The organism is Enterobacter sp. Sphag1F, from assembly GCF_014193275.1.
In the GTDB taxonomy this organism is placed as follows: Bacteria; Pseudomonadota; Gammaproteobacteria; order Enterobacterales; family Enterobacteriaceae; genus Pantoea; species Pantoea symbiotica.
In genome coordinates this window covers 574,737-805,422 of sequence record NZ_JACHZD010000001.1, presented here as the reverse complement: position 1 = coordinate 805,422, position 230,686 = coordinate 574,737, and the positions used below count along the sequence as shown (strand labels likewise).

The window sequence follows — 230,686 nt, the reverse complement described above, 5'->3', positions numbered from 1 at the left end:
ATTCACTGAAGTACGCACGTAAAAAATAAGACATCACACAGCAAACAAAGGGCCGCGTAATGCGGCCCTTTTTACATTGGCGGTCGTCATAAATGGCGACCCTACAAAATGCACCGCTACCACTTACTTCTGCAGTTTCTCTTCCAGCTCTAAAAGCTGCTCTGGCGTCACCGCCGGATAACTCTGCGCATCTTCTGGCACTTCATGCACCGCAGGAATCGGCACTAGCGGACCGAGGAAACGCGGCTCGCGCTTCATCAAATACAAATCCGCCAGCGCACCTAAACGTGCACCCACTTCGCGGAAACGTACCGACAACATGTTTTTCGGCGATGGCACCGCATAACACTGCGCCTGAATCCCCAGATGCTGCGCGATATACAGCGCACGCTCGCAGTGGAAGCGCTGGGTAATGATGATGAAATCGTTGGTATCGAACACTTTGCGCGTGCGCACAATCGAATCCAGCGTGCGGAACCCGGCGTAATCCAGCACGATGTCCGACGGCGCGACGCCCGCTTTAATCAAATCGCGGCGCATGGTCATCGGTTCGTTATAGCTTTGCTGCGCATTGTCACCGCTCAGCAGCAGGTAATTGACCTTGCCGCTGTTATAGGCGTTCAACGCGCCCTGAATGCGATAGAGGTAATACTGATTGATGACGCCCGTGCGGTAATACTTGGCTGTGCCCAAGACCACGCCGACCTGACGATGCGGCAGCGAGGTGACATCTTCGTAAATAAAGGGCGCGGTTTTCCAGCTGATCCAGCGATCCAGGCCGAGCGCGGTCGCCACCATCAGTAAGATGATGAAAAACAGACCAAAGAAAACGCGTTTAATCATGCGCGCGGGCACTCGGTTGGCAGAATTCAGAATGGATAAAGGCTACTTGAGGCGGGCGGGGGAAGCAAGTAAACGCCAGTTGGCTGACGTTTTTTTAAACGTTGCCGGATCTAAATGATCCGGCAACGAATTTATCAGATCGAAGTACGGCGATAGTTACGATACTGCGGCAGCCAGAAGTTGTTGCTAACGGCTTTCGACAACACATCTTCCGAGGTCACCACCGCCACGCCAGCCAGCTGCGCGGCTTTGCCCACTTCAATGGCAATCAGCTTGGAAACGCCCTGAATGTCTTTGATCTCCGGCAGCACCGGCCCTTCGCCGTCGTTAACCAGCGGCGAACAGTCGGCCAGTGCGCGGCTGGCGGTCATCAGCATCGAATCCGTCACGCGACTTGCGCCTGCAGCGATCACACCCAAACCGATGCCAGGGAAGATATAGGAGTTGTTGCATTGGGCGATTGGATAGGTTTTCCCTTTCCAGGTGACCGGTGAGAACGGGCTGCCGGTGGCAACCAGCGCGGCACCGTCGGTCCAGGCGATGATGTCGGCTGGCGTGGCTTCCACGCGCGACGTCGGATTCGATAGCGGCATAACGATTGGACGCTTGGTGTGCTTGTGCATCTCGCGAATGATCTCTTCGGTGAACAGGCCAGGTTGGCCTGACACGCCGATCAGGATATCCGGCTTGGCATTGCGCACCACGTCGAGCAGAGAAATTGAGTCGCTGCTGGTGTCCCAGTCTTTCAGGCTGTCGCTCTTCTGCACCAGCTTGCTCTGGAAATTAAGCAGGTTCGGCAGTTTGTCGGTCAGCAGACCGAAGCGGTCGACCATCATCACACGGCCACGCGCTTCATCATCGCTCAAACCTTCCGACTTCATCTGCGCGATGATCTGCTCGGCGATACCGCAACCGGCAGAACCGGCACCAAGGAACACCACTTTCTGCTCGCACAGGCGGCTGCCGGCAGCGCGGCTGGCGGCGATCAAAGTGCCGACCGTCACCGCGGCGGTGCCCTGAATATCGTCGTTGAAGCAGCAGATCTCATCGCGATAGCGCTCCAGCAACGGCATGGCGTTTTTCTGCGCGAAGTCTTCGAACTGCAACAGCACATTCGGCCAGCGACGGTTCACTGCCTGGATGAACTCGTTAACGAACTCTTCGTACTCTTCGCCAGTAATGCGCGGATGACGCCAGCCCATATAGAGCGGATCGTTCAGCAGCTGTTGGTTGTTGGTGCCGACATCCAGTACAACCGGCAAGGTGTAAGCCGGGCTGATGCCGCCACACGCGGTATACAGCGACAGCTTACCGATTGGGATGCCCATGCCGCCGATACCCAAATCGCCGAGACCGAGAATACGTTCGCCATCGGTCACCACGATCACTTTTACATTCTGCTTAGTGGCGTTCTGCAGCATGTCTTCGATGCGGTCGCGGTTGTTGTAAGAGATGAACACGCCGCGCGCGCGACGGTAAATTTCAGAGAAGTGTTCACAGGCGGCGCCGACCGTTGGGGTGTAGATAATCGGCATCATCTCTTCCAGATGATTGTCGAGCAGGCGGTAGAACAGGGTTTCGTTGGTATCCTGGATGTTACGCAGATAGACATGCTTGTCGTTGTTATTTTTGAAATCCAGGAACTGGCGCCAGGCACGTTCTGCCTGCTCTTCGATGGTTTCTACCGCTTCCGGTAGCAGGCCGTTGAGGTTAAATTCGTTACGTTCTTCGAGGGTGAAGGCGCTGCCTTTATTCAACAGCGGAAATTCCAGCAGGATCGGACCCGCATAAGGAATATACAGCGGGCGTTTACTTTCGTAGTCGAGTTCCATGCAGTGCTTGCTCCGGTTGCAGTGTTTTCTGACGTATCGCCGGGAAAAGGTAACGCCAGTCCATCTTGAAGTGAAGAGGTTCTGGCGCCCGATCCTATGAAAATTCCTGCAGATGTACAGCTTTTGTTAACAGAAGGTCACAAAAGCGGTAAAAGGATCACTAAACTGATGTTTTCGAAACTAAAGTAAGTGAGAAATCCTCACATCCTAACGCCGTAAGCGTAGCGCGTGTCGCATCCAGCTGACTCAGCGTGCTGTCCTGACATTCTGCCAAAACCGCTTGCTGAATAGTCTCCAGCGCTTCGTTGCTCATGTTCATCAAAATCAGTGCGGCCTGCAGCGGTGGCAAGCTTGGATTGAAGGCGGCGTTTTCCGCATAGCGGCCGGTAAAGACCTTGCCGCTCTGGCTGCGCAATGCCACGCCGCTGTAGCTGTGACTGTAAGGTGCGTGACTGTGATTAGCGGCCTCAATAGCGGCCTGTTGCAGCGCATCACCTGCAATCGCAAAACCATGATCGATTGGGGTCAGCAAACGTTCAGTTATGTTCAAATCGGCTGGACCAAACGCATCCGGCAAATAGTCGCCCAGCGTGCTAACGGCGCGTCCCGGCAGGCTAATGCGAATCGCCGTGCCGCTGTTCAGCTCGTTCATAAACTGACGGCAATGTCCGCACGGCGTGTAGTTGACGGTGATTGCCGCCAGCTTCTCTTCACCGCGCAGCCAGGCATGCGTAATGGCACTTTGCTCGGCGTGCACCGTCTGCTGCAGCGGCGTGTGCAGGAACTCCATGTTGGCACCGAAGTACCAGTGGCCGCTGACGCCGCGCGAGATCGCGCCGACATTGAAATTAGAAACGGTTGCCACCGCGCAGCTCGCCGCCAGCGGCAGCAGTTCCAGCGCCAGCGCATCTTCATCCAGACCGGTAAGCTGTTTCAGTTGCGCGACATCCTGCGGACGCAATACGCCATGGAAATCCGGCGCATCGAGCAGCGGCTGAATCGCAGCTTGCAGCGCAGCGGGCAGGGCAGAAAAAGCAGTAAGGAATCGTGAATGCATGATGTGATGGCCTCAGTTACGCGTTAGCGGCGATGCGCCGCCAGAGGTTTTATATGTGATCCAAGTCGCTCTGACAATGCAAGCTGATCGGGTTGTTTCAACTTTGCGAGATCTCTCGCAAGTTTCAGCCCCACCAATGCATTAATAGCGGAAAAAGGAACGGTGCCAGTAACGAAGTGATGATGCCGCAAATCACCAAAGCCAGTGAGCTGAAGGCGCCTTCCTGATAATCGATCTCAGCGGCGCGTGCGGTGCCTAATGCGTGCGAAGCGTTACCAATTGCCAATCCGCGCGAAGATTTGTTTTTCACCTTAAACAGATTAAGCAGCATATGGCCAAACACCGCACCCAGTACACCAGCGATGAGCACGCAGATAGCGCTGATAGCGGGAATACCGTGCAGCGAAGCGGAGACCGCCATCGCAATCGGCGTGGTGACGGATTTCGGCATAATGGTGGCGGCGATTTCCGGCGTTGCGCCCATCCACAGCGCAATCGCGGTACCCGACACCATCGCCGTAATGCTGCCGATGAAACAGACGCTGATGATGGTTTTCCAGCGCGCACGAATCTGATGCATCTGCTCATACAGCGGCAACGCCAGCGCGACAACCGCCGGTTGCAGCAACTGATTGAGCAGGCTGCTGCCGGCAAAATAGCGCGTGTAAGGCAGATTGGTGAGCAGCAGAATCGGAATGACAATCGCCATCGCCACCAGCAATGGATTGACGATGGAGATATTGATTTTCGCCGCCAGTTTACGCGCCAGAAAATAGGCGATTACGGTCAGCGGCAGCGACCACCATGCGTCAATCATTCGGCTTCTCCTGCGGGCGCTGCAAACGCTCTGCGCTGAGACCCACAATCAGCAGCACCATAAAGGTACTGACAATGCACGACACCACAATCGGCCCGAACTGCGCGGTGAGGATATCGGTATAGCTCATCACGCCAACGCTAATTGGCACAAACAGCAGCGCCATATAGCGAATCAGTAAATGGCATCCAGGTTTTACCCACTCAACCGGCATGATTTGCAGCCCAAGTAACAGGAACAGCAGCAGCATGCCGATGATGCTGCCAGGAATGGTTATCGGGAGCAGGGCAGAAATCCCTATTCCGGCATAAAGCGCTGCATAGATGATGACGAAGGCGCGCACATAGCGCCAACAAGCAGAGAGAACGGCAGGCATGTCAGGCTCCTGTTTTCGTAGCGCTTTATCATACGCATTAAGCGATTAGCGTGCTAGCGATCACATTGGAATGCAGATTCCAGCTTTTTCATCGCAATCTTTTCCTCCTCTACACATGGCGTAGGGTAAGCCGATAGCGTGAAAGGGAGGGCGATGATGAAAGCGATTTCGCGACAGCGACAACTGCGTCAGGCGATGCCAGAAGCTGAACTGCGATTATGGTGTTTTTTACGTAACCGTAATTTGTGCGGAGTGAAGTTTCGGCGTCAGCATCCAATTGGGCGTTATATCGTGGATTTCGCCTGTATTGAAAGGCTGCTGATCGTTGAGCTGGATGGCGGACAACATAATGAAGATGAAGCGAAAATTTATGATCAACAAAGAACGGATTATTTAAAGCGCTATGGCTGGAGAGTGATTCGATTCTGGAATCACCAGGTTTTCGAAGAGTTTGATGCGGTGATGGAGGAGATATATCGGCAGTTGATGTTGTCTGGGCCCTCACCCTAGCCCTCTCCCGCAAGCGGGCGAGGGAATAGTTAGATGGAGCAGGTTTGCAAAAGTAGAGTGAAGATTAACTGACCGCAATGAGCGGTTCCCTCTCCCGCAAGTGGGCGAGGGAATAGTTAGATGGAGCAGGTTTGCAAAAGTAGAGTGAATATTAACTGACCGCAATTTGCGGTTCCCTCTCCCGCAAGTGGGCGAGGGAATAGTTAGGTGGAGCAGGTTTGCAAAAGTGGAGTGAAGATTAAATGACCGTACTGAGCGGTTCCCTCTCCCGCACGCGGGAGAGGGCTAGGGTGAGGGCAAAAATTTCTTACTTAACCGGCATGCCCGGCACTGCGCCGCTATCGACGGACAGTACAAACAGGTCTTTGCCGCCAGGGCCCGCTGACAGCACCATGCCTTCTGAAATACCGAAGCGCATTTTACGCGGCGCGAGGTTAGCCACGATGATGGTCATCTTGCCGACCAGCACGGAAGGATCCGGATACGCCGCGCGAATGCCAGAGAAAATCTGACGCTTCTCGCCACCCAAATCCAGCTCCAGGCGCAGCAGTTTGTCAGAACCGTCAACCAGCTCAGCTTTCTCGATCAGCGCCACGCGCATATCGACCTTGGCGAAATCATCGATGGTGATGGTGTCGCCAATCGGCGCATCCGCCAAAGGACCTGTTGCCGCAGGTTTGTTCGCCGCCGCAGCATCCTCTTTCGAGGCTTCAACCAGCGCGTCAACCTTGGTCATTTCGATACGGCCATACAGCGCTTTGAACGGTGCTACTTCATGATTCAGCAGCGGTTGGGCAATCGCATCCCAGCTCAGCTCGCTCTGCAGGAAGGCTTCGGTGCGTTCGGTCAGCGATGGCAGCACCGGCTTCAGCCAGGTCATCAACACGCGGAACAGGTTGATGCCCATTGAGCAGATCGCTTGCAGGTCGGCATCGCGGCCTTCTTGCTTCGCCACCACCCAAGGTGCCTGCTCATCGACATAGCGGTTCGCCAGATCGGCCAGCGCCATGATTTCACGGATCGCGCGGTTATATTCGCGGCTCGCCCAGGCTTCGCCAATCTTCTCAGAGGCATCAACAAAGGTCTGATACAGCGCCGGATCGGCCAGTTCGCTCGCCAGCTTGCCGCCAAAGCGTTTGGTCAGGAAGCCCGCATTACGTGACGCCAGGTTCACCACTTTGTTCACCACATCTGCATTCACGCGCTGCACGAAATCTTCCAGATTCAGGTCGATGTCGTCGATGCGCGAGGAGAGCTTGGCCGCGTAGTAGTAACGCAGGCTGTCGGCATCCAGATGCTGCAACCAGGTGCTGGCTTTAATAAAGGTGCCGCGCGATTTGGACATCTTCGCGCCGTTCACCGTCACATAACCGTGTACGAACAGGTTGGTTGGCTTGCGGAAGTTGCTGCCTTCCAGCATCGCCGGCCAGAACAGGCTGTGGAAATAGACGATGTCTTTACCGATGAAGTGATACAACTCGGTGGTGGAATCTTTCTTCCAGAACTCGTCGAAATCGAGATCGCCGCGCTTGTCGCACAGGTTTTTGAACGAACCCATGTAACCGATTGGCGCATCCAGCCAGACGTAGAAATATTTGCCCGGCGCGCCAGGAATTTCGAAGCCGAAGTAAGGTGCATCGCGCGAGATATCCCACTGCTGCAAGCCAGACTCGAACCACTCTTGCATCTTGTTAGCCACCTGCTCTTGCAGCGCGCCTGAACGCGTCCACGCCTGCAGCATCGCGCTGAAAGAGGGCAGATCAAAGAAGAAGTGCTCTGAATCGCGCAGCACCGGCGTCGCGCCTGAAACCACAGATTTCGGGTCGATCAGCTCGGTTGGGCTATATGTCGCGCTGCATACTTCGCAGTTATCGCCATACTGATCCGGTGACTTACATTTCGGGCAGGTGCCTTTCACGAAACGGTCTGGCAGGAACATGCCTTTCTCAGGATCGTACAGCTGCGAGATGGTGCGGTTCTTAATGAAACCGTTCTCTTTCAGACGACCATAAATCAGCTCGGACAGCTGACGGTTTTCATCGCCGTGTGTCGAGTGATAGTTGTCGTAGCTGATGTTGAAGCCAGCGAAGTCGGTTTCGTGCTCCTGCTTCATCTCCGCGATCATCTGCTCCGGCGCGATGCCCAGTTGCTGCGCTTTCAGCATAATTGGCGTGCCGTGGGCGTCGTCTGCACAGATGAAGTGAACCTGGTTGCCACGCATTCGCTGGTAACGGACCCAAATGTCAGCCTGAATGTGTTCAAGCATGTGACCGAGATGGATTGAACCGTTTGCGTACGGCAGTGCGCACGTTACCAGAATTTTTTTAGTGACTATAGTCATGATTGCGTAGCGTTCCATTGATGAAAAAGCGGGTTTCCCCGTCATACTTCGCGTTGCAGGCGCGTTGTCTTCTCTCGCTCACCCAAATCACTTACTTGAGTAAGCTCATTGGGATTCTCTCGTTTGCCGCCTTCCTGCAACACGAATTATTTAGGGGAATGATGGTAACCGAAGCACCCTCTGCCGTAAACACAGCTGCACATCCCCATCACTTTTAGCGCCTATCTGATACTATTGAACAGACACCGCCGCAATCTGGCGTGAAGAATAAACAAGGAGAGGGGATGACTTCACAATCCCAGCAACATCATTCACCTGAAGCGCTGCGAGCATTGGTTATCGGCGTGCTAAGTGACTTTGAACATCCGACGCTGCAACACAACCTGACCACGCTGAAAGCGCTGCGCCACGTCGCGCTACTGGATGACAAGCTGCATATCGAACTGGTGATGCCGTTCGCGTGGGCCAGCGCCTTTGAAGAGCTGAAAGCGCAAACCAGCGCTGAACTACTGCGCCTGACCGATGCCAGCGCCATTGACTGGCGGCTGCGTCACGATATAGCCACGCTGAAGCGGGTGAAAAATCATCCGGGCGCGACCGGTGTGAAGAACATCATCGCCGTCAGTTCAGGCAAAGGTGGCGTGGGTAAATCCAGCACCGCCGTGAACATGGCGCTGGCGCTGATTGCCGAAGGGGCGCGCGTGGGGATTCTCGATGCGGATATTTATGGCCCGTCGATTCCGAACATGCTTGGCACCGAAAACCAGCGTCCAACTTCGCCGGATGGCACGCATATGGCGCCGATCATGGCGCATGGCCTGGCAACCAATTCAATTGGTTATCTGGTCACTGACGACAATGCGATGGTGTGGCGCGGGCCGATGGCCAGCAAAGCCCTGATGCAACTGCTCAATGAAACCATGTGGCCGGATCTGGATTATCTGATCCTCGATATGCCGCCAGGCACCGGCGATATTCAGCTGACGCTGGCGCAGAACGTGCCGGTGACCGGCGCGTTAGTGGTCACCACGCCGCAGGACATTGCCTTGATTGATGCACGTAAAGGCATGGTGATGTTCGAGAAAGTCAGCGTGCCGGTGCTGGGCGTAGTCGAGAACATGAGCATGCACATCTGCAGCCAATGCGGACATCACGAGCCGATTTTCGGCACAGGCGGGGCGCAGAAGCTGGTGGAAGATTACAACACGCGTTTGCTGGCACAACTGCCGCTGCACATTACGTTGCGTGAAGATCTGGATGATGGCGAACCTACCGTGGTGCGCCGTCCGGAGAGTGATTTCACCGCGCTCTACCGCCAGCTGGCGGGGCGCGTCGCGGCGCAGCTCTATTGGCAGGGAGAAATTATCCCTGGCGATATTGCCTTCCGCGCCGTTTAACGTCGTCCATTTCCGCTGGCGCGTGTCGCCAGCGGAAAATGCATCAGCACATATTTTCCCTGCTCGCTCTCGCCAACCGCCTCACGCCGCCAGCCGTGTTTGAGATAGAAATCCATAGCCGCCTGATTCTGTTGCAAACATTTCAATGCGCCAGTCGAGCTAAATCGCGACTGCACTTTTTCTAACAGCGCGCTGCCCACGCCTTGTCCTTGCGCATTTGGATCGACATACAGGCTATGCAGGAAGTTGTCATTATCCAGCACCGCCGCAAAACCCACGCGATGTCCGTCCAGTTCGGCGACCAGCACGGTTTCGCCCAAAATCACCGCATCGAAATCTTCTAACTGCCAATCATCGCCATCCAGCCACGTCCAGTTATGGCGTCGCGCGGCAAGGTACAGTGTGCGCAGAAAAGGCCGATCGGCTTCGTCAAAAAAACGGATTTGCACGCAAAAGCTCCATTTGGGGGGTAATCTGTGACGTTGCCAGGTGCGCATAAATGCGCACCCTACGAAACCCATACCCGCTAAATCGTAGGGTCGCCATTCATGGCGACCGCCTCATGTCTATTACCCAACGTAAAAGTAGCAGTTTCATCGCAAAAAGATAAAGCCTGTCAGAACCGCGCCATTTTTGTGTAGAATGCCCGCGCGAGCCGCATGAAAGCTGGCGTCGGCGCTTTGATAGCTTTTGGTTATCTAATTGATAACGTCTGCATATTAGAAGTTGGCCCGAAAATTCTGTAGCCTGCATCACATCTTTTAACGGAGGTCACCATGTCCATCATTAATACCAAGATCAAACCATTTAAAAACGCAGCGTTCAAAAACGGCGAATTCATCGAAGTCACCGAGAAAGACGTTGAAGGTAAATGGAGTGTTTTCTTCTTCTACCCGGCTGACTTCACCTTCGTATGCCCAACCGAACTGGGTGACGTTGCAGACCATCACGAAGAGTTCCAGAAACTGGGTGTAGATATCTACTCTGTTTCTACTGACACGCACTTTACCCACAAAGCCTGGCACGGTTCTTCAGACACCATCGCGAAAATCAAATACGCGATGATCGGTGACCCAACTGGCGCGCTGACCCGTAACTTCGAAATCATGCGCGAAGACGAAGGTCTGGCAGATCGCGGTACCTTCATTGTTGACCCGGAAGGCATCATCCAGGCGATCGAAATCACTGCAGAAGGCATTGGCCGTGACGCATCTGACCTGATCCGTAAAGTGAAAGCAGCACAGTACGTTGCTTCTCACCCAGGTGAAGTTTGCCCGGCAAAATGGAAAGAAGGCGAAGCAACTCTGGCTCCATCACTGGACCTGGTTGGCAAAATCTAAGTCAACACTGCGCCATTCGATCTTTCTCTATCGGGTGCTACGGCACCCGATTTTCATGACAGGAACTCACTATGCTCGACACCAATTTAAAAACCCAACTCAAGGCTTACCTTGAGAAATTAACGAAACCGGTTGAGTTGATTGCCACATTGGATGATGGCGCCAAATCCGCAGAGATCCGTTCTCTGTTGGCCGATATCGCGGGCTTGTCAGACAAAGTCAGCTTCTGTGAAGAGAACGATCGTCCGGTTCGTAAACCCTCTTTCCTGATCACTAACCCAGGCAGCCAGAGCGGTCCGCGCTTTGCCGGTTCGCCAATGGGCCATGAATTTACTTCACTGGTTTTAGCTTTGCTGCAAACCGGTGGACACCCTTCGAAAGAAGCGCAGAGCCTGCTGGATCAGGTTGTGGCTTTGGAAGGCGACTTCCACTTCGAAACTTATTATTCACTGTCGTGCCACAACTGTCCTGACGTGGTACAGGCGCTGAACCTGATGGCGGTACTGAACCCGCGTATCAGCCATACCGCAATTGACGGCGGTATGTTCCAGAACGAAATCACCGAACGCAACGTGATGGGCGTGCCGGCGGTGTTCCTCAACGGTAAAGAGTTCGGTCAGGGCCGTCTGAGCCTGGCGGAAATCGTCGGTAAAGTGGACACCAACGCAGAGAAGCGTGCGGCAGAAGAGCTGAACAAACGTGATGCCTACGAAGTGCTGATCGTCGGCAGCGGCCCAGCGGGCGCGGCTGCGGCCATCTATTCTGCACGTAAAGGCATCCGTACTGGCCTGATGGGCGAGCGTTTCGGTGGTCAGGTGCTGGACACCGTAGACATCGAAAACTACATCTCCGTACCGAAAACCGAAGGCGCGAAGCTGGCCGGTTCTCTACGTGCTCACGTGGATGATTACGACGTCGATGTGATTGACACCCAGAGCGCCATCAAGCTGATACCAGCGGCGAAAGAGGGCGGTCTGCACGCGATTGAAACCGCATCTGGCGCGGTACTGAAATCACGCAGCATTATCATTGCTACCGGCGCACGCTGGCGCAACATGGGCGTACCGGGCGAAGAGCAGTATCGCACCAAGGGCGTAACCTATTGCCCGCACTGCGACGGTCCGCTGTTTAAAGGCAAACGCACCGCAGTGATCGGCGGCGGTAACTCAGGCGTGGAAGCGGCAATCGATTTGGCCGGTATTGTTGAACACGTGACGCTACTGGAATTTGCCAGTGAAATGCGCGCCGACAAAGTGCTGCAGGACAAACTGCGCAGCCTGAAAAACGTTGATGTGATTCTGAACGCCCAGACCACTGAAGTGAAAGGCGATGGCAGCAAAGTCACCAGCCTGACTTACATCGACCGTAACAACCAGACCAGCCACGAAATCGCGCTGAGCGGCATCTTCGTGCAGATTGGTTTGTTGCCAAACACCACCTTCCTCGAAGGTGCGGTAGAGCGCAACAAGATGGGCGAAATCATCATTGATGCCAAGTGCGAAACCAGCCTGAAAGGCGTATTCGCCGCAGGCGACTGCACCACGGTGCCATATAAGCAGATTATCATCGCCAGCGGTGAAGGCGCGAAAGCCTCACTCAGCGCCTTTGATTATCTGATTCGCACCAAACCGGCTGAATAAGTTTTGCGATAGCCACGCAATAGCCCCGCAACCTGTGTTGCGGGGCTTTTTTTATTTCAAAACAACCAATGATTACCCTATCCAGCGAATGGCTTGTGCATCGCTAATATCGCGGTAATAGATTTTATGCAGCCGTTCGCCGCAACCTTTACATTGAGCTTCAACATGGGTTGAGAAATAGGCTCGTCCGGTGGGGGAAGTAGCGCCTTTACGGGAAATACGGATGTTGTGCCATTTGTGTGCATGCGGAATAAAGCTGAAGAATTTTAATTTCATTATCGCTACCGGATTTGGGGGGCGGTGTCGGTCTTCAAGTCCGGGATGCAATTAGGCCGATTTTCTCCTGATGCGAGATTGATATTTATCAAGCTGAAACGAGGTCTGTCTCAAATTTACGATTTAAATGCTGGTGATAAAGAGAAATAAGAGGGGTGGAGAATATTGTTTTTATAAAAATTGATTTAGCCGATATAAAAGCGATTCTCCATCACTTTATGTTTTTAATAAAAGACGGTCTTGATCATTATTTTGGTTAGTTTGCCCCTTGCATGTTAGCAAGGGGCATTGATTTTACAACGTTTCAGCGCGGCTGAAACGTTTGCCATCAGGACTCACGCTACGCACCCAAACTTTATCGTCGGTGGTAATGGTCGGTTTGGCATGTGGCAGATAACGTTGCCAGTTTTTACCGTTATCCACGCTGTACTCCAGCGGCAGTCCTGGTAGCGCAATGTTCATGGTCAGCGTGCCATTCTCCACGCGCGCGCCCGGTACCGGCAGACGATAGTGAATACCGGCTTTATCCATCTTGCCTAACTCACGCTGGCCTAACAGGTTGGCGAAACGCTGCCAGTCCTGATTGCGCTGCTGCTGGTTAACGAAGTGGGTTTCGCCACCTTTAAAGGTGCGGCCTTGCTGATAATCCAGCTCCCACTCCGCGCGATGCCAACCGCGTTCGGCCACCGACAACAGGCGAGGGAATACCATGTAATCCATCTGCTGATCGGTACGCGTGGTTTCACTCCACAGCTGCACCGAAATGCCGTAAGCGCCTGACCACGGCTTATTCGAGGTGGCATCAAAGGTTTTGCCGTCGCGATCAACCGAGGTTTCCGCGTTCTGCGGCAGGTTGTCTGGCGCGAAGCCAAACATCTTGCGCTCATCGCTGAAGCGTGTGCCCCAGTAATAGCCGCGCTCGTTAGGATTCACTTCATACGGGAAGTCCATGTAGACGTAATCCGGATTCGAGATCACCACTTCGTAATCTTTCAGCGTCCAGTCGTTGGCGGTGTCAAAGCCGCCCCAATAGAGCGTGTCCCAGAAATTAACGCGTACGCGCGAAGTGGCGAAGGCGTGTGCGTCAGCTGCATCTTTCAGCCCATCTTGCCAGGCCTGCATCACCGGAATGCCGTGGGCTTTCACCATTTTGCTCACTTCCAGCGCGAAGTGGCTTGGTAAATGCTCCAGATCTTCCACCTTGCCGGACTTCACCACCGCCTGGCAGACCTGAGATTTTGCCCAGGGTTTGTCTTCTTTGCTTTGGTCTAAAATGCCCGTTCCCGCTTTCGGGTTCTTAACATCGCTGTAGCCGGTTCCGAGGCGGATATTTTTCGCTTCATCACCGCCAAAGTGCCAGGTGGTCAACGGTTGGCCCGCTTCACGGTGCATCGCCTGCACTTCACCAATCACTTTATCGACAAAGCGCTTAGAGGAATCGAGGCAGGGATTGAGATAGCTGGTGCGGTCGTACAACTGTACGGAACGTGTATTCGAGGTATCGGTTGGATCCACCAGACGATATTCACTAGCCTGCTGCGGTTTACCCGCTTTCATGTACTGCTGATAACGCGCTTCCATCGAGATCACCGCAGCGCGTGCGTGCGCGGGCATATCGATTTCCGGAATGACTTCAATGTTGCGCGCCTGAGCGTATTTGACGATCTCAATATAATCGGCGCGGCTGAAATGCCCGGTTCCGTTGTTATCCGTGAACGGACCAGAACCCAATTGCGGCAGCAGACATTGTTGCTCGGTGAGATCGTGACAACGCTTACTGCCCACGTCGGTCAACTCTGGCAGACCGGGAATTTCAATGCGCCAGGCTTCGTCATCGGTCAGGTGGAAGTGGAATTTATTCATCTTCCAGGCCGCCATTTGATCGAGCATGCGCAGCACCGCTTGCTTGCTGTGGAAGTTACGCGCCACATCAAGGAAGGCACCGCGATAGGCAAAGCGCGGGGCATCTTTCGCCTCGAGCGTGGCGATAATCGGTTTACCTTCAGCGGGTACCAGCGAGAGTAACGACATCAAGCCGTAATAGACGCCCGCCTGGTCGTAACCAATGATATCGGTGCCGCGTGGCGTGATGCGCAGTTCATAAGCACCAGAAACCGCATCTGCGCCACGGAAATGATTAACGGCGATACGAGTATGAACGGCATAACCCGCTGACTGCTGTTTGAGCCCCATCAAATCGAAACGCTGCTTAACCGCATCCGCTTGATTGCTTGCCAGCACTTCAAGATGCAAGGCGACGCCACGGCTCAGATCGACATCGGCAGCATGAACTTTCACCGTGCGCGGCGTTGGGGTGATTTGTCCGCGCAACGCGCTAGCAGGCAGTTGCGCCACATCGGCATTCTTGGTGAAGCGACTTTGCGGCAGCATCAGCACGTTTTTATCGTCGGCGATGCGCTTCCATTGGTCGCCAAATGGCTTAACGAAGTCCCTGAGGTTTTCGGTATCGGTGCTGGTGATGATTTTTGGCGAGGCATTGGCGGCGGTGACGTACCAGCGCGGCATCACGTCAGTGATAAACAGCTGCCAGTATTCATTGACGATCGGAATCTCAATCGACTCGCCAGCCGCGATGCCTTTGAATTTTTCCGTGGGTTCCAGTCGGGTAAGATCGCCGACGATGTGCGTCATTTTGAACTGATCGTTATCGACCCGCAGCGTTTCGTGCACATTGCTCATGTAGATCGCCCAGTTTTTGCTGGTGAGCGCCGGGCCGTTGTTGGTCAGTGTAATGGTGGCGGTATTGCAGGATGCCCAATCGGCGCCGAGTTTCGCGCAGTTCACGCCGTGATCGGCAGCCTGGTTGTCAGTGACCTGATACTGCACGCCGAACTGGCTGATTTGGTCGACGACCTGCTGATTACTGCGCGGGGATGAACTGCAGGCGGCAAGGCCCATCACGCTCAGCGCCAGTAAACTAATTTTTAGATTTTTCATACTGTTATCCTTTTCCACAGAGGTAAGTCTCTGGCTCCTGCCAGATCGGGGTCAAAACAGGGTGAATGGCGCGACGACCATAAATTTGATGTCTTTTTCGTCCTGGAAGATGTTGCCGTAACCGCCGCTGTAGCTGGGAAGATCGCTGTGATTGTCGTAGCGGGTGTAATGCAGTTTGAATTGCGTGTCTTTGGCGCGGCCTTGCTGGATGGTGTAAACCAGGTCCATGCTCCACGCCGACTCTTTCAGGCGCTGGTTTTGGTCGTAAATCGGATTGGTGGAAGGCTTCGCGTCCCAGCCATAGGCGTATGAAGTGCCGACTTGCCAGCCGGGCAATTGCCAGTGCCCAAGATCGACCATCACACCGGCGAACAACGCTTTCTCACCGTTGGCGTTCCAGTCAGAGCGGGAATCCCACCACACATCCATGCGGCCATTCGAGCTGGCATAGGACGGCGTCATACGCTGCAGGAAGAAGCCCTGATTACCTTCGGCTTTTACCCATGTGCCTTCAAGGCGGAAATCGAACGCGCCAAGCGTGTAGCCGAACGTCAGCGCCTGCAGCCAGGCGAGGCCATCGTAAACATCGTTGACCTGGCCCACGCCGCTGTTGTCACGATCCTTCGCGCCGTAAAACTGATAGCTGGTACGCAATGGCGCATCGGCCAGCGGCAACTGATAAGAGGCTTTGGCAAAATACTGATCCATGTAATTCGCCGCCTGGCCATATGCGCCTTCCAGCACCAGCGAGTTTTTGAAATCGTATTTGGCACCAAAGGATTGCAGCCACGGAATCTCGGTTAGGCCATCGGCTTTGCGGAAGTTGTACATGTCGCGATACCACGGCGCTTTGTATTCGTCCGTCCACATCCAGGAGACGGAAAGGGCGCCCGCATCGCTGAAATCGAAGAGGGTTCCCGCTTCAACGCCGCGATAGGTGCCGGGCAGGAAACTCCAGTGCGGTGCCAGCAGCGTCTGTCCGCTGGGTTGCAGATAGCCGGCGCGCAGCCAGTTATCCTGCCATTTTGCCTTGATCGCCGCTTTATAAAGACTTAAGCCGCTCTTATCACCGCTCCAGTCCTCATCCCAGCGCGTACGGGCGTTGCTGAAACCAATTTCATTCGGTGCTGCCGGGCCGCCATTGCTTAACTCCACTGCGCCAAATGCCGCCAGATCGAGGCCAATCACATCACCGGCATAACCGGATGAGAAGTCAAGATTGGCGTTTGCAGAGGCGTGATGCAGATTGGCATCGTACTGACCATACGCGCCTTTTTGCGGATCCATCTCTTTGCGATCTCGCTGGCGTTGCCAGTAAAACAGGTTGCCAGTGAGCGATGAGTCTTCGACAAAACCCGTGGCGTGGGCGGAGGGAACCGGCACAAAAGTACCGGCAAACAGGGCAGAGATAATGGCCGCAGAGAGCGGCGCGCGTGGAATCCGACGCATAGCAAATCCTCCGTGATGCTTCCATGAACAATTAATAAATCCGTACTGTTTCGTCATGAAACAAGTTGCGGGGATGCTATTTTTCGCGACGCGAATTATCAATGGGATTTATTACAAAGTATGACATGGCACGCAAAAAGAAGGGTTTTTAAGGACTTTAATCAATCAGTTAGATGAACCTGTAAAATGTAACTTTGCGAGCAAGATCCACAGGTAAAGCGGCGATAGCTTGCTTTAATCTGGCTTGTTCCCTATGCTCGCCAACGTAGTTTTGACTCGGGGTGCCCCTCTAATACAGGGCTGAGATACACCCGCCGACCTGATCTGGATAATGCCAGCGTAGGGAAGTCAGATGCCTGACCGCATTCGCCTTCTTGATCGCCGGTTGGGAGCTTTATGAAACAGCCTGACCTTCTTTCCCCCGCGCAACTCGCGCACTCTTTGCAACTGCTGCGTCAGCAAGCGCCGCTGGTGCACTGCATGACCAATGACGTGGTGCAAACCTTTACCGCCAACGTGCTGCTGGCACTGCAAGCTTCGCCTGCGATGGTGATCGATCCCGAGGAAGCGGCGCAGTTTGCCGGTTTTGCCGATGCGTTGTTGATCAACGTAGGCACCTTAACCTGCGATCGTCGTGATGCGATGCTGGCGGCGGTGCAAGCAGCGCAAGCGGCAGGCACGCCGTGGACGCTGGATCCGGTGGCGGTCGGCGCATTAAGCCTGCGCACCGCCTTCTGCCAGCAGTTGCTGAGCCTGCAACCGGCAGCGATTCGCGGTAACGCCTCAGAAATTCTCGCCCTGGCGCATCAGGCCACCGGCGGACGCGGTGTTGACAGCCTGCATCAGGCCGATGCTGCGCTGAGCGCCGCCCAGCAACTGGCGCGTGATTATCACACCGTTGTGGCAGTGACCGGTGAAGTCGATTACGTCACCGATGGCTTGCAAACCTTGGCAATTCCCGGCGGTAGCCCGCTGATGACGCGCGTGGTTGGTACAGGTTGCGCGTTGTCGGCGGTGGCTGCAGCCTTCACCAGCTTGCCAGGCGATCGCCTGCAACATGTGGCTGCGGCTTGCCGCGTGATGTCGTTGGCCGGTGAGCTGACAGCACGTCAGGTTGCCGGACCGGGCAGCTTTGTTGCTGCCTTCCTCGATACGCTGTGGACGCTGGAGGTGAGGGCATGAAACGCATCAACGCCTTGACCATTGCGGGTACCGATCCGAGCGGCGGCGCGGGTATTCAGGCCGATCTCAAAGCCTTCTCCGCATTGGGCGCTTATGGCACCAGCGTTATTACCGCGCTGGTGGCGCAAAACACCTGTGGTGTGCAGTCGGTCTATCGCATAGAACCTGATTTTGTCGGCGCACAGCTCGATTCGGTGCTGGATGATGTGCGCATTGATGCCGCGAAGATTGGCATGTTGTCCCAAACCGCGATTGTCGAGGTGGTCGCAGAGCGGCTGAAACGGGCCAGCCTGCCGTTTGTGGTGCTGGATACGGTGATGATTGCCAAAAGCGGCGATGCGCTGCTGTCGCCAGATGCCGTAGCCAGCGTGCGCGAATTGCTGCTGCCGCAGGTGTCGCTGATCACGCCGAACCTGCCGGAAGCTGCGGCGCTGCTGGGACGCGCGATGGCGCAGGATGAGAAGACCATGTTGCAGCAGGGCGATGCGCTGCTCGATCTCGGCTGTGAAGCGGTGCTGATGAAGGGTGGGCATCTCAGCGATGCCGAAAGTCCGGATTGGCTGATTACGCGCGACGGACGCCAGCGCTTTACCGCGCCGCGTGTTAACACACGCCACACACACGGCACCGGCTGCTCGCTCTCCGCCGCGCTGGCGGCGTTGCGTCCGCGTCATGATGATTGGGCTGCAACGGTGGCCGAAGCCAAGGCGTGGCTACAACAGGCGCTGTTGCACGCCGATTCGCTGGAGGTCGGTAAAGGCATTGGGCCGGTGCACCATTTCCATCAATGGTGGTAGGGCGTAACGCCAGATTGCCGCTTTTTCACTGCGCATCCGTCTGAAAAATGGAGTCAGCAATTTGCCAGCGTGGCGCTTTCCGGTCCAGGCTGTTGGGGGCGAATCGGCATCGGCCGGTTCCAATCCAGCCATTTATCAGGAGCGAACATGACGGACATCGTACAGTTATTGGGCAAAGAGGCGGACAGCCTTCTTCAACATCGCTGCATGACCATTCCAGCGGATAGCCTCTATTTACCAGGCGCGGATTATGTTGATCGCGTGATGATCGACAACAATCGTTCTCCCACCGTACTGCGCAACATGCAAACGCTGTACAACACCGGACGTTTAGCCGGCACCGGCTATTTGTCGATTTTGCCGGTCGATCAGGGCGTTGAGCACTCGGCGGGCGCCTCTTTTGCTGCGAACCCGGCTTATTTCGATCCGAAAAACATCGTTGAGCTGGCGATTGAAGCCGGCTGTAACTGCGTGGCATCGACCTACGGCGTGTTGGCCTCTGTTTCTCGTCGCTACGCGCACCGCATTCCGTTTATGGTGAAGCTTAACCACAACGAAACCCTGAGCTATCCGACGCAATACGATCAGACGCTGTACGCCAGCGTTGAGCAGGCCTTTAATCTCGGCGCGGTGGCGGTTGGCGCCACCATCTACTTTGGCTCCGAGCAATCGCGTCGTCAGATTGAAGAGATCTCGGCGGCCTTTGAACGCGCGCACGAGTTGGGAATGGTGACGGTGCTGTGGGCCTATCTGCGTAATGATGCGTTCAAGAAAGACGGCGTCGATTATCACGCCAGCGCCGATTTAACCGGCCAGGCCAACCATCTGGCGGCGACTATCGGCGCGGATATTGTGAAGCAGAAGATGGCGGAGAATAACGGCGGCTATAACGCGGTGAAGTTTGGTCACACCGATGAGCGCGTCTACAGCAAGCTGACCAGCGAGAACCCGATTGATTTGGTGCGTTACCAACTGGCGAACTGCTATATGGGCCGCGCGGGATTGATCAACTCTGGCGGCGCTTCTGCCGGGGAAACGGATATCGCGGAGTCAGTGCGTACGGCGGTGATCAACAAGCGTGCTGGCGGCATGGGATTGATTCTGGGGCGCAAGGCGTTTAAGAAGACGCTGAAAGAGGGCGTGCAGCTGATTAATGCGGTGCAGGATGTTTATCTGTCAAAAGATGTGACCATAGCCTAAATGTAAAAAGGTCAGCATAAATGCTGACCTTACGTAGGGTCGCCATTCATGGCGACCTCTTCAAATCACGGCGCTTCAAACCACTCACTATTACGCTCGGCAATCGGCGTAATGGTCAAAATCATCTCCTGCAGATGACGGCGCATCGCGCTCTCAGCGGCTTCAACATCATGCGCTTTCAACGCGTTATAAATATCTTCATGCTGCTGAATCAAACGCTCCGGCGGCGACACTTCGCTTAAGGTCAGAAAACGCACGCGGTCCATGGTGGCTTTAATGTTCTCTACCGTTTCCCACGCCAGCAGGCAGTTAATCCCTTCCGCAATCAGGCGGTGAAACTCATCATCCAGCCCTAAGAAGGCCTGGCTGTCATGACGTTCAGCGGCGAGACGCTGCAGCTGCAGGTTATGCTCCAGCGCCATCAATCCGTTGGCACCAATCTCCTGCGCGGCGCGGCGTACCACGGCAATCTCTACCGCTTCACGGATAAAGCGGCCGTCGGCCACGCGCTGGGCAGAGATTTTGCGTACGAAGGTGCCGCGCTGCGGTAACACCTGCACCAATCCGGCTTCCGCCAGCTTGATGAAAGCTTCACGTACCGGCTGACGCGATACGTTAAAACGCGCCGACACTTCCTTCTCCGACAGCAGCGAGCCCGGATGAATAACGCAGGTCACAATATCTTTGCGCAGATAACGATAGATCTGCTGATTTACCGGTTCGCTGGTGGTTATGGTATAGGCAGTCGACATGCAGCAATATCCGTATTACGGCTGGCATCTGCCAGCCCGTTAAGAAAGGTTCAGTCTAATCAGCACGCTGCGTCTGCGCTACACATTTGTGCAGGCGCTTAGCCTTGTGTGACGAGGCTTTGCACCGTGGCGCGCGCGCCCTGTTGCACTAGTTGCAGATAGAGTTCGGTCACGCGTGAGACGAAGACTGGCTGCTGCTGCAAATCGTCGCCAAACACGGCGTTTAGGCCGAGCAACGCTTTAACACGTGGTGCACCGTCCTCACTGTTGGCCACAATGTTCGCCAGCTGATCTTTCAGCGGATCGCGAATCTCAATCGCCTGGCCTTGCTCATCCACGCCGCTGACGTAGCGCATCCAGCCCGCCACACCCAGCAACACGAAGTCGCATGAAGTGCCGTTGCGCAGATGCCAGCGTGCGCTATCCAGCAGACGCTGCGGCAGCTTTTGCGTGCCATCGGTGGCGATTTGATAGGTGCGATGCTTGATGGCGCGATTCTCGTAACGCGCAATCAGGGAATCGGCATAGGCTTCGAGATCGACGCCCTGCGTGCGCAGCGTTGGCGCCTGATCCTGCAACATCAATGCACGCGCCGCCGCACGATAGCTGGCATCGGCCATGCAATCGCTGATGTGCTCATAACCGGCGAGAAAACCGAGATAGGCGAGGAACGAGTGGCTACCGTTGAGCATGCGCAGCTTCATCTCTTCGAACGGCAGCACGTCACTGACCAGCTCCGCACCGGCGTTTTCCCACGCCGGACGTCCGTTAACAAAGTTGTCTTCGATAACCCACTGGAAAAACGGCTCGGCTTCTACCGCAACCGGATCGCGGCTGCCTAAACGTTCGGCCAGCGCGTCGAATGCCGCATCGGTCATTGCCGGGACGATGCGATCAACCATGGTTGAAGGGAAGGTGATGTGCGTCTGGATATAATCCGCCAGTTCAGCGCTGTGGCGCTCGGCCAACTGAGTAATCACGTTACGCGTGACATGGCCGTTTTCCGGCATGTTGTCGCACGACATCACGCTAAACGGCGGCAGATGGCGTTCGCGGCGACGGATAATGGCCGCCAGAATCAAGCCGGGCAGTGAGCTTGGCTCAGTAGGATTCGCGAGGTCGTGCACAATATCGGGATGATCGGGATTGAGCTTGCCGCTCGAGGGCATATAGCAATAGCCTTTCTCGGTCACGGTCATCGAGACAATCGCCACATCCGGCTGGCTCATCGCCTCAATCACCGAATCAATGCCGTCGCCTTTGCCATGCAGCGCTTGCGTTACCACGCCAATCACGCGCGTGTGTAAACTCTCATCGGCCATTTCGGTCAGCGTATAGAGCAGATCCTGCTGACGCAGCGCCTGAATCAGCGTGCCGCTGTTGAGATTCACTTCGCAGTAACCCCAATCGCTGCCTTGTGCAGCCAGCTTATCGGTTGCCAGCGCCTGATGCGCACGATGGAAGGCACCAAAGCCGATGTGCACCATGCGGGTTTTGAGTTGGCTGCGATCGTAAGCGGGACGTTGGACATCAGCGGGGAGGCGTTCAAGCTCTAACATAATCATTCCTTTTGGCAAATGGGGCGCTCAGCGCCCCATGAGATTTACACTGAAACCGGTTTATTGTTGGCCTTGGGTTCGCGAATTACCAGCAGCACCAGCAGCGCACCGACGCCAGCAACCGCACCCGCGAGGATGAAGGCGCTGTCAAACTTACCCGAGTGCTGCACGATGAAGCCAGTTACCACCGGGCCGATTACGCCTGACAGGCTACCAATCAGATGGATAAAGCCACTGATGCTGCCGACACGGCTTTTATGCACCACATCCTGCACAATCGCCCAGTAAATCGCGCCGGTGATGTAGAGGAAGAAGATGGAGATCGACATCATGATCACCGCCGAGTTGACCTCTTTTATCGTACCTGCCAGCGCCACGCAAATCGCAGCGGCGGTAAGTGAAACCACCAGCACAATTTTTCGTGAAAGCAGCAGCTTGCCGGTGATATTGAAAATCTTATCGGAGATCCAGCCACCCAACGCCAGGCCAACGAAGCCAACAATCCACGGAATCATGGTGGTGATGCTCATCGCTTTGATGTCGAGGCCGTGCGCCTGCACCAGATACGCCGGGAACCAGCTCAGGAAGAAGAACAGAATGTAGTTGTAGCAGAAGAAGGCAAAGGCGGTGACCAGAATGATCGGCTGGCGCAGATAGAAGCCCAAACCGTGCGCGTTGCCGCTTGGATCGATGACGTCAGCCGGTTCTTCGGCTTTTAGTTTTTCCACCAAGGCACGCTCTTCCTCTGATACGCGCTTACTTTTCGCCGGGTTATCGGATGCGAAGAAGAACCACAGCGCCAGCCAGACAAAACCAATCGCGGCGATCACCACAAACGCCGGACGCCAGCCGAACGACAGCGCCAGATAACCCACAATCGGACCGGCAACCGCGCCACCCAGCGGTGAACCCGAGCTGAGTAAGCCCATCGCAGTGGCGGCCTGTTTTTTCGGGAACCAGCCGTTAATGGCTTTGTTCGCCGACGCCGAGATGGGGCCTTCCGCCATGCCAAACAACACGCGCAGAATCATCATAGACCAGAAGCCGGTCGCCATCGCGGTCAGGCCGCAGAACAGCGACCACATGCCAACGGCGGTGCCGAGCACGATGGTCGGGCCGAATTTATCGGTCGCTAAGCCACCGATGAAGTTGAATAGGGCATAACCGAAGAAGAAGCTACCGAAAATCATGCCGAACTGTTCGGCGTTGATCATCAGGTCTTTTTCCACCAGCGGTACGGTCAGAGAGAGGGCGATACGATCAAGGTAATTGATCATAAACACCAGGAACAACAGCAGTACGAGGGTCCAGCGCAGGTTCTTAAACATAGAAACTCCGTCATCGTCATTTTTTATAGTAATAATGCCGGCGGGTAAGGGACCGGCATGGGGACACCTGGTGTGCGGGTTAACTTAACCCATTTGTAGGATCACTTTGCAGCAGGTGCGGGGATCTTTTTCGAACAGCGTCATGGCTTGCTCAACCTCGGCCAGCGGGAAATAGTGCGTTACCAGTTTCTCCGGCTGGATCTGGCCTTGCTCAATCCACTCAATCACCTGTGGGAAGCGATTGCTGTTGAGACGCGAGGTGAACAGCGACAGCTCTTTACTGGTGAGACTTTGCTGCGTAATGCTGCACGGCTCGCCAGAAAAGCCCAGCAGGCCAATACGCGCCGCCGGTGAGGCGAGGGCGGCGGCTTCGGCCAGAATCGAAGGATGGCAGGCGGCATCAATAATCAGCGTCGGCTGCACGCCTTCCAGCTGCGCGGCGAGCGGAATCTCGCTGTTGTTGAACACCTGATCGGCACCGTTTTCCTGCGCCAGCGTCAGACGTTCTGGCAGACGATCAACCACCAATACCTGTTCAACGCCATACACGCCTTTCAGCACCTGAATGGCGGTGAGGCCCATGGGACCAGCACCGTAAATCAGTGCTACATCGTTTGGCTGTGGTTTGAGGAAGGCGGTGATATTGGCCGCGATGGTGAAAGGTTCGACCATGCTGGCGAGTTTGTCGGGAATGCTATCCGGCAGGCGGAAGGCGTTTTTAGCCGGTGCGACGGCATATTCGCTAAAGCCACCGTCGCGGTGCACGCCAATCACCTGCAACTCTTTGCAGACGTTTGGGCGACCAATGGAGCAGGGATAGCAGTTGCCGCAACTAACCACCGGATCGACCGCTACGCGTTCGCCAATGCGGCTGGCGGCAACGTCAGCGCCGACCGCATCGATCAGGCCAAAAAATTCGTGACCAATGACGCGCGGATATTTGGCGAAAGGATTGTGACCGTGCCAGATGTGCACATCGGAACCGCAGATGCTGGCAAATTGCACCTTCACGCGTACTTCACCTGCTGCGGGTTGCGGCAGCGGACGCTCAGCCAATACCAATTCACCCGGTTGCTCTATCACTACACTTTTCATCATCTACTCCAACGGGAATGCAATGATGAAAAAATACGCGCACTAATACTACCATACAAGTCGGCGTTACAGAGTTGTGAACAGAATCACAGAGGAACAGTCACGTAGGGTCGCCATTCATGGCGACCAGGGAATTGCGGTCACCCTAAATGGCGAACCTACAAAGACAAAAACCCGCTCAGGTTTCCCTGAGCGGGTTTTTTAAATTTGGCTCCTCTGACTGGACTCGAACCAGTGACATACGGATTAACAGTCCGCCGTTCTACCGACTGAACTACAGAGGAATCGTTTGAACGGGGCGCATATTATCGAGCGGACCTCGCCTTGTCAAAACTCTTTTTCACAATTCGTTCTGACTGCTGAATAAAGCGTCAATTGCACGCTATGAGCGAACTCAGCGCGGCAAAATCATGGCTGACAGAATCTGTTTTGTGACGATGATCACTAACTCTATGCAAAATTACATTCTGATTTGTCGATTTTGTCAGATACCTCGCATGCATGATCACAGATATTTCATTTCACCGTTGTCGGGGCAAAAAGCGAAACATATATTCCACATCAACTCTTACCCGAATGCAGGATTAGTCATGAACAAAGTCAGAATCGGTATGATTGGCAGTGGTTACATCGGTCGTTGTCATGCAATTGCCTACGCTCAGGCACCCACAGTTTTTGCCCTGAAAGGCGAGATCGTGCGTGAGATGCTGGCGGAAGTTAATCCAGAGCTGGCGGCGAAACAGGCGGCAACCTTTGGCTTTGCACGTTCTACTGGCGACTGGCGTGAGCTGGTACGCGATCCAAACATCGATGTGGTTGATATCTGTGCGCCAAACTTCCTGCACAAAGAGATGGCGCTGGAAGCGATTCGCAACGGCAAGCACGTTTACTCCGAGAAACCGTTGTCGCTGTCCGTGGCCGACGCGGAAGAGATGGTACAAGCGGCGGCGCTGGCGGGCGTGAAAACGCTGGTTGGTTTCAACTACATGAAAAACCCGACCAGCCAGCTGGCACGCGAAATTATCGCTCGCGGTGAAATCGGCGACGTGGTGCACTTCTACGGCACGCACAACGAAGATTATCTGGCACGCCCGGAAACGCCACTCGACTGGCATTGCCAAAAAGCGCTGGCGGGATTAGGCGCGTTAGGCGACCTGGCTGCGCATATTGTGAATATGGCGCACTATCTGGTCGGTGATATTGAAGAAGTCAGCGGCGATATGATGACGGTGATTAAAGAGCGTCCGGACCCGAAGGATAAGTCGCGCCTGCTGCCGGTGGAAAACGAAGATCAGGCCAGCGCCTTGCTGCGCTTTAAAAACGGTGCGCACGGCGTGTTTGAAACCTCGCGTATCGCCTGCGGCAGCAAAATGGGCCTGACCTATGTGGTCACCGGCACCAAAGGCACGCTGCGTTATACCCAGGAGCGTATGGCCGAGCTGGAGTTGTACATTCACGATGACCCGGCAGGACGTCAGGGTTTCAAAACCATTTTGACCGGTCCGGCGCATCCAGATTACGCCAACTTCTGCGTTTCTGCCGGACACGGCATCGGTTTCAACGATCAGAAAACCGTTGAGATCCGCGATTTGATCAATGGCATTGCCGCTGGCGATCGCATGTGGCCAGATTTCGCCGAAGGATTGCAGGTGCAGAAGGTGCTGGAAGCGGTAGCGGTTTCCGCGCTGGAACGCCGCTGGATGAAGGTGTAATCATAGTCAACTGAATACAATCGTAGCGGCGCAATTTATTGCGCGCCGTTGAAAAGCGCGATAAATCGCGCCGCTACGGTAATGTGCGTTAAGCAAGTAACGGGCACTGCGGCGGCAAGCGGCAGCTCAGTGCGCCCGCCATCACTTCAATCTCAAACTCACTTCCGGTCAGTGGTTCACCATCCAGATTAAACGTCATCTCATGCGGTGAACGGATGGTGAGCGACTGCAACTGCGCGCTGACGATATTCGGATTTTCATCATCACGCGTCAACGAATGTAGCAACGTGGGCAACAGCTCTTGCGCTGTAACGATGCTGAGATTGAGCTGTCCATCATTAATCAGCGCATCCGGGCAGAGCTTTTGCCCGCCGCCGGCCTGACGTCCATTGCCAATGCCAATCACCAGCGCATCGCCTTGCCAGTTAAAACCGGGTCCGCTGATTTCACAGCGATCCGGTTTCAGCGCATCGACGCGCATCAATCCATGAATGAAGTACGATACACCGCCGAGTGCCGATTTCAGCTTTTCGGGGGTTTCGGTGGTGATGCGCGTGCCAAATCCGCCGGTCGCCATATTGATAAAGTAGCGATCGCCGTTCACCCGCGCCAAATCGATGGTTGTCGCTTTTCCCACCAACGCTAAACGCAGCGCCGGTTCCATCCCTTCCGGAATACCGACGCTGGTGGCGAAATCATTGGCAGTGCCGAGCGGTAAAATGCCCAGCGCCGGACGTTGCTGTTCGGGCAAGCGCGCTAGCGCGGTCGCGATTTCATTGATGGTGCCATCGCCGCCGCCGGCCACCACGGTTTCTGCCTGCAAATCAACCGCTTCCTGCACATAACGATCGCCATCACCCTTTTCCCAGGTGACGCGCACCGCCAGATTAAAGCCTTCATCACGCAGCGTATTCACCGCAGCGCGCAAATCTTCATTACCTGCGCCTTTCCCATTGAGGATCAGCAGCGTCAGCGGTTTGTTTTGCATTATCAGTTCCTTGATGCGAGTTACAGAGCACAGGTTATAGCATAGCTGGGGAGAGAACTTTATCGGCGGGAGATTAAAAAAGAAAACCCGCACGGGGGAGCCGGGCGGGTGAATGAGGTGGTTCCTGGTACTACCTGCTTTTATTCTTACTCGTTAGCAGCAGGCGGGATTCTAAAGCGAGGCGAAGAGGTGGTCTGTGATCCTAATCTAACTTCGCCGAAATCTTTTCATTAAGTGCGATTTTTCCCGTGTGGATCGTAGGTGCTGTTGCCATCGGTGAAGTTACGCAGCAGCAGGGCAAAGGCGAGATTGACTGATTCCGGTACCGGAATCCACACGCGATGCCCATCGCCTGGCGCCACGTCCACCGCCGATCCTTTATCGTTCTGCATGGTTTCAAGCGTGCAGTTGAGGTTGCCTTCTGGCGTCATGATCTCGACAGAATCGCCGAGCATAAACTTGTTCTTCACCGCAATCTGCGCCCAGTCACCGCGACGCTCGCCAGTAAATTCACCAACAAACTGCTGGCGCTCGGAGATGGAGAAACCTTGCTCGTAGTTCTGATAGCTGTCATGGGTATGACGACGCAGGAAACCTTCGGTGTAACCGCGATGTGCCAGACCTTCCAGCGTCTCCAGCAGCGCCGGGTCGAACGGTTTGCCCGCAGCGGCATCGTCGATGGCGCGACGATAAACCTGCGCGGTGCGCGCGCAGTAGTAGAAGGATTTGGTGCGGCCTTCGATTTTCAGCGAATGCACGCCCATTTGACTGAGACGTTCAACGTGCGCCACCGCGCGCAGATCTTTTGAGTTCATGATGTAGGTGCCGTGTTCGTCCTCGAAGGCGCTCATCACTTCACCCGGTTTCATCTTCTCTTCCAGCAGGAACACGCGGTCGGTGGTCGCGCCGACGCCGAGCGTGGGCTCTTGCACCTTAACCGGTTCATGGAATCCGACAATATTGCCAACCTCGTCCTGCTTGCCTTCTTCCACTTTATATTCCCAGCGGCAGGCGTTGGTGCAGGTTCCTTGATTGGGATCGCGTTTGTTAAGGTAGCCGGAGAGCAGGCAGCGACCGGAGTAAGCCATGCACAGCGCGCCGTGTACGAAGATCTCAATCTCCATTTCCGGTACCTGCTGACGGATTTCGGCGATCTCATCCAGCGACAGCTCACGCGACAGAATTACGCGCGTCAGCCCCATTTGCTGCCAGAATTTTACCGTTGCCCAGTTAACCGCGTTGGCCTGTACTGAAAGGTGAATCGGCATCTGCGGGAAGGCTTCACGCACCAGCATAATCAGTCCGGGATCGGACATGATCAGCGCGTCCGGCTGCATCGCCACCACAGGAGTGAGATCGCGGATAAAGGTTTTCAGTTTGGCATTGTGCGGGGCAATGTTGACCACTACGTAGAATTTCTTACCCAGTTCATGGGCTTCATTGATGCCCTTCGCCAGAATCTCGTGGGTGAATTCGTTGTTGCGTACGCGCAGGCTGTAGCGTGGTTGGCCGGCATAGACGGCGTCAGCGCCGTAGGCAAAGGCATAGCGCATATTCTTCAGCGATCCCGCTGGAGAAAGCAGTTCAGGTTTTAACATGGATTTTCTCACTGATATCAGGTCAGCATGCCATCGTGGATGGCAGGTGCAGCGGCCGCATTATACGGCCCTGCAAAAGGTGGGGAATTGTAGGCAGGCCCGCACCCGATGTAAATTGACCTGGATCAATGTAAGCCGCTGCAGGCTACAGCAAGCGGCAGACGTCCGCTTCCCAGCGATAGCCCATGCCGTACACCGCGCGGATAAACGGCTGTTCCGCATCGAGGCTTTCCAGCTTGCGGCGCAGATTTTTGATGTGGCTGTCGATGGTGCGATCGGTGACTACGCGGTAATCGTCATAAAGATGATTGAGCAGCTGCTCGCGTGAGAACACTTTCCCCGGCTCCAGCGCCAGCGTTTTCAGCAGACGAAACTCCGCAGGCGTCAGCTCCAGCTGCTGTTCACGCCAGCTAGCCTGAAAGCGGCTTTCATCGATATGCAGATGCGATTCCTGCTGCGCCTCTTCCGGCGAACGTTTGACGCGGCGCAAAATGGTTTTGACGCGTGCCACCACTTCACGCGGGCTGAACGGCTTGCAGATGTAGTCATCCGCGCCGATTTCCAGCCCCAGCAGGCGATCAATCTCCTCGGTGCGCGCGGTCACCATGATGATCGGCAGCTCAGAGAAACGACGAATTTCGCGGCACAGCGTTAAGCCATCGCGGCCGGGCAGCATCAAATCCAGCAGCATCAGGTCCGGCGGCGTTTGCTGTACGTAGCTCAGCACCTCGTTACCGTCGGCAATGTGGTGCGTGCGATAGTTGGACGCCTGCAGATAATCAATCATCAGCTGCGCCAGTTTGGGTTCATCTTCTACAACAAGGATCAGAGGATCGCTATTTTCCGGGCTCATAAGGGACGTCTAGTGAGGAACATACGGCAAGTTTAGCGTGATTTGCAGTCCACCTAAATCAGAGTGATCCGCACTGATGCTGCCGTCATGCGCTTCAGCGATATTCTTACAGATCGCCAGGCCAAGCCCCGAGCCGCCGCTGGCGCGATTACGCGAACTTTCCGCGCGGAAAAATCGTTCAAATAATTGCGCCTGATGGGCCGGATCGACGCCCGGTGCGCTATCGGCAAACCTCAGCTGCCAGTTTTCACCCGCCAGCTGCATCGAGAGCTGAACCGCGCCGCCGCTGTCGGTATAACGCAGGCTGTTTTCCAGCAAATTGGTGAACAGCTGCATCAGACGATCGGGATCGCCAAAGCTCTCCGCCTGCGCGGGCAATGCCAGATTGAGCGTTAAGCCGCGGCTGCGATAACGTTCGCCGAAGCTGCCCGCTACTACCTCAAGCAGATTAACCAGATCAACCGGCTGTTTACGATAGGCGAGGGCGCCCGCATCGGACAGCGACAACTGATGCAGATCGTCGACCAGTTTGGTGAGAACCACCACTTCGCTCTGCAACGAGCTGATGGCTTCCGGCGTCAGCTTGCGCACGCCATCCTGCATCGCTTCCAGCTCACCGCGCAGAATCGCCAGCGGCGTGCGCAGTTCATGGGATATGTCGGCCATAAAGGCGCGGCGGTTGCTTTCATTCTTTTCCAGCGAGCTGGCAAGCAGGTTGAAGTCGCGGCCCAGTTGACCGAGTTCATCGCTGCTGCCGACTTCCACGCGGGTGGCGAAATTGCCCGCCGCCAGATGGTGTGTACCATCTACCAGTCGTTTCACCGGTGCCAGTAAACCGCGCGCCAACAGCCAGGTGACCAACGCAGCGAGTAAACCGGTTAGCGCCACGATCATCCAGCTGGTGCGTCGCTGCTGCTGATCAAAGTTGATGTCGGTGCTGCGCGTCAGACGTTCAGCCGGAGAGGCAATCACCCAGCCGACAATCTTGCCGTTGCTGGTGGTGATATTGCGCCTGGTGCCTTCCGGCGGCACCGGCTGGCGCGGCCCGGATAACACTTTGTATTGCTGATCGATAATCCAGAACTGCGTGCGCCAGCCGTGCGGCGGTAGCTGATTAACACTGCCAGGATTCTGCTCCAGCGAGCGCAAAATAGAAAAAATCAGCTTGTCATTAGTACGCAGAAAATCCCAGCTACCGTGCTGCTCATACTGATCGGCCAACGCATCGCTCAGCAGGGTTAAGCGCTGTTCGTTGCCTTTTTTGATGTAGTCCACAAAGCCGTGCTCAAAGCTGAGCCGCACGCCCCAATGCATGGTGATAATCACCAGCATGCAGGTGGAAAAAATCGCCGCAAACAGTTTGGCGCCAATGCCCCATTTTACCGGCCGCTTCATCCTTTGCTCCTGCCTCTAAGGTCAACGTTTTTACTGACATCCTTCGGTACGCGCCAAAATACAAACGCCGGCAGCGCAATCACCAGCGCCATGCACAGATAGGTGTAAATGAAGGTCTGATGCGCCGCCGCGCTGTCGGTCACCACGCCGTGGCCGAATGCGCCCAGCAATAAACCGGCCACGGTGACGCCAATACTCATCGACAGCTGCATGATCATCGACAACAACGAGTTACCGCTTGAAGCCAGCTCGTCCGGCAGTTCCTTTAGCGTCAAGGTGTTCATCGAGGAGAAGCGAATCGCATTCACCATGCCTTGCATTAAAAGCACCACCGGCAGCAGCCAGATCCAGCCAAGCAGCGCCACCAGCGGGAACAGCAGCACCACTAACGCCAGCGCAAGGGTCGCGCCGACTAACGCATTGCGATAGCCGAACAGGTTAACGATGCGCACCACCACGCGTTTGGTACCCATGTTGCCGAGCACCATCGGAATCATCATCAAACCGGCGTGGAACGGGCTGTAGCCAAGACCGACCTGCAGGAAGATCGGCGTCATAAACGGCAGCATGCCGCTACCGATGCGGCCGGTAAAACTGCCGAGCAAGCCAATCGAATAGATGCGGTTATCAAACAGTTTCAGGCTGAACAGCGCGTTATCGTTGTTGCGGCCGTGCATCAGGTAGAACAGCAGCGAAAACACCCCGACCAGAATCAGTAAGCCGAGCAACAGCGGCGATCCGCCGGAGCTGCGCTGACCATCCAGCGCCAGCGTTAAGGTCGCCATGCCGACCGCCAGCAACACAAAGCCGAGGAAATCGAAGCGCCGCGTCTGCATGGTGTAGTTGGGCATCAGCGTTAGCGTGGCAATCGCGCCAATGATGCCAACCGGAATGTTGATCAGGAAGATCCAGTGCCAGCTGGCGTACTGCACCAGAATCCCGCCCAGCGCCGGGCCAAGCAGCGGACCAATTTGTCCCGGCGTGGTGACGAAAGTCATCGCCGACATGTATTGCTCGCGCGGCACGATTTTCATCACCGTTAAACGGCCAACCGGCACCATCATCGCGCCGCCAATGCCTTGCACCACGCGCGCCATAATCAGCTCATCCAGCGTGGTGGAGAAGGCGCACAGCAGCGATCCGATGCTGAACAGCACAATGGCGCAGAAGAAGATATTGCGCACGCCAAAGCGGTCCGCCAGCCAACCGCTGATCGGCAGCGTAATCGCCACGGTAAGCACGTAGGAGACGATCACCGAGTGCATATTCAGTGGGCTGACGTTGAGATCGCGTGCCATCGACGGGATCGCGGTGTTAACGATGGTGGTATCCAGCGCCTGCATAAAGAAGCCGAACGCGACGATCCATAGCTGCCAGCGCACGGTGGCGTTTTGCGTGTTCACTGAATCTCCTCTGCTGTGCGGTCACCATAAATGGTGACCCTACGAATGTAGTGTGCGGTTTTGTAGGGTCGCCATTCATGGCGACCTCCCTTAACCCGCCACCAACACCTTTTTCTTACGCCGCCGCAGCTTATCCATCATCAAATAAACCACCGGCGTGGTGTAGAGCGTCAGCAGCTGGCTCATCACCAAACCCCCGGCGATGGTGATGCCGAGCGGCTGACGCAGTTCCGCGCCGTCACCGCTGGTCAATACCAACGGCAGCGCGCCAAACAACGCGGCGAGCGTGGTCATCAGAATCGGGCGGAAGCGCAGTTGGCACGCCTGAAAGATCGCGTCGCGCGGCGACAGATTGCCGTTGCGCTCGGCATCCAGCGCAAAGTCGACCATCATGATGGCGTTTTTCTTCACGATACCGATCAGCAGCAGAATGCCGATCAACGCAATCAGGCTGAACGGCGTGTTGAACAGCTCCAGCGCCAGCAGCGCGCCGACGCCCGCCGACGGCAGCGTGGAGAGAATGGTCAGCGGATGCACGTAGCTCTCATACAGAATGCCGAGCACGATATACACCGCCGCAATCGCCGCCAGCATCAGGTAAAGCTGGTTGGATTGCGACTGCTGGAACACCTGCGCGGTGCCGGCAAAACTGCCGCGCACGCTGGAGGGCACGCCAAGCGCGGTGATGGTGCGATCGATTGCTTCAGACGCCTGCGATAGCGACACGCCTTCCGGCAGGTTGAACGAAATGGTGGACGCCGCCGACAAGCCTTCATGGTTCACCGACAGCGGCGCGTTGGCCGGTTGCCACTTGGCAAACCAGCTCAGCGGAATCGCTTTGCCGTCGCTGTTAATCACAAACATCTGATAGAGTGAACTGATGTCCTGGGTGTAGCGCGGGTCGACTTCCATCACCACTTTGTACTGGTTAAGGGGCTGATAAATGGTGGAGATCTGGCGCTGACCAAAGGCGTTATTCAGCAGCGCGTTAGCGGCAGACACATCGATGCCGAGCCGTGCCATGCTTTCACGATCGTAGGTCAGATTCATTTCGCTGCCGTTGTCCTGCTGATCCGAGTTGACGTCCGCCAGCTCGGGCAGAGCGGCAAACGCCTGACGGATTTTCGGCTCCCATTCGCGCAAATCATTCAGGTTGTCTGACAACAAGCTGTATTGATAGCTGGCGTTGGATTCACGTCCGCCAATACGAATGTCCTGCACCGCGTTGAGATAGAGATTCGCGCCCGGCTCTTTCGCCAGCTTGATACGCAGCCGGGCAATCACTTGCTGCGCGCTTTCGCTGCGCTCGGAGAGCGGTTTGAGCGAGACGAACATCGAACCGCTGTTGGTGCGCGAACCGCCGGTAAAGCCGGTAACGTTATCTACCGCCGGATCGGCTTTGATGATGTTCATGAAATCCTGCAGCTTGCCGCGCATCGCCTGGAACGAAATGCTCTGGTCCGCCGAGATAAACCCTTGTAAGCGGCCGGTATCCTGCTCTGGCATAAAGGTTTTCGGGATCGAGATGAACAGCCAAACTGTAAGCGCCACGGTGCCGAGCAGCAGCATCAGCACCCAAATAGCGTGGTTCAGCACCCAACCCAATGAACGCGCGTAGCCGTTCTGCACCTTCATCAGCAGCTTGCCGAAACCGCGCGTGCGCGGCTGGCTACGCTTGACCTGCGGCTTGAGCAGGTAAGCGCACATCATCGGCGTCAGCGTGACCGAGATAAACAGCGAGATCAGAATCGCCACCGACAGCGTGATGGCAAACTCTGAGAAGAAGCGGCCAATGATGCCGCCAATCATCAGCAGCGGCAGGAACACGGCAATCAGCGACAGGCTCATCGACAGCACGGTAAAACCGACCTCGCGCACGCCGGTCAGCGCCGCCTGCAGCGGCTTCATGCCCGCTTCGACGTGGCGCGCAATGTTCTCCAGCACCACAATGGCGTCATCGACGACAAAACCGGTGGCGATGGTCAACGCCATCAGCGACAGGTTATTCAGGCTAAAGCCGCACAAATACATGGCGGCGAAGGTACCAATCAGCGAAACCGGCACCGCAGCGGCGGGGATCAGCGTCGCGCGCCAGTCGCGCAGGAAGGCAAACACCACCAGAATTACCAGCGCCACGGCGATGATCAGCGATTGTTCCACTTCATGCAGCGAGGCGCGAATGGTGGGCGAGCGGTCCTGCGCAATTTGCAGATCGATGGCGGCGGGGATCACGTCATGCAGTTCCGGCAATTCGCCACGAATGCGATCGACGGTATCGATGATGTTGGCTTCCGGCGATTTACGCACCACCAGCAGCACCGCCGCTTTGCCGTTGGTCATCCCGGCGTTACGCACGTCCTGCACCGAATCCTGCACGTTAGCGACATCACTGAGCCGCACCGCTGCACCGTTGTTGTAATGCACCACCAGCGGCTGATATTCGCTGGCGGTTTGCAATTCTCCGTTGGTGCGTAACTGCCAGCGCTGCTGCACATCATCAATCGCGCCCTGCGGACGGCGCTGGTTGGCGTTGCTGATGGCGGTGCGCACCGCATCCAGTGATACGCCCTGATTAAAGAGTGCCTGCGGGTTGAGTTCGACACGCACCGCAGGCAACGAGCTGCCACCAACCGTCACATCGCCCACGCCTTCAATTTGTGACAGCTTCTGCGCCAGCTGCGTTGAGGCGTAATCATACAGCTGACCGGGATTATAAATGTCCGAGGTCAGCGTCAGGATCATAATCGGCGCATCGGAAGGGTTGGCTTTGCGGTAGCTTGGGCGGCTCGGCATGCCGGTTGGCAGCAGGCTTTGCGCGGCGTTGATCGCCGCCTGCACATCGCGCGCCGCACCGTTGATGTCGCGATCAAAATCGAACACCAGAATGATGCGCGTGCTGCCCAGCGAGCTGGTGGAGGTCATTTCACTGACGCCGGCAATGCGGCCCAGCGAGCGCTCGAGCGGCGTGGCTACCGAGGCCGCCATGGTTTCTGGCGATGCGCCGGGCAGCGAAGCCGAGATCAAAATCACCGGGAAATCCAGCTGCGGCAAGGGTGCCACCGGCAGCAGGCGGAAGCCGAGAATACCGGCCAGCGCAATCGCCAGCGTCAGCAAAGTGGTGGCGACCGGGCGATGGATAAACAGCGCGAAGAACTTCACGACTGCGCCTCCGAGCGTTTAAAGCGACGGCGCGTAGCGTGCGACAGGCGATCAAACAGCAGATAGATCACCGGCGTGGTGAACAGTGTCAGCACCTGGCTCACCACCAAACCGCCGACCATGGCGATTCCCAGCGGATGGCGCAACTCAGCGCCGACGCCGGTGCTCAGCATCAGCGGCAACGCACCGAGCAGCGCCGCCAATGTCGTCATCAGAATCGGACGGAAACGCAGCAAGCACGCCTGATAAATCGCCTCGCGCGGCGGCATGCCTTGCTCACGCTCTGCGGCCAGCGCGAAGTCGATCATCATGATGGCGTTTTTCTTCACGATACCGATCAGCAAGATAATGCCGATGATGCCGATGATATCCAGCTCGTTGCCGCTCAGCATCAGCGCCAGCAGCGCACCCACACCGGCGGTGGGCAGCGTCGAGAGAATGGTAATCGGATGGATAAAGCTCTCATACAGTACGCCAAGCACGATATACATCGCCACCACCGCCGCCACGATCAGCCACACGGTGCTGGACAACGCGGCTTCGAAGGCCAGCGTGCTGCCCTGGAACTGCGTCATCATCTCGGCGGGCATGCCCACCTGATCTTCCGCCGCGCTCACCGCTTTCACCGCATCGCCCAGCGAATAACCGTCGGCGACATCAAACGAGAAGGTTGCCGACGGGAACTGATCGAGATGGTTGATGCTGAGCGCGGCGTGGCGCTCCTCGATTTGCGCGATGGCGCTGAGCGGCACGCTGCCGCCGTCGCTGCTGGTCAAACGAATGCCGTCGAGGCTCGCCAGTCCCGGCGTGGCATCGCTGTTCTGTTCCAGCACCACGCGATATTGGTTGGCCTGGGTGTAAATGGTGGAGATCAACCGCTGACCAAAAGCGTTATACAGCGCGTTATCGACATCGGCCATGCTGATGCCCAGGCGGCTGGCGCTGTCACGATCGACACGTACAAAAGCTTCCAGACCTTGATCCTGCCAGTCACTGCTGACGTCACGCAGCTGCGGCAGCGTATTCAGTTGCTCCAGCAGTTTCGGCACCCACAAACTCAGCGACTCGAGCGAGCCAGATTGCAGCGTGAACTGATACGGCGTGCGGCTGGCTTGGGTATCAATGGTCAAATCCTGCACTGGCTGCAGCCACAGCGAAATGCCCGGCACTTTAGCTAACGCCTGTTGCAGGCGCTGCTGCACCGCCGGAATACGATCGTCACGCTCATTCAGCGGCTTGAGGTTGATTTGCAGGCGCGCGCTGTTGAGCGCGGCGTTGGTGCCATCGACGCCGACAAACGAGGTCATGCTCTGCACCGCCGGATCTTTCATGATGATCGAAGCGACATCACGCGTGCGCTCCGCCATGTTGGCGTAAGAAACCGACTGCGGCGCCTGCAAGGTGCCCTGAATGATGCTGTTATCCTGCTGCGGGAAGAAGCCTTTGGGGATGACGATCCACAGCAACACGGTGATCAGCAAGGTGCTGAGCGCCACCGACAAGGTGATCCACGGATGCAACAGCACGCGCGTTAAGCCGCGTCCGTAGCTGGCAATAACGCGGTCAAACATCGCTTCGCTGGCGCGCGAGAAGCGGTTCTGCTTGCGCAGCGATTCGGCGCTTAACATGCGGGCGCACATCATCGGCGTCAGCGTCAGCGATACTACGGCGGAAATCAAAATCGCCACCGCCAGCGTCACCGCGAATTCGCGGAACAGGCGGCCAATCACATCGCCCATAAACAGCAGCGGGATCAGCACCGCAATCAGCGAGAAGGTGAGGGAGATAATGGTGAAGCCAATCTCGCCCGCGCCTTTCAGGGCCGCCGTCAGCGGCTTTTCACCTTTTTCGATATAGCGCGAGATGTTCTCGATCACCACGATGGCATCATCGACTACAAAGCCGGTGGCGATGGTCAGTGCCATCAGCGTCAGGTTGTTGATTGAGAAGCCGAGGAAATACATCGCGGCAAAGGTGCCGATCAGCGACAGCGGCACGGCGACAGCGGGAATGATGGTCGCCGGGACGTTACGCAGGAACAGGTAGATGATCATCACCACCAAAGCCATCGCCAGCATCAGTTCGTGCTGGGTATCGCTGACCGAAGCGCGGATGTTGGTGGTACGATCGGTAAGCAGTTTCACATCCACCGATTTCGGCAGCGTGGCGGTTAAACCGGGCAACATGGCGCGGATATTATCGGCGGTGGCGATGATGTTGGCGCCGGGCTGGCGCTGCACGTTGAGCACAATTGCCTGCTGACGGTTCGCCCAGGCGCCGAGCCAGCTGTTCTCGGCACCTTGTTCAATGGTGGCGACATCGCCCAGTCGCACCGGCGCGCCGTTGTTATAGCTGATGATCAGCTTGCGATAATCTTCCGCCGAGGTCATCTGGTCGTTGGCCGACAGCGTAATCGAGCGCGTTGGGCCGTCGAGGCTGCCTTTCGCCGAGTTGACGTTAGCGTTGGTAATAGCGGTGCGCACCGATTCGCTGGTCAGGCCGAGCGCGGCCAGCGCCTGGGTGTTCATCTTCACGCGCACCGCAGGGCGTTGTCCGCCCGACAGCGTCACTAAACCCACGCCCGAAACCTGGGAAATTTTCTGCGCCACGCGCGTTTCCACCATGTCCTGCACCTGCGTGAGCGGCATGCTGGTGGTGGTAACGGCGAGCGTCATGATCGGCGGATCGGCCGGATTCACTTTGCTGTAAACCGGCGGATTCGGCAGATCGTTAGGCAGCAGGTTGGTGGCGGAGTTGATCGCCGCCTGCACTTCCTGCTCGGCAACATCCAGTGACAGCGTCAGCTGAAACTGCAATGTCACCACGGAAGCGCCGCCCGAACTCTGCGACGACATCTGCTTCAGGCCGGACATCTGGCCGAACTGGCGTTCCAGCGGCGCGGTAATCGAGGAGGTCACGACATCGGGACTGGCGCCGGGATAAAGCGTAACCACCTGAATGGTCGGGTAATCGACTTCAGGCAGAGCGGAAACCGGCAGAAAACGGTAGCCGAGCACGCCGGCTAACAGAATGGCGATCATTAGCAGCGTGGTGGCGACGGGGCGCAGAATAAACAGGCGCGAAGGTCCACCGCTGCTGTCAGGAGGCATCACCTGCATTATTGACGCTCTCCGCGTGCAGGCTGCGCAGCGCGCGTGCTGTGTGTCGCGGCACTTTGCGGTGCCACCACTTCAACAGTGGCGCCTTCCGTCAGACGATCCAGCCCGTCGGTCACCACGCGATCGCCTGCTTCAAGGCCCGCGCTGATCACCACTTTCTGGCTGTCCTGCAACCCAGCGGTAACGCGTTTCTTGCTCACTTTGTTGTCGCTGTTGACCACCCAGACAAAGTGACCGTCGTTGCTCATCTGCAGCGCGGCGGTCGGGATCACCACCGCATCCTGCAAGGTATCGACTTTCAGACGCGCGTTGACAAACTGATTCGGGAACAGCGAATCATCTTCGTTGCTGAAACGCGCTTTGAGCTTGATGGTGCCAGTGGTGGCATCAATCTGGTTGTCGAGACTCAACAGCGTGCCGCTGGTCAGCAGCGTTTTGTTGCTGCGATCCCAGGCTTCGACGATCAGCGGCTGTCCGCTTTTCTGCGCCTTGAGGATTTGGCTGATGTTGTTCTCGGCGACGCTGAACACCACGTCAATCGGGTGCGTTTCGGTGATCACTACTAAACCGGTGGTATCGCCGGACGTGATGTAGTTGCCGACATCAACCTGCTTCAAGCCGACGCGTCCACCAATCGGCGCGGTAATGCGGCTGTAAGTCAGATTGAGCTGGGCGCTGGCGACGTTGCCTTCATCGGCTTTAATGGTGCCAAGCGTTTCGCTCACCAGCGAACGTTGCGTATCGAGTTCCTGCTGTGACACCAGCGAGGTTTTTGCCAGTTTTTCATAACGACTGAGATCGCGGCGCGCATTGGCGAGTGTGGCCTGATCTTTTGCCAGCTGGCCCTGCGCCTGGGTTAACGCCACCTGATAAGGACGCGGATCGATTTCCGCCAGCAAAGCGCCAGCGGCCACTTGCTGTCCTTCCTGGAAGTGCAGCGCCATCAGTTGCCCATCAACACGGCTGCGCACGGTGACGGTATTGGCGGCGGTGACGGTACCGAGGCCACTGAGGAAATACGGCACGCTTTCTGTTGTGGCAGCGGCGGCTTGCACCGGCGCTAAGGGGCGTTTGCCGCCTGCGCCGCGTCCACGCTGCTGCTGACCTTCAGCCTGCGTCTGTTTATTCGGTTCCGCTGGATGTTGCCACCAGTAATATCCGCCAGCCAATACGGCAATCACGGCTACGGCCAGCAAGCTTGTTTTTAGTCGACGGTTCATCAAGGTGTGTGCTCTCCAGCGGTTTCGTATTCCCAAGGTGCGTAATAAAAATGCCACTACGCAAACGAATGATTGTAGTCGCCCGGATCGGGCAAAAATTGAAGGAAATAAGAATATCGCCCTGTCGAAGGTAAGTATTCATATTCTGTAAATATTCTGCCAGCAATACGCATAAGCGCGACCATTTCCTTTGCTAAGCTCAATAGCAGACCTGTCTCGTTTGAATAAGGAGAACAAAATGAGTCAACAGAAACTCCGCCAGCTTGGCGACAGCGGTATCGAAGTTCCCCGTCTCACCTTTGGCGGCAACGTGTTTGGCTGGACGGTGGATGAGAAAACCTCGTTTTCACTGCTTGATGCGCTGGTGGAGAAGGGCTTGTTCTTCATCGATACCGCCGACGTTTATTCGCGCTGGGCGCCGGGTAATGAAGGTGGCGAATCGGAAACCATCATCGGTAAATGGCTGAAGAAAAGCGGCAAGCGCGACAGCATCGTGCTGGCCACCAAAGTCGGCATGGAGCTGTCACCAGAGAAAACCGGCCTTAAACCGGCTTACATTCGTCAGGCGGTGGAAGATTCACTGCGTCGCCTGCAAACCGACGTTATCGATCTCTACCAGGCGCACCGCGATGATGAAACCACGCCGCTGCTAGACACGCTGAAAGCCTTTGATTCGCTGATCAAAGAGGGCAAAGTGCGTGCGATTGGCGCGTCTAACTACAACGCTAAACGTCTGCAGGAAGCGCTGGATGTGAGCAAGCAGCACGGCCTGGCACGCTATGAAACGCTGCAGCCGGAATACAATCTCTACGATCGTCAGGAGTACGAAAGCGGTCTGGAGCAGGTCGCGGTGAAAAATGGCCTCGGCGTGATTAACTACTATTCGCTGGCCAGCGGCTTCCTCAGCGGTAAGTACAAAAAGCCGGAAGATGCCAGCAAAAGTAAGCGCGGGCAGGGTATCGTGGATAAATATCTGAATGAACGCGGCAAGCGCATCGTTGAAGCGCTGGAAGATGTCGCCGCCTCGCACGATGTTTCAGCAACGCAGGTTGCGCTGGCGTGGCAGATTGCGCGCCCAAGCATTACCGCGCCCATTGTCAGTGCCACTTCGCTGGAGCAACTGGATGAGCTGGTGAAAGCTACTCATCTGGAACTCAGCAAGCAAGAGATCGAAGAGCTGGCGAGCGCCAGCAAACTGTAATGTTTTCAGGGACGCTGCGGCGTCCCGCCTTTTTCCTGCTCTGCCTCACAAAAAATGCCATTTTAGCCAAAAGATTTTCAATCATCGACTGGCGTCACAATTGCGCTAACGCACTATCAACCTGCGGTAAACTGCGCACATATTTGCAAAAATTGCCAAATCCTCAGCACTATCCTCTGTTCGATCCATTCCAGTAACTTCATATAAGAATAACCATCATGAACAGAAAAGAAGCAGTGCAGCATTTACCCCGCCTGGCAGCGGGAACCCTGATGTTTGCGATGCTGAGTGCATCTGCGCTGGCCGCTGATGCTTTCAGTTACGACTCTCCATATATGTTTGGTGATTGGGGCGGTTACCGAACGCAGCTGGAAAATGACGGCATTAAATTCGACGTTAACTACACCATGGAAACCGGCTCCAACCTGGCAGGAGGTGCCGATACCAACACCACCATGCGCTACAGCGATCAGTGGGCGTTTGGCGCTAACTTCGACCTGGAAAAACTGCTCAACTGGCAGGATGCCCAATTCCAGGTGACGATTACCGATCGTAATGGTCAGAACATCGCCGATCAGGTCGGCGATTCTCGTACTGGCATGTTGTCATCACCTCAGGAAGTGTACGGACGCGGCCAAACCTGGCGCTTAACCCAATTCTGGTTGAGCCAGGGTCTGTTCGATAACACCGTGAACCTGAAAGCGGGTCGTGTGACCGTTGGCGAAGATTTCGATAACTTTGACAGTAAGTTCCAGAACCTGGCGTTTGGTAGCGGCCAGGCAGGGAACTGGCGTGGCGATCGCTGGTTCAACTGGCCGGTTTCCCAATGGGGCGGTCGCGTGAAGGTGAATATCACGCCTGAGGTATTCTTCCAGGTCGGTTTCTATAACCAGAACAGTGCCAACTACGATCGCGGCGATGGCTTCCGCCTGGATACCAGCAACTCCGAAGGCAATATGGTGCCGGTAGAGTTGGGCTGGAAACCGACGTTAGGCGCAGACAAGCTGCCGGGTAATTACCGCATCGGTTATTACTACTCTTCGGCGAATGGCGACAACTACGGCAGCTGGCGCGATGGCGCGTATCAAAGCCAGGATCATGCTTATGGCGGCTACGTGCTGTTGCAACAGCAGTTGACGGCACAAGGTGGCGATGCCAGCCGTGGCTTGGGCGTAACCGTACAAGCGGTGATGAACGACCACAAAACCTCGAAAACCGATAACTATCAGTCTGTGAGCTTCACCTGGAAAGGGCCGTTTGATGCGCGTCCACAGGATGAGATTGGTGTCGGTGCAGCGCGTATTCACGTTAACAGCGCTTACACGCGTTCTTTGCGTGAGCAAAACAACGCTAACGGCGAGACGGACTTCAACAGCCCAACCTATCTGCCAATTCAGGATGGCTCAGAGTACAACTATGAGATCTACTACAACGCCCAGCTGACCAAATGGCTGCAGCTGCGTCCGAACCTGCAATATGTGGTGGCGCCGGGTGCGGTGAGTGAAGTGAAAGATGCGTTTGTAGGCGGGATCAGTGCGAACGTGAATTTCTAATCTGCCAGAATCTTTGGCTTTTCCCTCTCCTTTTGGGAGAGGGCAGGGTGAGGGGAAAATCGTACCGTGCGTTCTGTCCCTCACCCTAACCCTCTCCCGCAAGCGGGAGAGGGAACTATCTGAACATCACTTCGGCCCAGCGGGCGAGGCCGGCGGTCACCGAGGCGAAGTCATCGCCGCTGGCAATTGGCGTATCGGGCAGCGCCTGCTGCAGTGCGGCGCGCAGCACCGGCGAACGTGCGCTACCGCCGGTGAGGTAAATCACTTCTGGCTTGGTTTCGCAGGTGGCAAGCGCCAGATGCACTTGCTCCAGAATCCGTTCCAGCGGCTGGTTAATTGCTTCTTCCAGCTGTGCTGCGCTGATCTGCGCCTGCAATTGGGTGGCGATAAACGCCAGCGAGGCGTCGGTCTCTTTCACCTCCGACAGCGCAATCTTGCTCTCTTCCGCCGCACGTACCAGACGATAGCTCAGCTTCTGCTGCCACACTTTCAGCAGGTGCGCCACTTTGTCACCGTGTTCGGCATCGCGGATCAAATCGCGCAGCAGTTTGCCGCTGGCCGCAGAATAGAAGTCGCTTTGCGCCGGAACATCGTTGATTGCGACCGCATTCCACCACGGCAGCGCAGGCAGCGCGGTGCCTTTCTGCGTATTGCCACCGAGGCCCAGCAGCGGCATCAAGGTTTTGAACGCCAGCATAATGTCGAGATCGTTTCCGCCCACGCGGCATCCGCTGTGGCCGAGCAAACTTTCACGGCGATCGGTTTTGTGACGCCATTCCGGGCCCATCAGCAGCATCGAGCAGTCGGTGGTACCGCCGCCGATATCCACTACCAATACGCGCGTCTCTTTCTGCAGCGTAGCTTCAAAATCCAGGCCTGCCGCTACCGGCTCAAACTGGAACTCGACATCACGGAAACCGGCGCGCTGTGCTGCACGCAGCAGAATGCCTTGCGCCTGCTGGTTAGCCTCTTCACCGCCTAAACCCTGGAAGTTAATCGGGCGACCAATTACCGCTTGCTCAATCGGGCGATCGAGCTGAGTTTCACCTTGCTGACGAATGTGCAGCATCATGGCGCACACCAGATCTTCAAAGAAAGCGATCTGCTGCGGCTTCAGGCCGTTAGCGCCGAGGAAGGATTTTGGTGACTTCACAAACCACACTTCTTCGGGATCGACCATGTATTGCTGCAGCGCAGTCAAACCGAACTGCACGCTGCCTGGCGTGACGTCGATATCTTCTTCGCGGTTATAACGCAGCGCACGCTGCAATAAGGCGGTGCCTTCGCTGTCTGGCGTTGGAACCTGATGATGGCGATGCAGCCATTCGCTGATCGCTTCGCGTGTTGGTGCACAAATCATGGAGGGAAGCAGGCGCTGACCATTCTCCAGTGTCAGCAGGCGCGGCGTGCCATTATCGCTGACCGCAATTGAGCAGTTTGCTGTGCCGTAATCGAATCCGATAAACATATTTATCCCCCATGCCGGAAAAAAGGGGGCGACTTTAGCGCAGCCAGCGCGGGCTGGCAATGGGCAGACGTGGCAGATTACATCTGTACTTCTTGATAAACGTGATACTGACCACGGCCCGCGTGTTTTGCGCTGTAACAGGCGACATCGGCTTGTGACATCACCACATTGCTGATGCAGTTGCGTTGATCAATTTGCGTGATGCCGGCACTCGCGCCAACGTGATAAGGCTGATCCTGCCACATAAAACGGTATTCGCTCACTGCGCTGACGATGCGCTGCACCACGTCGCGCACCTGATCCACTTCGCAATTTGGCAGCAACACGCCAAACTCGTCGCCGCCCAAACGCGCCAGCATATCGCTGCTGCGCAGATGATGCGGCATCAGCTCTGCCAGTTCGCGCAGCAATGCATCACCGGCGGCGTGGCCAGCGGTATCATTTACCGCTTTGAATTTATCCAGATCGATAAACACCAATACGTGATGGCTATTATTGGCCGCCGCATCGTTCACCAACTGCTTTAAACGCTGCTCGAAGCTGTGACGATTTGGCAGGCGCGTCAGCATGTCATGTGAGGCGCTGTAGCTCAGACGCTTCATTACCTTGCGCGATTCACTGACATCCTGAATAACCATTACCGCGCCGATGCTGGCACCGGTCAGGGTTTTCAGCGGCGTAATGCTGTAATGAATCTCGACGCGCGTGCCATCTGGCGTGTGCAGCACCAGCTCTTCATCGAGATCGGGGGAGATTTTTTCGCCAGGCAGCTGGCACAGCAACAGATTGTCCACACGCGGCCCACTTACGCCGCGAGTGATGTTGAGAAGCTCGGTAATCGGCACGCCTGCGGCTTTTTCCTGCGGCCAGCCGCTCAACGTTTCGGCCACCGGATTCATAAAGGTAACGCGCATTTCATCATCGGTACTGATCACCGCTTCGCCGATGGAATCGAGGGTGATCGCCATGCGCTCTTTTTCCTGGAACAGCGCTTCATTCAGCGCGCGCAGCGGCGTGATGTCCTGACAGATGCCGAGCATACGTTCAATCTGCCCATCCTGACTCAGGATGCGGTTGGCCTCAGAACGCACATAGCGCGGGCCTTCCGGCAAATTGATGCGGTACTCCAGCTGGAAAGCGCTGCGGCGTTCGATGGCTTGCTGCACCACCAGCGCGGCGGTTTCCCGTTCAGCGGGATCAAGCAGATGCACCCACAGATCGTAGGTGGGCGTTTGATGCGGACCTAAGCCAAACAGCTCGTACATGCGCTTGTCCCACAGCATTTCACCGGTCAGCAGATTCCACTCCCACACGCCGATGCCGCCGGCTTCGTTTGCCAGCGTGATGCGTTCCATCAGGCGGCGATTGACCTGCTCGCTCTGCTTCAGCTCGGAGATATCGATGATCTGGGCGATGAAGTAGTGCGGCTGTTGCGCGGCGTCGCGCACCATCGAAACCGTCAGGCGCGCCCAGACGATCTCGCCATCCTTGCGGAAATAGCGCTTCTCCATGGTGTAGGTCATGATTTCACCGGCCACCAATCGTTCCAGCTGCTGCAAATCGCTGTTGAGATCGTCGGGATGGGTAATTTGCTGGAAAGTGAGCTTTTTCAGTTCATCGGCCGGAAAGCCCAGCGTCTGACACAGCGACTGATTGACCTGCTGCCAGCCACCATTCGGCGCAACCAGCGCCATGCCGATCGCGGAGTATTCCATGGCGTTACGGAAGCGGGTTTCGCTCTCGCTGATGTGATGTTTTTCGCGCTGGAAGGCGTCCATCACCAGCGCCATCACGTGGCTTGGCAGCAGCACCAACAGGAACGGCAGCCAGGTACTGACCTGGCCGAGCAGCATGCCGTTTTGCGCCAGGTTGACCAAATTAAAGGCGAGCAGAATCGAGATAAAACTGGCATTGAGGAAGAACAGCAGAAAGGCTTCAAATTTTGGCAGCCGCACCGCACACCAGAACAGGATCACCACAATAAAGGTGAAGGGCCACGGCAGAAAACGCAGCGATAAATAGCTGGCGAGTAGCGTGCCAAACAGCGTCAGGCAGGTTTCCAGCTGTCGGCCTGGCGTTAAAATCTGGCGCAGCGGTTTATTCGGCCACAGTAATAATACCGGACCAAATGCCAGCACGCCGATCACTTCAGAAATCACCCAGGTCGAGAAGAAGGGCAGTGACGCGCTGCTACCGACATGCAGCATCCACAATGCCACCACGCCGCCGAGCAGCGGCGCAATCAGACCGGCGCACAGGGCAAAGCGCACCCAGTCGAGTAACGAATTGAGCGGGGCGCGGCGATCGAGCAGGGCGCGCAGCATCACGCCGCCCAGAATCGCCTGCACCATATTCAGGATGGCGAACTTAATATTGCTGAGCGCGGGACCAATAATGATCAGATTGGCCAGCGCGGTACCCATCACGCAAGCAAACAGCAGCAAGGGAACGTGTCTGGAGTGCGCACGAAACACGATCACCGTCATTAGCGCGGTGGAGTACCAAAGCGGTGAAATACGTCCGCTGACAACAATCAGTTCCAGACAAAATAGCGTCAGTAGAAAAGTGAGCCCGCCAATGAGCAAGGCATTGAGCCATATTCGGTGTGGTCTTTCTCGTGAAGTCAATATTTCGAGGGTCATGCAAGAATCCAGCTGCGCGCACCTGATTCACGATGGAAAATGCGCCAATCAATCACTATTTCGCATGCTAGCACATCTGTTTGAGATTTCTGCCGGGAATTGCATTTAAGTCGTTATTCACTGAATTGATTGGCCCTTTGCGCGCAAAGGGCCAAACGGTGTTAGCGAAAAAGATCGGCGCGGGTATAAGGCTTTTCTAAGCCGGCAAGATTGGCAGAGAAGCGCTCAAGGAATTGTTGTGTGGTGGCGACGCGACCATGGCCCAGCAGCAGCAGCGGCACCAGCAGCGCAACGCCAATTTGCGGCAGACTAAAGCCCTTCAGCGAAGTGCGGCGCTGTGTCAGCAGGAATGCGGTGCTGAGCGTGAAACCGAGCATCAGGCCCGCCAGCACTTCGCTTTTTGAGTGCGCGTGAATCACCAAACGTGAAAGGCCGACCATCAACGGGATCAGATAGCCGATACCAATGGTAAACAGACGCCAGCGCGGCGACCAGCGACCTGAGATCAGCCACATCATCACCGGCCAGAGCGTGGCTGACATCGCGCTGTGTCCGCTGAAGCCGGTGAAGTTGAATCTGGCGCTACCAATGCCAAAGCCGAGAAACAGTATTTTTGAGACGCTCACCACCAGGCCAGCCAGACCAAACGCCAGCACCCAATACCAGACGGTTTGGCGGTTGTCGCTTTTCCATGGCAATACCAGCGCGATGATTACCGCAGTCGGGATCAGCAACATGCTGTCGCCAAAATAGGTCAGGGTTTTCCAGCTCATACTTTTCCTTGCGGCTACATTCGGAGTGCCAACGCCAGCTACAGTGTTGGCAGATGAACAGTGTATCGATTAAGCGTCTGGCTGCAAAAGGGGATATTCTGAAAAGCCGTTGGCCCATTTCTCTGGCATCAAACCGGTGAAATACCTATAATTGCCGCCAACTAACCCTCTCATTCGGCCCGTTGCAGCTTCGGCTTAGGCAGGCTCCAGTTATCAGGTCTTAAAAAAGTATGACTGACAAGTCTCATCAGTGCGTGATCGTTGGCATCGCAGGTGCATCCGCATCCGGAAAAAGTCTTATCGCCAGCACGCTCTATCGTGAAATCCGTGACCAGGTCGGTGACGAGCATATCGGTGTGATCCCCGAAGATGCCTACTATAAAGATCAGAGCCACCTCACCATGGAAGAGAGGGTGAAAACCAACTATGACCATCCGAGTGCGATGGATCATGATCTGTTGTTGCAGCACCTGCGCGCGTTGAAAGCCGGCCAGGAAATTGAGCTGCCGGTTTACAGCTATGTTGAGCACACCCGCACCAGCGATTGTATTCATCTCAAATCGAAGAAAGTCATCATCCTTGAAGGCATCTTGCTGTTAACCGACGCGCGCCTGCGCCAGGAGATGAACTTCTCCATCTTCGTCGATACGCCGCTGGATATCTGCCTGATGCGTCGCATGAAACGCGATGTGAATGAGCGCGGCCGCTCAATGGATTCGGTGATGAGCCAGTATCAGAAGACCGTGCGTCCGATGTTCCTGCAATTTATTGAACCTTCCAAGCAGTACGCTGACATCATTGTGCCGCGCGGCGGAAAAAACCGTATCGCGATTGATATCCTCAAGGCCAAGATTAATCAGTATCTTTAACGACATGGCGTCCGCCCCGGCGTGACGCGCTGTCGTAGCCATTCGCTACACTTAATTCATGGAGTACCTGCGATGAGATTATGCGATCGCGATATTGAAGCCTGGCTGGACAACGGAAAGTTGGCGATTGAGCCGCGCCCGCCGGTGGAACGCATTAATGGCGCCACGGTGGATGTGCGCCTCGGCAACCAGTTCCGCACCTTTAGCGGCCACACGGCGGCGTTTATTGATTTGAGTGGTCCTAAGCACGAAGTCAGTGCTGCGCTGGACCGCGTCATGAGCGATGAGATTGTGCTGCCGGAAGGCGAAGCCTTTTTCCTGCATCCTGGCGAACTGGTGCTGGCGGTGACGCTGGAATCGGTCACCATTCCCGACGATCTGGTCGGCTGGCTGGATGGCCGCTCTTCGCTGGCGCGCCTGGGTTTGATGGTGCACGTCACGGCGCACCGTATCGATCCGGGCTGGCAAGGCCGCATCGTGCTGGAGTTCTATAACTCAGGCAAACTGCCGCTGGCGCTGCGTCCAGGCATGTTAATTGGTGCTTTGAGCTTTGAGCCGTTGTCGGGCCCGGCTGCGCGACCGTATAACCGTCGCGAAGATGCCAAATATCGTGGTCAGCAGGGCGCGGATGCCAGCCGTATCGACAAAGACTGACTAAAACTAATGCTTGCCAAAATAATTCGAGTTGCAGCAAGGCGGCAAGCGAGTAAATCCCCGGAAGCTTACATCAGTAAGTGACTGGGGTGAGCGAGCGCAGCCAACGCTGCGGCAACTTGAAGTATGACGGCAATGAGGAATTGATGAGAAGAGTGATAACTACGCTGGCCATCCTGTTAGTGGTGGTCGTAGCGGGCATGACGGCATTGGTGTTGCTGGTCAATCCCAACGACTTTCGTACCTATATGGTACAGCAGGTAGAGCAGCGCAGTGGTTATCAGCTTCAGGTTGGCGGCGATCTGCGCTGGCACGTCTGGCCGCAGCTCAGCATTCTCGCCGGGCGTATGAGTCTGACCGCGCCGGGCGCCACGCAGCCAATGGTCACCGCCGACAATATGCGGCTGGATGTCAATCTCTGGCCGCTGTTGTCGCATCAGCTGAGCGTCAGCCAGGTGATGCTGAAAAACGCCATCATTCGCGTAACGCCAGACAGTGCAGCGCAAAAACCGACCGGTGCGCCGGTGGGTCCGGGTGATGCCGAGCCGGTGAGCAGCAGCAATAACGGCTGGTCATTCAACATCGGCAAATTGCGTCTTGCCGATAGTTTGCTGATTTGGCAGCAGCCAGGCGGCGATGAATACAATTTCCGCGACCTCAATCTCAACCTCGATCAGGATGCCAGCAAACAGGCCAGCATCAATCTGGCTACCCGAATTTCGCGTAATCAGCGCAATGTCAGCGTCAATCTCAAAGGGCAAATGAATGTGGCGCAGTATCCGCATCGTTTAGTCGGACAGTTGGATGAGATGAATTACGCCATCGACGGTGCCAATCTGCCGACGCAGGGGATAAAAGGCACCTTGAGCGGTCAGGGGGAATGGAACGGTGACAATCAGCATTTCTCCTTACAGAAGATGCAGCTCACCGCCAATGACAGCGCACTGGAAGGCAGCGCCGATGGACGTTTGGCGCTTCCACAGCAGCTAAATCTGGCGCTGCATGCTACCAGTTTGAATATCGACGCGTTGATGGCGAATGCACCGTCGACGGATAACAGCGCGCCGCAGCAGGCTAACGTGACCAGCACGCCGGTGATTGCTGAGCCGCGTATGCGTGACAACAGCGACTCGCCGCTGAATCAGCTGGATTTGACGCTCAACCTCACCGCAGATAACAGCGTGTGGCGCGGCCTGACGCTGACCAATTTGCAGCTCGACGGCAGCAATCAGCAGGGTTTGATGACGTTGAGTAAGCTGCAAGGCAAATTCGGCGAAGGGCATTTCTCGGTGCCCGGCTCGGTAGATATTCGTAAACCGGTAACGCAAGTGGCGTTCCAGCCTGAGCTGGATAACATCGCCATTGCGCCATTGCTGAAAGCTTTAGAACTGCCAGAGACGCTGCAAGGTACCGTTTCGCTGAAAGGCGATATCAGCGGAGCGGGATTAAGCATTGAAGAGGCAAAACGCAATTGGCAGGGCAGTGCGGACCTCGAAGCCACCAACTTGCAGCTTTCACAGCTGAATCTGCAACAGATGGTGCGACGTGCGGTGGCGCGCGTCAGTAATCGTGTCACCAACGATCAGCCCGACGATCAGGGCATTCAGCAGTTGAGTGGACGCGTTACGCTTAAACAGGGCATTTTCAGCTTACCGGATCTGCAGGGCGGCAACAGTCGTCTGGCGGTGCAGACCAAAGGCAATGTCGATATGGTTAAACAGCAGCTCGACGTCACCATTAATATGATGCTGCGCGGCTGGCAGGGCGACGACAAATTAGCTGCTCTGCTGAACCAGCAAACTATTCCGCTACGCATGTACGGTGGCTGGAATAATCTGCAGTACTCATTACCAGTGGATGACGTGGTGCGTCAGCAACTGCAAAGTGAAGCGAAGTCGCGCCTGAATCAGTGGCTGGATCGCCAGCAACCGGCGAAACCTTAACGTAAGGTCGCCATTCAGGGCGAAATGCCGAACAGTTAAGCGCAGAGCGACTTTCGTTCGCCGCGAAGTGGGGCAGTTGCAGCATCTTCGTGCGGCGACCGAGCAGAGAGCGCCTGGCCGCGCCCTCTGCACTCCCGGGCCTTGCGCCAGCCCAGCTCGCCGCTGCGCGGTGCCTTCACTCGTTCACGATTCCTGACGGACCGGTGGCGATTCGCTCCTGCTCAGCGCCACCTCTCGCCGCATCCATGCGGCTCGCCCTGGAATCCCTCACTCGCTCAGCGAGATGGGATGTCGCCTTAACATCCGCGCTGCAGCCGCAATGCATTATCCTGCCTCCCCATCGCTGTAAATCCCGTAGGGTCGCCATTTATGGCGACCTGGTTGATTACAATGCGATCGGCACTATCTCAACCTTCTGCACGCGATGGTTTTCTACCTGCAACGTACGCAATAGATAATCGCCGATCTGTAACTCTTCGCCTTCCTGCGGCACATGTTGCAGGCTATCCATCAGCAATCCCGCCAGCGTGTGGTAATTGCGCTTCTCATCCAGCGGCAGCTGCACATAGACGGCTAAATCCTCTAATGGCATATGACCGTTTGCCACCCATCCTCCGTCTGGCAGCACTTGAATATCATAGCGCGCATCAACTTTTTCCCCTTCAATCGGCAGATTGCCGGCGATGGTTTCCATCAGATCGCTTAGCGTGACCACGCCTTCCACCGAACCAAACTCATCCACCACAAAGGCGAAGTGGGTGCGCGCATTGCGGAACTGCTCCAGCGCCTGCAATAAGGTGACGCGCTCAGGAAATATCAGCGGCTGGCGAATCAGCGAGCGTAAATCCAGTGATTTGCTGTGCAACGATTGATGCAGCAAATCAATCACGTGCACCACGCCAAGTGGGTCGCGGCCCTGTTCGGTAACCAGAATGCGCGTGTGCTGATTACGATCGAGCTTCGCCATAATCTCCGCTGGATCTTCAGTCAAATCGATATGCTCAACGTCATGGCGCGAGGTCATGATGCTATTAATCTGACGCTGGCCAAGCCCCAAAACGCGGGCAATCATGCGGCGTTCCTGGCGATTGAAGAGTGCACCTTCCTCGCCGTCGGCTACCAGTGACGCGGTATCGGCGTCAAGCTCCGCACGCTGCGCTTCGCCGCGCAGAATACGCAATACGGCTTCTGAAGTGCGCTGACGCAGCGGGCGTCCGGCAGTGAGGAAGCGACGGCGATTAAACATCGCCAGCTGATTGAGTATCTCGATGACGATGGAGAATCCAATCGCCGCGTAGAGATAACCTTTCGGGATAATAAAGCCTAACCCTTCGGCCACCAGACTGAAGCCGATCATCAGCAGGAAGCTCAGGCAGAGAATCACAATGGTCGGATGGCCGTTGACGAAACGCGTCAGCGGCTTACTCGCCAATAGCATCAGCAGTATTGCCACCGTTACTGCCGCCATCATCACCGGCAACTCATTGACCATGCCAACGGCGGTAATGACCGAGTCCAGCGAGAAGATGGCGTCCAGCACCACTATTTGCGCCACCACTGGCCAGAATTTAGCACCGTTCTTATTTTGACCAGTTTCTTCGTCAGCCCCTTCCAGACGGCTGTTTAACTCGGTGGTGGCTTTATAAAGCAGAAAGAAGCCGCCGCACAGCAGCAGCAGATCGCGGGCGCTGAACCCATGATTCAGCAGAGTGAACAGCGGTTTTGTCAGCGTAACCAGCCAGGAAAGTGAGGCGAGTAGCGCTAAACGCGACACCAGTGCAAGTAGCAGACCGATAATGCGCGCACGGTCGCGTTCCTTTGGCGGCAACTTTTCTACGAGGATGGCAATGAAAACCAGGTTATCAATGCCCAGCACCAGCTCCAGAACGATTAGCGTTACTAATCCGGCCCAGAGCGACGGATCAATGATCCACTCCAACATGTGTTAATCACCTTAATGTCTGTGTCATGCGCTTAATCTGATGATAGTGAAATGGCATAAAGCCTACAAATAGCGGCTAACGCGGTCAATGCACGGTGTTGCCAGGCAAGAAGAATAACCCTGATTGCCGATTTGCACAGATAAGATGAAAGTATGGATAAAAATTGCACCTGAATGATGGCGGCTATTATTTTTTTTCAGCAGACAAGTACGTGCATTTTTAATGCAGCCTATTGCGTCGTTGAGTATCGAATTAATCTGAATTTTGCAGAGGAATGGCCTGAAAGGGCTGGCATCAATACTTATGGCTGGTAGTCTTTTTCCTAAAATAGTGCAGGGAAGACGGGGCCTACTTGTAAACAAGCCAGTAATAACTAGTATAGCAACGTGTTAGTAAATGTCTGCGCCAAAGTCGTTAATAGCGTGCTCCTTAGCCTTCTAATGTTGCGAATTGTGATCGCACGCGGACCACGGCCAGTAATTAGCGCAAAAATGCCGCATAAAACAAGCTGTAATTAGGATGATGAAAGCGGTATTGGCAGCGACAGCCAAGGGCGGTAGCGTGCCTGAAGCGCCTTTCTCTTGGTTTAACGGTCTGCCACTGTGGTAAGGGAAGTCGGACTAATCTGTTGGTATTAATCACAATTCTCTTGCTTACTATTGTGAGAATTGATTTGGCCTCAGAGAATTTACCGCAGATTGCCTCAACAAATGCAGTGAATGTTTCGCTCGTTTATTAAACAGCGTTGAGGCATTAGGGATTAAAGAAATAATATAAAAGAGTTAAATATGCGCGATAACGAAATTACATATAAAAGTCTTCTGACCAAAATTTTACTGGCGTGCTCGGATTTAATTTGTTTCAACGCAGCATTGTTTATTGCCATGGCGTTGATTAATTCGTTTACCCATTCTCCACTGGCAGATATATCTGAAAAATACCTGCATTTAAAAATCGCTACTCACATTGCGTTATCGGTTATTTGCGTAGGCTGGTTCTGGGTTCGCCTGCGTCATTATACTTACCGCAAACCATTCTGGTTCGAGCTCAAAGAGATCTTTCGTACCATTCTTATTTTCTCTGTCATTGATTTGTCAATTTCAGCACTTTCACAATGGCAAATGTCGCGCTTTGTCTGGGTAGCGACCTGGGTTCTGGCGTTGATTCTGATTCCATTAGCGCGCGCCATCTCTAAACGTGTGCTGAATCATTACGGTATGTGGAAGAAGCAAACCATCATCATCGGCAGCAGCCGCAACGCGCAGGAAGCCTGGCAGGCGCTGCAGAGCGAAGAAGTGATGGGCTTTGATGTTATCGCCTTCTTCGATGTCGATAAGAGCAGCCCGCAGGCCAGCATCTCTGGCGTACCAGTGCTGCACAACGAACAAGAGCTGTGGCAGCTGACCAACAGCGAAACCCAGTTCATTGTGGCGGTGGAGTTTGAACAGAGCCAGCACCGCGATCACTGGCTGAAAACGCTGGCGATGCACAATTGCCGTTCCGTTTCCGTGATCCCAACGCTGCGTGGTGTACCGCTGTATGGCACCGACATGGCTTATATCTTCAGCCATGAAGTGATGATTCTGCGCGTGAATAACAACCTGGCGAAGCGCACTTCGCGTTTCCTTAAGCGTGCATTCGATATCGTCGGCGCACTGAGCATTATCCTGGCGCTGTCACCGGCGTTGCTGGTACTCGGCTTTATGGTTGGCCGCGATGGCGGACCACCGATTTACGGTCATGAACGTGTGGGTCTGGGCGGACGTAAGTTCAAATGCCTGAAATTCCGCTCCATGGTGATCAACTCGAAAGAGGTGCTGGAAGAGGTACTGCGTACCGATCCTGTTGCGCGCGCCGAGTGGGATAAAGATTTCAAACTGAAGAACGACCCACGCATTACCAAAGTCGGTCATTTCATCCGTAAAACCAGTCTGGATGAGCTGCCGCAGCTGTGGAACGTAGTACGTGGTGATATGAGCCTGGTGGGTCCGCGCCCGGTTATTGAAGATGAACTCTGCCGTTATGCCGGTGATGTCGATTATTACCTGATGGCGAAACCAGGCATGACGGGATTGTGGCAGGTTAGCGGTCGTAACGACGTTGACTATGAAACACGCGTCTATTTTGACTCGTGGTATGTCAAGAACTGGTCGCTGTGGAACGACATTGCGATTCTGTTTAAGACGGTTGGCGTAGTGCTGAAACGCGATGGCGCCTATTGATAGACAGCGAGGTCGGGGAGTGCATTACTTCCCCGATTGAAAACTGCGGGTGCTGAGTGTGTCGTTATTAGACAGCTGCACTGATTGAGTCTGTATAAACCATTTTAATTGATGTCGTCTTTAGACTCGGTGACAACATAAAACCAAGGGAGCGCATAATAATGACCCACAGTTTCAGTGTTTAACCTGTCATATTCCATTTTTGTAAGACGCTACACAGCGGGCGATTTCGCCTCTATCAATCAATAACTGATAGCGAAGAATCAGATGATAATGAAAATTAAATTGATACCTTTACTGGTATCCGCGACTTTTCTCTCCGGATGTACCATTGAGCCGGGTTCTCACCTTTCCACCAGTGGAAAAGATGTCATAGAGCAACAGGATAGCAACTATGACATCGACAAATATGTCAACGTCTTCCCGCTGACGCCGCGTCTGGTTGAACAGATGCGTCCGAAGCCGTTAGTCGCTCAGGCTAACCCAATGCTGCAAAATGAAATTCAGAGCTACGAATACCGCATCGGTGTTGGTGATGTGCTGAACGTCACCGTCTGGGATCACCCAGAGTTGACCACACCCGCCGGTCAGTACCGTAGCGCCAGCGACACCGGTAACTGGGTGCAGGCGGATGGCACTATTTTCTATCCGTACATCGGTAAAGTGCGCGTAGCAGGCCGAACTGTCACCGAGATCCGCACCGAAGTGGCGCGTCGTCTGGCACAGTTCATTGAAAGCCCGCAGGTTGACGTTAACGTCGCCTCGTTCCGTTCACAGAAAGCCTATGTGACCGGTTCAGTCACCACTTCCGGACAACAGGCGATCACTAACGTGCCGCTGACCGTGCTGGATGCCGTCAACGCCGCAGGCGGTTTAGCCGCCGACGCTGACTGGCGCAACGTGGTGCTGACGCACAACGGCAAAGAACAACGTCTTTCGTTGCAGGCGCTGATGCAAAACGGCGACCTGAGCCAAAACCATCTGCTCTATCCGGGCGACATCCTTTACGTGCCACGTAACGACGATCTCAAAGTCTTCGTAATGGGCGAAGTGAAGCAGCAGTCAACGCTGAAGATGGACCGCAGCGGCATGACGCTGGCCGAAGCGCTGGGCAACTCGCAGGGTATGGATCAGACCACCTCTGATGCCACCGGCGTGTTCGTGATTCGTCCGATTCGCGGCGCCAACCGCACCAAGATCGCCAACATCTATCAGTTGAATACCAAAGATGCGGCATCGATGGTGATGGGCACCGAATTCCAACTGGAGCCATACGACATCGTCTATGTCACCGCTACACCACTTACCCGTTGGAACCGTGTGATTTCAAGCCTGCTGCCGACCATCGTAGGTGTTGACGATGCCAGCTCCGCGGCGCTTCGTTTCCGCAACTGGTCGAACTAAGGGTTCGCCATGATTAAGTCCGTGTTAGTCGTCTGCGTCGGCAACATTTGCCGCTCCCCAACCGGGGAGCGTCTGTTCAAGCGCGCGCTACCAAACACCCGGATCGCCTCAGCAGGGCTCAGTGCCCTGAAAGGTTATCCGGCGGACCAGAAAGCCCTCGATGTGGCCGCCGATCACGGTGTGTCGCTCGATGGTCATCAGGCACAGCAGTTAACGGCCAGCATGTGCCGTGACTATGACCTGATTCTGGTAATGGAAAAGCGCCACGTTGAGCAGGTGAATCGCATCGATCCAGCCGCACGCGGAAAAACCATGCTGCTTGGCCACTGGCTCAATCAGCAGGAAATTGCGGATCCGTACAAAAAAAGTCGCGAGGCCTTTGAAGAGGTCTACGGGTTACTGGAAAACGCTACCCAGAAATGGGTCAACGTATTAAGCCGATAGTTGGGATTATCCATGAATATCAAAAACAAGGTTATGACCGCGCCAAAGGAAGATTCGAATGGATGGGATCTGGCGCATCTTGTGGGACAGCTGATTGATCATCGCTGGATCATTGTTGCCGTTACCGCCTTCTTCATGCTGGTGGCGACGCTCTACACACTGTTTGCTACACCAATCTACAGCGCAGATGCGTTAGTGCAGGTTGAGCAGAAGAATGCCAGCTCAGTACTGAATGAGTTAGACAGCATTCTGCCGCCAACGCCGGCATCCGATACCGAGATTCAGATTCTTGAATCACGTATGGTTATCGGTAAAACCGTTGACGATCTGGGTCTGGATACCGTTGTCACCCAGAACTATTTCCCGGTGATTGGTAAAGGTCTGTCGCGCCTAATGGGCAACAAGCCATCGACTGTCGCGATCTCCCGCCTGGAAATTCCACGCACCATCGATAAGCGCACCGTTGAACTGGAAGTGACCGGTCCTGACTCGTACACCGTGTCAGCGGATGGTGATGAGCTGTTCAAAGGTAAAGTCGGTCAGCTGGAAACGCACGGTGAAGTGACCATGCTGGTAAGCGGCATTAATGCTGATGAAGGCACCAGCTTCAGCGTCACCAAGCTGAACGAGCTGCAGGCGATTAACTCGGTGCTGGCCAACCTGACCGTTGCTGACAAAGGCAAAGACACTGGCGTGCTGGGACTGGAATATCTGGGTGAAGATCCAGAGCAGATCAGCAAAGTGCTGAACCAAATCGTCAATAACTACCTGCTGCAGAACGTTGAGCGTAAATCTGAGCAAGCGGAGAAGAGCCTTGAGTTCCTGCGCAATCAGCTGCCGCAAGTGCGCGGCAAACTAGATGATGCGGAAGACAAGCTGAATACCTTCCGTCGCCAGAACGAGTCGGTTGACCTGTCGCTGGAAGCAAAATCTGCGCTGGATTCTTCTGTCAGCGTACAGAGCCAGTTGAACGAACTGACCTTCCGTGAAGCCGAAGTGTCTCAGCTGTTTACCAAAGATCACCCAACCTATCGCGCCTTGCTGGAAAAACGCAAAACGCTGGAAAATGAACAGGCAACGCTGAACAAAAAGATTTCTCAGATGCCACAAACGCAGCAAGAGATCTTGCGTCTGACGCGTGATGTGCAGTCTGGTCAGGAAATCTACATGCAGTTGCTGAACCGTCAGCAAGAGCTGGGTATCAGTAAAGCCAGCACCGTGGGTGATGTGCGCATCATCGATGGCGCAGCAACCGGCAACAGCCCGGTAGCACCGAAGAAACTGTTGATCATCGCGGCGAGCCTGATTCTGGGTCTGATGGTTTCTGTTGGTCTGGTTCTGATGAAAGCGCTGCTGCATCACGGCATCGAGAATCCAGAACAGCTGGAAGAGCTGGGCATGAACGTGTATGCGAGCGTGCCGCTGTCAGAATGGCAACGTAAGAAAGATACCGAAGCACTGGCGCGTCGTGGCAACAAGGTGAAAACCGATCCACACGAAACGTTGCTGGCGCTGGGTAATCCTACTGACCTGTCAATCGAAGCGATTCGTAGCCTGCGTACCAGCCTGCACTTCGCGATGATGGAAGCAAAAAACAACATCCTGATGATCACCGGCGCGAGCCCAGGCATTGGTAAAACCTTTATCTGTGCCAACCTGGCAACGCTGGTAGCAAAAGCGGGCCAACGCGTACTGTTCATCGATGGTGATATGCGTCGCGGTTACACCCACGAACTGCTGTCAGCGGATAACAAATCCGGTCTGTCCAACGTGTTGTCGGGCAAAACCGAGTTCAGCCCAGCACTGATTCAGAAAGGTGCGTACGGTTTTGACTTCCTGCCACGCGGCCAGGTGCCACCAAACCCGTCTGAACTGCTGATGCATCGTCGCATGGGTGAGCTGCTGGATTGGGCGAGCAAGAACTACGATCTGGTGTTGATTGATACGCCACCGATTCTGGCGGTAACTGATGCATCTATCATCGGTAAACTGGCCGGTACGTCGCTGATGGTGGCGCGTTTTGAAACCAACACGCCGAAAGAACTGGATGTCAGCTTCAAACGCTTTGCCCAGAACGGTATTGAGATTAAAGGTGTGATCCTCAACGCCGTGGTGCGTAAAGCCGCCAACTCGTATGGTTACGGTTACGACTATTACGATTACGAGTATGGCAAACCGACCAAAAGTTAATTTGCCCGTCATTCACTGTTAATGATGAGGGTAATCCGGTGAAGAGAGGGGCGGGTTGACCGCCCCTTTTGATTGCACCGTTTGAATGACGACACGCAACGATTGACACAGGTGATTCTCTTTATAACGCCAAAAAAAGCCACTGTTGGCATGAGAACTTGTGGAATTAAGGAATCACACCATGGCTCCATATTGGTATTTATCAGGGTTTGTACTGTTGCTTGCGCTGGTCGAAATCCTGTTGAAGAAAGACGAACGAACCACCCATATTCTGACTTATCTGCTGTGCATCGCCACCGTCACGCTGATTATCTTCGCCGGTATTCGCGGTCTCGGCACCGGGATGGACGACTATCAATATCGCAGCTTCTTTGCTGACTTCATCCGCCGTATTGAGGTCAACGGTTTTGCTAACACCGTCGCCTTCTTCCGTTACGAACCGCTGATTTTTGCTATCGCGTGGATCACCAGCCTGTTTTCACACAATGCCAGCGTGTTCCTGTTTGTGTTCAGTATTCTGGCGGTATCGACTAACGCCATCTTCTTTAAAAAGATGTCGCCATATCCCGTATTGGCATTAGCGCTTTACTCGGCGCACATCTTTATTAACAAAGACGTTAACCAGATTCGTTTTGGCCTGAGTTCGGCGCTGTTTCTTGGCGTGATCTGGACGATTTACCTCAAGCAATACTGGTGGGCGTTTGCCTTCTTTATTCTGTCATTCCTCAGTCACAACACCGCAGTAATGGTGGTGACCATCATTCCGTTCCTGTTTATTCGGGAATCGCGCTGGTGGCCAGTGGCCATCATCATGTTCAGTGTGCCACTTTCGGTGGTGGGCGGAACCGGCTTTATCGCCTTGATCGCCGGACATCTGGGATCGATGGGTGAGAGGGCCGCAGGCTACAGTAACGAAGCCTCGAATGCCGGTGACGGCAGCGTGGTGTCGGTGTCAAACCTGAAAAACATCATGCTGGTGTTTATCTTTGTCTACTTCATGCTGAGCAACCAGCTCAAGCGCGAACAGTACGACGTGTGGAAGCTGAACTACCTGCTAATTCTGACCTTTGCGATCGGCGGCGGCATCAGGATCTTCTTCTATAACTACTCATCGGGTGCGCGCCTGTCGAACTACCTGCTGCAGGTCGAACCGATTATTTTGACGTCGCTGATTTATCAGTCGAAACGGGTACTGAAGCCGGCGATGTTTGCGATGTTTGCTTTCTTCCTTGTTTATTACCTCTATTACAACACGATCTCACTGAAGCAAGCCGTTGTCGGCTATGAAGTTGCTCGTGAATTCAAATTGTTTCATTAACCGATGAGAGGAAATATGCGGAAGACCTTACTGGCATTTCTGATCACCTCTGCGCCGTTGCTGGCGCAGGCAGACGATCATCCCGGCACCTTTATCATCGCGGCCTACGGTGACTCGACCACCGCAGGCGTTACCGCTTCGGGCGGTCGTAACATCATCAGTCAAAACAACGAAGTGAGTTTTTTGCAGCAGATGTTGCGCGAGAAGTACGGCAACAACATTGAGGTGAAGAACCACGGCATGCCGGGCGCACAGGTTTCGGTGCTGGTTTATAACAAAGACAATACGCCGATGGATTGGTCAGAACGCATGGCGAAATCCGATGCCAACATGATTCTGATTAACTATGCGATCAATGATGCGCGCATCAACTTCTTCAAAGACAAAGGCGAGCGCATTGAAACGCCGGAAGAGTACAAGCGCATCATTACCGAGCTGGTGAAAGGCGCCAAGGCAAACAACAAACTGGTGGTTCTTCAGGAACCGAATCCAATTTGTGGCAAAGCCGAGCGCTGGAACGTCTGGCCGTATGTTTACCAGTTAAATGAAGTGGCTAAAGAGCAGCAAGTTCCGATTGTGAAGCAGTTCAGCGTCATCAAAGAAAACCGTGACTGGCAATCTGAGATGTCGCCCGATTGCATTCACCCCAATGAGATGCTTTATAAACAGAAAGCAGAAAGAACCTTCAACGTCTTAAGCAGCACTTTCGATAGCGTTTTGTCACGGCACAGCAGCTAACCCAACTCAGATTCAGGAGCTGACATGTATGTATTAATCATGGTGCTGTCATTTTGTCTGGCGCTAATCATTCTGCGAGTATTCTCCTTCCACAAAGGCGTTTACAACGAGAGCGGTATTAAAAGTATCTCTGGTATGCGCGCGCTGCTGGCCAGCATCGTCGCGTTCTCACACTTCGCCCACTACATCTATTCGCTGGATGGTCAGTGGGTGTTCGATAAAGATTATTTTGCCTGGTTCTCTGAAGGTAATTTCTTCGTTAACTCCGGCAAATTTGGTGTGCTGCTGTTCTTCATGATCTCCGCCTTCCTGTTCTATCGCTGGCTGGATAATGAAACCCTGACGCCAGGGCAACTGACGCACAAGCTGCTCAAGTCGCGTATCCGCCGTATTGTCCCGATGTTCTGGTTCTCCGGTTTTGTCATCATCGCGGTGGGCGTGGTGCAGGGCGATCTCACTTATAGCCTTACGGCGGTGAAAGATGCCGTGTTGTGGTTGCTGTTTATTGGCAGCTATCGTATTGGTGATTTCCTTACGGCGGATGTGAACGCTGGTGTTGAGTGGACATTGCGCCTCGAATGGTTGCTATATCTGTCGATTCCGCTGATTTACGTTCTCAACCGCGCCACCAAAGGAAAATACAAAACGCTGCTGATTCTCGGCTCAATCGGCGTGATTTTCTGTGTGGCGGTTGGCCTGCGTCTGTGGGGTAAAACCTATACCGATCCGCGTCCGGTGCTGGGCTTCGCCATGGGTTATCTGGCGTATAAATATCGCGACATGTTTGCGCACTACAAAACCTCCAGTCTGGCCGGCTTTGCAGTGATTGTGCTGTCGCTGTTCTCGCTGTCGTTTACCAGCAACACCTTCTGGTATCTGATTTTCCTCTGCTGTCTGACGGTGATCTTCTTTATTGTCAGCAGCGGCAATGCGGTGTTTGGCATTCTGGAAAACAAAACGCTGATGTCGATTGGTGAGGTGAGTTACAGCCTGTATCTGATTCACGGTGTGGTGCTCTATTTCATCAAGCAGATCCCGGAAACGCTCTATCCGCATTCGTTCCTGTTCTACACCTTGCTTTCAACGCTGTTCTTTGTCGCCTCTTTCTATGTGGCGAAACTGACTTACCTGTTTGTCGAGAAACCGTTTATCGGCAGTAGCAACAAGAAGAAAGTGGCGATGAAGACCTCGCCGACAAATTAGGACATCACCCATTATTCTTTTGAGCCCACAAGTTATATCATTGATTTTGTAACTTTTTTAATGAGGTGCTGGCAATGCAGGAGATTCGCTTCTCAATTGTTATTCCCGCGTATAACGCGTCGAAATCGATTGTCACGACGCTAGATTGCGTCAAAGCGCAAACCTATCGCAATTTTGAAGTCATTATTGTTGATGACAAATCGGCCGATGCGGCCGAACTGGCGCAGGTGGTACGCAGCGAGCGTTATCAGGATTTGGCTATCAAACTGGAGCTGTCTGAGGTCAAACTCAACGGCGCCGGCGCCCGTAATAAAGGTATTGAGTTGGCAAGCGGCGACTTTATCAGCTTTCTCGATGCCGACGATGAGTGGCATCCTGACAAGTTGCTGGTCGCCAGCGAAACCATCGCCAAACTGGAAGCGCAGGGCAAATCGCGCTACGTCATCTTTAGTCAGGTGAACATCCATCAGGATGGCAGCTTCCTCAAGGTGATGCCGATGCAACCGCCCGGTAAGAACGAAACCGTGGCCGAGTATCTGTTTGGCTGTTACGGCTTCATTCAAACCAGCACCATTGTGCTGAAGCGCGAAGATGCGGTGAAGATCCAGTTTGATGCGCGCTATATTCGCCATCAGGATTATGATTTCTGCATCCGCGCCGACCGCATGGGTTACGCATTCGTGATGATCGACAAGCCGCTGGCAACGTACCATCTGGTGACCAAATTTGGTTCCAAGCACAAAGGCGAATCGGTCAAATACTCCTTCTTCTGGCTCGATACCATGAAGCCGCATCTGACCACACGCGACATCCACACTTACAAGGCGTTCAAGCTGCCGCTGCGCTACAAGATGGATGGGAAATCGCTGCAGGCCAGCCTCAGCTTTGCACGCTACTTCTTCCTCACCAACCGTGATAATCGCGCCTACTTCATGAATCGCCTGCTCGATAAGGTGAAGTCGCGCTTCTCGGGTAGAAGAGCCGTCTCCTGATTCACTTTTAAACACTTTCACTTGCTCCCTACATGGGGGCAATTTTTTGGTTCCTGAAACTCCGGGTAGACAAATGACAAATCATGTTGGCACCGTCGGTATTGTGATGCCGATGTATAACGCGCGAAATACCGTTCTGCGCGCGGTTGAGTCGATCATCAACCAGACCTACAGCGACTGGCATCTTTACCTGATCAACGACAAATCCACCGATGATTCACTGGCCTTTGTGCGTGAACATTGTCAGGACGCACGCATCACCATTCTCGACAATGAAGTGAATCAGGGCGCAGCCGAAACCCGTAACGTTGGGCTGCGCGCAGCGAAAGAAGAGATCATCGCGTTTCTCGACAGCGACGACGAGTGGCACCGCGAAAAACTGGCCGAACAGACGGCTGCGATTGCCGCCGGCGACGATTTCGTGATTACGCATTATCACTACAAAACCAAAACCGCTGACCACGATATCAACTACAGCAAACCCTACCTGCAACAGGAAAACTTCGTGAAGAAGCAGTATCGCGTTTGCTTCTCCTCGGTGTGTTTCCGCCGTCCTCCACAGGGCATCTTCTTCCAGCGTAAAGGCCACGAAGACTTCCTGTTCCTCTATGAATTGTTCCTCCGCTACAAACAAGCCCGCGTGATCCAGAAAACCCTGGTCAACTATTACGAGTTGGGTGATTCACTGTCGCGCAACAAAAATAAAGCGGCGAAGTGGCACCTCGAATTATTAAGAATTATCTATAAAAACAATCCGTTAAAAGTATATTACTATTACGTCTGGTATATGGTGAATGGGGTTCTTTTTTCCTTAAAACACCGCTAAGCGCAACGGTGCTTAGCTGCTTATATATTTTTGAGGTGGAAAGGTTCTATGAAAAAGATCGTTTTGGTGATTAAGGATGCCTACTCGTATGCGGGCACTGAAAACATCTGCAACTTTATGTCTGAATGCCTTGGCGAACAACATGAAGTCACCATTTACTCGCTGGAAGGCAACGGCAAAACCTTTTATCCGTTCGAACGGGTGAAGAAAATTGTCAGCTTTGAAGGCCACAGCAACCCGATTAAAAGCGCCGTTGCCAGCATTCATCAGGAAGGCTTCGACAGTGTATTCCTGATCAGCATGGGCCGCCTGAGCGTGATGTTCGCCTTCTGGAACCTGATGGCGCTGAAGAAGAAGCGCTTTAAGGCGTATGCCTGCGAACACATCGCGATCAATTCGTTCAGCAAGCCAATTAAGCTGCTGAAGTGGCTGATGCTGCGCTATTACGACCAGGTGATCGTCCTGACCGACAAAGATCATCAGGTGTTTAACCGCTGGAATATTGCCAGCCAGCAAATCCCCAATCCGGTGGTGTACAAAGCGTTTCAACGTCAAACGCGCAGCCGTCAGGCGCTGGCGGTGGGGCGCCTGGATAACCAGAAAGGCTTCGACCTGTTGCTGGATATCTGGGCCGACTTCAGTAAGAAGCATCCCGAGTGGAAACTGGTGATTGCCGGTGACGGCGAACTGCGTCAGCAGCTGCACGATCAGGCTGCCGCGTTAGGTATCACTAACAGCGTCAATTTCGTCGGCAAAGTCAGCAACATTAACGATTACTACCGCGAAAGCGACATGGCGCTGATGACCTCGCGCTATGAAGGTTTGCCGCTGGTGCTGCTGGAAGCCAAATCCTGGTCGCTGCCGGTGGTGGCGTACGATTGCCCAACCGGGCCGCAGGAGATCATCAATCACGGTGAAGATGGCTTCCTAGTGCCGATGAACGACAAAACCACCTTTATTAAGCATATGGAGCAGCTCGCCAGCGATGATGGCCTGTTCTATGCGATGAGTGAAAAAACCAAAGAAACCGCGCTCAAGTTTGACGGTAACCAGATCAAGCAGAGCTGGCTCGCGCTTGTTTAGCGACAATTATCGTGCCTCGGGAATCCTTTTTGGCCGCACAACCACGGGAATTGAAGCATGAAAAGAAGAGAAGTCTTGCAGGCCGCAGCCTCCTCGATTGTTACCGCGCTCTCAGTGAGTGCGTTTTCCAGCTACGCCGCAAAAAGTGGTCAGCCAACGTTAAAATCTATCGATCCGTCCAGCGTACCCGCAGGCGATGTACCGATTCTGACGCCAGAAAACGTCTATACCATGCCACCGCAGTTCTGGCAGAACTTTGAGGGCAAACTGTGGATCGGTAAGGCAGGCAGTGATGCCAGCCAGTCTGGTAATCAGATCCCGGTGTTTCTGCGCGATGCCAATGGCAAAGTGTCACAAATCAGCCAGCCGATTGCGTTGAACAAAGGCAACTTCGCCCAGTTCATTCACGATAATGCAGCGTTGATCGCCAATCCATCACACTCAATGGTGGTGGAAGATGATCAGGGCCACACGCTGTTTTCCATCAGCGATGTTTCACGTCCTAATCAGAGCAACTTTAGCCAGCGTCTGGCGCAGCCGAACGGCTATCAGCTGATTGGTGAGATCCCGTCAGTTGAAGAGCTGCGTAAAACCCGTCCGCTGTTCGCCGGTGCCAAAATCAAGCTGAAAAGCTGGCACGAAGGGCTGGAAGTGGGCGGCGGCGAGTTCGTCGGCACCTTCGGTGATGGCAAAGATGACGGCGGCGTGAACTTCAGCGGCAACGGTTTCACCTGGCGTCGCGTGGTGGAAGATTTTAACCGCCTGACGCTGTTTGATTTCGGCGCTATCGCCGACGGCAAAACCGATAGCGCACCGGCGATCAAAGCCATGTATCAATGGTCGATTGATGCCAGCCAGCAGATCTGCGTGCAGTTCCCGGCCGGCACCTTCTTTGTCTCCGAATGTGATTTCGGTGACGAAGGTCGTCGCTTCTTCCGCATCTCGGGCGCGATGGTCAACTTCGGTTATTTCCCGGCGACCACGCTGGTTTCTGACGGTCGCTCCGAATTCCTGTTCCAGGTAAATGCGCGCTGGACGGAAATCTCCAACCTGAATTTCAACGGCAACACCGATAAGCGTCCGAACAAACAGGGTTTGTTCCGCAACACCTGTCCGGGCGGCCAGTTCTTCCGTGGCGCTTGCCTGCGCTTCAATCAGGTCGGCGGCGTCTCGCTCAGCCTGCTGGATACGCTGGATTGCAAAATCGACCAGTGGTACGCCAACGCCTGTACCGGCGATGTGATTAAAGCCAGCTGGTCGGGGCAAAAGGCTGGTGCATGGGATCACAGCACCGCGATTGAGCTCTCCAACTTCAACGCTCAGCACTGTAAAGGCGGCATGGTGTTGAATCTGCCGCGCTGCAGCCAATCGATCATCCATAACGGTTGGATTGAGCACAGCGATTTCCCTGGCGACATCTCGAACGGCCAATGGATTGTCGATGCGCTGAGCATTGAGGATTGTAAGAACCCGCTTAACGCGCGTAACTCGCGCCTTAATATGCGCCAGACCAATCTGCAGTCGGGCAGCTGGATTGATAACTCGCTGGAAGGCGAACGCTGGCTGAACATCTGGGAAATGGGCTCGACGCGCGTTGAATCTTACGGCGTCGCTATTGATGGCAGTCTGAAATACAACTACATCACCTCGCGCTTCCGCCTGACCAATAACAGCGATCAGCAAACCTGGTTTGAACTCGGCAACTTCTACTCACCAACGGTGGGCGATAGCTGGGAGATCGAGGTGTTTGGTCAGTCGCAGTTCAATAACGGTACCGCTAACCAGCCGCTGATGGATGTTATCAACGGCAAAGGTACCGGTGGCCGCGCGGTGATTCATCTGCAGCGTAAGAAAAACAAAGCCGAAGCCAGTTGGTCAGCGGAAGGTAGCTCGCCAGTGGTTGATGTGCGTTTCGAAGCGCGTAGCGATACCGACACCAAAGTCTACGTCAAGCTGGCGGGCTGGACGCCGACCACCGCCGTGCTGATCAAAAGCACCGCCAAGGATCGCTTCCTGACCGGCCAATGTGCGCGTGTGGATGCGGTGATGGACAAAGGCGCACCGGGCAGTGGCGCACAGCAGGCACCGCAGCGTTTCAGCCTGCACAACGGTAAGGCTGGCATCGGTGGAAACGAGCAGGGCGATTTGCTTATGGCATCGCGCGCGCTCAAGCCGGAACAGGTGGATACCCGCGAACCCAAAGGTTTCATCTCGGTGGTGATTAATGGTGAGCAGGTGGCTATGCCGTATTTTGCCGTGAAGTCGTAATGAGTGGTTTGTAAATCGGTCGCCATAAATGGCGACCCTACGGCATTTGATGAGGGTTTTGTAGGGTGCGCATTTATGCGCACCGGAAAGCAGCAGCGACGTTCAGAATGGTTGAGGGTTTTGTAGGGTGCGCATTAATGCGCACCAGAGAGCAGCATCAACGTTAAGCACCACTTTTTGGGGTTTACTCCCATTGCAGTCCTTTTAAACAGAGTTCACTTTGCCAGTGCAGCTATTGGCGGCTTGTAAAAATTACAAAAATTTTTCCGGAGTTTTTTTATGAAGATTTTATTGGTAGGAAACCATACCTGTGGAAATCGTGGGGATGGCGCGATTTTACGTGGGCTGATTGATTCACTGAAATCCGCGCGCGCGGATTTGGATATCGATGTGATCAGCCGTTATCCAACAAGCTCTGGCTATTTACTGCAGCAGGACATCCAGCAGGATTCCCTATTCCTGCACAACAGCAAATCGGGCAAAGGGTTAGTCGGCAGCCTGAAACGCAAAGTGGCGAACCGCTTGATGCCGGACATCATGATGGCGCACCTCGGCAAAGGCGGCGTGTACAAATCCTTCTCGGTGCCACCACATCTGGCGGCGTTTACCAATAGCCTTGCGCAGTATGATGCGATTATTCAGGTTGGCGGCTCGTTCTTCGTCGATCTCTACGGCGTAACCCAATTCGACCACGCGCTCTGTGCGCTGATGGCGAAAAAGCCGCTGCATATGGTCGGTCACTCGGTCGGTCCGTTCGAAAACCCGCGCGTGAATGCGCTGGCGAACTTTGTCTTTGATCGCGTCGACAGCCTGGTGCTGCGTGAAGAGGTGAGCTACGACCGCCTGAAGCAAGATGGCGTGACCACCAGCAAAGTGAAGAAGGGCGTTGATACCGCATTCCTGGTTGAAGCGCGTGAAGTGGCCAATCCAAGCCATAACCTGCTGCACTGGCAGGCGATTATCAGCGCACGCAAAACCATTGCGATCACCGTGCGTGAACTGGCGCCGTTCGACAAACGTCTAGGCGTGACGCAGAAAGAATACGAAGCTGCCTTTGGCCGCGTGATTAACGCGATGATTGCCGAAGGTTATCAGGTGGTTGCCTTCTCTACCTGTACCGGTATTGATAGCTACGCCAAAGATGACCGCATGGTGGCGCTGACGTTGCGCGATCATGTCGAGCATCCCGAGCATTACCATGTCATCATGGACGAGTTTAACGACCTCGAACTCGGCATCCTCCTCAGCCATTGTCATCTGACAATTGGTACCCGCCTGCATTCCGCCATCATCTCCATGAACTTTGGTACGCCAGCCGTGGCCATTAACTACGAGCACAAGTCGCTCGGCGTGATGAAACAGCTTGGCCTGCCGCAGATGGCAACCGATGTGCAGAGCCTGATGGATGGTTCGCTCATCGATAAAGTGCAGACGGTGCTGGCCGACTACGACAACGTGAAACACAAAGTTGATACCGCGGTGGCGCAGGAGCGTGAGATTGGTAACCGCATTACAGCAGAAATTCTCAACGTCCTGGGGTGAAGTGATGAAGCTGACCTTTTTCACCATGCGTTTTCCTGTTGCCTCTGAGACCTTTGTGCTCAATCAGGTGACGCATTTCATTGACGCAGGCTACGACGTGGAGATTATCTCCGTGTTTCCAGGCGATATGATTAATCGCCACGCCGCGTTCGATGACTACAATTTGGCAGCGAAAACCCACTATTTACTGCCGGAAGAGAAAGTATCCAACCTTGATAAGCTGACGCAGCGTATCGGCTTGATACTGCCGAAAATCACCAAAGGCGCGCTGCTCAAGTCGCTGAATGTGCGTCGTTACGGCGCACAGGCCAGCAAACTGCTGCTGCCGGCGATTGTCGCCAACACTAAGCAGCCATACACCGCAGATGTGTTTCTGGTGCACTTCGGCTATGCCGGCGCGCTGGCGAACAAGCTGCGCGAGCTCGGTGTGCTGAAAGGCAAGCAGGCGACGGTGTTCCACGGCGCGGATATTTCGCGTCGTCACATCCTCGAAGAGCACAAGCTCGACTACATCAATCTGTTCAAACAGAGTGAACTGATGCTGCCTATCAGCCACTTGTGGGAGAACAAGCTCATCGAGATGGGCTGTCCGCGCGCCAAAGTGCACGTGACGCGTATGGGCATCGAGCCGGAGAAGTTTAACTTCCGTCCGCGCGAAGCCTTCCATCAACCGCTGCGCATCGTCTCTGTTGCGCGTCTGACCGAGAAGAAAGGGTTGGATGTGGCGGTGAAAGCCAGCGAAATCCTGCGTAATAACGGCGGCCAGTTCCAGTTCACCATCATCGGTAACGGCGAACAGGACGGCATGATGCGTGAGCACATTGCGCGCGCTGGATTGCAGGATTGCGTCGACATGCCGGGCTTTAAGCCGCAGGACGAGATTCGTCAGGCTTTGAACGAAGCGGACATCTTCCTGCTGCCGTCCAAAACCGCCGCAGATGGCGATATGGAAGGCATTCCGGTGGCGTTGATGGAAGCGATGGCGGTTGGCTTGCCGGTGGTTTCCACCTATCACAGCGGCATTCCTGAACTGATTGAGAATGACGTCAGCGGATGGCTGGTGGCTGAGAACGATCCTGACGAGCTGGCGGCGACGCTGCTGCGTCTGTCACGCGGCGATGTGGATGTGGCTCCAGTGGTCGCGGCAGCGCGGCAAAAAGTCGAAACTGAGTTCAATCAGCACATCGCTTACGGTGAGCTGGCGAAAATTCTGGAGCGCATGGTGTGAGCGGATTAAAAAAACAGGCCGTTTGGCTGTTTGGTAGTACCTGTTTTGCCGCATTGCTTCAGGTGTTACAGCTCGCCGTTCTGGCGCGCAAACTGGAAACGCACGAGCTGGGTTTACTGGCGATCATTAATGCGATTCTGGCGGTGGCGACCGTGCTGCAGGATATGGGCATGAGCAGCTACATCGTGCATCGCCAGGATATTAATCGCCGCGAGCAGAGCACCATTTATTGGGTGAACGTGTCGCTCAGTTTCTGCACCGGCTTGATTATGCTGGCGATTGCCTATCCGGTGGCGTGGTTCTATCACCTGCCGGAGCTGGTGGGATTAATCATGCTCACCAGCCTCAACTTCCTGGTGTTGGGACATCTGTCGCAGTATCAGGCGCACTATGTGAAAACCAAACGCATGGTGACGCTGGCGAAGATTGAGATGGCCACCAAGCTGTTTGCGTTCCTGTGTACCGTCGCGATGCTGTATTACACCTCGCTCACCGTGGCGGCGGCGATTCTTGGCCTGTTCATCAACGCCTTCACACGAATTCTCTGCATGATCTACTTCGGCGAGAAATCGTGGCGTCCGACCTGGGAATTCGACGGCAAAACCTTCGTCAGCGCGGTGCGTTACGGCGTGTATCAGCTCGGTTCGCAGACCATTAACCAGCTGCGTACTCAGGCGGATGCGCTGATCGTCGGTAAAGTGATGGGCGCGGAGATGCTGGGGATTTATTCGCTGGCAAAAGAGCTGATTCTGCAACCGCTGAAGCTGGTTTCGCCGGTGATTAACCGTCTGGCATTGCCGCGCTTTGCTGAGAAGCAGCACGATCCGGAGCAGCTGAAAAAGCTGTTCCTGAAAGGCACCTTCGTCATCATGCTGTTCAGCAGCGCGATGTATCTGGCGATTGGCATTTTGTCACCGGTGATTGTGCGCGTGCTGTATGGCGCTTCGCATGAACAGGTTTATCATCTGATTCCGCTGATGCTGTTGTTTGGCATGCTGCGTCCGATGGGCGGCCTAACCGGCGCGATTTCGCAGGCCAACGGCCGCACCAATGTTGAGTTCTACTGGAACATTGTGGCGAGCCTGGTGGTGGTAGCGGTGCTGGCGACAACCTACATCTGGCCGAACGTGCTGTATGTGGCGTTGACGCTGTCGATCTCGCAGGTACTGATTTCTGCCTTTGCGCATCCTTTCTTCATCAAGCCGGTGATTGGTATCCGCTTTATGCCGTATGCGCGCCAGTGGGTTTCGGTGTCGGTGGTGTTTGTGGCGCTGATGATGCTGGTAAACCACTTCAACCTGTTCGTGATGCCGGAATGGTTTGAGGGCTGGCTGTAACCTTCGTAGGGTCACCGTTAACGGTGTAATGTCGCTCAGTTAAGCATTAATTTCGATATGAATTCAGGTGCGCATGAATGCGCACCCTACGAAAAACGCGCCACTCCTTAGTAGGGTCGCCATTTATGGTGACCTTGCAATTCCTACACGTTAACTTTTCTGAAAATCACTGGTCTTTTCCTTCGTCACTCTCATTCCATCCTCTCGCGGTTTTTCAGCGGCTTAGTACATCGTTTCCGCTTTGGAATACTGGCATTTTTACCGGCCAAATTAGCGATTTTTGATGGCGTGACAGAGAGTTAGTGCCGGTTTTTCAGATAAAGATTATACTTGCTCGACCGGCCGATCCTGCATAATCGACCCCACGTATTCACTTCATGAAATGGAATAAATATGACCAAGCTTAAAGCAGTAATCCCCGTTGCGGGTCTCGGTATGCATATGCTTCCTGCGACCAAGGCCATTCCGAAAGAGATGCTGCCAATCGTCGACAAACCAATGATTCAATACATTGTTGACGAATGCGTCGCGGCTGGCATCAAGGAGATTGTGCTGGTCACCCATGCTTCCAAAAATGCAGTGGAAAACCACTTCGATACCACTTACGAGCTGGAAGCGCTGCTCGAAGCACGCGTTAAACGTCAGCTGCTGAGCGAAGTGCAGTCAATCTGTCCGCCGGGCGTGACCATTATGAACGTGCGTCAGGCTAACCCGTTGGGTCTGGGCCACTCCGTGCTGTGCGCGCGTCCAATGATTGGCGACAACCCATTTGTGGTGGTGCTGCCAGACGTGCTGCTGGATGACTCTACCGCTGACCACCTGCGTTATAACCTTGCATCGATGGTTGCTCGCTTCGAAGATACTGGCCACAGCCAGGTGCTGGCGAAACACATGCCGGGTGAAGACCTCACCGAATATGGCGTGCTGACCACCGAAGAGCCGATTGATAACCCAGGCGATATCAGCACCATCACCAGCTTTATCGAGAAGCCAGAAGCCGGCTCAACCGACTCTGATCTGACGGCAGTAGGCCGTTACGTGCTCTCTGCCGATATCTGGGAAGAGCTGGAGCGCACTGAGCCAGGCGCATGGGGCCGCATTCAGCTGACCGATGCTATCGCCTCCCTGAGCAAGAAGAAGCCGGTAGATGTGCAACTGCTGACTGGAACCAGCTATGATTGCGGTCGTAAACTCGGTTACATGCAGGCATTTGTCTCTTACGGCTTGCGTAACAACGCTCAGGGCCGCGATTTCCGCGAATCCATTCAGAAAATCCTGGCGAAATAAGCTCTCTCATTCTCTACCGCGCCATTAGCGCGGTTTAAAGGAGTACACATGGCTATTTTGGTAACGGGCGGAGCAGGTTACATCGGCTCCCATACGGTGCTGGCGCTGTTAGAGCGTGGCGACGACGTTGTGGTCCTGGATAACCTTTGCAATGCTTCCCGCGAAGCCATCAACCGCGTGGAAAAGCTCTCAGGTAAAAAAGCGGTGTTCGTTGAAGGCGACATCCGTGATCGCGCCTGCCTGCGTGACCTGTTTGCCACTAACGATATCAGCGCTGTGATTCACTTCGCTGCGTTGAAAGCCGTTGGCGAATCCACGCGTATGCCGCTGGAATACTACGAAAACAACGTAGCTGGCACCGTGGTGCTGTTGGAAGAGATGCGCGCTGCTGGCGTGTGGAACTTCATCTTCAGCTCATCTGCGACCGTTTATGGCGCGGATGCACCGGTTCCTTACGTGGAAACCACGCCTATCGGCGGCACGACTAGCCCGTACGGTACCTCTAAGCTGATGATCGAATTCGTGATGCGCGACTTCGCTAAAGCGGATCCGAACTTCAAAGCTATCGCGCTGCGCTACTTCAACCCGGTTGGCGCGCATGAATCTGGCGAAATCGGTGAAGATCCAACCGGCATTCCTAACAACCTGCTGCCGTATATCGCGCAGGTGGCGATTGGCCGTCTGGAGAAGCTGGGCGTGTTTGGCGACGACTACGACACGCCAGATGGCACCGCACAGCGTGACTACATTCACGTTGTCGACCTGGCAGAAGGGCACCTGAAAGCGCTGGACCACTTAGCCAAAGTTGAAGGCTACAAAGCTTACAACCTCGGTGGCGGAGTAGGCTTCTCCGTGCTGGAGATGATCAAGGCGTTTGAGAAAGCTTCCGGCAAGCCAATTCCGTTTGAGTTCAAGCCACGCCGTGACGGCGATCTGCCTGCGTTCTGGGCCGATGCCACGCTGGCGAACAACGAACTGGACTGGCGCGTGACGCGCGGGATCGATGCCATGATGCGTGATACGTGGAATTGGCAGAGTAAGAATCCTAACGGTTTCAAATAGTTATTTTATTTATTGGTAAAGCCTGTCAATGGACAGGCTTTTTGCTTTTTTGGATTAGCAAAAAATAGATGCTCTACAAAGCTCTTCTTCCACATACATATGTTCAGTGTTAGGATTTCGACAAAAAATATAATAATAAAACGCTAATAATTGTATGAAAAACAAGCAGTAGATTGCAGGCTGCTTTAAAACATGTAGGTGAGTATTTTGGTAGCTAGAGCCAAGGGCGGTAGCGTGCTTAAAAGAATTAATAAACTGAGGGTGGAATGAGGATAATCTATTTTGTTAACACGGCATGGTATTTTGAGTTGCACTGGATCGACCGTGTAAACAAATTGGTAAAAAATGGACATGAAATACACCTTATCTCAAATTTCTCGAATGAAATAATAAAATCAAATCTTGAACGGCAAGGTATTAAGTGTTGGAATTTAGATATTGATAGATTTTCCATTAATTTATTTACTAATGTTAAAATGCTCATCGGCTTTTATATCCTATTGAAAAAGATTAAGCCTGACTTGCTTCATACTATTACTATAAAACCTAATATAATTGGTGGTTTAATTTCAAGAATCAAAGGAATACCCCAAATTATCAGTGTAGTAGGATTGGGACGAGTGTTTTTAAAAGATAACTTATTGAGAAAAATTGTGAAGGTTTTGTATAAGGCCATCTTGTACAAAAATAATAATGTCCAGCTAATATTCGAGCATTCTTCAGATAAAGAAACACTCGCAGGTATTACGTCCATCGATAAATCAAGACTCCATGTTATTGATGGTGCAGGGATTGATATAGAAAAATATGCTTATGAGCCTGAAGAGGAGAGTGAGAACACTAAAGTATTATTTGCGAGTAGATTGCTCAAATCTAAAGGACTAGAGTTATTAGTTGAAAGTATTCGGAAGTTGAAGAAAGAAGGTATCAAAATCGAATTGTCAGTTGCGGGTATTGTTGATGATGAAGATCCTGATCGAATTCCCCTTAGCCAAGTTAAGAGCTGGGAAGATGAAGGATTAATAAGTTGGTTAGGAACACGTAATGATATTGAATTTTTGCTAAGAAAATGCAATATCATGGTGCTGCCTACTAAATATGCTGAAGGAATTCCCAGAATAATACTTGAAGCCTGCTCTATAGGAAGGACTTGTATTGTGGGTAATATGCCAGGTTGCCAAAGCATCATTACCGATAAAGTTAATGGCATTGTTCTAAAGAATCATACAATTGACACATTGAGCGATGGTTTAAGATTTTTAGTGAATAATCCCATTATTCGCAAGGATTATGGAATAAAGTCATCTAATTTGATAAAAGATAAGTTTTCAAAAGAAATTGTAATAAGTAAAACTCTTCAAGTATATCAGAATGCTTTAATTAAAAAGACTTAATGTTAAAACGGGAATGTAAATGTTAGTTGCAACCAAATCTATGCTGAATAGCTTTCGTCGTCATCGTGGGCTTATTTGGCAAATGACTAAGCGTGAAGTAACAGGTAGATATAAAGGCTCATTTTTCGGTCTAGCTTGGTCTCTTTTTAACCCTCTTATGATGTTAATAGTTTATACGTTTGTATTTTCTATTGTATTTAAAACCCGGTGGGGAACTGATCCTAATGCAGGGAAAGCAGACTTTGCCATTGTGTTATTTATTGGTCTAATAGTTTTTAATTTATTTTCAGAGTGCATTGGTCGGGCACCTACCCTGATTACATCCAATGTGAATTATGTGAAGAAAGTTGTTTTTCCACTTGAAATTTTATCGTTTGTTAATTTTTTCGCTGCTTTCTTTCATGCTATTATTAGTTTTACGGTTTTGTTGCTCGCAATAATAATATTTAAACAACATATACATATTACTATATTGTTATTGCCTATTATAATTTTACCCTTAATGCTAGCAATATTAGGATTGAGTTGGATACTTGCGGCTTTAGGTGTTTTTGTTAGAGATATTGCCCAAACAATCGGTATCGTTATTAGTGTATTAATGTTTATGTCACCAGTTTTTTATCCAATAGCGGCATTGCCTCCAGCGTTTCAAAAAATAATATTACTTAACCCACTGGCATATATGATTGAGGAAGCGCGTAAAGTCGTTTTCTGGGGTTATGAGCCAAACTGGATGATGTTAGTTATCAATTTGGTAATAGGTAGCATTGTTTGTGTCATTGGGTTTGCATTTTTTCAAAAGGTAAGAAAAGGATTTGCTGATGTCTTATAATGATAATGTAATTTGTGTAGAGAACATCAGTAAATGCTATCAAATTTACAACAATCCACGTGACCGATTAAAACAATTTTTTATTCCAAAGTTCGAAAGTTTAGTAGGTCGAGAATCCACGCAGTTTTACAGTGAGTTCTGGGCATTACAGGATATCAATTTTGAAATTAAAAAAGGGGAAGCTGCTGGTATTATAGGCCGTAATGGATCGGGTAAAAGCACGTTACTGCAGATAATAACAGGAACATTAACCCCTACCTCTGGAAAAGTATTAACTAAAGGTAGAATTGCAGCCTTATTGGAATTAGGCTCTGGATTTAATCCTGAATTTACTGGAAGAGAAAATATATATTTAAACGGTGCAGTTCTGGGATTAACTAAAACAGAAATTGATAATAAATTTGATTCTATTGCTGGCTTTGCTGATATTGGAGCGCATCTCGATCAGCCAGTAAAAACTTACTCAAGTGGTATGATGGTAAGGTTGGCGTTCGCCGTTCAAGTTCAATTAGAGCCTGACATTTTGATAGTAGATGAAGCTTTAGCTGTTGGTGATGCTCTCTTTCAGAAGCGCTGCTTCCGACAAATTGAGAAATTGACAAGCAATGGTGTCACTTTGCTTTTTGTATCGCATGACCAAGAATCCGTGCGCACATTGACAAACAAGTCGATTCTACTTGATCGAGGCAAACAGATTATGAGTGGACTATCATCTGAAGTCTTGCTCGAGTATCGTCGTTTATTGCATGATGAAGAGAATAAGTTTTATTCGAATTTAACAGAAGAAATTTCAGAGAGAACAAACACTGAAACAGTTCTTGAAATAACAAAATCGGAAAGTATTAGTGCCTCAAATGAAGATGAACAACAAGAAACTTTACGTTCAGACAAGCTCTCATTTGGAGAGGGAGAGGCTGTTATTGATAAAGTTGAACTCTTCAACATCCAAAATGAAAAAATAAATGTTTTCAATCCCGGCGAAAACATCAAAATAAGAGTTCATTTCACTGTCAATCAGCAAATTGATAAATTAAATGTTGGAGTAAGAATAAGGAATAAAGAAGGGGTAAAAATTTATTCCTGGGGTACACTGAATCAAGATATGTTTAAATTAAGCAATGGTGAAAAAGACGATCTCTTCTGGAATAAAAAGTTCGATAAAGGTCAAAAACATTTTGTAGACCTTGAGTTTGATTGCTCCCTGGGGAGTAATTTATATGAAATTCAAGCCTCTGTTTCATATGAAGAAACACCAGATTATTTCTCACAAAGAATATTGCACTGGAGGGATGAAGCTGCTTTCTTCCACGTCCATGTATTGCGTGATGTTTATTTTTTTGGTGGTTTAACTGATTTAAAAATGAAAGCTAAATGGTGAGAGTATGATAAGCCCTGCGTTAGTTGAGAAGTTTTATGGCCTTGGGAATTATATCCTTATCGATTGTAATCATGATTTCACAAAATATTTTTTACTAACAGGCTACAACATTGTATCGATTAAAAAAAATGATATTAATAGAGTAAATGTTGAAGGTGATAAAGAATATAATTTTGCAATTATCTCAATTAATAAACATTGGAATGAATCAGATTTCAACGGCTTAGAGCAGTTACTAAGTCGAATCCAGACTCTGGAAAATATATTTGTAACAACGTTGGATGCTGAAGCGGATAAAATTGAGTTTAACACAGCTACTAACGTCATTTTTAAAGCAGGTTTTGAAATAGACAGTTCTTTATATAAAGAGTCAAATCCTGGTTACTCATTATTTATGAGGCGCTGTATTAATAATGGCTTTGCTGCAAAAACTGAGTTAGATCAACTCGCTGAAGTTGAGCTTTGTGCTGAACTGAATGGCTACATACGCCCTAATGAGCATATCTGCATAGTGCATACTAGTTATGATGTTTTTCTAGGGTATTTTAATCAGTTTTCAAATGCTGAGCGAGTAGAGGGATATTCAACAAACGATGATTTTTATAATAATTGCAAACTGAATAAATTGAGGGAGGGGGGGGGGGGAGCGCAATTAGAAAATTATTATGATTGCATGTTTCTACTCAATAATGATAACAAAATAGATAGTTTTGAGTCTCTTAAAAATTTAACTAAATATTTGTCTCCAGGTGGTCGAGTTGTAATTTGTTCAGATACATTCAACCCCTCGAGTTTAAATTCTGATTTTGAGATCGAAGTCGCCTATCATTTGCCACATAATCAAGTGGTTAAAAAAATTTTCGGCTACAAAGAAGTGATTGGTAAGTTTAAAAATTATTATGTACTAATGAAGAGCCCATTTAATAATTTATCTCAATTTAAATTTTATGAAAAAACTTACCTTTACAGTAAACCACCCCAAAATTTGCTTAACTTTGCTAATGATTATGTGAATCCATGGCTTATTAAATCCATGGTTGAATTTCCTACTCGAAATAAAAATGAGCATGCGCTAGCTAGATATGCAAAACAAATATTGAATAACTATAACAATTTAAGTCCTGATTATGGTGCGGCGTTAGCAATTCTTGGTTATCAAGAACTGAAGAAAGAAAAGCATGGTCGTCAAGTACTAAATGATATAATTAAATATATCAATAATGTAAGCATGATATCCGAGAAAAGCTCACATCAGGTTAGGTGGCTTATATCATTATCGGTATTAGCTGCTGAACTTCTAAAAATAAGAGATCTCCGTAATGAGGCCTTGAATTTATACTCAAGTTGTCTAACTTTAGATTATCTGAAGTTCAGCCCAACTATTGGCACTAAAATACTCCAGGCCTATTATAATGTTATCGTGATTCATTACTGTAATGGTAATAAATACGAAGCCGAAAACTATTTGATTGAATCTCTTCAGCAAGGTATAAAAATCCTAAATGTATCATTTGAAGAGTTACTTGGTAACGCTGAGAAACCGCTTACTTTTACTCTCTATATTTATCATGATATCCTTGACTGGATAATAAAATTGACGAATTTAAAGAATAATTTAGGAATAAAAAATAATTTAATACCGAGACTCAATTCGCAGACCTGGTCAGGAATGCTTAGTGAGCGCTTGGATGCGATTTCAAATATGAATGATCTAATTCAATCAAGAGATAAGGCTATATCTTCCCAGGGAGAAATGCTGGAAGAGAGATGGCTGGCAATGCAAAATATGAACGAAATAATAAATTCGCAAAAGGTCTTGATTGAAGAGCGATGGAATGCAATGCAAGATATGGAAAGATTAATAGAAGAGCGCTGGGATTCGATGATGGAAATGGAAAAAATGATTATTGAAAGGGATCAAAAAATAGAGCAACTGTCAAAGCCGCAATGAATTTATGCTGCATTTTATTTCAATAAATTCTTGAATATCTTAATTTAGGCTGGTTATTAATTATGTCTACCATTTCATGGTTTATCCCAAGTTTGATCAAGGGTTCTGGCGGTCACCGAACTATTTTACAGCATGCCAGTTATTTAGAAAGAAAAGGTCATTGTTGTATTATCTACCTAGAAGATGAACATGGTATTGGTGATGCCTCAGAAAAAATAGCATCTATATTTAACATGAAATTTTCCAATGTTATTTATGGTTGGAAAAATTCTAAGCCTTCAGATATAGCGATAGCGACCGTTTGGTACTCTGCTGCCTTTGTTGCTTCCTTAAACTTTGAATGTAAAAAAGTCTATTTTGTGCAGGATTATGAAGCTTGGTTCAATCCAATGGGTGATGCATACCTAATGGCTGAAAATTCTTACCAATATGGCTTAACTCCCATTACGATTGGTAGATGGTTAAGGCACACCTTAAAAAACAGTTTCAATGTTGATGGATACCATTTTGAGTTCGGTGCTAATTTGGATATCTATAAGAAGATTCCTTCTATTAAGAAAGAGAAAGCAGTTTGCTTTATCTACCAGCCAGATAAACCTCGTAGGTGTTCACGGCTAGGGCTTGAGGCTTTAGGAATCGTTAAACATCGCTTACCAAATGTAAAAATCTATCTTTATGGTTCGGATACAAAAGAACATGTTTGGTTTGAACACGATAATCTAGGATTAATCGATCTTGAGCAATGTAATGAGCTTTATAATAAGTGCCAGGTAGGCTTATGCTTAAGTTCTTCAAACCCATCACGGATTCCTTTTGAAATGATGGCTGCGGGCTTACCTGTCGTTGAAATGTGGCGTGAAAATAACTTTTATGACTTACCTGAAAGTGCTGCTCTACTAGCCCAACAAACTCCAGAAAGCCTTGCAGAGGCCATTATTAGACTACTTTCAAACGATGAACTCAGAGATAAAATGTCTCAATCTGGTCATGAGTTCATGGTTGACCGAAATCTGAATGTAGAAACCGAACAATTTAGCATTGCAATTAATAATGTTTTAAATGGCAATTCTTTTAGCGATAAAACTATCCTAAAAATGTACAATGCTGAACCAATAAAAGCTGAGTTTACACGGGAAGCCACACTTTCTGCAATTCATATTATCGCTCCATCACGTTTAAAGAAAATCGCTATGCTACTCCCGATTAGATTAAGAGAACCATTAAAAAAAATATATCGGATTGTTAAAGGTAATTAATTATAATGAAATTAAAGCTAAAAACTGTTGACGTTTGGGACACTTTATTGAGAAGGAAATGTCATCCGGATACAATTAAGTATGCCACTGCACGCTATGTTTACTTTAAATATTTCAGTAAGCATAACATCTCAGATCTTGATGTCCTGTTTAATAAAAGAATTGAAATCGAAAGAGAAATTGGTAAACGAACTCAAGCAAGTGGTTTTGATGATGAATATCTTTTTGAGGAAGTTATTCATGAATGGTGTGTTTTTTTATTCAATAGTATTACTTCTAAAGAGCTTGCTGATATAGAACATGAAGTTTGCCAGTATGAATTTGATCTTGAACTCATATTAACAGAGCCTGACTCAACAATAGCTGACTTTTTAAATGAACATCCATCAGAAAAAACACTATTTTTATCTGATTTTTACATGTCTAAGCCTAGGCTACAGGCTTTGATTGATAAAAACGGACTCCAGGATTTAGTGCCTGATGGAATATCTTCAGCCGATATAAAACTCAATAAGCGTTCAGGACATCTTTTTGATTATGTGAAAGATGAATTCGCTATTTCAGGTAGTGAGTGGTTGCACATCGGTGATAATGAATGGTCGGATGTTAAGCAGCCAGAAAAACGTGGCATAAAGTGTATTCATTATTTACCGTCCAAATTACATGAAATAAGATTGCAACATGAATCTAATTTTCACGATAAGAGCAAGATTTTCCAACATGCTCTGGATGTGATTGAATCATCTTTTTCATATGAGAACAATAATAAGGATAACTTCAAGCTTGGAATAAAATGCTCGCCATTTATTGTAGGCTATGTTTTATTTATTCTGGAAAAGGCTTTCGAAAATAATTGTGATAAAATCTTCTTTTTCACGAGGGAAGGTGAGTTTTTCATTAAAGCATTTGGGATAATCATCGAGAAACTAAAACTCGATTTAGTTAATATCAAATTTCCAGATTATGAGATACTTGAAGTTAGCCGGTTAGCTACTTTTTCTGCCTCTATCGGAGACGTTAATGTTCAGGAAATGATGCGTGTCTGGAATCTTTATAGCACGCAGTCTCTTCATGCACTTTTCAAAACTATAAATATTGATGAGATTTTATTTTCTGAATTGCTAGAGAAATATAGTATCGATCCTGCTGAGCTTATTCGTTATCCATGGCAAGATTCAAGAGTGCAAAAACTTTTCGCAGACTCAAAATTTATTCATCTGATATCTTCCCACCGTGATACTAAAAAGGATGAATTACTCTCATACTTAAAAGGAAAAGGCCTTAGCGAAGAGACAAAGAATGTCTGTGTAGTAGATGTCGGATGGAGAGGGACAATTCAGGATAACATTGCCCTTGTATTACCAAATGTAATATTTCATGGTGTCTATCTAGGTTTGGCTAAGTATCTGAATCCTCAACCTAACAATAGTTTTAAGTATGCATATGGCCCGGATCTAAATCATTCTCAAGACTTGCCTCATTATCTCGATTCAGTCGCTCCAATAGAGATGATTACTAACTCACCCTCTGGAAGTGTGGTGGGGTATACCAAAACTGATGAGGGCGTTGTAGCATTAAGAAAAGTTGATGCAGAGGAGAATAAAGCCTGGGTAAACTTCACTCAAGACTTCCAAAACGGTATTCTGACTTCTTTAGAGACATGGAAGAGTGATGTTTCTATACATGTATTAACCAGTAAAGATTTGAAGCCACTCGCGATGAAAATATGGGGTGGGTTAATTAGTGGCTCAAGTGCAAATTTGAATGATGCTTTTGAAAACCTCAATCACAATGAAACGTTTGGGCTTGGTGGCTATGTTGAAAAAAGTAACGTACCTTCATTTATTGATATTTTCTCGTCGCCATTTAATTGGAAAAAAAGAAAGGTATTGATTGATTTTGTTGTTGCTAACCAATGGAGCGATGGCATTAGAAAGAAAAGGGATATTTCATTCTTAAAACGCCATTTACTTGCATTGATTATCGATTTCGCAATTTTTTACAAACATAATCTTATGCGTAGATAATATCACTTGATTGGTGGTTTTTCGTGCTTATGGCATAAGCTTATATTGAGATCTACATCACTTGATGTTAAAAAAACGTATCTCAAATTTCTTTAGACAGGAGTTGAAAATGTCCAAGCAACAAATAGGTGTTGTAGGTATGGCAGTAATGGGCCGCAACCTAGCCCTTAACATTGAGAGCCGCGGTTACACTGTTTCTATCTTCAACCGTTCGCGTGAAAAGACTGATGAAGTCATCGCTGAGAACCAGGGCAAGAAACTCGCGCCTTTTTACACTGTAGAAGAGTTCGTTCAATCACTTGAGAAACCGCGCCGCATCCTTCTCATGGTACAGGCAGGTGAAGCTACCGATAAAACCATTGCATCGCTGACTCCGCACTTGGACAAGGGCGACATCCTTATCGATGGTGGTAATACCTTCTATAAAGATACCATCCGTCGTAACAATGAATTGTCTGATCAGGGCTTCAACTTTATCGGTACCGGCGTTTCTGGTGGTGAAGAGGGCGCATTAAAAGGTCCTTCAATCATGCCAGGTGGCCAGAAAGAAGCTTACGAACTGGTTGCACCAATCCTCGATAAAATCGCTGCACGTGCGGAAGATGGGGAAGCCTGTGTTGCTTACATCGGCCCGAACGGAGCTGGTCACTATGTGAAGATGGTGCATAACGGCATCGAATACGGCGACATGCAGCTGATTGCTGAAGCGTATGCTTTGCTGAAAGGTGCGTTAGGTCTGAACAATGAAGATTTGGCTAAAACCTTCACTGAATGGAACAACGGTGAGCTGAGCAGCTATCTTATTGACATCACCAAGGACATCTTCACTAAGAAAGATGAAGACGGTAAATATTTAGTTGATGTAATCCTCGATGAAGCAGCTAACAAAGGTACGGGTAAATGGACAAGCCAGAGTTCACTAGATCTCGGTGAGCCACTATCTCTGATCACTGAATCAGTATTTGCACGTTACTTGTCTTCTCTGAAATCACAGCGCGTTGCTGCTTCAAAAGTTCTTAGTGGCCCGCAGGCGAAAGCCTTCACTGGTGATAAAGTTGAGTTCGTTGAAAAAGTTCGTCGCGCTCTGTATCTCGGCAAGATCGTTTCTTATGCTCAAGGCTTCTCTCAGTTGCGTGCCGCATCCGAAGAGAATAACTGGGAGCTGCATTATGGTGAGATTGCTAAGATCTTCCGTGCTGGTTGCATCATCCGTGCTCAGTTCTTGCAGAAAATCACCGATGCATATGCAACAGATTCAAACATCGCCAACCTTCTTTTAGATCCGTACTTCAAGAATATTGCAGATGAATATCAGCAGGCTTTGCGTGATGTTGTTTCTTACGCGATCCAGAATGGTATCCCTACACCTACATTCTCTGCGGCTATTGCATACTACGATAGCTATCGTTCAGAAGTTCTGCCGGCTAACCTGATTCAGGCTCAACGCGACTACTTCGGTGCACATACTTATAAGCGCATTGATAAAGACGGTGTATTCCACACCGAGTGGTTGGATTAATTTTCTCAAATTTGATAAAGCCTGTAGGTTTATGCCTATAGGCTTTTTTTTTAATATAAACTTTACATTATCTTCTCGAAAACTTAATATAAAAAAACACATTATAAAATTATGATTACAAAATGGAAATTAGAAAACACAGAATTGAAGCTTTAGATGGGCTAAGGTTTTTCGCTTTCATCATGGTAATGTTTTATCATTATTTATTTATTGCTCCCCTTCAAGGTTTTATTCCCAGAGAATACGCTATCGATGCATTCTCTTTTGGTGACTTTGGTGTCGATTTGTTTTTTTTAATAAGTGGTTTTGTAATTACGTTATCATCTGAAAATAGAACTCCCAAAAAGTTCATCATTGCAAGGTTTAATAGAATATTTCCCCTCTTTGTGATCTGTGCGTTAATTATTTTCTTTTTTAGTATCTCTTTACCGATGGTAGATCCAAAAGAAAGATTTATTTCTCTGGTTTTTAGTTTGAGTTTTTACCCTGGTGTCTTTGGAAAAGATTATTTTAGCTCAGTATACTGGACTATAGCTGTCGAGGTTACTTTCTATATTTGGGTCTTTATTTTAATGAAGTTAAGATTATGGAATAACTTTAGAAATGAAATATGCTTTGCGTGGTTAGCATTGTCGCTACTAAACAACTTCATAATACATAACAACTTGATATCTACTATCTTTATTACTCATTTTGCTGGGCATTTTGTTATTGGTGTTGTTATATTCGAGCTTAGAACATCTAAAATTCAGCCCAAACATTCTTTGCTTATTCTCATATCTTCAATATTTATCTATAACAACATGATTGGGCATCAAAAATGGATCGATTCTTTTGGAGTTAGTTACGATCATGCTTCACTATTATTTATGACTTTTTTCATAATAGCATTGGTATGGATAACATCTCATGTAGAATCTTTAGGGAAATATTATAATTCTATTAAAATGTTGGGTGCAATGACATATCCATTGTACTTGGTACATGCTGATTTAGGTTTTTGGTCTCACGCAATCTTCGAAAGAAAGATATGGAGTATCTTCCCTATGACTAAACAATATGTTGGTTATCATTTAATGGTTTTTATTGCTATTATTTTATCATTTTTGACTTCCTATTTATTAGTTAAATATATTGATCCACCAATGCAAAAATTACTTAAGAAATGGCAGTCTTGATTATAAGGAATTAGTCGTGAACCAGAATGATTATTTTTTCTCAAGATGTACTTTAATTTTAATATTATTTGTTATAGTTACAGTTTTATATTATCCGCAATTTTTTGGTTTTGTTGGAACTGATGGTGGTGTGTATTATGAGGTGACCAATCGTTTAAAGATTGATGGTGGGCTACATTTATGGAAAAACTATTGGGATCATAAACCTAATCTTACTTATTACCTAATCTACCCATTTACGTTCTTAAGTATTGTTGAAATGGAATCCTTAGGTATCAAGTTAGCTTTCCTGACTTATTATATACTAGGTGGAGCAATATCCCTTTTAGCTATTAATATGATTAATAGTAAAAACCAGATTATCTTATTGATATCTTTTGCTATTATGTTCCAGTTCTTATTAGGCGATCTTGACCTAGTTTCAAATGGTGTTTTTTTCTCACTGAGTTTATTCTTAGAGTTTTCTGGTTTAGTTTTAGCCTTGTACGGTTCAAAGAAATCGCATCTTTTTTTTTCCGGTCTATTCTTGGGCTGTGCTCCATTTTTAAGGCCAACATCTATTATTGCTTGTTTCATCCTAGTCGTATATTTTTTAATAAATTTTATATCTAGAAAGAACAATAACGAAGTGCGGAAATTAGCGAGAATATTTATAACGATATTTTTGATATCTTTGATTTTGCTTTTTTTATTGGTCCTTCAATCTGGTAATGTTTCAAATTTCTTTGATACATTTATTAAATTCAACTCAACGTATGGAGGCTTTTATAGAAATAAAACATTAATTACAGATTTTTTCACTCAAAACTACGTTGCATTTTTCTATTTTGCAATTTCTTTTATTTTAATGATTTATTCTTTTTTTGTTTCCAGGAAAAAAAACTCTTTCCTATTAGTTCTTTGGGCATGTTTAGAAATTATCTCTTTTGTTTATCAACGTAAAATTCAAAGTTTTTATGTTTTTGGTTTTTTGCTTCCTACATTATTAGTGTTTATAACACTAATAAATGATCAGCTTAATTCAAAAACTCAAAAGTTTATATATTCATTATTCCTTTGTTTTTGTCTACTAATTAATCTGAATTCAATATATACGAAATATAATCTTATTATTGAGGGGAATCATTTTGGAACTCAAGAAAATCAGTTTACATATCTGGTTCCTCAGAAAATGGCAAGTTTGTCATGTGGGGAGAAAAATAAAAATATCCTCGTTTATGGTAACCGAGCTCAGCTATACACATTTTCAGAAAAACTGGGCATTTTACCGTATAAATGGCCTGTTTATTTAAATCCACTAGTTGATCGATCTATATTTTCTGGTTTAGCTAACGAATTTATGGACGGGCTGCGCAATGACCCTCCTGTTTTTATCGTGTATTCGGGAGGCCCAGGTTGGGATCCGAATATAGATGGGCGGATTTTAAAATTAGAAGAGTTTATTAACGAGCAATATAGAGAAGTGGAGCTCAAACCTAAAGTTTCAAATGAGTATCCCTATAATTACATTTATAGGTTATATATTAATAAAAATTGCACTGACTGAATTCAAAGTTGCCCCGATGGGGCAACTTTAATGGTTAAATTAATTCAAGCAGTTCTCTTGCCATAGCCCTTCCTTCTCTAATTGCATAATTAGTACCTCGGTCTTCAGGGTAGATCATTGCCATTGAAGATAAATGCAGCCCACCAATCGGATGGTGCTTTTCAGGAATCAATTCACTGTATTTTTTTACAACAATAGGTTGTGACCATTCTTCTTTCCATAAATGATGTTTCACTATGCATGAAGAGTCAAAGTCGGGGAACATTCTTTTAATATATGGTAATGAGTATTCAAGGAATTCATCTTTATTTTTTTTATACAGTTCATCACTTACTGGTAGATACTTAGATAGATAAACTATATGCTTTCCTTGATAATTCTCTGGACCTTCAAAATTAGTATGCTCAATGACACCTACAAAAGGAAAAGTTGGGTCATTCACGTTAATCCAATAAAGTGATGATAAAGAACGGTCTAATTCCAATACTAAACAAGTGTTACCGATGTAACTTATTTTATTTAACTTTTCAATATATTCTGGTTCTGCCCAATGTTGGATTAAATTAGCTGTTAGCGGTAATGCCGTTGTGCAGACGACATGTTTTGCTATAAGTTTTTTATCAGGCGCGTCAGACTCAATAATCCATAGGTCATTTTTTTTTGTTAATTTTTTAATTTTAGAATTGAGTATTAACTCTGAGTTATTATTTGACTTTATGAACTCCAGCATTATTTTTGCAAGAGCAATAAATCCACCTTCAAAATATGCAAGTCTTTCCTCACCACCTTTACCCCGACTTCCACCGCGCAACTTTAATTTGTTCCAAAACCATACAGCTGAAATATCATCAGCATAAGGACCAAATTTGCCACGAAGTAGTGGTTCCCATACTGTTTTATAGACTTCTTTACCTCCTAATGAACATAACCACTCTGATGCACTAAGTGTTTCGAGTTCATGCCAGTTTTTAACCCTTCTTGCTCGTAATGCCAAAAGCCCAAGACGTATTCTATTGATCATATTAAGTGGTTTAAATTTTAATAGATCGAATGGTGTCGATAATTTGAAGAAGTTATTGGCAAAGAAAATACCAGTATTTGAAGGGTTAATTTTTACCTTGTCTAGACAACCTAGTTCTGATACCAACTCCATAACGTATTCATCGTTGGTAAACCAATGATGATAGAATCTGTCTAACTTATTTCCTCCAACATCAAAAGCTGATGCCAATCCCCCAATATCATTTTGGGCCTCAACAATTGCGATTTTCAAGTTTTTACGCTGTTTAGTAAGTTCATAAGCGACACTTAGACCGGTGAATCCAGCACCTATAATGACTACGTCATAAACAGAGGTTGTTTGATTATTGGATTCATTACACATTATTTTTACCTTTGAGAATAAGCATAATACCGCCAGCGACTGTAATAGGCAGCCAAATTACAACGTGTACAAGCAGCGCATAGGCAGATGCGATAGTTGCATTGTTGCCCGATATTTTCATTGTTTGCGAAACAAAGTAATCGAATGTTCCGAAATAGCCTGGGCTTCCAGGAATTAAAGTTGAAAAAGTTCCTATTGGCATTGCAAATAGTGCTGATTTGTTGTTTATAATTTCTATTATGGATAATGAAGTTATATAAAATACCAAGGCTTCAAATGACCACGCTATTAGTGATAAAACTAGCAGTTTCGAAGTTATCCCTAAAGAAGAAGTATTATTGACTAATGAAGTAAAGTTATTCAAACCTTGTTCAAATCGGGATAGGTTTACGTTTGCTGTTTTTTTCAACAAATCACTAAAGAAATGCAATGTTAATGTATAGACTTGTGGCTTTATTAATAATAATAAAATGCAAAAACATCCTAACAGAGGTAATTGTTGAGTGATGTTATTAGTGTAGGGTATTTTGACAAAGAACAGACTAACCCACAGGAAGAACAATATGCAAAATAAATCAAGGAATCGTTCGATAACCATACTCGCTAATATTGATGAAGTTGATTTGTTGATTTCCTTGTTATAAAACATAACTCGCGCAATATCACCAGCTCTCAATGGGAGTACGTTATTCATAGCAGTTGTTATGAATATTATTTTCACACATTTATGGTAGCATATTTGTTCGTTCTTGTATTCGAGCATTATCTCCCAACGTTTTGCACGAAGTAAATATCCAACAAAAAAGAAAATAACTGCTAAAGTTAACGGCAATATTGACGCGTTGGAAATTATCTCATTTAACTCCGCTAATGATAATTTTCCTATTGTTAGATATAGGAAAATCAACGAAATTAAAATGCCTGCAATAAAGCGAAATTTTCTATTATTACTTATTTTCATTTTCGAAACCGTTTTTATTTTTAATAATATATAAAGGTCTCGCCTTTATTTCATTGTAAATACGGCCAATATATTCCCCAAGAATACCAACTGATACCAACTGAACACCTCCAATAAAAAGAACTGCTATCATTAAAGCTGTCCATCCTTCAACCCAATTGTTTGTTAAAACACGCATTAAAATTGCATATAAAATACCAAGTAGTGAAATGCTCGCGCAAATAAGACCAATTCCAACGGAAATTTTAAGTGGTTTTGTAGAAAAAGATAAAATACCGTCTAGAGCAAACTTTATCATCTTTCTAAGGGGATATTTACTTTCACCGGCAAAGCGAGGTTGACGATTATATTCGATAGCTATCTGATTAAATCCAACCCAGCTGATCATACCGCGTAAAAATCTATCTTTTTCTGGCATTGACCTTAATACTTCTATAACTTTTTTATCCATAAGGCGGAAGTCACCTGTGTCATGAGGTATTGCCGTATTTGATAGATAATTCAAGGATTTATAAAAGTATTTTGCTGTCAATAATTTGAAATAACTTTCTCCCGCACGTTCTTTTCTTTGACCATATACAACGTCATAGCCGGAATTCCAAATTTTAATCATTTCAATTATGACTTCAGGCGGATCTTGTAAGTCTGCATCGATTAAAACTACTGCATCACCATCAGCTAAATCAATCCCCGCAGATACGGCAATCTGGTGTCCAAAGTTTCGAGAAAAGCAAACTAACTTAATTCCATTCTTATTGATATTGCTGTCGATAATATTAACTGTATTGTCAGTGCTACCATCATCTATGAATAATAACTCAAGGTCATAGTCATTAATCTCTTGTTTTAAGAGAGTTAGCCTGTCAATTGTTACCTGAATACTTTCATCTTCATTGAAGCAAGGAATAACAATTGAAATTTTTTTCTTTATTACATTCATTACATAGTCTGCTTAGATTTGTGTTCAACATCAATATGCTTATATTATACCAACAACTCCCCACGTCTCCCAGCATTCTCCCCAGCCAACCGCACCACCAACATCCCCGCCGTGACAAACTTGGTCAAATTCCTCGCATACAGCACGCCGCCATACTCTGCCACCAGCGGCATCACCTGGTCAGTAATAGGATCAATAACCTCCGCCACCACTTCCCCAGCCTTAATCCACTCACCCAGTTCACGCCGATAAAGCACTAATCCAGATTGCGCCGCATGGATATACTCACATCCCGCCAGCTCCGTCGCCGGATGAATCAGGGAAGGGGATTCACCCACTTCACCGGCAATATAACCACCTTCAATTAGCGCATTGATAATCGCGTCAGCATCTTTTTCCGCCATTTCAGGCGATACATCCGCCACACCGCGTAATTCTAGAGTCACCGGCAGCAAGCCACGCGGCATAGGATATTCATCCCCAAAGCGCTCAGCCAACGTTATCCACGGCTCACAACAGGCCTCATCAAACGGCTCGCCGCCAGAAATCTGCGCCAGCAATTGCACTTCACTGCCTAACCAGCGCGCCAGCGGTTCGATGTCTGGCCACGCTTGTGGCGTAGTATAGAGATGTGGCAGCGCATCCCAGTCGCAATGCAGATCAATCATTAAATCCGCCTGGCTCGCCATACGCATCAGCGTAAAGCGCTGGGCATCAAGTTCAGTGCGGGCAATACGCTCACGGTAATGACGATCAATCGCTTCGCGGATCAGGCGTTTATTTTCGTATTCACTTTGCGTCAGGGAATCCGCCAGTTCTTCAGCCAGCGCTTCACCCAATGCAGGGAAGCGGCGGTTGAAATCTTGTCCTGAAAGCGTATGGAAACGCCCGAGATGGCTACCGTGCCAGTGTTGTCCCATCGCTAAAGGATTCGCGACCGGCACCAGCGTGATTTTGGCTTTAAGCTGCCCCGCAGATTCCAGCGCTAATAGCTTCTGTTTCAAATACCACGCCACCGCCATTCCGGGCAGCTCATCGCCGTGCAGTGCAGCCTGAATGTAGACGCGTTGCTGCGAATCGGTGCCGAAGTGGAAGCTGACAATTTCGCGTTGCGTGCCCAGCGAGGCGCTTAATAGAGGATGATGTTGTTGTTGCATAACGCTATCGATGTCCTTTATTCATGGCACGCTTTCAGCGACGCCTGATTCATTTTCTGATGGAATTATAGTGCTGAGTGCGAAAAGGGCGGCAAAAAGCCGCCCAAAAGATTACTGCTGAATGGAAATGTCAGTCGCGAAGTACTGTTTCTGAATCTTATCGAAAGTGCCGTTCTTCTTTAGCTCGGCAAAAGCGTTATCCAGCGCGGTTTTCAGTTCGGTGTCGCCCTTACGCAGACCAATTGCGGTACCCGGACCGATAATCGGATCCTGCACAATCGGGCCCGCCAGTTCGAAGTCTTTGCCCTGCGGATGTTTCAGGAAACCATTTGCGGCCTGGGCAGCATCGGTAAACACCACATCAAGACGACCCGAAATCAAATCACTCTCAACCTGTGCCTGATCGCCATAAGGTACAACTTGCACGCCATGCGGCTGCCATTTTGCCAGCGCATAACGCTCCTGCACGGTGCCTTGCTCAACGCCCACGGTTTTGCCTTTCAGCGATTCAGCGGTTGGCAGCAGGCCAGAACCTTTACGCGCAATCAGCTGCGTATGGGTGTCGTACAGCGGCACGGTGAAATCAATCTGCTTTAGACGTTCTTCGGTGATGCCCATATCAGACAGGATGGCGTCGAACTTACGGGCTTTCAGCGCCGGGATCATGCCATCGAACTGGCTTTCCACCCACACGCATTTGGCCTGCATCTGCTCACACAGCGCATTGCCAAGATCGATATCAAAACCGACCAGTTTGCCCTGCGGGGTTTTGGATTCGAAAGGAGGATAGGTAGGATCAACCGCGAAACGCACCTGATCAATTTTTGCCTGCGCGCCAAATGCGCAACCTGCCAGCACAGCCAGCGCCAGCGTCTGACGCAGGCGGGCGGTTAAACGAGAACTTGCCATAATATCGGTCTTCTTTTGATGTGATGTTGAGTCAAGAAGAGTACCGCTCAGGGCCGGGCAAGGCAATTAGAGGATTATTTTCATCACGTTACCATTATGCAGCGCCTGGTAATCCGCAACATTCAGCACCACCGATTGCTCCAGCAATCCGGCATTAAAGGCGATTTCGTCATAGCGTTCGAACAGCAGCGGATCGACCACCAGCTGTAAATCAGGATGGAAACTAAACGGGGGAATAGCGCCAAAAACGCAGCCGGTCAGCGCATCCACTTCTGCAGGTGAGGCCAGTGAAGCACGTCGACCACCAACCGCTGCAGCAACCTTGCTGAGATCCGCTTGCTGATCGGCAGGCAGCACTGCCAGCACATGTTGCTTAATGCCGTTGCCTTTTACATGACACACCAGCGCTTTCGCGCCTTGCCCAACTTCAGTTCCGCGAATCGCCGCCACCGCTTCACATTTGCCGGTCGCTTCATGTTCCATCACGCGATAACGCGCCTGATGCTGGTCGAGCAGGGCGATCAGTTTTTCATGAGTGGTCATGGTGTCTTCCATGCTGATGAATAGCGTAGGGTGCGCATTTATGCGCACCTGGAACATTGGTCGCCATGAATGGCGACCCTACGGAAAGTTATTTATGACGCGCCCGCAGATTATTGATGATGGTGCTTAAATCCAGCTCCTGGTCCTGCAGCAGCACCATCAGGTGATACAGCAAATCAGACGCTTCATTGGTCAGCTCGTGACGATCATTAACCGTTGCAGCCAAAGCTGTTTCCACGCCTTCTTCACCCACTTTCTGCGCGATGCGCTTGGTGCCGCTGGCGTAAAGCTTCGCGGTATACGAACTCTCAGGATCGGCAGTTTTGCGTGAAGCCAACAACTGCTCGAGCTGATAGAGGAACGTCCAGTCTGGCGCCGCCGGAGAGAAGCAGCTGGATGTGCCGAGATGGCAGGTTGGGCCAATCGGATTCGCCAGCACCAGCAGCGTATCGTTGTCGCAATCCGGCGTAATGCTCGCCACTTGCAGGAAGTGTCCCGAGGTTTCGCCTTTGGTCCATAAACGATTTTTAGTGCGTGAGAAGAAGGTGACATTGCCCTCGCTGAGGGTTTTTTGCAGTGCTTCCTCGTTCATATAACCGTGCATCAGCACTTCGCCGGAAACGTTGTGCTGGACGATAACGGGCATCATGCCCGCGGTTTTGACCCAATCCAGCCTGGCCAGTTGTTCTGCAGTTAACACGCGCGAATCTCCACACCGTTGTCGATCAGGAAGTTTTTCAACTCGCCGATATTGATAATTTGTTTGTGAAACACTGAAGCCGCCAGCGCGCCATCGACATTCGCCTGCTCAAAGGCTTCGAGGAAGTGCGGCATGGTGCCTGCGCCGCCTGAGGCGATCAGCGGCACTTTGCAGACATCGCGCACTTTCTTCAGCTGCACCAGATCGTAGCCATTCCGCACGCCATCCTGGTTCATCATGTTGAGGACGATTTCACCCGCGCCCAGCTTCTGCACTTCCTGTACCCAATCGAGGGTTTCCCACGTGGTCACTTTGGTGCGCGCTTCGTCGCCGGTGTACTGATTGACGTGATATTTGCCGCTCGCTTCGTCAAACCAGGTATCGATACCCACCACGATGCACTGCACGCCAAAGCGATCGGCCAGGCGTGTAATCAGCGTCGGATCGGCTAACGCCGGCGAGTTGATGGAAATCTTGTCGGCACCAAACTGCAGAATGCGCGCCGCGTCTTCTTCGCTCTTAATGCCGCCCGCCACGCAGAAAGGAATATCGATCACTTCCGCCACACGTGAAACCCAGCTTTTGTCCACGACGCGGCCATCTGATGAGGCGGTGATATCGTAGAACACCAGCTCATCCGCGCCTTCCTGCGCATAGCGCTGCGCCAGCGGCACGATGTCGCCGATGATTTCGTGGTTGCGGAACTGAACGCCTTTCACCACTTGCCCGTCACGCACATCAAGACATGGAATTATCCGTTTTGCCAGCATGCAATCGCCTCCGCAACAGTGAATTTATCTTCCAGTAAAGCGCGACCGACGATCACGCCCTGCGCGCCGCTGCCGCGTAACGCCGCGATGTCATCCAGCGAACCGATGCCTCCAGAAGACTGGAAGGCGATGTCCGGGAAGGCCGCAGAGACTTCTTTATACAGTTCGACGTTGGAGCCGCTCAGCGTACCGTCGCGCGAAATATCGGTGCACAGTACATGTTTGAGGCCAACCGGCTGATACCAGCCAATTACCTCTTCCAGCGTTACGCCCGCCGCTTCCTGCCAGCCGCTGATCGCCACTTCTTTACGGTTGTTGGCATCAATGCGCACATCTAAAGCCAGCACGATGGCGTCCGCGCCAAACTCGCTGAACCAGCTTTTAACTTCTTCCGGCTGCTTCACCGCGGTAGAACCGACCACCACGCGCGTAGCGCCTGCTGCCAGCAGTGCCGCCACGTCATCGCGATTACGGATGCCGCCGCCAACCTGCACCGGCACGTTCACGCCGCGCAGTAAGGTGGTGAGCAGGGGAATCTGGCGTTTGGCCGGATCCTTCGCGCCGGTCAAATCCACCAGATGCAGCACTTCAGCGCCCTGACGTTGGTAATCCTGCAAGCGCGGCAGCGGATCGCTACCGTAATCGCGCTGCTGGCCGTAATCGCCCTGATGCAGGCGCACCACTTTGCCGTCGATTAAATCTAATGCGGGGATAATCATCACATCTCCAGGAAATTTTTCAGCAACTGCGCGCCTGCTTTGCCCGAACGCTCCGGGTGGAACTGCACGCCGAAGAAGTTATCTTTCTGCAGGGCGGCAGTAAACGGATGACCGTAATCGCACTGCGCGATGGTGGCCGCATTCACCGGCATGGCGTAGCTGTGCACGAAGTAGAAGTAGCTGCCATCGGGAATGTCGCGGAACAGATGATGGCCCGCTTTGGCGGTGATCTGGTTCCAGCCCATGTGCGGCAGCGGTAAATCCTGCGTGTCCATCAGCGTGACCGGCTCATCAACCAGCCCGAGCGTGGTGACGCCGCCGTTCTCATCGCTACCGCGACCGAGCAGCTGCATACCGAGGCAAATGCCGAGCACCGGCTGAGTACAGGCTTTGATCAGATCGATGAGATCGCGCTCCTGCAGCTGGTTCATCGCCGCCTGCGCGGTGCCAACGCCCGGTAGCAGCAGCTTGTCGGCATGCAGCACCACATCCGGGTCGCGGCTCACCTGCGGCGTGTAGCCGAGGCGCTCAATGGCCCACTTCACCGACGACAGGTTGGCGCAGCCGGTATCGAGGATCACCACGTTCATCACAGTACTCCTTTCGAGCTCGGCAAGGTGTTGCCTTCCACGCGAATCGCCTGACGCAGCGTGCGGCCAAAGGCTTTAAACAGGCTTTCCACACGATGGTGATCGTTGCGGCCTTTGGTTTTCAGGTGCAGCGTGCTCATCATGGCGTAGGAGAGCGAGCTGAAGAAGTGCTCGACCATCTCGGTGCTGAGATCGCCCACGCGCTGGTAGCTGAACTCGGCTTTGAATTCGATGTGCGGACGACCGGAGATATCGAGCGCGCAGCGCGCCAAACACTCATCCATTGGCAGCACGAAGCCGAAACGGCCGATGCCACGTTTGTCACCGAGTGCTTTCAGCAGCGCTTCGCCGAGCGCCAGACCGGTATCTTCCACGGTGTGGTGATCGTCGATGTAGAGATCGCCTTTCACATCGATGTTCATGCGGAAGCCGCCGTGTACTGCAATCTGATCCAGCATGTGATCAAAGAAGCCGACGCCGGTGTTAATTTTGCTGCCGCCTTCACGATCCAGCCACACTTCGACTTTAATCTGCGTCTCTTTGGTGTTGCGTTGCACCAGCGCATAGCGATCGCGCATGGTCAGACGCGCCTGAATCGCATCCCAGTCTTCGCCTTCCGCGCCGTAACGCAGGCCCTGAATGCCCATGTTCTGCGCCAGCTGGATATCGGTGAGGCGGTCGCCAATCACGTAGCTGTTAGCGGTATCGAGCGCGCCGGCGGCCAGCCAGGCTTCCACCATTTTGGTTTTCGGCTTGCGGCAATCGCAGTTATCTTCCGGCATATGCGGGCAGATCAGGATGTCGCTGAAATTCACGCCTTGTGAGCTGAGAATCTGCATCATCAGGTTGTGCGGGCCGTCGAAATCGGCCTGCGGGAAGCTAGCGGTGCCGAGGCCATCCTGATTGGTGATCATCACCAGTTGATAACCCGCTTCCTGCAACGCCAGCAGCGCAGGAATGGCGTTCTTCTCAAATGCCAGCTTCTCCATGCGATCCACCTGATAATCGGTGGGTGGCTCAGAGATGATGGTGCCGTCGCGGTCGATAAAAAGGATTTTCTGACTCATGCTTGCTCCACTGATAAGGCTTGCAGCGCGGCGATCAGGCGCTCGCACTCTTCACGGGTGCCGATGGAGATGCGCAGGCATCCCGCAAGGCCGGGGTTTTTATTTTGGTCGCGCAGAATAATGCCTTGATCCCACAGCGTTTTAAACACTTTTGGCGAATCAGTGAAGCTCGCCAGAATATAGTTGGTTTCGCTCGGGAACACCTGCTGCACCACGCTGATCTTCGGCAACTGCTCAAACAGCCAGGCACGATTGGCGTTCAGCTCGGCAACGTGCTGACGCATCAGCGCAATACCTTGCTCGCTCAGCGCTTGTCCGGCCACATCGGCCACCGGCGTGGCGAGTGGATAGGGCGCAATCACCTTCATCAGCAAATCGATCACCGGCTTGTTCGCCAGGGTAAAGCCGCAGCGCAAACCGGCCAGCGCAAAGGCTTTGGACAGCGTGCGCAGAATCACTAAGTGCGGATACTCCTGCAGCCAGCTCGCCAGCGTCGCTTCCGGGCAGAACTCGATATAGGCTTCATCGGCCACCAGCAGCGCTTTACCGGCGGTCATATCCAGCAATTTGCGAATGTCATCGGGATTGATCAAGTTGCCGGTCGGATTGTTTGGACTGCACATATAGACGACTTTTACGCCGTCGAGCTGGTCAGCAATTGCCGGCAGATTCAGCTGCCAGTCATCGAGTGCCGCCACGGTGCGGTATTCGATGCCGATGGTTTCCGCGCTGACGCTGTACATGCCATAAGTTGGCGGGCAGAACAGAATCGCATCTTTGCCCGGCTCACAGAAGGCACGCATCAGCAGTTCGATACCTTCATCCGCGCCGCGGCTCACCAGAACCTGCTCCGGCGTCAAACCGGCGTAAGCGGCGTAACGCTCAATAACAATCTTCGGCTGGCATTCCGGGTAGCGATTCAGCGTCTGCTGCGACAGCTCAAACGGTACCGGCAGCGGGAATTCGTTGGCGTTCAGCCACACATCACCGTTACCACCCAGACGACGCGCCGATTGATACGGCGTCAGCGCTCGCACATTGGCGCGCGCTAACTCTTCAATATTCAGGCTCATGCTTGCTCCTTCAGCGCGGCAACACGCAGGGTAACGGCATTTTTGTGGGCTTCCAGCTGCTCGGCGGCAGCCAGCGTTTCAATCGTTGCGGCAAGATTGAGGAAGCCTTGCGGCGTCAGCTCTTGCACCGTCATACGTTTCTGGAAATCGGCCAGGCCGAGGCTGGAACAGGTGGCGGTGTAACCGTAGGTCGGCAGCACGTGGTTGGTGCCTGAAGCGTAATCGCCCGCCGATTCCGGTGACCAGTCGCCAAGGAACACCGAACCGGCGCTGGTGATGCTTTCTACCAGATCGCGCGGTTGGCGCGTCTGAATGATCAAGTGCTCAGGACCGTACAGATTGGAGATCTCGATGCACTGATCCAAATCGCGCAGCACAATCAGTCTGCTGCTTTCCAGCGCCTGACGCGCGGTAGCGGCACGCGGCAGCTGCGCCAGTTGCTCTTCAACCGCTAGCGCCACGCCTTCGGCCAGTTTTAGCGACGGCGTGAGCAGAATCACTTGTGAATCCGGGCCGTGTTCCGCCTGCGACAGCAAATCAGAAGCGACGAACGCTGGCGTAGCGCCTTCATCGGCAATCACCAACACTTCTGATGGACCGGCCGGCATATCAATCGCCGCGCCATCTAAACGCTGGCTAACCTGACGTTTGGCTTCGGTCACATACGCGTTGCCTGGGCCAAAAATCTTGTCCACTTTCGGCACGGTTTCAGTGCCGAAGGCGAGGGCGGCGATGGCTTGCGAACCACCAACCTGAAACACTTCTTTAACGCCGCACAGTTGTGCCGCGTAAAGAATTTCATCGGCAATCGGCGGTGGCGAGCACAGCACCACGCGACCGCAACCGGCGATGCGCGCGGGTGTCGCCAGCATCAATACGGTTGAGAACAGCGGAGCGGAACCGCCTGGAATGTACAAACCCACCGATTTCACCGGACGGGTAATCTGCTGGCAGCGCACGCCAGGTTGCGTTTCCACATCCACTTCCGCCAGAATCTGCGCATTGTGGAAGGTTTCGATATTACTCACGGCCACGGCCATCGCCTGCTTCAGCGTGTCGCTCAGACGATCGCTGGCGGCTTGCATCTCTTCGGCGGTGACGCGCAGGTTATCCACCTGCGCTTTGTCGAAGCGTGCGCTAAATTCACGCAGCGCCGCATCGCCACTCTCTTTCACTTTTACCAACACGTCGCGCACGATCTGGCTGATACTTTCTGAAGCCGAAATCGCCGGACGCATCAGCAGCGCTTGCTGCTGCTCTGCGCTGCATTGCTGCCAATCAATGGGTGTCATCAGCGTACTCATGGTGTTACTCCAACATTTTTTCGATTGGCAGCACAAGGATCGAGCTGGCACCCAGCGATTTCAGCTTTTCCATGGTTTCCCAGAACAGCGTTTCGCTACTCACCATGTGCATCGCTACGCGGCTGACATCACCAGCCAGCGGCAGCACGGTTGGACGTTCAGCACCCGGCAGCAACGCAATCACTTCATCCAGACGTTCGCTTGGCGCGTGCAGCATGATGTACTTGGATTCACGCGCTTTAATCACGCCCTGAATACGCGTCATCATTTTGTCCACCAGCTCTTGCTTGGCGGCTGGCAGTTCGCCGTCGCGCTGAATCAGCACCGCTTTAGAACGGTAGATCACTTCGACTTCGCGCAGGCCGTTGGCTTCCAGCGTGGCGCCGGTTGAAACAAGGTCACAAATCGCATCGGCCAGGCCAGCGCGAGGTGCAACTTCAACAGAACCGTTCAGCAGGCAGGATTTAAAGGCTACACCTTGTTTATCGAGGTATTTCTTCAGCAGGTGTGGATAAGAGGTGGCGATGCGGGCGTTATTCAGGCATTGCGGGCCGGTATACTCTTCATCAACCGGCATCGCCAGCGACAGGCGACAACCGCCGAAATCCAGACGACGCAGCGTGAAGTAACGCGGATCTTCGCCCTGAGCACGACGGTTCAGCAGCTCCTCTTCCAGTACGTTTTCACCGACGATACCGAGATCGACGACGCCATCCATGACCAGGCCAGGAATATCGTCATCGCGCACACGAAGGATGTCGATCGGCATGTTCTCCGCAAACGCAATCAGACGCTGTTGCTGAAGGTTGATTTTGATACCGCAGCGTGCCAGCAGTTCGCGTGATTCATCACTTAAACGGCCAGATTTCTGCATAGCTATGCGAATACGGGTGTTATCTAACATGGTTCCTGTCCTCTTATTCAATCCTGTCTGAACGTGTTGGTTTGCGTTCGCCCATAAAAAAACCCCCGGAAGATGATCTTCCGGGGGCTCTCTTTGCGTTCGCACCACTGGAAGATCCTAATCGTCTCCCAGCACACATCGCCTGAAAGACTAGTCAGGATGATGGTGATGATGGTGGTTGAACTGAACGCGTGTCATAGTAAATTCCGTTGCTGAATGAGTATTCATTTGCGTGCTGAATAACCTAACGAAGATGGTGACAATTGGCAACCCTTTTTTAACCGTCAATTTCCGGAATCTCCCGAAACAGTTTGCGCTGGTTTGGCACATCTAGCCGCACTAAGATGAAGTGTGAGCCCATAGCAGGAGTCGATATGAAAAAGGTCGCGATTGTAGGTCTGGGATGGCTGGGGATGCCGCTGGCGATGGCGCTAACGGCACGCGGCTGGCAGGTCACCGGCAGTAAAACCTCGCCGGATGGCGTGGACGCCGCACGCCGCTGTGGCATCGAAGCCTTCCAACTGGTGCTGACGCCCGAGCTGGAGTGTGAAGCCGAAGAGTTAGAGTCGCTGATGGCGGTGGATGCGCTGGTGGTGACTTTACCCGCCAGCCGCACGGTGAAAGGCGGTGAAGATTACATGCAGGCGGTGCAGAACGTGGTGGACACCGCGCTGGCGAAAAAAGTCCCGCGTATTATTTTCACCAGCTCTACATCGGTATACGGCAGCGGCGAAGGTGTAATGAAAGAGACCAGCCCACTGCAGCCGGAAACTGTCGCCGGCAAAACGCTGGTGGAGCTGGAGAACTGGCTGCACGATCTGCCCGGCACCAGCGTGGATATTGTGCGCCTCGCAGGATTAGTGGGGCCGAATCGTCATCCAGGTCGTTTCCTCGCTGGCAAAACCGGGCTGGAAAACGGCGGTCATGCGGTCAATCTGGTGCATCTCGATGATGTGGTGGATGCGATTGTGCTGCTACTGCAAACCCCGAAAGGCGGGCACGTTTACAATCTGTGTGCATCGAAACACCCGTCGCGCGATAGCTTTTATCCCAGCGTGTCGAAGCAGCTGGGGCTGGAACCGCCGACGTTTGTGGCGGAGCCGGAGCGTTCTAACGGCAAGGTGATTGATGGCTCGAAAATCGCTAACGAGCTGGGGTTTGAGTATACGTATGATGACCCAATGAAGATGCCGTTGGAATGACAATGTAGGGTCGCCATTCATGGCGACCTGGTCAAAACCTCACACCCCAAACCGATCCCGCAACGCATACCATGCCGCGCCCATCGCCGTGAGCGGCACCTTAAACCTTCTTCCGCCCGGAAACGGCAGATGTGGCAATTTCGCAAACGCATCAAATCTCTCCGCATGCCCACGCAACACTTCAGCAATCAATTTCCCAGAAAGATGCGTACAGGTCACGCCATGCCCGCTGTCGCCCTGCATAAAGAAGGCATTCTTCTCGACCTGGCCAAACTGCGGCATGCGCGATAGCGTAAGCAGGAAATTGCCGCTCCAGCGGTGGCTGATTTTGATATCACGCAACTGCGGAAAGGTGCGAAGCAGCTTGGGACGAATCAGCGCTTCAATGTCATCCGGCTCGCGCGCGCCATACACCACACCACCGCCGTACAGCAGGCGGTTATCGGCGGTGAGGCGGAAGTAATCCAGCAGATAGTTACAATCTTCAACGCAGTAATTGTTCGGTAGCAAACCCAGCGCCTGATCGCGCGTTAAAGGTTCGGTGGTGACGATCTGCGAACCGCACGGCATGCTTTTGCGCGTCAGGCGCGGTTCAAGCTGCGACGGTAAATAGGCGTTGCCGGCAAAAATCACGAAAGTGGCGCTGACTTCACCTTTGGCGGTTTTTATTCGATGCGGTGCGCCATATTTCACTTCTATCGCCGCCGATTGCTCATAAATGCGCCCACCGTGACGACGAATCGCCTCGGCTTCACCCAGCGCAAGATTAAGCGGATGCAGATGGCCGCCGCGTTTATCAAGCAAGCCACCGACGTAGCGATCGGTCGCCACTTCACGGCGAATGCCACGTTCGTCGAGCAGTTCCAAATCGTGATTACCGTAGCGCGCCCAAAGCGCTTTCTGGTTGCGCAAATGGCCCATTTGCCGCTGATTGAGCGCGGCGAAAATACCGCCGGGACGATAGTCGCAGGCGATAGCGTAACGGTCGATGCGGTCGCGAATGATCTCCGCGCCTTCAAACATCATGCTGCCGAGCATCTGTGCAGTTTGTTTGCCGTAGCGCTGTTCAATCACATCCACGTCGCGGCTGTAGGAGTTGACGACCTGGCCGCCATTGCGGCCGCTGGCGCCAAAGCCAACTTTCGCCGCTTCAAGCAGCACCACGTCGTAACCGGCTTCGGTGAGAAACAGCGCGGACGAGAGCCCGGTAAAACCGCCGCCAATAATGCAGACATCGCACTGCACTGACTCTTGCAGCTCCGGCCACGGCTCATGCGCGTTGGCGGAAGCGGCGTAATAACTTCCCACATGTTGCATTACATCCTCCTTAAGCGCGAAAACTTAGAAATTGGCGGGCGTATGCGCGCTAACAATGCGACACGGCTGATCTGAGGTATTGGTAAAACTGTGCGGTAAGCCGGTATCAATCACATAGCTTTCACCGCGATAAAGATGGTAACTCTGGCCGTTGACCACCAGCGTGATTTCACCTTCCAGCACCGTGCCGGTTTCCTCGCCGGGATGGCGTAACTTCTCGCCGGTGCTGGCGCCGGGTTCATAACGCTCCAGCAGCATCGCCAGCGCGCGTCGCGCGGCACCGTTATCGATTAGCATCAGCGATACGCCAAGGCTGCCGATCTCCACGCACTCTTCCGGGCGTACAATCACGCGCGGCGTGGCATTGATTTTGGGTTCGGAGAAAAACTCCGATAGCGATAGCCCGTAAACTTTCAGCAGCTTCTGTAAGGTGCTGACGGCCGGGCTGACTTTGTCCTGTTCGATAGTGCTAATGGCGCTGTGCGTTAAACCTGATAACTCAGCGACGCGACGCTGAGACAATCCCAACTCCTGCCGGATCTGCGATAAGCGACGTCCGGGTGCCAGAGTGGCATCATTCATGGCTGTTTTTCCTTGTGATTACAGACAGCGGCGTGGATAAAGGCCGCAAACAAACGGCGCGAGACCGGATCGCGGTCGGAATGCCACTCCGGATGCCACTGCACCGCGAGGGCGAAAGGGTGCTTTGGCAGGCTCACGGCTTCAATCAGCCCGTCGGGCGCGCGCGCTTCCACACGCAGCAGCGGACCGGTTTCGCGGATGCCTTGTCCGTGCAGCGAGTTGACCGCAAAAGGTTCGGCGCTGCCGAGCAGTTGGCTCAGCATGCCATCCACTTCTGGCTGTACGTCATGAACCGGCGCGTATTGCTCCTCCAGCGATAGCGCATCGTTTTCGCGGTGCTCCTGAAAAAGATGCGTCATATGCAGTTGGCGATGCAGCGCACCGCCGTTGGCGACCACCAGCTCCTGCAAGCCACGACAGATGCCGAACATCGGCATCTTTTTACCCATCGCATGTGTGATAAGCCCGAAGGCGAGGCGATCGCGCGCCGGATCGGCATGCGCCTCTTTACCGTCTTCGCCGTAATGCCAGGGTTCGATGTTGCTGGGGCTGCCGGTCAGCAAAATGCCATCCAGCACGGTCATACTGTTTTCTAATAGATGAGGCGCCTGCATCAGTTGATGCGGCAATGGCAGCGGCACGCCACCGGCAAGCACGATAGCGTCGAGATATTTGTTGTGAACCGTTTGCCCTGGATGGTTGCCAATTAAGTTCTGGCACATCACTACGCCAATCAAGGGCTTGTCAAAAATAATGCCCATAACGTCTCCGCGTTGCTGTTCAATATTTTCGCCAGAAATGCGCTGCTGGCCTGTAAAGTGTGCAATATTTTGTCAATCTAGCAACCGATCGTTCATTCCTCAAACAGAATTGTTACATTTGCACACTTTTTGCGTTAGAGCTATGTTAGAGGAGTGGCTGTTATTTTGAGCATTACGCGCACCAATATTAAACGGTAAAGGGCGGGTGGGATCATGACGAACCTCGTAGAAGTAGAAGACTTCACGCGACATAGTGAAGAGAAACGAACAAGCGCGTTCCAGCTGGAGGTCAAAACCTGGCTGGAACGCCATCCTGAAACGCAGTATGTCGATATTCTTCTTAATGATTTAAATGGGGTATTTCGCGGTAAACGCATTCCCATCTCCGCATTGGCAAAACTGGAAAAAGGGTGTTACTTCCCAGCTTCGGTTTTCGCGATGGATATTCTCGGTAACACCGTCGAAGACGCCGGACTTGGACAATCACTCGGCGAACCCGACCACCTCTGCATGCCGGTTCCCGGAACCTTAATTCCCTCTGCCGCCGATCCCACGCACATCGCCCAGCTGTTGCTGACCATGTGTAACCAAGATGGCACTCCCTTTGACGTTGAACCCCGTAATGTCCTCAATCGGCTGTGGCAACAGCTGCGCAATCGAGGATTGTTCCCGGTGGTAGCGGTAGAGCTGGAGTTCTATCTGGTGGATAAAAAGCGCGATGCCGAGGGCTTTATTCAGCCGCCGTGCTCGCCGGGCAGTGATGAACGCAATATGCAGAGCCAGGTCTATTCGGTGGATAATCTCGATCACTTCGCCGACGTTCTGCGGGATATCGACCATTTAGCCAAGCTGCAAGGCATTCCCGCCGATGGTGCATTAGCGGAAGCTTCACCTGGCCAGTTCGAAATCAACCTGCATCACACGCGCGACGTGCTGAAAGCGTGTGACCATGCTATTCAGCTGAAACGGCTGGTGCGTCAGGTAGCGGAAAATCACGGCATGACCGCGACATTCATGGCCAAACCTTACGAAGAGTACGCAGGCAGCGGCATGCATGTGCACATCAGCATGCTGGATGCCGCCGATCACAACGCCTTCGCGCTGGATGACGGCAGCGATTCACCGCTGATGAAACGCGCGCTGGCGGGCATGATCGATCTGATGCCGGCTTCGATGGCGTTGCTGGCGCCGAACGTGAATGCCTATCGTCGCTTCCTGCCGGAAGCCTATGTGCCGCTGCAGGCATCGTGGGGACATAACAACCGTACGGTCGCGTTGCGCGTGCCTTGCGGCGATGCGGATAACCATCGCATTGAGTATCGCGTGGCCGGTGCGGATGCAAATCCCTATCTGGTAGTGTCAACTATTCTTGCCGGTATTTTGCACGGTTTGGATAATCAGCTACCCTTACCGCATCCGGTGCAGGGCAATGGACATGAAGCAGAAGGGCTGGCATTACCGATTCGGCAGAGCGATGCGCTGTATGAATTCGAGAATAGCTACCCGCTGCAGAAGCTGTTGGGCGAGCGTTTCAGCGGCGTGTGGCACAGCTGCAAACAGTATGAATTGATGCAGTTTGAGCGCTTAATCACCTCAACAGAAATCGACTGGATGCTGAAGAACGCCTGACGCAGGAAGATTTGATCTAACGTCTTGTGCCGATGGCATAAGTTGGGGCAAAATACGCGCCCTGCAAAATGAGAAACATAACCGACGCTTATCCCGTCGGTTATTTTTTTGCATGATGTACTCACTGAAATTCAAACGAGGCCGGACACGCATCCGGATAGATAGATACTGACAAACACGCTTGTGCGTGAGATTTGAGGAAAACAAAGATGGGACTGTTTAACATTGCACCAGCTCAGGCTGGTTCTCGCTTCCGTGATGACTACGGCGCCGCGACAATCGTAAACACTTATATCACTTCTCACTGCAGCAAATTGCGCAGTAGCCCTGTAGCCCAACCGATCGCGGTTGTCGTCTGCGGGGGCCTGAACAATGTCGCTTAACACCTCTGCCGCACCTCAGCGTGCACATCTGAAAAAATCCCTGACCTTGATCCCGGTTGTCATGATGGGCCTGGCGTATATGCAGCCAATGACCCTGTTTGATACCTTCGGTATCGTGTCTGGATTGACCGACGGCCACGTCGCCACCGCTTATGCTTTCGCCCTGATCGCGATTCTGTTTACTGCCGTGAGCTACGGCAAGCTGGTACGCCGCTTCCCATCTGCGGGCTCCGCTTACACCTATGCTCAGAAGGCAATCAGTCCGCACGTCGGCTTTATGGTTGGCTGGTCATCACTGCTGGACTACTTGTTCATGCCGATGATCAACATCCTGCTGGCGAAAAGCTACTTTGAGACGCTGGTGCCGGGCATTCCGTCGTGGATTTTCGTGGTGCTGCTGGTGGCCTTTATGACCATCTCCAACCTGCGTGGAATCAAAACCGTTGCCAACTTCAACAGCGTGATCGTGGTGCTGCAAGTGGTGGTAATGGTAGTGATCACCGGCATGGTGGTTTACGGTGTGGCACACGGTGTTGGCGCAGGAACCTTGACCAGCAGCAAACCGTTCTGGTCTGAGAATGCACACGTAGTGCCAATGATTACCGGTGCGACCATTCTCTGCTTCTCGTTCCTTGGCTTTGACGGTATCAGTTCGCTGTCAGAAGAGACCAAAGATGCTGAACGCACTATCCCGCGCGCGATTTTCCTCACCGCGCTGATTGGTGGTGTGATCTTTATCGGTGTTTCTTACTTCCTGCAGCTCTACTTCCCGGACATCTCACGCTTCACCAATCCGGACTCTTCACAGCCAGAGATCATGCTGTTCGTGGCGGGTAAAGCGCTGCAGATTGGCATCCTGATCTTCTCGGTGGTGACGGTGCTGGCATCCGGTATGGCGGCGCACGCAGGCGTTTCGCGTCTGATGTACGTGATGGGCCGTGATGGCGTGTTCCCACAGCGTTTCTTTGGCTTTATTCACCCTACTTACCGCACACCGTCGCTGAACGTGCTGCTGGTAGGCGGTGTGGCGCTGCTGGCAATCAACTTCGACCTGGTCACCGCAACCGCACTGATTAACTTCGGTGCGCTGGTGGCGTTCACCTTTGTGAACCTGTCGGTGATTGCGCAGTTCTGGATCCGTGAGAAGCGTAACAAGACGCTGAAAGATCACCTCAACTATCTGGTGCTGCCGGTGATGGGCGCCCTGACAGTGGGTGCGTTGTGGATTAACCTGGAAGAGACCTCAATGGTGCTCGGCCTGGTGTGGGCAGCGATTGGTATTATTTACCTCGCGTTTGTTACCCGCACCTTCCGCAACCCGGTTCCGCAGTTCAGCGAAGAAGTGTGATTTAAATGACCAGGTGCGCATGAATGCGCACCCTACATCGTAGGGTCGCCATTAATGGCGACCTGGTTTAAAACCGTAAAACCTAGCTCGCCAACACCAACTCCCAACTCCCCGCACTCAACGCCTCGCGTCCCGCTTTACTCAGCTCCGCATCGGTAATCAACGTATCAAAGCGCTCCAGCGGCAACGCCAGGTGCGTCGCAATCTTGTTGTACTTCGAACTGTCGCTTAACAACACGCGCTTACTACTGACATCGCTCGCCGCCTGTTTCACCGGTACTTTATCCTCATCCGGCGTATACAGCCCGCGCGGGCCCCAGCAGGATGCGGAGATAAATGCGATATCGATCGCCAGCTGGCGCAAACTGCGTGCAGCTGCTTCACCGACGCTGGAACGGTTCTCACGACACACCGTGCCGCCGGTGTGAATCAGCTTGCAGCCGCTGCTCTCCATCAGCAGGCGTGCAATCACGAAATCATTGGTCACCACCAGCAGGTCATCACGCTCTACCAGCTCGCGCGCCAGCGCCAGGGTGGTGGTACCGGCATCAAGATAGATGCAGCTATTTCGTGGAATATGACGCGCGGCATACTGACCAATCGCCATCTTCTCGCCGCTGTACATATTGGTTTTCGCCAGATGCGACGGCTCCGCCGCCAGGCGATCCGCCGAGCGCACGCCGCCAGAGACAGACAACACCGCGCCTTGCTCTTCCAGCTTCTGCACATCGCGACGAATCGTCATATGCGACACACCCAACCGCTCAGTAAGCTCGGCAATACTCACAACGCCGCGTTCGCCAACCAGCGCTAAAATTTGTTGATGACGTTCAACCGGAATCACATTGCTCTCCCTGAATTATCATTTTTTCACATTGTAGATCATCGATTCACAGCCCGCAGCACAATTTATCTTCCCGATATGTAAGCAGAAATACCGTATCAACAGGGTGCAGCGCGCTAACCTCCGCCTGTGAATCCATGTTAAGCATTGCGCAGTGAAGTTAATTTTTGTGATGTCACGCACGTTTATTCGCCACTGACTGCGGCAGACTTAACACCAATGAACAAATTATCACTTAAATTAACAATGGAGGTTTGCTATGTCAGCAACCGTGAATAACATCGGCGTGATTGGTTTAGGTTCCATGGGCATGGGGGCAGCGCAGTCTTGCATCCGTGCAGGATTAAATACCTGGGGTGTTGATCTCAATCCGCAGGCGCTGGAAACCCTGCGTCAGGCCGGTGCGCGTGATGCGCAGACCTCCGCTGCCAGCTTTGCCGCTGAATTGGATGCGGTGCTGCTGCTGGTGGTCAACGCCGCGCAGGTTAAAGCGATTCTGTTTGGTGAAAACGGCGTGGCGGCGCAGCTCAAGCCCGGCACCGTGGTGATGGTCTCTTCTACCATCTCTTCACAAGATGCGCAGGCGATTGAACAACAGCTGGCTCAGCATCAACTGCTGATGCTGGATGCACCGGTTTCCGGCGGCGCAGCCAAGGCGGCGGTCGGTGAGATGACCGTGATGGCCTCCGGCAGCGACGAAGCTTTTGCCCTGCTGAAGCCGGTACTGGATGCGGTGGCGGCGAAAGTCTATCGCGTGGGCAGTGAAATCGGTCTCGGCTCAACCGTTAAAATCATTCACCAGCTGCTGGCGGGCGTGCACATTGCCGTGGGCGCTGAAGCGATGGCGCTGGCCGCCCGCGCCGGCATTCCGCTCGATACCATGTATGACGTGGTAACCAACGCCGCCGGTAACTCGTGGATGTTTGAGAACCGCATGCGTCACGTGGTGGATGGCGATTATTCGCCAAAATCAGCGGTCGATATCTTCGTTAAAGATCTCAATCTGGTGGCGGATACCGCCAAGTCGCTGCACTTCCCGCTGCCGCTGGCCTCCACCGCGCTCAACATGTTTACCGAAGCCAGCAACGCCGGTCACGGTCGTGAAGATGATAGCGCGGTGATCAAGATCTTCAGCGGCATCACGCTGCCGCAGGCGAAGGAGAAGTAATCATGCGTTTAGGCGTCATTGCAGACGATTTTACCGGTGCAACCGACATCGCCAGTTTCCTGGTGCAGAACGGTCTGCCGACCATTCAGTTCAACGGCGTGCCGGAAAGTCACGACGAACTGAGCGCGCAGGCGATTGTGATCAGCCTGAAGTCGCGCTCTTGCCCAGCGCAGCAGGCGATCGATCAGTCGCTGGCGGCGCTGCAGTGGCTGCAACAGCAGGGCTGCGATCGTTTCTACTTCAAATATTGCTCGACCTTCGACAGCACCGAGCAGGGCAATATTGGCCCGGTAACCGATGCGTTGCTGGCGGCGTTGGGCGAAACGCAAACGGTGATCTCGCCATCACTGCCGGTTAACGGTCGCACGGTGTATCAGGGCTATCTGTTTGTCGCCGATCAGCTGCTGTCCGAATCGGGCATGCGGCACCATCCGGTAACGCCAATGACCGACAGCAATCTGGTGCGTTTAATGACGCGCCAGGCCAAAGGTCAGGCGGCGGTGATCAACGCCGCGCAGCTGGATCAAGGTGCCGATGCGGTACGTGCGCAGCTGGATACCTTGAAAGCACAGGGCATCAACTATGTGGTGCTGGACGCGCTGCACGAACAGCACTTGCTGACGCAGGGCGAAGCGCTGAAAGAGACGCGTCTGGTGACGGGCGGTTCAGGCCTGGCGATCGGTATTGCTCGCGCCTGGGCAACACAGCAGCAGAACAGCGACGCTGAACACGCCGGACGTCCGCAAGGCGAGCGCGCGGTAGTGATCTCTGGCTCCTGCTCGCAGATGACCAATCGTCAGGTGCAGGCGTATCGCCAGCAAGCGCCATCGCACGAAGTGCTGGTGGAGCGCTGCCTCGATAACGCTGAAAGCTATGCGCAGGAACTTTGTGATTGGGTGGAAGCCAATCATCAGCCCGATCTGGCGCCCTTGCTGTTTGCTACCGCCGATGCGCAGCAGCTGCAAGCCATTCAGCAGCAATACGGCGCGGCGCGCAGCAGTGAAGCGGTTGAGCAGCTGTTTGCTGCGGTAACGCGGGAGCTGAAAAGCCGTGGCTGGCAGCGCTTTATCGTCGCCGGCGGTGAAACCTCGGGCGTGGTGGCACAAAGCCTTGGCGTCACCGCATTCCACATTGGGCCAATGATTTCGCCGGGTGTGCCGTGGGTGCGCGATATCCAGCAGCCGCTGTCGCTGGCGCTGAAATCCGGCAACTTTGGCGACGAACAGTTCTTTGCCCGCGCACAACAGGAGTTTTCAGCATGACGGAACAACAAGCACGCGAAGAAATGGTACAGCTCGGCGCGTCCTTCTTTCAGCGCGGATACGCTACCGGTTCAGCAGGCAACCTGTCGCTGCTGCTGGAAGATGGTAACTTGCTGGCGACGCCAACCGGCTCCTGCCTCGGCGAATTGCAGGCCGATCGTCTGTCGAAAGTGACGATTCAGGGCGAATGGATCTCCGGCGACAAGCCGTCGAAAGAAGTCGCATTTCACCGCGCACTGTACCTGAATAATCCTGAGTGCAAAGCGGTGGTGCATCTGCACAGCCACTATTTGACGGCGCTCTCGTGCCTGAACGATCTCGACACTGAAAACTGCATCCGTCCGTTCACGCCGTACGTGGTGATGCGCGTGGGTGATGTGCCGGTGGTGCCGTACTACAAGCCGGGCGATCAGCGTCTGGCCGACGATCTGGCCAATCTGGCCTCGCGTTATAACGCCTTCCTGCTGGCCAATCACGGTCCGGTGGTGGTGGGCAAATCTCTGCGCGAAGCCGCCAATAACACCGAAGAACTGGAAGAGACCGCGCGTCTGATGTTCACGCTCGGCGACCGTTCGATTCGTTATCTGACCGATAGCGAAGTCGCGGAATTGAGGAATTTCTAATGCCTAAGTTTGCAGCCAATTTATCTACCCAGTTCGGTGAACTGCCGTTTATCGAGCGCTTTGCCGCTGCGGCTAACGCCGGTTTTCGCGCAGTGGAATTCCTGTTCCCGTATGACTTTCCTGCCGAGGTGATTAAAGCCGAGCTGGAAAAACATCAGCTGGAACTGGTGCTGTTCAACACCGCCGCAGGCAACGTGCAAGCGGGCGAGTGGGGCGTTTCTGCTATTCCGGGCCGTGAAGCCGAGGCGCATGCGGATATTGACCGCGCGCTGGAATACGCGATAGCGCTTAATGTGCCGCAAGTGCATGTAATGGCGGCAACGGTGCCAAACGGTGCCGATCGTGCGGCCTATGAAGAGACTTTCGTGCGCAACATGCACTATGCCGCCGAGCGTTTTGCACCGCACGGCATTCGCCTGCTGCTGGAAGCGCTCAATCCGGTTACCAAGCCGAATTATCTCTACTCCAGCCAGTATCAGACGCTGGCGATGATGGCACGGATCGATCGACCCAACGTCTTTACCCAGCTCGATCTGTTCCATGCGCAGCTGGTGGACGGCAATCTGACGCATCTGATTCGCGAATACGCCGGTCGTTATCGCCATATCCAGATCGCCTCTGCGCCGCATCGTCACGAGCCGGATGAAGGCGAGATCAACTATTCCTATCTGTTTAACCTGCTGGATGAAGTGGGCTACGACGGTTGGGTGGGATGTGAATATATCCCGCGCGGCCGTACTGAAGCGGGCCTTGGCTGGTTCGCGCCTTACGCTAAATAACCCCTGTTTTACCGCCCAACACAGCGGCTTTGTACGCTGTGTTGGGCAAGTCTTACCTCAATTCGTCAATGCCAGAAATAACCATACTAATAAATAGATATAAATCAGAGGGATACCATGTCTACCGCATTGTTGTTAGCTATAGCTACTGCCAGCATCGTGATCTTGCTGCTGCTGGTGATTAAAACCAAAGTTCACCCCTTTGTGGCGCTGCTGATTGTCAGCCTGCTGGTGGCGATTGCTACCGGCATTCCCGCCGACAAAATCATGGAAACCATCTTTAGCGGGATGGGGAATTTGCTGGGGCATATCACCATTATCATCGTGCTGGGGGCGATGCTCGGCGCAGTGATTGAAGCCTCAGGCGGTGCGGAGTCGCTGGCGCAACGCTTCAGTAAATCGCTGGGTATCAAGCGTACGGTGGCGGCGTTAACCATGGCGGCGTTTATTCTCGGCATTCCGGTGTTCTTCGAAGTTGGCTTTATCATCGTGATTCCGCTGATTTATGGCTTCACCAAAGTGGCGCGCGTGTCACCGCTGAAGTTTGGCTTGCCGATGGCGGGCGTGATGCTGACGGTGCACGTGGCGCTGCCAACGCATCCAGGTGCGGCTGCGGCTGCAGGGATTCTGCATACCGATATGGGCTGGCTGATGATGCTCGGAATCCTGATCTCGATTCCGGTCGGTATCGTCGGTTACTACGTGGCGAAAGCGATGAACCTGCGTCAATACCATCTTTCCGTTGATGTGCTGGAGCAGCTGCAACTGGCGAAGCCGGAAGGTAAGCCGAAAAATGACGCGCCACCGCCGGGTGCGCTGACGATTACCGGCCTGATTGTCGTGCCGATTCTGTTAATCGTTATGGGAACGGTAGCGCACACCACGCTGGCAGAAGGCAGCACGCTACGCTCGGTGATGACGGTGATTGGAACCCCAGCCATTGCGCTGCTGATTGCATTGGGACTGGCGGCGTGGCTGCTCGGCGTGCGTCGCGGCTGGAGCAAAGAGAAGTTAGAAGATCTCACCGGACGTGCGATTCCCAGCTCTGCCAGCGTGATTCTGGTGGCGGGTGCGGGCGGTGCCTTTGGTAAGGTGCTGGTGGAATCGGGTGTGGGAAAAGCGCTGGCGTTGACGCTGGAAACTTTGCATCTGCCGCTGGTACCGGCTGCGTTCATTCTGTCGCTGGCGCTGCGTGCGTCGCAGGGATCGGCAACGGTCGCGATTCTGACCACCAGTGGTTTACTAAGCCAGGCGGTGGGCGATGTGACGGATATGCAGCGCGTGCTGGTGACGCTGGCGGCATGTTTCGGTGGTTTAGGCTTGTCGCATGTTAATGATGCGGGATTCTGGGTAGTGACGCGCTATCTGGGCTTGTCAGTGGCGGACGGCCTGAAGACCTGGACCGTTTTGACCACGGTGATGGGATTAAGCGGCTTTGCGCTGACGTGGTTGGTTTGGGGTATGATTTAAATAACGTGGTTAATTCCGTGCATCAATTGTGATATTCGGGATAGAAATAAAAACGCTGTGTCATTAATTAAAAAATGACACAGCGTTAATTTACGTTACTTCAGAGCAAATCAGATTATTTCAACTTTAACATCTGACTGCACAAGCAGCTCTGCATTCTCACCATTGTGGCTATAAACTTCATATTTTACGCCCGCAACGGTAATGGTGCCTTTTTGATGCGTCCACTGCTCAATATCACCACCTTCCGGCATAATATCGTTCAGTTGAATAACATCATTTTTATCGCCCTGAATCATCAGTTGCTTGGCATCAGCTTCAGTGAAAAGACCTTCCTCGCCATAAGTCAGCAAATCTTCCACGGTGATAACTTTGGTGGTGCTTTCACCATCTTGCAGGTCAATAATCGCTTGGGATTCGACAAGGCCATTTAACTCAACCTTGCTGTCATCATGGGCAGCGATGTTGGCGCTATTACTGTCGTAGCCGTAATCGGGGTTTACTGGGTTATTTCCCCAGATAACGTTATCAATCAGAATATTAGTCTGACCATAGGTATCGATCGCAACACGATAGATTAGCTGACCAGCAGGTGCAGTATAGTTTACGAAGCTACTATAACTACCGGAATGTATTACATTGTTATAGACATCATAAAAAGTTACGCCGACATAACCTTCCAGGCTGAATTGGATGTCAGTAGTCTTGCCGACAGTAAAGCTAAAAATATCATCAGGTGAAAGCCTCATCTTTCCGTTTTCTTGATAAGCCACGCCGGTTAGAACTGCGAAACCCTCAAGTCCATTACCTGAGCTATATACCGGTCCATCTGGAATAGTTGTAAAATATGCGTCACCTTTACCTGTAGGATAACTGGATACACCATAAATAACACTTGCAATACCCATTCCCCCTTTATCTTTAACCGTAACTGTCACCTTGCCAATCAATTCACCTTGTGGCGCTACAAATCCTGATTGTTTTATAACTCCCTCGATTGATGCACCAACTTTGGAACCGAAGTCCGACGATCCCAAATATTTACCTGTGGTGCTGTAATAAGCTAACCGTGCCCAGCCACTGTCGGACAGCCCATTAACTGCCATATAAAAATCAGTAGAAGCTGCTATTTCAAAAGTGACACTTTTCGCAGTGTTATCACCGTCATCAAGAAACTTAAGGTAACCTGGTTCCTTTTTAACTATCGCTTGGTTTTTAGAGTACAGAGTTCCTTCCACTAATTTTAAGGTGCCCCCGTTTAATGAACGGAAAGTGTATCCTGAACTAAATGACCTGCTTCCTGTAATGATCACTGGATCATCATGAAAACTATCAGCGTAGTAACCTTCACCCGATTTTCCAGTACCCACCAAAGTAAACCTGGCTTCATTTGAAGGGTCGCTGACTCCGGCTGATTTTACTTCTCTTGCGGTGATACTGTGGAAACCTGAAGAATAATTACTGTCGTGCAGATATGACCATTTACCGTCGGTGCCTGCCGTGGTGCTGCCAATTAACGTTGTGCCATCGTAAATATTAATAACGCTCAGCGCGCGGCCTGTGCCTTCAACCTTTACGCTGCCATCATCAATAATGCCGCCATTAGCAAACTTGTCGTATGCGCCACTCGCCTGGTGCTCGAACAATCCTGTAATGCTTGGTTTATCCGGACCCAAACCGGAAGTATCGATTTCGATCTGCCATTTATTTGACACGCCGGAATAGTCACGCTGCACGGCCCAGAAGTTATGGCGTCCGTCGCCCAGCGCCGTCGGCGTGAAACTCCAGTCACCATTACTGCTTGTCTGCGTGGAGCCCAGCAGTGTGCTGCCGTCGTAAATAAGGACAAAGCGTCCCGCTTCAGAGCGACCGGATAAGGTTGGCGTGCTGTCATCGGTGATACCGTTGTTGCCGACAGGCCCGGTAACGCCAACATCGTCAAATACCTGTGTAATGGTGGTCGGCACCGAAGGTGACGGATAAATATGCAGATCGAAACTGTCATTCCAGTCCGCTGCATCTTCACTCTTAACCTGGAAATTCCAGTCGCCAGCTAACAGATCAACCGACGGCGTCCAGCTCCATTTTCCATCATGGCCTACATCAACGGTGACACTGTTCTGGCTGCCATTGAGCGTGTACTGAATCACAACCCGGCTGTTCGATTCTGCCCGACCAGTGAATCTCGGTGACATGTCATCGGTAAAGTCGCCGCTGTTGAGTTTGCCGATAGTGGTGCCAAAATCGTCCCAGACTTCGGTGATTTTTGTCTGTTGATCGCCTGAACCCGCAGCAAAGATGTCCAGGTTAAATAGTGCAGAAGAGACTTTAGGTGTCGCCGCCTGGAACTCGTATTGACCGGCCGCCAGCGCAGGGGAAGGGGTCCAGCTCCAGTTTGGTCCGTTCACCGTTGCGGTTGCGCTTCCTGCCCAGGTGCTTTCACCCGCTTTGCGGTAGTAAACGATGACTGTAGCGCCTTCATTTGCCTGGCCGCGCAGTGTTGGCGTAGTGTCGTCGGTGAGCGCGCCATTGTTCAGCACGCCACTCCATTTCCCCACATCATCAAGGGCGTCGACGATGGTAACGAAGTCAGCCATGCCAACATTAATGATGAAGGAATCAGAGACTTTGCCCTCACGGTAAATCGGCGCACCATTGGCATCTTTGCCAAACTCTTCAATAGCCACCAGGGTTAATACGTTCTCACCCTGTTGCAAATCATTATTCGGCTCGATAACCCATTTGCCGGTCACTGCATCAGTTTTTGCACTGCCAATATCATTGCCTGCTGCATTCCGCAAATATACAACGGTATTAGGCTGAGCAACGCCCGTCAGGGTTGGTTTAGCATCGTCTGTTAGTTGGCCCGGATCAAAGCTACCGGTTTTCGCGCCAACGTCATCTTTGAGATTTATAAGCTCAGGGGCTTCTGGAGGCGTAGTATCAATGACCAGCGTGCGTAAGGTTGCTGGACCAACGTTACCTGCAGCATCAATGACAATAATTGACAGATTATAAACACCATCAGGCAGATCTTCATCGAGCGTCCAGGTGAATTTACCGTCAACAGGATTGTAATCCGCATTGACCTGTTTTTGGCCAAGCGTAATTCTTACTACGGTGTTTGGATGGTATTCACCGGTGGAGCCGGCGAAAGTAGGGCGTCGAATATCTCTGTAAATATATTTTGTCTGGTCATATGCAAGTAAGTTCATAGTTTCAATTCCGATTCAATAACTAAGCGTTGTAGTGAGTTAAGAGAATCAAAATGGTATAGAAACCTATTTCAGCTGCTAAAGAGACGTGTCTCAAAAGCCGGTCAAAGGCTATGAGTTATGTGTATTTTAAGAGTGGAACTAAAAAATCAGACGGAGAGTGAAACCAAAGAATTCGATGCTTAAAAAAACGAAGTAAAAAGCCGGTTAAAAGGAAAACCCTCTCTTGCGAAGAGGGCATTGAACAAATCTTCTTAAGACACTAACTCCTGCGCATACAAATACAGCGCCTTCAGCTGTGCCATCTTCTCAGTATTGTCTTCATGCAAACTCGCCAGCGACTCTAGCTCCAGCAGAAACGCCTGCACACGCTCAGCATTCAGCGCTTCGCGGCGATGCTGCAACCAGCGCTGCTGCTCGGCGTCATCCAGCGTGCCGGGGAAGTTACGCGCCCGGTAGCGGAACAATAGTTTAGCAATGCGCTTATCCTCAAAGGTCAAATCCAGCGCCGGTAAGTTCTGCGGTGGCGTCTGTCGAATAATATTCATGCCAGCGCGATCGGCGTCGCTGAAGAAACCGTCATACAACTGCGCATCCACATCATCTGAAGGCGTAAACGGCTCGGCGTCGGCAAACAGCGCCACCACTTTCTCACGCACCTCCGCGTGTTCGCGCAGCAGCTTAAGGTTTGCGAGACACTGCTGACGATCGATATTCAGGCGCGCGGCATCTTCCGGACGCAGCGTGCTCGCGGGCGCCAGCACCGGACACTTATTGATGTGCACCAGCTTGATCGGCACCGCAGGCAGATCGCCCAAATCGCTGTGACGGGTATACAAACGCTCACGCAGTTCATCTGATCCTAGCTCTAGCAGCGGCGACATATCACCGGCCAAATCGGCGACAATCAGCGCGTTACGATTATCCGGATGCCACGCCAGCGGCACAATCCAGCTGGTGTTACCGCGCGCTGCGCCAAACATGCCTGAAACGTGCACCAGCGGTTTCATCTGCGGGATATCAATCAGCGTCATCAGTTTCTGTTTGTTGCGATGGGTAAACAGAAACTCAAATAGCTTCGGCTGCTTCTCTTTTACCAGTTTCGCCATCGCCAGCGTGGCATAAACGTCCGACATTGCATCGTGCGCCTGTTCGTGCGCCACGCCGTTGGCCTTGGTGAGATGCTCCAGCTTAAAGCTCGGGAAGCCATCGTCATTTTCCGGCCACTCAATGCCTTCCGGGCGCAACGCGTAGCAGGCACGCATCACATCGAGTAAATCCCAGCGTGAATTGCCGTTTTGCCAGCTCCAGCCGTACGGATCATAGAAGTTGCGATAGAAGATATTGCGCGTCACTTCATCATCAAAACGCACATTGTTGTAACCAATCACACAGGTTTGCGGCTCGCTAAACAGGCCGTGAATGCGTTCGGCAAACGCCGCTTCTGTCACGCCGCGCGCTTTGGCGGTTTGCGGCGTAATGCCGGTGATCATCACCGCTTCCGGCTGCGGCAGATAATCGTCGGCCGGCTGGCAATAAAACACCTGCGGTTCACCTACCGCATTGAATTCTTTATCGGTACGCAGGCCCGCGAACTGCGCCGGACGGTCCAGCGATGGGCTTTTACCGAAGGTTTCATAATCGTGAAATAAGAAGGTGAACTCAGAGGCGGGCACGGCGTTATCCTGGCAATGGAGAATCAACGCACAGGATAGTCGTCCGTGGATAGCAGTACAACCTCGATCATCCTCGCTGCGAGCGGGCGCGCAGCATTTATGCGCAGTTCATACTTTTTTTCAATTTATTCAGATCTGTAAGCGCTATTTGCCGTAAAACGTGCGGCGGTAAATTCATTTTTTGATCTTGAGGAAGAAGTGTTGAAAAGGCGTCTGCTGGTAACTGTATCTGGAATGATTATTTGGGCATCGTTGGCGCAGGCTGACGACAGCATGCCGTTTCCCCTGACGCCACCGCCGATTGATGCGGCTTCGTGGGTGCTGATGGACGCCACAACCGGACAAATTCTCACTGCCGGCAATCCGGATGAAGAGCGTAATCCGGCCAGCCTGACCAAACTGATGACCGGTTATGTCGTGGATCGCGCTATCGATCAGAACAAAATTAGCCGCGATGACAAAGTCACCATCGGCAAAGATGCGTGGGGCGCAGGCAATCCGGTGTTTAAAGGTTCTTCGCTGATGTTCCTCAAGCCGGGCGATCAGGTCACGGTGCGTGACCTGATGCGTGGCGTGATCATCGATTCGGGTAATGATGCCTGCGTGGCGTTAGCGGATCATGTGGCCGGTAGCGAAAGCAGCTTCGTTACCATGATGAACAGCTACGTGCAGAAGCTTGGTCTGTCGCACACCCATTTCGAAACCGTGCACGGCCTCGATGCGCCGGGCCAGCACACCACGGCACGCGATTTGGCGGTGCTGTCGCGCGCCATCATCAGCGGCGAGCCGGATTTCTACGCCATGTACGGTGAGAAAACCCTGAGCTGGAACGGTATCACCCAGAACAACCGCAACGGCTTGCTTTGGGATCAAAATCTGCACGTCGATGGCCTGAAAACCGGCCACACCGAAAGTGCTGGCTTCAACATCATCGCCTCTAACGTCGTCGGGCGTCATCGCTTGATCGCGGTGATCATGGGCGGCAAGAGTTCGAAAGGCCGTGAAGATCAGGCGCGCAAGCTGCTGGTTTGGGGCCAAAACACCTTTGACACCGTGCAGCTGTTCCACGCGGGCAAAAAGATCGGTACCGAAAACGTCTGGTACGGCAATCCGCATAAAGTGGATGTCGGCACCACGCAGGATATTTATCTGTCGCTGCCGCGCACCGAAGTGGCCAACGTGATGGCGAAGTACGTTATCGATCGCAAAGATTTGGAAGCGCCGCTGAAAGCGGGCGAGCAGATTGGTGAAATTCAGGTGATGGACAAAGATAAGCAGCTGGCAAGCTATCCGCTCTACGCGCTGCAAGCGGTTGATCAGGCTGGCATCATTACGCGCATCAGCGATTACGTGAAACAGAAACTGTAATCTGTCGCGTATTTCCGCGTCATCATCGTCGCCGTGCTGCGGCGGTGATGGCACAATCGCTGTTTCTGCTGCTGATGAGAGGCAAGGTATGAAAGCATCGATTGTTGAACGTAATCCGCAAAGCTGGCTCGGTTACCATCTGCAAGGTCCGTGGCAGGAAACCGTGCCGCGCGGCTTTAACCAGCTGAAAAGCTGGGTAAGCGAGCACAAGGTTGAAGGCGAATGGCTGGCGATCTATTACGGCAATCCGCAGGAGCTGCCGCCTGAAGAGCTGCGCGTGGAAACGGTGATTACCGCGCCAGAAGAGATGATTCCGGCGGCGGGCGACGATATCGAAAAAGGCTTATTGCCGGGTGGCCGCTATTTTCATGCGCGTGTTGAAGTGCTCAACAACGATTTCTTCAGCGCGTGGCGCAGTTTGTTCGATAGCTTGAACGCCCAGGGCGGTTGGCAAGTCGACAATCGTCCGTGCTTTGAGCATTACCTTTCAGATGGATCTGACAGCGGCGACTGGTTGGTGGATATGTATATTCCGGTACGTGCGGCTGAATAAATTACGCGGTCACCATAAATGGTGACCCTAAAAAACCGCACCGCACCCGTAAGGTCGCCATTCATGGCGACCTTCTTAATGGCCGCATAAAACTGAATGCGTTACATCAATGTTTCCATTGGGAAAACCTGATGTAACGCCCATGTTGAATTTCAGCAAAACACGAAAAATAGTTGCGTTCAACCCTGATGCCGCAGCCCTCGCCAGGGTAACATAGCGCGCAAATTTTTAGCGTTCCCGGACAACCATGTTACGCGCTGACAAGCCCATCTCGCAGATTGAGTTCTGGTTCTACCGCCACTATCGCGCCGTGCACGGCGTGCGCATCGCTATCGCTTTTGTGCTGTGCTTCCTGTTTGTTCGCCTCACCGACATTCCCGAAGGCACCTGGCCGCTGATCACGCTGGTGGTGGTGATGGGGCCGATTTCCACCTGGGGCAACGTGCTGCCGCGTGTGGTGCAGCGCATTAGCGGCACCTTCGCCGGTCTGATTTCTGGCCTGATTGCGCTCAAGCTTGAGCTGTTTTCGCTGCCGGTGATGCTGGTGTGGTGCGCCATTGTGATGGTGGTTTGCGGCTATCTGACGCTGGGCAAACATCCCTACATGGCGCTGTTGATCGGTATCACGCTCGGCGTGGTGGTAGGTGCACCGGCCGGGGATTTCACCATTGCCATGTGGCGCGGCGGCGACGTGATTCTCGGTTCGCTGATGGCACTGCTGTTTAGCGCCATCTGGGCGCAGCGTGCGTACACGCATTGGCGTATCCAGCTGTCGGATGCATTTATCGCCATGGCCAAGCTGCATCACACCGGTTTCTCCGCCAATCTGCTGGAGAAACCGCGGCTGAATAAACCTTTTCAGAAGCTGCTGAGCGGTGTAATTAAAATGCGCGCGCTGCTGGAGCCGGCGAGCAAAGAGACGCGCATTCCGAAATCGGTGTTTGAGGCGATCCAAACCATCAATCGCAATATGGTGAACACCATGCAGATGCAGATTGATGCATGGTGGTCGTCGCGTGAAAGCCACTTGATTATGCTCAATGCGCCCACGCTGCGCCGCACCCAGCAGATGACCGAAGACACCCTGAATGCGCTGGCAACGCTGATGGTGAAAGGCGAAACCGAGCAGATCACCGCCAACAGCCACGCGCTGGAGGAGATCACCCAGGAATTGGAGCAGCTGATTGCCAATCGCAGCGGGCGTTCCGAAACTACGGCGATTTACGGTTACGTCTGGCTGAGCCTCGAACAGGCGCGTCAGCTGGAGCGCATGACCGATTTAGTGCGGCTGGCGCTGCGTAAATAGTTTTCTCAGGCAATGACTTAATGTGAATCACCCTTTCTTTGCGCTAAGATAAGCGCCAGTCCGAATTTAGCGGTGAGAATTGCAACCCTGGCGGCCAAGCCGCTAAGCTAAACGTTATGACTATTCCGCCTGCCGACGCAGGCCTCAAGAAAGGTGCCAACATGGAAAATGCCAAGCAATCATTTCAGGACGTACTGGAGTTTGTGCGTATGTTCCGTCGTAAAAACAAACTGCAGCGCGAAATCGTGGATAACGAGAAGAAAGTCCGTGATAACCAGAAACGTGTGCTGCTGCTGGACAACCTGAGTGAATACATCAAACCAGGCATGAGCATCGAGGCGGTGCAGGAAATTATCGCCAGCATGCGTGTGGACTATGAAGACCGCGTTGATGAATACATCATCAAAAACGCTGACCTCTCCAAAGAGCGTCGCGAGCTGTCGAAGAAGTTGAAAGCGATGGGCGAGCCAAAAGCGCAATAAACCGTAGGGTCGCCATTCATGGCGACCTTTTTCTTTCTACTTCCCGCTTAACGCTTCAACTTCCGCGCCAAAACCTGCAACTGCTGTGCAATCTCCGCCACATCCACTTCATCCTGCTGCGGTGCCGCCGTGGTTTCACGCAGTACCAACTCGGTTTCCAGCGTCTTCTCTGTCACATCGCCGCCTTCCAGCTGCGCCAGCAAGCGATCAACACTCACCGCGCCCAACTGCTGCAAATTCTGCCGCACGGTAGTTAACGGCGGCTGATACCACGCGCTTTCCGCCGTATCGTCATAGCCAATCAGCGAAATCTCCGCCGGGATCCTCACGCCATGTTGATGCAGCGCCCGCATCGCGCCGAGCGCCATTTGATCGTTGGCCACCAGCAGCGCCTGCGGCAGATGGTCGGGCAACTGCGCCAGCAGTGCCTGATAGCCCGAAGCCGCGCTCCAGTCACCGCTCAACACGCAGAATGGCGTGAGTTGATGCGCCGCCAGCGCCTGCTGCCACGCGGCAAAACGTGCGCGCGCCGAAGCGGAACTTGCCGGGCCATTTAACACGCCAATCTGACGATGGCCGAGCGCCACCAGATGATCAACCGCCTGCTGCGCACCGGATTCGCTCTGATACTGGCACTGCGCCACTTCAGCGCTGCGCTCCACATCGAGAAACAGCACCGGTTTGTTGTCGCACTGTTGCTGAATCTGCGCGGCCTGCGCGGCATCCAGCGGCAGGTTGATCAGCAGCGCATCCACGCGCTGTGCCAGCAGTTCATTCACTGTATCCTGCGGCGCGCTGTCGGGATTCGCCATGGCGATCACCAGATGATAACCCTGCGCTGCCGCGCGTTGCTGAATCGCCGAAGCGATCTGTGCGGGCGCCATCAAGGCTAAATCGCTGGTAGCGAGCCCCAGCGTACGGGTGTTTTTGCCCGCCAGCTGCTGCGCCACGCGATTCGGCACATAGTTGAGCTGCTGCATCGCGGCTTCTACTTTGGCGCGGGTGCGCGGCGAAACCTGCTCGGAATGGTTGAGGACGCGGGAAACGGTTTGATAAGAAACCCCAGCCAGATGAGCAACATCGTCGAGGGTTACGGAGCGCGCAGTCATGAATCTCTCCTGAAGATTAAGCTGCGAGTGTAGCAAATTTTTCCCTGCCGACACGCACTTAAGCCGCTACACTGCCAAAGGTAAAAAGAGGAGAACCGGATGCAACTCAATAACCATCAGATTCAGGATATCAACACCTTGGCGGCCTGGCTGGCGCTGGATCAGATGCCACAAGATGGCTCGCTCGACATCGATTTAGCCATTCTCGCCGGTCACGCGGTACTACCGAACGTGGAAGCGGTGATTGCCGTGGCGAAAAAATATCAGCTGCCGTTATTGATCAGCGGCGGCATTGGCCACTCAACGCCGTTGCTGGTGGAGATGCTCGCGGCGCATCCGCTGTATCGCCAAATCGACAGCAAAGGCAAAAGCGAAGCCGAATTGTTAGGCGATGTCGCCCGCGTCTTTGCCGCGCTGCCGGACGATCTGCTGCTGCTGGAAACCACCTCACGCAACTGTGGGGAAAACGCCGCCTTCAGCCAGAAACTGCTGGATGAGCACAGCTGGCAGCCGCAGCGCGTGCTGCTGGTGCAGGATCCGCTGATGCAGCGTCGTACCTGGGAAACCTTCCGCTTTCAATGGCGCGATCGTGCGGATGCGCCGGAATTTATCAGCTGGCCGGTGTTTGGGCCGCAGGTGAAGATGGACGCGGGCATGTTGCGCATTATTGGTGCGCCGCCGCAGGGATTGTGGTCGATGGAGCGTTTTCTCTCGCTGCTGATGGGGGAAATCCAGCGCTTGCGTGACGATGAAAATGGTTACGGGCCGCGCGGCAAAGGTTTCCTCGGCCACGTTGAGGTGCCAGAAGAGGTGGAAGCGGGCTGGCAACGTCTGAAACAGTTGCCAGGCGTGCAGTCACGGTTATGAGATTTCGGTCGCCATCCCTGGCGATCCGTTTTATCGACCCTGCACATACACCTGCAAATTGACATACACCGCGTTCAGCAACGGCGTCACCACGCCGCTGCGTGCGCCGCGCACCAGCAGATCGCCAATCACCTGATCGGCCTCAATCTCAAAGCCCTGGGTTAAATCGCGATACATCGACGAGGTCATCGCTGCTTTAGGATTGTTCAGCGTCTCATAAATCTTCGCCGTCACCGCCGGGCGCTGCTGATAACCTTCCGCGCTTAGCACCGACAACACTTCACCAAATACACTTTGCAGCAGCGCTTCGCCGCCTTGTGACGTTAGCACCTGTTGCGTATTACCGCGCGCGAGACAACACACCGCACCAAGCGTGCTGAGCAGCAACCATTTTTCCCACAGCTCGCTGATGATGTTGTCGGCAAACACCGTATCAAACTGCGCCGCACGCAGCGCTTCATCCACCAGCTGCAAACGCGCATCATTGTGACCGTCCAGCGCGCCGTAATAGAGAATATGCAGCGGCGTCATCTGCAGCACTTCGCCGTTTTCACCCAGCGTGGCGTTGATTTTGCACAGGCCACCAATCACCTTGTCGCCAAAGCGTGCACGCAGCGTATCGATATGTCGCATGCCGTTGAGGATCGGCATGATCAGCGTGTCGGGGCCGACGGCGGGCGCGATGTCGGTCATCGCCTGATCCAGCGCGAAGCTTTTTACCGTCAAAATAATCAGGTCAAAATGCCCCGAAAGCGAGCCGGCCTGCGCCAGTTGCGGCTGAATCAATTCGCTACCGGCGGGCGTTTTTAGCACCAGACCGGTTTGCTGCAACTGCTGAAAGCGGCGCTCGCGCACCAGAAAAGTCACATCACGTCCTGCTTGCGCCAGACGCGCACCGAAATAGCCGCCGGTGGCGCCGGCGCCGACTACCAGAATACGCATGGTCAATTTTCCCGTTGAGAGTGAAAGCCTTACCTTAAAGTGAGCGGCGACGGCTTTCCAGCCCGTAAATGCTGAATCAGATACAAGATTTTAACGATGTTTAAAAAAGGCTCAAACTGTTCGTATTTACTCGTACAATAGGTTTAGGCTGTTGCGCAGCGGCGGGCAATGGTGCGCGCCGCATAACTAGTCGAATGACTAAGGACGCATCATGCCCCGAACCCTCCCCATCGAACGTTATCGCAACATCGGCATCTCCGCGCACATCGATGCCGGTAAAACTACCACCACTGAGCGCATCCTGTTTTACACCGGAATGAGCCACAAGTTAGGTGAAGTGCACGATGGCGCGGCAACCACCGACTGGATGGCGCAGGAGCAGGAGCGTGGTATCACCATTACCTCGGCAGCGGTGAGCTGCTTCTGGCCCGGTATGGACGGCAGCTTTACGCCGCACCGCATCAACATCATCGATACGCCCGGACACGTCGATTTCACCATTGAAGTTGAACGTTCAATGCGCGTGCTTGATGGCGCGGTGATGGTGTATGACGCCGTCGGCGGCGTGCAGCCGCAGTCTGAAACCGTGTGGCGCCAGGCCAACAAATATCATGTGCCGCGCATCGCCTTCGTCAACAAAATGGACCGTCAGGGCGCGGACTTCTTCCGCGTGGTGCAGATGATGAAAGACCGCCTGCACGCCAATCCGGTGCCGATTGTCATTCCTATCGGTGCGGAAGAGCACTTCAGCGGCGTGGTCGATCTCAACAAAATGCGCGCCATTTACTGGGACGACGCCAGCCAGGGCATGAGCTTCAGCTATGCGCCAATTCCTGCTGAGTTGCAGGCACTCGCCGCCGAGTGGCGCGAGAACATGGTGGCAGCGGCGGCTGAAGCCAGTGAAGCGCTGATGGATCGCTATCTGGAGCAGGGCGATCTCAGTGAAGACGAGGTGATTGCCGGATTGCGTCAGCGCACGTTGCTCGGCGAAATCCAGCCGATGCTGTGCGGCAGCGCGTTCAAAAACAAGGGCGTGCAGCGCATGCTCGACGCGGTGATTGAACTGATGCCTTCACCGCTCGACGTACCGGCAGTGAGCGGCGTCAACGAGCAGGGCGAACACGATGAACGTCATGCGGATGACAGCGAGCCGTTCTCGGCGCTGGCGTTCAAACTGATGAGCGATCCCTACGTCGGACAGCTGACCTTCGTGCGCGTCTACTCCGGCGTGCTGCGCAAAGGTGACAGCGTATGGAACGCGGTGAAAGGACGCAAAGAGCGCATCGGTCGCATCGTCCAGATGCAGGCCAATGACCGTATCGAGATCGAAGAGATTCGAGCCGGCGATATCGCCGCCTGCGTGGGGTTGAAAGAGGTCACCACCGGCGAAACGCTGTGTGATCCCAATGCGGTGATCACGCTGGAGCGCATGGAGTTTCCCGATCCGGTGATTTCGCTGTCGATTGAGCCGAAAACCAAGAGCGATCAGGAGAAAATGGGCCTGGCGCTACAGCGGCTGGCGGCCGAAGATCCGTCGTTCCGTCTGCACACCGATGAGGAATCGGGCCAGACGATTATTTCCGGCATGGGCGAGCTGCATCTGGAGATTATCGTGGATCGCATGAAGCGCGAGTTTGGCGTGGAAGCCAACATCGGTCGGCCGCAGGTTACTTATCGCGAAACCATTCGCAAAACGGTGCGCGAGGTGGAAGGTAAGTTTGTGCGCCAGTCGGGCGGTAAAGGTCAGTACGGCCATGTGGTGCTGACGCTGGAGCCGCAGCAGGCGGGTGCCGGATTTGCCTTTGAAGACGCCACCAAAGGCGGCGTGGTGCCGCGCGAGTTCATTCCTTCGGTGGAGAAGGGGATTCGTGAAGCGCTGAACAGCGGCGTGCTGGCCGGTTATCCGGTGGTGGACATCAAAGCCACGCTGACGTTTGGTTCGTACCACGACGTCGATTCATCGGAAATGGCATTCCGCATGGCGGCGATCTTTGGCTTCAAAGCCGCCGCGAAACTGGCCGATCCGGTGATCCTCGAACCGCTGATGCAGGTGGAAGTTGAAACGCCGGAAGAGTATGCCGGTGGCGTGATGGGCGATCTGTCGTCGCGGCGCGGTACGCTGCAGGGCATGGATGAACGCTTTGGTGCGCGCATTATTCGCGCCGAAGTGCCACTGTCAGAGATGTTTGGCTACGCCACTACGCTGCGATCGATGTCGCAAGGCCGCGCAACCTATAGCATGGAGTTTGCGCACTACGCGGAAGCGCCACGCAACGTGGCTGAAAGCATCATCGCCGCGCGCGCCTAGCTTTAGAGTGAAATCAGACCGGGCACAGAGGTAACACGTTGTGCCCGGTCTACTTTTAAATCGACCGCTCGATCACGTGAATTATTTAGCACCAAAAATGGACAGTTAATTTCCGCCGGTAAGCCGATAGTATTTGCAGAATGAGGGATATTTATCGGAAATTAATCATGGATGTCATTTATCTGGATCAGTCTTGCTATCACCAGCAGGGCTTAATTGCGCTGCTGGAACATTCAAATATCACTTGCTGTAATACGCTTCGTGAAATGAAGACGCTGATGAGTGACAGGGAAAAAACCGCCAGCCTTTCACCGATTATTATTTTTGATTTGCCAGTAAACTTCCGCACGGCGCTGGCTCAGATAGATTATCTGACCAGACTGAAGATCACCTTAAATGCGACGCTGATTTTCTTTTCAGATTCAGTGAAAAACAAGATTAATTACAGCACTCATGCCATCACAGCCGATTGTTTTATCGATAAAAGATCTCCAATCGGCACCATCAGTACCAGGCTGGCGATGATGTTGTGCCAGCATAAAAACGGCCAGCTGTTGGCTGCTCCCGCCATCAATAATCATTTAACCCGTAAAGAATTCAACTTCCTGCGTTGTTTATTCACTTACGAATCGATTGAAGGTGTGGCGAAAATAACCGGTATAAATAAAAAAACACTCTACAGCCATCAGAATAAGATTGTTAAAAAACTCAATCTGAAAAACAGCCTGCATCTCTATCAGCGTTTCACCAATAATTTTTAAACCACCCATCCCGCACGGTCGCCATTCATGGCGACCTGATGCGCATAAATGCGCACCCAACGAAAACATCGGATAATGTCATCACCGCCCGCGCCATTATTGCGTCGTCGGAGTATAAATAATCCTCAACGTACCCTGATAACGGCCCGCTGTTTTTGACGATAAGGTGAAGGCTGGCGTAATGAGTTGTATCGGCGCGGGAACGCACAGCACCGAATTGCTCTGGCCCGGTAACACCACACGCCTTAACACTCCTCTGTTGGTGCCGCTCCAGATAATTTCACTGCCGTTATCGACTGCCTGGCGCGCTTTAGTCAGCGGGTTAATCACTTCAACCGCATAATCGAGACGATTTTGCGCCAGATTTTTGTCCGCGCCTGTGCGATATAACGAAAATAATCCCGTGGCTCTGGCGGGCGCGGCTGCACCTTCGTCCTGAAATAAGATGCTCACCCGGTTGCTGTCAGAGTTATTGCCGTCGTACAGGCACATATCCAGGGAACGGCTGCCGCTGACGGTGGTGGTGGCGCGCGCACCGGGGAAGGTTTTTAAACCGAGATCAATATTGGCGGCCGCATTGCCAAACTCTGGCAGATAAATCTGCTGATTACCGTAATCCGTCACCTTAAAGGTCATGGTGGCGATCCAGTCACCCATCTTCGTCACGTTGGTACACCCCACATTCACGTTCTGCGAATTTCCGGTGCAAGAGGTCACGGGCCACTGCATCAGCGACATTTTCAGCGTTGCGCTCCAGGTGCCCGCCGACGGGAATTTACTCAGCTCAGAAGAAGGAAGATAGGCTGAATAATCGGTGCCATCGCCACGCGGCGTGACGGCACCGCCAAAAGCATTCATCGGCACCAGATTGGTCGCCACCACCACATTATTCAATGAGCGCCTTTTGGTGAGATAGACATTCAGTACCAACGTCTGTTTGGTGCTGCTTTCGGTAAACAATAGCGGCACGGGATAGGGTGACGGCGACGCTTCCAGCCAGACAGGTAATGTCAGGCAGGCACCATATTGATTGCTGGTGCGCGACTGGCAAACCAGCGTGTTGCGGCCCCATTTTGGCGCGTCGTTGGTATCGTAACCGCCGTTTTCATTGGTCCAGATCGGCAATTGCGCCGGCACTGACATACGGTCAAACGTCACCGCAACGCTGGTATTGCGTCCAGAAGGCGTGAGCGTGGCGGCCTGCGCCAATGTGTTGGCCATCAACCAAAACAGCGTCAGCGTGATAAGAAATCTACTTTTCATCCAAAATCCCTATTGTTGTTGCGTCGCAGAAGGCGCGGTGCGAGCCAGCGGAACCTCATCCGCCTGGCGGGTGACAATCAGCATTTTTGCTCGTTGCTGTACATCCTGCGGCACTGAAGCCAGTTCGATAGGTTTGCAGTCGCTATCACCGACGTAACGCACCACGTCATGGGTGCTTTTCACCTTCATTTCACAGCGGTACATCTGCATGCCGCGCACCATGTAGAGATTTTTTATGCGGTGATCGGTCTCGGCGCTGAATCCGCCCTGGCCCAAACCGGACCAGCTGGCGACATTCAGCGGTGTGGCACCTTCCAGTGGAAGCTGTTGATTGATCATCAGTCTGCCGAGCCAGGTGTAGCGCGACACAATATTCACCTTGCTGACCAGCATGCGGCCCGGTGCGATGAACAGCGTGCGTCGTCCGGCACCTTGAGTAATTTCGCTGCGCATCCCGTCGGTGGATTCGATGGAATCATTGATGCTGATCGCGCTCTGGGTGTAAGCCGGTACGCTGAAGAGTGTGCGGCCGGTGCCGTGCAGGCTGGCGCTGCCTGCGCCATCAACCGAGACATCCACCCGGGTGTCGCGACTCTCATCGCTGCTCGCCACATGCAAACCGACCGCCGCACCGGGCAGGCCGTTGCCCCATTTACCCCAGTACAGACCGGAACGCGCCACTGCCAAAGAGGAGTTATAGCTGCCGCTGCTGCTAAAGCGTTGAGCGGATGAACCGGACGATGCCGAGCTGACCGCCAGGCTGCCGCTGCCGTATTCACCGCCGGTTTTGCCATAAACGGAAGCATTCAGCTTGTTTTCCTGATTACCGTTGAGGTTCACACCGATTTCCTGCTGATTTTGCGCATCGAAATACCAGTTCTGCGCCACGTTATAGCCAATCTGATCTTTGTTATTGCGATCGGTTTGGTAGGTCATGCCGAGCGAACTGTAGCTCGAATGTGAATTGACGGTCGGGGTGCTGACGCGCGAGAGTGAAACCGAGAGGAAGCCGCCATTATCGCGCTGGGTTCCGCTGCTGCTGGTGCGGGTAAAGAGATTGGCGCTGGTATTAATATTGATGCCGTTGACGCTGAAGCCGCGCCCAAGGCCAGCCTGCCAGGTGGTGGTCTGCGTTTTGCTGTAGAGGTTGCGGCGCGCCCACTGCGGCACCACCGCGTTATCATCCAGTTGAACGGGCAGCACATTGCGGCCCTCATTCTTGCTGGCGCTGTAACCTGCATTCAGATACCAGCTTTTCACCGGCACGCTGAACATCAGGCTGCTGCTCTGGTAGCAACCGCTGAACCCGTACTGCCCACCGTTGTTGCTGTAGCAATCCTGCGCATACAAGGCGCTGCGGTAGAAACTAAGGGAGAATCCGTCGTTATAGGCGACCTGCTGGATATTGCCGCGCGAGCCTTCGCTGCCTTTCAGGTAGCTAAAGCGGGTGGTGAGAATGCCGTCGAGCAGCGGGTTATCAAAGCCGTGACTCCAGTCGAGCGCGCTTTCAATAAAGCGGTTGCGGTTGGTCACGGCGACACCGCCGGTCAGCGCGGCGTCTTGCGTCACAGGCACTTTGATGCCCGCCTGCATCACGCGGCGGTCGGCACCCTGTTGTGATGCAGCGCCGTTGCCCTGCATCTCGCGATCGGGAATGGTTCCGCCTTGTACAAACCATTCAATGTTCTGGCTGGTGGCATTGCCGGTACGGCTAAAAGGTACCTGTTCGGTACGTGACAACTGATTCTCTTCATAGATGCGCAACGTCACGCTGTAGCTGCCATTGGGAAAGGCGCTGGTATCGAGGTTTTGCGTACCCGCATTGAGGTAAAAGGTGCCCAGCAGTTGCTGCCCGCGATAAGCATCAATACGCGACGGGCGCGTAATAAACACCGTCACCGGCGTGCCTTGCGCCGCCTGTGCGCGGTTCATCCAGGCGAGCGTCGAACCGACGCGCGCACCTTCGATGGTGCTAAGCGGTAGCTGGCTTAAGGTAATGTTGCCGCCGGCGTTGCTAAAGATATCGCGCGAATCCATGCGTCCGGCCTGCACGTAATAGCGCTTGCCGAGATCGCGGCGCAGAAACACGTTGTTAAAGCGTACTTCCTGATGACTCTGCAGACGGTATTTTTGCGCCAGATAGTCCCAGTCGATACCGGCATAGCTGTTTTCAGTGAGTCCAAGCGCGCCCGCACCCTGCAGGGATAACGTCTGGTCATCGCGATTGGTGACGAAATTGATATTCTGCTGATGAATAAACGCCGCTTCCGTTTCGGCGGTCTGCTGGTAGTAGGGCGATGAGTTGTCTAACGCCAGCGGCACAAATTCCGGGCCGAGAAACAGCGCCACTTTGGCATTATTTTCGTCGTAGATCAGCGCGAGGGAATCGGTTTCCAGATAGTCGCAGCCTGCTGCGCCGCCGTTGCTGCTGCATGCCTTGTTGCCGTTGCGTGCCAGCGGTTCACTGATCAGATGGTCTAAGCGCTTTTCCTGCTTCGGATCCTTTTGATAATGCTGCATCACCGCCCGCGCAACCTGATGCGGTTTTAGGAACGTGACGGTTTCAAGCGAAACAGAGGCTTCAAACAGGCCCAGCGATTGCCCATAAACAGAAAGGTTGACCCACAGCGTCTGGCCGGTGACCAGCGATTCAAAACCAGGCGGAACCTGCGTGGCAGCGCGGGGTGCAAGAGAGGGGATCAGGGTAATGAAAGAGGCGATTAAAACGACGCGAATATTGACCTTCATTACAGCATCCTGCTGAAAAAGAATAATAAGGAGGGCGATCTGCCTAATGCCGCTCACTTAAGCAATAAATTGCCTATGTAAGCAGGTGCGCATGAATGCGCACCCTACGAAAACCTCGCCAACTGCTGTAGGGTCGCCATTCATGGCGACCGATTACGCTTAACTGACGTGCATTAGGGGCGAATGCCCCCCGAAATAATTGATCAGTCAATACCGACAAATTAGCTCTGCGTGGTGGCCTGAGTAATTAACAAGCTGATCACGCCGGAATAGGTACCGGTTGCCAGCACGCCTTGCGTGGTCTGCGAGATTTTCAGTGGCAAGACTGACGAACCGTTGGCGGTACCCGCCGGGAACAGCGAGGCGTAAGTCAGCGGTGTGTTGGTGGTAGTAATCGGTTTTAAATCCGCGCCCAGCGTGACGGTCAAGGGTACCGCTGTACCGGTGACGGTATTGTTAAGCTGAGCAGCGCTCACCAGCGCAACGTTAATATTGGCGGTTTGCGAGTTCGACCAGATTTTGGTGTCCAGTGAATAGGTAGACAAACCACGGCCCGGAATATATTGCATATTAATGGTGCCCGGTAATGCGGTTCCGTCCGCCTGGGTCATATCGACCGTCGAATCGACATTCGCATTCACCGTAATATCTTTCTGCACCGCCTGTGCATTAAATACAGCCGTTAACGCAGCAGCGATGACAAGTGGTTTAATTAATTTTTGCATTTGTAGCTCCGTGAAAATCCTTGTACTGGCCGTAAATGACCGTCTCATGGGTAGTAAACTGCTTTATAACAAACAGGTTGTTATTCCTTTAATAGGTGTTGATCATTGTCCGATAACGTACTCGGCTATATTCCGCGTGTTGAGATCAACATATTTAATTCTGACTTCCTGAGCAGCGCTTAATTCTGCCGAACTCCAGGCTTTGAAGCGCAGTGTTTCATCCGGATAAACCGTGGCGTGTTCTTTTTTCCACTGGCAACTGCTGCTGATATGTTGTTTTGAGCAAACCGCCACCTCACGAATCACAACGCGTACGGTACCTGAATTCTTGACTTCGCCCGATGTGGATGCAGTAAGCGATAACCGGGCATTGCGCGGCGGAATATGGACCAGCACGCCCCAGACTAAATTGATGCCGACCTGATTGCTGATGTTATTATTCGGCAGCGATTTATCTTTCAATTCATCCGGGGCAGCAACGGCCTCAAAGTAGACGCGCCAGGCGGTCTCTTTTTCCGGCGGTTGTAATGAAATCAGCCGAATGATGCGTTGAGAACCGGAAGCGAGCGCGAACTTATCCGGTGTAGCGATAAGCGAGCGAGAAACGGCATCCTCAACCAATATTTCTTTTTCAAACGGTGTCGCAGGACGCTCAATTCGCTTGATGCTGACGCGAATAAACTGCGCTTCACCGCTCTGTGATAATGTCTGCACCTGCGCCGCACCCTGATTATTCAGGGTGACTTCCATTGGATAGACACTCATATTTGCCCATGCTGATGGAATAGCAATAAAACCCATGAGGATCAGAGGGTAAGCGAGTTTTTTTAGCAGATAATTATTGGATAAAATACCCAATGAAAAGCCGTGATGCAGCATCTTTTGCGGTGAATCGTCCATGATAAATCCTTATGAAATCCATTAAAACCCTGTCGGATATTCCCTGTAAAAATCGGCATGGCTATAAGCCAGCGTGGCTTAATCAAGCGGAATAACCGTGCGTTAAGAAAGTTCTCATAAGGGCTTTGTTAAGTCACTGTCCATTTTTGTGGTTAATTTTTTTAAGCTGTGCTGCAAAGTGAATACTTGAAAAAATATCGCAGCCTAACTTAATGAAATAGCTATAAAAACAAAGATTAATTTACAGGCTTAGGAATGGCCTCATCAGGTTAAAATAAAATCAGGCTTTACAAAAAATAGCGCATTGATGGTAAGATCGTACTCGGAAGGGCAAAAAGACCCTTGTTAATCTTAAAATGTTAACCTCAGAAATAATGCCTCCCAAAAGCATCATCAACCGCTTCTCAACAGGCCTTAAAATAACGTATGAGAAGGTAGGTGGTTTTTGAAATATTTATAATTGATAACCAGGCACACAACACAGTAATATGAAAAGCAAACAGCAACTCACAGCATTAATTTATCATCGCGCATCAGAGATTAAGTCAAATAAAAACATCTCGTTAGTTATGCAGAAGCATTACAAACTGTTGTTTAGACTGTATCTGACTAAGCCGCTCTATTTTAAAGTCATTTTTAAAGCCAATCGCTTTATTATTGGTTCGGCCATCATGGCGTACTCCTTCACCTCAGCAAACCCAACGCTGCGTGATGTAAAAGACTTTTGTAAGAAAACCGGCCTGATTAGCGACAACACTATTGACTCCTTTCTGCTGTTTATTCGGGTAGGCGGGCGTATGGAAGTTAAAAAGGACGCGCTGGATAAACGCAAGTTAACCTACACGGTGACCAGCAAAGCGCTGGATGAAACCCGCGCCTTAATTAATACCATGATGATCCCGTATGGCATGTTGTATGGAGATTTCGACGTTTCGGCATGCCTGAAAATGGAAAACTTCCATGCCGAATACTTCCAAAAATACGCTGAAATTACCCTCAAGCATGTCTACTTATTCGATATGGTGCCAGAGAGTAAAGCCTTCATTTTCAGGGATGCCGGGCATATGCTGCTGATGGATCTTTACATCGAAAGTCTGCAACAAAAAACTACCGTTATTGAGTACAACTACCTGAAAGCGTCACTGAAATGTGGGGTTTCGCGTTCGCACATCAAACGCTGCCTGCAGGACGCCGAAGCGGCGGGTTTGCTGACGCTGGACAAAGCCAGCAATACACTCATTTTGCATCTCTCCTTTATGCAAATGGCGCTGGATTATTTTGCGGTCTATATGGCAATGGTCGAGTATGGGTTACGCGGGTTATCCGGCGTGCCTCCGCTACCGGCAAGCATGTCACAATAATCTGTTTTTTCAGTTATTGGTGAATTGCCATATTCAACAAATCGATTGCCACTATTGTCGTTTTACATTTATTTGTCCGGGTTTTAATAATTCAGCGGGAATTAATACAGGCCAGATTCAGGCCATACATAATATTTACCTGCAATCACCAAGGACAATATGAAATTAAATACAATCGCTTTGGCATTAGGTTTTAGCCTGTTGGGAAACGCGTTTAATGCTGTAGCCGCCGATCAACCGGTTAGCGGTGGCAGTTTAACGGTTGGTGTCGAAACCGAACCGACCACTTTTAACCCACAGCTTAATGGTCAGGACAAAGCGGAAATCACGCTGCGTAACTTCTGGGAATCGCTGCTGGCGCGCCGTCCGGACGGCAGTTTTGTGCCGTGGCTGGCGCAAAGTTATGAGGCCAGCCAGGATGGCAAAGTGATCCGCTTTAATCTGCGTCAGGACGTCACCTTCTCCAACGGCGAGAAGTTCGATGCCAACGCGGTGGCTGAGAACTTCCGCCAAACTCAGGTCGCGCAATATTGCGCTGGCAGCAGTTTGTGCCTGATGGGTTCGCACATCGAGAAGATTGAAACGCCGGACGATCATACTGTGGTGATCACCCTGAAAGAGGTTTACTCACCCTTCCTATCCTTCGCTGCGGGCTTGCAGATTCTGGCACCGGCCAGCTGGAAATCACCGCAGCTGAAATCGGGCGGTAAAGATCTGGCAGGCACCGGGCCCTTTATTCTCGAAAGCTATGAGAAAGGCCAGCAGGTGACCTACGTTAAAAACCCGAAATACAACTGGGCACCGGCCACCGCGAAGCATCAGGGACCGGCGTATCTCGATCGCGTTACCTATCGCTTCCTGCCGGAATCCTCGGTGCGCACTGGCGCGCTGCTGTCGGGCCAGGTTGATGCCATTGAAGGTATTTCGGGTAACGATGCCGGTGAATTCAAAGACAATCCCGACTTTACCTATCAGCATGCGCTGAATACCGGTACGCCGTATTCGCTATTCCTCAACGTGGAATATGGTCCGACGCAGGATGTGAAAGTGCGTCAGGCGTTACTGCAAGGTCTGGATATCGATCCGCTGCTGAAGTCGGTGTATCGCGGCGAACGTACCCGCGCGTGGGGCATCACGTCGCCCATCGATCCGCTCTATAACAAAGAGCTGGAGGGCAAATACGGCAACAATCCGGATGCGGCCAACAAGCTGCTGGATGAAGCCGGTTGGAAAACGCGTGATGGCGAAGGTTTCCGCACTAAAGAGGGCCAGCGTCTGCGCATTGAGCTGATTCAGGCCCAGGCGACGGTGCGTGACCAGCGCGATGTGCTGCTGCAGGCGATTCAGGCGCAGGCGCGTCAGCGTCTTGGCGTCGATCTCAAGCTGAACTACGTCGATTCCGGTACGTATGCGGATGTGCGTAAAAGCGGCAAGTTCGGCACCATCGCTAACTCCAACACGCCAACCGATGGTGTGGATATCGAAAACCACTATCGTCCGATCGCCCAAGGCGGCGCGATAAACTACAGCCGCGTCAACGACGAGAAAATTAATGGCTTGCTGGATAAAGCCGCCAGCACGCTGGATCTCAAGCAGCGCCGCGATTTCTACAGCCAACTGCAGCAGGTGGCATTGCCGCAGCTGGCGCTGGCAGTGCCGCTGTATGAACCGGAAGATCAGTTAGCCACCGCCAGCTACGTGCATGGCTACGGCTTCCGCAGCTATAAACAGATGCCAGAAAGCGTTTACGATGTGTGGGTAACCAAACCGTAATTCTGACTTCGTAGGGTCGCCATTAATGGCGACCTGGCTTTCACATTTTCACCCAACGGTCGCCATTAATGGCGACCCTACAGCATTTGTTATTTCCGTGGGCATTATTGCCTCGCCATAAAATACCATTTCCCATATTCAACAAATCGATTGCCGTTATTCTCGGTTTACTTTAATCCGCCGGATTTTAATACTTTCGGCAGGATTGAATAAGGAAACGGTCACCATGAGTCAGCTAATTGAAGTTGCCAAACCCGACGATGCGGAAGAAATATTTGCGCTGTTACAGCGTGCCTACGCCGCGCTGGTGGCGCTGGATGTGCATTTCACTATTTCACAGGGCAACGTTGAGCAGGTGCGCCGCGTCATCGAGCAGGAAACCGTGCTGGTGCTGCGCAAATGGAAACGCGCGGTGGCGACCGTCACGGTGCGTTTTCCGTGGCAGCAGGATGAAAATGCTCCTTCATCGCTGCCGTTTATCCACTGGTTTGCTGTCGATCCTGATTACAAAGGGCAGGGCTTTGGCCGCGACATCATCACCTACGCCGAAGAAACTCTGCTGAAAGAGACGCTGAAAGCGCCGGGCGTCTATCTCGCCACCGCCATCAAGCATCCTTGGCTGAGCGAGCTCTATCTGCGTCGCGGTTATCAACCGTTTCATCACCGCACCAATCCATTAGGCGAAGCGCTGGTGTTTCTGAAAAAGGAATTCAACCCGCCAGCCGATCAACCCATCGCCAAAATCGCCTGAACAACTAAAAAAGCACCTGCAACCACCAAGGATCTTATGAAAGCGAATTCAATCACTCTCGCGCTGGGTGTCACCTGCCTGCTGGGAAGCGCATCACTTTTCGCCGCTGAGCAACCACGCAGCGGTGGCAGCTTAACCTTTGGCGTCGAAACCGAACCTGTACCGTTTAATCCGCAGTTGAATGGGCAATCCAAAGCGGAAGTGACGCTGCGCAATGTGTGGGAATCGCTGCTGGCGCGCCGTACTGACGGCAGTTTCGTACCCTGGTTGGCAGAAAGTTATGAGGTCAGCCCGGACGGTAAAACGTATCGCTTTAGCCTGCGTCGCGATGTCACCTTCTCCAACGGTGAGAAGCTAGATGCCAACGCGGTGGCCGAGAATTTCCGCCACGTGCAGGATGCGAAGTATTGCGCCGGCAGCAGCATCTGCGCCCTGGGCGCGCGCATTGCCAGCGTGGCGACGCCGGACGACTACACCGTTACCATCACGCTGAAGCAGGGCTATTCTCCGTTCCTGTCGTTCGCCGCCAAATTGCAGATTCTGGCGCCGGCCAGCTGGAACTCACCCGAGCTGAAAGCCGGTGGCAAAGAGATCGCCGGTACCGGGCCATTTATTATCGAAAGCTACGAAAAAGGCCAGCAGGTGACATTCGTACGCAACCCACACTACAACTGGGCGCCCGCCACCGCCAAACATCAAGGACCGGCGTATCTCGATCGCGTTACCTATCGCTTCCTGCCGGAATCTTCGGTGCGCACTGGCGCGCTGCTGTCGGGCCAGGTTGATGCCATTGAAGGCATTTCGGGTAACGATGCCGGTGAATTCAAAGACAATCCCGACTTTACCTATCAGCATGCGCTGAATACCGGTACGCCGTATTCGCTATTCCTCAACGTGGAATATGGTCCGACGCAGGATGTGAAAGTGCGTCAGGCGTTACTGCAAGGTCTGGATATCGATCCGCTGCTGAAGTCGGTGTATCGCGGCGAACGTACCCGCGCGTGGGGCATCACTTCGCCGGTCGATCCGCTCTACAACAACGATCTTGAAGGTCAGTACGGTAACAATCCCGCCGCCGCCAACCAGCTGCTGGACGAAGCGGGCTGGCAAACGCGCGACAGCGACGGTTTCCGCACCAAAGACGGCCAGCGTTTGAGCATTGAGGTGATTCAGGCGCAGGCAACGGTGCGCGATCAGCGCGATGTGCTGCTACAGGCGGTACAAGCGCAGGCGCGTCAGCGTCTCGGCGTGGACCTCAAACTGCGCTACGTCGATTCCGGCACCTATACCGACGTGCGTAACACCGGCCACTTCGGCTCGATTGCTAACTCGAATACCGAAACCGACGGCATTGATATCGAAAACCACTATCGCCCGGTGAAAGCCGGCGGGCCGATTAACTACAGCCGCGTCAACAGCCCGCAAATCAACGGCTGGCTCGATCAGGCAGCAGCGACGCTGGATATCAATCAGCGCCGTAAATTCTACAGCCAGCTGCAGCAATACGCGCTGCCACAGCAGGCGCTGGCGATCCCGTTGTATGAACCCGAAGACCAGATCGCCACCGCCAGCTACGTGCACGGTGCCGGTTTCCGCAGTTTTAAACAGATGCCGGAGAACGCGTACGACATCTGGCTCAGCGACCACTAATCAGGAGGCGAAGATGAGTCTGGAAAGCATTGTCACCCGCACGCCACGCGCGCGTCGGCCATCGGTGTGGCGCAGCGACCTGACGCGCCGCATCGTCAGCCGTCTTTTGGGCGGCGTACTGGTGCTGTGGGCGGCGGTATCGCTGGCCTTTCTCGGCGTGCATCTGGCGCCGGGCGATATCGTTAGTCTGCTGATCGGTGAGCAGCTGCGTACGCCCGCGATTGAGGCGGCGATCCGCGCTGAATGGGGCCTGAACGAACCGCTGTGGTGGCAATATCTGCACTATATGTGGCGCGTGCTGCACGGCGATTTTGGGCGCTCTTACATGCTGAATACCGAAGTCAGCCATCTGCTGGCCACGCAGCTGTGGCCCACCATCAAACTGACGCTGGCGGCGCTGCTGGTCAGCATCATCTTTGCAGTGGTGATTGCCGTCGGCACCGCGCATCGTCGCATTGGTCGCCGCGTGGCTAACGGCGTCGAGCTGTTGCTGGCGTCCACGCCCTCTTTCTGGATGGGCATTGTGCTGCTGTTTATTTTCAGCTTCACCTTGCGCTGGTTCCCGGTGGCGGGCGATCGCTCGCTGTCGTCGCTGGTGCTACCTGCGCTGGCGCTCGGTCTGGCGCAGGGCGCGGTGATTGCGCAACTGCTGCGCCGCGAGCTGGAGCGCGCACTGGATGCGCCATTCACCCTTACGTTACGTGCGTGGGGCGTGGGGGAAACCACTATTCGTTTGCGCCACGCGCTGCGTCATGCGTCCTTGCCAGCAGTGACGTTGACCGGCTGGCTGGTGGGCGGATTGCTGAGCGGCGCGGTGATCACCGAACAGGTCTTTGGACGTCCCGGGCTCGGTAAACTCACCGTCGATGCGGTGCTGGCGCAGGATCTGCCGGTGGTGCTGGCGGTGGCGATTCTATCGGCGCTGATCTACGTGGTGATGAGCACCCTGGTTGACATCCTGTCGCTGTGGATTGATCCGCGTCTGCGCGGGGAGAGCAAATCATGATTGCCGCACTGCAACGCCTTCCGGTTGCGCTGCCCGCCGCGGTGTGGGCAGCGATTCTGTTTCTCATTGTATTGGCTATCGCGGTGACCGCGCCGCAGTGGCTGGCGCACAGCGATCCGCTGCTGGCCGATCCGGTAAACGCGCAGCTGCCGCCGTCGGCGCAGCACTGGCTGGGCACCGATCAGCTGGGACGCGATCTGCTGACGCGCGTGATCTACGGCAGCCGCTATTCGCTGCTGATCAGCGTGGCGGCGATGGCGCTGGCGGTGGTGTTTGGCACCTTGCTGGGATTGGTGGCGGCGCTGGCGCGTGGCGTGGTGGATGAGCTGCTGAGCCGCGCGGTGGATGTGATCTCCGCCTTTCCCGATCTGCTGCTGGCGCTGATGCTCATCGCCTTCACCGGGCCCGGCACCAACAACCTGATTATCGCGCTCGGCGTCGCGTCGGTGCCGCGTTTTGCCCGCGTGGTGCGGGCACAAACCTACAGCGTGATGACCTCCGGCTACGTTGAGCAGGCGCGCACCTTTGGCCTGTCACGCTTCACGTTGATCACGCGCCATATTCTACCGCACGCCATTGCGCAGGTGCCGGCGCTGGCCACGCTGGGGCTCGGCACCGCGATTATCGGCACCGCCGGATTGAGTTTCCTCGGCATGGGGCCGCAGCCGCCGACCGCCGAATGGGGCCTGATGCTGGCGGAAGGACGCAACTATCTGCGTAACGCGTGGTGGATCGCCGTGTGGCCGGGTGTGTTTATCACGCTGACGGTGATTGCGGTGAATACGCTGGGCCGTTACTGGCAGGCACGTTTTGAAGGACGATCCGCATGAGCCAGCCATTTATTGATATCCAGAATCTCTCGATTCGTTTCGGGCCGCAGCAGGTAGTGAAAAACCTCAACCTGCAAGTCTCGGCGGGCGAATCGGTGGCGCTGGTCGGGGAATCCGGTTCCGGCAAAACCCTGACCGCGCGCAGCCTGCTTGGCCTGCTGCCGGAAGGCGCGGTGTTAACCGCCGACCGTTTCACTATCGACGGCCGCGATATGCGCCACGGCAGCCGCAGCGACTGGCGCGCGCTGCGCGGTCGTCGCATTGGCTATGTGTTACAGGACGCGCTGGTATCGCTCGATCCGCTGCGCCGCATTGGTCAGCAGCTGAGTGATGCGCTAAGCGCCGCCGGTCATCGCGGCCATTTGCAGGACAAAAGCATCGAACTGCTGAAGGCGGCGGGCATTCACGATGCCGAAAGCCGCCTCGAACGCTATCCGCATCAGCTTTCGGGCGGCCAGCGTCAGCGTGCGTTAATCGCCACCGCGCTGGCCGGCACGCCAACTTTATTGATCGCCGATGAACCGACCACCGCGCTGGACATGACGGTACAGCGCCAGATTCTGCAACTGCTGGCGCAGCGCCGCCGCGACGGCCACGGCCTGCTGTTGATTAGCCACGATTTGGCGGTGGTAGCGGAACTGGCGGATCGCGTGCTGGTGATGCGCGATGGCGAAGTGGTGGAGCAGGGCAACAGCGGCTCGCTGCTCAATCGTCCGCAACACGCCTGGACGCAGCGCCTGCTACGTGCGGTGCCGACGCCCGCCACGCGCGGTTTGCGCCTCAGCGCGGCAGAACCGACGCCGCTGCCGCCACGCCCAACACGCAGCAGTGCGCCGCTGCTGGAAGGCATCGGCCTGCATAAAGCCTACGGCGATCGTTTGGTGCTCAACGACATCAACTTCACGCTGCACGCTGGGGAAACGCTTGGCGTGGTCGGCGAATCCGGCTCCGGCAAAACTTCGCTGGTGAAAGTGGTGATGGGCTTAACCGAACCGGACAGCGGCACGCTACTGCTGGAAGGGGAGCGCTGGGATCGTCTGCCGGAGAAAGCGCGTCGCGCCCGGCGTGCGCGGCTACAGCTGATCGCGCAGGACCCGTTCAGCTCTTTCGATCCGCGTTACACGGTGGAAAAAATTATCGGCGAAAGCCTCGATAGCGCCGGGATTTACGGCGATGCGCGGCGTCAGCGCGTGCGCCAGCTGCTCGATGAAGTGCAGCTCGGCGACCGCTTCCTGCAGCGTTATCCGCAACAGCTTTCCGGCGGCCAGCGTCAGCGGGTGGCGATTGCGCGCGCCTTTGCACCGAATCCGGCGCTGCTGGTGGCGGATGAACCGGTCAGCGCGCTCGACGTTTCGGTACAAGCGCAGGTGCTGGATCTGCTGGCTGACATGCAAGCCGAACACGGCACCGCGCTGCTGTTTATCTCTCACGATCTCGGCGTGATCCAGCATCTCGCGGATCGCGTGCTGGTGATGCAGAACGGGCAAGTGGTGGAGAGCGGGGCGCTGCAGCAGGTGTTCGCCGCGCCGCAGCATCCGTGGACGCAAAAACTGTTACAGGCGCTGCCGGTCATTCCCGACTGGCAGCCCGCGAACGCATATTAAGGAGAGCAGAATGAGTCAGACACAACGCCAGCTGCGGCTGGGCGCGATTATTCAGGGCGTATCCGGCAACATGTCGGCATGGCGTCATCCCGATGCGGTGGCGGATGCCAGCATTAACATCGGTTACGTGCTGGATCTGGCGCGCAAAGCCGAGCAGGCGAAGATCGATTTCCTGTTTGTCGCCGACGGTTTGTACATCACGCCGCAGTCGATTCCGCACTTCCTCAACCGCTTTGAGCCGATCACCTTGCTGTCTGCGCTGTCGCTGGTGACTAAAAAAATTGGCCTGGTCGCCACGATTTCAACCTCCTACAGCGAGCCGTTTACCGTGGCGCGCCAGTTCGCCAGCCTTGATCATCTGAGCGGCGGTCGTGTTGGCTGGAACGTGGTGACCTCGCCGCTGGAAGGTTCGGCGAAAAACTTCTCGCGCAGCACGCATCCGGAACATGACGAGCGTTATCGCGTCGCCAGCGAATATTTGCAGGTGGTGAAAGGATTGTGGGATTCGTGGGAAGGCGATGCCTTTGTGCGCGACAAACAGAGCGGGGAATTCTTCGCCGCCGACAAGCTGCATACGCTGAATCATCAGGGACACTACTTCTCGGTGCAGGGACCACTCAACGTCGGCCGCTCGCCGCAGGGGCGTCCGATTGTGTTCCAGGCAGGCGCTTCTGAAGCGGGTAAAGCCTTCGCCGCCGAAGCCGCCGATGCCATCTACACGCGGCAGGAAACGCTGGAGCAGGCGCGCGAGTTCCGCGAAGACGTGCGCCGCCGGTTGGTGGCGCGCGGGCGGGATGCCGATGATATTCGTGTGTTCCAGGGTATTAGCGTGATTATTGGTGAAACGGAGGAAGATGCTGAACGTCGCTATCAGCAAACCGCCGAGCTGGTGACCATCGATAAAGCGCTGGAGTATCTTGGCCGCTACTTCGAGCATCACGATTTCAGTCAGTACGCGCTGGATGCCCCTTTCCCAGACATTGGCGAGCTGGGCAGCAATAGCTTCCGCAGCACCACCGACAAGATCAAGCAGAACGCCCGCGAACGAGGCTTAACGCTGCGTCAGGCGGCGCTGGAAGAAGCCACGCCGCGCCCGAGTTTCCTGGGAACGGCGGAGCAGGTAGCGGAAGGGTTGGCGAACTGGTTCCTGCAAGGCGCAACCGACGGCTTTATCGTGCGCGGCGGTACGCCAACCGCGTTTGATGATTTCGTGGCACAGGTGATTCCGCTGTTGCAGGCGCGGGGTATTTATCGCAAAGAGTATGAAGGCGAGACGCTGCGCGAGAACCTGGGATTGGCCGAGCCGGAAAACCAGTTCGCGGTGCAGCGGAGTCGTCAGCAGGTAGCTTAATGTTGGCAAGGTCGCCATAAATGGCGACCCTACAAAATCCCGCACATTTCCCGTAGGGTCGCCATTTATGGTGACCGTTCCAATCGATAAACGGATGATTACAACGCCGTCACGCCCAGCGCGGCGGCGCGATCTTTCCACTCCCGCACTTCGTCATAAACGCCTGATGTAGCTTAATGTTGGCAAGGTCGCCATAAATGGCGACCCTACAAAATCCCGCACATTTCCCGTAGGGTCGCCATTTATGGCGACCATTCCAATCGATAAAGATGGTTACAACGCCGTCACGCCCAGCCCGGCGGCGCGATGCTTCCACTTCCGCACTTCGTCATAAACGCCTGATGTAGCTTAATGTTGGCAAGGTCGCCATAAATGGCGACCCTAAAAAATCCCGCACATTTCCCGTAGGGTCGCCATTTATGGTGACCGTTTTAATTGATAAAGATGGTTACAACGCCGTCACGCCCAGCGCGGCGGCACGATCTTTTAACTCCCGCACTTCGTCATAAACGCCTGATGTAGCTTAATGTTGGCAAGGTCGCCATAAATGGCGACCCTACAAAATCCCGCACATTTCCCGTACGGTCGCCATTTATGGCGACCGTTCCAATCGATAAACAGATGGTTACAACGCCGTCACGCCCAGCGCGGCGGCGCGATCTTTCCACTCCCGCACTTCGTCATAAAACGCCCGATCGCTCACGCTGAACCCGCTGATCAAACTCTCCGCCAGCAGATCCTGATAACGCTTATCGCGGGTCAGCTCGCTCAACGCACTGCGCAGTTTCTCAAGGGTTTCGGCATCGGTTTTGGCCGACGTAATCAGCGGCAGCGCGGCGCACAGCGGCGTTTCGCCGATGATCTCCAGCCCCGCCAACTCCTCTGGATAATTGCGGCGCAGCAGCGCCCAGGTAATGCAATCAATCGCCGCAATATCCGCATCGCCCGCCCGCAACGCCGCCAGCGACTGACGATGACTGCCGCTAAAACGGGTCTCGCTGAAGAATTTTCCGTTCTGCGCCAGCGGGGCAATCACGTAGCGCAGCGAGTTGAAGCCGGAGTGCGAATCGTTGCTGTTGCACACCGCGCGCCGACCGCGAAAATCGCTTAGCGTTAGGTTTTCATCTGCGCTGCGCGCCACCAGCCAGCTGCGATAGCGCATGCCGTCGCAGCCCTGCGCGCTGGAGTGAAAGGTGCCGACCAGCTGTACATCGGGCAGCAGTTCTACCAGCGGATAACCGCAGGTTTGGCTCAGCAGCAATTGCTCATCGCGCCAGTGCGGCAATAAATCCTGCGGCCAGCGAACCTCAGCTGGCACGCCGCGTTGTTGCAACAGCGTCGTTAGCGCTGAGGTCAGGCCGATAGTTGCCTGATGATTGATGTCGTACATCGGTAACGAAAGCGTGGGCATCCTGTGCATCCTTTTGCGTACCCGGATGGGCATTAACCTCGACCGATTTGCGCCAGAAGCGGGTTATCCACTCGCCATAACCGGCGACGCGAAAACCGTGATTACGCTGATGATAACCATCGCGATACAGCAAATAGACTTTGCGTAATCCGTACCACGGCAAACCGGGCAGATCGTGATGTACAGAATGATAGTTGAGATTGAGGAACAGTAAGCGCCACGGCAGCGCGGCTTCGTTATTGACCGAGCGCGCCAGCGGTTCTTCTTCAGCGCGATGCTCGTAGAAGGATCGCACTTTGGTCAGCATCAGCGCCGGGTAACTCACCGCCAGCACGAACCACAGCGGCGAGAAGCCGTGCAGCGTCATCCAGTAAAACAGCCCGATTAGCAAGCTGAGATGAATGATCCACATAGTCATCGCCGGTGTATCGCGCTGGATAAAGGCATTCAGTAAGGTTTTGACGGTCGCGCCCATATCCAGCAGCGGGCCGATCAGCAAGCGGCCGGGAAAAGTATTACGCAGATGAATCACCTGCTGCTGCCACGGCTTGAGTTGTGCCCAGCGCGCCGGTGAAAGGTAGTAGGTTTCCGGATCTTCATCGGGATCGGTCAGCGTGTGATTGCGATGATGCGCCAGATGCGAGTCGCGATATAAACCATACGGATACCATACCGCCAGCGGCAGCGTACCCAACAGCTGATTAAGACGGGGAAAACGCGTCGGGTGGCCGTGAATCAACTCATGCTGCAGCGACATATACCAGGTGGTAAACAGGATCAGCAGCAGCGTGCTCAAGGTTAATCCCAGCGTTTGCCAATAGACAACGCTGGCGAACCAGCCGCCGTAAACTATCACCATCAATAGCCACGTCGGCAATTCGCTGCGCCACAGCCAGCTGCGTGCCAGTTGATGCACCACCTCGCGCTGTTGCGCGCTGAGATAGGCGGATGTCCCTTTACTCATGGAGAAGCCGAACCTGTGAACAGTGATTAGGCTTCTGACGATGATTGATCACCGTGATGAACACAAAGAATCTCTTTTTCTTACTTATGCAAAAAAGTTGATGAAGCGCGCGAAATCTATTGGCTATCAGTCACCTCGTCTGTGGCGTAACCTTGCTGCATTGAAAACGTTTGAGCCTGCGCGGCTCACGAGGAGAATTTCAGCATGAAAAAGATTGGCTTCTTATCCTTTGGTCACTGGACCCCATCATCACAATCCGCCACCCGTTCGGCACAGGACGTCCTGCTGCAATCGATTGATTTAGCGGTCGCGGCTGAAGAGTTGGGTGCCGATGGCGCTTACTTCCGCGTGCACCACTTTGCGCGTCAGTTGAGTTCGCCGTTCCCGCTGCTGGCGGCGGTGGGTGCGCGCACCAAAAAGATTGAAATTGGTACCGGCGTGATTGATATGCGTTACGAAAACCCGCTGTATATGGCGGAAGATGCCGGTGCGGCGGATCTGATTTCAAATGGGCGTCTGCAGCTCGGCCTGAGCCGTGGTTCGCCGGAGCAGGTTATCGAAGGCTATCGCTACTTTGGCTTCGATCCGCAGAATGGTGAAAGCGATGCCGATATGGGGCGTCGTCATACCGAGGAACTGCTGGAGGTGCTGCGCGGTGAAGGTTTTGCGAAACCGAATCCGCAGCCGATGTTCCCGAATCCGCCCGGCTTGCTGCGTCTGGAGCCGTTCTCGGCTGGATTGCGTGAGCGTATCTGGTGGGGTTCTGGTTCCAACGCAACATCAATCTGGGCAGCGCAGCAGGGTATGAACCTGCAAAGCTCCACCCTGAAAGATGATGAAACCGGCGAGCCGTTCCACGTGCAGCAGGCGAAACAGATTCGTGCTTATCGTCAGGCATGGGAAGCAGCGGGCCATCAGCGTACGCCGCGTGTTTCGGTGAGCCGCAGCATCTTTGCGCTGACCAACGACACCGACCGCGCCTATTTTGGTCGCAGTGGACAGGATCAGGATTCGGTAGGTTTCCTCGACGAGAAAACCCGCGCCATCTTTGGTCGCAGCTACGCAGCAGAGCCGGATCAGTTGATTAAACAGCTGGCGCAGGACGAAGGGATTGCTGAAGCGGATACGCTGCTGCTGACCATTCCGAATCAGTTAGGCGTGGATTATTGTGCGCACGTGATTGAGAGCATTTTGACCCACGTTGCACCGGAATTGGGTTGGCGTTAAGTCTAAGATCTCGTAGGGTCGCCATTAATGGCGACCAGATGCGCAGCAATGCGCACCCTACGTTTATTATCTTATTCCGCCGCCAACTCCCACCACAGCTTATCCAGCGCGTAATAACGGTCGCGTTCCGATTCAGGCTGATTCAAATCGCGTTTCCACGGTTTCGCCAGAATAAAGTGCAGGTTCTTCACCTCATCTTCGCGCCACATCTTACTGTGCTGGAACGGCAAGGTTTTCAGCGCGTTGTATTTATATGAAAGCGGTAACCAACGATCTTCGAATACTTCATTGAGTAAATCCTGCTCGGAGAACGGATAGCGACGCAAATCGGTAATCCCCGCCACTTTCTCCTGCAGCCACTCGAACATCGCCAGATCCGGCTTCAACACCAGGAAACCGCCGTTCAGATAGCGATCAAGTGTGGACGGTGCCGGTTCGCCGCGATCCTGCCAGGTATAATGACAGTTCTCCGGCTGCCAGCTGGCGGGATAGCTGGCGATCTTGTTGGGATTGCAGCGACAGGCGTGACACGCTGCCAGCGCATGCTTGCCCAGATCGAGCGTAAACAGCTCATCCATATTGCGCAGCACCAGCATATCGGCATCGAGAAACACCACGCGCTCGCAGTCAACCAGCTCCCACGCACGCAGTTTGCTCCACACTTCACCGAACTGCGCCGAAGCGTAATGCTGCTCCAGTTCGGCATTCGGCATCAGCGGATCCACCGGATGGATTACGCAGCCCAGCGCCTGCAAGGCTTCACGCGTCTCCAGATCGATGGCATCGGTGACCATCACAATCAGCGGCCAGCGGGTTTCACTGCGCTTCAGCGAGCGGTGCAGCGCCTTCACGCCAATAAAATAGTCCGGCTGCGTTAACAGCGTTACCCATGCAAACATGGTTTCTCCCCCTCAAACTTAATCAAACAAAGCAGTAACATAGTCATTGCTAAAACGGCGTTGTGGATCGAGCTGGTTGCGCACCGCGCGGAAAGCGTCCCACTGCGGATAGATATCGCGCCACTGATAGCGCTGCGGATCGTAATATTTGCCCCAGTGCGGACGTCCGCCTTCGGCCGCCAGCAGCTTTTCCACTTCGGTGAGAAAATGCAGGCCATCCTGCGACAGCGAACCGTCATCGGCGTAATAGACCACGAAGCCGAAGAAGCAGGTGGCGTGCTGATACGCCGGACTGAGCCAGGCTTCAGACGCGCCGGTGCAACGCAGAATGATCGGATAGTGCATATGCGGATGATTCTCGGCATACCACGCTTTGATCTTGCTGATAATCTGCGGCGTTTTCTCCAGCGGCACGCCGATCTCAACGTTGATCTGCGGCACGGCAATACCTCGGCAAAACAGCTGATAGATATCGCCGCTGATATCGGTGAAATCGCGGAAGCGTGTCACGGTGCGAAACTGCTTGCCGCCTTTGCCGTGAATCTGCGTATCGCGATGCATCTGCGCCAGGGTCTGATCGATGGTGTCATTCAGGCTGCTGTCGGTGTCATCGCCATGCTCAATCACTTCACGCTGATTGGCGTGCCAGGCTTCAGCTTCTTCGTCGCTGGCTTCATGCGCGTTCCACACGTGCATCAGGTTGTCATCGACAAACCACCAGGCTTTGCTCATCTCATACTGCTGATTCCACTCAACCAGATCCTTTTCCAGCGTATCGGCGGAGACGGCAAACTTGTGGCAGGTAAACAGGCGGAAGGGGCGGGTACGCAGCGTCACGGCGGTAACAATGCCTAACGTGCCGAGCGAAACTTGCGCGGCGGCGAAATCCGGCTCACCGCGCACAAATTCACGCACGCTGCCGTCGGCCAACACCATGCGGATGCGCAACGCTTCATCGGCGATTGAGCTTTGTGCTAAACCCTGGCCGTGCGTGCCAGTGGCCATCGCGCCCGCCAGCGTTTGTACTGCAATCACGCCCGGCGACGAGGCCAGCATGCGATCCATCTCGGTTAAGGTGCTGTAAACCTGTTCCAGTGGCGTACCGGCGGCAAAGGTGACGCTGTCGGCGTCTTGCGCAATCACGCCGTTGAACGCGCTGAGGTCCAGCAGCAAATCCTGCTCATTCACACCCAGCATGCGGCCCGGCGACAAGCGGCTGCCCAGAACGCGCACTTTGCCGCTGGCGGCGCGCAGCAGTTGTTGTAACTCCGCTTCAGTTTGCGGCTGTTGTAACTGACTACGCTGACCAACCACCGTGTTTTGCGCCCAGTTCCACAGTGCGCTGTCCTGGTCAGTATTGTGCGTATGGCGTAAGGGATAAAGGTGGGGATCTTTGTTCACTACGGCGTTCCTTAAATTGAGGTCTGTGACGGTCCCAGGATTTAAAGCGTAGACCATCACCGCACAGCCGCAGCCTACGGGGTTTTGCGCACATATCGCAGCGTGGCGGTGACGGCTAGCTGGCGGTTACGGCGGATGCTGTCTTCTTCGCTATCGTTCGGCGTGAACAGCGTGTGAAAGGTGTAACGATTGGAGACGTGGTGCACACAAATGCTGCTGAGCAAGCGGTGCACATCGACGGTATCCAGCCCATCAATAAATAGCCCTTGCTGCTGGCCGCGCGTCAGAATGTCATCCAGCAAATCGAGCGCACTCTTGTTGAGTGCTTTGATGCGTTCGGATTGCATGATGTAGCGCCCGCGCAGCAGGTTTTCGGTACACACCAGCCGCATAAAATCCGGGTGGGAAACGTGGTAATCGAAGCTGGCTTCCACCAGTTTGGTCATCGCCAGTTCCGGCTCCATCTCGGCGAGATTGAGACCGGTTTCATGCTCACGAATCGCCTGATACACCTGTTCCAGCACCTCAATATACAGCTGCTCTTTGTTGCTGAAGTGATACACCACCATGCGTTTGGTGGTTTGCGCGTGTTCAGCAATCTGCTCCAGCCGTGCGCCCTGCATGCCGAACTCGGCGAACATTTTCAGCGCACCGGCAAGGATGCGTTTCTTCAGCCCTTCAGGGTCATTTTTTCGTTTAGTTGTGGTGTCCGACATAGCGCTCAGTAACAAGTCCATCAAAAGGGGGAAGGATAACACAGCCATTTTCTCGCTTGTGGCGATGCGAGCGGCGCGCGGCTTTATGCTTTTCAGGAATAGCTTTCCTGAATAAATCATAATGCGGGAATAAGCAACTGCGTATACTGCGGTCATCTGTCGTCACGACAGCTTATTTTGACTCGCGCAATTATAACGATCGGGAAACACTTTATGCACACACGTTTTGTCTCAGTAAAAAATAAATTCTTGTTAAGTGCTGGTGCTTTGCTGCTGGCTAGCGCGGCGCTGTCGCCGTTGTCCATCGCGCATGCAGCGGATAAAACCTCGGTAAAAGTCGGCATCATCAGCGGCGAAGATGAAGATGTCTGGCGCGAAGTGATCAAACAGGCGGCGGCCAAAGGCTTAACGGTGAAAACCGTGATCTTTAATGATTACAACCAGCCGAACGAAGCGCTGCAAAACGGCGAAGTGGATGCTAACGCCTTCCAGCATCAGCCGTTCCTCAATAACCAAATCAAGGTGAATCACTACGACATCGTGCGCGTTGGCGATACCGCCGTGTGGCCGATTGGTCTCTACTCGAAGAAAGTGAAAAGCGCCAAAGAACTGAAAGAGGGCGCGGTGATTGGCGTACCTAACGATCCTTCTAACGAAGCGCGCGGTCTGGTGCTGCTCGAGCAACAAGGGCTGATCAAACTGAAGCCGGGCGTCGGCATTGCGGCCACTACCGCCGATATCACTTCGAATCCGCATCATCTGAAAATCAAAGAGCTGGATTCCGGCATCATCGGCCGTTCCGTTCCGGATCTGGATGCCGCCGTCGTCAACACCGATTGGGCGCTGAAAAGTGGCCTAACCACAGAAGATCGCATTGCGCAGGAGCCGGTAAAAGATAATCCGTACAACAACTTTATTGCGGTGAAGAAAGAGAATGTCAGCGCGCCGTGGGTGAAAACGCTGGTGGCTTCTTATCAGAACGATGCCGTGAAGACCGTGTTTGACAAAGTCTACAAAGGCACGGGCGAAACGGCCTGGTAAGGAACTAAAAAGATGACGCTATTCTCAGCAGCCGAAACGCCCTTTACCGCCGTCAAACGCGGCGTGGCGGAAAGCACTCATGACGAGGCGCAGGTGAAGTTTCGCGACAGCGGCAGCGTGGTGCGCCTGCAAGGTGTGTCACGTCGCTTTGGACCAACCCAGGCGCTGCGCGACATCTCGTTGACGGTGCAGAAAGGCGAAATTCTTGGCCTGATTGGACGCAGCGGCGCGGGAAAATCCACGCTGATCCGCTGTCTCAACGGCCTGGAACAACCTGATGAAGGCGTCATCGAAATCGAAGGCCGCAACATCACCGGCCTGTCGGAAAAACAGCTGCAAACGGTGCGCAGCCGCGTTGGCATGGTGTTTCAGCACTTCAATCTGTTATCGGCCAAAACGGTGGCGCAGAACGTGGCGCTGCCGCTGAAAATTGCCGGCATGGATAAAGCGCAGCGTCAGCAGCGCGTGGCGGAATTGCTCGAGCTGGTGGGGCTGGCTGACAAAGCACAAAGCTATCCGGCGGCGTTATCTGGCGGCCAAAAACAGCGCGTTGGCATTGCCCGCGCGCTGGCGGCCAGCCCGGCGCTGCTGCTGTGCGACGAAGCCACCTCCGCGCTCGATCCGGAAACCACGCGCTCGATTCTGGCGCTGCTCAAATCCCTGAATCAAAAACTCGGCATCACCATTCTGCTGATCACCCATGAGATGGAAGTGATCAAATCTGTCGCGCATCGCGTGGCGGTGATTGATGCCGGTGAAATCATTGAACAAGGGCCGGTGTGGCAGGTGTTTGCGCATCCCAGGTCGCAATTGACGCGCACGCTGCTGCGCGGATTACTGCCGCAGCTGCCGGAAAATATTGCCGCGCGCCTCAGCAATGACAAGCAGGGCGATGCCATCTACAGCGTGCACTTTGCCGGTGACGATGCGCAGGGCGATTTGTTAACCCGTTTTGCCGGTGCGCTGCCGGGCAAATTCCGCCTGCTGCAGGGCGGCATCGATCACATCCAGCACTACGCGGTGGTGCGTTTCTTTATTGCGCTCCCGGCGGCGAACGCGGCCGACGAGCAACAGATTCTCAGCTGGCTGCACGCGCAGCAGGCTCAAGTGGAGTTGGTGGGTTATGTCGCCAGTCATGATTGATCTTTTACTTAATGCGTTAGGCGAAACGGTATTAATGACGGTGATTTCCGGTCTGTTTTCGCTGGTGGCGGGCTTGCCACTTGGCCTGATTCTGGTGATGACCAGCCCCGGTGGCATCGCCGAGCATCGCGGCGTTAATCGCGTGCTGGGCTTGATCATCAACAGCTTTCGCTCGCTGCCGTTCATTATTCTGCTGGTGGCGCTGATTCCCTTTACCCGTTTTCTGGTCGGCACCTCGCTCGGTACCTGGGCAGCGATTGTGCCGCTGTCGATCACCGCAACGCCGTACTTCGCGCGCGTGGCCGAAGTGTCACTGCGCGATGTCGATCGCGGGTTGATTGATGCAGTGCGCGCCATGGGCGCCAGCAAGTTGCGCATCGTCTGGGATGTGCTGATCCCGGAAGCGCTGCCCGGCATCCTGTCTGGTTTTGTCGTCACGCTGGTGGCGCTGATTGGCGCTTCGGCAATGGCCGGCGCAATTGGCGCAGGCGGCCTCGGCGATTTGGCGATCCGTTACGGCTATCAGCGGTTTGAAACCTCAGTGATGATCGCGGTGATTGCGGTGCTGATTGTGCTGGTGTGCGGCATTCAGTGGGTCGGCGATCGGTTGGTGCAGCACATCGATAAACGTCATTGATTTGCCGTGGCCATGTGAACGGTGGTGGCCTTTGTAGGGTCGCCATTTTTGGCGACCTAAACGCAACAAGGAAAATACTCATGTCGCTGAACGCCCTTCAGCTCACGCTGGAAAACAACCTCGAACAACACAGCGCCACTTACCTCAAGGTATCGCAGGCGATATTTCAAAACCCCGAAACCGGCAACAACGAATATTTCGCCAGCGAGCAGCTCACCCAGCTACTCACGGCGCAGGATTTTGCCGTCACGCGCAACGTCGCCGGGCATGAAACGGCGTTCTACGCGGTCAAGTCCAGCGACAAACCGGGCCCAACCATCGCTTTTCTCGCAGAATATGATGCGCTGATCGGCATCGGCCACGCCTGCGGTCACAACCTGATCGGCACCACCAGCGTAGCGGCAGCCATCACGCTGGCGCAGGTGCTGGATCAAACCGGTGGACGCGTGGTGGTGCTAGGCACGCCAGCAGAAGAGGGCGGATTAGCCGGACCGGGCGGCCCGAAAGGCAACGTGAAAAAGCGCTTTGTCGAAGCCGGATTACTCAAGGATGTTGACGTGGCGTTGATGGTGCATCCAGCGGGCAAAACCCGGCTGACCGAATCGACGCTGGCCAATAATCATCTCTATTTCCACTTCTATGGCAAGCCGTCGCACGCCGCCAGCGCGCCACATGAAGGCATCAACGCGCTGGATGCGCTGGTGCTGCTCTACAACGGCATCAGCGTGCTGCGTCAGCAACTGCCGGATGGCGTGCGCGTGCACGGCATTATCACCAACGGCGGCCAGGCCCCGAACGTGATCCCGGAATACGCCTCGGCGCATTACTACATCCGCGCGGACAGCCGCGAAGTGGTGGAATCCCTTGAACCGCGTCTGCGTGCCATTGCTGAAGGCGTGGCGCTGGCGACCGGCGCACGCGTCGAGATTGATCATCAAATTGGCCCACGCGATTTCAAACTGAACGCAGCGCTGGATGCTTTGCTGCTGGAAGAGTTCACAGCGGCAGGCGAAACCGTCGATCTGTCGCCGCAGAAAAACAAAGTTTCGACCGATGCCGGCGACATCAGCCATGCGGTGCCGACGGCGCATCCGTGGCTGAAAATCGGCCCCGACGATCTGATTTTCCATACCGTGCCATTCCGTGAAGCGGCCAACTCTGAGCGTGGTTATCAGGCGCTGCTGATTGGCGCGCGCGTGCTGGCGCGCACCGGCTTACGTCTGCTGACCGATGCGGACGCCTTAAACCATGTCAAAGCGGATTTCGCGCGACAACTATAAAGGAGAGTGATGTGTCGCAAACGTATCGCAGAAAATTGAAAACGCTGGTCGGCGCCAGCAGCGTGATTTCCGCCGCCAATGATAGCCAGCCGGGCGTGGGCATCACGCGCGCCAATGAACTGGCGAAAATTGCCGAGCGTGAAAAGATTACCGGGCTGTTTACCGCCGATTTGCTACAGGCCGATCCGGCCGGATTAGCGGGCACCACCGGCACGCAAGATCCGCTGATTGCGCTGGCGGCATTGAGCCAGGTGACCTCGCATATCGGCTTGATCGCCACCGTCAGCACCAGCTGGCTGCATCCCTATAATCTGGCGCGTCAGGTTGGCACGCTCGATCACATCAGCGGCGGTCGCGCGGGCTGGAACGCGGAGACCTCATCGGTTGGCGAGGAGAACTTTGGTGAAAGCCAGCTGCCGCCGCCGCAGGAGCGCTACGCGCGCGCCACCGAATTTATCGAAGTGATGAACGCGTTGTATGACGCCAACGAACGCGCAGCAGTGCAGCGCACCGCCAGCGGTGGCATTAAACTCGACCACACTAAACTGCATCCGATTAACTATCGCGGTGACTATTTCCAGGTGGCGGGTCCGCTTAACGTACCGCCGCCGCCTCAGCGCCGTCCGGTGCAGTTCCAGGCGGGACAATCTGAAGCGGGCGTTACGCTCGGCGCACGTTATGCCGAAGTGATTTACACCTCGCAGCCCACGTTTGAGGCGGCACAATCCTTCGTGGCTGATGTGCAGCAGCGGGCGCGACGTTTCGGTCGCGAACACAATCCGCCGCTGATCATGAACTCGTTCCACGCCATCATTGGCGACAGCGATGCCGACGTGGCACGCCGTTTGCGCGATAAACATGAACGCATCAACTTTGAGCAGGGCAGATTGCGCGTGGCCGATATGTTGGGTGGCGAGGTGGATCTGCGCGACTTACCGCTGGATCAACCGCTTCCCGCCGCGTTTATTCCCGAGCTGGCGCAGGTGCATCGTCGTCAGGGACGCGCCGCCATTTTCCGTGGTTATGCGCTGGAAGGATTAACCTTGCGTGAGCTGATCATCAAAGCCGAAGAGACCGGCCACTGGTTTGTCGCCGGTACGCCAGAAACCCTGGCCGATGCCATTGAACAGCGCTATCGCGCTGGCGTGCTGGATGTGATTTCACTGCATGGACTCGGCCAGCCCGATCAACAGGATTTGCTACTTAACGGCCTGCTGCCAGAACTGCGTCGCCGCCAGCTGATCGATACTGATTATGTAGGGAGCGATTTCCGCAGCAGCCTGGAGCTGGCTGCGTTGCCATCCGCCATCGACTAACTTAAGCCAGGTGCGCATCAATGCGCACCTGGTTGGTGGTCGCCATAAATGGTGACCCTACAAATTGGAACCTATCTCCACACTGCCACGCACGGTTGCTGCATCTCTTCTCACATCACGCCACACTCCGATTATCGCTTTACACCTATATAGCTTTAGACCTATATTAATGGAGGTTAGTGTGTGGCAGATTGAAACGACGGAGCGATTTGATCGCTGGTTGATGTCGCTTGATGACACAGATCGAGCTTGTGTGCTGGCAGGATTGATCGTTTTACGCCAGAAAGGGCCGGGATTAAGCAGGCCATATGCCGATTCGATTAAAGGATCACGTTTCAGCAATATGAAAGAATTGCGTGTGCAGAGTAAAGGCGATCCAATACGGGCATTTTTCGCCTTCGACCCTTGGCGAACAGGAATTGTGCTTTGTGCAGGCAGTAAGGTGGGAAATGAAAAGCGCTTTTATGCCGAGATGATCCCGCTGGCCGATCGTGAATTTACCGAGTACTTAGAGAAAAAGAGATGAAAAGGAGTAACGCGATGGGGAGAACGCTTGAACAGATTCTTGCTGATGAGAAGCCTGAAGTTGTTGCTAACGCTCAAGCGATGGCGGAAGAGATGCTGCTTAATATCCACCTTGCCGAACTGCGTGAGAAAGTGCAGAAAACTCAGGTGGAAATGGCACAGGCGCTCAATATCAAACAACCTACAGTTGCGGGTATGGAAAAGCCGGGACGCGATCTTAAGCTTTCAACGCTCAAGCGTTACATCGAAGCGGCGGGGGGAAAATTGCGTCTGGATATCGAGTTGCCGGATGGTTCGCATTTCGAATTCGTAGTGTAAGAATCCTGCTGGTCGCCATAAATGGCGACCCTACGAAATGCACCGGAACAATGTAGGGGCGCCATTTATGGCGACCTTGCAAAACCCCCAATACACAAAAGCCCGCTCAGGTTTCCCTGAGCGGGCTTTTTGAATTTGGCTCCTCTGACTGGACTCGAACCAGTGACATACGGATTAACAGTCCGCCGTTCTACCGACTGAACTACAGAGGAATCGTGTGAACGAGGCGCATATTAGCGATGCCGATCCCCGTTGTCAAAGCTCTACTGCACACTTCTGGTTTAAGTGCGCGTAAAAGCAGCGGAATGCTGCTTTTCTGCCTTGAATGATCAGATTCTAAACTGCCAGCAAGATCTCACTTTAAAACCAATTCCTTTGAGATGTTAGAGGCATGTCAAAGTTTTGTTATTTGCCGATTTTAAAACAATCATTTCAGTGCTTTTATGATGAAAGTTTCAAATACAAGTTAGATGAAATAAATGAACTGCTAATCATCACCGGCGAAACGAGTTCCTTCATCTAAAACGGCATTTTGAAAATAACTGATTGATAAGGAATGAGTTACAAGAAACAGATGCTGTAAACCGATAGCGTTAGACCAGAAGCCTTACCTCTACAACCACAAAAAAAGCGCCAGTGACGTTGAGTGAATGTAAAAGATATTTTTCATTCGCGGTATCAGCCAACCTGAGCATGTTAACGATAAAGAAGGGTTCCCTATGAAATTCAAAAAAGCGTTATTAACTTCCCTGTTAGTTTGCATGTTACCTGCCGCAGTGATGGCAAAAGACCTTCAGGTAGGCGTTTCTATGGCGCTGTTTGATGACAACTTCCTTACCATTCTGCGCACCGCGATGCAGAAAGAGATGCAAAAAGACAACATTAAAGGCCAGGTTGAAGACGCCAAAGGCGACGTGGCTCAGCAGCTGCAGCAGGTACAGAACTTCATTGGTCAGGGCGTTGATGCCATCATCGTTAACCCGGTGGATACCAACGCCGTGAAACCGCTGGTGGATGCCGCCGCGAAAGCCGGCGTGCCGCTGGTGTTCGTCAACCGTAAACCGGCTGGCGAGTTGAAAGACAAAATGGCGTTTGTGGGTTCGGATTCTGAACTGGCGGGCCGTCTGCAGATGGAAGCGCTGGCTAAAAAGATGAACGGCAAAGGCAACGTGGCGATTCTGCTGGGCGACCTGGCTAACGAATCGACCCGTGAACGCACCAAAGGTGTGGAAGCGGTGGTCGCGAAATACCCGGATATCAAAGTCGTGCAGAAACAGACGGCCAAATTCACCCGTAACGATGCAGTCGATGTGGTGAGTAACTGGCTGACGGCGGGCGATGACATTCAGGCAATCGCCTCCAACAACGATGAAATGGCGATTGGTGCACTGCAGGCGCTGGGCAAAAACCCGAATCACATCCTGGTCGCAGGTGTGGATGGTACGCCGGATGCATTGCAGATGATCAAGAACGACAAAATGGTCGCTACCGTGTTCCAGGATGCGAAAGGTCAGGGTGAAGGCGCTGTGCAAACGGCGGTCAAACTGATTAACGGCGAGAAAGTGCAGAAAGTGGTCGATATCCCGTTCCAGCTGATCACCAAAGATAATTACGAAAAATTCGCCAGTCAGAACCAGAAATAAACCGTAACCGACTCAGCCGTACGGAGGTGATGTATGACCGCTTTTGCGCTTGAAGCCGAAGGCATCAGCAAGTTCTTCCCCGGAGTGAAGGCACTCGACAATGTCTCACTGCGTATTAAACCGGGGTCGGTACATGCCCTGATGGGTGAAAATGGCGCGGGCAAATCCACTTTAATGAAATGCCTTATCGGGATGTATCGTCCCGATAAGGGCACCATTCGCATTAAAGGGGAGCCAGTGCAGTTTCAGGACACCATGGATGCGCTGCGTTCCGGCATCTCCATGATTCACCAGGAACTCAATCTGGTGCCTTACATGACCGTAGCCGAAAACATTTGGCTCGGTCGCGAACCGATGAAGTACGGCTTTGTTGACCACGGCAAGCTGAACAAACAGACGCAGGAACTGCTGAACAGACTAAACATCCGTCTGAAAGCCGATCGCATGGTGGGCGAGCTAAGTATCGCCTCGCAGCAGATGGTGGAAATCGCCAAAGCGGTCTCCTGGAATTCGGACATCGTGATTATGGATGAACCGACCTCGGCACTGACGGAAACCGAAGTGGCGCATCTGTTCACCATCATCCGCGACCTGCGCGAGCAGGGCAAAGCCATCATCTATATCAGCCACAAGATGGATGAGATTTTTGCGATAACCGATGAAATCAGCATTTTCCGTGACGGTGCGTGGGTGGGCAGCAACAACACCAGTGAATACACCCGCCAGTCACTGATTACGCAGATGGTAGGCCGTGAATTGACCCAGCTGTTCCCGAAATTCAACGGTGAAATTGGTGAAGATGTGCTGACGGTGCGCAATCTGACCTGCAAAGATCGCTTCACCGACATCAACTTTTCGGTGCGCAAAGGCGAAATCCTCGGCGTGGCGGGATTGGTGGGTGCCGGACGCAGCGAAGTGATGGAAAGCCTGTTCGGCATGGAGAGTTTCGACAGCGGTGAAATCCTGATTGATGGCGTGCCGGTCAAGATCGATTCGCCTTCGACGGCGATTGAGAAGGGCATGGCGTTCCTGACCGAAGACCGTAAAAAGTCTGGGCTGTTCCTGGTGTTGTCGGTGATGGAGAACATGAGCATCGTCAACATGCCCGATTACACCCATAAAAGCGGTTTTGTCAGCCACATCAAAATGGCGCAGGACTGTATGGATCAGATTCGCAAGCTGAACATCAAAACCCCAACCATGGATCAGATCATCAATAACCTCAGCGGCGGTAACCAGCAGAAGGTGCTGATTGCTCGCTGGCTGCTGGCGCAACCGAAGATCCTGATTCTCGACGAACCAACGCGCGGTATCGACGTTGGTGCAAAAGCAGAGATTTATCGCTTAATCAGTGAACTGGCGAATCGCGGCGTGGCCATCATCATGGTGTCGTCCGAGTTGCCAGAAATTCTCGGCATGAGCGACCGCGTGATGGTTATGCACGGCGGACGTATAACCGGCATCCTCGATAAAGAAGAGGCCAATCAGGAATCCATTTTGTCGTTGGCATCCGAGTGAGGCGTGAGACATCTATGAGTAACGTAAAAATTACGGCCCCGCAGGCCGCAGATCAGAGTTCTTTCTTTAGCAACTTGCGTCACAAGCTGCCAAAAGACACCGGGATTTTTGTCGTGATGGTGGGCATTGCCCTGATTTTTGAAATTGCCGGTTGGTACGTACGTGATCAATCTTTCCTGATGAACACCAACCGCTTAGTACTGATTATTCTGCAGGTCGCGATCATCGGTATCATCGCAGTGGGTGTGACCCAGGTCATTATCACCACCGGTATCGACCTGTCATCCGGTTCGGTTATCGCTTTAACCGCGGTAGTGGCGGCCAGTCTGGCGCAAACCTCAGACAGCCTGTCGCCAATGTATCCGTCGCTGGTTAACTTGCCGGCGGTGATACCGATTGTTGCTGGGATCGGGGTTGGGCTGTTGTGCGGCGTGATGAACGGCGTGTTAATCACCAAAACCGGTATTCCTCCATTCATCGCCACGCTCGGTATGATGGTGTCGGCACGCGGTCTGGCGCAGTACTACACGCAGGGTAACCCAATCAGCTTCCTGTCAGATGGCTTCACCTCCATCGGCCAGGGCGCAATGCCGGTGATTATCTTCCTGGTGGTGGCGTTCCTGTTCCACATCGCGCTGAAACATACCCGTTACGGTAAATATGTCTACGCGATTGGCGGCAACATGACCTCCGCCAAAGTGTCCGGTATCAACGTTAATAAGTATCTGATCATCGTCTACACCATCGCCGGTGCGCTCTCAGGGCTGGCGGGCGTGGTGCTGGCAGCGCGTGTGAGTAGCGGCCAGTCAAGCATGGGTATGGCGTACGAACTGGATGCCATCGCCGCAGCCGTTATCGGCGGCAGCAGCCTGATGGGCGGCGTTGGACGCATTACCGGTACGCTGATTGGTGCGGTGATTCTTGGCCTGATTAAGAGCGGCTTCACCTTTGTCGGTGTGGATGCTTACGTGCAGGACATTATTAAGGGCATCATCATTGTTGCGGCAGTTTCGATTGATATGCATCGCAACCGTAAGAAGCGCTGATAGTGTGGTCGCCATAAATGGCGACCCTACAAAAGGTGCGCATTTATGCGCACCTTTTAATTGGCCGCAGTGATTCGGGAATAAGTTTTCCAACTGGTTGAATCCGTTCTTTTCTGCTCATTTGGTTTCATTCCCGCCATTTCTGCTCATTTTCTGCGTTATCTGCACCAAACCAGCTCATCCGGTCATCACTTTTTTGCACGCCTGACTCGCATTTCCTGCCCCATTGCAGTGCAATTCGTTTAGTTCTTACTCTTTTTGCGTCATCGCTCGCGCTTATTAACTCCTTCGAGGTAATCACAAACGCTTATTTTCCGTGCCTTTAGGAAAAATCTGGCGATGCAATTTTGCATCGCGAACAAACCTGGCCTGCATATTGCAACTTCATTTCCACAAGCCAGCAGGCTGAGACGCCCAACCTGGGTATTCGGGGATTGACGGAGGCAACATGAATTTAAGACGACTCAAGTATTTTGTAAAAATCGTCGATATCGGCAGCCTGACTCAGGCAGCAGAAGTGCTGCACATCGCGCAGCCTGCGCTTAGCCAGCAGGTCGCTACGCTGGAAAATGAACTCGATCAGCAATTGCTGATACGCACCAAGCGCGGCGTGACGCCAACTGAAGCCGGTAAAATTCTGTATGCCCACGCCCGCACCATTCTGCGTCAGTGTGAACAGGCGCAAACGGCAGTGATCAACGCCGGCCAGGCACTCAACGGCCAGGTTTCCATCGGTTTAGCGCCGGGCACCGCCGCATCCTCGCTCACCATGCCGCTGCTGCAGACGGTGCGTGAGCAGTTCCCGGATGTGCTGGTGTATCTGCATGAAAACAGCGGCACCTCGCTGAACGAAAAAGTAATGAACGGCCAGTTGGACATGGCGGTGCTGTACGATCGTGCGCCAACAGCGGGCATCAACAGCATTCCATTAATGAAAGAAGAGCTCTATCTGGTGGGCGCAACGGCGTGTCCGGGTGCGACTGTCGATCTGGCGGACGTGGCTCAGATGAGCCTGTTCCTGCCACGCGATTACAGCGCGGTGCGTAAACGTGTTGATGAAGCGTTCTCGCTGCGTCGTTTGAGCGCACGCATCATCGGCGAAATCGAATCGATCTCCACGCTGACTGCGGCAGTTTCCAGCGGTATGGGCGTCACGGTGCTGCCAGAATCTGCGGCGCGTGCGCTGGTGAGTTCAACCCATGCGTGGATGGCGCGGATTAACAGTCCATCGCTGAATCTGCCGCTGTCGCTGAACATCTCGGCGCGTCTGCCGCTGTCGCCATCAGCGCAGGCGGTGAAGAATATTCTGCTGTCGCTGCTGAATAAGCCAGCGGTAGAGGATCGTGAATTGATGTTAGTGGGTTAATCCCATAGGGTCGTCATTCATGGCGACCTTTTTTATCTTCCTCGCAAAACCTCCCTTATTACTATTCCGCATAACACACCGTTTTTTATTATTTGTTGCGATGACGCCAACTTCATAACATGGACGAAACAGGGGCAGGAATCAGGAGAAAAGGGCGTGAATTTCCAGCAACTTAAAATTATACGTGAAGCAGCCCGTTGCGAGTTCAACCTGACCGAAGTGGCGAATACATTGTTTACCTCCCAATCAGGAGTGAGCCGCCATATTCGCGATCTGGAAGATGAACTGGGCGTGGAAATTTTTATTCGTCGTGGCAAGCGACTCTTAGGCATGACCGAACCGGGCAAGGCGCTGTTGACCATTGCTGAGCGCATCCTTGATGAAGCGGGCAAAGTTCGCCGCTTAGCGGATGTGTTTACCAATGAAACCAGCGGCGTGCTGACTATCGCCACCACGCACACTCAGGCGCGTTACAGCCTGCCGCGCGTGATCAAAGCGTTTCGTCAGCTCTATCCTAATGTGCGTCTTGAGCTCAATCAGGGATCGCCGCAGGAGATCGTCGCCATGCTGCTGGCCGGTGAAGCTGATATCGGCATCGCCTCCGAGCAGTTAGTGAATAACAGCAGCCTCGCGGCGTTCCCGTGGTTCAGCTGGCATCACTCACTTTTAGTTCCGCACGATCATGAGCTGTTGCAGCATCAGCCGGTAACGCTCGCCAGCCTCAGCCGCTATCCGCTGATCACCTATCGTCAGGGTATCACCGGCCGTTCGCGGGTCGATCGTGCTTTCCAGGCGGCAGGACTCAGACCGGATATCGTGCTCAGCGCGCAGGATTCTGACGTGGTGAAAACCTACGTTGAACTTGGTCTTGGGGTGGGAATTCTGGCCGATCAGGCGTGTGATATTTACGAAGGGGAAGACCTGGTAAAAATCGACACCCATCATCTGTTCGATGCCAATACCGTGTGGCTCGGCCTGAAGCGCGGTCAGTTGCAGCGCAATTACGTTTGGCAGTTCCTGGAGCTGTGTAACGCTAATCTGTCGCTGGAGGAGATCAAACGTCAGGCGCTCTCGTACGAAACCGAAAACGAACCGGCCATCGATTTCCAGATTTGATTCGTTGGAAAAAACCGTACCGATCCTTCGTAGGGTCGCCATTTATGGCGACCTTCCCCCACACAGCATAAAATTTCTTTTCCCGCCGCAAAACACGCATCGACATAACTTCCTCTCGCCAGAAAAACATCCTGCGCTGTCGCCTCACGTTACAGTGAAATGACGAAGATACAGGGGATTGTCATGTCGCGAATTCAACTGAAAGATACGGAATTACTGCGCCAGCAGGCGCTGTTTGGCGGTCGCTGGCAGGATGCGCATCAGGGCGCAACGCTTGAGGTGATCGATCCTGGCACGCAGCAGCCGATAGCCACCATTCCGGCATTGGGTGCGGCGGAAACCGAGCAGGCGATAGATTATGCTGAGTCGGTGCGCGTCAGCTGGGGCAAAACCCCCAACGCCACGCGCGCCGCGCTGCTGGAAAAATGGCATCAGCTGATTATTGATAATGCCGACGATCTGGCGATCATCATGACCGCCGAACAGGGCAAGCCGCTGGCGGAAGCCAAAGGCGAAGTGCTGTACGGCGCCAGCTTCGTGAAGTGGTTCGCGGAAGAGGCGCGGCGTATATACGGTGACACCATTCCCGCACCAAGCGACGATCGCCGCATTCTGGTACTCAAGCAGCCGGTTGGCGTGGCGGCAGCGATCACGCCGTGGAACTTCCCGATTGCGATGATCACCCGCAAAGTCGCGCCCGCGCTGGCCGCAGGTTGCCCGATTATCGTTAAGCCGTCGGAGTTAACGCCGCTGTCGGCATTAGCGCTGGCAGTGTTAGCCGAACGCGCCGGTTTCCCCAGCGGCGTGTTGCAAGTGTTAACCGGCTTGCCAACCGAAATTGGCAGCACGCTGACCGCCAGCCGCACGGTGCGCAAAATCTCCTTTACCGGTTCCACCCGCGTCGGCCAGCTGTTGATGCAGCAGAGCGCCGATAGCATCAAGCGCCTGAGCCTGGAACTGGGCGGCAACGCGCCGCTGATTGTCTTTGATGATGCCGATCTCGATGTGACCATTCCCGGCGTGATGGCGAGTAAATTCCGCAACGCCGGACAAACCTGCGTCTGCGCCAACCGCATTCTGGTGCAGCGCGGCATCTATGAGCGCTTCAGCGAGCGCTTGCTGGAAGCGGTATCTGCGCTGAAAGTCGGTGACGGTTTTGCGCCGGACAGCACCATCGGGCCACTGATCAACGACCGCGCCGTCGAGAAAGTTAACAGCCATATCGACGATGCGCTCAGCCAGGGCGCGACCTTGCTGCGCGGCGGCATCAGCGCGCCAAACGGCACCTTTGTTGAGCCCACGGTGTTGGGCAACGTCACCAGCAGCATGCGTATTGCACATGAAGAAACCTTCGGCCCGGTGGCACCGCTGTTTGTCTTCGACACAGAAGAAGAGGCGATCCGCATGGCGAATGACACGCCTTATGGACTCGGGGCTTATTTCTTTACTGAGAATATTCGCCGGGCATGGCGCGTGGCAGAAGCATTAGAATTTGGCATGGTCGGATTTAATACCGGTGCAATTTCATTAGACGCTGCACCCTTTGGCGGAATTAAATTATCCGGCTTAGGTCGTGAAGGATCGCGTTACGGTATCGAAGAGTATTTAGAACAGAAGACGTTTCATATTGGCAGTTTATAAATAATCATCACAGTATTCGTAGGGTCGCCATTAATGGCGACAAACAAAAACAGCGCCGCAACCCTCAGGTTCGCGGCGCTGTTTATTTTGTGCGTCGCGTCATACTTTGCCGCCCATCCCCGTTTTAGTGCAAGTTTCATGCGCATTGCACCGTCGCGACGCACATATTTTGTGAAGTAAATCATCTGTTTATTCCTTCGGCAATTCCGCAAAATTTCGCTCACCAATACGGCAGAAAATTTTTTTGCGCTGTTTTTTACGCATTTTTATTTTTCACTGGGCTGGCATACTTTCTGCATTAACTTATTAGCGTGATAGAAAAACGCAGTGCAAATCGTTAATTGGCGCGTCTGTGATGGGTGTAACAAATAAGGAATTTTCCATGTTAAGTTTCGACCCTGAAAAAGTTTTACTTCCTGCCGGTCATTATATTGGCGGGCAACATCTTAAAACGGCGGGCGCGCGTTTTGCCGTTAAACGTCCGTCCGATGGCAAAGTCTATGCCGAACTCAGCGAAGCCACGATTGAAGATGTTGATCGCGCCGTCACCACCGCGCACCAGGCGCTGAAAACCAGCGGCTGGAGCAGCTGTGCTCCACGTGCCAGAGGTAAAATTCTGCGTCGCTGGGCCGATCTGATCGAGAGCGATCCGTTACTGGCACAGCTCGAATCGCTCGGCTCTACGCGCCCCATCAGCGACGTGATGCAGCACGAAATTCCTTTCACCGCCGAAGCCATTCGCTTCTACGCCGAGTGCGCCGACAAATACAGCGGCGACCTGTTCCCCACTCAGGAAAGCAGCCTCGGCATGCTGATTGCTGAGCCGTACGGCGTGATCGGCGCCATCACGCCGTGGAATTTCCCGCTGTCGATGGCGTCATGGAAATGTGGTCCGGCGCTGGCAGCAGGAAATGCTGTGGTGCTGAAACCTTCTGAGCTGACGCCGTTCTCTACCGTGCGCATGGCCGAACTGGCGGTGCAGGCTGGTTTACCGGCGGGCGTACTGAATATCGTGCAGGGCAGCGGCGCGGTGACCGGTAACGCGCTGGTCACCCATCCGCTGGTGCGCAAAGTCTCCTTTACCGGCTCCACGCTGACCGGCGCTCGCATCATGGGCGACATCGCGCAGCACGGCATGAAACCGGTCACGCTGGAGCTGGGCGGAAAAAGCCCGCAGCTGGTGTTCGACGATGCCGGTGATATCGACGTGTTAGCGCAGCGTATTCTGCGCGGCTTCACCGCCAATGGCGGCCAGGCGTGTGTCGCCGGAACCCGATTGATTGTGCAGCGCGGCATTGCGCAGCCGTTGCTGGATAGATTAGTCGCGCTCTGTCAGCAGCCGCGTCCGGGCTTGACCTGGCAGGAGAGCAGCCGCTATGCGCCGCTGATCGACGAGCGTCAGGGCAACAAAGTAGCGTCAGTAATCGCCGATGCCAAAGCGCAGGGCGCGGAAGTGCTGGTGGGCGGCGAACGCTTTGCCGACACCGCAGAAGGCTGGTTCTGGCAGCCAACGCTGCTGTGCGGCGTTGCCCACGATAATCCGGCGGTGCAGCAGGAAATTTTTGGTCCGGTGCTCACCGTGCAACAGTTTGACAATGAAGAGGAAGGGCTGGCGCTGGCGGCACATGAAACCTACGGCCTGTGCGCCGGCGTGCACACGCTGAGTCTGCCGCGTGCGCTGCGTGCGGTGCGCGCGCTGGAATCCGGCACCGTGTGGGTCAATCGCTATGGCCGCTCCGGCGATTTCATTATCCCCACCGGCGGCTTCCTCGGCTCGGGCATTGGCAAGGATCTGGGACGTCAGGCATTCCAGGCCTGTCAGCGCCAGAAGAGCGTGTTAATCGATTTCTAATTTTGTGTTCTCAACCGCGAGGTCGCTTCATGGCACTGTTTAAACCGAAATTCATCACCTTTGATTGCTACGGCACCCTGATCAATTTTGACATGGCAGGCGCAGCCGAACGCTGCTTCAAAGATCGTGTTTCTGCGCAGGAGATGCTGGCGTTCACCACCGATTTCGCCCGCTACCGTTTTGACGAAGTGCTCGGCGCGTGGAAGCCGTATTACGACGTGGTCAGCGATGCCATTCAGCGCACCTGCAAAAAGTGGGGTGTGGCGTGGAGCCAGGCGGACAGCGACTTTATCTACACCGATTGTGCCACGTGGGGCCCGCATCCTGACGTGCCCGCCGGTTTAGCCAAAGTAGCCAAAGAGTTCCCGCTGGTGCTGCTCACTAACTCGATGAACGATTTGATCCCGCATCACGTGCCGCGTCTGGGCGCGCCGATCCATATGACCATCACCGCCGAAGAAGTCGGCGCCTACAAGCCGCAGATGAAAGGCTTCGAGTACATGCTCGACAAACTGAACTGCGGCCCGGAAGAGATTCTGCATGTCTCCTCCAGCCTGCGTTATGACCTGATGACCTGCTATGACATGGGCATCAAAAACAAGGTGTGGGTCAATCGCGGTCACGATCCGGCCAATCCGGCGTATCAATACACCGAAATCAACGATATCGGCGGTCTGGCCGCTGTGGTTGGACTCTAAGCCCGGAGGCGGCGATGAAACTCGAATCATTCTGGCAAGCCACAGCACCGACCTTTAGCGGCGCAGCCACTGGCGCATTGCCGAGCACCGCTGAGGTGGTGGTGATTGGCGGCGGCTTTACCGGCGTCTCGACGGCGCTCAACCTGGCACGCAGCGGCATCAACGTGGTGCTGCTGGAGAGCGGCGAGGTGATGAGCCAGGCGTCGGCGCGTAACGGTGGACACTGCAATACCGGCGTGGCGCAGAACTTTGCCTCGCTGGTGGAGAGCCAGGGAATCGAGCAGGCCAGCCGCTTCTATCGCGCCTATGACGATGCGGTGAGCTATGTCGAACAGCTGGTGCGTGAAGAGCAGATTGATTGCGATTTCCGCCTGTGCGGCAAGCTGAAACTCGCCAGCAAAGCCTCGCATTTTCCCGGCCTGCGCAGCGCGTGGCAGTTGATGCGCGACACCGTCGATCCGGAAATCGAGCTGATCGGCAAAGATGAGATTCGCCGGGAAGTGGGCAGCGATGCCTTTCACGGTGGGCTGCTGCAGAAGCGTGGCGGCCAGATGCATATGGGCAAGTTTGGAATCGGACTGGCGGAAGCGGCGGCGCGCAGCGGGGCGAAAATCTTCCCGCATCATGCGGTGACCGGCTTAACGCGCCTCGACGGCTATCGCCACCGCGTCAGCACCGCGCAGGGCGAGATCATCGCCGACAAAGTGATGATGGCAACCGGCGTCTCCAATGAAGGGCCTTTCCCGTGGTTCCAGCGCCGCATCGTGCCGGTCGGCAGCTTTATTGTGGTGACGGAACCGCTTGGTGACGAACTGATCAATCAGGTGCTGCCCAAAGACCGCACCTACGTAACCTCACTGAACATCGGCAACTACTTCCGTACCACGTCGGATCGTCGATTGGTGTTTGGTGGCCGCGCGCGTTTTGCGGTGAGCAATCCGACATCGGACACACGCAGCGGCGACGTGCTGCGTGCGGCGATGACCGCGCTGTTCCCGCAGTTGGGCAAATCGCGCATCGATTACTGCTGGGGCGGCATGGTGGATATGACCGCCGACCGCTTGCCGCATGCCGGTGAACAGGATGGCGTGTTTTATTCAATGGGCTACAGCGGCCACGGTACGCAGATGTCGGTGTGGATGGGCCGCGTGATGGCCGACCTGCTGGCGGAGAAACGCAACGAAAACCCCTGGCAGCGCGATACCTGGCCTGCGCTGCCCGGTTACCACGGGAAACCGTGGTTTTTGCCCCTGGCGGGTTTGTATTACAAAGCCAAGGATCGGTTGTCGTGAAATCCAGGTCGTGCGGTCATCGAAACGGTCGCCATGAATGGCGACCCTACAAGACGAAAAAACGAAATCAACAACAATTCATATTGAGGGTGTGCAGATGAGTAAATTCGATAAAGAGTCTGACGCTGTAAATCCGGCCTTAACCCGCATGTTGACCGAAGGGTCGATGTCGCGCCGTGGCCTGATGAAGTTGTTGTCTGCCGGTGCCGTGATGAGCAGCGGTTTAATCGCTTTCCCGCAAATGGGCTTTGCGGCAACCACGCCAGTGAAAGGCGGCAAACTGCGCGCCGCCATGTCTAACGCCTCCGCCACCGACACACTCGATCCGGCCAAAGGCAACAACAGCGGCGATTACACCCGTCAATTCATGGTCTACAGCGGCCTGACAGAACTGGATAAAAGCCTCGCGGTGCAACCGGCGCTGGCGGAATCCATCGACTCCAGCGACGGCATCACCTGGCAGATCAAACTGCGCAAAGGTGTCACCTTCCACGACGGCAAACCGCTGACTGCCAAAGATGTCATCTACTCGCTGAGCCGCCACAAAGATCCGGCGGTGGCGTCCAACGCCTTCAAGCTGGCCGATCAGTTCAAAACCTTCACCGCCGTTAACGACAACGAAGTGACGCTGGAGCTGGCGCAGGCCAACTTCGACGTGCCGTTTATGCTGGCCAGCGCGCCATTCCTGATCGTGCAGGACGGCACCAAAGACTTCAGCAAAGGCATCGGTACTGGTCCGTTCAAATTGAAAGAGTTCACACCGGGCGTGCGTTCGGTTGGCGTGAAAAACCCTAACTACTTCAAGCCGGGCCTGCCGCATCTGGATGAAGTCGAGCTGCTGGGCGTCACCGATCAGGCAGCGCGCGTCAATGCGCTGATGTCGGGCGATCTGCACATCGTCTCCACCCTGAGCGCCGCCGACTGCAACCGCATCAAAGCCACCTCCGATTTCGGCGTGCTGGAGAGTAAATCCGGCATGTACACCAACCTGATTATTCGCACCGATATGAAGCCGGGCAGCAACGAAGATTTCGTGCTGGCGATGAAGTATCTGCAGCCGCGCGACATTCTGGTGAAAACCGTGCTGCAGGGTTACGGCGACGTCAGTAACGATACGCCTGTACCACCATGGCATCCGCTGTATAACGCCGATCTCAAACCGCGTCCGCTCGATGCCGAAAAAGCCAAATTCCACATCGAGAAAGCCGGCATGAAAGGCGCGACGGTGGAGATCATCACCACGCCAAACATTGAAGGCTCGGTAGAGGGCGGCCAGCTGATTCAGCAGGTTTCGCGCAGCACTGGTCTGAACATCAAAGTGCGCCGCGTGCCGTATGACGGTTACTGGTCAACGCACTGGACCAAAGATCCGGTCGGTTACGGCTCAATCAACCCGCGCCCGACGCTGGATATGCTGTTCTCGCAGTTCTATCTCTCCACCGCATCCAACAACGAATCGGGCTGGAAGAATGAGCAGTTTGACCAGCTGGTGGTCGCTGCGCGCGGCGAGCGCGAGCAGACCAAACGCAAGCAGATGTACGGTGACATGCAGAAGCTGATTTACGATCACTGCGGCACCATCATCCCAACCTTTATCAGCTCCACCGACGGTTACAGCAAGAAAGTGGGCGGCGTAGAAGCCTGGCCAAGCGGCATGATGATGGGTTATCGCTTCCATGAATTCGCCTGGCTGAATGCCTAACGTAGGGTCGCCATTTATGGCGACCGCACAATCAGCGCCTGAAGATTCTGAACAAGGAGATCGCCGATGAACCGATACATGTTGTTCCTGATTGCCCGGCGCGCAGGCGCAGGCATCCTGACCTTGCTTATCGTCTCGGTGGTGGTGTTCTTTATCACCAGCCTGCTGCCCGGCGACGCGGCGCAGATGATTCTCGGGCAAAACGCCACGCCGGAAACGGTGGCGGCGTTGCGCCAGCAGCTGGGACTCGATCAGCCGTTGCTGGTGCGCTACTTCACCTGGCTCACCGGCATGTTGCAGGGTGATTTTGGCACCTCGTTCGCCAGCCATCTGCCGGTATTACAGCTGGTCGAGCAGCGCATTCCCGCCACGCTGGAGTTAGCCGGCATCACCACGGTGATCTGCGTGCCGCTGGCGCTGATAATCGGCATCGTGGCGGCGATGAATCGCGGTTCGGCGCTGGACCGTTTTCTGGTGATCAGCACCATGGCAACCGTCGCGGTGCCGGAGTTTCTGGTAGCCACGGTTGCTGTACTGATCTTCGCGGTAAAACTGCATTGGGTGTCGGCGATGTCGTTCGGCAGCCCGGACATGGACGTCATCAGCTATCTCAAAGCCTACGCGCTACCGGTGTTAACCCTGTGCTGCGTGCTGGTGGCGCAGATGGCGCGCATGACGCGCTCCGCCATCATCAACCAGCTCGACAGCCCCTATCTGGAGATGGCGCTGCTGAAAGGCGTTTCGCCGCTGCGTGCGGTGCTGCGCCACGCACTGCCGAATGCGGTCGGGCCGATTGCTAACGCCATCTCGCTCAGCCTGTCGTATCTGTTTGGTGGCGTGATCATCATCGAATCGATCTTTAGCTATCCCGGTCTGGCGAGTGCGCTGGTGGATGCGGTGAGTAACCGCGATCTGCCGGTGGTGCAGCTGTGCGTCATGCTGTTCGCCGCCTGTTATCTGGTGCTGCTACTGGCGGCCGATATCCTCACCATCGCCTTTAATCCGAAATGGAGAAGCTGATGAATACGTTACTGCTGCCTGTACGTCTGTTTCAGTCGCTGTCGCTTTCGGGCCGCATCGGACTGCTGATCTCGCTGTTTTGGCTGCTGATGGCGCTGTTTGGTAACCAGCTGGCGCCGCATAACGTCGAAGACATTGGCGGCGGGCCGATGCTGGGTGGCATGACGTCTGCCAACTTGCTCGGCACCGATTATCTGGGGCGCGATATCCTCAGCCGCATTCTCTACGGCGCGAAATTCTCCATTGGCCTGGCGCTCACCGCTGCGCTGTGCGCCAGCATCATCGGCACCTTGCTAGCACTGCTGGCGGCGGTCGCCGGGCGCTGGTTGGAAGAAGTGCTCGGTCGTGTGAACGATGCGCTGCTGGTGCTGCCGGGCAAAGTGCTGTCGCTGATGATTGTCGCGGTGTTCGGTTCATCGCTGCCGATGCTGATCCTCACCGCCATCTTTACCTACTGGCCGGGCGCGTTCCGTATCGCCTTCGCCATGGCCAGCAGCCTGCGCAATATGGATTACGTGCGTGCCTCGCGTCTGCGCGGGGAAAGCCGCTGGTATGTGGCGATCCACGACATCCTGCCAAATATGGTGCATCCGATGCTCACTGACTTCGGCCTGCGCTTTGTCTATATCGTGCTGCTGTTGAGCGGCTTGAGTTTCCTTGGCCTCGGCGTGCAGCCGCCGTATGCCGATTGGGGCACGCTGGTGCGTGAAAACATTCAGGGCTTGTTCAACGGTTCGCCAGCGGTGCTGATGCCGGCGGTGGCTATCGCCAGCCTGACCATTGGCGCGAATCTGTTTATCGACAGCCTGCAGCAGATGCGTCCGTTGACGCTGGCGAAGGAGGGAGCATGAACGTGACGCCACATACCGCCATGCCGGTGATCTCGGTGGAGAACCTGCGCGTAACGGCGCAGACCGACAAAGGTGAAGAGATCGATCTGGTTTCCGATATTCGTTTCACGGTGCAGAAGGGCGAAGTGCTGGCGCTGATTGGTGAATCTGGCTCCGGCAAAACCACCATTGCGATGGCGCTGATGGGCTATGCGCGCCACGGCTGTCGCATCGCCGACGGCAATATTCACATGGCCGGCACCGATGTGCGCAGCCTGTCGCCGGGCCAACTGCGTGAGTTTCGCGGCAACAAAGTGGCGTACATCGCGCAGAGTGCGGCGGCATCGTTTAATCCTGGCATGCGCATTCTCGATCAGGTGATTGAGCCGGTGGTGATTCACGGCACCATGAAGCGCAAAGACGCCAGGCAAAAGGCGATCGCGCTGTTCCGTGAGCTGGCGCTGCCCAATCCCGACACCATCGGCGACCGCTTTCCGCATCAGGTTTCAGGCGGTCAGCTGCAACGTCTGATGACGGCGATGGCGCTGATTGGCGATCCGGATGTGGTGATCCTCGACGAACCGACCACCGCACTCGACGTGACGACGCAGGTGGAAGTGCTTAAAGCATTTCGTCGCGTGGTGGCGCAGCGCGGCGTGACGGCGATCTACGTCAGCCACGATTTGGCGGTGGTGGCGCAGATGGCCGACCGCATTCTGGTGCTGCTGCGCGGTCAGATGGCGGAATACGGCACTACTGAACGGCTGATTGGCGCACCGCAGGCGGAGTACACCAAACTGCTGATGGATGCGGCGCGGCAAAAAGAGCGCCCAAGCAGCTGGACCTGCGCCGAAGCAGATATGCAGCCGCTGATGGAAGTGCGCGATCTCAGCGCCGGTTACGGCCCGCGCGACAGCAACGGTCAGCAGAAAATCCGTATTCTCGAAGACATCAATCTGAAGCTGTGGAAAGGCCAGGCGATTGGCATTATTGGCGAATCCGGTTCAGGTAAAACCACGCTGGCGCACGCCATTGCCGGACTCAACGCGCCAAGTCACGGCCATATTCTGTTTAACGGCCACTACATTAACGGCGACATGCATAAGCGCCCGGACAATGAGCTGCGCCGTATTCAATACGTGTTCCAGATGGCCGATACCGCACTGAATCCGGCGCACAGCGTCGAGCAGATTCTGACGCGCCCGCTGGTGTTGTTCCATGGCTTGAAAGGTGCGGCGCTGAAAGCTCGGCTGCATCAGCTGCTGGATCTGGTGAAGCTGCCGCGCACCGTGCTGTGGCGACGTCCGTGGGCGCTGTCTGGCGGACAAAAGCAGCGTGTGAATCTGGCGCGCGCGCTGGCGGCCGAGCCAGATTTGATTCTGTGCGACGAAGTGACATCTGCGTTGGATACCGTGGTGGCGGCGGCGGTGCTGGATTTGATCAGCGAACTGCGCCGCGAGCTGGGATTGTCGGTGCTGTTTATCAGCCACGACATGCACGCGGTGCGCGCGGTGTGCGACGATATTGTGGTGATGAAATCCGGCAAAATCGTTACGCAGATTGCCCGCGCCGATTACGATAAGCCGACCAGCGAACTCTATTTCGAACGCCTGAAACGCGCCGTGCCAGAGTTGCGGCAAGGTTGGCTGGATGAGCACGAAGAGGTGTTGAAGGCGGAGTGAATGCCAGGTCGCCATACACAGAACCCGTAGGGTCGCCATTTATGGCGACCTCATTTGAAGGAACAACCATGATCACACTACGCGCAATGACGCAAAACGACATCGAACACGGCTACGCCATCACCCAACAGCTCAAATGGCCGCACCGCCGGGAAGACTGGCAGCAGGCGCTGGCGTTGGGTGAAGGCGTGGTCGCTGAAGAAAACGGCGAGTTCGTCGGCAGCGCCTTTGGCTGGCGCTGGGGCGAGCAGGCGGCAACCATCGGTTTGGTGGTGGTCAACCCGCAGTTTCAGGGCCGTGGCACCGGCAAGCAATTAATGCTGGCGCTGCTGGAAAAATTCCCCGACTACAACATCCGCCTGCACGCCACCGAAATGGGTAAAGGGCTGTACCAGAAGCTCGGCTTTGAGGTCACTGGCCACATTCAGCAGCATCAAACGCGCGAGCTGGCGGCGGTACCGAATGTCACTATTCCAGCCGGTTTAACGCTGCGTAACGCACAAGCCGCAGACGCCGATCTGCTGATCGAACTCGATCATCAGGCGCACGGCATGTGGCGTCCAGCTCTGATCAACAGCCTGATTACCGATTTCCAAACTGTATTGTTACAGGATGCCAAACAGCGCGTGCACGGTTTTGCCAGCCTGCGCCGCTTTGGTCACGGCTGGGCGATTGGTCCGGTGATCGCGCTGAATGTCGACATCGCGCAAACGCTGATTTCCGCCTTGATGCAAGGCCTGCGCGGCGAGTTCGTGCGTATTGATACCGATGGCGCGCTGCCGCTGGCCGCCTGGCTGGAAACCTTGGGTCTGGCGCAGGTGGATGCGCCGACCACCATGATTCGGGGAACGCCGTGGTCACCGCAACAAGGTGAGATGCAGGCGTTCGGGTTGATGACCCAGGCGATGGCCTGATGCATATCGTCTACAAATCAGAAGCCACGCGTGGTGCGCACTGGCAGCGCTGGCTGGCGCAACATGCGCCGGATATTCAGCTGCACATCTGGCCGGATATCGGTGAGGCGGATCAGGTTGAACTGCTGGTGGCGTGGCAGCCGCCGGAAAACCTGATGAGCACCTTTCCCAATCTCAAAGCGCTGTTATCGGTCGGCGCGGGCGCGGATCAGTTTGATCTCAGCCAACTGCCACCCGATTTGCCGGTAGTACGCATGATCGAACCGGGCCTGACGCAAGGCATGGTTGAGTACGTCACTTTCTCGGTACTTGGCTTACATCGCGATATGCCACGCTACTTTCAGCAGCAGCGTGATGAGCAGTGGCAAACTCACCCAATTAGCACCGCCAGCCAGCGCCGTGTGGGCGTGATGGGGCTGGGCGAACTCGGTCAGGCTTGCTTAAAACAACTGGTGTCGCTGGGTTTTGACTGCGCTGGCTGGAGCCGCACCCCGCGTGAAATCAGCGGCGTGCATTGCTGGCACGGCAGCGATCAACTGGGTGATTTCCTTGCTCACAGCGACATTCTGGTGTGCCTGCTGCCGCTCACCGACAGCACGCGCGGCTTGCTGAATGCGCAGCTATTCGCGCAGCTACCTGACGGCGCAGCGTTGGTCCAGGTGGGACGCGGTCCGCAGCTCAACGAAGCGGATTTACTGGCAGCGCTGGCAAGCGGCAAACTCAGCGCGGCGGTGATTGATGTTACCGATCCCGAGCCGCTGCCCGCTGGACATCCGTTCTGGCAGCATCCGGCCATTTGGCTCACGCCGCATATCGCCAGCGCAACACAAACCGACAGCGCCGTCGCCGCGCTGCTCGACAATCTGCGCCGCTATCAGCGTGGCGAACCGATGGTCGGCCTGATCGATCGCAACCGGGGATACTGAGATGCAACTGGAACAATTAGTCGCGCTGCGACGGGATCTGCACGCCCATCCCGAGCTGGGTTATCAGGAGCAGCGCACCAGCGACATCGTGGCGCAGCTGTTAAATGAGCACGGTATTGAGGTGCATCGCGGGCTGGGTAAAACCGGCGTGGTTGGCGTGCTGAAACGCGGCAACGGCACGCGCATGATTGGCCTGCGCGCCGATATGGATGCGCTGCCGATGCAGGATAACGGCAATCAGCCGTGGAAAAGCGTGCACGATAATGTGTGCCACGCCTGCGGCCATGATGGTCACACTGTGATGCTGCTGGGCGCGGCGATTGAACTGGCTGAGCAGGGCGATTTTGACGGCACGCTGGTGTTTATCTTCCAGCCTGCCGAAGAGGGATTGGCGGGTGCGAAAGAGATGATCGATGACGGCCTATTCCAGCAGTTTCCCTGCGATGCGGTGTTTGCTCTACACAACTGGCCGGAGCTACCGCTCGGCGAAGTGCAGACGCGGCCCGGCGCGATCATGGCGGCGGCGGATCGCTTCGATATCACCGTCAAAGGCGGCGGCGGACATGCCGCGCAGCCGCATTTGACGCGCGATACGTTGCTGGCGACCAGCGAGCTGGTGGTGCAGCTCAACACGCTGGTGGCGCGCGCGCTCGATCCCTGCGAACCTGGCTTGCTTAGCGTGACGCGCATGCAGGGCGGCTTCTCGCACAACATGATTCCGGCCGAAGCCAGCATCACCGGCACGGTGCGCACCTTCAGCCCGGCAGCGCAGGACATCATCGAAAACCGTCTGCGTGAAATGGCGCTGCACGTCACCGCCGCACACGGCTTGCAGGCGGACGTGAACTACCTGCGTTATTACCCGGCCACGGTGAATAACGCGGCGATGGCGCAGCTGGCGTTAGACGCGCTGGATCAGGCCGGTATTCAGGCACAACAGGCCAAACAGCCGGCGCTCACCTCCGAAGATTTCGCCTTTATGTTGCAGGCGTGTCCCGGCGCATATCTGTGGATTGGCTCTGCGCCGAGCCAGCCGCTGCATCATTCGGCCTACGACTTTAACGATGCACTGATCCCGCACGGCATCCAGACGCTGACGGCGCTGGCGCGGCATGCGCTGGGTGCAGAATTTCCCTGCTGATTGGCGGTAGATTTTGACAGGAAATGCCGCTGCCCGCTGGATTACGGCAGCGTGAGAAACCAACAGGTTGCGATACTTGAGCCATCCGAACGTTACGTGGAAAGGGGTTTTAAAATGCAGAATGTCATGGCGGAGCAGCAAACATATTCCGATAACAGCCTGTTACTGGACGCGCGTGAGCAGCATGTGCCACGTGGCGTAATCACTGCGCATCAGTTGGTGATCGAGCGGGCGAAAGGCAGCGAAGTGTGGGACGTGGAGGGCAATCGCTATCTCGATTTCGTCGGCGGTATCGGCGTGCTGAACGTCGGGCACAACCATCCGGCGGTGGTCAACGCGGTCACCAAACAACTCGGTTTGGTATCGCACGCCTGTTTCCAGGTGGTGGCGTATCCGGGCTACATCGAGCTGGCTAAGCGCCTCAATGCGCTGGTCGGCGGCGGTGAAGATTTCAAAAGCGTGTTCTTCACCAGCGGCGCGGAAGCAGTAGAAAATGCCGTGAAGATTGCGCGCGCCCACACCAAACGCAGCGGCATCATCGCCTTCGACGGTGCGTTTCATGGCCGCACACTGCTCGGCACCACGCTGACCGGCATGTCCGCGCCTTACAAACAGAACTTCGGTCCGTTCCCATCCGATATCTATCGTTTACCGTTCCCGAATGCCTTCCACGGCGTGAGCGATGATGACTGCCTGAAAGCACTGGATCAGCTGTTCGCGGTGCAAATCGCGCCAGAACGCGTGGCGGCGATCATCATCGAACCGGTGCAGGGCGATGGCGGCTTCCTGCAGGCTGGCGCTAACTTCATGCAGGCGCTGCGCCGTATCACCGAGAAGCACGGCATTGTGCTGATTCTCGATGAAGTGCAAACCGGCTTTGGTCGCACCGGCAAGATGTTCGCTTTCCAGCATCTCGGCATCACGCCGGATCTGGTGACGGTGGCGAAAAGTATCGGCGGCGGTTTGCCGATCTCTGGCGTGGTCGGTAAAGCGGCGATCATGGATGCGCCACAGCCGGGCGGTTTAGGCGGCACTTATGGCGGCAACGCGCTGGCCTGTGCGGCGGCGCTGGCGGTGCTGGATCTATTGGAAAATGACAATCTGCTGGCGCGATCCAATCAGCTCGGCGAGCAGCTTAACGCGCGCCTGCAACAGCTGGCCGAGAAGTATGCCTGCATCGGCGATGTGCGCGGCATTGGCTTTATGCAGGCGGTTGAGATCATTGATTTCGAGACCAAAAAGCCGGATGCGGCGATGACGCAGAAAATTCTCGACTGCGCCTGTCAGGAAGGTTTGCTGCTGATAAAGTGCGGCATTCATCGCAACACCGTGCGCTTCCTCGCGCCGCTGGTCACCACCGATTCGCAACTGGAAGAAGCGCTGCATATCTTTGATATCGCGCTGGCGCGCGCCAGCGGTCGACTGGGTTAAAAAGCGCTTCCTCATTGAAATTATTGCAGTAATTTGAAAACCTCCCGCTGGTATAACCAGTTAACGAGATAGCACATTTACCTTAAAGCGTGTTATATCTTCGGGAGGTTAAACCTAATCGGTTGGCAATGAGGGGTGCTATGAACGGCTTAATGAAACTCGACCGCATCGACATCAATATTCTGGTGCAACTCCAGAAAGATGGCCGTATCAGCAACGTCAATCTCGCCGATGCCGTTGGGCTTTCGCCCAGTCCGTGCCTGCAACGCGTCAAGCGTCTTGAACAGGCCGGATTTATCAACGGTTATGAAGCCCACATCAATCTGACCAAAATCACCGATTCCGTGACGGTATTTACCGAAGTCACGCTCTCTGGCCATCGCCGCGAAGATTTTATGAAATTCGAAAATGCGGTGCGTGAGGTGGATGAGTTAATGGAGTGCCATTTAATTACCGGCGGTTATGACTATTTGTTGCGCTTTATTACCCGCAGCATTGAACATTACCAGGAAGTGATTGAGAAGATGCTGGATGCGCAGATCGGCATCGACAAATATTTCAGTTATATCGTGATTAAATCACCGATTATGAAAAGTAGCGTGCCGTTGAGATCGTTAATTTCGAAACAGAATTCGGTGGAGTTTGGTTGAGTTATTAATGTGTCTGCAATAGAGGTCGCCATAAATGGCGACCCTACGAATGTTATTTACGCGTTTTTGTAGGGTCGCCATTTATGGCGACCTGGCGTAAGAGCAGCACTGAACTATTCCCCCGCACATCCCGTAACGGCGCACTTCATCTGCGGGCACGATATGTAAACCATTAAATCCAAACCGCGCGATTAATCGCGCCGCTACGGAATGTGCGGTTTGTTATTCGGACACAAAAAAGCCACCGCAATAACACGGTGGCCTGAATTTAAATCACAGAACGGATTAATGATTTAAACATTAAACCAGTTCAGTTTTCACACCTTGCTGCACCAGTAATTCAGCATCATCGCCGTGGCTATACACGTTATATTCCACACCCGCAACGGTAACCGTGCCCTCCTGATGCTGCCATTCGCTGATATCGCTGCCTTCCGGCAGAATATCGACCAACTGAACCACATCGCCTTCGTCGCCTTTTACCAGCAGCTGCGTTTTACCGTCTTCAATAAACAGATCTTTTTCACCGTGCTGCAGCAGGGCGTTAAGATCCAGTTTAAGAATATTATCGCCGCTACCGGTAATGTCGATAATTTCAATAGATTCAATTGAGCTATTCTGCGCGATTAAATCGAGAAGCTGTCCTGAGCCGGTAAGTTGCAGGGTGTCGGTAATTTCCTCTAGGCCTTTAATGGGCTGATTTGCTAATAGTTCAATGTCATGTAACTGATGAATGTTATCTACTAAGCTATCACTTACAGAAAACATAGTAGCAGCATCATCATCTGCGCTATCTATGGAATTTAATCCAGTCGTACCAGATTTAGTGCCAAAATTAATGTCATCAATAATGACGGTAGCATGGTAAGAATTTCCATTCGTAGATAATTGCTTCGACGTGGTAGCGGCAATTTTACCTATTAAACGTCCTTCCGGAGCTGTGTAGTTGAAGTTTTTTTCTCGGCCCTCTACCATATCAATATAAACTTTTTCGATTAGTGCGCCTTTGGTGTCATATATGCTAAGGGTGGTCTGAATATCTTTTGTGATTGTTGAGGCGAAGGCCGCGGAGTTAAGTGTTGCACTGAAGTCAGTCACCCCCTTTTCCCAGCCAAATAGCGCTGGAGTATTGGCTGCAGTATTTAAGTACATATATCCGTAAATAGTGTTTGATGAGGTATATGAAGAGTCTCTGAAAAAAACATCATTATATATTTTTATTCCGTTAGGTGTTGTGAATGGAGCTTTTAAAGTGAATATCCCACTATCAGATGCGTAATCTCTTACCCAATCAAAATCATCAAATCCACTCACTCCTACAACTTCTGCAGCAATGTTCAGCTTAAATGCACTACTCCAGCCACCGGTTGAAGTTTTGCTGACCTGGAAATCCCAGTTGCCGTAAGGCAGGGCCGGTGAAGGGGTCAGGGTCCAGTCGCCTTTTGAATCCGCTTTGGTGCTGTAAATCGTGTTGGTGGTGCCGTTAGTCGCACGCAGATAAACGATGCTGTTGGCTTCGGCATGGCCGTTCAGGGTTGGCGTGGTGTCGTCGGTGCTGTCACCGTTTGCCAGCGCCTTAGGCGTGCCCATGTCGTCGTAACCGTCGGTGATAACCGGGTTAAAACCGTCGCTGCCGGTGATGCTCAGTGAGAAGGTGTCTGACCAGGCGTTGTGTCCCTGCGGCTGAACCTCGAAACTCCAGTTACCGGCTGGCAGGCCTGATGCTGGCGTCCACGTCCATTTACCGCTGCTGTCCACATCGACCACAACGGTATTCGCGAGCTGCCCAACCTGTGCGAATCGCAGTACCACTTTGCCGTTGGCTTCACCGCGACCGCTGAACGATGGCGTGGCGTCGTCGGTTATCGCGCCGCTGCTCAGCTCACCCTGCCATGCACCGAAGTCATCCTTCACCATTTCGATGCGGGTTTTGCTGGCGATATCTGCGGCGGTGGCGATATCCAGCGTGAACAGGCTGCTGCTGAAGCCGCCGATGCTGGCCTGGAACTCATATTCGCCGTAAGCCAGCGCGCTGTCCGGCGTCCAGCTCCATTCGGTGCCGTTCACCGTTGCGGTGGCGCTGCCGGTCCAGGTGCTGCTGCCTGCGAGACGGTAGTAAACGGTGACCGCGTTGCCGGCCGAAACGTCGCCGCGCAGGGTTGGCGTGGTGTCGTCGGTCAGGGCACCGCTGCTGAGTTTGCCCATGTAAGCGCCGACGTCGTCGATGGCTTCTTTAATGGTGATGGTGTTTGGCGGCAGAACGGACGCGTCTTCGCCAATCACAATGGTAAACGGCGCAGAAGGTGAGCCCGTACGGGGCACTTTAGCAAACGTCTCTTCAGCGACCAGACGCAGCGCATTGCTGCCGTCCTCAAGGTCCTGCATCGGCTCCATCTTCCACACGCCGGTGTCTTTATCCGCGACGGCGCTGCCGATTTTCTCATTTTTGTCATTGAGCAGGTAAACCGTGGTGCCTTTCTGCGCAACGCCGGTCAGCGTCGGACGTTTGTCATCGGTTGTATCGCCCGGCTCAAATCCGCGCTGCTCTGCGCCGAAATCATCATAGAGTTTGATCAACAGCGGTGCTTCAGGCGGCGTGGAATCAACAACAATCGTGGCGAGTGTGGGTTCGGAAAGGTTTCCGGCCCGGTCGTACTGACGCAGCGAGAGGCTGTAGTTGCCATCGGCATACGGCGTGGTTGCCTCCCAGCGCCAGAAGCCATTTTCATCAATCGGGATCAGGAAGCGGTCGGTGCCGATAACCAGCTCCATTGTGCCTTTTTCGGCGAGTGCTATCGTGTTGCCAAAGACTAAATTGCCGTTGGCTTTTTCGATATAGGTGGTTTCGGTGCGTGCAAAGAGCTCAATCATAAGAATATTCCATTATATGTTTTTAACAGTACTGTCTGCGTCCTGGCGGTGCAGTAACGCAGCCCCCACAACACAGTGCTGAAAGATGTTAAAGCAACGGGTAATAGGGGCGTTCAAGAAAGGTCTGCAAAGAAAGTGCCGAGGATGAGACAGGTGAATAACAGTATATGCAGCCTGTTAACAGGAAATAAAAAGCCACCGCAATAACACGGTGGCCTGAATTTAAATCACAGAACGGATTAATGATTTAAACATTAAACCAGTTCAGTTTTCACCCCTTGCTGCACCAGCAATTCAGCGTCATCGCCGTGGCTGTAAACTTCGTATTCCACGCCCGCAACGGTAACGGTGCCGTCTTGAAGTGTCCATTCGCTGATATCGCTGCCTTCCGGCAGAATATCTACGAGCTGAACTACATCGCCTTCGCTACCTTGAATCATGGTTTGCGTACTGCCATTAGTAATAAAAATCTCATCCTTCCCATGCTGTAATATATCTTCAACAGAAATTTTTAGTATTTGATTTTTGGGATTGATGATGTGGCTATCAATATCACTATTGAAAACCTCAGTCTCTGTAATTTCATCGTGCTGATTAATGCCAGAGGTTATTGAAGGTATTTCCCAAGCAATATTGTCAAAATTAATCCCCCCATTATCTCCGACCCAAATATCAACCCACCCAATCAAATCCCCAGATGTTTTATAACTGTAATTTGATGGAGTGTTTCCATTGGTTAATAACGTAGCGATTTCTTCTCCAATCTTAGCGCCAGTGATATCATAGATAATCATAAATGCTGCGCCACCATTAGTACCCATAGCCTGCCAACTAAAACTTTCCGCTCCATTAAAGTTAATAGAGATACCTGCCTTATCCCTAATGATGAGACTTTTATTTCCAATGTAGGGTATGTAATTTGTTGGTGAACCAGTGACAAATGATTCACCTTTAAGAGATTTTATTGTCAAATCCTGGGAAAATTCATACTCTTTATTGACTTCCAGTTTAGTTCCAATTTCTAAACCCGGTAACGATGAAAAATTCTCAAAATTATAGCTGTATTTTCCTGGTGTGGAAGGTTGAGGCGTTACAATGGTCAAGTCGAATCTATCGCCCCAACCACTTGAAGCATTATTACTTACATGAAAATTCCAGTCGCCGGTTGCCAATTCCGCTGGTGGCGTCCACTGCCAGTTACTTGAAGAATCAGCCTGCACGCTAAAGATTTTCACATCCGCGCCATTGATTGCTTGCAGATAAACAACGCTGTTTGCTGCAGCCTTGCCGTTCAGGGTTGGGGTGGTGTCATCGGTGGTTGCGCCGCTACTGCGCTTGCCAGTTGAGGCACCGACATCATCAAACGCGTAATCAATCACTGGCGCATAGCTGTTTTCACCGCTGCCGGTGATTTCCAGTTTAAATCCATTGCTCCAGCTGCTGCGACCCTGCGCCTGCACGTCAAAACTCCACACGCCGGTTGCCAGTTCAGCGCCCGGCGTCCAGCGCCAGTTACCCGCGCTATCTGCGTTAACCACCACGCTTGCCGCCGAACCGCCTTCCAGCATATAGCGAATAATCACGTTGCCGTTGGCTTCCCCACGACCGCGTAACGTTGGCGTGGCGTCATCGGTGATCGCACCGTCTGCCAGCGGACCTTGATCCAGGCCGAAGTCATCATAAGCGGATTCAATACGCGTACGCAGGCCAATATCCTCAGCGGTGGCAATTTCCAGCGAGAACAGGGCGCTTGAGTTAGCGCCAATGCTGGCCTGGAACTCATAGCTGCCGACTGGCAGCGCGCTGCCCGGCATCCATGTCCAGCTTTCTCCAGTGACGGTGGCCGTAGCGCTGCCGGCCCAGGTGTTACTGCCCGCGAGGCGGTAGTAAACGATAACGGTGCTGCCAGCCGAGGCGGTGCCGCTCAGTGTTGGCGTGGTGTCATCAGTGAGTGCGCCGTTCGCCAGCGCGCCGGTTGTGCTACCTGCATCATCAAAAGCTTCAGTGATGGTGATGGTGTTTGGCGGTAAGCCGTCGCTGCCGATAATGATGTTGAACGCTTCAGATGGCGCGCCAGCACGGGTCACACCATCGAACTTCTCTTCGGCGACCAGACGCAGCGCATTGGTGCCGTCTTCAAGGTCCTGCGTCGGTTCCATCTTCCACACGCCGGTGGTTTTATCGGCTACCGCGCTGCCAATCTTCTCATCTTTGTCATTGAGCAGATAAACCGTGGTGCCTTTTTGAGCCACGCCGGTCAGCGTCGGGCGTTTGTCATCAGTAGTTGAGCCAGGATCGAAGCTGCGCTGTTCTGTACCCTGGTCGTCATACAGATTAATCAGAACAGGGGCTTCAGGCGGCGTGGTATCAATGCGCAGGGTGCGCAAGGTCGGCTTACCAACGTTACCGGCGCGATCTTTTATGGCAATCGAGACGCTGTAATCGCCATCCGGCATCGCTTCGGTCGCGACCCAGGTAAATTTGCCGGTTACCGGATCAACCGGTAGTTCGAAAAATTTGCCGCCAACGGAGACCAGCGCGACGATGCCGGTTTTTCCTTTCTCGCCGGAATCGCCTGGAATGGTGGGAAGAGAGGTTGCTCTCTCAATATATAATGTGCCGGTGTAGTCAAGAATATTCATCGATAAAGGTCCTTCTATTAATCACTTACGTTAAAAAGTATTTTTTTGCATGTTCAGCCACGCGCTTAGGCGTGCACTAAATCAGCGAGGCCGCAGGAAAGTTAATCGAAGTTGTTAATTAGGCTGACGAGAACAGTCTCAAAGCGGATTAGGTATGGGCTATCGCGACCATAAAATGAAGCTGACCAGTGATGCGCCAGCACCACAGCATAAAATTTCATTCCGGTGGCAAAATCGCTGCATCCTGCGCGTTAGCGGTCGTGCTTCGGTTTTCACGGTTAAACCAACCCCATTACACTGATTCCAACCGTTACAAGGAGTTGTTATGAGCACACTCACCATTCCCGATCACATCTGGCAGCGCGATGCCTTCACGCTCTCCACCGAACGCGCCAGGCTGGATTTTGACTACATCCATCAGCAGCTGACGGAAAAATCCTACTGGGCACAAGACCAGCCGCGCGCCAAAACCGAGCGCGCCTTTGCTGGCTCATTGCCGTTCGGCCTGTATCACCAAAATCAGCAAATCGGCTTTGCAAGATTAGTAACCGATTACACCCGTTTCGGCTGGCTGTGCGATGTGATGATTGATGAAAACTGGCGCGGTCACGGATTAGGCCGCTGGCTGGCGGCGTGTGTGCGGGCGCACCCGGAACTGGCCATGGTACATCGCTGGATGCTCTCAACTAATGATGCGCATCCGCTCTATCAGCGCCTCGGCTGGCGCGTGGTGCAGGATCCGCAAAAACTGATGGAATTTCCTCCCTCCTGACACTGGAGTTTCACATGGGTTACCGCGTTGGCGTCGATATTGGCGGGTCGTTTACCGATTTCGCCGTGCTGGATGAACACACCAATCAGATATACACGCTAAAAGTGCTGTCGCGACCGGATCAGCCTGGCAGTGAAATCCTTACCGGATTAACCCAGCTGCAGCAGCGCGATGGCCTTGATCCAAAGCAGATTGACTACTTCACGCACGGCACCACCGTTGGTATCAATGCGGTGATCCAACGGCGCGGCGTAAAGCTGGCGCTGTTCGCCACTGAAGGTTTTTGCGATGTGCTGGAGCTGGCGCGCCTGAAGATCCCGCACATTCATGACCTTTTTTCACGCCGCCCGGCACCGCTGATTTCGCGCGACCGGGTGTTTGCCATTAAAGAGCGCACCGATCGCCACGGCAATGTGTTGACCGAGGTCGATCGGCAAAGCGTGTTGGATGCCATCAATGCCGCGCGCGCCGCCGGTTGTCAGGGCATTGTGGTGGCGCTGCTGCACAGCTATCGCAACCGCCACAACGAAGCGGCGGTGAAAGCCATCATCAATCAACACGCGCCCGACTTGCTCACCTCTTGTTCCGCCGATATCTGGCCGATCATCCGCGAATACGAACGCACCATCACCGCCACCATCAACGCCTACGTGCAGCCGATGGTGATTAACTACCTCGAATCTTTTGAGCGCGCGCTAAAAACCATGGGCGTCCAACCGCCGCCGCGCATTACCAAATCCAACGGCGGTGTGATGGGCGTCGAGCAGGCAAAAAGCGAGTGCGTGCAGATGGTGCTGTCCGGCACCGCATCGGGCGTGATCGGTGCCAGCTTCCTCGCCAGCGCCTGCGGTTTCGACAAAATCCTCAGCCTAGATATTGGCGGCACCAGCGCCGACGTGGCGGTAATCGTCGATGGGAAAGTGGCGCAGGGCAACGGCGAAATCATCGGTGATTTCCCAATCTACATTCCGTCTGTGGCGGTGACGTCCGTTGGGCAGGGCGGCGGATCGCTGGCGTGGATTGATAATCAAGGCGTGCTGCAAATGGGGCCGGACAGCGCCGGATCGCTGCCGGGCCCGGTGTGCTTTCAGCGCGGCGGCACGCAGCCGACCGCCACCGATGCTTTTGCTGCCTGCGGCATGATTGGTCACGGCGATCTCGGCTACAACGCGGTGCAGGTGGATGTCGCCGCCGCGCGCGCCGCGTGGCAGCCGCTGGCGGATTCGCTCGGCATCAGCATTGAAGAGACCGCCGAAACTGCCATCGAGCTGGCGATCTCCAGCATGTATGGCGACACCAGCGGTTTGCTGTCGCGCTTCGGGCTCGACCCGCGTGAATTCTGGTTCCTCGCTTTTGGTGGTGCGGGCCCAATGATGGGCTGCTTCCTGGCGCGCGAGCTGAACATGAAAGGGGTGATTGTGCCGCCGACGCCGGGCGTGCTCTCGGCGCTGGGTGGTTTGGTGGCGGATATCCGCAACGACTTTATCCGCACGCTGTATAGCGATCTCGATGCTTCATTGGCGGATCGTCTGGCGACCGAAGCCGAGGCGCTGAGCCAGCGCGCGCGTAGCTGGCTCAGCAGCCAGCACGGCGCGCATATGCCGTTCACGCTGCACTACAGCGCCGACATGCGCTATCGCGGCCAGTCATTTGAAATCGAAGTGGCGCTCGAGCCGCAGTGGCTGGCGCAGGCCAATGTCACGGCGTTGCATGATGCCTTTGATCGCCAGCATCAGCAGCTGTTTGGTCACTTTGATGCCGACGCGCCGGTGCAGATCATCAATCTGCGTTTGGTGATCGCCTCGCCCACTCCGAAACCGACGCTCAATCCGCTGGCCTCCGCCGACGCACCGGTTGAAGTGGCGAAGCAGGTTAGCGCGTGGATCGATGGCGCGGCGCATCAGGTGGATGTGGTGTTGCGCGCCACGCTGCGCGCCGGACATCAGCTGATTGGCCCGGTGATTGTGGCGCAGGATGACTGCACCACCTGCGTGCCGCCCAACATGAAAGTGGATGTGGATAGCTTTGGCAACCTGCTGATCACGCCAGTGGAGGCGAACTAACATGGCGATTGACGGACGTAACCTGCAAATTCTGGCCAACTACTGCGCGGCCGCCGCCGATGCGATGGCCTTCACCTTGATGCGCACCGCGCACTCAACTTTCGTCAAAGAGACGGAAGATTTTTCCTGCCAGATTGTCAGCCGCGACGGCCTGGCGTTCGCCTCACCGCGCAGCTTCGGCGCGCCCTGGTACAGCGGCATCGATTACGGCCCGGTTTTGGCGCTGATCGACAGCTACGAAGAAGGCGATATCTGCATCACCAACGATTCCTACGCCGGTAACGTCGCCACGCACTCGCCGGATATCCATATCTGGAAACCGGTGTTTCATGGCGGCGAAATTGTCTGCTTTGTGGTGGGGCATATTCACAACACCGACGTTGGCGGCGCGGTGCCCGCGTCTTTATCGCGCTCGCTCACCGATATCGTACAGGAAGGGATTCGCATTCCGCCGCTGAAAATCGTGCGCAACGGCGAACTGAATGAAGAAGTGGCGCGCATCATGCGCCTCAACGTGCGTGCGCCGGAGCAGAACTGGGGCGACTTCAAAGCGCAGATTGCCTCGGTCAACGTCGGCGAACGCAAAATCCACGACATCATCGCGCGCTTTGGCGTCACCGATTTTCTGCAAGGCATCGAAGGCATTCTCGATTACGCCGAAGCCCAGGCGCGCAGCATCATCAACACCATTCCTGATGGCGAATATTTCTATGCTGATTTCGCCGATGAAGATGGCGAAGGCGGTTTCCCGTGCCGCGTGGCGATCACCTTGCGCGTCAGCGGTGACACGCTGGAACTCGATTACACCGGCAGCGATCCGCAGCTGGCGTCGTCGCTAAACATGCCGACCGGCGGACGCGAGCGTCATCCGCTGGCGCTGGTTGGCGTCACTTATGTGCTCTCGACGCTGGATCGTAACCTACTGCTCAACGCCGGCACCTTGCGGCCAACGCGCGCCATTTTGCCGCCGGGCACGGTGATGAACTGCGAAGCCCCGGCGGCGGTCGGCATGCGCTCGCTGACTTGCGCGCTGTCGCAAATCGCTACGCTCGGCGTATTTTCGCAGGCGATTCCCGATCGTTTACCGGCGAATTCGCCGGGTGGTAACTCGATCATGAACATCCGCACCACCGACAGTGCCAACCGCAGCGTGGTGGCCTCGCTCGGCCCGGTCGGCGGCGGGGCAGGTGGCACGCCGCGCCACGATGGACCCGACGGTTCCGGCGGCTTATCGGCGTTCCTGAAAAACACGCCGATTGAGATTAATGAAGCGGAAGTGCCAATCCATTTCCATCGCTACGGCTTAGCCGCCGACAGCGCCGGAGCCGGGCGTTATCGCGGCGGTTTAGCTACCGAGATGGCGTTTGAAGTTTTTGCGCCGAATACCACGGTGACGGCGCGCAACCGCAACCGGTCGGTGTTCGCCTCGGCGGGCGTGCTGGGCGGCGAATCCGGCGGCCTTTCGCACTTCCGCACGCTGCGTAACGGCACGGCGATTGAACACGGTAACACCGACGTCATTCACTGCCAGCCCGGCGATATCGTCGAAGTACGCGGACCCGGCGCGGGCGGTTACGGTTTGCCGGTGGAGCGCGATGTGCAGCAGGTATTGCAGGACGTGCGCTGCGGATTTGTCTCTGAACAGGTGGCGCGTGACAGCTACGGCGTGGCGCTGTGCGACGGTGAGATTGATGAGGGTGAAACCGCGCGGTTGAGGGCTGAGATGCCATCTTCGGCGGCGCAGCATTTCGATCACGGTGCGGCGCGTAGTGCGTTTGAAGCGATCTGGACGCCGGAGCGCTATCGCATGCTGACGGCATTTTTGGCGGCTGCGCCGGTAAGCTGGCGTCACTTCCTTAAGCAGCAGGTGTTTACGGCGGTGGCCGCAGACAGTGATGTGCCGATGGATGTTATTTTCGCGGATCTCAGAGCGCGTTATTCGGTGTGAAGTTTCGGCAAGGTCGCCATAAATGGCGACCCTACAAAAGCTCCGTAGGGTCGCCATTTATGGCGACCTTTCCAATCACCGCACAACCTCAACCATCCACATACAACCGATCCCATTCCCACTGTTTCGGATTGTTTTCAATATATTTTCTGAACGCCAGTAACTCCCTCTCATCTCGAATTACACGATCATAAAAACTGCGTTGCCACACCTTCACACCTGTTTCACGCGTAATCTCGGCTTTGAACCAATTAACAATATTTAGCAGGGTTCTCTGCGCGCTTTCATTCAGCCAAATAATGCCATGCAGGTGATTCGGCATCAGGATAAAGGCATCGAGATTAATAGAGGAATCGCGCTGAGGTAAAGCCCGCCAGGTCTTGATGATGTAATCACCAAGCGGCGTGAGACAGAATTCCGCCGCGATAAATTGACCAAATAAAGGTGCGCGGCGAAAGCAAACCAGCGTGATGAAATACGCGCCATTGGCGCGGTAATCATGATGTTTCAATCGTGAGTATTTGCGGTTTTTCATAATGGCCTCCTTGCCGGAATGATTTTGCAGCATGTCTGGCTAGAGGACGATGACGGGATGTGAAACCTGAGGGGCGTATTCAGAATGATTTATACGGCGCGGCGGGATTATTGGGCAGGTCGCCATAAATGGCGACCCTACGGAGATGTCACTCACATCATCTTCTCAATCTCACTAAACGGCACCGCGTGGCTAAACAAATACCCTTGCAGCTGATTGCAGCCCGCATCGGCCAGCGCGTTTTTCTGGCCTTCGGTTTCGACGCCTTCGGCGGTCACCGTTAACCCCATTGCGTGACCTAACCGCACCACCGATTCAACAATCGCGGTAGAGTTCTGCGCCACGCCCAGCGACTGGGTGAACGAACGGTCGATTTTGATTTTGTCCACCGGGAAGGTGCTGAGGTAATTAAGGCTCGAATAGCCGGTACCAAAATCATCCAGCGCGATGCGGAAACCGGCCTCGCGCAGCGCGATGATGCTGTTGCGCGCCTCGTGTTCATCCTCAATCAGCACACCTTCGGTGATCTCCAGCTCCATGCGCTTCGGATCGGCACCTTCTTCCTGCACGATATGGATGATGCGCTCGACAAAATTCACCGCGCGGAACTGCACTGGCGATACGTTCACCGCCACCACAATATCCGGCAGCTTCAGCGCGGTTTTGCAGGCTTCGCGCAGCACCCATTCGCCCAGCGGAATGATCATGCCGGTCTCCTCGGCGATGGCAATGAAATCGCCGGGTGAAACGTCGCCGCGCATGGCGTGATGCCAGCGCAACAACGCCTCCAATCCCACCACATGCTGGCCGCTGATATCCATCAACGGCTGATACCACACCGCTAATCCTTCAAATTTCACCAGCGCCTGACGTAAATCAGCCGCCATCTGCTGGCGGGTGCGCAGCGATTCATCCATCACTTTTTCGAACTGGCGATACTGGCCGCGCCCATGATTCTTGGCGTCATAAAGCGCGATATCCGCTTTGCGCATCAGCTCCATTCGATCAATGCCATCCTTCGGTGCCAGCGCCAGACCGACGCTTACGCCAACCCACAGCTCGCTGCCGACCAGCTGATACGGCTCGCTCAGGCGGGTGATGATGCGTTTCGCCAGCGATTGCACCTGACCAATATTCTCCACATCCGGCATCACAATGATGAACTCGTCGCCGCCGATACGGCCCACGGTGTCGCTGGCACGCACGATTTCGTTAAGGCGGCGCGCCACCTCAATAATCAGCTCATCGCCAGCGTGATGGCCGTAGGTGTCATTGATATTTTTGAAGCGATCGAGATCCAGCAGCAGCAGCGCCACGCGCTGATCGTGGCGTCCGGCCACCGCCAGCGCCTGGGTTAAGCGATCTTCAACCAGTGAACGATTCGGCAAACCGGTTAATACATCATGAAAGGCCAGATGCTGCGCCTGCGCTTCACTGGCACCGAGTTTCAGCAGCGACTGCGACAATTTGAGCGACGAGGTCCAGATGCGCCGCACCATCACCAAACACAGCACGGTAATCAGCAGCACCGACAACAAAGTAGAAGGGCCAATGGTGCGCATCATCTGCGCGCCCGGTTTATCCGGATTCCAGCTGAGATAGCCGACCGGATCGCCCTGTTGTGAATTCAGCAGAAAGCGCGCTTTGGTTTCTCCCGCCGGTTCGCTGTCGCTGAAGTGCAGCTGGCGCAGCTGGCTGCGATCGGCAAGGTTGCGAAGATAGCCATCATCGAGAAACTTAATGCTCACCAGACGATAGCGCCCGGCCTGTTTGGTGCTGCTGATATCGCCCACCGCCAGCGCGGCAGCGCGTTGGCCAATGCGCACGAAATCGGCGTGATCGGTCGGGCCCGCCGCCACATCGCTGTTTTGCACCAGCGGGCTATTCAGCATGTCCTGCAGATACGGGCCGATGCGCTTATCCGGCACCGGCTGGCCATTGCGCCACACGTTGATCAGCTGGTTGTCGCGGTCCAGCAGCACCACCAGCTGATGATCAAACATGTCATACAGCCAACCGCCGACATTTTGCGTCAGCCAGCTTTGGTCGGGATGCGGCGACGCCAGCTGATCGGCTAGCGGCGACCAGCGCGTCAGGCTACGCAGCTGGCGCAGATGTTCCGTCAGGCTCTGGGTAAAGGAAGCCTCGATCATGCGCTGTTGCTGATCGCGCGCTTCGTTATTGGTTAATGATGTCCCCCAGAACAGACCCACGCCCGCGCCGACAAAGGTAAGCAGCAAAATTGCCATCAGTGGCAAAATTACTTCACGAACAAAGTTGCGGCGAAAACCATCCGATAGTTTTATTGCGTTAATCATTTTAAGGTTGGCCTGACAAGAAGGATTCATCTTTTAACTTAGCAGAACATCGGCAGGCTGTATCCTGTAAGGCCGTTGAAAGCGTGATGTAAATAAGCGGTAAATTTTTGAACACTGTCACAAAGAGAACAGTTAAAAATAATTTATTAAAACCGCTGCCGTTTCGCTGTGATTCTGCTGCCCTAAAGCAAATTCATCCGCCCGTCATTGAGCCGTCACGGCGCTGTCATCTGACATGCGCAATGTAATCGCCATCCCGCAGCAAGCCCGCTGCGTTCCTCAACCAATGCGAATGAGGTATTGAGCGTGATGGAGATATCCAGACATCCGACCACTGTGTATCAGGCCGTTGCCGCCCAACTGGAGCAGGCGCTGCAGGAGCGCTATCGCTGCGGCGACTATCTGCCTTCCGAGCAGCAGCTGGCCGATCACTACGAAGTGAATCGTCACACCTTGCGCCGCGCAGTCGACGAGCTGGTCAACAAAGGCCTGCTGCAACGGCGTCACGGCGTTGGCATTTTGGTGCTGATGCGTCCTTACGATTATCCGCTGCATGCGCAAGCACGCTTCAGCCAGAACCTGATGGAGCAGGGCAGTCATCCCACCAGCGAACGTCTGCTAGCGGTGCTGCGTCCGGCGAGCAGTGATGTGGCGAGCGCGCTAGGCGTGAACGAAGGCGACAACGTCATTCACTTGCGCACGCTGCGCCGCGTCAATGGCGTGGCGGTGTGCGTCATCAACCACTTCCTGGCGGAACTCAGCTGGTGGCCGGCGCTGCAACAGTTCCACAGCGGTTCGCTGCACGACTTTATGCAGCAGCAGCTCGGCCTGAGCCTGACGCGCAGCCAAACGCGCATCAGCACCCGTCGCGCGCAAGCCAAAGAGTGCAAGCAGCTGGAGATTGCGCTGCAGTCGCCGCTGCTGTGTGTGCGTACCCTGAATAAACACAGCGACGGTCAGGTAGTGGAATACTCCGTCAGCCTGACGCGTGGCGACATGATTGAACTGACTCTGGAGCACGAATGACACAGCAAACAGCCCGCCAGCATTGGCTCTCGGTGCTGGCGCACAGCGATGCCAACCAGCTTGAGGCGCACTGGCAGCCGTTACGCCTCAACGCCGATTTTGAACGCATACGACCGGCAGAAACCGGCTTAACCCGTTTGCAGGCGCGCATGGGCGGCAGCGGCAAACGCTTCGTGATGGGCGATGCCACGGTGACGCGCGCGGTAGTGAAACTGCACGACGGCACGCTCGGCTTTAGCTACGTGCTGGGGCGCGACAAAGCGCACGCCGAACGCTGCGCGCTGATTGATGCGCTGCTGCAACAACCGGAAACCCAGGCGCTGTTGCAGGAAAAATTGATTGCCCCGCTGGCGGCACTGCGTGAAGAGCAGCGTCAGCTGCGCGCACGTGAAATCGCCAGCTCCAAAGTGGATTTCTTTACGCTGGTTCGCGGAGATAACTGATGACTTTACTGGCAAGTTTTAACCATCCGGTGGCTGATGCCCAACGTGCCTTTCGCCGCATCCTCAAAGCGATGAGCGAGCCGGGCGTGATGGTGTCGCTGCCGCTGCAACAGGGCTGGGGCGATCTCTCGCCAGCGGCCACGGCGGTGCTGCTGACGCTGGTCGATCAGGAGAGCGCGCTGTGGCTCGATAATCGCATTGATAATGAAGTGGTGCGCAGCAACCTGCGTTTCCATACCGGCGTGCCGATTGTCGATGAGCGCGATGCACCTTTTGCGCTAACGCACGCGGCGGCCAATCCCGATCCGGCGCTGTTCGCCTCTGGCGACAACATGTCCCCGGAAAAAAGCACCACGCTGATTGTGGAAGTGCCGTCACTGAGCGGCGGTTTAACGCTGCGCCTTTCCGGCCCCGGCTTACGTGAATCACGCGCCATTGCGCCGCAGCTGCCGGAAGCGATTCTGCATTATCTGCGCGAGCGTCCGCATCCGTTCCCACAGGGCGTGGATCTGATTTTCACCTGCGGTGAAGCGATGATGGCGCTGCCACGCACCACCGACGTGGAGGTGTGCTGATGTATGTTGCGGTAAAAGGGGGCGAAAAGGCGATTGCCAGCGCCCATGAGCTGCAGGCCGATCTGCGTCGTGGCGATCGCGAAGTGGCTGAACTGGGCTGCGATCAGGTCGCGCAACAGTTGGGTTTAGCGGTCGATCGCGTGATGACCGAAGGCGGCATCTACGATCCACAGCTGGCGGCCTTAGCGATTAAACAGGCAAGCGGCGATTTGGTGGAAGCGATCTTCCTGCTGCGCGCCTATCGCACTACGCTGCCGCGCCTCGCCGACAGCCAGGCGCTGGCAACCGATGAGATGCGTCTCGAACGTCGTATTTCGGCGGTTTACAAAGATCTGCCGGGCGGCCAGGTTCTCGGCCCAACTTACGATTACAGCCATCGTCTGCTCGATTTCACGCTGCTGGCAAACGGCGAAACGCCCGCTGCGCCGCGCGACGATCAGGCGCTGCCCGAGCGCTGTCCGCACGTGTTCAGCATGATGACGGCGGAAGGATTAGCGGCACGTGAAGAGGATGACGGTAGCGAGCCGTGCGACATCACCCGCGAACCGCCAGGTTATCCGGCCACGCGCGCCGCACGGCTGCAACAGCTGGTGCGCGGCGACGAAGGTTTCTTGCTGGCGCTTGGCTACTCGACGCAGCGCGGCTACGGCCGCAACCATCCATTCGCTGGCGAAATTCGTACCGGCTATCTCAGCGTCTCAATCTGCCCGGAAGAGCTGGGCTTTGAGATTGAGATTGGCGAAATCCTGCTGACCGAATGCGAGATGGTGAACGGCTTCACCACCGAAACCGATAGCGCGCCGCACTTTACGCGCGGTTACGGCCTGGTGTTTGGTCGCTCAGAACGTAAAGCGATGGCGATGGCGCTGGTGGATCGCGCGCTGCAGGCGCCGGAGTACCACGAACGCATTGCCGGTCCGGCGCAGGACGAAGAGTTTGTGCTGTCGCATGCCGACAACGTGGAAGCGGCGGGCTTTGTCTCGCATCTGAAACTGCCGCACTACGTCGATTTCCAGGCGGAGCTTGAGCTGCTGAAACGGCTGCGCCAACAGCATCAGGAGCAGAACCATGAGTGAGTTAACCGGCTACAACAACGGTTATCTGGATGAGCAGACCAAACGCACCATCCGCCGCGCGATTCTGAAAGCGGTGGCGATTCCCGGTTATCAGGTGCCGTTTGCCGGACGCGAAATGCCGATGCCTTACGGCTGGGGCACCGGCGGCATTCAGATCACCGCCAGCATCATTGGCGATGCCGATGTGCTGAAGGTGATCGATCAGGGCGCGGATGACACCACCAACGCGGTATCGATTCGTCGCTTCTTCCAGCGCGTCAGCGGCGCGGCCACCACCGAAGCTACCCGTGACGCCACGCTGATCCAGACGCGTCACCGCATTCCGGAAACGCCGCTCGAAGAAGATCAGATCCTGATTTTCCAGGTGCCGATCCCCGAGCCGCTGCGCTTTATCGAGCCGCGCGAGACCGAAACCCGCACCATGCACGCGCTGGAGGAGTACGGCATCATGCAGGTGAAACTGTATGAAGATATCGCCCGCTACGGCCACATCGCCACCACCTATGCCTATCCGGTGAAGGTCAACGATCGCTACGTGATGGATCCGTCGCCAATCCCCAAATTCGACAACCCTAAGATGCACATGATGCCGGCGCTGCAGCTGTTTGGTGCCGGGCGTGAGAAACGCATCTATGCGCTGCCGCCGTACACCAAAGTGGAAAGCCTCGACTTCGACGATCACCCGTTCAGCGTGCAGCAGTGGGAAGAACCCTGCGCGTTGTGCGGTTCGCGCCACAGCTACCTCGACGAGGTGGTGATGGATGACGCCGGTACGCGCATGTTTGTCTGCTCCGATACCGATTTTTGCCACCAGCAGCAGGAACAACAGCATGCACAGTGAACAGCCGCTGCTTGCGGTCAACAATCTCACTCACCTTTACGCGCCCGGCAAAGGCTTTGAAGAGGTGAGTTTTGAGCTCTATCCCGGCGAAGTGTTAGGCATCGTTGGCGAATCCGGATCCGGTAAAACCACCTTGCTGCGCAGCCTGTCGGCACGCTTAGCGCCGCAGCAGGGCAACATTCTTTATCGCGCGCAGGATCTCTATGAGTTGAGCGAGAGCGATCGCCGCCGCTTGCTGCGCACCGAATGGGGCGTGGTGCATCAGCATCCGCTCGACGGTTTACGTCCGCAGGTGACGGCGGGCGGCAATATCGGCGAGCGGTTGATGGCGGTGGGAAATCGTCATTACGGCGATATCCGTAAAGAAGCGATGCGCTGGCTGCAGGATGTGGAGATCCCCGCTAATCGCATCGACGATCTACCCACCACGTTCTCGGGCGGCATGCAGCAGCGTTTACAGATTGCGCGCAACCTGGTGACGCAGCCGACGCTGGTGTTTATGGATGAACCGACCGGCGGGCTGGATGTGTCGGTGCAGGCGCGCCTGCTGGATCTGCTGCGCACGCTGGTGCGCGAGCTGAATCTGGCGGTGGTGATTGTGACGCACGATCTCGGCGTGGCGCGTTTGCTGGCGCATCGCCTGCTGGTGATGAAGCAGGGCCGCGTGGTGGAGAGCGGATTGACCGATCGGGTGCTGGACGATCCGCATCATCCGTATACCCAGCTGCTGGTTTCATCGGTGCTGAGTTGAGATGAACAAGGTCGCCATAAATGGCGACCCTACGACGTGCCCAATGCAACCGTATTGCCCGTAGGGTCGCCATTTATGGCGACCTTCTCGAAGACCAGCACAACTATCAAAACCATCAGGACATCACTATGCAACCTTTACTGCGCGTAGAGCATCTGAGCAAAACCTTTGTGCTGCACAACCAAAGCAGCGCTGCGCTGCCGGTATTGCAGGACGCCAATCTTGAAGTCAGCGGTGGCGAATGCGTGGTGCTGCATGGCCGCTCCGGCAGCGGAAAATCCACGCTGCTGCGTGCGCTGTACGGCAACTATCAGGCCAACAGTGGCCACATCTGGCTGCAACATCAGGGCGAATGGATCGACATGGCCAACGCGCCCGCGCGGCAGATTCTGGCAATTCGCTGTCACACCGTTGGCTGGGTCAGCCAGTTTTTGCGCGTCATTCCGCGCGTGCCGACGCTGGAGATCGTCATGCAGCCGCTGCTGGAGCGCGGCACCGAGCGCGCCTTCTGCGAGAAGCGCGCCAAAGAGCTGCTGACGCGCCTTAACGTGCCGGAGCGTTTATGGTCGCTGGCACCGTCGACCTTCTCGGGCGGCGAGCAGCAGCGCGTCAACATCGCGCGCGGCTTTATCGCCGACTATCCGGTGCTGCTGCTGGATGAGCCAACCGCCTCGCTCGATAGTGCCAACAGCGCCGCAGTCGTTGAACTGATTGAACAGGCGCGCGCCCGCGGTGCCGCCATTGTCGGAATTTTTCATGACGAAGCGGTGCGCGAACGCGTAGCCGATCGCCTGCACGTCATGCAGCCAATGAAAGCAGGAGCAGAAGCATGATCATTAATAACGTCCGGCTGGTGCTGGAGCAGGCCGTGGTGGCGGGTTCACTGGAGATCCGCGACGGGCGCATCGCCAGCTTTAGCGAAAGCGTCAGCCAGTTGCCGGGCGCGCTGGATGGCGAAAACGCCTTCCTGCTGCCGGGTTTGGTGGAGCTGCACACCGATAATCTCGACAAGTTTTTCACGCCTCGCCCGAAAGTGGATTGGCCGGCGCATTCGGCGATGAGCAGCCACGATGCGTTAATGGTTGCCAGCGGCATCACCACGGTGCTGGACGCGATTGGCGTCGGCGACGTGCGCGATGGCGGGCATCGCATTGAAAACCTCAACAAGATGATTGAGGCGATTCAGGACAGCAATCGTAAAGGCATTAACCGAGCCGATCACCATTTGCATCTGCGCTGCGAGTTGCCGCATCACACCACGCTGCCACTGTTTGAGAAGCTGATGAACACGCCAGAACTGTCGCTGGTGTCGCTGATGGATCACTCGCCGGGTCAGCGTCAGTACGCCTCGCTGGAGATGTATCGCACCTATTATCAGGGCAAATATCAGCTTAACGACGAGCAGATGGATCAGTTTGAGCGTGAGCAACTGGCGCTGGCCGCCGAGTTCTCCACGCCGAATCGCAACGCCATCTCCAGTTTGTGCCGTTCGCGCGGTATTCCGATCGCCAGCCACGACGATGCTACGGCGGCGCACGTTGCTGAATCCCATGACGTCGGCAGCGCCATTGCCGAATTCCCTACCACGCTGGAGGCGGCACGCGCCTCGCGTGAATGCGGCATGCAGGTGCTGATGGGCGCGCCCAACATCGTGCGCGGCGGTTCGCACTCCGGCAACGTGGCGGCGGCGGACCTCGCCAGCCACGGCCTGCTGGATATTCTCTCCTCGGACTACTATCCGGCCAGCTTGCTGGATGCGGTGTTCCGCCTGGTTGCTGATGAACGCAACACGCTGACGTTACCGCAGGCGGCCGCGCTGGTGACCAGTAATCCGGCGCGGGCGATTGGTCTGCACGATCGCGGCCGCATCGCCGAAGGACTGCGTGCCGATCTGGTGCTGGCGCATACCGAACATGGTCATTCGCACATTCGTCACGTCTGGTCGCAAGGCAAGCTGGTGTTCTGATGGCGCGCCTGATCTGGCTTACCGGGCCTTCGGGCTCGGGAAAAGACAGCCTGCTGAACGCGCTGCGCGAAGCGCCGCCGGAGAATCTGCTGATCGCCCATCGCTACATTACGCGCGCCGCCGATGCGGGCGGCGAGAACCATGTGGCGCTAAGCGAGGCGGAATTCCGACGGCGCGAGGCGCTGGGTTTGTTCGCCGTGAGCTGGCAGGCGCACGGCATGTATTACGGGCTGGGCGAGGAGATCGATCTGTGGCTGGCGCGCGGGCTAAATGTGCTGGTTAACGGTTCGCGCCTGCATCTGCCGATTGTGCAGCAGCATTACGGTACGCAGCTGCTGCCGCTGGTGCTGCAGGTTTCACCATCGGTGCTGGAAGTGCGTTTGCGGCAGCGCGGGCGCGAGTCGCAAGCGGAGATCGAAAAACGGCTGGTGCGCGCCGCCGAACCGCTACCCGCGCATTGTCATGCGCTGAATAACGACGGCGCGTTGAGCGACACGCTCGAGCATCTACGGCAGCTCATTGTTTCGTAGGGTCGCCATTCATGGCGACCTTGGGCGTTGCATGCATTAACGGACGGTCGCCATAAATGGCGACCCTACGGTGTCACCGTTTAATCATTTTACTGTCATCAAGCTTTCATCCGTTTTGCCCGTAATAGCGGGCAATCAACACCTCATAAGAGATGGAGTGCAACATGGCACAGGCATTACTGAAAACCGTCGTCGACAACCCTTACCCGCACGTTACCGGGCAGGGCAACAAGGTGTTGTCGGTGCAGGGATTGTGCAAAACCTACGGCGCCAATCAGGTGCTGGATAACGTCAGCTTCGATCTGCATGCGGGCGAGTTGGTAGCGGTGATTGGCCGCTCAGGCGCAGGCAAATCGACACTGTTACATATGCTTAACGGCACCATCAGCGCGTCGCAGGGCGCGATCCTCAGCAATCGCCACGGCGAAGTGGATCGCGATGTGGTGACGCTGAATAGCCGCCAGATGCGCGAGTGGCGCACCGAATGCGGCATGATCTTCCAGGACTTCTGTCTGGTGCCGCGTCTTGATGTGCTGACCAACGTGCTGCTCGGTCGTTTGAGCCAGACCTCGACGCTGAAATCGTTCTTCAAAGTCTTCTCCGAAACCGACCGCGCTCGCGCCATTGAACTGCTGCAGTGGATGAACATGCTGCCGCAGGCGTTGCAGCGTGCAGAAAACCTCTCCGGCGGCCAGATGCAGCGCGTGGCGATTTGCCGGGCGTTGATGCAAAACCCGCGCATTTTGCTGGCCGACGAACCGGTGGCGTCACTCGATCCGAAAAACACCAAACGCATCATGGATGTGCTGCGTCAGGTGAGCGAGCAGGGCATCAGCGTGATGGTAAACCTGCACTCCATTGAACTGGTTAAAAGCTACTGCACCCGCGTGATCGGCATTCAGCGCGGCAAAATCCTGTTCGATGGACATCCTTCCCAGTTGACCGACGGCCTGATGCATGAGCTGTACGGCGACGAAATTAACCAGCTCCACTAACTCCCACAGCAAGAGAAAACCTAAGAATGAAACTGACTTCTTTAGCTTTACTGACTATTGCGATGGCATTTGGCGCAAACGCAGCGGATGCACCAAAAGAGTTGAACCTCGGGATTCTTGGCGGCCAGAACGCCACGCAGCAGATTGGTGACAACCAATGTGTGAAAGACTTCTTCGACAAAGAGTTGCAGGTGGATACCAAACTGCGCAACTCGTCTGACTATTCAGGCGTAATTCAGGGCTTGCTGGGCAACAAAATCGACCTGGTACTGAGCATGTCACCGGCTTCATTTGCCTCGGTTTACCTGCAAAACCCGAAAGCGGTGGATGTGGTGGGCATCGTGGTGGACGACAAAGACGGTTCACAGGGTTATCACTCGGTGGTGATCGTTAAAGCCGACAGCCCATACAAAAAGCTGGAAGACCTGAAAGGCAAATCGTTCGGCATGGCCGATCCCGATTCAACTTCTGGCTTCCTGATGCCGAACCAGGCGTTCAAGAAAGAGTTCGGCGGCACGGTTGACGATAAGTACAACAACACCTTCTCCAGCGTCACCTTCTCCGGCGGCCACGAGCAGGACATCCTCGGCGTGCTGAACGGTCAGTTCGAAGGCGCGGTAACCTGGACCTCACTGATTGGCGACCGTGAAACCGGTTATACCTCGGGTGCCTTTGGCCGTTTGATTCGTATGGATCATCCTGACCTGATGAAGCAGATCCGCATCATCTGGCAGTCGCCGCTGATCCCGAACGGCCCAATTCTGGTGAGCAACAACCTGCCCGCTGACTTCAAAGCGAAGGTGGTGGCGACCATCAAGAAACTGGATAAAGAAGATCACGGCTGCTTTGTTAAAGCGGTTGGCGGTACCCAGCACATCGGTCCAGCGACCGTGGCGGATTATCAGAACATCATCGATATGAAGCGTGATTTGATGAAGGGTACGCGCGGCTAAGCCTTCAAAACGGTGCGCATTAATGCGCACCCTACATTGTAGGGTCGCCATTCATGGCGACCTGGTTACACAGGAATCCCCCCCTTGACCGATTTCGAACACTACTACCAACGCATCCGCCGCCAGCAAAAGCGCGACTCGCTGCTGTGGTCGCTGCTGTTGCTGGCGCTCTATCTGGCCGCGGGCAAGATGGCGGAATTTAACCTGCTTACCGTTTGGCAGTCGCTGCCACACTTTTTTGACTACATCGGTGAAACTCTGCCGGTGCTGCATCTTTCACTGCTGTTCGCCGATGGCAAAACCGAAGGCTCGCTGGCCTATTGGGGCTATCGCTTACACTTCCAGCTGCCGCTGATCTGGGAAACTTTGCAGCTGGCGCTGTCGTCCACCATCGTGGCGGTGGCCGTGGCGGGCGTGTTGGCGTTTTTCGCCGCCGACAACACGCAAACGCCGCGCAGCCTGCGAGTGGCGATCCGCGCCTTTGTCGCCTTCCTGCGTACCATGCCAGAACTGGCATGGGCGGTGATGTTCGTGATGGCGTTCGGCATTGGCGCTATTCCCGGTTTCCTCGCGCTGGCGCTGCATACCGTAGGCAGCTTAACCAAACTGTTTTACGAAGCGATCGAAAGCGCCTCGGATAAACCGGTTCGCGGCCTCGCGGCGTGCGGTGCCAGCAAACTACAGCGCATGCGCTTTGCCTTCTGGCCGCAGGTCAAACCGACATTTCTCTCCTACAGCTTTATGCGTCTGGAAATCAACTTCCGCTCCTCAACCATTCTCGGATTGGTTGGCGCGGGCGGTATCGGGCAAGAGCTGATGACCAATATCAAACTCGATCGTTACGATCAGGTCAGCATCACGCTGTTGCTGATCATTGTGGTGGTGTCGCTGCTGGATACGCTGTCCGGCTGGCTGCGTCGCCGCGTAGTGGAAGGAGACGCAGCATGATCGCCTTAGCGCCGGATGTCACCAAACTCAAGCAGGAGCATGCCGCCCTGTTTGCCGCGCAGAACCGCTATCTGCGCCGCGTTGCGCTGGTGGCGCTTGCCATCGCGCTCTATTACCTGTTCTTCTTCGAATTCTTTGGCATTGAGTGGAGCCGTTTTCTCATTGGCTGCCAGCAGCTCAGCCGCTATTTCCTGCGCATGTTTGTCTGGCAGGATTTCCTCAACTGGCCGTTTGGTTACTACTTCACTCAGGTCGGGATTACGCTGGCGATTGTGTTCTCCGGCACGTTGACCGCTTCACTGATCGCTTTGCCAGTCTCGTTCCTGGCGGCGCGCAATGTAATGCACGATCCGGTTACGCGACCGATTTCGCTGGTGGTACGCCGCGTGCTGGATGTGCTGCGCGGTATCGATATGGCGATTTGGGGGCTGATCTTCGTGCGCGCCGTCGGCATGGGGCCGCTGGCTGGCGTGCTGGCGATTGTGATGCAGGATGTCGGCTTGCTCGGCAAACTCTACGCCGAAGGGCACGAAGCGGTGGAGCGTTCGCCGAGTCGTGGCCTCAGCGCGGTCGGCGCGAACAGCCTGCAGAAACATCGCTACGGCATTTTCACCCAGTCGTTCCCGACCTTCCTCGCGCTCAGCCTGTATCAGATAGAGTCCAACACCCGCTCAGCGGCGGTGCTGGGCTTTGTCGGCGCGGGCGGCGTTGGCTTGGTGTATGCCGAGAACATGCGTCTGTGGAACTGGGATGTGGTGATGTTCCTGACCCTGATTCTGGTGGCGGTGGTGATGATCATGGACATGGTCTCCAGTAAGCTGCGTAAACGTTACATCACGGGGAAAGGGGTGCCGTTGTGGCAGCCTGCCGCGCGCGACTAAGCCGTTCACTGCGCTGCCAGGCGCGCTCCAGCGCCTGCACCAGCTGCGCCTGATGCCAGGGTTTCGCCAGCCGCTCACACAGCGGCAGCGTCACCTGCGTCTGGCGCAGATCCTGACCGCTGATCAACACCGTCGCCAGATGGGGCCACTGCGCCTGCGCCTGACGAATCACATCCGCGCCATTAATGCCGCCCGGCAGCATCAAATCACTGATTAGCAACTCGATATCCGGCGTCTGGCGCAGCAGCGTCAGCGCGCTTTCGCCATCGCTACACTCCAGCGTCAGATAACCCAGCTGATGCAGATGTTCGCACAGCGTTTGTCGCACCGTCGGTTCATCATCCAGCACCAACACCAGCCGATCGTTGCTGGCCTGCGGCACCAGCGGCGGCGGCACGCTGAGCGGTTGTGCCGCTTCTGGCGCGCGCGGCAATAACAGCCGCACGGTGGTGCCTTGGCCGGGCGCGGTTTCCAGCTCGATCTGGCCACCGGACTGGCGCACAAAACCATACACCATTGATAAGCCCAAACCGCTGCCGCTGCCAATCGCTTTGGTGGTGAAGAACGGTTCAAACACCTGTTCACGTACCTCGGCCGACATGCCGCAGCCGTGATCGATCACTTCAATGGTGACGCGATCGCGCTTGCCGTCGGCTTCCTGTTTGCGCTGATTCCAGATTCGCAGGCGGATTTCGCCGCTCTGCTGCGCCATCGCATCGCGCGCGTTGACCACCAGATTGATCAACGCATTCTCCAGCTGTCCGGCATCGATCCACGCTGGCCAGCCAGGACGCTGTGCATCGATCACCAGTTGCTGGCCGGGCAGCAGCGCGTGCTGCAGCAGCGAATGCAGATTATCCACCAGCTCCACCACCGACACCGCGCGCGGATAGAGCGCCTGTTTACGCGAGAAGGCCAGCAAACGCTGCGTCAGCTGCGCCGCGCGGTCGGCAGCCTGACGCGCACGATCGATACGGCTGGCAAGCGTGCCGGGCGGCAGCTGATCGACGGTTAACGCCAGGCTGCCGATGATCACCGCCAGCAGATTATTGAAGTCGTGCGCCAGTCCGCCGGTTAGCTGTCCCACCGCTTTCATCTTCTGGCTGTGTAGCAGCGCCTCTTCCAGCGCCTTGCGTGTGGTGCGCTCCAGCACGGTATTCACCATGCCGCGCCGTGGTACCGGGCTGAAACGTAGCTCCAGCGTGCGCCCATCCGCCAGCCGCACTTCCTGCGCATCGGCTAAGCCATTGAGCTCCACATCGACGCGTTTCAGAAGCTGCTGATAGTGCAAACCGCGATGCAGTTCGCGCGGCGCAATGCCGAGCAGTTCGGCATATTGTGCATTCCACACCACCAGCTGACCGCTGTTATCAAACAGCGCAAAGCCATCGCGCATCGCGAGAAAGGTCGATTCCAGCTGGTTGCTTTTCTCTTTTAGCAAGCGCGAGGTGTGCGCCAGCGACGCAGTATTACGCGCAAACACGTTGAAGGCACGCGCCAGATCGCCCAGCTCATCACGTCGCGCCAGACCGGGCACGTTGACGCTCTTTTCTCCCTGCGCCAGCCGCGTCATGGCATGGGCGATGGCGGTGAGACTCGAACCGAGATTGCGGTAGATGTAGTAACCGGCGTAACCGGTGATCAGCAGCGCCAGCAGCATAAACAGGCCGATAAAGCCGATGATCGAATCCAGCTCTTCATGGGTTACCGCGCTGCGAGCGTCGCTCTGCTGCGCTACCAGCTGCACGTAATGGGTGATGTCGTCGTTGAGCATCGCCACCAGCGCTTTGATGCGATAAGTGGCGTAGGCGATGGCGATATCACTCTGCTCCAGCTGCTGCGCCACCGGCTGCAAATCAGTGCTGGTGGCAATTAGCCGCTGCACCTGCGTATTCAGCACGCCGTTGAGCCTCAACGCCCGCCACTGACTGAGCACCGATTGCAGCTGCTGCACTGCGGCCTGCGGCGCGCTGGATTGAATCGCCACGCTGAATAAGCTGTGGGTTTGCTGGCGCAGCGCGGCAGAAGGGGAATCCGCACGCGTTAGCAGGTCAATGCGATTGAGTAACAGCTGCGATTGCCACAGGCCGCTCAGCATCACATTGCGCTGCAGATGGCGCTGATGCCCGGCGCGCAGCAGTTGATTGATGGTCTGTTCCAGCATCTGGCTGCGCTCGCGGATGCGCGTCAGCAGCTGCGGTTGCTGTGCTGCCAGCGGCGCATTCGCCAGTAAGCTCAGCGACCGTTGCAGCTCCTGTTGTGTTTGCTGCAAACGCGCCGATTCGCTTTGATACTCCAGCGCACCCACCACCTGCGATAAACGCACCGCCGCGATTGCCACATTGGCGGTATCGCGCGCCAGCGCCAGGCTGCCGTTCATATCGGCCAGCGTTTGTGCTTGCGCCTGTTCCTGAATGTGACCTGCGTGGCGAAATCCAAAAATTGCTACCAGGCTCACCGCCAGCGTCACCGACATCACCAGCAGGTTAAACAGCAGCAGGCGACTGCGCGCGCCCGCGTGCCAGTGCAGACTGTGACTCATGGCTGCCACTCCTTACCGCTCAACTGCTGGCGAGTATAGAAGCGCGATCGGGGCGAAATATGACAAATATGAATGGCCGCTGACATTTTCCATTTATCTAAGGAGGCTTTACTCGCTGCAACCTTTGCCAGCAGGAGCCTCGTTATGGCGACAGCACCGATATTAGAAATGCGCGCGATCACCCGACGCTTCGGCAGTTTCTATGCGTTAAAAGGGGTGGATCTCACGGTCTGGCCCGGTGAAGTGCATGCGCTGATGGGCGAAAACGGCGCGGGCAAAAGTACTTTGATGAAAATTCTGGCCGGTGCTTATAGCGCCAGCAGCGGGGAAATCCTTATCGACGGCCAGCCGTACACCATTAAAGGCCCAAAAGAGGCGTTGGCGGCGGGCATCACCCTGATTTATCAGGAGATCAATCTGGCACCCAATCTGACGGTGGCGGAGAACATCTTTCTCGGCAGTGAAATCACCCGCGCGGGTCTGGTGAAGCGACGCCAGATGGCGGAAGAGGCGCAGCGAGTGATTGATCGTTTGGGCGCGCAGTTCAGCGCCACCGATCTGGTCAGCCGACTGAGCATTGCCGAGCAGCAGCAGGTGGAAATCGCCCGCGCGCTGCACCGCAACAGCCGCATTCTGGTAATGGATGAGCCGACTGCCGCACTCTCGAACCGTGAAACCGAGCAGCTGTTTGCGCTGATTAAACGTCTGCGCAGCGAAGGGATGGCGATCATCTATATCAGCCATCGCATGGCGGAAGTGTATGAGCTGTCGGATCGCGTTAGCGTGCTGCGCGACGGGCAGTACGTCGGCAGCCTGACGCGCGAGCAGCTCAATGCCAGCGAGCTGGTGCGCATGATGGTCGGGCGGCCGCTCAGCGATCTGTTCAACAAAGACCGCAATATTCCGCTCGGCGACATCCGTCTCGCCGTCAATCACCTGTGCGACAAACACAAAGTACATCCCAGCAGCCTGTCGGTGCGGGCCGGTGAGATCGTCGGGCTGGCGGGGCTTGTCGGCGCCGGGCGCAGCGAACTGGCGCAGCTGATTTTTGGCGTGCACCAACCGAGCGGCGGCGAGATCTGGATCGACGGGGAAAAAGTGCAGATTCACTCACCGCGCGATGCGATTGCGCGCGGCATCGGGTTTCTCACCGAGAACCGCAAAGAGCAGGGCTTATTCCTCGAACTGGCGGCGCAGGACAACATTGTGATGGCGACGTTGGAGCGCGATGCCAGCTATGGCCTGCTGAATCGGCGCAAAGGGCAGAAGATCGCCAGCGAGGCAATTGATGCGCTCAACATCCGCGTGCCGCATGCGCAGGTGCGCGCGGGCGGCTTGTCCGGCGGCAATCAGCAGAAGCTGCTGATTTCACGCTGGGTGGCGATTGCACCGCGCATCCTGATTCTCGATGAGCCGACGCGCGGCGTTGATGTCGGCGCCAAGAGCGAAATCTACCGCATGATGCAGCAGATGGCGCAGCAGGGCGTGGCGATTTTGATGATCTCCAGCGAATTACCGGAAGTGGTGGGCATGAGCGACCGTGTCTATGTGATGCGTGAAGGTGCCATCGCCGGTGAGTTGAGTGGGGCAGAGATTAGCCAGGAAAACATTATGACACTGGCCACCGGCGCACAGCCGGTTCAGGCCTGAGGAGAGCGCAATGACCAGTGAATCCGCACGCGTAAAAAGTCCAACGCTAAAGCGCGCGTTAATGAGTGACCTGCTGCAAACCGTCGGCATCCTGCCGATTCTGATCCTGATCGTGGCGGTGTTCGGCTTTGTCACGCCGAACTTCTTCACCGAGGGCAATCTGCTCAACATTACGCGTCAGGCTTCGATCAACATCGTGCTGGCGGCGGGCATGACCTTTGTCATTCTCACCGGCGGTATCGATTTGTCGGTGGGATCGATGCTCGGTACCACAGCGGTGGTGGCGATGGTGGTGTCGCTCGATCCGGCGTTTGCTTCACTGACGATTCCGGCGGCGTTAGGTGCCGGGCTGATTATGGGGTTGTTCAACGGCATTCTGGTGGCATGGGCAGGGCTGCCGCCCTTTATTGTCACCCTCGGCACCTACACCGCGATGCGCGGCGCGGCTTATCTGCTGGCGAACGGCACCACGGTGATCAACTCCGACATCAACTTTGAGTGGATAGGCAACGGCTATCTCGGGCCGGTGCCGTGGCTGATCATCATCGCCTTTGCGGTGATTGCGCTGTGCTGGTTCATTCTGCGTCGCACCACCTTAGGCGTGCACATTTATGCGGTCGGCGGCAACGTGCAGGCGGCGCGCCTGACCGGCATCAAAGTCAGTGTGGTGCTGCTGTTTGTCTACGCCATGAGCGGTTTGCTGTCGGGGCTGGCCGGATTGATGAGCGCCTCGCGGCTCTACAGCGCCAACGGTAACCTCGGCGTTGGCTATGAGCTGGACGCGATAGCAGCGGTGATCCTTGGCGGCACCAGCTTTGTCGGCGGTATCGGCACCATTACCGGCACGCTGATTGGTGCGCTGATCATCGCCACGCTGAATAACGGCATGACGCTGATGGGCGTCTCCTATTTCTGGCAGTTAGTGATTAAGGGCGCGGTGATCATCATCGCGGTGTTAATCGATAAGTACCGTACCAGACACCATGTAGGTTGAGTTGTGACAGGTCGGCATGAATGCCGACCCTACAAGTAAGCAGGGGCGTCAGTTATGGCGACCATAAAAACCAAAAAGCAGGAGAACATCGACTATGCGTTTTAATCCGATTCTAACCGGACTGCTGGCGGCTACGCTTCTGAGCGCGCCATTGGTGCAGGCCAAAGAGCTGAAATCCATTGGTGTGACCGTCGGCGATCTCGCCAACCCGTTCTTCGTGCAGATCACCAAAGGTGCGGAGCTGAAGGCGCGCGAGCTGGCGGGTGACAAAGTCAACGTAACGCTGGTCTCCAGCGGCTACGATCTCGGCCAGCAGGTGGGGCAGATTGATAACTTCATCGCCGCCAAAGTAGACATGATCATCCTCAACGCCGCCGATTCCAAAGGCATCGCGCCCGCGGTAAAACGTGCGCGTGATGCCGGGATTGTGGTGGTGGCGGTCGACGTGGCGGCAGACGGCGCTAACGCCACTATCACCTCCGATAACACCGCCGCCGGTGCCATGGCGTGCAAATACATCTCCGATCGCCTGAAAGCCAAAGGCAACGTAGTGATCATCAACGGACCGCCGGTTTCTGCGGTACAGAACCGTGTGGAAGGCTGCATGAACGAGCTGAAAACCCATCCGGACATCAAGCTGCTCTCCTACAACCAGAACGCCAAAGGCAGCCGCGAAGGTGGCCTGGAAGTGATGACCGGCCTGCTGTCGGCTAATCCGAAGATTGATGCCGTGTTCGCGATTAACGACCCAACCGCGATTGGTGCCGATCTGGCGGCGAAACAGGCGCAGCGCAATGAATTCTTTATTGTCGGCGTCGATGGATCGCCAGACGGTGAAGAGGCGCTGAAGCGCAAAGGCTCGCTGTTCGTGGCAACGCCAGCGCAAGACCCGCAGGTGATGGCGGCGAAAGCGGTGGAGATTGGCTACGACATCCTGCAGGGCAAACCCGCGCCAGATAAGCCGGTACTGATTCCGGTGACGATGATCGATCGTAACAGCATTAGCAGTTACAAGGGCTGGACGGTGAAGTAAGCCCACACAGATGTAGGGTCGCCATTCATGGCGACCTGAACCCCATAACGTGAGGAGCTTTCATGCAACGCTCTGAAGTGAATGCGATCTTACAACGCACCCGCGAATTCTTTATGCGCCAGGATGTGCATCTGCCGCCGTGGGCCGATTACGGCCTCAGCCAGTGGCGCGCGCTCGATAAACATGACGCTGATGAACTGCTGGCGCTGCATCTCGGCTGGGATGTCACCAGCTTCGGCGCTGACGATTTCAACCAAACCGGTTTAACCCTGTTCACATTGCGCAACGGTTCGCGCGGTGGCCAGCCGTGGGCCAAACCTTACGCCGAAAAGATCATGCACGTGCGCGAAGGGCAGGTCACGCCGATGCATTATCACCCGCAAAAGATGGAAGACATTATCAATCGCGGCGGCGGCAATCTGATCGTCACGCTACATAACCGCGCGGGCAATCAGCTGGCCGAGACGGCGGTGAACGTCACGCTGGATGGCATCCGCCAAACCCACGCCGCCGGTTCGCAGCTGCGTTTGTCGCCAGGCGAAAGCGTTACCTTGCTGCCGGGCATCTGGCACAGCTTTTGGGGCGAAGAGGGCTACGGCGATGTGCTGGTGGGCGAAGTCTCAATGCCCAACGACGACGAACATGACAACGTGTTTCTTACGCCGCTGGCGCGCTTTAATCCGCTTGATGAAGATGAAGAACCGCGCTGGCTGCTGTGTAACGAATATCACCGCTGGCTGGCCTAAAGGAGCCTGATATGGCACTGATTTCCCTGGCGCAGGGTTTGGCCCATGCGCAACAGAACGGCTACGCGCTCGGCGCGTTTAACGTCCTCGATACCCATTTTCTGCGCGCGCTTTATCAGGCCGCTGAGCGGCAGCGCTCGCCATTTATCATCAGCATCGCCGAAGTGCATTTTAAGTACGTCAGCCTCGAACATCTGGTCGCCGCCGTGCGCACCGAAGCGGCGCTGCACGATATTCCGGTGGTGCTGCATCTCGATCACGGCCTGCATTTTGAGGCGGTGATGCAGGCGATTCGCCTTGGCTTCACCTCGGTCATGTTCGATGGCTCGACGCTCAGCTACGAGGAAAACGTACGCCAGACGCGCGAAGTGGTGAAGATGTGCCACGCGCTTGGCGTTTCGGTGGAAGCCGAACTCGGTGCGGTGGGCGGCGATGAAGGCGGCGCACTGTTTGGCGAGGCCGACAGCGATAAGTTTACCGATCCGGCGCAGGCCGCTGATTTTGTGCACGCCACCGACATTGATTGCCTGGCGGTGGCGATTGGCAATGCGCACGGCAAATACAAGGGCGAACCCAAACTCGACTTCGACCGGCTGGCGGCGATTCGTGCGACGGCCGGCATTCCGCTGGTGCTGCATGGCGGCTCCGGAATTAGCGATGCTGACTTCCGCCGCGCCGTTAGCCTCGGCATCAACAAAATCAACTTCTACACCGGCATGTCGCAGGCGGCGCTCGGCGCGATTGAAGCGCAGATTACCCAGCGCGATGCGCGCTACGACTCCTTTGCCGAATTGCTAATGGCGGTGGAACGCGACATCGCCAACGTGGTGGCGCAGCAGATGCAGGTATTTGGCAGCACCGGGAGGGCCTGACAGGATGGTGCGTAACGGAATCATCGGTGCCGGCAGCATGCTGGTGGATCACGTGCAGCGCATCAGCCACTGGCCGGAACAGGGCTGGCTGACGGAGATTCAGCACAGCGAGAAGTGCAGCGGCGGCGCGGCGCTCAACGTGCTGTTTACCCTGGCGCGCATGCAGCTGAATTTGCCGCTGGCGGGCGTTGGCATGGTGGGCGAGGACAGCGACGGCGACTACATCCTGCAACTGCTGGACGATCATCACATCGACCGCCAGTTTGTGCAGCGCACCGCAGGCATCAACACGGCGATGACGCAGGTGATGACCACGCCGGACGGCCAGCGCACCTTCTTCCATGCTCGCGGTGCCAATGGCAAGCTCGATTTGGCGCATTTCGCCGACGTCTCCACTGCACATCGCATCTTCCATCTCGGGTATTTGCTGCTGCTGGATAGCCTTGATGTGCCGGATGAGGAATACGGCACGCGAAGCGCACGATTGCTGGCGCAGATGCAGCAGCGTGGCTACCTCACCTCACTCGATTTGGTGTCGCGCGTGGGCGAATATCGCCCGCTGGTGGTGCCTGCGCTGCGCTGGCTCGACTATCTGGTGATTAACGAACTGGAAGCGCAATCGCTCACCGGCGTAAGTTTGCGCACGCCGCACGGGCTTGCCGCACCCGCAGCCTTTGCCGAAGCAGCGACCTGGCTAATGCAGCAAGGCGTACGTCAGCGGGTGGTGATTCACGCACCGGAAGGCGCGTGGGGCCAGCAAGCGGACGGCGAAGGGCGCTGGCAACCGGCATGGTGCTTAGCGCCAGAAGAAATCGTCGGCAGCGTTGGTGCGGGCGATGCGTTTTGCGCCGGTGTACTTTATGCCAGCCACGAAGGCTGGTCGCTGACGGAAACGCTGAAGCTGGCGCACACCTGCGCCTGTTTTAATCTGCATGCCGCCAACGCGCTGGACGGCACGCGGCCATTAGCCGAGATGCAGCGCTGGATGGATCAGGCGATTTGTGTTTCACGCGCCGAAGAGGCCGGGCGCATCACGTCTGCGGAAAAAACATAGCCGAGACCGCGAATGGTGCGGATCAGGCTCGGTTGATGCGGATTGCTTTCGATCTTGCGTCGTAGCCGCATAATCAGTACATCAATAGTGCGATCAAACACTTCAAGGCTTTCGCTGTGCGTCAGTTCGAGCAGTTGATCGCGGGTTAATACTTTGCGCGCATGCGCCACCAGCGCGCGCAGCAGCGTATATTCACCTTGCGTTAGCGGCACGCTTTCGCGCTGCGGATTGAACAGCTGACAGCGCGCATCGTCCAGCCGCCAGCCGTTGAATTGCCAGCCTTCATCCGGCAACGCTTCCGGCTGCGCCAGTCGTCCGCAGCGACGCAGTGCAGCACGCGCTCGTGCCACCACCACGCGCGGGTTGAACGGCTTGGCGATGTAATCATCCGCGCCCATCTCCAGTCCCACCACCATGTCCGCTTCCGAACCCATGCCGGTCAACATGATCACCAGCAGGTCGGGGCGTTGACGCTGCATCTGTTGCAGCACCAGCAAGCCGTTGGTGTCTGGCAGCATCATATCCAGCATCACCAGCGAAATTTCCGGGTGCAGCGCCAGCAGGGCCAGCGCATCTTTACCCTGATGGCAGCAATAAACGGTAAACACATGTTCATTCAACACATCGTGCAGCAATTCGCACACTGCACGATCATCATCAACCACCAAAATCGCGGGCTTCATGGATGTGCCTCTTTTGTTACGAAAGGGTTAAAAGCAGTGTAACCCGATGTTTTTTACCTGCTGATTCCGGCAACAGAAACGTGAGCGCCATCGCCTGGCAGAGTGTGGAAGCGTGCAGTGCCGCACTCTTTTTGCCAAACAATCGCAACGAGGGAAAACGATTGCGCAGCGCTGGTGCAATGCACCATAATCGCGCCTCATTCTGGTTCGGAATTATCCTAAGCGAAGCATTATTCGGAAACGTAATCGATTGCGTAGGGTGATGGCATAGCTATTGCTATGTGGACAGGGGAAGGTTAAACGCCTTGCGTCCAATACAACAATAAGTCTGTAAACCACATTGGCAAGGAGCGCGCGCATTCGTGCCGACTCCGCTCATGAGAGATGATGATGTTAGAAAAACTCTTCAAACTAAAAGCGCACAACACAACGGTTCGCACAGAAATTATTGCGGGGATCACCACCTTCCTGGCAATGGCTTACATCCTGTTTGTTAACCCGAGCATTCTCGGTGCAACCGGCATGGACAAAGGTGCGGTCTTCGTGGCGACCTGTCTGGCAGCGGCGATTGGCTGTGTGTTAATGGGCCTGATCGCTAACTATCCGATTGCACTCGCACCGGGCATGGGCCTCAACGCCTTCTTTACCTATACCGTGGTTCTGCATATGGGTTACACGTGGCAAGTCGCGCTGGGCGCGGTGTTCTTGTCGGCGGTAATCTTCTTTGCCATGTCGCTTTTCAAGATTCGTGAGTGGATTATTAACAGCATTCCGCTGCCGCTGCGTGCCGGTATTGGTGCCGGTATCGGCCTGTTCCTGGCGATCATCGCGCTGGAAGGCGCGGGTATCGTGGTGGATAACCCAGCTACGCTGGTTGGCCTGGGCGACCTGACCAAACCGGGCCCGCTGCTGGCGCTGCTCGGCTTCTTCATCATTGTGGTGCTGGAAGCGCGTCGCGTTACCGGCGCGGTGCTGATCGGCATTTTAGTGGTGACTTTCATCTCCATGGGCATTGGCCTGACGCCATTTGGCGGCGTGTTCTCTGCTCCGCCTTCTATCGCGCCAACCTTTATGCAGCTGGATATTGCGGGAGCCTTTAACGTTGGCCTGGTCAGCGTGATCTTCGCCTTCCTGTTCGTGGACGTGTTCGATAACACTGGCACCTTGTTGGGTGTGACCAAGCGCGCTGGTCTGGCGGATGAGCAGGGCAACGTGCCGAAAATGGGCCGTGCGTTGATCGCAGATAGCGCCGCTGCGCTGTTTGGCTCGCTGCTCGGTACGTCAACCACCACCAGCTATGTGGAATCGGCTGCGGGCGTCAGCGCCGGTGGCCGTACCGGTTTGACGGCAATTGTGGTGGCGATTCTGTTCCTGCTGAGCCTGTTCTTCTCGCCGCTGGCGGGCAGCGTACCGGTTTATGCCACCGCGCCAGCGCTGCTGTTTGTTGCGGTGCTGATGGCATCTGGTTTGGCAGATATTGACTGGAAAGACATCACCACCGCCGCGCCGGTAACCGTGACTGCGCTGACCATGCCGCTGACCTACTCAATTGCCAACGGTATTGCGTTCGGATTCATCACCTGGACAGTGGTGAAACTGCTGAGCGGTCGCACCAAAGAGGTCAATCCGGCGCTGATCATTCTGTCGATTCTGTTTGTCATCAAACTGGGCTGGCTGAGCGCGTAAATCTTGCTTAACGGAAGCCCGCTCGGGCTTCCGTGTCTGCTGTTGCATCCCTTCGTTGATTTTCTGCGTGTCACCTCGCAATCCTTTTTGATGCTCACTTTCCTTCAATCTCAAAACGGCCCAGGCTGTGAGTGTTGTTTAAACCTGCCCGCAAAAAATGTGCTGCGAATGGCGGGATCGTGGAATGTTAACGCTGCGCAAATCTGTTTCACTAACGGTGTGGTGGAAAGATGAGCAACGCGATGGAAGAGGATTCGGTGATGGATTACCCCATTAGCAATACAACTCGTGTGTTCCCACCGCTTATTTTTGACGTTGGAAACAAAGGAGATCATCAAATGGAACAATTAACCAAACGGGTTGAACAGCTGGAAAAAACCACGCAGCAGATTCAGACAGATGTTGCGGTGCTAACGGCGCGTTCAGAACATTTTGCCACCAAAGCGGATATCGAAAAGGTTAGAGCCGAGCAGGGCGTAATGCGGGTAGAGATTATGGGCGAGCTGGGGGCGCTTGAACAACGTATCGATAAAAAGTTTGAGCGGATGGAGGATCAACTCAACCCGAAGTTCGACAAAATTGATCTAATATTTGAAAGAATTGAGCAAAGATTTGAAAGAGTTGACGAAAGATTTGAAAGAGTTGACGAAAGATTCGAAAGAGTTGACCAAAGATTTAATCAGCTGGAGGATAAAATAGCTGCTTTCAATAACAGCATAACCTGGAAAATCATGATACCGACCGGCCTTCTGGTGCTGGCGTGGTTTGTTCAGAATATCGTTTTGAAAATGTCATGACGCGCTTTACTGCACTGTTCCGGCCCTTTACGGGCCGGAACCCATTATGATTACCTAAATGGCGGCTCGTTAAAGGTTCTCAGCTTCCTGGAATGCAGCTTGTCGCCTTCAGCTCGCAGCAGTTCTACCGCGCAGATGCCAATTTGCAGGTGTTCGGAGATTGCGCCTTCATAAAAGCGGTTTGCCTGGCCCGGTAGCTTGATCTCGCCATGCAGCGGTTTATCGGATACGCACAGCAAGGTGCCGTAGGGCACACGGAAGCGGTAACCCTGTGCGGCGATGGTGGCGCTCTCCATATCAACCGCAACGGCGCGGCTCAGGTTGAAGCGCAGCGCTGAAGCGGAGTAGCGCAGCTCCCAGTTACGGTCATCGGTGGTGACCACGGTGCCGGTGCGCAGGCGCTGTTTAACTTCTTCACCGGGCATGCCGCTCACCGCTTTGGTGGCGTCATACAGTGCGCGCTGCACTTCGGCGATGCTGGGGATTGGGATATCTGGCGGCAGTACGCTATCCAGTACGTGGTCGTCGCGCAGGTAGGCATGCGCCAGTACATAGTCACCGATGGTCTGGCTTTCGCGCAGACCGCCGCAGTGGCCAATCATCAGCCAGGCGTGCGGGCGAATCACCGCCAGATGGTCACAGATGGTTTTGGCATTGGACGGGCCAACGCCGATGTTCACCAGCGTAATGCCGCGACGATTCGGTGATGTCAGGTGCCAGGCCGGCATTTGGTGCTTCTTCCACGCCAGATCGGACATCATCGCCGTCGGGTCTTGAGTATCTGCAGTGATCACCACTTCACCGGCGCAGGCCAGGCTGTCGTAAGGCGTGTTGGGATCCTGCACTTGCTCAATTGCCCAGCGCACGAACTCATCAACGTAACGAGTGTAGTTGGTGAACAGCACGAACGGCTGGAAGTGCTCTACGCCGGTGCCGGTGTAGTGGCGCAGGCGTGCCAGTGAGAAATCGGTGCGCAGCGCGTCAAAGTGCGACAGCGGGAAAATCGCATTGGCGTGGAACAAGCCGTCGGCGGTTTCATCACCGATTTGCGACAGTTCGGTGGTCGGGAAATGGCGTGCGATGCTGGCGCTCATTGAGCGGTCCAGTGACAAACCGTCAATCACATAAGGATAAGGAATTTCCTGCTGTGACGGCGCGACCTCAATCAGCACGTCGTACTCTTTCTCCAGCATCTGCAGCTGCTCGCTGAGATAGTGACGCAGCAGCGCCGGGCGCGTGATGGTGGTGCTGTAGCTGCCGGTATGGGTAAAACGTCCCCATGCGCGGGTACGATTTTTCTGCGGGCCTTCGCCCAGCCAGGTGATGCGCAGCTGCGGATAGACAAACAGCCCTTGCTGACGAGCGGCTTCATCCGGCAATTGCCCGCTGGCGGTGAAATCGCGGATGGCGTTGCGCAGCGCGTCAACGGCTGCATCGTACAGGCGTTCTAATTCGTCCAGCGCTTGCTGGCTGCTCAATCCGTTCCGTTGTGTATTCATGGGTTCTCCTTCAGGAAACGTGGACCGTTTTCACCAGAGCATAGCGGATAAACCCTGCGTGACGATGAAGAATCTGTGATCGACCGCATTCTGCACCATCACGGTGCTGGTGTGTGGCGTAACCACAGCTATGTTTATGATCAGCAGGGATGTTACATCGCGTGTCTCCTGTTCTGGAGCGATGCCCGAGTAATAAATCGTCTACCTTCGCGGTATTGGCGAGCTTATTGCTTAGTTTTCAACCGTGGCCTTAATGAATCGATGCCGTAACTCAAAGTAGGTCGCCATGAATGGCGACCCTACGGGTTTGTGGGCCGCATGCTGTTTTGCCAAAGTTTCAGAAATTGATTTCTCCCATGCCGTGGTATGGCTCCGTTCCTGACCCGTTGAGGATTGAAAGCATGTCTTTGAAATTCATAAAACACCCAATGAAGGTGGCGATTGCAGGTTGTTTAAGCGTGGCCTTTTACGCTCAGGCAGATATTAAAATTGGTGTGGCCGGTCCGTTCTCTGGGCCTAATGCGACGTACGGCGCGCAATACTGGAAAGGCGCGAGCCAGGCTGCAGAGGATATCAACGCGGCGGGCGGCATCAACGGCGAGAAAATCGTGCTGGTGCAGGGCGATGATGCTTGTGAACCGAAACAGGCGGTATCCGTCGCTAACCGTCTGGTTGATCAGGATAAGGTGATGGCGGTGGTCGGCCACTTCTGCTCCTCATCCACCATGCCCGCTTCGGAAGTCTATGATGAGGCCGGCGTATTGGCGATCACCCCCGGATCAACCAATCCGAAAATTACCGAACGCAGCATGAAAACCATGTTCCGCATGTGTGGTCGTGATGACCAGCAGGGCGCTATCGCTGCGGATTACATCATCGATAAGCTCAAAGCCAAGAACGTGGTCATTATTCATGACAAAGACACTTACGGCCAGGGGTTAGCGGATGCCACCAAAGCCTCGCTTGAGAAGCGTGGCGTGAAAGAAGTGCTGTATGAAGGGCTGTCGCGCGGCGAGAAAGATTTCAATGCGCTGGTAACCAAGATCGGCGCGCTGAAACCGGACGTGGTCTATTTCGGTGGCTGTCATCCGGAGGCCGGTCCGCTGGTGCGCCAGATGCGTGAGCAGGGCGTTAATGCCGCCTTCTTCTCTGGCGACTGCATCGTGACTGAAGAGATGGTGACGGCAGCAGGCGGCCCGCAATACACCAAAGGCGTCTACATGACCTTCGGCAATGACCCGCGCACCATTGCCGATGGCAAAGCGGTGATCGACAAATTCCGCGCCAGTGGATTTGAGCCAGAAGGTTACACCTTGTATGCCTACGCCTCCGTGCAAACGCTGGCCGCTGCTTACAAAGCGGCAGGCAAAGACAACGCCAAGGCCAGCGACTGGCTGAAAGCCAACAGCGTCGATACCGTGATGGGCAAAAAAGCCTGGGACAGTAAAGGCGATCTCAAAGTGTCGGATTACGTCGTGTACCAATGGGACGACAAAGGCAAGTATCACCAGCTGTAATGTGCCACGCGGCCCCGCGCAGTGCGGGGCCATTCGCGATTGAGCGCGAGGTGTGCGCTCCCATTGAGTACGAGACGACATTATGGACGCCTTCTTCTTACAGCAGCTGATCAACGGTTTAACGCTCGGTGCCGTGTATGGCCTGATTGCCATCGGTTACACCATGGTTTACGGCATCATCGGCATGATCAACTTCGCCCACGGCGAGGTGTATATGATCTCCGCCTATCTGTGTGCCATTGGCTTATCGCTACTCAGCTTTTTCGGCATTCACTCCTTCCCGCTACTGATTTTCGGCACCTTAATCTTCACCATCATTGTCACTTCGGCTTACGGCTGGGCGATTGAACGTATCGCCTATCGGCCGCTGCGCAACTCGACGCGCCTCGCACCGCTGATTTCGGCGATCGGCATGTCGCTGATTCTGCAGAACTATGTGCAGCTTAGTCAGGGACCGAATCAACAGGGTATTCCCACGCTGCTCACCGGCGTGTTGCGCATGGAGTTTGATGGTGGCGTGGTGCAAATCACCTGGACCAAAATCTTCATCCTGATCGCCGCATTTTGCGGTATGGCGCTGCTGACCTGGATTATCCAGTACACCAAACTCGGGCGTATTTGCCGCGCGGTGCAGCAGGATCGGCGTATGGCCTCGATTCTCGGTATCAATACCGATCGCGTTATCTCGCTGGTGTTCGTGATTGGTGCGGCGATGGCCGGATTGGCTGGCGTGCTGGTGACCATGAATTACGGCACCTTTGATTTTTACGCTGGATTTATCATTGGCATCAAAGCCTTTACTGCGGCAGTGCTCGGCGGCATTGGTTCGCTGCCGGGCGCGATGCTCGGAGGATTATTGCTGGGCGTCGCGGAAGCGCAGTTTGCTGGCATGGTGAATTCTGACTACAAAGATGTGTTCTCGTTTTCGCTGCTGGTGGTGATTTTGATCTTCCGCCCGCAAGGACTGCTGGGACGACCGCTGGTCGCTAAAGTGTGAGGAAGCCCCGATGAATGCAATGACGCAAAGTCCTGTGCGCCAGGCGCTGCTCGACACGCTGCTGGCGGGATTGGTGGCGCTGGTGGTATTTGGTCCGATTGTTGGCGTGGTGCTCGACGGTTACAGCTTCAAACTGTCGCCACAGCGCGTGGCGCTGCTGGTGGCGGTGGTGATGGCGGGGCGCTTGCTGTTCAGCGTGTTTCTGCACGCGCCTTTTGGTCAGCGCATTATGCGCAAGTTTGCCAGCAGCGATGACGGTGTTTACGTGCGTGAGCCCGGCTATCGTTCGCGTTTGCGCTGGATATTGCCGTTGCTGCTGATCGTGGCGCTGGCCTTTCCGTTCCTCTCCAGCAAATACCTGCTGACGGTGGCGATTCTCGGCCTGATATATGTGCTGCTCGGGCTGGGTTTGAACATTGTGGTTGGCCTCGCCGGATTACTCGATCTCGGCTACGTCGCCTTTTATGCAATCGGTGCGTACGGCCTGGCGCTGGGCTATCAATATCTCGGATTGGGTTTCTGGAGCATGCTGCCGCTGGCGGCGCTGCTGGCGGCGTTTGCCGGTGCGCTGCTTGGGTTCCCGGTACTGCGTATGCACGGTGATTATCTGGCAATTGTCACGCTCGGCTTTGGTGAAATCATTCGTCTGGTGCTGACCAATTGGGTGGCCTTTACTGGCGGTCCGAACGGGGTTTCTGTGCCGTCGCCGACTTTCTTTGGCCTTGAGTTTTCCCGCCGCGCGCGCGATGGCGGCGTGCCGTATCACGAGTTTTTGCATGTCACTTACAACCCAAATATGAAGTTTATCTTCATCTATGTGGTGCTGGTTCTGGTGGTATTGCTGGTGCTGTGGATCAAGCATCGCCTGACGCGCATGCCGATTGGTCGTGCCTGGGAAGCGCTGCGTGAAGATGAGATTGCCTGCCGCGCAATGGGGCTCAATCATGTGCTGGTTAAGCTTTCGGCCTTTATGTTGGGCGCGTCAACGGCGGGGATTGCTGGGGTGTTTTTCGCCAGCTATCAGGGCTTCGTCAATCCCACCTCGTTCACCTTTTTTGAGTCGGCGCTGATTCTCGCTATCGTGGTGCTCGGCGGCATGGGATCGACGCTTGGCGTGGTGCTGGCGGCATTTGTGCTGACGGTAGCGCCGGAGCTACTGCGCAGCTTTGCCGAATACCGCGTGCTGCTGTTCGGCATGTTAATGGTGCTGATGATGATTTGGCGGCCGCGCGGGCTGGTGCGCACCGCACGCGTCGGCGTGCCGCTGCGAAAAGGAGTGCGCCATGAGTGATGCCATTCTGCAAGTAAACAACCTGATGATGCGCTTTGGCGGCATCAAAGCGCTAAATGATGTCAGCCTGGCGGTGGAGCGCGGTTCGGTGACCTCGCTGATTGGCCCCAACGGCGCGGGTAAAACCACGGTGTTTAACTGTCTGACCGGCTTCTATCGCGCCACCGGCGGTCGCATTGTGCTCAACGCCAACCAGCGCAGCACCGATGTGATTCAGGTGCTGGGGCAGAAAATCCATGCGGGCGACTGGATCAATCCCACCCGGCTCGGCTCGCGGCTCTGGTACAAGATGTTTGGCGGCGCGCATCTGGTGAACCGCGCCGGGCTGGCGCGTACTTTCCAAAATATTCGGCTGTTCCGCGAGATGTCGGTGATTGAGAACCTGCTGGTGGCGCAGCATATGCAGGTCAATCGTCAGCTGCTGGCGGGCGTGCTGAACACGCGCGGCTACCGTGAAGCGGAGAATCGCGCGCTGGATCGCGCTTTCTACTGGCTGGAAAACGTCGATTTAGTCGCCAGCGCCAACCGCCTGGCCGGTACGCTCTCTTACGGTCAGCAACGGCGGCTGGAGATCGCGCGCGCCATGTGTACGCGCCCGGAGCTGATTTGTCTGGATGAACCGGCGGCCGGGCTGAATCCGGTGGAAACCGAGGCGTTGAGCGAAATTCTGCATCGTTTGCGCGCCGATCATCGCATCAGCGTGTTGCTGATTGAACACGATATGCCGATGGTGATGCGCATTTCCGATCACATCGTGGTGCTCGATCATGGCGATGTGATTGCTCAGGGCACGCCGCAGCAGATTCGTCACGATCCCAAAGTGATTGCCGCCTATCTCGGCGCGGAAGAGGAGAGCGATCATGGCTGAACCGATGCTGGCTTTTGAGCAGGTCGATGTATTTTACGGTCCTTTGCAGGCGCTAAAGCAGGTATCGCTGACGGTGAATCAGGGCGAAACCGTGGCGCTGATTGGCGCTAACGGTGCGGGAAAATCCACGCTGCTGATGTCAATCTTTGGTCAGCCGCGCATTGCCAGCGGCGAGATTCGTTTGCGCGGTGAAGCCATCAGCCAGCGCTCGACACACTTCATCGCTGCCAGCGGCATTGCGCAGGCACCGGAAGGGCGGCGCATCTTTCCGGATATGACGGTGGAAGAGAACCTGCTGATGGGTACCATCGCCATCGGTGAACGGTTTGTCAAAGAGGACAAAGAGCGTATGTATCAGCTGTTTCCTCGCCTGCTGGAGCGGCGCAAGCAGCGCGCCATGACGCTCTCCGGCGGCGAGCAGCAGATGCTGGCGATTGCTCGCGCGCTGATGAGTCGACCGAAGTTATTGCTGCTCGACGAACCCAGCCTTGGCCTCGCGCCGATCGTGGTGAAGCAGATCTTTGGCATCCTGCGCGAGTTGACCCAGCAAGGCATGACGCTGTTTCTGGTGGAGCAGAATGCCCGCCATGCATTGCAGCTGGCGGATCGCGGTTATGTGATGGTGAACGGCGAGATTCGCCTGAGCGGTAGCGGTGCCGAGCTACTCAACAATGATGAAGTGCGCAGCGCCTATTTGGGGGGCGCAGCCGATCCTGCGGTGGTGGCGACAAAAAGTTTGTAATAATGATTAAATGGTGATGGGAAACACTTTGCATAATTCTCAGTGGCCTATCATCATTATTACTCTTCTTCCTCTCCAAAGTGATTTGGTAATCCCTTGCAAAATCCTGGCGTAGCAGTGATGCGGGCGGTCAGAAACACGGCGTGGTATCCCAAACGCCGCTCTTACCGTACGTTGTTCTGGCGAGAAATCACCCCATTAGCCGTGCCCATCTTTATCGAAAACCTTTGCGTGATGCTGATGGGCGTCCTCAGTACCTTCCTGGTGAGCTGGCTGGGTAAAGAAGCGATGGCTGGCGTTGGTCTGGCCGACAGCTTCAACATGGTGATCATCTCCTTCTTTGCCGCCATCGATCTCGGCACCACGGTGGTGGTGGCGTTCAGCCTGGCAAAACGCAACGGCAAACGTGCGCGAGCCGCCACGCGACAGTCGCTGGGATTGATGACCGCGCTGGCGTTTGTGCTGGTGATCGCCATCGAGTTTTGGGGACATCTGATCATTGATGTGATTGCCGGTAGCGCCGATCCCAAAGTGAAAGAGCTGGCGCTGAGCTATCTGCAAACCTCTGCGTGGAGCTATCCTGCAGCGGCGATTGCGCTGATTGGCAGTGGCGCGCTGCGCGGCGCGGGTAATACCAAAATCCCGATGCTGATCAACGGCGGCATGAACATTCTCAACATCGTGATCAGTAGCGTGCTGATTTACGGCTGCATGGGTTGGGAAGGGCTGGGCTTTGTCGGTGCCGGATTGGGTTTAACCATCTCGCGTTATATCGGTGCGGCAGCGGCGATATACGTGCTGTATCGCGGTATTACGCCCGCACTGAAAATCTCCATCGCCAGCTATTTCCGGCGCTGGGACCGCAACATTCTGATGGAAGTGTTGGGCATTGGCGTGCCCGCCAGTATTGAATCGGTGCTGTTTAACGGCGGCAAATTGCTGACGCAGATTTTTGTCGCTGGCATGGGCACCAATGAGATCGCCGGTAACTTTATCGCCTTCTCAATTGCTTCGCTGATTAACCTGCCGGGTAACGCGTTGGGATCGGCATCGACCATTATTACCGGGCGCAGGCTGGGGCTGAATCAGGTGATGCAGGCGGAACGGCAAATCAAACACGTGTTCTGGCTGGCGATGATTGGATTGTGTTCGCTGGCGCTAATCACCGTGCCGCTCGCCGGCACGCTTGCGCAGTTTTACAGCCGCGATCCGGAAGTCATCTCAGTTACTAAGCATTTGATTTGGCTTAATGCCGCCTTTATGCCGATCTGGACTGCGTCTTGGGTGCTGCCCGCCAGCCTGAAAGGCGCGCGCGATGCACGTTACACCATGTATGTGTCGATGTTCAGCATGTGGGGCGCACGCGTGGTAGCCGGCTATTTCCTCGGGATTGTGCTGGGAATGGGCGTGATTGGCGTGTGGCTCGGCATGTTCCTCGACTGGACGGTGCGCGGCGTATTTTTCTGGTGGCGACTCAACAGCGGCAAATGGCTAAACAATTATCGCAAGATGATGGCGAAGAGTCGGGGATAACGCATTGGCCAGGTCGCCATAAATGGCGACGCTTTTATGCAATTTTTGGCAAAGAAGCGCACAACTAATCGTTTTGGTTATAGGGGCGCATGCGGTTTACTGTCAGCCTCAATCATTTGTGGAGCAGCTGACAATGAAAAACCTCTTGCAGCAGTGGTTTAACCAACTGATCAATGGCGAGACTGGACCCGCAGAAGAACGCGAATTCGATCTCAGCAACCATATCGACCTGTTGATTCCCATTAGCCAACTGTACGGCGTTGAGTTCCATCCTTCGGTGTATCGCTATTATGAGAGATAGGCGCCTGCACCATGTGATCCGCTACAGCTACTGGAATGAACTGTGCGCTGATGAATAAAGAACCCGCTCCAGGCCAGCGGGTTTTTTTATGTCTGTGATTAGGCGAGCAAGACGCGTTACAGTTCGGTTACGGCCAATAACGTCATTCTGCGTGCGACATAATCAAGTACGAGGTTACGCTGTTCTTCAGGCATATGGCTTTCAGCGTAGGTAGCAATGATCAGCGAGTGACTTTTCACCACATCGACCAACCATTTGCGGGCCAGCGCGGGTTGAATATCCATACCCTGAGCAAGCAGGATAAAGTCCGCACCGACATATTCCCCATAGCATGAATCAATTCCTGGCGCACTCCCGGCATCATTTTCTTCACATTCGAGCAGAGGCAGCGCTAAGTACTCGCCAAATGCAGCAGGATAGGGTACCACGCTGATAAAATCATACACCGGCGCAAGGTAAGCGGGTCCTGTTTCGGGATGTATGATCCCGATATTACGCAGATGAAAATCATTATTCCCGAGCACATAGGCATAGACGATGCGTAAAAAAAGGTCGCGCTTACTGTTTAAACTATTGCTGACTGCGCTATTCAAAAATTTGGCAGCTCTCTCATAACTGATGGCTTTTTTATTATCAATTTTGCCATATTTATCATCGAGTCCCATCGCGCCGTCCAATTGCTCCTGATGCAATCGGGTCAGATCTTCATCTAAGCGATCATATCTTTTGATCACAAAGGCCAACTCATCTGGTCGGCCTTTTTCAGGCTGAAAGGGGATTAAGCCAAAGGGAGGTACGTTAAATTTTAGACGTTGCATGACGCACATTGTGGCATGCTCATTTTCCGCCAGATGTGGATACTCTTCAGGCGAAGGTTTAAGAATATAAGTGCCATTATTACTAACAACCTGCAGTTCCCCCTTTTCAAGACGCAGTGACAGCTTGGGTTGATAGCCGGAAATACTCATGCCTTTCTGACGTTCAGGCAGTTCCTGAATAAACTGACGACGCGTGAAGGGCAATCTAAGGGCAACTTTTACACTACCAAACAGATGCTTAATGCCTTTAAGGGAATAGTTCGTTTCAAGCTCGGATTCTTTGAGTTGAGCTAAATTTATCAGGCAGCATGCTGAATTCATGATGTTATCTCCTTGAGTACTACTGCACCAAGCAAGTCGTTACCGTTCTGCATGAGTAATCCAAATAGATCTTTATCATCAATTTTTTGAATTTCTGAATATCGTTTGCGTAACCAACCTTCTGGTGCCAACCCTTTGAAGAAAGGATGGAGCTCTTCATTAAAATAAGGTTCTCGCCTTACCGGCATACTTAATGAAATCGCGCGACCGCTATAATCGTCCCGGTAACAGAAAGTGAAACCGACGTCTTCCTCTGTCAAGGTACCGACAGACTTGTCATAGAGCCACACCTCTATTTTTCGAGCCATACTTTTATTCCGAGTTCCTTAAGCAAGGCATGAAGATTCATTGCCTTTGCGGCAGCAGGATTGGCGATCATTCTTTTGAAGGTTGAGATAGACACGCCAATTTGCATCGCCATCTCTTCATAGGTGATATTTTGCCGCTTCAACTCATTGATCAGTATGGGTGGCAGTAATAAAAGCTCAAGGGCAGTCAAAGTAGGCTTATCGGATGCTGCGAATTCAGTGGAACGTTGAACATCAAATGTCCACTCATCGAGCAATTTCTTCTTGTCTGCATGAGAGAGGCTTTTAAGCAGAGACCTAATTTCGTCAAGGTTCATTTATGACACTTTCCCCATTTTTTTAAGCAGCATGCATCTACATTTCCTGAATATAATACTAAAAAGTTCATTTTTGAACCTTTAGCGCGTTTTCATGCAATTTCGACTAAAAAAATGGAATCAAGAAGTGTAAAGTATCATTTTTGATACTTTTGCATTGATTGGTAATTCTTTTACCCTCAGACAAGCAAAATTATGCCAAAAAGGTTCAAAAATGAACGGTAGGGAAGGATATAAGAAAAGCAAAAAGCCCGCTTAGTTTCCTAAGCGGGCTTCTCTAAATATGGCTCCTCTGACTGGACTCGAACCAGTGACATACGGATTAACAGTCCGCCGTTCTACCGACTGAACTACAGAGGAATCGTGTGAACGAGGCGAATATTAATGGCGCCCCTTGCAGGTGTCAACAGCTTAAAACACATTTGTATTCAACTGGCTAGCATTAGTACAAAGCGATCGCGATTTAAGCAGGTTCTGCTGTTAGCATCGCCAATCGCGCCAGTGGATCCTGACGATAGAACTGCTGCAGATGGCGATACATCACCGGGAAGCGGTTTGCCAGTAAATCCGGTGCGCTGAAGAAATACTCTGACAGCACCGCGAAACACTCTGCTGCATCGCTGGCGGCGTAGGGATCGATGGTTGCCGCCTGTTCACCGACTAATTCAACTTCAGCTTCAATTTCTGCCATCGCCTGCTGCAAATCTTTCTCCCAGCTGGCGACATCACGTAGCGCCATCACCGGAATGCCGCTGGTGTAACCGCTGCCGCGCGCATCGAGTTTATGCGCCACTTCGTGGATCACCAGGTTAAAGCCGGAAAGATCGAGTGAATCCTGAATATCCAACGCGTTTAACACTACCGGACCTTGCGTCCAGCTTTGTCCGGCGTGCACTGCCGGCGCGTGGTGCACCAGACCGTTATCATCTTCCCAGCGATCGTCGACGTTGAACGGCTCGGGATAGATCAGCACTTCATGGAAGCCATCGAGCCATTCGAGTCCAAGCTTCAACACCGGCAAACAAAACAGCAGCGCCAGACGTGTCAGCAACAGTTCGTCGAGCTGCAGGCCTTGCAGCGGCGAGATTTTTTTCTGCTGCAGGAAGCGTTGTGCCAGCGTAACCAGTGCGGTTTTTTCATCAGGATCGAGCAGTGAAAAGATTGGCTGCGCCAGCGCCTGTTGCCAGGGAAGCGCCAGTACTGAAGTCTCTATTTGCGCATGCCACGGCCATTTGAACATTGCGTCACTCACTCTTCAGACGAAAACAGTATCCTGGCGCGGCAAAGGAGGAATTACCAGCGCGTAATCAAAGCCGGCTATTCAACCAGTTAGCCGAGGATTTGTCTGTGATTGGCGTGGCAAAGCGGGAAAGTCATGGTGAGGAAATAAAAAAGGTCGTCATGAATGACGACCCTACGTTTGCATGCTTCGCAGCGTTTATCTTTAGCGTTCAACCCGCTGAAACGCGATCACCCAAACCCACGGGTTCACTTCCCAGCTGGTGGCGCCGTACTGTTTCTGCCACGCTTTGCGGTACGCTTCTTTCGGCGATTCAGAATTCATATTCATGGTGAAGAAGTTATTCAGGAAGTGAGAATCGGTCTGCACGCCTTCCGCCATAATGTCATCTTCACTAATGTCCTGAATCTTCTCGGCACGTACCGAGGTAATTTGCAGATCGATGCGGCTGGCCCAGCGCGGCATATGAATGGCGGTCTGCCAGCCAAACTGCTCGGCATTCTGCAAATTCTCATCCAGCTGTCCCAACTCATTGCTGTCAGCGCGATATTGGCAATACGCCGCATTGCGGAACGGCAGGGGATCGCGTTCGTAATCCGCCAGTAAGTTTTCCGGCACAATCGGGCCGCGCCAGGTTTCACGCACCCACAAACCATCGCCCGCCTGACCAAATGGGCAGTGCGAACTGACATCGGTCATCGACATCAATTTATAGCCGTGCAGATGATTGGCGCTGACGTCAAACGCGTGTACGCCTTCATGGTGATCCTGACCCGGACCGAAAGCTTGAGTTTTCATAATGCGCCGGGTCTGCGTTTGCTGGCCAACCAGCAGGGCGCGCACCCGCTGTTCGGAAAAAAGAATCGGCCGTTCTTTCATTGCATACCTCTTATTGTGTCACAAACCCGGAAACTGCGAAGAATCCCCCAACATCCGTAGATGTGAGAGCTAGCATAATGGGTTTGAATCAGTTTGCTTAATAATTTGTCGCCTTAGTATCAGGCTAATCTGGCAATTTTAGATTTTAAAAATGGTTCATAAGCAAAATGTGTGCTGAAAAGGACTTCGCAAGGGATCCGAAGCCAGAATTTTTCCAGATACAGTACGTTATAAAGCCCAGAATGGGAACCTTTTCAGATAATGCCGTGTTGATCTGCCCTTAAGAAGCCGCATATATCAGCGCATATAACTGGAATTTAGCGCTAAAGCGAAATTTGTTGATGACGCGAATATATTAAGCCTGTTGAACAGAGTTATTTAACTAAAACGCGCTAAGGAAATGCCGAAATCGTAATGGCTGCTGTGCAAGTGACGTTAACAGCGCTATAACAAGATCGGGATCTCATTTTTACGCTTTGCACATCCTGGAAGGATGTAAAAAAAGTGTCATGACCAGGCCGCTATGATGTCCGCAGGAACTTAGATAACAGCAATAACAGGAGAAGCACGATGTCACTTACTCACTGGCAACAACGCTACGAGAACTGGCTGCAGCTCAATTGGCTGCATGACGACAAAGCCCACGATATCGCGCACCTGCGCCGCGTCTGGATGAGTGCAAAGCGCATCATGCAGCACAGCGACGCCGATCCTATGATCGTTATGACCGCCTGCTACTTTCACGATGTGGTTAACCTGCCGAAAAACCATCCTGAACGTCATTTAGCCTCAACCTATGCTGCGGAAGAGACGCGCCGCATTCTGCAGCAGGATTTCCCGGACTTCCCGTTCGAACTGCTGGATGCCGTCGCTCACGCGGTGCAGGCTCACAGCTTTAGCGCGCGTATCGCGCCACAAACGCTGGAAGCGAAAATTGTGCAGGACGCCGATCGTCTCGAATCATTAGGTGCTATCGGCCTGGCGCGGGTTTTCTACACGGCAGGCGCGTTAGGTCGTCCGCTGTTCGACAGCGAAGATCCGTTAGGAAAAGAGCGTGAACTGGATGACGTGAAGTGGACGTTGGATCACTTCCAGAAAAAACTGCTGGGTTTACCGCAAACCATGCAAACCGAAGCCGGGCGCCTGTTAGCGGAACATAACGCGGATTTTCTCGTGCACTATATGGGCAAACTGTGCGCTGAGTTGCAGGGCAATCTGACGTCGGTTGATGAATCGGTGTTAAGGGATTTCAGCCCTATACACTCGTAATATTAAATTTTTATGACAGTCTGTTAACTTTCATCTGCTTCCGCTACGTTGTTGTAAATCAAAAGGGAGTATGAAAATGACCGAGACCGTTAACTTAACCATTAAAATTGACCCGGCACTGAAAGAGCACATCAAACAGTTAGCCGCTGATAACCAAATCTCCATGAGTCAGGAGATCGTTAATCGCTTGCAGGCCAGTTTAGATGCGGGTGCGCAACCGGCCATTGATAGTCTGGATACCCAGGAAGCCGTGGAAGATCAGCTCTCCGCCGCAGAATTGAAGCAGATTCGTGCGCTGCTGAAGAAAAGTAAGAAGAAGAAATAAGCGAAAAAACCCGTCATTGACGGGTTTTTTTATGCCTGCAGATTAAATACGGAACTGCTGCGCGCGCTGCGCCAGGCGGTCCGATAACTCGCGCAATTGCACCGCCGATTGCACCTGATGGGCGTTCAGCACTTCGTTTTGCTGTAGCTGTCCGCTCATCTCCACCACTTCCAGCGCAATCTTTTTCACCCGATGGCTTTGCGCAGCACTGTTTTGCTGCAGCTCGTTCAGCTGCGTTACCACGCCAGACACCGCAGCGCTGATCTGCGCGAACAACACTTCCAGCGCTTTCACCTTATCGAAGCCATCATGCACATGTTGCTGTGTATGCTGAATCAAGCCATCAATCTGGCGCGTGGAAGTACCGCTTTGCTGCGAGAGCAAGCCCATCTCTTTGGCGACCACCGAGAAGCTCCGCCCATAAGCGCCCGCATGTGCCGACTCAATTGCGGCGTTCAGCGATAACAACCGCGTCTGCATCGACAAGTCATCCAGCATGCCCACAATCCCGGCGATATC

Annotated in this window: 193 protein-coding genes, 3 tRNA genes, 1 riboswitch and 1 other annotated feature (2 of these 198 only partly in view); of the genes, 121 read left to right on the top strand and 75 right to left on the bottom strand. The window is 54.2% G+C overall.

Features of this window, described 5'->3' with window-relative positions; translation table 11 throughout:
- Positions 1-29 carry the 3' end of a galactose/methyl galactoside ABC transporter permease MglC gene (gene mglC / locus FHW71_RS03630; RefSeq protein WP_007889502.1) on the top strand. It extends 982 nt beyond the left edge of the window, so only the last 29 of its 1,011 coding nucleotides appear in the window; its start codon lies off the left edge, out of view; its stop codon occupies positions 27-29.
- A 94-nt stretch (positions 30-123) separates the two neighbouring features.
- On the opposite strand, the gene sanA is transcribed toward mglC, so the two are convergent.
- From sanA to FHW71_RS03605, 5 genes are all read right to left on the bottom strand, one after another.
- On the bottom strand, positions 124-843 hold the full coding sequence (gene sanA, locus FHW71_RS03625) for an outer membrane permeability protein SanA (protein WP_008104952.1): 720 nt from the start codon (positions 841-843) through the stop codon (positions 124-126).
- Between the two features lie 134 nt (positions 844-977).
- Positions 978-2,675 carry an NAD-dependent malic enzyme gene (locus FHW71_RS03620; protein WP_101763321.1) on the bottom strand — a complete coding sequence of 566 codons (1,698 nt, stop codon included), beginning with the start codon at positions 2,673-2,675 and terminating at the stop codon, positions 978-980.
- Between the two features lie 160 nt (positions 2,676-2,835).
- Positions 2,836-3,732: a cytidine deaminase gene (cdd, locus tag FHW71_RS03615; protein ID WP_179450095.1), complete on the bottom strand. Its 897-nt coding sequence runs from the start codon at positions 3,730-3,732 to the stop codon at positions 2,836-2,838.
- A gap of 124 nt (positions 3,733-3,856) precedes the next feature.
- A complete protein-coding gene (locus FHW71_RS03610) occupies positions 3,857-4,549 on the bottom strand; it encodes a CidB/LrgB family autolysis modulator (RefSeq protein WP_008104945.1) in 693 nt (230 codons plus the stop codon).
- Positions 4,542-4,925, bottom strand: a complete 384-nt coding sequence (locus tag FHW71_RS03605) for a CidA/LrgA family protein (protein WP_179450097.1) — start codon at positions 4,923-4,925, stop codon at positions 4,542-4,544. Before FHW71_RS03605 ends, FHW71_RS03610 begins: the two co-directional genes overlap by 8 nt.
- Before the next feature lie 153 nt (positions 4,926-5,078).
- Between FHW71_RS03605 and FHW71_RS03600 the strand changes: the two genes are divergently transcribed.
- A complete protein-coding gene (locus FHW71_RS03600) occupies positions 5,079-5,435 on the top strand; it encodes an endonuclease domain-containing protein (protein ID WP_179450099.1) in 357 nt (118 codons plus the stop codon).
- A gap of 307 nt (positions 5,436-5,742) precedes the next feature.
- On the opposite strand, the gene metG is transcribed toward FHW71_RS03600, so the two are convergent.
- Complete coding sequence (metG, locus tag FHW71_RS03595) at positions 5,743-7,776, bottom strand: methionine--tRNA ligase (protein WP_179450101.1); 2,034 nt, start codon at positions 7,774-7,776, stop codon at positions 5,743-5,745.
- A gap of 284 nt (positions 7,777-8,060) precedes the next feature.
- Between metG and apbC the strand changes: the two genes are divergently transcribed.
- Positions 8,061-9,173 (top strand): iron-sulfur cluster carrier protein ApbC, encoded by a 1,113-nt coding sequence (apbC, locus tag FHW71_RS03590; protein ID WP_179450103.1) that lies wholly within the window; start codon positions 8,061-8,063, stop codon positions 9,171-9,173.
- Here the strand turns inward: apbC and FHW71_RS03585 are convergent.
- Positions 9,170-9,622 (bottom strand): GNAT family N-acetyltransferase, encoded by a 453-nt coding sequence (locus FHW71_RS03585; protein ID WP_179450105.1) that lies wholly within the window; start codon positions 9,620-9,622, stop codon positions 9,170-9,172. The genes apbC and FHW71_RS03585 overlap by 4 nt on opposite strands.
- Before the next feature lie 327 nt (positions 9,623-9,949).
- On the opposite strand from FHW71_RS03585, the gene ahpC reads away from it, so the two are divergent.
- Positions 9,950-10,513, top strand: a complete 564-nt coding sequence (ahpC, locus tag FHW71_RS03580) for an alkyl hydroperoxide reductase subunit C (RefSeq protein ID WP_007889514.1) — start codon at positions 9,950-9,952, stop codon at positions 10,511-10,513.
- Positions 10,514-10,584: 71 nt separating this feature from the next.
- Complete coding sequence (ahpF, locus tag FHW71_RS03575) at positions 10,585-12,153, top strand: alkyl hydroperoxide reductase subunit F (protein WP_179450108.1); 1,569 nt, start codon at positions 10,585-10,587, stop codon at positions 12,151-12,153.
- 72 nt (positions 12,154-12,225) lie between these two features.
- On the opposite strand, the gene FHW71_RS03570 is transcribed toward ahpF, so the two are convergent.
- The 3 genes from FHW71_RS03570 to FHW71_RS03560 form a co-directional block, all read right to left on the bottom strand.
- Positions 12,226-12,429 (bottom strand): hypothetical protein, encoded by a 204-nt coding sequence (locus FHW71_RS03570; RefSeq protein ID WP_071531650.1) that lies wholly within the window; start codon positions 12,427-12,429, stop codon positions 12,226-12,228.
- Positions 12,430-12,723: 294 nt separating this feature from the next.
- Positions 12,724-15,387, bottom strand: a complete 2,664-nt coding sequence (locus tag FHW71_RS03565; protein WP_179450110.1) for a beta-N-acetylhexosaminidase — start codon at positions 15,385-15,387, stop codon at positions 12,724-12,726.
- A gap of 51 nt (positions 15,388-15,438) precedes the next feature.
- A complete protein-coding gene (locus FHW71_RS03560; RefSeq protein ID WP_179450112.1) occupies positions 15,439-16,836 on the bottom strand; it encodes an OprD family outer membrane porin in 1,398 nt (465 codons plus the stop codon).
- Positions 16,837-17,103: 267 nt separating this feature from the next.
- A riboswitch (TPP riboswitch) is annotated at positions 17,104-17,199 on the top strand.
- 33 nt (positions 17,200-17,232) lie between these two features.
- Here FHW71_RS03560 and thiM point away from each other — a divergent pair.
- The 3 genes from thiM (at position 17,233) to fbaB (ending at position 20,015) form a co-directional block, all read left to right on the top strand.
- Positions 17,233-18,018, top strand: a complete 786-nt coding sequence (gene thiM / locus FHW71_RS03555; RefSeq protein WP_179450114.1) for a hydroxyethylthiazole kinase — start codon at positions 17,233-17,235, stop codon at positions 18,016-18,018.
- Positions 18,015-18,815: a bifunctional hydroxymethylpyrimidine kinase/phosphomethylpyrimidine kinase gene (gene thiD, locus FHW71_RS03550; RefSeq protein WP_179450116.1), complete on the top strand. Its 801-nt coding sequence runs from the start codon at positions 18,015-18,017 to the stop codon at positions 18,813-18,815. The genes thiM and thiD overlap by 4 nt, the downstream gene beginning before the upstream one ends.
- A 147-nt stretch (positions 18,816-18,962) precedes the next feature.
- The gene (gene fbaB / locus FHW71_RS03545) at positions 18,963-20,015 is read left to right on the top strand and encodes a class I fructose-bisphosphate aldolase (protein WP_008104917.1); all 1,053 of its coding nucleotides are present in this window, start codon (positions 18,963-18,965) and stop codon (positions 20,013-20,015) included.
- Positions 20,016-20,080: 65 nt separating this feature from the next.
- Here the strand turns inward: fbaB and FHW71_RS03540 are convergent, their stop codons facing one another.
- From FHW71_RS03540 to FHW71_RS03520, 5 genes are all read right to left on the bottom strand, one after another.
- Positions 20,081-20,767: a GntR family transcriptional regulator gene (locus FHW71_RS03540; RefSeq protein ID WP_008104916.1), complete on the bottom strand. Its 687-nt coding sequence runs from the start codon at positions 20,765-20,767 to the stop codon at positions 20,081-20,083.
- Positions 20,768-20,865: 98 nt separating this feature from the next.
- Complete coding sequence (locus FHW71_RS03535) at positions 20,866-22,326, bottom strand: mannitol dehydrogenase family protein (protein ID WP_179450118.1); 1,461 nt, start codon at positions 22,324-22,326, stop codon at positions 20,866-20,868.
- 44 nt (positions 22,327-22,370) lie between these two features.
- Positions 22,371-23,654: an MFS transporter gene (locus FHW71_RS03530; protein WP_061717761.1), complete on the bottom strand. Its 1,284-nt coding sequence runs from the start codon at positions 23,652-23,654 to the stop codon at positions 22,371-22,373.
- Between the two features lie 84 nt (positions 23,655-23,738).
- Positions 23,739-24,749 (bottom strand): Zn-dependent oxidoreductase, encoded by a 1,011-nt coding sequence (locus tag FHW71_RS03525; RefSeq protein WP_179450120.1) that lies wholly within the window; start codon positions 24,747-24,749, stop codon positions 23,739-23,741.
- A 208-nt stretch (positions 24,750-24,957) separates the two neighbouring features.
- Positions 24,958-25,033: transfer RNA gene (locus tag FHW71_RS03520), tRNA-Asn, on the bottom strand.
- Between the two features lie 306 nt (positions 25,034-25,339).
- Here FHW71_RS03520 and FHW71_RS03515 point away from each other — a divergent pair.
- The gene (locus tag FHW71_RS03515) at positions 25,340-26,461 is read left to right on the top strand and encodes a Gfo/Idh/MocA family oxidoreductase (RefSeq protein ID WP_179450122.1); all 1,122 of its coding nucleotides are present in this window, start codon (positions 25,340-25,342) and stop codon (positions 26,459-26,461) included.
- An 88-nt stretch (positions 26,462-26,549) separates the two neighbouring features.
- On the opposite strand, the gene yegS is transcribed toward FHW71_RS03515, so the two are convergent.
- The 8 genes from yegS to FHW71_RS03475 all read right to left on the bottom strand — a co-directional run bounded on the left by yegS (position 26,550) and on the right by FHW71_RS03475 (position 40,196).
- A complete protein-coding gene (yegS, locus tag FHW71_RS03510; RefSeq protein WP_091003741.1) occupies positions 26,550-27,449 on the bottom strand; it encodes a lipid kinase YegS in 900 nt (299 codons plus the stop codon).
- A gap of 230 nt (positions 27,450-27,679) precedes the next feature.
- The gene (yegQ, locus tag FHW71_RS03505; protein ID WP_154190196.1) at positions 27,680-29,047 is read right to left on the bottom strand and encodes a tRNA 5-hydroxyuridine modification protein YegQ; all 1,368 of its coding nucleotides are present in this window, start codon (positions 29,045-29,047) and stop codon (positions 27,680-27,682) included.
- Positions 29,048-29,192: 145 nt separating this feature from the next.
- Positions 29,193-29,900 (bottom strand): two-component system response regulator BaeR, encoded by a 708-nt coding sequence (baeR, locus tag FHW71_RS03500; protein WP_008104910.1) that lies wholly within the window; start codon positions 29,898-29,900, stop codon positions 29,193-29,195.
- 9 nt (positions 29,901-29,909) lie between these two features.
- Positions 29,910-31,295 carry a two-component system sensor histidine kinase BaeS gene (gene baeS / locus FHW71_RS03495; protein ID WP_008104909.1) on the bottom strand — a complete coding sequence of 462 codons (1,386 nt, stop codon included), beginning with the start codon at positions 31,293-31,295 and terminating at the stop codon, positions 29,910-29,912.
- Positions 31,292-32,698: a multidrug transporter subunit MdtD gene (gene mdtD, locus FHW71_RS03490; RefSeq protein WP_008104908.1), complete on the bottom strand. Its 1,407-nt coding sequence runs from the start codon at positions 32,696-32,698 to the stop codon at positions 31,292-31,294. Before mdtD ends, baeS begins: the two co-directional genes overlap by 4 nt.
- 90 nt (positions 32,699-32,788) lie before the next feature.
- Positions 32,789-35,857 (bottom strand): multidrug efflux RND transporter permease subunit MdtC, encoded by a 3,069-nt coding sequence (mdtC, locus tag FHW71_RS03485; RefSeq protein WP_179450124.1) that lies wholly within the window; start codon positions 35,855-35,857, stop codon positions 32,789-32,791.
- The gene (locus tag FHW71_RS03480; RefSeq protein ID WP_154155933.1) at positions 35,854-38,976 is read right to left on the bottom strand and encodes an MdtB/MuxB family multidrug efflux RND transporter permease subunit; all 3,123 of its coding nucleotides are present in this window, start codon (positions 38,974-38,976) and stop codon (positions 35,854-35,856) included. The genes mdtC and FHW71_RS03480 overlap by 4 nt, the downstream gene beginning before the upstream one ends.
- Positions 38,976-40,196 carry an MdtA/MuxA family multidrug efflux RND transporter periplasmic adaptor subunit gene (locus tag FHW71_RS03475; protein WP_179450862.1) on the bottom strand — a complete coding sequence of 407 codons (1,221 nt, stop codon included), beginning with the start codon at positions 40,194-40,196 and terminating at the stop codon, positions 38,976-38,978. Before FHW71_RS03475 ends, FHW71_RS03480 begins: the two co-directional genes overlap by 1 nt.
- 238 nt (positions 40,197-40,434) lie before the next feature.
- Between FHW71_RS03475 and FHW71_RS03470 the strand changes: the two genes are divergently transcribed.
- Together FHW71_RS03470 and FHW71_RS03465 are read left to right on the top strand one after the other, a co-directional pair.
- Positions 40,435-41,397: an aldo/keto reductase gene (locus FHW71_RS03470; RefSeq protein WP_179450126.1), complete on the top strand. Its 963-nt coding sequence runs from the start codon at positions 40,435-40,437 to the stop codon at positions 41,395-41,397.
- Between the two features lie 218 nt (positions 41,398-41,615).
- Complete coding sequence (locus FHW71_RS03465) at positions 41,616-42,950, top strand: carbohydrate porin (protein WP_036648467.1); 1,335 nt, start codon at positions 41,616-41,618, stop codon at positions 42,948-42,950.
- A 115-nt stretch (positions 42,951-43,065) separates the two neighbouring features.
- On the opposite strand, the gene yegD is transcribed toward FHW71_RS03465, so the two are convergent.
- The 3 genes from yegD to FHW71_RS03450 form a co-directional block, all read right to left on the bottom strand.
- Positions 43,066-44,418, bottom strand: coding sequence for a molecular chaperone (gene yegD / locus FHW71_RS03460; protein ID WP_179450128.1), 1,353 nt, complete (start codon positions 44,416-44,418; stop codon positions 43,066-43,068).
- 77 nt (positions 44,419-44,495) lie between these two features.
- Positions 44,496-47,060 (bottom strand): diguanylate cyclase, encoded by a 2,565-nt coding sequence (locus FHW71_RS03455; protein ID WP_179450130.1) that lies wholly within the window; start codon positions 47,058-47,060, stop codon positions 44,496-44,498.
- 161 nt (positions 47,061-47,221) lie between these two features.
- Positions 47,222-47,833, bottom strand: a complete 612-nt coding sequence (locus FHW71_RS03450) for a phosphatase PAP2 family protein (RefSeq protein WP_008104884.1) — start codon at positions 47,831-47,833, stop codon at positions 47,222-47,224.
- A gap of 230 nt (positions 47,834-48,063) precedes the next feature.
- Between FHW71_RS03450 and udk the strand changes: the two genes are divergently transcribed.
- From udk to asmA, 3 genes are all read left to right on the top strand, one after another.
- The gene (gene udk / locus FHW71_RS03445) at positions 48,064-48,702 is read left to right on the top strand and encodes a uridine kinase (protein WP_008104883.1); all 639 of its coding nucleotides are present in this window, start codon (positions 48,064-48,066) and stop codon (positions 48,700-48,702) included.
- A 72-nt stretch (positions 48,703-48,774) separates the two neighbouring features.
- Complete coding sequence (dcd, locus tag FHW71_RS03440) at positions 48,775-49,356, top strand: dCTP deaminase (RefSeq protein WP_179450132.1); 582 nt, start codon at positions 48,775-48,777, stop codon at positions 49,354-49,356.
- A 146-nt stretch (positions 49,357-49,502) separates the two neighbouring features.
- The gene (gene asmA / locus FHW71_RS03435; RefSeq protein WP_179450134.1) at positions 49,503-51,299 is read left to right on the top strand and encodes an outer membrane assembly protein AsmA; all 1,797 of its coding nucleotides are present in this window, start codon (positions 49,503-49,505) and stop codon (positions 51,297-51,299) included.
- A gap of 385 nt (positions 51,300-51,684) precedes the next feature.
- Here the strand turns inward: asmA and FHW71_RS03430 are convergent, their stop codons facing one another.
- Positions 51,685-53,241: a TerC family protein gene (locus FHW71_RS03430; RefSeq protein WP_179450136.1), complete on the bottom strand. Its 1,557-nt coding sequence runs from the start codon at positions 53,239-53,241 to the stop codon at positions 51,685-51,687.
- 789 nt (positions 53,242-54,030) lie between these two features.
- Between FHW71_RS03430 and wbaP the strand changes: the two genes are divergently transcribed.
- From wbaP to FHW71_RS03305, 25 genes are all read left to right on the top strand, one after another.
- Positions 54,031-55,464, top strand: coding sequence for an undecaprenyl-phosphate galactose phosphotransferase WbaP (wbaP, locus tag FHW71_RS03425; RefSeq protein ID WP_008104880.1), 1,434 nt, complete (start codon positions 54,031-54,033; stop codon positions 55,462-55,464).
- 273 nt (positions 55,465-55,737) lie between these two features.
- Positions 55,738-56,868, top strand: a complete 1,131-nt coding sequence (locus tag FHW71_RS03420; RefSeq protein WP_179450138.1) for a polysaccharide export protein — start codon at positions 55,738-55,740, stop codon at positions 56,866-56,868.
- Positions 56,869-56,877: 9 nt separating this feature from the next.
- Complete coding sequence (locus FHW71_RS03415) at positions 56,878-57,312, top strand: protein-tyrosine-phosphatase (RefSeq protein WP_008104877.1); 435 nt, start codon at positions 56,878-56,880, stop codon at positions 57,310-57,312.
- A 12-nt stretch (positions 57,313-57,324) separates the two neighbouring features.
- Positions 57,325-59,502 (top strand): tyrosine-protein kinase Wzc, encoded by a 2,178-nt coding sequence (gene wzc, locus FHW71_RS03410; RefSeq protein ID WP_008104875.1) that lies wholly within the window; start codon positions 57,325-57,327, stop codon positions 59,500-59,502.
- 181 nt (positions 59,503-59,683) lie between these two features.
- On the top strand, positions 59,684-60,820 hold the full coding sequence (locus FHW71_RS03405; protein WP_008104873.1) for an EpsG family protein: 1,137 nt from the start codon (positions 59,684-59,686) through the stop codon (positions 60,818-60,820).
- Between the two features lie 15 nt (positions 60,821-60,835).
- Positions 60,836-61,558, top strand: coding sequence for an SGNH/GDSL hydrolase family protein (locus tag FHW71_RS03400; RefSeq protein WP_008104871.1), 723 nt, complete (start codon positions 60,836-60,838; stop codon positions 61,556-61,558).
- Positions 61,559-61,582: 24 nt separating this feature from the next.
- The gene (locus FHW71_RS03395; RefSeq protein WP_008104869.1) at positions 61,583-62,761 is read left to right on the top strand and encodes an acyltransferase; all 1,179 of its coding nucleotides are present in this window, start codon (positions 61,583-61,585) and stop codon (positions 62,759-62,761) included.
- Positions 62,762-62,835: 74 nt separating this feature from the next.
- Complete coding sequence (locus tag FHW71_RS03390; protein ID WP_061717734.1) at positions 62,836-63,753, top strand: glycosyltransferase family 2 protein; 918 nt, start codon at positions 62,836-62,838, stop codon at positions 63,751-63,753.
- Positions 63,754-63,826: 73 nt separating this feature from the next.
- The gene (locus tag FHW71_RS03385; protein WP_179450140.1) at positions 63,827-64,579 is read left to right on the top strand and encodes a glycosyltransferase family 2 protein; all 753 of its coding nucleotides are present in this window, start codon (positions 63,827-63,829) and stop codon (positions 64,577-64,579) included.
- 48 nt (positions 64,580-64,627) lie between these two features.
- Positions 64,628-65,662, top strand: coding sequence for a glycosyltransferase (locus FHW71_RS03380; RefSeq protein ID WP_179450142.1), 1,035 nt, complete (start codon positions 64,628-64,630; stop codon positions 65,660-65,662).
- 57 nt (positions 65,663-65,719) lie between these two features.
- Entirely contained in the window at positions 65,720-67,930 is a 2,211-nt protein-coding gene (locus tag FHW71_RS03375) for a phage tailspike protein (protein WP_179450144.1), read from the top strand.
- Between the two features lie 279 nt (positions 67,931-68,209).
- The gene (gene wcaK, locus FHW71_RS03370) at positions 68,210-69,472 is read left to right on the top strand and encodes a colanic acid biosynthesis pyruvyl transferase WcaK (RefSeq protein WP_179450146.1); all 1,263 of its coding nucleotides are present in this window, start codon (positions 68,210-68,212) and stop codon (positions 69,470-69,472) included.
- Positions 69,473-69,476: 4 nt separating this feature from the next.
- The gene (locus FHW71_RS03365; protein WP_036648512.1) at positions 69,477-70,700 is read left to right on the top strand and encodes a glycosyltransferase; all 1,224 of its coding nucleotides are present in this window, start codon (positions 69,477-69,479) and stop codon (positions 70,698-70,700) included.
- Entirely contained in the window at positions 70,697-72,037 is a 1,341-nt protein-coding gene (locus FHW71_RS03360; RefSeq protein WP_008104858.1) for an MOP flippase family protein, read from the top strand. The genes FHW71_RS03365 and FHW71_RS03360 overlap by 4 nt, the downstream gene beginning before the upstream one ends.
- Before the next feature lie 393 nt (positions 72,038-72,430).
- Positions 72,431-73,324: a UTP--glucose-1-phosphate uridylyltransferase GalF gene (galF, locus tag FHW71_RS03355; RefSeq protein ID WP_061717729.1), complete on the top strand. Its 894-nt coding sequence runs from the start codon at positions 72,431-72,433 to the stop codon at positions 73,322-73,324.
- A gap of 48 nt (positions 73,325-73,372) precedes the next feature.
- Entirely contained in the window at positions 73,373-74,386 is a 1,014-nt protein-coding gene (gene galE, locus FHW71_RS03350) for a UDP-glucose 4-epimerase GalE (RefSeq protein ID WP_154183664.1), read from the top strand.
- A 266-nt stretch (positions 74,387-74,652) separates the two neighbouring features.
- Positions 74,653-75,780 carry a glycosyltransferase family 4 protein gene (locus FHW71_RS03345; protein ID WP_179450148.1) on the top strand — a complete coding sequence of 376 codons (1,128 nt, stop codon included), beginning with the start codon at positions 74,653-74,655 and terminating at the stop codon, positions 75,778-75,780.
- A gap of 19 nt (positions 75,781-75,799) precedes the next feature.
- Positions 75,800-76,612, top strand: coding sequence for an ABC transporter permease (locus FHW71_RS03340; RefSeq protein WP_179450150.1), 813 nt, complete (start codon positions 75,800-75,802; stop codon positions 76,610-76,612).
- Positions 76,602-77,990 carry an ABC transporter ATP-binding protein gene (locus FHW71_RS03335; protein WP_154183670.1) on the top strand — a complete coding sequence of 463 codons (1,389 nt, stop codon included), beginning with the start codon at positions 76,602-76,604 and terminating at the stop codon, positions 77,988-77,990. The genes FHW71_RS03340 and FHW71_RS03335 overlap by 11 nt, the downstream gene beginning before the upstream one ends.
- Positions 77,991-77,994: 4 nt before the next feature.
- Positions 77,995-79,941 (top strand): hypothetical protein, encoded by a 1,947-nt coding sequence (locus tag FHW71_RS03330; RefSeq protein ID WP_179450152.1) that lies wholly within the window; start codon positions 77,995-77,997, stop codon positions 79,939-79,941.
- 62 nt (positions 79,942-80,003) lie between these two features.
- On the top strand, positions 80,004-81,197 hold the full coding sequence (locus FHW71_RS03325; RefSeq protein WP_179450154.1) for a glycosyltransferase family 4 protein: 1,194 nt from the start codon (positions 80,004-80,006) through the stop codon (positions 81,195-81,197).
- A 5-nt stretch (positions 81,198-81,202) separates the two neighbouring features.
- Positions 81,203-83,224: a hypothetical protein gene (locus tag FHW71_RS03320; protein ID WP_179450156.1), complete on the top strand. Its 2,022-nt coding sequence runs from the start codon at positions 81,203-81,205 to the stop codon at positions 83,222-83,224.
- Between the two features lie 109 nt (positions 83,225-83,333).
- The gene (gndA, locus tag FHW71_RS03315; protein ID WP_179450157.1) at positions 83,334-84,743 is read left to right on the top strand and encodes an NADP-dependent phosphogluconate dehydrogenase; all 1,410 of its coding nucleotides are present in this window, start codon (positions 83,334-83,336) and stop codon (positions 84,741-84,743) included.
- A 122-nt stretch (positions 84,744-84,865) separates the two neighbouring features.
- A complete protein-coding gene (locus FHW71_RS03310; RefSeq protein WP_179450158.1) occupies positions 84,866-85,921 on the top strand; it encodes an acyltransferase in 1,056 nt (351 codons plus the stop codon).
- A gap of 16 nt (positions 85,922-85,937) precedes the next feature.
- On the top strand, positions 85,938-87,467 hold the full coding sequence (locus FHW71_RS03305) for a hypothetical protein (RefSeq protein ID WP_179450159.1): 1,530 nt from the start codon (positions 85,938-85,940) through the stop codon (positions 87,465-87,467).
- A gap of 34 nt (positions 87,468-87,501) precedes the next feature.
- On the opposite strand, the gene FHW71_RS03300 is transcribed toward FHW71_RS03305, so the two are convergent.
- From FHW71_RS03300 to hisL, 15 genes are all read right to left on the bottom strand, one after another.
- On the bottom strand, positions 87,502-88,851 hold the full coding sequence (locus FHW71_RS03300; RefSeq protein ID WP_179450160.1) for an NAD(P)/FAD-dependent oxidoreductase: 1,350 nt from the start codon (positions 88,849-88,851) through the stop codon (positions 87,502-87,504).
- On the bottom strand, positions 88,844-89,812 hold the full coding sequence (locus tag FHW71_RS03295) for a lysylphosphatidylglycerol synthase transmembrane domain-containing protein (protein WP_179450161.1): 969 nt from the start codon (positions 89,810-89,812) through the stop codon (positions 88,844-88,846). Before FHW71_RS03295 ends, FHW71_RS03300 begins: the two co-directional genes overlap by 8 nt.
- Complete coding sequence (locus FHW71_RS03290) at positions 89,799-90,752, bottom strand: glycosyltransferase family 2 protein (protein ID WP_179450162.1); 954 nt, start codon at positions 90,750-90,752, stop codon at positions 89,799-89,801. The genes FHW71_RS03295 and FHW71_RS03290 overlap by 14 nt, the downstream gene beginning before the upstream one ends.
- A 44-nt stretch (positions 90,753-90,796) precedes the next feature.
- Positions 90,797-91,909 (bottom strand): succinylglutamate desuccinylase/aspartoacylase family protein, encoded by a 1,113-nt coding sequence (locus FHW71_RS03285; RefSeq protein WP_179450164.1) that lies wholly within the window; start codon positions 91,907-91,909, stop codon positions 90,797-90,799.
- A 111-nt stretch (positions 91,910-92,020) separates the two neighbouring features.
- A complete protein-coding gene (locus tag FHW71_RS03280) occupies positions 92,021-92,818 on the bottom strand; it encodes an ABC transporter substrate-binding protein (protein ID WP_176972433.1) in 798 nt (265 codons plus the stop codon).
- A 66-nt stretch (positions 92,819-92,884) separates the two neighbouring features.
- Positions 92,885-93,361 carry a YbaK/prolyl-tRNA synthetase associated domain-containing protein gene (locus FHW71_RS03275; protein WP_081530074.1) on the bottom strand — a complete coding sequence of 159 codons (477 nt, stop codon included), beginning with the start codon at positions 93,359-93,361 and terminating at the stop codon, positions 92,885-92,887.
- Positions 93,362-93,449: 88 nt separating this feature from the next.
- Positions 93,450-94,061: a bifunctional phosphoribosyl-AMP cyclohydrolase/phosphoribosyl-ATP diphosphatase HisIE gene (gene hisIE / locus FHW71_RS03270; protein WP_176972944.1), complete on the bottom strand. Its 612-nt coding sequence runs from the start codon at positions 94,059-94,061 to the stop codon at positions 93,450-93,452.
- Positions 94,055-94,831 carry an imidazole glycerol phosphate synthase subunit HisF gene (gene hisF / locus FHW71_RS03265; protein WP_007888882.1) on the bottom strand — a complete coding sequence of 259 codons (777 nt, stop codon included), beginning with the start codon at positions 94,829-94,831 and terminating at the stop codon, positions 94,055-94,057. Before hisF ends, hisIE begins: the two co-directional genes overlap by 7 nt.
- Positions 94,813-95,550: a 1-(5-phosphoribosyl)-5-[(5-phosphoribosylamino)methylideneamino]imidazole-4-carboxamide isomerase gene (gene hisA, locus FHW71_RS03260; RefSeq protein WP_008104827.1), complete on the bottom strand. Its 738-nt coding sequence runs from the start codon at positions 95,548-95,550 to the stop codon at positions 94,813-94,815. The genes hisF and hisA overlap by 19 nt, the downstream gene beginning before the upstream one ends.
- Complete coding sequence (gene hisH / locus FHW71_RS03255; RefSeq protein WP_008104825.1) at positions 95,550-96,140, bottom strand: imidazole glycerol phosphate synthase subunit HisH; 591 nt, start codon at positions 96,138-96,140, stop codon at positions 95,550-95,552. The genes hisA and hisH overlap by 1 nt, the downstream gene beginning before the upstream one ends.
- The gene (hisB, locus tag FHW71_RS03250) at positions 96,140-97,207 is read right to left on the bottom strand and encodes a bifunctional histidinol-phosphatase/imidazoleglycerol-phosphate dehydratase HisB (protein WP_179450166.1); all 1,068 of its coding nucleotides are present in this window, start codon (positions 97,205-97,207) and stop codon (positions 96,140-96,142) included. Before hisB ends, hisH begins: the two co-directional genes overlap by 1 nt.
- A complete protein-coding gene (hisC, locus tag FHW71_RS03245) occupies positions 97,204-98,280 on the bottom strand; it encodes a histidinol-phosphate transaminase (protein WP_179450168.1) in 1,077 nt (358 codons plus the stop codon). Before hisC ends, hisB begins: the two co-directional genes overlap by 4 nt.
- Positions 98,277-99,584: a histidinol dehydrogenase gene (gene hisD / locus FHW71_RS03240; protein ID WP_179450170.1), complete on the bottom strand. Its 1,308-nt coding sequence runs from the start codon at positions 99,582-99,584 to the stop codon at positions 98,277-98,279. Before hisD ends, hisC begins: the two co-directional genes overlap by 4 nt.
- Before the next feature lie 4 nt (positions 99,585-99,588).
- Positions 99,589-100,488: an ATP phosphoribosyltransferase gene (gene hisG / locus FHW71_RS03235; RefSeq protein WP_008104821.1), complete on the bottom strand. Its 900-nt coding sequence runs from the start codon at positions 100,486-100,488 to the stop codon at positions 99,589-99,591.
- Positions 100,489-100,541: 53 nt separating this feature from the next.
- Positions 100,542-100,663: a sequence feature (His leader region), on the bottom strand.
- Positions 100,639-100,686: a his operon leader peptide gene (hisL, locus tag FHW71_RS03230; protein WP_100396937.1), complete on the bottom strand. Its 48-nt coding sequence runs from the start codon at positions 100,684-100,686 to the stop codon at positions 100,639-100,641. (Overlaps the previous feature by 25 nt.)
- Positions 100,687-100,862: 176 nt before the next feature.
- Between hisL and FHW71_RS03225 the strand changes: the two genes are divergently transcribed.
- Positions 100,863-101,690, top strand: coding sequence for an SDR family oxidoreductase (locus tag FHW71_RS03225; protein WP_179450172.1), 828 nt, complete (start codon positions 100,863-100,865; stop codon positions 101,688-101,690).
- Between the two features lie 39 nt (positions 101,691-101,729).
- Here the strand turns inward: FHW71_RS03225 and FHW71_RS03220 are convergent, their stop codons facing one another.
- Genes FHW71_RS03220 through puuD form a run of 3 tightly spaced genes read right to left on the bottom strand, consistent with a single transcriptional unit; the run spans position 101,730 to position 104,350 of the window.
- Entirely contained in the window at positions 101,730-103,007 is a 1,278-nt protein-coding gene (locus FHW71_RS03220) for an FAD-binding oxidoreductase (RefSeq protein WP_179450174.1), read from the bottom strand.
- Positions 103,008-103,031: 24 nt separating this feature from the next.
- A complete protein-coding gene (gene puuR, locus FHW71_RS03215; RefSeq protein ID WP_008104818.1) occupies positions 103,032-103,589 on the bottom strand; it encodes an HTH-type transcriptional regulator PuuR in 558 nt (185 codons plus the stop codon).
- On the bottom strand, positions 103,586-104,350 hold the full coding sequence (puuD, locus tag FHW71_RS03210) for a gamma-glutamyl-gamma-aminobutyrate hydrolase (RefSeq protein ID WP_179450176.1): 765 nt from the start codon (positions 104,348-104,350) through the stop codon (positions 103,586-103,588). The genes puuR and puuD overlap by 4 nt, the downstream gene beginning before the upstream one ends.
- Before the next feature lie 210 nt (positions 104,351-104,560).
- Here puuD and FHW71_RS03205 point away from each other — a divergent pair, with 210 nt between their 5' ends.
- Positions 104,561-105,979, top strand: coding sequence for a glutamine synthetase family protein (locus FHW71_RS03205; protein WP_179450864.1), 1,419 nt, complete (start codon positions 104,561-104,563; stop codon positions 105,977-105,979).
- Positions 105,980-106,351: 372 nt separating this feature from the next.
- Complete coding sequence (locus FHW71_RS03200) at positions 106,352-107,710, top strand: APC family permease (RefSeq protein WP_008104814.1); 1,359 nt, start codon at positions 106,352-106,354, stop codon at positions 107,708-107,710.
- Positions 107,711-107,792: 82 nt separating this feature from the next.
- Here FHW71_RS03200 and ygbI read toward each other — a convergent pair whose 3' ends face one another.
- Positions 107,793-108,554 (bottom strand): DNA-binding transcriptional repressor YgbI, encoded by a 762-nt coding sequence (gene ygbI / locus FHW71_RS03195; protein WP_061717696.1) that lies wholly within the window; start codon positions 108,552-108,554, stop codon positions 107,793-107,795.
- A gap of 259 nt (positions 108,555-108,813) precedes the next feature.
- Between ygbI and ltnD the strand changes: the two genes are divergently transcribed.
- The 5 genes from ltnD to FHW71_RS03170 all read left to right on the top strand — a co-directional run bounded on the left by ltnD (position 108,814) and on the right by FHW71_RS03170 (position 113,856).
- Entirely contained in the window at positions 108,814-109,722 is a 909-nt protein-coding gene (gene ltnD / locus FHW71_RS03190; RefSeq protein ID WP_008104804.1) for an L-threonate dehydrogenase, read from the top strand.
- A gap of 2 nt (positions 109,723-109,724) precedes the next feature.
- Positions 109,725-110,984 (top strand): 3-oxo-tetronate kinase, encoded by a 1,260-nt coding sequence (gene otnK / locus FHW71_RS03185; RefSeq protein ID WP_218889004.1) that lies wholly within the window; start codon positions 109,725-109,727, stop codon positions 110,982-110,984.
- Positions 110,981-111,607, top strand: a complete 627-nt coding sequence (locus tag FHW71_RS03180) for an aldolase (RefSeq protein WP_154157688.1) — start codon at positions 110,981-110,983, stop codon at positions 111,605-111,607. Before otnK ends, FHW71_RS03180 begins: the two co-directional genes overlap by 4 nt.
- A complete protein-coding gene (locus tag FHW71_RS03175; RefSeq protein WP_154183621.1) occupies positions 111,607-112,386 on the top strand; it encodes an HPr family phosphocarrier protein in 780 nt (259 codons plus the stop codon). The genes FHW71_RS03180 and FHW71_RS03175 overlap by 1 nt, the downstream gene beginning before the upstream one ends.
- A gap of 117 nt (positions 112,387-112,503) precedes the next feature.
- Positions 112,504-113,856 carry a GntP family transporter gene (locus tag FHW71_RS03170; protein ID WP_061717692.1) on the top strand — a complete coding sequence of 451 codons (1,353 nt, stop codon included), beginning with the start codon at positions 112,504-112,506 and terminating at the stop codon, positions 113,854-113,856.
- A 110-nt stretch (positions 113,857-113,966) separates the two neighbouring features.
- Here the strand turns inward: FHW71_RS03170 and FHW71_RS03165 are convergent, their stop codons facing one another.
- The gene (locus FHW71_RS03165) at positions 113,967-117,071 is read right to left on the bottom strand and encodes an Ig-like domain-containing protein (RefSeq protein WP_179450178.1); all 3,105 of its coding nucleotides are present in this window, start codon (positions 117,069-117,071) and stop codon (positions 113,967-113,969) included.
- Between the two features lie 254 nt (positions 117,072-117,325).
- Positions 117,326-118,747 carry an exodeoxyribonuclease I gene (gene sbcB / locus FHW71_RS03160; protein ID WP_179450180.1) on the bottom strand — a complete coding sequence of 474 codons (1,422 nt, stop codon included), beginning with the start codon at positions 118,745-118,747 and terminating at the stop codon, positions 117,326-117,328.
- A gap of 201 nt (positions 118,748-118,948) precedes the next feature.
- On the opposite strand from sbcB, the gene dacD reads away from it, so the two are divergent.
- The 4 genes from dacD (at position 118,949) to tmaR (ending at position 122,456) form a co-directional block, all read left to right on the top strand.
- Positions 118,949-120,115 (top strand): serine-type D-Ala-D-Ala carboxypeptidase DacD, encoded by a 1,167-nt coding sequence (gene dacD, locus FHW71_RS03155; protein ID WP_154157321.1) that lies wholly within the window; start codon positions 118,949-118,951, stop codon positions 120,113-120,115.
- An 88-nt stretch (positions 120,116-120,203) separates the two neighbouring features.
- Positions 120,204-120,668, top strand: coding sequence for a GyrI-like domain-containing protein (locus FHW71_RS03150; protein ID WP_179450182.1), 465 nt, complete (start codon positions 120,204-120,206; stop codon positions 120,666-120,668).
- Between the two features lie 247 nt (positions 120,669-120,915).
- Positions 120,916-121,974 (top strand): FUSC family protein, encoded by a 1,059-nt coding sequence (locus FHW71_RS03145; RefSeq protein ID WP_008110562.1) that lies wholly within the window; start codon positions 120,916-120,918, stop codon positions 121,972-121,974.
- A 161-nt stretch (positions 121,975-122,135) separates the two neighbouring features.
- Positions 122,136-122,456 (top strand): PTS system regulator TmaR, encoded by a 321-nt coding sequence (tmaR, locus tag FHW71_RS03140; RefSeq protein WP_008110563.1) that lies wholly within the window; start codon positions 122,136-122,138, stop codon positions 122,454-122,456.
- Between the two features lie 47 nt (positions 122,457-122,503).
- Here the strand turns inward: tmaR and FHW71_RS03135 are convergent, their stop codons facing one another.
- Complete coding sequence (locus FHW71_RS03135) at positions 122,504-123,565, bottom strand: LacI family DNA-binding transcriptional regulator (RefSeq protein ID WP_179450184.1); 1,062 nt, start codon at positions 123,563-123,565, stop codon at positions 122,504-122,506.
- A gap of 99 nt (positions 123,566-123,664) precedes the next feature.
- Between FHW71_RS03135 and FHW71_RS03130 the strand changes: the two genes are divergently transcribed.
- Positions 123,665-124,432, top strand: a complete 768-nt coding sequence (locus tag FHW71_RS03130) for a YdcF family protein (protein ID WP_179450186.1) — start codon at positions 123,665-123,667, stop codon at positions 124,430-124,432.
- Between the two features lie 30 nt (positions 124,433-124,462).
- Here FHW71_RS03130 and FHW71_RS03125 read toward each other — a convergent pair whose 3' ends face one another.
- Entirely contained in the window at positions 124,463-125,374 is a 912-nt protein-coding gene (locus FHW71_RS03125; RefSeq protein WP_179450188.1) for a ketopantoate reductase family protein, read from the bottom strand.
- Between the two features lie 211 nt (positions 125,375-125,585).
- Here FHW71_RS03125 and fusA point away from each other — a divergent pair, with 211 nt between their 5' ends.
- On the top strand, positions 125,586-127,682 hold the full coding sequence (gene fusA / locus FHW71_RS03120) for an elongation factor G (protein WP_179450190.1): 2,097 nt from the start codon (positions 125,586-125,588) through the stop codon (positions 127,680-127,682).
- Positions 127,683-127,849: 167 nt separating this feature from the next.
- On the top strand, positions 127,850-128,443 hold the full coding sequence (locus FHW71_RS03115) for a LuxR C-terminal-related transcriptional regulator (protein ID WP_179450192.1): 594 nt from the start codon (positions 127,850-127,852) through the stop codon (positions 128,441-128,443).
- Positions 128,444-128,539: 96 nt separating this feature from the next.
- Here FHW71_RS03115 and FHW71_RS03110 read toward each other — a convergent pair whose 3' ends face one another.
- The 4 genes from FHW71_RS03110 to FHW71_RS03095 form a co-directional block, all read right to left on the bottom strand.
- The gene (locus FHW71_RS03110) at positions 128,540-129,706 is read right to left on the bottom strand and encodes a CfaE/CblD family pilus tip adhesin (RefSeq protein WP_179450194.1); all 1,167 of its coding nucleotides are present in this window, start codon (positions 129,704-129,706) and stop codon (positions 128,540-128,542) included.
- A 9-nt stretch (positions 129,707-129,715) separates the two neighbouring features.
- Positions 129,716-132,454, bottom strand: coding sequence for a TcfC E-set like domain-containing protein (locus FHW71_RS03105; RefSeq protein WP_179450196.1), 2,739 nt, complete (start codon positions 132,452-132,454; stop codon positions 129,716-129,718).
- Between the two features lie 221 nt (positions 132,455-132,675).
- Positions 132,676-133,179 carry a CS1 type fimbrial major subunit gene (locus FHW71_RS03100; RefSeq protein ID WP_008107322.1) on the bottom strand — a complete coding sequence of 168 codons (504 nt, stop codon included), beginning with the start codon at positions 133,177-133,179 and terminating at the stop codon, positions 132,676-132,678.
- Between the two features lie 102 nt (positions 133,180-133,281).
- A complete protein-coding gene (locus FHW71_RS03095; RefSeq protein WP_179450198.1) occupies positions 133,282-134,079 on the bottom strand; it encodes a fimbrial protein in 798 nt (265 codons plus the stop codon).
- 590 nt (positions 134,080-134,669) lie between these two features.
- Here FHW71_RS03095 and FHW71_RS03090 point away from each other — a divergent pair.
- From FHW71_RS03090 to FHW71_RS03055, 8 genes are all read left to right on the top strand, one after another.
- Positions 134,670-135,440: a hypothetical protein gene (locus FHW71_RS03090; RefSeq protein WP_286176087.1), complete on the top strand. Its 771-nt coding sequence runs from the start codon at positions 134,670-134,672 to the stop codon at positions 135,438-135,440.
- A gap of 159 nt (positions 135,441-135,599) precedes the next feature.
- Positions 135,600-137,213 carry an ABC transporter substrate-binding protein gene (locus FHW71_RS03085; RefSeq protein WP_179450202.1) on the top strand — a complete coding sequence of 538 codons (1,614 nt, stop codon included), beginning with the start codon at positions 135,600-135,602 and terminating at the stop codon, positions 137,211-137,213.
- A gap of 226 nt (positions 137,214-137,439) precedes the next feature.
- Entirely contained in the window at positions 137,440-137,964 is a 525-nt protein-coding gene (locus FHW71_RS03080) for a GNAT family N-acetyltransferase (protein WP_061717677.1), read from the top strand.
- Between the two features lie 36 nt (positions 137,965-138,000).
- Positions 138,001-139,614, top strand: coding sequence for an ABC transporter substrate-binding protein (locus tag FHW71_RS03075; protein WP_179450204.1), 1,614 nt, complete (start codon positions 138,001-138,003; stop codon positions 139,612-139,614).
- A gap of 13 nt (positions 139,615-139,627) precedes the next feature.
- Positions 139,628-140,620, top strand: a complete 993-nt coding sequence (locus FHW71_RS03070; protein ID WP_179450206.1) for an ABC transporter permease — start codon at positions 139,628-139,630, stop codon at positions 140,618-140,620.
- Entirely contained in the window at positions 140,617-141,450 is an 834-nt protein-coding gene (locus tag FHW71_RS03065; RefSeq protein WP_179450208.1) for an ABC transporter permease, read from the top strand. The genes FHW71_RS03070 and FHW71_RS03065 overlap by 4 nt, the downstream gene beginning before the upstream one ends.
- Positions 141,447-143,054 carry an ABC transporter ATP-binding protein gene (locus tag FHW71_RS03060; protein ID WP_179450210.1) on the top strand — a complete coding sequence of 536 codons (1,608 nt, stop codon included), beginning with the start codon at positions 141,447-141,449 and terminating at the stop codon, positions 143,052-143,054. Before FHW71_RS03065 ends, FHW71_RS03060 begins: the two co-directional genes overlap by 4 nt.
- Before the next feature lie 10 nt (positions 143,055-143,064).
- Positions 143,065-144,405, top strand: coding sequence for an LLM class flavin-dependent oxidoreductase (locus tag FHW71_RS03055; RefSeq protein WP_179450212.1), 1,341 nt, complete (start codon positions 143,065-143,067; stop codon positions 144,403-144,405).
- A 625-nt stretch (positions 144,406-145,030) separates the two neighbouring features.
- Here FHW71_RS03055 and FHW71_RS03050 read toward each other — a convergent pair.
- Both FHW71_RS03050 and FHW71_RS03045 read right to left on the bottom strand, forming a co-directional pair.
- Positions 145,031-145,825, bottom strand: coding sequence for a PhnD/SsuA/transferrin family substrate-binding protein (locus FHW71_RS03050; RefSeq protein ID WP_179450214.1), 795 nt, complete (start codon positions 145,823-145,825; stop codon positions 145,031-145,033).
- On the bottom strand, positions 145,713-146,780 hold the full coding sequence (locus FHW71_RS03045) for a fatty acid desaturase (protein ID WP_179450216.1): 1,068 nt from the start codon (positions 146,778-146,780) through the stop codon (positions 145,713-145,715). Before FHW71_RS03045 ends, FHW71_RS03050 begins: the two co-directional genes overlap by 113 nt.
- Before the next feature lie 204 nt (positions 146,781-146,984).
- Between FHW71_RS03045 and FHW71_RS03040 the strand changes: the two genes are divergently transcribed.
- Positions 146,985-148,007: an LLM class flavin-dependent oxidoreductase gene (locus tag FHW71_RS03040; RefSeq protein ID WP_008104762.1), complete on the top strand. Its 1,023-nt coding sequence runs from the start codon at positions 146,985-146,987 to the stop codon at positions 148,005-148,007.
- Between the two features lie 71 nt (positions 148,008-148,078).
- Here FHW71_RS03040 and FHW71_RS03035 read toward each other — a convergent pair whose 3' ends face one another.
- From FHW71_RS03035 to FHW71_RS03025, 3 genes are all read right to left on the bottom strand, one after another.
- Positions 148,079-148,906, bottom strand: coding sequence for a glycosyltransferase family 8 protein (locus tag FHW71_RS03035; RefSeq protein ID WP_179450219.1), 828 nt, complete (start codon positions 148,904-148,906; stop codon positions 148,079-148,081).
- Positions 148,907-148,924: 18 nt separating this feature from the next.
- Entirely contained in the window at positions 148,925-150,307 is a 1,383-nt protein-coding gene (locus FHW71_RS03030) for a D-arabinono-1,4-lactone oxidase (RefSeq protein WP_179450221.1), read from the bottom strand.
- Positions 150,308-150,381: 74 nt separating this feature from the next.
- The gene (locus FHW71_RS03025; RefSeq protein ID WP_179450223.1) at positions 150,382-151,023 is read right to left on the bottom strand and encodes a TetR family transcriptional regulator; all 642 of its coding nucleotides are present in this window, start codon (positions 151,021-151,023) and stop codon (positions 150,382-150,384) included.
- Positions 151,024-151,236: 213 nt separating this feature from the next.
- Here FHW71_RS03025 and FHW71_RS03020 point away from each other — a divergent pair, with 213 nt between their 5' ends.
- From FHW71_RS03020 to FHW71_RS02990, 7 genes are all read left to right on the top strand, one after another.
- Positions 151,237-152,064, top strand: a complete 828-nt coding sequence (locus FHW71_RS03020) for a MetQ/NlpA family lipoprotein (protein ID WP_179450225.1) — start codon at positions 151,237-151,239, stop codon at positions 152,062-152,064.
- 12 nt (positions 152,065-152,076) lie between these two features.
- Complete coding sequence (locus tag FHW71_RS03015; protein ID WP_179450227.1) at positions 152,077-153,207, top strand: ATP-binding cassette domain-containing protein; 1,131 nt, start codon at positions 152,077-152,079, stop codon at positions 153,205-153,207.
- Positions 153,188-153,844, top strand: a complete 657-nt coding sequence (locus FHW71_RS03010; protein ID WP_008104768.1) for a methionine ABC transporter permease — start codon at positions 153,188-153,190, stop codon at positions 153,842-153,844. Before FHW71_RS03015 ends, FHW71_RS03010 begins: the two co-directional genes overlap by 20 nt.
- 80 nt (positions 153,845-153,924) lie before the next feature.
- Positions 153,925-155,124 carry a M20 family metallopeptidase gene (locus FHW71_RS03005; protein WP_179450229.1) on the top strand — a complete coding sequence of 400 codons (1,200 nt, stop codon included), beginning with the start codon at positions 153,925-153,927 and terminating at the stop codon, positions 155,122-155,124.
- 11 nt (positions 155,125-155,135) lie between these two features.
- On the top strand, positions 155,136-156,440 hold the full coding sequence (locus FHW71_RS03000) for an NtaA/DmoA family FMN-dependent monooxygenase (protein ID WP_179450232.1): 1,305 nt from the start codon (positions 155,136-155,138) through the stop codon (positions 156,438-156,440).
- A gap of 181 nt (positions 156,441-156,621) precedes the next feature.
- Positions 156,622-156,966 (top strand): type II toxin-antitoxin system RelE/ParE family toxin, encoded by a 345-nt coding sequence (locus FHW71_RS02995; RefSeq protein WP_179450234.1) that lies wholly within the window; start codon positions 156,622-156,624, stop codon positions 156,964-156,966.
- Positions 156,967-156,980: 14 nt separating this feature from the next.
- Positions 156,981-157,283, top strand: coding sequence for a helix-turn-helix domain-containing protein (locus tag FHW71_RS02990; RefSeq protein ID WP_008104780.1), 303 nt, complete (start codon positions 156,981-156,983; stop codon positions 157,281-157,283).
- Between the two features lie 136 nt (positions 157,284-157,419).
- Here FHW71_RS02990 and FHW71_RS02985 read toward each other — a convergent pair.
- Positions 157,420-157,495: transfer RNA gene (locus tag FHW71_RS02985), tRNA-Asn, on the bottom strand.
- A 507-nt stretch (positions 157,496-158,002) separates the two neighbouring features.
- Here FHW71_RS02985 and FHW71_RS02980 point away from each other — a divergent pair.
- From FHW71_RS02980 to FHW71_RS02955, 6 genes are all read left to right on the top strand, one after another.
- Entirely contained in the window at positions 158,003-158,926 is a 924-nt protein-coding gene (locus tag FHW71_RS02980; RefSeq protein WP_008104782.1) for a sugar ABC transporter substrate-binding protein, read from the top strand.
- Between the two features lie 33 nt (positions 158,927-158,959).
- Positions 158,960-160,444: a sugar ABC transporter ATP-binding protein gene (locus tag FHW71_RS02975; RefSeq protein WP_008104783.1), complete on the top strand. Its 1,485-nt coding sequence runs from the start codon at positions 158,960-158,962 to the stop codon at positions 160,442-160,444.
- Positions 160,445-160,458: 14 nt separating this feature from the next.
- On the top strand, positions 160,459-161,490 hold the full coding sequence (locus tag FHW71_RS02970; RefSeq protein WP_091003268.1) for an ABC transporter permease: 1,032 nt from the start codon (positions 160,459-160,461) through the stop codon (positions 161,488-161,490).
- Positions 161,491-161,938: 448 nt separating this feature from the next.
- Entirely contained in the window at positions 161,939-162,856 is a 918-nt protein-coding gene (nac, locus tag FHW71_RS02965; protein WP_061717658.1) for a nitrogen assimilation transcriptional regulator NAC, read from the top strand.
- Between the two features lie 156 nt (positions 162,857-163,012).
- Complete coding sequence (gene cbl, locus FHW71_RS02960) at positions 163,013-163,972, top strand: HTH-type transcriptional regulator Cbl (RefSeq protein ID WP_008109354.1); 960 nt, start codon at positions 163,013-163,015, stop codon at positions 163,970-163,972.
- Between the two features lie 183 nt (positions 163,973-164,155).
- Positions 164,156-165,613, top strand: a complete 1,458-nt coding sequence (locus tag FHW71_RS02955) for an NAD-dependent succinate-semialdehyde dehydrogenase (RefSeq protein WP_179450235.1) — start codon at positions 164,156-164,158, stop codon at positions 165,611-165,613.
- Here FHW71_RS02955 and FHW71_RS02950 read toward each other — a convergent pair.
- Positions 165,595-165,798, bottom strand: coding sequence for a hypothetical protein (locus tag FHW71_RS02950; protein WP_179450236.1), 204 nt, complete (start codon positions 165,796-165,798; stop codon positions 165,595-165,597). The two genes, FHW71_RS02955 and FHW71_RS02950, sit on opposite strands and share 19 nt — an antisense overlap.
- A gap of 197 nt (positions 165,799-165,995) precedes the next feature.
- Here FHW71_RS02950 and FHW71_RS02945 point away from each other — a divergent pair, with 197 nt between their 5' ends.
- The 12 genes from FHW71_RS02945 to FHW71_RS02890 all read left to right on the top strand — a co-directional run bounded on the left by FHW71_RS02945 (position 165,996) and on the right by FHW71_RS02890 (position 179,751).
- A complete protein-coding gene (locus FHW71_RS02945; protein WP_179450237.1) occupies positions 165,996-167,465 on the top strand; it encodes an aldehyde dehydrogenase family protein in 1,470 nt (489 codons plus the stop codon).
- A gap of 29 nt (positions 167,466-167,494) precedes the next feature.
- A complete protein-coding gene (locus tag FHW71_RS02940) occupies positions 167,495-168,163 on the top strand; it encodes a haloacid dehalogenase type II (protein ID WP_061717656.1) in 669 nt (222 codons plus the stop codon).
- A 14-nt stretch (positions 168,164-168,177) separates the two neighbouring features.
- Complete coding sequence (locus FHW71_RS02935; protein ID WP_061717655.1) at positions 168,178-169,455, top strand: FAD-binding oxidoreductase; 1,278 nt, start codon at positions 168,178-168,180, stop codon at positions 169,453-169,455.
- A 97-nt stretch (positions 169,456-169,552) separates the two neighbouring features.
- On the top strand, positions 169,553-171,157 hold the full coding sequence (locus FHW71_RS02930; protein WP_061717654.1) for an ABC transporter substrate-binding protein: 1,605 nt from the start codon (positions 169,553-169,555) through the stop codon (positions 171,155-171,157).
- Positions 171,158-171,223: 66 nt separating this feature from the next.
- Complete coding sequence (locus tag FHW71_RS02925; RefSeq protein ID WP_179450238.1) at positions 171,224-172,177, top strand: ABC transporter permease; 954 nt, start codon at positions 171,224-171,226, stop codon at positions 172,175-172,177.
- Entirely contained in the window at positions 172,177-173,028 is an 852-nt protein-coding gene (locus FHW71_RS02920; RefSeq protein ID WP_008109591.1) for an ABC transporter permease, read from the top strand. The genes FHW71_RS02925 and FHW71_RS02920 overlap by 1 nt, the downstream gene beginning before the upstream one ends.
- On the top strand, positions 173,025-174,689 hold the full coding sequence (locus FHW71_RS02915) for an ABC transporter ATP-binding protein (RefSeq protein ID WP_179450239.1): 1,665 nt from the start codon (positions 173,025-173,027) through the stop codon (positions 174,687-174,689). Before FHW71_RS02920 ends, FHW71_RS02915 begins: the two co-directional genes overlap by 4 nt.
- A 68-nt stretch (positions 174,690-174,757) precedes the next feature.
- On the top strand, positions 174,758-175,603 hold the full coding sequence (locus tag FHW71_RS02910) for a GNAT family N-acetyltransferase (RefSeq protein WP_179450240.1): 846 nt from the start codon (positions 174,758-174,760) through the stop codon (positions 175,601-175,603).
- Positions 175,603-176,529 (top strand): glyoxylate/hydroxypyruvate reductase A, encoded by a 927-nt coding sequence (locus FHW71_RS02905; protein ID WP_179450242.1) that lies wholly within the window; start codon positions 175,603-175,605, stop codon positions 176,527-176,529. Before FHW71_RS02910 ends, FHW71_RS02905 begins: the two co-directional genes overlap by 1 nt.
- Positions 176,530-176,536: 7 nt before the next feature.
- Positions 176,537-177,670 carry a M20 aminoacylase family protein gene (locus tag FHW71_RS02900; RefSeq protein ID WP_179450868.1) on the top strand — a complete coding sequence of 378 codons (1,134 nt, stop codon included), beginning with the start codon at positions 176,537-176,539 and terminating at the stop codon, positions 177,668-177,670.
- 114 nt (positions 177,671-177,784) lie between these two features.
- Entirely contained in the window at positions 177,785-179,101 is a 1,317-nt protein-coding gene (gene gabT, locus FHW71_RS02895; RefSeq protein ID WP_179450244.1) for a 4-aminobutyrate--2-oxoglutarate transaminase, read from the top strand.
- A gap of 140 nt (positions 179,102-179,241) precedes the next feature.
- Positions 179,242-179,751 carry an Lrp/AsnC family transcriptional regulator gene (locus tag FHW71_RS02890; RefSeq protein WP_008109584.1) on the top strand — a complete coding sequence of 170 codons (510 nt, stop codon included), beginning with the start codon at positions 179,242-179,244 and terminating at the stop codon, positions 179,749-179,751.
- A 300-nt stretch (positions 179,752-180,051) separates the two neighbouring features.
- On the opposite strand, the gene FHW71_RS02885 is transcribed toward FHW71_RS02890, so the two are convergent.
- Positions 180,052-182,622 (bottom strand): Ig-like domain-containing protein, encoded by a 2,571-nt coding sequence (locus FHW71_RS02885; protein ID WP_179450246.1) that lies wholly within the window; start codon positions 182,620-182,622, stop codon positions 180,052-180,054.
- A 254-nt stretch (positions 182,623-182,876) separates the two neighbouring features.
- Positions 182,877-185,264, bottom strand: a complete 2,388-nt coding sequence (locus tag FHW71_RS02880; protein WP_179450248.1) for an Ig-like domain-containing protein — start codon at positions 185,262-185,264, stop codon at positions 182,877-182,879.
- A 325-nt stretch (positions 185,265-185,589) separates the two neighbouring features.
- On the opposite strand from FHW71_RS02880, the gene FHW71_RS02875 reads away from it, so the two are divergent.
- The 3 genes from FHW71_RS02875 to FHW71_RS02865 are packed head-to-tail and all read left to right on the top strand — an operon-like array spanning position 185,590 to position 190,047.
- The gene (locus FHW71_RS02875) at positions 185,590-186,036 is read left to right on the top strand and encodes a GNAT family N-acetyltransferase (protein WP_179450250.1); all 447 of its coding nucleotides are present in this window, start codon (positions 185,590-185,592) and stop codon (positions 186,034-186,036) included.
- A 14-nt stretch (positions 186,037-186,050) separates the two neighbouring features.
- Entirely contained in the window at positions 186,051-188,099 is a 2,049-nt protein-coding gene (locus FHW71_RS02870; protein ID WP_179450252.1) for a hydantoinase/oxoprolinase family protein, read from the top strand.
- 1 nt (position 188,100) lies between these two features.
- On the top strand, positions 188,101-190,047 hold the full coding sequence (locus FHW71_RS02865) for a hydantoinase B/oxoprolinase family protein (protein ID WP_179450254.1): 1,947 nt from the start codon (positions 188,101-188,103) through the stop codon (positions 190,045-190,047).
- A gap of 88 nt (positions 190,048-190,135) precedes the next feature.
- Here the strand turns inward: FHW71_RS02865 and FHW71_RS02860 are convergent, their stop codons facing one another.
- Together FHW71_RS02860 and FHW71_RS02855 are read right to left on the bottom strand one after the other, a co-directional pair.
- Entirely contained in the window at positions 190,136-190,582 is a 447-nt protein-coding gene (locus tag FHW71_RS02860) for a transposase (RefSeq protein WP_179450256.1), read from the bottom strand.
- 152 nt (positions 190,583-190,734) lie between these two features.
- Entirely contained in the window at positions 190,735-192,900 is a 2,166-nt protein-coding gene (locus tag FHW71_RS02855; RefSeq protein ID WP_179450258.1) for an EAL domain-containing protein, read from the bottom strand.
- A gap of 309 nt (positions 192,901-193,209) precedes the next feature.
- On the opposite strand from FHW71_RS02855, the gene phnF reads away from it, so the two are divergent.
- The 13 genes from phnF to phnE (FHW71_RS02790) all read left to right on the top strand — a co-directional run bounded on the left by phnF (position 193,210) and on the right by phnE (FHW71_RS02790) (position 203,885).
- Positions 193,210-193,926 carry a phosphonate metabolism transcriptional regulator PhnF gene (gene phnF, locus FHW71_RS02850; protein ID WP_179450260.1) on the top strand — a complete coding sequence of 239 codons (717 nt, stop codon included), beginning with the start codon at positions 193,210-193,212 and terminating at the stop codon, positions 193,924-193,926.
- The gene (phnG, locus tag FHW71_RS02845; protein ID WP_008105514.1) at positions 193,923-194,369 is read left to right on the top strand and encodes a phosphonate C-P lyase system protein PhnG; all 447 of its coding nucleotides are present in this window, start codon (positions 193,923-193,925) and stop codon (positions 194,367-194,369) included. The genes phnF and phnG overlap by 4 nt, the downstream gene beginning before the upstream one ends.
- Complete coding sequence (gene phnH, locus FHW71_RS02840; protein ID WP_008105512.1) at positions 194,369-194,944, top strand: phosphonate C-P lyase system protein PhnH; 576 nt, start codon at positions 194,369-194,371, stop codon at positions 194,942-194,944. The genes phnG and phnH overlap by 1 nt, the downstream gene beginning before the upstream one ends.
- The gene (locus FHW71_RS02835; RefSeq protein ID WP_179450262.1) at positions 194,944-196,020 is read left to right on the top strand and encodes a carbon-phosphorus lyase complex subunit PhnI; all 1,077 of its coding nucleotides are present in this window, start codon (positions 194,944-194,946) and stop codon (positions 196,018-196,020) included. Before phnH ends, FHW71_RS02835 begins: the two co-directional genes overlap by 1 nt.
- The gene (locus FHW71_RS02830; RefSeq protein WP_008105508.1) at positions 196,013-196,861 is read left to right on the top strand and encodes an alpha-D-ribose 1-methylphosphonate 5-phosphate C-P-lyase PhnJ; all 849 of its coding nucleotides are present in this window, start codon (positions 196,013-196,015) and stop codon (positions 196,859-196,861) included. The genes FHW71_RS02835 and FHW71_RS02830 overlap by 8 nt, the downstream gene beginning before the upstream one ends.
- Positions 196,851-197,612 carry a phosphonate C-P lyase system protein PhnK gene (gene phnK / locus FHW71_RS02825; RefSeq protein ID WP_179450264.1) on the top strand — a complete coding sequence of 254 codons (762 nt, stop codon included), beginning with the start codon at positions 196,851-196,853 and terminating at the stop codon, positions 197,610-197,612. The genes FHW71_RS02830 and phnK overlap by 11 nt, the downstream gene beginning before the upstream one ends.
- A gap of 128 nt (positions 197,613-197,740) precedes the next feature.
- On the top strand, positions 197,741-198,445 hold the full coding sequence (phnL, locus tag FHW71_RS02820; protein WP_008105503.1) for a phosphonate C-P lyase system protein PhnL: 705 nt from the start codon (positions 197,741-197,743) through the stop codon (positions 198,443-198,445).
- Positions 198,442-199,578, top strand: coding sequence for an alpha-D-ribose 1-methylphosphonate 5-triphosphate diphosphatase (phnM, locus tag FHW71_RS02815; RefSeq protein WP_179450266.1), 1,137 nt, complete (start codon positions 198,442-198,444; stop codon positions 199,576-199,578). The genes phnL and phnM overlap by 4 nt, the downstream gene beginning before the upstream one ends.
- A complete protein-coding gene (gene phnN, locus FHW71_RS02810; RefSeq protein ID WP_179450268.1) occupies positions 199,578-200,108 on the top strand; it encodes a ribose 1,5-bisphosphokinase in 531 nt (176 codons plus the stop codon). The genes phnM and phnN overlap by 1 nt, the downstream gene beginning before the upstream one ends.
- 164 nt (positions 200,109-200,272) lie before the next feature.
- On the top strand, positions 200,273-201,103 hold the full coding sequence (gene phnC / locus FHW71_RS02805; RefSeq protein ID WP_061717640.1) for a phosphonate ABC transporter ATP-binding protein: 831 nt from the start codon (positions 200,273-200,275) through the stop codon (positions 201,101-201,103).
- A gap of 26 nt (positions 201,104-201,129) precedes the next feature.
- Complete coding sequence (gene phnD, locus FHW71_RS02800; RefSeq protein WP_008105497.1) at positions 201,130-202,056, top strand: phosphonate ABC transporter substrate-binding protein; 927 nt, start codon at positions 201,130-201,132, stop codon at positions 202,054-202,056.
- Between the two features lie 84 nt (positions 202,057-202,140).
- Positions 202,141-203,004: a phosphonate ABC transporter, permease protein PhnE gene (gene phnE, locus FHW71_RS02795; RefSeq protein WP_061717638.1), complete on the top strand. Its 864-nt coding sequence runs from the start codon at positions 202,141-202,143 to the stop codon at positions 203,002-203,004.
- A complete protein-coding gene (gene phnE / locus FHW71_RS02790) occupies positions 203,001-203,885 on the top strand; it encodes a phosphonate ABC transporter, permease protein PhnE (RefSeq protein WP_061717637.1) in 885 nt (294 codons plus the stop codon). Before phnE (FHW71_RS02795) ends, phnE (FHW71_RS02790) begins: the two co-directional genes overlap by 4 nt.
- Here the strand turns inward: phnE (FHW71_RS02790) and FHW71_RS02785 are convergent.
- Entirely contained in the window at positions 203,839-206,427 is a 2,589-nt protein-coding gene (locus FHW71_RS02785) for an ATP-binding protein (RefSeq protein WP_179450270.1), read from the bottom strand. The genes phnE (FHW71_RS02790) and FHW71_RS02785 overlap by 47 nt on opposite strands.
- Positions 206,428-206,571: 144 nt before the next feature.
- Here FHW71_RS02785 and FHW71_RS02780 point away from each other — a divergent pair, with 144 nt between their 5' ends.
- The 6 genes from FHW71_RS02780 to FHW71_RS02755 all read left to right on the top strand — a co-directional run bounded on the left by FHW71_RS02780 (position 206,572) and on the right by FHW71_RS02755 (position 212,776).
- Entirely contained in the window at positions 206,572-208,077 is a 1,506-nt protein-coding gene (locus tag FHW71_RS02780; protein WP_179450271.1) for a sugar ABC transporter ATP-binding protein, read from the top strand.
- 10 nt (positions 208,078-208,087) lie between these two features.
- Positions 208,088-209,071: a ribose ABC transporter permease gene (locus FHW71_RS02775; RefSeq protein WP_008105488.1), complete on the top strand. Its 984-nt coding sequence runs from the start codon at positions 208,088-208,090 to the stop codon at positions 209,069-209,071.
- 94 nt (positions 209,072-209,165) lie between these two features.
- A complete protein-coding gene (locus FHW71_RS02770) occupies positions 209,166-210,104 on the top strand; it encodes an ABC transporter substrate-binding protein (protein ID WP_179450272.1) in 939 nt (312 codons plus the stop codon).
- A 62-nt stretch (positions 210,105-210,166) separates the two neighbouring features.
- The gene (locus tag FHW71_RS02765) at positions 210,167-210,850 is read left to right on the top strand and encodes a D-lyxose/D-mannose family sugar isomerase (protein ID WP_061717633.1); all 684 of its coding nucleotides are present in this window, start codon (positions 210,167-210,169) and stop codon (positions 210,848-210,850) included.
- Between the two features lie 11 nt (positions 210,851-210,861).
- On the top strand, positions 210,862-211,722 hold the full coding sequence (locus tag FHW71_RS02760) for a ketose 1,6-bisphosphate aldolase (protein WP_179450273.1): 861 nt from the start codon (positions 210,862-210,864) through the stop codon (positions 211,720-211,722).
- 4 nt (positions 211,723-211,726) lie between these two features.
- A complete protein-coding gene (locus FHW71_RS02755) occupies positions 211,727-212,776 on the top strand; it encodes a carbohydrate kinase family protein (RefSeq protein ID WP_061717631.1) in 1,050 nt (349 codons plus the stop codon).
- Here the strand turns inward: FHW71_RS02755 and FHW71_RS02750 are convergent.
- Positions 212,713-213,459: a response regulator transcription factor gene (locus FHW71_RS02750; RefSeq protein ID WP_061717630.1), complete on the bottom strand. Its 747-nt coding sequence runs from the start codon at positions 213,457-213,459 to the stop codon at positions 212,713-212,715. The genes FHW71_RS02755 and FHW71_RS02750 overlap by 64 nt on opposite strands.
- A 387-nt stretch (positions 213,460-213,846) precedes the next feature.
- Between FHW71_RS02750 and FHW71_RS02745 the strand changes: the two genes are divergently transcribed.
- Together FHW71_RS02745 and FHW71_RS02740 are read left to right on the top strand one after the other, a co-directional pair.
- Positions 213,847-215,145, top strand: a complete 1,299-nt coding sequence (locus FHW71_RS02745) for an NCS2 family permease (RefSeq protein ID WP_008105472.1) — start codon at positions 213,847-213,849, stop codon at positions 215,143-215,145.
- Between the two features lie 230 nt (positions 215,146-215,375).
- Positions 215,376-215,942 (top strand): hypothetical protein, encoded by a 567-nt coding sequence (locus FHW71_RS02740; protein ID WP_286176086.1) that lies wholly within the window; start codon positions 215,376-215,378, stop codon positions 215,940-215,942.
- Between the two features lie 50 nt (positions 215,943-215,992).
- Here the strand turns inward: FHW71_RS02740 and FHW71_RS02735 are convergent, their stop codons facing one another.
- Positions 215,993-217,441, bottom strand: a complete 1,449-nt coding sequence (locus FHW71_RS02735; protein ID WP_179450274.1) for an AMP nucleosidase — start codon at positions 217,439-217,441, stop codon at positions 215,993-215,995.
- Between the two features lie 401 nt (positions 217,442-217,842).
- Here FHW71_RS02735 and FHW71_RS02730 point away from each other — a divergent pair, with 401 nt between their 5' ends.
- The 7 genes from FHW71_RS02730 (at position 217,843) to FHW71_RS02700 (ending at position 224,690) form a co-directional block, all read left to right on the top strand.
- Entirely contained in the window at positions 217,843-218,958 is a 1,116-nt protein-coding gene (locus FHW71_RS02730) for a branched-chain amino acid ABC transporter substrate-binding protein (protein ID WP_179450275.1), read from the top strand.
- A gap of 82 nt (positions 218,959-219,040) precedes the next feature.
- Entirely contained in the window at positions 219,041-219,955 is a 915-nt protein-coding gene (locus tag FHW71_RS02725; protein ID WP_008105462.1) for a branched-chain amino acid ABC transporter permease, read from the top strand.
- Positions 219,956-219,965: 10 nt separating this feature from the next.
- Positions 219,966-221,246: a high-affinity branched-chain amino acid ABC transporter permease LivM gene (gene livM, locus FHW71_RS02720; RefSeq protein ID WP_179450276.1), complete on the top strand. Its 1,281-nt coding sequence runs from the start codon at positions 219,966-219,968 to the stop codon at positions 221,244-221,246.
- Entirely contained in the window at positions 221,239-222,114 is an 876-nt protein-coding gene (locus tag FHW71_RS02715; RefSeq protein WP_008105458.1) for an ATP-binding cassette domain-containing protein, read from the top strand. Before livM ends, FHW71_RS02715 begins: the two co-directional genes overlap by 8 nt.
- Positions 222,107-222,856 (top strand): ABC transporter ATP-binding protein, encoded by a 750-nt coding sequence (locus tag FHW71_RS02710; protein WP_061717625.1) that lies wholly within the window; start codon positions 222,107-222,109, stop codon positions 222,854-222,856. Before FHW71_RS02715 ends, FHW71_RS02710 begins: the two co-directional genes overlap by 8 nt.
- Before the next feature lie 120 nt (positions 222,857-222,976).
- On the top strand, positions 222,977-224,389 hold the full coding sequence (locus FHW71_RS02705) for an EmmdR/YeeO family multidrug/toxin efflux MATE transporter (protein ID WP_008105454.1): 1,413 nt from the start codon (positions 222,977-222,979) through the stop codon (positions 224,387-224,389).
- Positions 224,390-224,522: 133 nt separating this feature from the next.
- A complete protein-coding gene (locus FHW71_RS02700; RefSeq protein ID WP_179450277.1) occupies positions 224,523-224,690 on the top strand; it encodes a hypothetical protein in 168 nt (55 codons plus the stop codon).
- Between the two features lie 116 nt (positions 224,691-224,806).
- Here the strand turns inward: FHW71_RS02700 and FHW71_RS02695 are convergent, their stop codons facing one another.
- The 6 genes from FHW71_RS02695 to FHW71_RS02670 form a co-directional block, all read right to left on the bottom strand.
- The gene (locus FHW71_RS02695) at positions 224,807-225,829 is read right to left on the bottom strand and encodes a HipA domain-containing protein (RefSeq protein ID WP_179450279.1); all 1,023 of its coding nucleotides are present in this window, start codon (positions 225,827-225,829) and stop codon (positions 224,807-224,809) included.
- Positions 225,826-226,137 carry a HipA N-terminal domain-containing protein gene (locus FHW71_RS02690; protein ID WP_179450281.1) on the bottom strand — a complete coding sequence of 104 codons (312 nt, stop codon included), beginning with the start codon at positions 226,135-226,137 and terminating at the stop codon, positions 225,826-225,828. The genes FHW71_RS02695 and FHW71_RS02690 overlap by 4 nt, the downstream gene beginning before the upstream one ends.
- Entirely contained in the window at positions 226,122-226,454 is a 333-nt protein-coding gene (locus tag FHW71_RS02685; RefSeq protein WP_179450283.1) for an XRE family transcriptional regulator, read from the bottom strand. Before FHW71_RS02685 ends, FHW71_RS02690 begins: the two co-directional genes overlap by 16 nt.
- Before the next feature lie 284 nt (positions 226,455-226,738).
- A tRNA-Asn gene (locus FHW71_RS02680) sits at positions 226,739-226,814 on the bottom strand.
- Positions 226,815-226,917: 103 nt separating this feature from the next.
- The gene (mtfA, locus tag FHW71_RS02675) at positions 226,918-227,694 is read right to left on the bottom strand and encodes a DgsA anti-repressor MtfA (protein WP_008105449.1); all 777 of its coding nucleotides are present in this window, start codon (positions 227,692-227,694) and stop codon (positions 226,918-226,920) included.
- Positions 227,695-227,898: 204 nt separating this feature from the next.
- A complete protein-coding gene (locus FHW71_RS02670) occupies positions 227,899-228,573 on the bottom strand; it encodes a hypothetical protein (protein WP_008105447.1) in 675 nt (224 codons plus the stop codon).
- 570 nt (positions 228,574-229,143) lie between these two features.
- Here FHW71_RS02670 and FHW71_RS02665 point away from each other — a divergent pair.
- Together FHW71_RS02665 and FHW71_RS02660 are read left to right on the top strand one after the other, a co-directional pair.
- Positions 229,144-229,842: a phosphohydrolase gene (locus FHW71_RS02665; protein WP_008105444.1), complete on the top strand. Its 699-nt coding sequence runs from the start codon at positions 229,144-229,146 to the stop codon at positions 229,840-229,842.
- Positions 229,843-229,918: 76 nt separating this feature from the next.
- Positions 229,919-230,167, top strand: coding sequence for a hypothetical protein (locus tag FHW71_RS02660; protein ID WP_008105442.1), 249 nt, complete (start codon positions 229,919-229,921; stop codon positions 230,165-230,167).
- Positions 230,168-230,209: 42 nt separating this feature from the next.
- On the opposite strand, the gene FHW71_RS02655 is transcribed toward FHW71_RS02660, so the two are convergent.
- Positions 230,210-230,686, bottom strand: the 3' end of a protein-coding gene (locus FHW71_RS02655) for a methyl-accepting chemotaxis protein (RefSeq protein ID WP_179450285.1). The gene runs 1,116 nt beyond the window's last position; 477 of the gene's 1,593 nt are visible here — the last part of the coding sequence; the start codon falls outside the window, past its right edge; it ends in the stop codon at positions 230,210-230,212.

What these genes read in the sequence shown, in the direction of transcription:
- sanA (WP_008104952.1), bottom strand. Translation starts at nt 843, where the DNA reads ATGATTAAACGCGTTTTCTTTGGTCTGTTTTTCATCATCTTACTGATG.
- FHW71_RS03620 (WP_101763321.1), bottom strand. Translation starts at nt 2,675, where the DNA reads ATGGAACTCGACTACGAAAGTAAACGCCCGCTGTATATTCCTTATGCG.
- cdd (WP_179450095.1), bottom strand. Translation starts at nt 3,732, where the DNA reads ATGCATTCACGATTCCTTACTGCTTTTTCTGCCCTGCCCGCTGCGCTG.
- FHW71_RS03610 (WP_008104945.1), bottom strand. Translation starts at nt 4,549, where the DNA reads ATGATTGACGCATGGTGGTCGCTGCCGCTGACCGTAATCGCCTATTTT.
- FHW71_RS03605 (WP_179450097.1), bottom strand. Translation starts at nt 4,925, where the DNA reads ATGCCTGCCGTTCTCTCTGCTTGTTGGCGCTATGTGCGCGCCTTCGTC.
- FHW71_RS03600 (WP_179450099.1), top strand. Translation starts at nt 5,079, where the DNA reads ATGATGAAAGCGATTTCGCGACAGCGACAACTGCGTCAGGCGATGCCA.
- metG (WP_179450101.1), bottom strand. Translation starts at nt 7,776, where the DNA reads ATGACTATAGTCACTAAAAAAATTCTGGTAACGTGCGCACTGCCGTAC.
- apbC (WP_179450103.1), top strand. Translation starts at nt 8,061, where the DNA reads ATGACTTCACAATCCCAGCAACATCATTCACCTGAAGCGCTGCGAGCA.
- ahpC (WP_007889514.1), top strand. Translation starts at nt 9,950, where the DNA reads ATGTCCATCATTAATACCAAGATCAAACCATTTAAAAACGCAGCGTTC.
- ahpF (WP_179450108.1), top strand. Translation starts at nt 10,585, where the DNA reads ATGCTCGACACCAATTTAAAAACCCAACTCAAGGCTTACCTTGAGAAA.
- FHW71_RS03570 (WP_071531650.1), bottom strand. Translation starts at nt 12,429, where the DNA reads ATGAAATTAAAATTCTTCAGCTTTATTCCGCATGCACACAAATGGCAC.
- FHW71_RS03565 (WP_179450110.1), bottom strand. Translation starts at nt 15,387, where the DNA reads ATGAAAAATCTAAAAATTAGTTTACTGGCGCTGAGCGTGATGGGCCTT.
- FHW71_RS03560 (WP_179450112.1), bottom strand. Translation starts at nt 16,836, where the DNA reads ATGCGTCGGATTCCACGCGCGCCGCTCTCTGCGGCCATTATCTCTGCC.
- thiM (WP_179450114.1), top strand. Translation starts at nt 17,233, where the DNA reads ATGAAACAGCCTGACCTTCTTTCCCCCGCGCAACTCGCGCACTCTTTG.
- thiD (WP_179450116.1), top strand. Translation starts at nt 18,015, where the DNA reads ATGAAACGCATCAACGCCTTGACCATTGCGGGTACCGATCCGAGCGGC.
- fbaB (WP_008104917.1), top strand. Translation starts at nt 18,963, where the DNA reads ATGACGGACATCGTACAGTTATTGGGCAAAGAGGCGGACAGCCTTCTT.
- FHW71_RS03540 (WP_008104916.1), bottom strand. Translation starts at nt 20,767, where the DNA reads ATGTCGACTGCCTATACCATAACCACCAGCGAACCGGTAAATCAGCAG.
- FHW71_RS03535 (WP_179450118.1), bottom strand. Translation starts at nt 22,326, where the DNA reads ATGTTAGAGCTTGAACGCCTCCCCGCTGATGTCCAACGTCCCGCTTAC.
- FHW71_RS03530 (WP_061717761.1), bottom strand. Translation starts at nt 23,654, where the DNA reads ATGTTTAAGAACCTGCGCTGGACCCTCGTACTGCTGTTGTTCCTGGTG.
- FHW71_RS03525 (WP_179450120.1), bottom strand. Translation starts at nt 24,749, where the DNA reads ATGAAAAGTGTAGTGATAGAGCAACCGGGTGAATTGGTATTGGCTGAG.
- FHW71_RS03515 (WP_179450122.1), top strand. Translation starts at nt 25,340, where the DNA reads ATGAACAAAGTCAGAATCGGTATGATTGGCAGTGGTTACATCGGTCGT.
- yegS (WP_091003741.1), bottom strand. Translation starts at nt 27,449, where the DNA reads ATGCAAAACAAACCGCTGACGCTGCTGATCCTCAATGGGAAAGGCGCA.
- yegQ (WP_154190196.1), bottom strand. Translation starts at nt 29,047, where the DNA reads ATGTTAAAACCTGAACTGCTTTCTCCAGCGGGATCGCTGAAGAATATG.
- baeR (WP_008104910.1), bottom strand. Translation starts at nt 29,900, where the DNA reads ATGAGCCCGGAAAATAGCGATCCTCTGATCCTTGTTGTAGAAGATGAA.
- baeS (WP_008104909.1), bottom strand. Translation starts at nt 31,295, where the DNA reads ATGAAGCGGCCGGTAAAATGGGGCATTGGCGCCAAACTGTTTGCGGCG.
- FHW71_RS03480 (WP_154155933.1), bottom strand. Translation starts at nt 38,976, where the DNA reads ATGCAGGTGATGCCTCCTGACAGCAGCGGTGGACCTTCGCGCCTGTTT.
- FHW71_RS03475 (WP_179450862.1), bottom strand. Translation starts at nt 40,196, where the DNA reads ATGAACCGTCGACTAAAAACAAGCTTGCTGGCCGTAGCCGTGATTGCC.
- FHW71_RS03470 (WP_179450126.1), top strand. Translation starts at nt 40,435, where the DNA reads ATGAGTCAACAGAAACTCCGCCAGCTTGGCGACAGCGGTATCGAAGTT.
- FHW71_RS03465 (WP_036648467.1), top strand. Translation starts at nt 41,616, where the DNA reads ATGAACAGAAAAGAAGCAGTGCAGCATTTACCCCGCCTGGCAGCGGGA.
- yegD (WP_179450128.1), bottom strand. Translation starts at nt 44,418, where the DNA reads ATGTTTATCGGATTCGATTACGGCACAGCAAACTGCTCAATTGCGGTC.
- FHW71_RS03455 (WP_179450130.1), bottom strand. Translation starts at nt 47,060, where the DNA reads ATGACCCTCGAAATATTGACTTCACGAGAAAGACCACACCGAATATGG.
- FHW71_RS03450 (WP_008104884.1), bottom strand. Translation starts at nt 47,833, where the DNA reads ATGAGCTGGAAAACCCTGACCTATTTTGGCGACAGCATGTTGCTGATC.
- udk (WP_008104883.1), top strand. Translation starts at nt 48,064, where the DNA reads ATGACTGACAAGTCTCATCAGTGCGTGATCGTTGGCATCGCAGGTGCA.
- dcd (WP_179450132.1), top strand. Translation starts at nt 48,775, where the DNA reads ATGAGATTATGCGATCGCGATATTGAAGCCTGGCTGGACAACGGAAAG.
- asmA (WP_179450134.1), top strand. Translation starts at nt 49,503, where the DNA reads ATGAGAAGAGTGATAACTACGCTGGCCATCCTGTTAGTGGTGGTCGTA.
- FHW71_RS03430 (WP_179450136.1), bottom strand. Translation starts at nt 53,241, where the DNA reads ATGTTGGAGTGGATCATTGATCCGTCGCTCTGGGCCGGATTAGTAACG.
- wbaP (WP_008104880.1), top strand. Translation starts at nt 54,031, where the DNA reads ATGCGCGATAACGAAATTACATATAAAAGTCTTCTGACCAAAATTTTA.
- FHW71_RS03420 (WP_179450138.1), top strand. Translation starts at nt 55,738, where the DNA reads ATGAAAATTAAATTGATACCTTTACTGGTATCCGCGACTTTTCTCTCC.
- FHW71_RS03415 (WP_008104877.1), top strand. Translation starts at nt 56,878, where the DNA reads ATGATTAAGTCCGTGTTAGTCGTCTGCGTCGGCAACATTTGCCGCTCC.
- wzc (WP_008104875.1), top strand. Translation starts at nt 57,325, where the DNA reads ATGAATATCAAAAACAAGGTTATGACCGCGCCAAAGGAAGATTCGAAT.
- FHW71_RS03405 (WP_008104873.1), top strand. Translation starts at nt 59,684, where the DNA reads ATGGCTCCATATTGGTATTTATCAGGGTTTGTACTGTTGCTTGCGCTG.
- FHW71_RS03400 (WP_008104871.1), top strand. Translation starts at nt 60,836, where the DNA reads ATGCGGAAGACCTTACTGGCATTTCTGATCACCTCTGCGCCGTTGCTG.
- FHW71_RS03395 (WP_008104869.1), top strand. Translation starts at nt 61,583, where the DNA reads ATGTATGTATTAATCATGGTGCTGTCATTTTGTCTGGCGCTAATCATT.
- FHW71_RS03390 (WP_061717734.1), top strand. Translation starts at nt 62,836, where the DNA reads ATGCAGGAGATTCGCTTCTCAATTGTTATTCCCGCGTATAACGCGTCG.
- FHW71_RS03385 (WP_179450140.1), top strand. Translation starts at nt 63,827, where the DNA reads ATGACAAATCATGTTGGCACCGTCGGTATTGTGATGCCGATGTATAAC.
- FHW71_RS03380 (WP_179450142.1), top strand. Translation starts at nt 64,628, where the DNA reads ATGAAAAAGATCGTTTTGGTGATTAAGGATGCCTACTCGTATGCGGGC.
- FHW71_RS03375 (WP_179450144.1), top strand. Translation starts at nt 65,720, where the DNA reads ATGAAAAGAAGAGAAGTCTTGCAGGCCGCAGCCTCCTCGATTGTTACC.
- wcaK (WP_179450146.1), top strand. Translation starts at nt 68,210, where the DNA reads ATGAAGATTTTATTGGTAGGAAACCATACCTGTGGAAATCGTGGGGAT.
- FHW71_RS03365 (WP_036648512.1), top strand. Translation starts at nt 69,477, where the DNA reads ATGAAGCTGACCTTTTTCACCATGCGTTTTCCTGTTGCCTCTGAGACC.
- galF (WP_061717729.1), top strand. Translation starts at nt 72,431, where the DNA reads ATGACCAAGCTTAAAGCAGTAATCCCCGTTGCGGGTCTCGGTATGCAT.
- galE (WP_154183664.1), top strand. Translation starts at nt 73,373, where the DNA reads ATGGCTATTTTGGTAACGGGCGGAGCAGGTTACATCGGCTCCCATACG.
- FHW71_RS03345 (WP_179450148.1), top strand. Translation starts at nt 74,653, where the DNA reads ATGAGGATAATCTATTTTGTTAACACGGCATGGTATTTTGAGTTGCAC.
- FHW71_RS03340 (WP_179450150.1), top strand. Translation starts at nt 75,800, where the DNA reads ATGTTAGTTGCAACCAAATCTATGCTGAATAGCTTTCGTCGTCATCGT.
- FHW71_RS03335 (WP_154183670.1), top strand. Translation starts at nt 76,602, where the DNA reads ATGTCTTATAATGATAATGTAATTTGTGTAGAGAACATCAGTAAATGC.
- FHW71_RS03330 (WP_179450152.1), top strand. Translation starts at nt 77,995, where the DNA reads ATGATAAGCCCTGCGTTAGTTGAGAAGTTTTATGGCCTTGGGAATTAT.
- FHW71_RS03325 (WP_179450154.1), top strand. Translation starts at nt 80,004, where the DNA reads ATGTCTACCATTTCATGGTTTATCCCAAGTTTGATCAAGGGTTCTGGC.
- FHW71_RS03320 (WP_179450156.1), top strand. Translation starts at nt 81,203, where the DNA reads ATGAAATTAAAGCTAAAAACTGTTGACGTTTGGGACACTTTATTGAGA.
- gndA (WP_179450157.1), top strand. Translation starts at nt 83,334, where the DNA reads ATGTCCAAGCAACAAATAGGTGTTGTAGGTATGGCAGTAATGGGCCGC.
- FHW71_RS03310 (WP_179450158.1), top strand. Translation starts at nt 84,866, where the DNA reads ATGGAAATTAGAAAACACAGAATTGAAGCTTTAGATGGGCTAAGGTTT.
- FHW71_RS03300 (WP_179450160.1), bottom strand. Translation starts at nt 88,851, where the DNA reads ATGTGTAATGAATCCAATAATCAAACAACCTCTGTTTATGACGTAGTC.
- FHW71_RS03295 (WP_179450161.1), bottom strand. Translation starts at nt 89,812, where the DNA reads ATGAAAATAAGTAATAATAGAAAATTTCGCTTTATTGCAGGCATTTTA.
- FHW71_RS03290 (WP_179450162.1), bottom strand. Translation starts at nt 90,752, where the DNA reads ATGAATGTAATAAAGAAAAAAATTTCAATTGTTATTCCTTGCTTCAAT.
- FHW71_RS03285 (WP_179450164.1), bottom strand. Translation starts at nt 91,909, where the DNA reads ATGCAACAACAACATCATCCTCTATTAAGCGCCTCGCTGGGCACGCAA.
- FHW71_RS03280 (WP_176972433.1), bottom strand. Translation starts at nt 92,818, where the DNA reads ATGGCAAGTTCTCGTTTAACCGCCCGCCTGCGTCAGACGCTGGCGCTG.
- FHW71_RS03275 (WP_081530074.1), bottom strand. Translation starts at nt 93,361, where the DNA reads ATGACCACTCATGAAAAACTGATCGCCCTGCTCGACCAGCATCAGGCG.
- hisF (WP_007888882.1), bottom strand. Translation starts at nt 94,831, where the DNA reads ATGCTGGCAAAACGGATAATTCCATGTCTTGATGTGCGTGACGGGCAA.
- hisA (WP_008104827.1), bottom strand. Translation starts at nt 95,550, where the DNA reads ATGATTATCCCCGCATTAGATTTAATCGACGGCAAAGTGGTGCGCCTG.
- hisH (WP_008104825.1), bottom strand. Translation starts at nt 96,140, where the DNA reads ATGAACGTGGTGATCCTCGATACCGGCTGCGCCAACCTGTCGTCGGTG.
- hisB (WP_179450166.1), bottom strand. Translation starts at nt 97,207, where the DNA reads ATGAGTCAGAAAATCCTTTTTATCGACCGCGACGGCACCATCATCTCT.
- hisC (WP_179450168.1), bottom strand. Translation starts at nt 98,280, where the DNA reads ATGAGCCTGAATATTGAAGAGTTAGCGCGCGCCAATGTGCGAGCGCTG.
- hisD (WP_179450170.1), bottom strand. Translation starts at nt 99,584, where the DNA reads ATGAGTACGCTGATGACACCCATTGATTGGCAGCAATGCAGCGCAGAG.
- hisG (WP_008104821.1), bottom strand. Translation starts at nt 100,488, where the DNA reads ATGTTAGATAACACCCGTATTCGCATAGCTATGCAGAAATCTGGCCGT.
- FHW71_RS03225 (WP_179450172.1), top strand. Translation starts at nt 100,863, where the DNA reads ATGAAAAAGGTCGCGATTGTAGGTCTGGGATGGCTGGGGATGCCGCTG.
- FHW71_RS03220 (WP_179450174.1), bottom strand. Translation starts at nt 103,007, where the DNA reads ATGCAACATGTGGGAAGTTATTACGCCGCTTCCGCCAACGCGCATGAG.
- puuR (WP_008104818.1), bottom strand. Translation starts at nt 103,589, where the DNA reads ATGAATGATGCCACTCTGGCACCCGGACGTCGCTTATCGCAGATCCGG.
- puuD (WP_179450176.1), bottom strand. Translation starts at nt 104,350, where the DNA reads ATGGGCATTATTTTTGACAAGCCCTTGATTGGCGTAGTGATGTGCCAG.
- FHW71_RS03200 (WP_008104814.1), top strand. Translation starts at nt 106,352, where the DNA reads ATGTCGCTTAACACCTCTGCCGCACCTCAGCGTGCACATCTGAAAAAA.
- ltnD (WP_008104804.1), top strand. Translation starts at nt 108,814, where the DNA reads ATGTCAGCAACCGTGAATAACATCGGCGTGATTGGTTTAGGTTCCATG.
- otnK (WP_218889004.1), top strand. Translation starts at nt 109,725, where the DNA reads ATGCGTTTAGGCGTCATTGCAGACGATTTTACCGGTGCAACCGACATC.
- FHW71_RS03180 (WP_154157688.1), top strand. Translation starts at nt 110,981, where the DNA reads ATGACGGAACAACAAGCACGCGAAGAAATGGTACAGCTCGGCGCGTCC.
- FHW71_RS03175 (WP_154183621.1), top strand. Translation starts at nt 111,607, where the DNA reads ATGCCTAAGTTTGCAGCCAATTTATCTACCCAGTTCGGTGAACTGCCG.
- FHW71_RS03170 (WP_061717692.1), top strand. Translation starts at nt 112,504, where the DNA reads ATGTCTACCGCATTGTTGTTAGCTATAGCTACTGCCAGCATCGTGATC.
- FHW71_RS03165 (WP_179450178.1), bottom strand. Translation starts at nt 117,071, where the DNA reads ATGAACTTACTTGCATATGACCAGACAAAATATATTTACAGAGATATT.
- FHW71_RS03150 (WP_179450182.1), top strand. Translation starts at nt 120,204, where the DNA reads ATGAAAGCATCGATTGTTGAACGTAATCCGCAAAGCTGGCTCGGTTAC.
- FHW71_RS03145 (WP_008110562.1), top strand. Translation starts at nt 120,916, where the DNA reads ATGTTACGCGCTGACAAGCCCATCTCGCAGATTGAGTTCTGGTTCTAC.
- tmaR (WP_008110563.1), top strand. Translation starts at nt 122,136, where the DNA reads ATGGAAAATGCCAAGCAATCATTTCAGGACGTACTGGAGTTTGTGCGT.
- FHW71_RS03135 (WP_179450184.1), bottom strand. Translation starts at nt 123,565, where the DNA reads ATGACTGCGCGCTCCGTAACCCTCGACGATGTTGCTCATCTGGCTGGG.
- FHW71_RS03130 (WP_179450186.1), top strand. Translation starts at nt 123,665, where the DNA reads ATGCAACTCAATAACCATCAGATTCAGGATATCAACACCTTGGCGGCC.
- FHW71_RS03125 (WP_179450188.1), bottom strand. Translation starts at nt 125,374, where the DNA reads ATGCGTATTCTGGTAGTCGGCGCCGGCGCCACCGGCGGCTATTTCGGT.
- fusA (WP_179450190.1), top strand. Translation starts at nt 125,586, where the DNA reads ATGCCCCGAACCCTCCCCATCGAACGTTATCGCAACATCGGCATCTCC.
- FHW71_RS03115 (WP_179450192.1), top strand. Translation starts at nt 127,850, where the DNA reads ATGGATGTCATTTATCTGGATCAGTCTTGCTATCACCAGCAGGGCTTA.
- FHW71_RS03110 (WP_179450194.1), bottom strand. Translation starts at nt 129,706, where the DNA reads ATGAAAAGTAGATTTCTTATCACGCTGACGCTGTTTTGGTTGATGGCC.
- FHW71_RS03105 (WP_179450196.1), bottom strand. Translation starts at nt 132,454, where the DNA reads ATGAAGGTCAATATTCGCGTCGTTTTAATCGCCTCTTTCATTACCCTG.
- FHW71_RS03100 (WP_008107322.1), bottom strand. Translation starts at nt 133,179, where the DNA reads ATGCAAAAATTAATTAAACCACTTGTCATCGCTGCTGCGTTAACGGCT.
- FHW71_RS03095 (WP_179450198.1), bottom strand. Translation starts at nt 134,079, where the DNA reads ATGGACGATTCACCGCAAAAGATGCTGCATCACGGCTTTTCATTGGGT.
- FHW71_RS03085 (WP_179450202.1), top strand. Translation starts at nt 135,600, where the DNA reads ATGAAATTAAATACAATCGCTTTGGCATTAGGTTTTAGCCTGTTGGGA.
- FHW71_RS03080 (WP_061717677.1), top strand. Translation starts at nt 137,440, where the DNA reads ATGAGTCAGCTAATTGAAGTTGCCAAACCCGACGATGCGGAAGAAATA.
- FHW71_RS03075 (WP_179450204.1), top strand. Translation starts at nt 138,001, where the DNA reads ATGAAAGCGAATTCAATCACTCTCGCGCTGGGTGTCACCTGCCTGCTG.
- FHW71_RS03070 (WP_179450206.1), top strand. Translation starts at nt 139,628, where the DNA reads ATGAGTCTGGAAAGCATTGTCACCCGCACGCCACGCGCGCGTCGGCCA.
- FHW71_RS03065 (WP_179450208.1), top strand. Translation starts at nt 140,617, where the DNA reads ATGATTGCCGCACTGCAACGCCTTCCGGTTGCGCTGCCCGCCGCGGTG.
- FHW71_RS03060 (WP_179450210.1), top strand. Translation starts at nt 141,447, where the DNA reads ATGAGCCAGCCATTTATTGATATCCAGAATCTCTCGATTCGTTTCGGG.
- FHW71_RS03055 (WP_179450212.1), top strand. Translation starts at nt 143,065, where the DNA reads ATGAGTCAGACACAACGCCAGCTGCGGCTGGGCGCGATTATTCAGGGC.
- FHW71_RS03050 (WP_179450214.1), bottom strand. Translation starts at nt 145,825, where the DNA reads ATGCACAGGATGCCCACGCTTTCGTTACCGATGTACGACATCAATCAT.
- FHW71_RS03045 (WP_179450216.1), bottom strand. Translation starts at nt 146,780, where the DNA reads ATGAGTAAAGGGACATCCGCCTATCTCAGCGCGCAACAGCGCGAGGTG.
- FHW71_RS03040 (WP_008104762.1), top strand. Translation starts at nt 146,985, where the DNA reads ATGAAAAAGATTGGCTTCTTATCCTTTGGTCACTGGACCCCATCATCA.
- FHW71_RS03035 (WP_179450219.1), bottom strand. Translation starts at nt 148,906, where the DNA reads ATGTTTGCATGGGTAACGCTGTTAACGCAGCCGGACTATTTTATTGGC.
- FHW71_RS03025 (WP_179450223.1), bottom strand. Translation starts at nt 151,023, where the DNA reads ATGTCGGACACCACAACTAAACGAAAAAATGACCCTGAAGGGCTGAAG.
- FHW71_RS03020 (WP_179450225.1), top strand. Translation starts at nt 151,237, where the DNA reads ATGCACACACGTTTTGTCTCAGTAAAAAATAAATTCTTGTTAAGTGCT.
- FHW71_RS03015 (WP_179450227.1), top strand. Translation starts at nt 152,077, where the DNA reads ATGACGCTATTCTCAGCAGCCGAAACGCCCTTTACCGCCGTCAAACGC.
- FHW71_RS03010 (WP_008104768.1), top strand. Translation starts at nt 153,188, where the DNA reads ATGTCGCCAGTCATGATTGATCTTTTACTTAATGCGTTAGGCGAAACG.
- FHW71_RS03005 (WP_179450229.1), top strand. Translation starts at nt 153,925, where the DNA reads ATGTCGCTGAACGCCCTTCAGCTCACGCTGGAAAACAACCTCGAACAA.
- FHW71_RS02990 (WP_008104780.1), top strand. Translation starts at nt 156,981, where the DNA reads ATGGGGAGAACGCTTGAACAGATTCTTGCTGATGAGAAGCCTGAAGTT.
- FHW71_RS02980 (WP_008104782.1), top strand. Translation starts at nt 158,003, where the DNA reads ATGAAATTCAAAAAAGCGTTATTAACTTCCCTGTTAGTTTGCATGTTA.
- FHW71_RS02975 (WP_008104783.1), top strand. Translation starts at nt 158,960, where the DNA reads ATGACCGCTTTTGCGCTTGAAGCCGAAGGCATCAGCAAGTTCTTCCCC.
- FHW71_RS02970 (WP_091003268.1), top strand. Translation starts at nt 160,459, where the DNA reads ATGAGTAACGTAAAAATTACGGCCCCGCAGGCCGCAGATCAGAGTTCT.
- nac (WP_061717658.1), top strand. Translation starts at nt 161,939, where the DNA reads ATGAATTTAAGACGACTCAAGTATTTTGTAAAAATCGTCGATATCGGC.
- FHW71_RS02955 (WP_179450235.1), top strand. Translation starts at nt 164,156, where the DNA reads ATGTCGCGAATTCAACTGAAAGATACGGAATTACTGCGCCAGCAGGCG.
- FHW71_RS02950 (WP_179450236.1), bottom strand. Translation starts at nt 165,798, where the DNA reads ATGATTTACTTCACAAAATATGTGCGTCGCGACGGTGCAATGCGCATG.
- FHW71_RS02945 (WP_179450237.1), top strand. Translation starts at nt 165,996, where the DNA reads ATGTTAAGTTTCGACCCTGAAAAAGTTTTACTTCCTGCCGGTCATTAT.
- FHW71_RS02940 (WP_061717656.1), top strand. Translation starts at nt 167,495, where the DNA reads ATGGCACTGTTTAAACCGAAATTCATCACCTTTGATTGCTACGGCACC.
- FHW71_RS02935 (WP_061717655.1), top strand. Translation starts at nt 168,178, where the DNA reads ATGAAACTCGAATCATTCTGGCAAGCCACAGCACCGACCTTTAGCGGC.
- FHW71_RS02930 (WP_061717654.1), top strand. Translation starts at nt 169,553, where the DNA reads ATGAGTAAATTCGATAAAGAGTCTGACGCTGTAAATCCGGCCTTAACC.
- FHW71_RS02925 (WP_179450238.1), top strand. Translation starts at nt 171,224, where the DNA reads ATGAACCGATACATGTTGTTCCTGATTGCCCGGCGCGCAGGCGCAGGC.
- FHW71_RS02920 (WP_008109591.1), top strand. Translation starts at nt 172,177, where the DNA reads ATGAATACGTTACTGCTGCCTGTACGTCTGTTTCAGTCGCTGTCGCTT.
- FHW71_RS02915 (WP_179450239.1), top strand. Translation starts at nt 173,025, where the DNA reads ATGAACGTGACGCCACATACCGCCATGCCGGTGATCTCGGTGGAGAAC.
- FHW71_RS02910 (WP_179450240.1), top strand. Translation starts at nt 174,758, where the DNA reads ATGATCACACTACGCGCAATGACGCAAAACGACATCGAACACGGCTAC.
- FHW71_RS02905 (WP_179450242.1), top strand. Translation starts at nt 175,603, where the DNA reads ATGCATATCGTCTACAAATCAGAAGCCACGCGTGGTGCGCACTGGCAG.
- gabT (WP_179450244.1), top strand. Translation starts at nt 177,785, where the DNA reads ATGCAGAATGTCATGGCGGAGCAGCAAACATATTCCGATAACAGCCTG.
- FHW71_RS02890 (WP_008109584.1), top strand. Translation starts at nt 179,242, where the DNA reads ATGAACGGCTTAATGAAACTCGACCGCATCGACATCAATATTCTGGTG.
- FHW71_RS02885 (WP_179450246.1), bottom strand. Translation starts at nt 182,622, where the DNA reads ATGATTGAGCTCTTTGCACGCACCGAAACCACCTATATCGAAAAAGCC.
- FHW71_RS02880 (WP_179450248.1), bottom strand. Translation starts at nt 185,264, where the DNA reads ATGAATATTCTTGACTACACCGGCACATTATATATTGAGAGAGCAACC.
- FHW71_RS02875 (WP_179450250.1), top strand. Translation starts at nt 185,590, where the DNA reads ATGAGCACACTCACCATTCCCGATCACATCTGGCAGCGCGATGCCTTC.
- FHW71_RS02870 (WP_179450252.1), top strand. Translation starts at nt 186,051, where the DNA reads ATGGGTTACCGCGTTGGCGTCGATATTGGCGGGTCGTTTACCGATTTC.
- FHW71_RS02865 (WP_179450254.1), top strand. Translation starts at nt 188,101, where the DNA reads ATGGCGATTGACGGACGTAACCTGCAAATTCTGGCCAACTACTGCGCG.
- FHW71_RS02860 (WP_179450256.1), bottom strand. Translation starts at nt 190,582, where the DNA reads ATGAAAAACCGCAAATACTCACGATTGAAACATCATGATTACCGCGCC.
- FHW71_RS02855 (WP_179450258.1), bottom strand. Translation starts at nt 192,900, where the DNA reads ATGATTAACGCAATAAAACTATCGGATGGTTTTCGCCGCAACTTTGTT.
- phnF (WP_179450260.1), top strand. Translation starts at nt 193,210, where the DNA reads ATGGAGATATCCAGACATCCGACCACTGTGTATCAGGCCGTTGCCGCC.
- phnG (WP_008105514.1), top strand. Translation starts at nt 193,923, where the DNA reads ATGACACAGCAAACAGCCCGCCAGCATTGGCTCTCGGTGCTGGCGCAC.
- phnH (WP_008105512.1), top strand. Translation starts at nt 194,369, where the DNA reads ATGACTTTACTGGCAAGTTTTAACCATCCGGTGGCTGATGCCCAACGT.
- FHW71_RS02835 (WP_179450262.1), top strand. Translation starts at nt 194,944, where the DNA reads ATGTATGTTGCGGTAAAAGGGGGCGAAAAGGCGATTGCCAGCGCCCAT.
- FHW71_RS02830 (WP_008105508.1), top strand. Translation starts at nt 196,013, where the DNA reads ATGAGTGAGTTAACCGGCTACAACAACGGTTATCTGGATGAGCAGACC.
- phnK (WP_179450264.1), top strand. Translation starts at nt 196,851, where the DNA reads ATGCACAGTGAACAGCCGCTGCTTGCGGTCAACAATCTCACTCACCTT.
- phnL (WP_008105503.1), top strand. Translation starts at nt 197,741, where the DNA reads ATGCAACCTTTACTGCGCGTAGAGCATCTGAGCAAAACCTTTGTGCTG.
- phnM (WP_179450266.1), top strand. Translation starts at nt 198,442, where the DNA reads ATGATCATTAATAACGTCCGGCTGGTGCTGGAGCAGGCCGTGGTGGCG.
- phnN (WP_179450268.1), top strand. Translation starts at nt 199,578, where the DNA reads ATGGCGCGCCTGATCTGGCTTACCGGGCCTTCGGGCTCGGGAAAAGAC.
- phnC (WP_061717640.1), top strand. Translation starts at nt 200,273, where the DNA reads ATGGCACAGGCATTACTGAAAACCGTCGTCGACAACCCTTACCCGCAC.
- phnD (WP_008105497.1), top strand. Translation starts at nt 201,130, where the DNA reads ATGAAACTGACTTCTTTAGCTTTACTGACTATTGCGATGGCATTTGGC.
- phnE (WP_061717637.1), top strand. Translation starts at nt 203,001, where the DNA reads ATGATCGCCTTAGCGCCGGATGTCACCAAACTCAAGCAGGAGCATGCC.
- FHW71_RS02785 (WP_179450270.1), bottom strand. Translation starts at nt 206,427, where the DNA reads ATGAGTCACAGTCTGCACTGGCACGCGGGCGCGCGCAGTCGCCTGCTG.
- FHW71_RS02780 (WP_179450271.1), top strand. Translation starts at nt 206,572, where the DNA reads ATGGCGACAGCACCGATATTAGAAATGCGCGCGATCACCCGACGCTTC.
- FHW71_RS02775 (WP_008105488.1), top strand. Translation starts at nt 208,088, where the DNA reads ATGACCAGTGAATCCGCACGCGTAAAAAGTCCAACGCTAAAGCGCGCG.
- FHW71_RS02770 (WP_179450272.1), top strand. Translation starts at nt 209,166, where the DNA reads ATGCGTTTTAATCCGATTCTAACCGGACTGCTGGCGGCTACGCTTCTG.
- FHW71_RS02765 (WP_061717633.1), top strand. Translation starts at nt 210,167, where the DNA reads ATGCAACGCTCTGAAGTGAATGCGATCTTACAACGCACCCGCGAATTC.
- FHW71_RS02760 (WP_179450273.1), top strand. Translation starts at nt 210,862, where the DNA reads ATGGCACTGATTTCCCTGGCGCAGGGTTTGGCCCATGCGCAACAGAAC.
- FHW71_RS02755 (WP_061717631.1), top strand. Translation starts at nt 211,727, where the DNA reads ATGGTGCGTAACGGAATCATCGGTGCCGGCAGCATGCTGGTGGATCAC.
- FHW71_RS02750 (WP_061717630.1), bottom strand. Translation starts at nt 213,459, where the DNA reads ATGAAGCCCGCGATTTTGGTGGTTGATGATGATCGTGCAGTGTGCGAA.
- FHW71_RS02745 (WP_008105472.1), top strand. Translation starts at nt 213,847, where the DNA reads ATGATGTTAGAAAAACTCTTCAAACTAAAAGCGCACAACACAACGGTT.
- FHW71_RS02740 (WP_286176086.1), top strand. Translation starts at nt 215,376, where the DNA reads ATGAGCAACGCGATGGAAGAGGATTCGGTGATGGATTACCCCATTAGC.
- FHW71_RS02735 (WP_179450274.1), bottom strand. Translation starts at nt 217,441, where the DNA reads ATGAATACACAACGGAACGGATTGAGCAGCCAGCAAGCGCTGGACGAA.
- FHW71_RS02730 (WP_179450275.1), top strand. Translation starts at nt 217,843, where the DNA reads ATGTCTTTGAAATTCATAAAACACCCAATGAAGGTGGCGATTGCAGGT.
- FHW71_RS02725 (WP_008105462.1), top strand. Translation starts at nt 219,041, where the DNA reads ATGGACGCCTTCTTCTTACAGCAGCTGATCAACGGTTTAACGCTCGGT.
- livM (WP_179450276.1), top strand. Translation starts at nt 219,966, where the DNA reads ATGAATGCAATGACGCAAAGTCCTGTGCGCCAGGCGCTGCTCGACACG.
- FHW71_RS02715 (WP_008105458.1), top strand. Translation starts at nt 221,239, where the DNA reads ATGAGTGATGCCATTCTGCAAGTAAACAACCTGATGATGCGCTTTGGC.
- FHW71_RS02710 (WP_061717625.1), top strand. Translation starts at nt 222,107, where the DNA reads ATGGCTGAACCGATGCTGGCTTTTGAGCAGGTCGATGTATTTTACGGT.
- FHW71_RS02705 (WP_008105454.1), top strand. Translation starts at nt 222,977, where the DNA reads ATGCGGGCGGTCAGAAACACGGCGTGGTATCCCAAACGCCGCTCTTAC.
- FHW71_RS02700 (WP_179450277.1), top strand. Translation starts at nt 224,523, where the DNA reads ATGAAAAACCTCTTGCAGCAGTGGTTTAACCAACTGATCAATGGCGAG.
- FHW71_RS02695 (WP_179450279.1), bottom strand. Translation starts at nt 225,829, where the DNA reads ATGAATTCAGCATGCTGCCTGATAAATTTAGCTCAACTCAAAGAATCC.
- FHW71_RS02690 (WP_179450281.1), bottom strand. Translation starts at nt 226,137, where the DNA reads ATGGCTCGAAAAATAGAGGTGTGGCTCTATGACAAGTCTGTCGGTACC.
- FHW71_RS02685 (WP_179450283.1), bottom strand. Translation starts at nt 226,454, where the DNA reads ATGAACCTTGACGAAATTAGGTCTCTGCTTAAAAGCCTCTCTCATGCA.
- mtfA (WP_008105449.1), bottom strand. Translation starts at nt 227,694, where the DNA reads ATGTTCAAATGGCCGTGGCATGCGCAAATAGAGACTTCAGTACTGGCG.
- FHW71_RS02670 (WP_008105447.1), bottom strand. Translation starts at nt 228,573, where the DNA reads ATGAAAGAACGGCCGATTCTTTTTTCCGAACAGCGGGTGCGCGCCCTG.
- FHW71_RS02665 (WP_008105444.1), top strand. Translation starts at nt 229,144, where the DNA reads ATGTCACTTACTCACTGGCAACAACGCTACGAGAACTGGCTGCAGCTC.
- FHW71_RS02660 (WP_008105442.1), top strand. Translation starts at nt 229,919, where the DNA reads ATGACCGAGACCGTTAACTTAACCATTAAAATTGACCCGGCACTGAAA.